We start from the raw sequence: 163949 nt of genomic DNA, 5'->3' as shown, positions 1-163949 counted from the left end.
AAGGACGGTTCTTGGCCATGGGGATTACGGTCCCGGCCATCCGATCCCCGGAGGTCGGCCAACCTCCGGGGATCAGCCAAATCTTCATCGATTTGACCCAAACACAACATGCAAGGGGGAGATGTCACCGAAGGTGACAGAGGGGGGTAAACGGCGCCTCGGCAATTCGGGACGTATGAGGATGCGGCAAGGCTGCTACCCCCCTCTGTCTCCTGCCGGAGACATCTCCCCCTCAAGGGGGGAGAAGGGAGGTTGACGAAAGGCTCTTGTTCCGTCCGGCCAGTCACGCCGCATCCTTTCGATTAGTGCTCGACCCGGAAGTGATAAGACTTGGGCCGGGTCAGGTTGTGGAAGCCCACTTCCGAAAGGGCGGCACCCTTGCCGGTGTCCTTGACGCCGGTCCACACGAGGCCCGGGTCGACATAGTCGCAACGGTTCATGAACACCGTGCCGGTCTCGACCTTGTCGCCGATCTCGGCGGCCGCTTCGGCGTCTTCCGTCCAGATCGAGGCGGTGAGGCCGTAAGGGCTGTCGTTCATGAACTGCAGGGCTTCCTCATCGTCCTTGACCTTCATGATGCCGACCACGGGGCCGAAGCTTTCCTCGCGCATCACCGACATCTGGTGGTTGACGTCGGTCAGCACCTGCGGCGCCAGATAGGGCGTGCCTTCCTTGTTCGCCGGGAAGGCAGACATGTCGATGTGGGCCTTTGCGCCCTTGCGCAGGGCCTCGTCCGTCTGTTCGCGCACCCAGGCGGCAAAGCGGGCCTGGGCCATCGGTCCGAGGGTGGTTTCCTCGTCCAGCGGATTGCCGAGCTTGTACTGGCTGGTCAGGTCGACGAAGCCGTCGACGAAGCGGTCGTAGAGGCTTTCCTGGACATAGATGCGTTCGATGCCGCAGCAGCACTGGCCGGCATTGTAGAAGGCGCCGTCGACCAGGTTGCCGATGGCATAGTCGAGATCCGCATCGGCGCGGACATAGGCCGGGTCCTTGCCGCCAAGCTCCAGGCCGAGGGTCGCGAAGGTGCCCGCGGCCGCCTTTTCGATCGCCCGTCCGCCGGCAACCGACCCGGTGAAATTGATGTGGTCGATCAGGCCGGAACCGAGCAGCTTCTCCGTGCCCGCATGGGTGAGCACGATGTTCTGCAGGATACCCTTGGGCAGGCCGGCCATCTCGAAGGCCTTGGCAAGCCGCTCGCCGACCAGAAGCGTCTGGGCGGCATGCTTCAGGATCACCACGTTACCGGCCATGAGTGCGGGCATGATGGTGTTGATCGCGGTCATGAACGGATAGTTCCAGGGCGCGATCACCATGACGATGCCAAGCGGCACATGCTTCAGGTAGCGGGTGAAGCCCGGCTTGTGGGTCGGGATATGATCGGCCAGCGCGTCCTCGGCGATATTGGCCATGTAGCGGGTGCGCTCGTCGACGCCGCCGTATTCGCCGCCGAAGCGGACCGGGCGGCCCATCTGCCAGGCAAGTTCGGGAACGATCTCGTCGTTCATCGCCTTCAGCGCATCCAGCGCCTTCAGGCAGTAGGCGGAGCGCTCGGCAATAGGCGTGTTGGCCCAGTCAATCTGTGCCGTGCGGGCAAGCGAGACGACTTTCTCCACCTGGGCCTCGTCCAGTGCGGGACGTTCCGCAAAGACCGAGCCGTCAACGGGAGAGACGAGCTTGATGACTTCAGACATGGTGCACCTCAAAAGACCGCATACAGTGCGGTTTGCGTCAGTTTCAGAATGTTGAGCCCGGGGTCAGGCGCGCTCGAAGCCCCGGGCAATTTCATAGTCGGTCACGACGCGGTCGAATTCCTCGATCTCCCATTCCGCCGCCCGGGCGTAGTGGTCGATCACCGCGTCGGAAAAGGCCTCGCGCAGCATTTTCGACTTGCGCATCGTTTCGCGCGCGTCGCGCAGGGTTCCCGGGATTTCCCGGGCGCGCTTTGCCTCGTAGACGTCGCCGGAGGCCGGCGGGTCGAGGTCCAGTTTTTCCTCGATCCCCCGGATGCCGGCGGCAAGCTGGGCGGCGATCGCCAGATAGGGATTGAGGTCGGATCCGCCGATACGGCACTCGACGCGGACCGCCTTCGTGCCGTCACCGCAAAGCCGGAACCCGGCGGTGCGGTTGTCGACGGACCAGACCGTCTTGGTCGGCGCGAAGGTGCCCTTCTGGAACCGCTTGTAGCTGTTGATGTAAGGCGCCAGGAAATAGGTGTAGTCGGGCGCATATTTGATCAGCCCGGCCATGTACTGGCGCATGAGCTTGGACATGCCGTGGTCGCCGGACGGGTCGTGGAACGCATTCTCGTTCGCCTCGTTCCAGATCGACTGGTGAATGTGGGTCGAGCTGCCGACCTTGTCGGCCCGCCATTTGGCCAGGAAGCTCGCGGAGCGTCCGTTGGCCCAGGCGATTTCCTTCACAGCATGCTTGGCGATGGTGTGATAGTCGGCGCAGTTCATCGCTTCCGAATAGCGGATGTTGAGTTCTTCCTGGCCCGTCTCGGCTTCGCCCTTGGTGTTTTCGACCGGAATGCCCGCCTTGTAGAGGTGGTTGCGCACCGGGCGCATGACCGCCTCTTCCTTGGTGGTCTGCAGGATGTGGTAATCCTCGTTGTAGCCGGAAATCGGCTCCAGGTCGCGGAAGCCGGACTTGCGCATGTCGTCGTAGCTTTTCTCGAACAGGAAGAACTCCAGTTCGGTCGCGCATTTGGCGGTAAAGCCGAGGTCCTTCAGGCGGGCGATCTGCTTCTTGAGCATGGTGCGCGGCGCATGGGCGACTTCCTCATGGGTGTGGTGATCGAGGAGATCGCACAGGACCATTGCGGTGCCTTCCAGCCACGGCACCAGCCTGAGCGTCGAAAGGTCGGGCTTCATCACGTAGTCGCCGTAGCCGCCGGCCCAGCTCGTCGCCGCATAGCCTTCGACCGTGTACATCTCCAGGTCGGTGGCCAGCAGGTAGTTGCAGCAATGGGTTTCCTCAAAGGCGCTGTCGATGAAGTGCTGCGCATGGAACCGCTTGCCCATCAGCCGGCCCTGCATGTCGACGATACACGTGAGGACGGTGTCGATTTCGTCCTTTGAAACCGCAGCCTTGAGCGCATCGAATGTCAGATTGCCAGCCATTTGGGATTTGGTCCGTTCTGAAGAGGGTAACTGTCTTTATGTCAGGGAACCGGTCCGGAGCAAGGCCCCGGACCGGCAGTGCGCAGCAATGCTTAGCCGCAGCGGTACGGCGTGCCTGCCTTGACCATGGTCGCGTTGTACTTCTTGAAGATATCGACGACCTTGGCCTTGAGCGGACTTTCGGCGGCGATTTCGTCCCAGAACTTGTGGGCTTCGTCTTCTACCTTGGCCCATTCGCTGTCGGGAATCGTCGTCGACTTCAGCTTGTCCTTGTTGACGCGCAGGTTGGCCTCGCCGTTCCAGTACCAGTGCTGGCGATGGTAGTGCGAGGAATTGAAGCAGACTTCCATCAGGGTCTTCAGGTGATCCGGCACTTCGTTCCACCGGTCCATGTTGGCGAAGAAGTGGCCGATCCAGGCACCCGAGATGTTGTTGGTCAGGAAGTACTCCGTCACGTTGGCCCAGCCCGAGGTGTAGTCCTCGGTGATGCCCGACCATGCGATGCCGTCAAGTTCGCCGGTCTGCAGCGCCACTTCCGCGTCTTCCCACGGCAGGGTGACCGGAATGACGCCGAAGCGCGACAGGAAGCGGCCGGCGGTCGGGAAGGTGAAGATCCGCAGGCCCTGCAGGTCGTCGAGCTTGGTGATCGGCTTGTGGGTGGCGAAGTTGCACGGGTCCCACGAACCGGCCGAGATGTGCTTGACGCCGACCTTGGCGTATTCTTCCTTCCAGATCTCGTCGAGACCCCAGTGGTTGAACAGCGCCGGAACGTCCAGCGAGTAGCGCAGGCCGAGCGGGAAATACCCGCCGAACACCGTTACTTCGGTCGGCGAGGCCATGGAGTCGTCATCGGACTGCACGGCGTCGATCGTGCCCTTCTGCATGGCGCGGAACAGTTCGCCGGTCGGCACCAGCTGGTCCGCGTAGAAGAGTTCGATTTCCATCTGGCCCTTGGCGATCTCGTTGAACTGGGCAACGCACTTGTTGACCACCTCTTCGGCGAGTGCCGGGCCGGCATAGGTCTGCATGCGCCACTTGATCGGTGCCGACTGCGCGTGCACCGCCGGTGCTGCGAGCGTTGCGGCGCCGGCCAGGGCGCCGGTCTTCAGAAAGTTACGTCTGGTCTGTGTCATGGTCCTACCTCCAGTTTTAGTCCTCTGGCATGGGTGTGAGCGGGGGCGGTTCGTGCCGCCCCTCAGGTTTTGTCATCGGGCGTAGACGTGGTGCGGCAGCCACAGCGCGATCTCCGGGAACGCGGTAACGATGGCCAGTGCCGCGATCATCACCAGGACGAACGGAATGATCGACCGGTAGATGTCGTGGATGTTGATTTCCGGCGGCGCCATGGCGCGCATCAGGAACAGGTTGTAGCCGAACGGCGGCGTCATGTAGGCGATCTGACAGGTGATTGTGTAGAGCACGCCGTACCAGATCAGGTCATAGCCGAGCGCCCGGACCAGCGGCACGTAGAGCGGCGCCACGATCACCAGCATGGCCGTGTCGTCCAGGAACGTTCCCATGATCAGATAGGAAAGCTGCATCAGGAGCAGGATCTGCCACGGCTTCAGGCCGAGCTGTTCCACGAAGAAACCTTCGATCGACTTGACTGCGCCGAGGCCGTCGAAGACGGCGCCGAAGGCAAGGGCCGCCACGATGATCCACATGAACATGCACGAGATCGCCAGCGTCTCGCGGGTCGAGGTCTCGAACACCTGGCGCGTGAAGCGGCCCTTGACCACGGCGGCAAAGACCGAGGCCAGCGCGCCGACGACCGAACTTTCCACCAGGCTGGTGTAGCCCATGACGAACGGCACCATCATGGTGACGAAGATCACCAGCGGCAGGATGCCGGCCCTGAGCAACTGCAGTTTTTCGCTCCAGGTGATCTTTTCCAGTTCCTCGCGCGCCAGTGTCGGGCCGAGGCTGGGGGTGATCTTGCAGCGGATCCAGATGTAGCCGATGAACATTGCCGCCATCAAAAGGCCCGGGAACACGCCGGCGAGCCACAGCTGACCGACGGGCTGACGCGCGATCATCGCATAAAGCACCAGAACCACCGATGGCGGCACGAGGATACCGAGCGACGAGCCGGCCTGGATGACCCCGGTCACCATCAGCTTGTCGTAGTTTCGTTTGAGAAGTTCCGGCAGCGCGATGGTCGCGCCGATCGCCATACCGGCAACCGACAGTCCGTTCATGGCCGAGATGACGACCATCAGCAGGATCGTGCCGATGGCAAGGCCGCCCGGTATTGGCCCCATCCACACATGGAACATCTTGTAGAGATCGTCCGCCAGCCGGCTTTCCGACAGGATGTAGCCCATGAAGATGAACATCGGCAGGGTCAGCAGCGGATACCATTTCATCAGCTTCATGGAGGCCGCGAAGGCGAGGTCTGACCCGCCGACGCCCCACAAAAGCACCGACGACAACACGGCCACGAAGCCGATCGCGCCGAAGACACGCTGTCCCGTCATCATCATCAGCATCATCGTGCTGAACATCAGGATGGCGATCATGTTGTAGGACATCAGAGTTCTTCCCCGCGCACCCGGGCCACGTCCTTGAAGAAGATCGAAGTCGCCTGCATCAGCATCAGCAGCGTTCCGATCACCATCACGATCTTGATCGGCGCGATATAGGGCCGCCACGCCGTTGGGCTTCGCTCGGCATATTCAAGCGAATAGACGGTGCTTTCCACGCCGCCGTAGAGCAGCACGCCGAGATAGAACATCAGCGCGAAGATGGAGAAGGCATCGACCCAGGCCCGCGTCTTGTCGGACCAGCGATGGTAGAGCAGGTCCATGCGCACGTTGGAGTCTAGCTGCAGCGAGTAGGGGCCGCCGAGCATATAGTAAGCGACCATGGTGAACTGGGCCATTTCCAGCGTCCAGATCGCGTTGTGCCTGAACACGTTGGTGACCGATGACCACAAGAGGATGCCCATCAGGACGAACAGGAGATACATCGAAAAGCGGCCGACGCGATAATTGACGGCGTCGACGAAGCGTACGTATTGCCGTACGAATTTTGGCATGGCTTATCCCCTCTGGCCGTGTACCGTTTTCGACTGCATTTGCGGATCAGGCATTTACACCTCCGGCCTTTCCGGGCAGAGCCAGCTTCAGGGCATCCGTCATAACGCCTGCAAGAAGGGTCGCCCAGGATATTTCCGCTTCCGGCGTTTTCACCCGGTCATTGCGGATCTCGATCATCAGCGGCACCAGGCCCCGGTCTTCCCCGTGCCGGGTGAGCGTGTAATAGACGCCGTCCGCCGGCGAATACGGATCGTTGTCGCCGACCTGCCAGTTCGACCGTTCCTTCAGAAGGGCGAGTGCCGGGTCGGCAAGGCGGCGGTCCTTGCCCGAAATCAGGCCGATTTCGCAATCCCGATGCACGCCCTTGTAGACGGGTGTGAACGTGTGAACCGATACCAGGACCGTCGGCCGACCCAGGCGCTGGCGTTCATCCAGAACCGCGTCAATCGCTGCGTGGAACGGTGTGTGCGCCTGCGCGATCCGGCGCGCGCGCTCGTCCGCTGCGAGGTTCCGGTTGCCGGGAATGACGGTGAGTTCGCTGATTTCGGGAATGAGGTCGACCGCTGACGGGTCCCGGTTGCAGTCGACCAGCAGGCGGGACAGCGTTGAATGGATCAGCGGTGCATCGAGGAGGCGGCTGAGTTCGAGAGAGACGCCGAGCGCGCCCGGATCCCACGCGATATGGGCCACCCGGTCCGCGTCGGTTAGGCCCAGTCCGCCATAGACGGGGGGCATCCGGTTGCTGGCATGATCGCACACCAGCACGAACGGTCCGGTGCCACCGGGATTTTCCACGGCGACCGGCGCATCTCCACCATCGGCCGGCAGAACGCTTGCCATCAATCAAGTCCCCTCGTCAGGTTTTATGCGACTGTTAACGTTTGTATTTTTTGTTACAGGATTGCGTCAACAATCAAACCTTGTATTATTTGATACACACTTTGCGGCGAAGTCAAATGGAAATCTTAGGCACGCGGAGTGGGAGGGAAGCCATGATACCACCCCTGCTGGAAGAGATCCGCGAGCGGCTCGACGAGTTCACCGCGACCGAACGCAAGGCTGCCCATGCGCTCCTGGCCAATTACCCGATGCAGGGACTTGGGACCGTGGCCCAGTTCGCGAAAGCTGCAGGGGTCAGTTCGCCCACGATTTTGCGGTTCGTTGCCCGATTGGGGTTTCCCGGTTTCGCCGACTTTCAGGCGCGTTTGCGCGCAGAACTGGAAAACCAGCTGAACTCACCGCTCGCCCGCAGTTCCGTGATGGAAACGGATGCGTCCGTCGACGGCGATCCGCTGATGGACAAGCTGGTGGAAAATGTGCGTGAAACCTTCGCCCATCTGCCACGAGGCGAACTGCAGAGCCTGATCCGGATCCTGGCCGACGAGAAACGCACCGTCTATCTGCTCGGCGGACGGTTCACCGATGCCCTGGCCCGCTACATGGCCGCCCACCTCAGGATCGTTCGGCCGAACGTGGTGCATGTGGCCGGTCAGCAGGGCAACTGGCTCGATCAGCTGATCGGCATGGGGCCGAAAGATGTCCTGGTCGTCTTCGATATCCGCCGCTATCAGGCGGAAATCGTCCGCTTTGCGGAAGCCGCCGCCCGCCAGGGCGTGACCGTGGGCCTGATCACGGACAGCTGGATGTCGCCGATCGGCCGGATCGCGGCCCATGTCCTTCCCGCCCGCGTGGCGGTTCCGTCCCCCTGGGATTCCAGCACCGCCCTGATGGCGATTGCGGAGCTCCTGATTGCTGGCGTGACCCAGGAAAATGCCGAACGCAGCCAGACGCGCATGAAGGCGCTTGAGGATCTGCGCAACGCCTATGACCCGAAGCGCACAGGCGATGACCTGTTGTAAACCCGGACAAACAAAAACGCCGGCGCGAGCGCACCGGCGTTTCGTCAATCCATTGGGATCGAAATATCAGGCCGATCAGGCCATTTCGAGCTGGGCAGCCTGCTTGCCGCGGCCGCGCCGGTCGTCTTCGGTCACATAGGTGACCTTGGCGCCTTCTTCCGGCGCCGGAATGCCGGCCTGCTCGAAGGCGGTGATGTGAACGAACACATCCTTGCCGCCGTTTTCAGGCGTGATGAAGCCGAAGCCACGGTCGTAGTTGAAGAATTTGATGGTGCCGCTTTCGCGCATTTGGAAACCTTTCCGTTAAGTGGTGCGAGCCCCCTAGCCATGCCGCAAGGCTCACAAAAACGAGCAGTCAGCTAGAAACGGAAAAGCGTCGAAATTCAGAGCAGGATGGCAGGTTGCCGCCATGGCCTACCGAAAACAGTCTTTACCGGGTCTATTTCGTGTCCCGATCGGCAAATCAATTGCCGATGACAGAAATGTAAGGCGGACCGCACTTCTTTACAAGCACCCGCATCCCGATTCCGGGCCGTAAATCCGGCAGCCTGACTGATTTTGCCCCTGCGGAAGGGTATCCCGCTCGACGGGTCCACATGCATTATAAATATCCAGGAAAAGAAAAAATGAAATATAGGTGTCATGTGATGATGATCACAGAACGTAACGGACCTGAATCGTAAAGTTGTAATCGTTGAAGGAAGGTCCCGCCATTGAGGTGGAGCATAGGGAATATAGAAAAATTTATATTGGAGTACGGTTATGTTTAAGAAGATCGCAATGAAAACGACCATTGCTGCAGCCGTTGCTGCTTCGGTTCTTGTGTCCGCAGGCGCAACCACGGCTTTTGCCGGCGGCGGCTATCACGGCCACAAGGGTCACCACGGCCACCGTTGGCATCACGGTCACCGCTGGTATCCCGGTGTCTATGTCGGTCCGTTCTACGGCGGTCCGCGGTACGGAGCTCCGGTCTACTACCGTCCGGCACCCTGGACGCCCCAATGGTACCGGTACTGCTCCTCCAAATACCGGTCGTTCAACCCGAATACCGGCTATTTCGTGACCTTCTCCGGTCATCGCAAATTCTGCCGCTAACGAGCGGCAGCTTGCCGCAAAACAGCCTTTGCCCCTGGCGCCGGTCGTAAGGACTGCGCCGGGGGCAAGTCTTTTTGGCGGGTGCGGACGATAGCGGCGCGACACGTGGCGCTCCGGCGGGTTCCGGCGTCCCGGTGCAGGCGGCCATCGATTTTCACCAATTGCTAACCCTGTCCGCCATTTTCCGGTTTTTTTTCAAAACCGGTCCGCATGTGACGGCCATCACAGCAGGAACCCGGGCCCTGCCTTAGGGTTTATCCATCGACGGAGACCCCGTCCCGCAGATGAAAGCAGCGAACGCGCACACCGCGTTCAAGAAGAGATCTGACAGAGGAGTATCACCATGTTCACGAAAGTCGCAGCTACCACCCTGGCCGTCGCCGTTATCGCCACTTCCGCAATGACGGTTTCCGTCCAGACCGCGGATGCCAAGAACGGCCGCAATGGCGCCTTCGCCGCCGGTGCCGTCATCGGCCTGGCCACCGGCGCCATCGTAGGTTCGCAGTACCAGCGCCGCTACTATGCGCCGCCGCCGCCGGCTTATTACCCGGCTCCGGCTCCGGTCTACTACGCGCATCCCGAGCCGTGGACGCCTGCATGGTACCGGTACTGCTCGTCCAAGTACCGGTCGTTCAACCCGAACACCGGCTATTTCGTGACCTATTCCGGTTACCGGAAGTTCTGCCGCTAACCTGAAATCAACAAGCACGGGCGCAAACCGGCTTGAAGCCCCCGGCGACGGTCAAAAAGACCGCGCCGGGGGATTATTTTTGTTCCGTTGACAGGCGTTTGGCGGCCCGCATGATCGTTTCGAGCTGATTGAGAAACCGGGACCGGTCGGCCTTTGTAAACGCAGGTCCGCCTTCGCGGATCTCACCGGTTTCGCGCAGATGCGTGTTCAGGTTCCGCATGGCGAGTCGCATTCCGATCCCGTCTTCCCGAAACGGTTTGCCGTTCGGCGAAATCACCAGCGCGCCCCTCTTCACGCAGCGCGCGGCAAGCGGAACATCGGCCGTCACCACCACATCTCCTGTCCCCGCACGTTCGGCAATCCAGTTGTCCGCCTCATCCGGGCCTTCCGGCACGATCACCCGTTCGACCAGGTCGCTTTCCGGCAGCCGCATCCAGCTGTTGCTGACGATCCTGATCGGCGTTCCGTGGCGTTCGCCCACCCGGACGGCTTCCTCCTTCACCGGGCAGGCATCGGCATCGACATAAAGAACGGTCATGCGGTGGTGGCCTCTCTTGCCGTTTTCAGCAATTCCAGAATGCCCCTGGCGGCCCGGTCGGACATGGAAAAGCACGCCTGAAGCAGATAGCCGCCGGTCGGGGCTTCCCAATCCAGCATTTCGCCGGCGGCAAAGACGCCCGGCAGTTTCTTCAGCATCAGGTTTGCGTCGACTTCTTCAAGCGCAATCCCGCCGGCGGACGAAATCGCCCTGTCGATGTCATAAGGAGCGTTGACGGGGATGGGCACCGATTTGATCAGCCGGGCCAGGTCTTCCGGGGTGTCCGGCATCCGGCCGGCTTCCCGGATGAGGGCGATTTCGGCGGCAGACAGCCCGGCCGCCTTGCGCAGGAAATTCGACAGGGACTGTTTTCCCCGTCCCGCCGACAGCCGTAGGACAAGTTTATCAAGGGACATCTGCGGTTTCAGGTCTGCCACGAGAGCCGCCTTGCCGGATGTTTCAAGTGCACCCCTGATTTCGGCGGACAAGGCGTAGACCGCCCCGCCCTCAATGCCCTGTTCGGACAGCAAGGCTTCCCCGAGAACGGTCCTGTCGCCCAGAGAAAGGCGAATGCGTTTGAGCGGCGTGCCGGCGAACCGGTCGGTCAGATGAGGGCTCCAGGCAACCCGAAAGCCGCAATTGGCCGGTCTGAAGGGGTGGATTTCGATGCCGTGTGTTTCCAGCGCCGGAACCCAGGCCGCATTCGAGCCGAGGCGCGGCCAGCTCGCTCCGCCAAGGGCGAGCAAGGTCGCACGAGCGCGGATCTCGTGCACGGCGCCGGTTTCACTGATGAACTGACTTGTCCCGTCCTTCGCGATGCCGGTCCAGGTCCACCGGGTCTGCAGGGTGGCCCTGTTCCGCTCCAGCCGCTTGAGCAGGGCGCGCAGAAGCGGCGAGGCCTTCATCTTTTTCGGAAAGACCCGACCGCTCGAGCCGACAAACGTGTCCTCGCCCAGCTCGTGACACAAGCGCCGCAGGTCGTCGGGCGAAAAGGCATCGAGCATCGGCGCAAGGAAATCCTCCGCTTCCCGGTAGCTGTGCTTGAAATCGTTCAGGTTTTCGCTGTGGGTCAGATTGAGGCCACCACGTCCTGCCATCAGGAATTTCCTGGCCGGGGAGGGCATCCTCTCCACCACGCGCACTGAAAATCCCTCGGCCGATATCCTGTCGGCCGCATAAAGGCCGGCTGGTCCGGCGCCAACGATAAGAACATCCAACATGCTGGCCTTATAACCGAATTTATCAGCACGTACCTGGTGAAACAAATCGGAAGGTGCCTTCTTTGGTGATGATTTTATTTAAATTGTTATTGTAATAATTGCGAATAAGTAATTTTCTGTAAATTATTGAAAATACTATTTTTTAGTAATTATTTTCGTATAGGAGGATAGGAGAAAAGAAATTCGGCTTAAGGTGTCGAAAGACGTTTTCACGATGCTTACATTGGTCTTGAACCAGAAGGTGTGGAAAGCAGAAGCGACAGCCTGGGAGGCTTCGGATGGAACGCAAAAGACCTGATCAGATACTGGTCGTCGACACTGACACCAAGGTCCTGGAAGCTTTCGTCCGTCTGTTTCAGGACAAGGCTCAGGTCATCACCTTTGCCGAAACCGAAAGCGCCCTGAAATGGCTCAAGGAAAACGGCGGTGTTTCCGTCATCGTCACGGCCCTCAATGTTCCGGGTCGGGGCGGCTCGGCCTTCCTTCATGCCTCCGAAGCCTTTGCACCTCATGCTTCCCGGATCATCCTGACCACCGAGACGTCGGTCGACCGGCTGAAGGAAGCGGTCAATGAGCGGCATATATTCATGTTCCTCAACAAGCCGTGTTCCGCCACCGAATTGACGGCGGCGGTCGATGGTGCATTGGCCCACTATGCCCAGCTCACCTATGAGCGCCAGATGCTGGAAAAGACCCTATCCGGGTCGGTCAAGCTTTTGATCGAAATGCTTGCCCTGTTTCATACCGAGGCATTCCGGCGGACGCCGATCATGCGTGCTCAGGCGCTGAAGATCGCCAAGAAACTCTCGATCAAACGGACCTGGGAACTGGAAATGGCGGTGATGTTTTCGCCCCTCGGCGAAGCCTTGCTGCCGAGGGAAATCCTGGGACGCTACCGGGCGGCGAAGACATTGACCGATCAGGAGCGGCGCGTTCTGGCGACGGCGCCGGCGCAGACCAAGCATCTCCTGCAGAACATTCCGCAACTGGAGAGGGTCGCAGATGTCCTCTATTTGTCCGGACGAGGCTTCGACGGGTCCGGTTTCCCCGAGGACGGGCCCACGGCCAAGGACATCCCGCTCAATTCGCGCATCATCAAGCTCTTGACCGACCTCTGGTACGCAAGCCCGGAGACCGGCGTGGATGCGGCCGCCTTCGAGGCGCTGACAATCAACAAAAAGCAATATGATCCGCATCTTCTTGAAATCGCCAAGGCCTGCCTGCTCGACGAGGTGGAAGCGCCGCAGAAGCGCAAGATCACGGCCTGCTACATCCGGGCGCTGAAGCCCGGCGATATTCTGATCGACGACGCCCTGACCGAAGGCACGCATGAACTGGTGCTGTCGAGCGGCCACGAACTGACGGAGACGACGATCCGCAGGCTGGAGCAATTCGACAAGGTCTCAGGCGTGCGTCAGCCGATCCGCGTGCATCGTGCGGTCAAGCTGGAAGAAGAGCCGAAAGCGGTGAATGCCTGAGCCGGATCAGCGGCCGGAGCCTCGGGACTTCTCCAGAAGTTCGGCTTCATAATCCTTGGCAACCCGCAAAAACCGGGCGTGGGCGTAGTTGACCGACAGGATCAACCCCCACCAGCCGTGGAGGCAGTAGCGGCGCAGCACATAGGCCTTGAAGAAGGCGCCTGGAAATTCGAACAAAAGCCGCCAGCGGGAAAACCTGCGCCCCCGGCCGTGCATGTCGGCCAACTGCATGTTCGAATACCGGTTGTATTTTCGGACCTGGAAATCAAGCGACCGGACAGAACGGTGCCCGATGATGCCGTCCAGTGACTTGATCACTGTGCCGGGCTCCGGGCGAACCGTGTCATGAACTGTCGAAACCGCAAAACGTCCCTTGGTCCGGTCGTAGAGCCTGATCTGGTGGTAGCCGTAAGCCCAGGGCGCCGGTGCGTCCTCATGCGCAAAGACGTCGCGGATCATGATCCGCCAACCATCCGCGTCGCGGTAGGAGCCGTCAGCGAATTTGGCCTGGATTTCCTTCGCCAGACCAGGGGTGACTTCTTCGTCCGCATCCAGGTTCAACAGCCAATCGTTCCGGCACTGATCCTCACCGAACCGCTTCTGCGGACCGTAACCCGGCCAGTCGTTGTGGATCACACGGGCTCCCAGAGCCTCGGCGACCGCGACCGTGTCGTCCGTCGAACCGCTATCGATGACGATGATTTCATCCACCCAGCCGGAAACGCTTTTGATCGTAAGTCCGATCCGGTCGGCTTCGTCCTTTGCAATGATGAAGACCGATAGGGGAAGGGGAGATGTCATCGAAGAGGGGGACCCTGTTTCCTGTCAGGCGGCATTGAATGGATGGGGAACGGAAATGCGGTGCCGAACCCGGTTTTGTATAACCTGAGAGCGTCTCTTTAGAATCCCGGCGCGGAATTTGAAAGTGGGAATCACCGCGCCTTTCGGGTGGCGTGCAGCCTGATCGCAGTTGAAAGAAGCCAAATCTGGAAAAGAACTCCGGCGCGTGCACAGATGACGTAAAGAAAAAGACCGGCCCCTGGAAGAGGCCGGCCTGAACTGTGAAAAGTCGCAAAGGAAAGTCTTTTTGCAACGACGAAACTGTGCAGGTGTTGCATGACAGTGTTGTGAAGACTTTGTTGATGCATGGCAAAATACCGGAATTCATACCTGCGGCCGGGGTGTGGCCAACTCGGAATCGGCGGAATGTCTATAATTTAAGTGTCTGAAATATAATGATAAAAATAAATTATATGACCTTTTGGTCACTTGGCTCTTGTCAAGACCCTCTCAAGGTGGAAATCTCTGCGCCGTCTGATGCAATGCAGCATGGACGTTTTTCAAAACCGGTATCATGCTGCAGTGAGGTTTTGTGAGCCGCGTTGTCCTTGCGACAACGAAACGGGAGGAGATCGAGATGACCGCAGCCATTGTAGGTTGGGCGCATTTGCCGTTTGGAAAACATAGCGAAGAGACCGTCGAGAGCCTGATCGTCAAGGCGGCGACGGATGCGATTCATGATGCCGGCATTGCGCCGGAAGACGTGGATGAAATCCTGCTCGGCCATTTCAACGCCGGTTTCTCCGCCCAGGACTTCACCGCTTCGCTGGTGCTGCAGGCGGATCCGGCGCTGCGCTTCAAACCGGCAACCCGCGTCGAAAACGCCTGTGCGACCGGTTCCGCCGCTGTCCACCAGGGTGTGCGCGCCATCGCCAGCGGCAACGCCCGCTTCGTTCTCGTGGTCGGCGTGGAGCAGATGACCACGACGCCCGGTCCGGAAATCGGCAAGAACCTTCTGAAGGCATCCTATCTGAAAGAGGAAGGCGACATTCCGGCCGGCTTTGCCGGTGTCTTTGGCAAGATCGCCGACGCCTATTTCCAGAAATACGGCGATCAGTCGGACGCGCTCGCCAAGATCGCGGCGAAGAACCACAAGAACGGCGTCAACAATCCCTATGCCCAGATGCGCAAGGATCTCGGCTTTGAATTCTGCCGGGCCGAAAGCGACAAGAACCCCTTCGTCGCGGGTCCGCTGAAGCGCACCGACTGCTCGCTCGTGTCCGACGGGGCCGCGGCGCTCGTGCTGACCGATCCGGCAACGGCGCTTGGCATGAAAAAGGCGGTGGCCTTCCGTGGGATGTCGCATGTTCAGGACTTCCTGCCCATGTCCAAGCGCGACATCCTGAAGTTCGAAGGCTGCTCGAAGGCCTGGGGCCAGGCGCTCGGCGATGCGAACCTCACGCTCGACGACCTGTCCTTCGTCGAAACCCATGACTGCTTCACCATTGCCGAACTCATTGAATACGAGGCCATGGGCCTGACCGGGGAAGGTGAGGGTTCCCGCGCGATCATGGAAGGCTGGACCGAGATGGACGGCAAACTGCCGGTCAACCCTTCCGGCGGCCTCAAGGCAAAAGGCCACCCGATCGGCGCGACCGGCGTATCGATGCACGTCCTGACCGCCATGCAGCTTCTCGGCGAAGCCGGAGACATCCAGGTGAAGAACGCCCAACTCGGCGGCATCTTCAACATGGGCGGTGCTGCGGTCGCCAATTATGTCTCTGTCCTGCAGGCGATGAAGTAGCGCATTTCGGCGTCCCCGGACTCTGAGGTGAGGGTGCCTCCGGCTGGGGCGATGTGAGCATGAGTTGAAATGAACGCCGGGCATTTGCTCGGCGTTTTTCTTTGTGTCCACTTTTAATTATTCGGAAAAATACCTAGGGTTGATTTCGAAAATATATAAGTAAACCTGAATTATCGATAAATATGTGATTTTATTCGTGGAAAGGTTTTTCATAAAGCTGAACAAATTAACTATTTAAGCACTTTTTACGGGCTAATTCTCATTCAAGCGACGCAGAGGAAGCCGTCTGAGGCAAACTTGAAAAGCACGTGAATGTGCTCAGGATGAGGGCTGTAATGAATTTCCGAACCTTGAAGGCCAAAGTGATTTGCGCGATTGCCGTGTTCATTATTGTGATCGGCACAATGAATCTGGTGTCCCTGCAGTTCGTTCGCTCGCTCGAGAAGACGGGTGAAGACATCGCGGAAGATGCGTTGCGTTTCTCCGGACTTGGTCTGGATCTGACCATTCTGCTCAAGGACACGCAGTTTGACATCGTGCAGGTGCAGCAGTGGCTGACGGACATATCCGCAATGCGGGGCCTGGATGGTCTCAATGACGGTTTCGACACCGCAGCGGAATTTGCAGCCCGGTTCGATGCCGACAGCCGCAAGGCTTCGGAGATCTCCAAGCAACTGGGCTACACGGTCCTCGCGGGCCAGATCGAGGAAATACGCAACCGTTTCCCCGCCTATTACGACACCGGCAAGGCCATGGCCGAAGCCTATGTTGCCGAAGGCCCGGCCGGCGGCAACAGGATGATGGCAAAATTCGATGCAACTGCGGAGGCGTTGACGGAAGCTCTCGACGTAGCGGTACAGACCCGCTCCGCACATATTGAAGAAGAGCGGGCATTGATTACGAAGGAGGCCGGAATAAACCGGACCGCGGCCCGGCGAATGGACATGATGGCCTATGCCAATATCCTCCTCTCTCTTATCGCTACCATTGCCGCCGCCTTTGGCTTCATGCGCTTCGTGATCCAGCCGCTGACAAAGGTATCCAGGGCGGTCTTGCGGATTTCTGACGGCGACTATGACGTCACCCTCGCCGAAGCCGAACGACAGGATGAAATCGGTGGCATTGCCAATTCCATTCACGTCTTGCGTGACAGTGCCGTCGAACGGAACAGGCTGGCGGCGGCACAGGCGAAGCTCGACGCGGAGCGCATGGAGCGCGTGCAGGCCCGCGAAGAACTGGCCGCGAAGTTCCGCTCGGAGGTCTCCGAACTGATCGTCGACGTGAACCAGACCATGGCACAGTTGGAAGACACCGCACGCAGTCTGATCGCCGTGGCCCAGGATACGACATCGCACGCTCAGGGGGCTTCCGCCGCCTCGAGTTCGGCGATGGCAAATGTCGAGACCGTCGCATCGGCGGCTGAGGAACTCTCCGCCTCGATCGAGGAAATCAATCAGCGCGTAACCTCCACAACCGCCGTGGTCGCTGAAGCTGCGGAGACGACGCAGGAGACAAATGCAAAGGTCGGAACGCTTTCGGCCGCGGCCCAGGAAATCGGCGAAGTCGTTCAGTTGATTTCCACCATTGCGGAACAGACCAATCTGCTGGCGCTGAATGCGACGATCGAGGCGGCGCGTGCGGGCGAGGCCGGCAAGGGCTTTGCGGTGGTCGCCAATGAAGTGAAGGTTCTTGCAAGCCAGACTGCCAAGGCGACCGAAAGCATCACCCAGCAGATAACGGCGATCCAGGGAGCGACCACGGAAGCGGCGACATCCATCCAGGAAATTTCCGAAATCATGGGCAACGTCACCGAAGAAACGACGGCCATTGCCTCTGCCGTGACCGAGCAGAGCGCTGCGACCGGTGAGATTGCCCGCGGGGTTAATGAGGCGTCTTCCAGCACCCAGGAGGCAACCCGCAGCGTATCCGGCCTTGAGGGCAATGCACAGCGTTCGACCGATGCGGCCAACGAGGTGAGTGATGCTGTGAAGACTGTAGCGGTCAGAACCCAGAACCTGACGCTTCAGATCGAAGACTTCATCAAGGCCTTTGCCGCTTGACGATTGTCGTCAGGGCCTGAAAGCGATAACCGATAGAGCCGGCGGGTCAAATGATCTGCCGGCATTCTCTTTGCCATCAGTCCGCCGCTTCCGCGGCCGCCCGGTAGAAATCCGGGTCCGTCAGTTCGGGGGGCGATACGGTCGGGCCGTCCGCCGTTCCCGTGTAGGTATCGGACACGCCGTAGACGAAAATCCCGCCGGCGGTGCGCGGAACGATGGCCACCCGTTCCACCAGATCGGTATCGCCCGATGTGCAATGGGCATAGCTGGTGAAGAGCGCCTTGCCCGATTCGCTCGTCTGCTCCGTGCCCGACTGGAAGCTGCCTTCGCAGGTCTTGGCGGAATCGGCGATGATTTGCGCCATCAGGTCCTGTTCGCTGGCATATCCGCCTTTTTCGAAGATATGAACGACGACAGTGCGTCCGTCCTTCTTCGCGACCGCATGCAGTCCTTTCAGGCTGTCTTCCCGGTCCTGATCCGGGATCAGCTTCAGGCCTGAAAGACCGGCCTGGGTCATCAGATTGAACAGTGCCTGGGTCGCTTCGACCTGAAGAGCCGTCCCGGCCGGTGCGCTTTGCGTGCCGCCCGGTTGTGCCCCTCCCGGTTGCGATGGCGCAGAGGAGCCGGGGGCGGGGGCGCCTGAGTTCAGGCCTGAGCCGGGAGCGAGGCCGTAGCGGGCGGAGTTGATCTTGACGCAGCGGCCGAGCCGCGCCATCAGCTTCGAGGTGCCGGTGAGGCGGAACTCATAGGTGTTGTTGCCGTCGAACACCTGCAAAAGACGCCCGCGCCGGAAATGGTGCACCAGGTAACCGCTCACGGGCATCTGCATGCGCACCATGGTCGCGGTTCTGACCTCTCCGGTTCCCTGCTGCCACGCGCCGCGATCGATGCGGAATTGCAGCGGAATGTTCCTGCCGACGGTCATGTTCCAGCCGCTGGAGGAAAAACCGATGTACCAGTCGTAATTGCCGTCGACCTGAACGGACAAGGCGATGCCGCTGCGGTACTGGGCGGAGGCCACGCAGGAGCTGAACCGGTTGTTGGCGTCATCGACATAGGCGTCACCGAGCCAGCCGCCCAGCCGGAAGTGTTCGACACTCCGGGCTTCGGCCGGAAGCGAAAGCAGTCCGCTCCAGAGAGCCGCGATCAGCGCAGCGACAATCGAATTTCGTACCATTCCCCGGTGTCTCCCAAGGCGGATAAAGGCGAAACCGCCTTCCGTCTGCATATCTTACCGCTGTGCAGTATATGCTCGAAATCGTTTCGATCGGGTTTGGATTTTCGAAAACCTTTTCCCCGCTGCGCTCCGCCTTTGAAATGCGATGCCCCGCGTTTTCGCCCGCGAATGACTAGATTCAGTCCATGGATGCGATTGTCCGGGAGAGTAGCCCCATGAACGGGACCGACACCGAAAAGAAGAAACGGCGCCTCGATGTCTTTCCGGCCTTTTTCAAGGTCCGGGGGCAACGGGTGATCGTCGTCGGCCATGGCGCGGAAGCTGCCGCCAAGGTCCGTCTTCTCGGCGAAACCAATGCCCGGATCGAGGTCGTTTCACTTAAGGTGGAGCCGGTGCTGCAGCAGGCGATCGAGAGCGTTGGCGCAAAACATGTCGGCGAGGAGTTCCGGGCTGAAGTTCTGGAAGACGCAGCACTTGTCTTTACCGCGCGCGAGGATGAAGCGCTCGACAGGGCGGTGGTTGAAGTCGCGCGGGCGGCAGGCGTGCCGGTCAATGCGGTCGACCGGCCGGATCTCTGCGATTTTTATACCGGGGCCCTGGTCAACCGGGCGCCGGTCGCCGTTGCCATTACCTCCACCGGCGTCGGGCCGGTCCTGGCGCGCCATATCCGGGCGCGGATCGAGGCCATGCTGCCACGGGCGACCGGCGATCTCGCGCAGCTGGCGGAAAGCTTTCGCGATACGGTTTCGAGGGTCATCCGCGACGGTGCCGTACGCCGCCGGTTCTGGGCACGGTTTTTCTCAGGACCGGTCGCGGCCCACGTTCATGCCGGCCGGAAGGATCTGGCGCGGGCTGAAACCCAGCGCCTGCTGAACGGTCATGTGGATGAGACCGGCTTCGTCTGGCTGGTCGGGGCCGGTCCGGGAGCCGAAGACCTTCTGACCCTGCGCGCGCAGCGCCTTCTGCAGGAGGCCGACGTCATCGTTTACGACGCGCTGGTCCCGGCATCGGTCGTCGCCATGGGACGCAGGGATGCGGAGCGGATTTCGGTGGGCAAGCGCAAGGGCGCCCATTCGGTTCCGCAGTCTGAAACGAACGGGCTTCTGGTCGATCTTGCCCGGCAGGGCCGCAAAGTTGTCCGGCTCAAGTCGGGCGATCCGCTGATCTTCGGCCGGGCCGGCGAGGAAATGGCGGCACTTAACGAGGCCGGTATCGGCTTTGAAGTGGTCCCTGGCGTGACCGCCGCCTTTGCCGCAGCCGCCTCCGCGCAGCTGCCGCTGACCCTGCGCGGCGTGGCGTCCACGCTGGTCTTTGCGACCGGCCACAATGCCCGTTCCGAAACCCTGCCGGACTGGGCGGGTCTCGCGCTCAAGGGGGCGACGGTCGCCGTCTACATGGGCCGCAGCGTCGCGGCCGCTGTCTCGGAAAGGCTGATTTCCGCCGGCATGAAGCCGGCAACATCGGTCGTCCTTATCGAAAATGCCGCCCAGGCCGGCGAACGCCAGTTTTCCGGCGTCTTGTCTGACCTGAGCCATCTGTCCGGCCGCGACGATGTCGGCGGTCCGGTCCTGATCATCATCGGCGATGCCGTCGGACACGCGAGGCTCCTGAATGCGGAGCCTCTGGCCGCGTCCGCGGTTTTGCGCGAAGCCGCCGCCTGAGGAGTTGAATGCAATGAAAGTCGTTACCGCAAACCGCCTGCTCGATGGCGAAGTCGTCTGGCTCGGGGCGGATGAAAACTGGGTCGGTGACCTTGCCCGGGCCAAGCTTCTGGAGACGAAGGAAGACGTCGCAGCCGCCATGGCGACCGCTCAACAGTCCATCGCCGATCGCGAGGTGGTGGAAGCCTACGATGTGGATGTCGTCAGCGAGGAAGGCCGGATCACGCCCAAGCGCCTGCGCGAACGGATCCGCGCGGCAGGCCCGACCATCCTGCCGGACCTCGGCAAACAGACACGGGCCGCAACAGCCTGATTGACCAGAGGCAGCGCCGGCAAACCGGCAGCGCCTGAACGGAGAAAAGCATGTACCGTTACGATGAGTTCGACCACGGTTTCGTCACCCAGCGCACCGATCAGTTTCGCGATCAGGTCCGCCGCCGTCTGGCCGGCGAACTGACCGAAGAAGAGTTCAAGCCGCTGCGCCTGATGAACGGGCTTTATCTGCAGCTTCACGCCTACATGCTGCGGGTCGCCATACCCTATGGCACGCTGAACAGCCGCCAGATGCGCAAGCTCGCCCATATCGCGCGCACCTATGACAAGGGCTACGGCCACTTTACCACCCGGCAGAACATCCAGTTCAACTGGCCGAAGCTGTCGGACGTGCCGGCTATCCTGGAAGAACTGGCCGAAGTGGAAATGCACGCGATCCAGACGTCGGGCAACTGCATCCGCAACGTGACCGCGGACCATTTTGCCGGTGCCGCCGCCGACGAAATCGCCGACCCGCGGCCTTATGCGGAAATTCTGCGCCAGTGGTCGTCGCTGCACCCGGAGTTTTCCTTCCTGCCGCGCAAGTTCAAGATCGCCATCACCGGTGCAACGAACGACCGTGCCGCCGTCCAGGTCCATGACATCGGCCTGCAGCTGGCACAGAACGAGGCGGGCGAGATCGGCTTCACCGTCTTTGTCGGCGGCGGCCTTGGACGCACGCCGATGATCGGCCGCAAGGTGCGCGACTTCCTGCCGGAGGAAGACCTGCTGGCCTATTCGGAAGCGATCCTCAGGGTCTATAACCGCTACGGCCGCCGGGACAACAAGTACAAGGCGCGCATCAAGATCCTCGTCCATGAGACCGGCCTGGATGAACTCAAGGCCGACATCGAGGCGGAATTCGAAAAGATCCGCTTTGGCGTCCTGCGTCTGCCGGACGAGGAAGTGCGCCGGATCGAGGCTTATTTCGCGCCGCCGCCGCTGGAGGTCCTGCCGGCGACTTCGCAAGCGGTCGAAGCGCGCAAGGCAACGGACGCGGCCTTCGCCCAGTTCGTCGCGCATAACCTCAATCCGCACCGGGTGCCGGGCCATGCCAGCGTCACGGTGTCCATGAAGCCGATCGGCGGCATCCCGGGCGATGCCTCCGACCGGCAAATGGAGGTGATCGCCGATCTGGCCGAGCGCTACGGTCACGATGAAATCCGCATCAGCCACGAGCAGAACGTCATCCTGCCTCATGTGCGCCTGGACGATCTGCCCGCGCTCTTCGACCGGCTGGTCGAGCATGGGCTCGCGGAAGGTAATGCCGGCCTGATCACCGACATCATCGCCTGCCCGGGCATGGATTACTGCGCGCTGGCGACGGCCCGTTCCATTCCGGTGGCGCAGGAAATTTCCGAGCGCTTCGGCAGTGCGGAGCGCCAGGCGGAGATCGGCGATCTGAAGATCAAGATTTCCGGCTGCATCAACGCCTGCGGCCATCACCATGTCGGCCACATCGGCATTCTGGGCCTGGAGAAGAAGGGTGAGGAATTCTACCAGATCACCCTTGGCGGCTCGGCCAACGAAAACGCCTCGATCGGCGAGATCGTCGGGCGCGGCTTTTCCTCCGAGACCGTGGTCGATGCGATCGAGACGCTGGTGGATACCTATCTCTCGCTGCGCTCCGGCAGGGACGAGACATTCCTGGACACTTACAGGCGGCTCGGCGAAGAGCCGTTCAAGGAAGCGCTATATGGCACTGCTTAGCAGCCTGACATCCGCCGTGGATCCGGAACTGGCGCTTGACGCAGAAGTCCGGGCCCTGAACGCCCAGTACGAAGGCGCTGAGGCGCAGACGGTGCTGCGTGCGGCGATCCGCGAGCAGTATCCGGATGAGATCGCCCTGGTGTCGAGTTTCGGCGCCGACTCGGCGGTCCTTCTTCACATGGTCGCCGAAATCGATCCGGCAACACCGGTAATCTTCATCGACACCGGCAAGCTGTTTCCGGCCACGCTGCGTTATCGGGACGACCTCATCGACAGGCTGGGCCTGACCGACGTCCGTTCACAGAAGCCGGATCCTGAGGACCTTGCCGGGAAGGACGCGGGCGGCATGCTCTGGATGTCCGACACGGACGCCTGCTGCCACATCCGCAAGGTCCTGCCGCTGGATGTGGCGCTTGACGGGTTTTCCTCCTGGATTTCGGGCCGCAAGCGCTTTCAGAGTTCCAACCGGGCAAACCTTGCGCTGTTCGAGGCCGATGACGGCCGGGTGAAGGTCAATCCGCTCGCGGACTGGGAAGCCGGCCGGATCCTGGACTATGCCAGGGCGCATGGTCTGCCGCCGCATCCGCTGGTCGCCCAGGGCTATCCCTCCATCGGCTGCCTGCCGTGCACCGACAAGGTGAAGCCCGGCGAGGATCCGCGCGCGGGCCGCTGGCGCGGGCAGGAAAAGACCGAATGCGGGATCCATCTTCCCACCCATGGCCGCGAAATCGACGGCAGCGGTATCTAATGCTGGGGAAACAAGAGAAAATGACCACCATTTATTCCAACGGCGCGTTTTTCGAGGAAAGCTGGACCCTCATCGACGGCGAGGACGCCCTGCCGTCTGACGGAAATGTCACGGTTCCCTTGGGCCGGTTCCTGGCGGAGCCGGAGACATTCCTGAAAGGCGGCAGGCAGACGGCCATTCTGATTGCCGCGGGTGACAAGGCCGAAGAGCTTCAACCCTTTCTGGACAGGATCTCGCTCGTGGTCGTCGCCTTTCCGAAATTCACCGACGGCCGCGGATTTTCCGCAGCCCGCATCCTGCGGGAGGAGTTCGGTTACAAGGGCGATATCCGTGCGACCGGCGATTATATCCTCGACCAGGTGCCGCTGATGCGCCGCTGCGGCATCTCCAGTTTCCAGATTTCGAAGCCTGAGGTCGTCAAGGCGCTGAAGGGCGGCGAATGGCCGGAAGTGACCCGCTATCTTCAGCCGGTCGGCACGGTGGAAGAGATCCCGGCCGGGACCCGTCCGTGGGCGCGACGCTCCCTGCGCGAGGCTGCGCAGGCCGCCGAGTAACTGGCTTTTAATTTCCCGGATGTGACAAGTAGAATGCGCTGCAACATCCGGGAGACCCCCCATGAGCAATTCGCCGGCAAGACCCGCCTCAACAGAAGTCGATATCCTGTCCCGCCGGCGCGTCTATGACGGGTTCTGCAAGGTCGACGTGATCGAAGCGGCCTATACCCGCCTCGACGGCTCGCCGGGCAGACTGACCCGCGAGCTGCACCATCACGGCAATGCAGTGGCGGTCCTTCCGGTGGACAGGAACCGCAAGACGGTGCTTCTGGTGCGGCAGCTCCGGATTCCGCCGCTCGTGGAACACGAAAACGGCTTTCCGCTGGAGGTCTGTGCCGGTCTGATCGATCAGGGCGAAAACGCTGCCGAGGCGGCAGCGCGCGAAATGGAGGAGGAGCTCGGTTTCCGGCCGCGCAGCCTGCAGGCTGTATGCTCGATCCTTCCCAGCCCCGGAATGCTCGGCGAAAAGCTGGACCTGTTCCTGGCCGACTACGATCACGATGACAACAGCGATTTCGGGGGCGGTTTCGGCGGTGGCGTTGCCGAAGAAGGCGAGGATATCGAGATCCTGGAATTCACCTGCCGGGATCTGGCAGACCTCCTGCGCAAGGGCGAGTTGCAGGACGCCAAGACCGTCGTGCTCGTGCTGCGGCTGATGCTGGATGAGCCTGAGCTTTTTGTCTGATTGCACCTGCCCTGCTCATTGACTAACGTCTGCTCCAACCGGGAGGATTGAAATCGATGAGTGGAAGACTGGAAGGCAAGGTTGCCGTCGTTACGGGCGCAGGCTCGGGCTTCGGGGAGGGTATCGCCAAGCGGTATGCCGCGGAAGGCGCGAAGGTCGTCGTCGCCGACCTGAACGAAGGTTCGGCGGCGCGGGTGGCGCGGGAAATCGGCAGTGCGGCAATCGCGGTCACGGCGGATGTCACCAAGACGGCAGGCGTGACGGCCATGGTCACCGATGCGACCGATGTCTTCGGCCGGCTGGATATCCTCGTCAACAACGCCGGCTACACCCATCGCAATTGCGACCTGCTCGATGTCAGCGAAGACGACTTCAACAAGATCATGGCGGTGAACGCCAAGGCGATCTATCTGGCCACCCTTCAGGTCGTGCCGATCATGGAAAAACAGGGCGGCGGGGTGATCATCAACACCGCGTCGACCGCCGGGCTCAGGCCGAGGCCGGGGCTCACCTGGTACAACGCCTCCAAGGGTTTCGCCATCACCGCCACCAAGTCGATGGCGGTCGAACTGGCGCCGAAGAAGATCCGGGTCAATGCGCTGTGCCCGGTCGCGGGCGAGACCGCCATGCTGGACCGTTTCATGGGCGAGGACACGCCGGAGCGCCGTGCGGCCTTCAAGGCGACCATTCCCCTCGGCCGTCTATCGACGCCGGAAGACATCGCCAACGCAGCCCTCTATCTCGCCTCCGACGAGGCCGAATTCATCACCGGCGTCGCCCTGGAGATCGACGGCGGCCGGTGTATCTGACGGCACGATGAAAAAAGGGCGAAAATTCTTGGTTTCGCCTGAGATTGATGGCTCTTAGGGAAGATCGGATGTGCCGCTTGCACCCGTCTCCCCCCTTGAGGGGGAGATGTCACCAAAGGTGACAGAGGGGGGTAACAGCGGAAACTTCATGCTGCGGCGTCGCTTGCTATGCCGAGGGCCTGACACCCCCCTCTGTCCGCTAGCGCGGACATCTCCCCCTCAAGGGGGGAGACGGGAGTGGGCGGGACTGCTGTCATCAATTCACACGAAGGAACCGTGCGGTAAGGCGGCCTCTTCAGACCTTCCCCTGCCGCTTCAGTTCCACATAGGTGTCGTCCAGCGTCTTGCGGGCGATGGCGACCAGTTGATCTGCCTCGTCGTGGGAAAGGACCAGCGGCGGGGAAATGATCATGCTGTCGCGCACCGCACGCATGACCATGCCGTTGTTGAAGGAGATGTCGCGGCAGAGCGTGCCGACGGTTCCCTCATTGGCAAACTTCTTCGACCGGTTGCCCTTTTCCGGAACCAGTTCCAGCGCACCCATCAGGCCTTTCATGCGCGCTTCGCCGACCAGCGGATGGTCGCCGAGCGCCGTCCAGCGCTTCTGCAGGTAGGGACCGATGTCGTCGGCGACATAGTCGACCAGCTTTTCCCGCTGCATGATTTCCAGGTTGGCAAGCGCCGCTGCAGCACAGGCCGGATGACCGGAATAGGTGTAGCCGTGATAGAACTCGCCGCCCTTGTCGATCAGACCTTCGGCGACCCGGTCTGAAACCAGCACGCCGCCCATGGGCAGATAGCCCGAGGTCAGGCCCTTGGCGATCGGCATCAGGTCGGGTTCAAGGCCGTAATAGTCGGAACCGAACCAGGTGCCGAGCCGGCCGAAGCCGCAGATCACCTCGTCGACGACCAGCAGGATGTCCCGCTCCGCCAGGATCTTCTTGATTTCCGGCCAGTAGGTTTCCGGCGGGATGATGACGCCGCCGGCGCCCTGGATCGGTTCGGCGATGAAGGCGGCAATCTTGTCCTCGCCGATCTCGTCGATCTTCTCGGCCAGCTTGCGCGCCACCTGGATGCCGAAGTCTTCCGGGCTCATGTCGCCGCCTTCGCCGAACCAGTAGGGCTGGTCGATGTGGTGGACGCCGGGAACCGGCAGGTCTCCCTGGCCGTGCATGGCCTTCATGCCGCCGAGGCTGGTGCCCGCCAGCGTCGAGCCGTGATAGCCGTTCCAGCGACCGATGATGGCCTTTTTCTCCGGCTTGCCCATCTGGTCCCAGTAGAAGCGGGCCATGCGGAAGACCGTGTCGTTCGCCTCCGAGCCCGACGAGCAGTAGAACACCCGGTTTATGTGGGCCGGTGCGAGTTCGGCGAGCTTTTCCGAAAGCGCGACCGCAGGCGGGTGGGTCGTCTTGAAGAAGGTGTTGTAATAGGACAGCTCGCTCATCTGGCGATGGACGGCATCCGCGACCTCCTGGCGGCCGTGACCGATCTGCACGCACCAAAGACCGGCCATGCCGTCGAGGATGCGGTTGCCGTCTGAATCCGTCAGCCAGACGCCGTCCGCATGGGTAATGATCCGGCTGCCTTCCGCATTCAGCGCCTTGGTATCCGTGAACGGATGGATGTGGTGCGCAGCATCGGCTGCCCGCAAGGCGGCGGTCGGATAGATGTTGGATACAGCCGTCATTGATAACTCCGTTGGCGAAAGACTGGTGATGGTCTGAAAGGTTTCACATCAGACGTTGAGCAGGAGGTATTCCCGCTCCCAGGGACTGATGACAGACATGAAGGTTTCGAACTCTTCATGCTTGATGGCACGGTAGGTGGCGACGAACTTTTCGCCGAAGATCTCGATGATGTCGGGATTGTTCTCAAACAACGCCAGGGCTTCCGGCAGCCCGCGGGGCAGGGCCTTCAGCAGGTGGCTGCAGCTTGTGGTTTGCGGAGCGTCCGGTTTCAGTCCCTTGACGATGCCGAGGTAGCCGCAGGCAAGCGAAGCCGCGATGGCGAGATAGGGGTTGGCATCCGATCCCGGCACCCGGTTTTCAAGTCGCCTGGCCTGGGCGTCGGAGTAGGGCACGCGCAGTCCGACCGTCCGGTTGTCGTACCCCCAGTAGACATTCACCGGCGACGTCGAATTGCGGGAGAAGCGCCGGTAGGAATTGACAAAGGGCGCCATGATGCAGGTGACATAGGGCAGATACTGCTGATGCCCGGCAATGAAGGAGAGGAATTCCGGCGTCTCCTCGCTGTTCTCGCCGGCGAAGATGTTGTTGCCCGTTTCCTTGTCGATCACCGACTGATGGATATGCATGGCCGAGCCGGGCTGGCTCGACATCGGCTTGGACATGAAGGTCGCATACATGTCGTGGCGTAGCGCCGCCTCGCGGATCGTGCGTTTGAACAGGAACACCTGGTCCGCGAGCTCGAGAGGATTGCCGTGACGGAGGTTGATCTCCATCTGTGCGGCGCCCTCTTCGTGAATGAGCGTATCGATCTCAAGTCCCTGCTGTTCCGACAGGTCGTAAATGTCGTCGATCAGATCGTCGTATTCGTTGAGCGCGGAGATCGAATAGGACTGGCGGCCGACTTCCGGGCGCCCGGAGCGACCCGTCGGCGGTTCGAGCGGATAGTCCGGGTCGGCATTGGGCTTGACCAGGTAGAACTCGATTTCCGGAGCGACCACCGGCTCCCAGCCCTTGTCGGTGTAGAGCTTCAGAACACGCTTCAGCACGTTGCGCGGGGCGGTTTCCACCGGCGCGCCTTCGCGCGTGTAGGCGTCGTGAATGAGCTGCGCGGTCGGGTCCGTTTCCCACGGTACAGAGGTCAGGGTCGCGTAGTCCGGCCGGAAATAAAGGTCGCCGTCGATCGGATTGTGCTGAAAGCGCTCGTCGTCTTCCGGATAGCTGCCTGAAATCGTCTGGGCGAAGATCGACGCGGGCATGGTCATGACCGAACCGGAGAAGAACTTCTCCGACGGCATCATCTTGCCGCGGGCGACGCCGGCGAGATCCGGGACGACGCATTCGATGTCCTGGATGTTGCGTTGCCGCAGCCAGGTGCGAGCCGCCTCCATGTCGCCGACGCCGCGCAGGCTGTCATTGTTGGAGATTTCGGGATCGTTGGTCTCGTTGCTCACATCAGGCTCCAGGGTTTTAAGCGCAGGAATTGGAAGCGGACGGAACCGCTCCGGCGACCGCGTCAGCTTATACCTGCCGGTCCGCGAATTTGGCACCGGTCTGATCTTTCTGCGTTTTGATTATTTTGTGATCACAAAATCCACAAGTCAATGGACAAGATCACATGTGGTGAAAGAAAGGGACTTATTCGGACGTCAGACCGTCCCGCCCGAGGATGCCCATACCCTCCTTGATATCGCTGGCAATCGCCATGCGCAGGGCCGCGGCGTCCTGGTCCCGTATCGCCTTGGTCGCCTCCTTGTGCCAGTCGATCAGATTGGCCGTGCCCACCCGGCCGTAAACCATGCGCATGAACGGGGCGAACTGGAGCCAGAGGCTTTCGGCGAGCGGCAGCAGGATCTCCGACGGCGAGGCGGAATAGATCCGGAAATGGAACAGATGGTTGAGCCGCATATAGGCTTCCGCATCGCCGGTTCCGATCGATGCGTCGATCTCCAGATCGATTTCTTCCAGCGACTTTGCGTCGCGGCGCGTCAGGTAAGGCAAGGCCATTTCAGCCAGTTCGGGCTCAAGCAGCAGTCGCGCCTTGAGGATTTCGTCGAAGCGGGCCGCGGTCATCTCCGGAACCTGGACCCGGCCGTTGGGGCGCACGATCAGGGCGTTTTCGGCGGCCAGGCGTTGCAGCACCTCGCGCACCGGCATGGGGCTGACGCCCAGATCCTGGGCGAGCCCGCGCAAGGTCACGGCCTTGCCCGGAATGAACCGTCCCGTCAGCAGCGCCGTGCGGACCGCACGGTCGACCTGATCGCGGGTGGCGCCCCGTCCGGAACGGGGTGCGGAACTGCCTGTCGGAGTGCTGGTTCTGACCTCCTGGCCCAATGCGGTGTCCTCTTTTTCGTCACGCCGTGGCGCGAAATTGCACAGTCGCCTCAGGACTGCGGCCTTGACAGGCCTCCTCGAAAGTGATCACATTTTTAGACAAAGCGCAAATGGCCCGACTGAAAAGGATACGCGTGCCTGAATGGTAGAAATGCCCCACCAAGTGCTGGAGCACCCGGCGGAACCCGGCTGGAAAGCCGGCGTCAATGCGTTCCTTGCCGAGCACCCGGATCTGGACACGGTGGAAGTCGTCCTTCCCGACACGAACGGGGTTCTGCGCGGCAAATGGCTGCCCGGTCAGGCGGTCAGAAAAGTTTTCGACGACGGCGTCGCCTTTCCGTTTTCCCTTTACGGTCTCGATGTCTGGGGCCGGGAGGTGGAATCGACCGGCATGCATCTGGAGACCGGTGACAAGGACGGGGTCTGCTGGCCGATCCCCGAGACCCTGAAGCTTGTGCCCTGGGCGGAGCGCAAGACCGCGCAGGTTCTCTTGTCCATGTACGACCGGGACGGGGCGCCCTTCCTTGCCGACCCGCGCCATGTTCTGAAACGCATGGTCGACAAGCTGGCCGATTTCGGCGTCACTGCGACCTGCGCCTACGAGCTGGAATTCTATCTGTTTGAGGAAAGCGAGGGCGACTGGACCGAGCAGCCGAAGCCGCTGTTTTCCACCCACCGCGGCCCGGCCCGGCAGAACATGTACGCCCTGTCGGACCTGGAAGCGCTGCTGCCGGTAGTCGACGATCTGCGCCGGGCGGCCGATCTGCAGGGCATTCCCGCCGATGCGGCGGTGTCGGAGGCTGCTCCCGGACAGTTCGAGCTCAATCTGCATCACCGCAGGGATCCGCTTCTGGCCGCCGACGATGCCGTGCTGCTGCGCCGCCTCGTGGCCGGGGTCGCCCGTAAGCATGAATTGAAGGCCTCCTTCATGGCCAAGCCGTTCGTGGAATGGCCGGGCAACGGCATGCACGTTCATGTCTCGATGGAAAACAGGGACGGCAACCTGTTCGCCTGCCCGGACAAGGGGGCGGACCGGCTGGGCTATGCGATCAACGGCCTGCTCGAAACCATGCCGGAAGCCCTGTTGCTGTTCACATCGACCTTCAACGGGTTCCGCCGGATGCAGCCCGGCTCCTATGCGCCGACGTCGATCTGCTGGGGCTACGACAACCGCTCCGTCGCCCTGCGGGTTCCCGCCAGCAGCCCGGAAGCCGCGCGGGTGGAGCACCGGATCGCCGGCGCCGATGCCAATCCCTACCTGGTCCTGACCGGAATTCTGGCGGGCATGCTGGAAGGGCTCAAGGCCGAGGTCGCCCCGCCGCCGGCGGTGACCGGCAATGCCTATGAAAAGAAACACAAGCGCCTGACGCCGTGGATGGACGAGGCCATCGACGCCTTCGAGGCGTCCGAACGGATGAAGGAAGCGGTCGGACCGGAGATGCACAAGGTCCTGACGGAAATCAAAAGGGAAGAATTGAACGAGTTCGGCCGCGAAATTTCGCCGCTGGAACGCCAGACGTATCTTTAGTCAGACATGCCTCTGGACAAAAAACGGCATGTCTGCGGATAGTGGGGGTAGAGGAACGGATCCCATTGTTCGTCGAGATATGTGGTCCGGTGGGGTCACCGGAAAAACAACAGCCGGATCACTGGATGGCCTGACCGCCGGATGGTGCGTCAGACAAGCAACTTAGAAGGCCGGTACAACGGCTGAGAGTGTCAAATTCTGGAGTGGAGTTGAAATCATGATCAAGACCATCTTGTCGGGGGCCGCCCTGCTGAGCCTTGTTGCCGGTTCGGCCATGGCGCAGGACCGTGTCGTCAATGTCTACAACTGGTCGGACTATATCGACGAATCGATCCTTGAGGACTTTACCAAGGAGACCGGCATCAAGGTCGTCTACGACGTCTTCGACAGCAACGAGATCCTGGAAACCAAGCTGCTGGCCGGCGGCACGGGCTACGACGTCGTGGTTCCGACCGGGTCGTTCCTGTCGCGCCAGATCAAGGCCGGTGTGTTCGAGAAACTCGACAAGTCCAAGCTGCCGAACCTGAAGAACATGTGGAAGGAAATCGAGGAACGGGTCCAGAAATACGACCCGGGCAACGAATACTCCATCAACTACATGTGGGGCACGACCGGCATCGGCTACAACGTCGACAAGGTGAAGGCCGCGCTCGGCGACAATGCGCCGGTGGACAGCTGGGACATCGTCTTCAAGCCGGAAAACATCTCCAAGCTGAAAGACTGCGGCGTCTTCCTTCTGGATGCCCCGACCGAGCTGATCCCGGCCGCGCTGAAATATCTCGGCATGGACCCGGACAGCAAGGACCCGGCCGACATCGAAAAGGCGGGTGACCTTCTGAAGACGATCCGCCCCTACATTCAGAAGTTCCATTCGTCTGAATACATCAACGCGCTCGCCAACGGCGATATCTGCCTTGCCGTCGGCTGGTCCGGGGACGTTCTGCAGGCGCGCGACCGCGCGGCCGAAGCCAACAACGGCGTGACGGTGGAATACTCGATCCCGAAGGAAGGCGCGCTGATGTGGTTCGACCAGATGGCGATCCCGGCCGATGCGCCGCACAAGGCGGAAGCGCTTGAGTTCCTGAACTACATCATGCGCCCGGAAGTCATGGCCAAGGCATCGAACTATGTCTACTACGCCAACGGCAACAAGGCGTCGCAGCAGTTCCTGAACGAAGACGTGATCGGCGACCCGGCGATTTACCCGAACGAAGAGACGCTGAAGAACCTCTACACGGTTACGGCCTATCCGCCGAAGGTGAACCGGATCGTGACCCGCGTGTGGACAGCTGTCAAAAGCGGTCAGTAATACGTATCCTGACAGGGCCCGCTTTTGCGGGCCCTGTCTTTTTGGGGATGGATAATCCGGGGAAATTATCTTGGCCAAAAAACCGATCGGTCCTGTGCGGCGCGTGTTCGCGCCCTGGAAGGACCCCAACGCGGTGCCTTTCATCGAATTCCGGAATGTCACCAAGCGGTTCGGCGATTTTACCGCCGTCAACAATCTGAGTTTGAAAGTCTACGAGCGCGAGTTCTTTGCGCTGCTGGGCGGATCCGGCTGCGGCAAGACCACCTTGATGCGCATGCTCGGCGGCTTCGAGACGCCGACCGAAGGCCAGATCCTTCTGGAAGGCCAGGACCTGGCCGGCGTGCCGCCGTTCCGGCGGCCGACCAACATGATGTTCCAGTCCTATGCGCTGTTCCCGCACATGACCGTCGAGGGAAATATCGCCTTCGGCCTGAAGCAGGACAAGATGGCGAAGGCGGATATCGAGGAGCGGGTGCAGGAGATGCTGCGGCTGACCAAGCTGCAGCCCTTCGCCAAGCGCAAACCGCACCAGCTTTCCGGCGGCCAGCGTCAGCGCGTGGCGCTCGCCCGGTCTCTCGCCAAGAAGCCGAAGGTGCTCTTGCTCGACGAACCGCTCGGCGCGCTCGACAAGAAGCTGCGCGAGGAAACCCAGTTCGAGCTGACCGCCCTTCAGGAAAGCCTGAAGATGACCTTCATGATCGTCACCCACGATCAGGAGGAGGCCATGACTGTGGCGGATCGCATCGCGGTCATGGAAGCCGGCGAGATCATTCAGGTCGCCACGCCGGCCGAAATCTATGAAACGCCCAATTCCCGCTTCGTGGCCGACTTCATCGGGGATGTGAACCTGATCGAGGCGAAGGTCATGGAGACCTCGGAAGCGGGCACGAAACTGCAGGCCGTCGGCGAGGACTTCCAGATCGAAACCAGCCAGAAGGTCGGTGTGAACGTCGGCGCCAGCGTCTGGTATGCGATCCGCCCGGAAAAGATTCGGATTGTTCTCGGCGAGGAGCCGCTGCACAAGGTCAACGCGACCAGCGCCGTCGTCTGGGACATCGCCTATCTCGGCGATGTGTCCATCTTCCACAGCAAGGTGGGCGAGGATCACACGTTGCGGTCCACGGTCGCCAATGTCACGCGGCTCGTCGAACGTCCGATTTCCTGGGATGAGCAGGTTGTCCTGTCCTGGGATGGCGACGCCGGCGTGATCCTGACATCGTGACGGGCAGGGGATGACGCGACCATGAGCACCGAGACATCCGCAAAACCGAAGCGAACCATCGGCGGCTGGCTGCTGATTGCCGTACCCTACGCCTGGCTGCTGGTGTTTTTCCTGGCGCCTTTCTTCATCGTCTTCAAGATTTCGCTGTCGGAAGTGGCGATCGCGATCCCGCCCTACCTGCCGACCTTTGATATCTCGGCCGGATGGCAGGACTTCAAGGACGGCCTGTCCCAGCTTTCCTTCGAGAATTACGTCTGGCTGACCGAGGACGCACTATACTGGAAATCCTACCTCTCCAGCGTGACCATCGCGGGGACATCGACTGCACTGACGCTGCTTTTCGGCTATCCGATCGCCTACGGCATGGCGCGCTGCCCCAAGGCCTGGCGGCCGACCCTGTTGATGCTGGTGATCCTGCCGTTCTGGACCAGCTTCCTGATCCGCGTCTATGCCTGGATCGGTATCCTGAAGAATGAGGGCCTGCTCAATCAGGTGCTGCTCTGGCTCGGCGTCATCGACCAGCCTCTCGTCATCCTGAACACGAACATCGCGGTCTATATCGGCATCGTTTATTCCTACCTGCCATTCCTGGTTCTGCCCCTTTACGCAAACCTGGAAAAGCTGGACGAGAGCCTGCTGGAAGCCGCCGAAGACCTCGGCTGCCCGGCCTGGAAGGCCTTCTGGAAGATCACCCTGCCGCTGTCGCTGCCGGGCGTCATCGCGGGCTGTTTCCTGGTCTTCATTCCCGCGGTCGGCGAGTTCGTGATCCCGGATCTGCTCGGCGGGTCGAACACGCTGATGATCGGCAAGACCCTCTGGGTCGAGTTCTTTGCCAACCGGGACTGGCCGGTGTCGTCGGCCGTGGCCGTGATCCTGCTCCTGCTTCTCGTGATCCCGATCGTTCTGTTCCAGAACCAGCAGCAGAAAATGGGGGAGAAGGACGCATGAGAAACGGTCCCACCTGGTTCAACGTCACCTCCATCGCTCTCGGCTTTTCCTTCCTTTACCTGCCGATCGTGATCCTGGTGATCTTTTCCTTCAACGAGAGCAAGCTGGTGACGGTCTGGGGCGGCTTTTCCACCAAGTGGTATGCATCGCTACTGCATAACCAGCAGCTTCTCGACGCGGCCTGGGTGACGCTGCGCATCGCCGTCCTGTCTGCGACGCTGGCGACCGTTCTCGGCACCATGGCGGCCCTCGTTCTGGTCCGCTCGGGCCGCTTCCACGGCCGGTCCCTGTTTTCGGGAATGATCTTCGCGCCGCTGGTGATGCCGGACGTGATCCTCGGCCTGTCGCTGCTTCTGCTGTTCGTTGCCGTGGACCAGTCCCGCGGTTTCTGGACGGTCATGCTCGCCCATACGACCTTTGCCATGTGCTATGTGGCGGTCGTCGTGCAGTCACGCCTCGTCGGCTTCGACAAGAGCATCGAGGAGGCTGCGGAGGATCTCGGCTGTCCGCCGGCCAAGACCTTCTTCCAGATCACCCTGCCGATCATCTTCCCCGGTGTGATCGCCGGATGGATGCTGGCTTTCACCCTGTCGCTTGACGATCTAGTGGTGGCAAGCTTCACCACCGGTCCGGGCGCGACCACGCTGCCGATGAAGATCTATTCCCAGGTCCGCCTCGGCGTGACACCGGAAATCAACGCGGTGTGCACGATCCTGGTCTGCCTGGTGACCCTTGGCGTCATCGCGGCATCGATCGCCACCAAGCGCCAGCAGATCCAGCGCGAAAAGGACGAGCGGGCCGCCTTCGGTGCCGATTAGGCCTCGAGCTCGGATCTGGCCTAGGCCCGCGGCGGGCGGACGACATAGATCAGGAGCCAGACCGGCACCACGATGAAGGCGCCGAGCAAGATGTTGGGAATGGCCCAGTCGATGAACAGCTGCAGGTAGATCCACAGCTGCATCGGGCTGAGGCCGACCGTGTTCAGGATCGTTTCCGCGGAAATATTGAAAAAGGTCAGAATGGCGCCGACGATCAGTGAGGCCAGTGCGATCTTGAAAATGGTCGACAGGAACTGGATCACAACAAGCTCTCGGGGCCTTCGGGACTATGCATCAATCAATATGTTAAGACATTACATACCATAACGCAGCGCCCTGAAAATGCTGCACTGCCGCCAATCCGGCGCTTCGAGGGCCCAAAAAGGTGAATTGGTAAATCCCGGTAGAGCCTGGATTTTCGGCTCAAGGCCTTTCGCAACCGCGAAGGAGGCCTTGACGGCGGGCGCCGCCTGCGGTCAATTGCCGGAATCCTGCCATGGAGTCTTCTGGGAGATTGGTATGAACAAGATATATCCGGACGCAGCCGCTGCGCTGGAAGGACTGGCGTTTGATGGGATGACCATCATGGCCGGCGGTTTCGGTCTGTGCGGCATTCCGGAAAACCTGATCACCGCGCTGCGGGATTCAGGCGCCAAGGACATCACCGCCATTTCGAACAATGCCGGTGTCGACGATTTCGGTCTCGGGCTGCTGCTCCAGACCCGTCAGATCAAGAAAATGGTTTCCTCCTACGTCGGCGAGAACGCCACCTTCGAGAAACAGTATCTGAACGGCGAGCTGGAACTGGAATTCAACCCGCAGGGCACCCTTGCGGAACGCATCCGCGCCGGCGGCGCCGGGATCCCGGGCTTCTACACCAAGACCGGTGTCGGCACGCTGATCGCCGAAGGCAAGGAGCACAAGGACTTCAACGGCGAGACCTACATCATGGAAACCGGTCTGGTTGCCGACGTGGCACTCGTGAAAGCCTGGAAGGCGGACAGCGAAGGCAACCTCGTCTACCGCAAGACCGCCCGTAACTTCAATCCGATGATGGCAACCGCAGGCAAGGTGACCGTGGTCGAAGTCGAGCAGCTGGTGGAAACCGGCAGCCTCGATCCCGATCACATCCACACGCCGGGTATCTTCGTGGACCGCATCATTGTCGGCACCCACGAGAAGCGCATCGAAAAGCGCACCACGCGCGAAGCCTGAACGAGTTGAGGAGAAACGAGAATGGCCTGGACACGTGACGATATGGCCAAGCGGGCTGCGCAGGAGCTGCAGGATGGCTTTTATGTCAACCTCGGGATCGGCATCCCGACGCTTGTATCCAACTACATTCCCGAAGGCGTCCATGTGACGCTTCAGTCGGAAAACGGCATGCTCGGCATGGGCCCGTTCCCGACCGAGGACGAAATCGACGCCGACCTGATCAACGCCGGCAAGCAGACGATCACCGAACTGCCGCAGACGAGCTTCTTCTCGTCCGCCGACAGCTTCGCCATGGTCCGCGGCGGCCACATCAACCTGTCCATCCTGGGCGCCATGGAGGTCTCCGAGAAGGGCGATCTCGCCAACTGGATGATCCCGGGCAAGATGGTCAAGGGCATGGGCGGCGCCATGGACCTGGTGGCCGGTGTCAAGCGCGTGGTGGTGATCATGGATCACACCTCCAAGGCCGGCGATCCGAAGCTCCTGAAGGAATGCACCCTGCCGCTCACCGGCGTGCATTGCGTAGACCGGATCATCACCAACCTCGGCGTCTTCGACATCACCCCCCACGGCCTGTCGATCGTCGAACTGGCGCCGGACGTGACCGTGGAAGAGGTCAAGTCCAAGACGGAAGCGACAATCGTCTGAACTTTCGTGTTTTGATGAGAATAGGAAGGCCCGCCGGTTTCGGCGGGCTTTTTTTTGTTTGGTGAGATGCTCGTGCAGATCATCGACTTTGGTGTGCGGTTTCGCCCCGTATCCAAACGGCAAGCGGAGGTGAAGCACGGCTTTGCTCCCTGCACAACCGTCACCCCGGACTTGATCCGGGGCCTACTCGCAGCGCCGCTTGCGGTAGCTTTGATCAAGGGAATAACGGCTCTGGGAACGAGTAGGCCCCGGCTCTCCGCTTCGCTACGGCCGGGGTGACGCCCGGAAGGAAGCAACATCGCTCTCCGGTCCCGGCTCGCGCTTTGCTTGGCCGGGATGACGATGGATAGGGGGGCGTTACTGCGCCGCTTCCGTCTCGCTGGCCTTCCGCTTCGAAGCCGGGCTGATTGCCGGGAAGTCGTCGCTCGTGATGGTCTCGTTCTTCAGGAGAAGTTCGGCGCCCTTTTCCAGGTCCTCGTGATGGCCTTTCAGGATCTTGACCGCATTCTCGAAGGCGGCCTCGACCCGCTCGCGGATGGCGAGATCGACCTCGCGCATGGTCTCCTGGGAGATGTCCACCATGTCCGCCACCGGCTGGCCCATGAACTGCTGACGCTGCTGGGCGTAGATCCGGTGGCCCAGCGTTGCGTCCATGCCGTAGCGGGCGACCATTTCGCGGGCGATTTCGGTGGCCTTCTGCAGGTCGTCCGAGGCCCCGGTCGAGATCTGGTCGAATATCAGCTTTTCCGCGGCCCGTCCGCCCATCAGCACGGTCATCCGGTTTTCCAGGTCCGTGGTCGACAGCAGGAACCGGTCTTCGGTCGGCCGCTGAATCGTGTAGCCCAGGGCGCCGATGCCGCGCGGGATGATGGAGACCTTGTGCACCGGATCGACGCCTTCCAGGTTGGCGGCAACCAGCGCATGGCCCATTTCGTGGTAGGCGACGGTCTTGCGTTCCTTGTCCGACAGGACCCGGCTTCTCTTTTCCAGGCCGGCAATGACCCGTTCGATCGCTTCGGTGAAATCGGCGAGCGTGACTGAATTCGCGTTTCTGCGGGTCGCCATGAGCGCAGCCTCGTTGACGAGCGTGGCAAGATCCGCGCCTGAAAAGCCGGCCGTCAGCTGGGCGACCTGATCCAGGTCCGTTTCCGGATCGAGCCGGATCTTCGGCACATGAACCTTGAGGATTGCCAGGCGTCCCTTCTTGTCCGGCCGGTCGACCAGGACCTGCCGGTCGAAGCGACCGGCCCGTAACAGGGCAGGGTCGAGGATTTCGGGGCGGTTGGTGGCGGCCAGCAGGATCGTGCCGACCGACGGGTCGAAGCCGTCGAGTTCGCTCAGCAACTGGTTCAGCGTCTGCTCTTTCTCGTCGTTCGCCATCATCGGGTTGGACCCGCGGGCGCGGCCGAGGGCGTCCAGCTCGTCGATGAAGATGATCGCGGGCGCTGCCTTGCGGGCCTGTTCGAACAGGTCGCGGACGCGGGCCGCACCGACGCCGACGAACATTTCCACGAATTCGGAGCCGGAAATGGAAAAGAACGCCACATTGGCCTCACCGGCGACGGCGCGGGCGAGCAGCGTCTTACCGGTTCCGGGAGGGCCGACCAGCAGGATGCCTTTCGGCACCCGGGCACCCAGGCGGCCGTAGGCCTTCGGATCGCGCAGGAAATCGACTACTTCCTGCAGCTCGCGCTTGGCCTCGTCGACGCCGGCGACATCGTCGAAAGTGGTTTCGATGCCTCGTTCCACATAGACCTTGGCCTTCGACTTGCCGACGGTCATCATGCCGCCGAGCCCCTGCTTCTCGGCAATGCGGCGGATGAAGAACGCCCACAGGCCGAACAGGAGCAGCATCGGCACGATCCACGACAAGAGGTCGCGCAGGAACGTGGACTGGATCACGCCGGTGAACTTGACGTTGTATTTCGTCAGTTGCTCGGCAAGCGGCAGGTCCACCCGGGTGGTGGTGAAATAGTCCTTGTTGTTGATCGGCTCGCGGAATTTGCCCTCGATCGTGTTTTCTTTGATCGCGATCTCGTCGATCTTGCCGTCCTTCAGATACTGCTCGAACTGGCTGTAGGGGATCGGCTCGATGGTCTTGTAGGCTTCCCACCAGCTCTGGAACAGGAACAGCGCCATGATCGCGGCGAACGCGTACCAGAGATTGATCTGATGTTTCTTTTCCATCTTGTTCACCGGTTCGCTCCTGGGTCCGTTCCGATAGAGGAACGGACGCCGCCGCTTGTCAATAACGCCTTTGCCGTACTCACGATGCCAGGGCGCGGCCCGCTAAATTCGGATGGCATGGTTTGAGGCGGATTGCTCCTTGTCAAGGAGCGAAAGTGCAGGAAATGTGGTTCATTTTCAAACCTTTCGCGACGCAGAGGAGGAGCAATCCGGTCAAATCCGAAGGACATGGAAATGGCTTCACCTCGCAGTGTTAGAGCGCTTGACCGGGCAATAAGCCCGCTCCGCGCGCCCTTCCTCGCGATGTTTCGCCATTTCTCATGCCATTCCATCCGAATTTAGGGGGCCGTGCCCTGGGGCGCGTTCGCGCCGGGAAATCCTGGTTCTGAACGACGAGGCGCTTGTACGCGCCAGATAAATCACAGGCAGAAGGCCGACCAGGACGATGGCGAGCGACGGCAGGGCCGCGTCCTCGAAGGCTTCCCGCGAGGCGGCCTCGAACACTGTGGTCGCCAGGGTTTCGAAGTTGAACGGCCTGAGCAGGATCGTCGCCGGCAGTTCCTTCATGCAATCGACGAACGTCAAAAGCAGCGCCGACAGCAGCACCGGACGGATGATCGGCAGATGGATCTGCGTGAGCGTTTTGGTCGCGGTCCGTCCCAGCGTTCTGGCGGCCATGTCGAGATGGGGCGAGATCTTGCCGAACCCGCCCTCGACCTGGCCGTAGGAGACGGCGAGGAAACGGACCATATAGGCGTAGATCAGCCCGGTGCCGCTACCCAGCAGCAACAGCCCGGTGCCGATCCCGAACAGGGTTTTCATCTGCGCGTCGACGAAATTGTCGAGGGCCGCCAGCGGCACCAGAATGCCGACTGCCAGCACCGTGCCCGGAATGGCGTAGCCGATGGCGGCGAGCCGCACGCCGAAGCGCAGAACGGGCACATTCTTCAGCCGCAAGGAATAGGCAAGCGCCACACTGACGATGACCGTCATCACCGACGCGATGAGAGCCAGGCTGAGGCTGTTCCACATGGCGCTGAGGAACGTATCGCCGAAGAGGTCGTCCAGCCGCCGGCTGGCGCGGTCCGCCAGCAGCAGCCCCGGAACGATGAACCCGGCCAAAACGGGCAGAAAGCAGAGCAGGAACGCACCCGCCGCCCGCCAACCGGTCAGATCGAAGCGGGCGGGCTGGCGGTGCTTGCTGCTGCCCTGGTCGAAGCGCTGCTTGCGCCGGCCGAACCGTTCCACCCACAGGAGTGCGAAGACCATAACCAGCATGGCGAGCGCCAGCTGGGCCGCGCCGCCGAGGCTCGACCGGTTGAGCCAGGTGTCATAGACGGAAAAGGTCAGGGTCTTGACGCCGAAAAACGTCACCGCGCCGATATCGTTGAGGCATTCCATCAGGGCAAGCGAGACACCGACGGCCGCCGCCGGACGGGCGAGCGGCAAGGCGATGCGGAAAAACAGCCGGAAAGGCGAGGCGCCGAGCGTGCGCGACACGTCGAGTATCGAGGCGGACTGGATGAGGAAGCTCGCCCGCGTCGTCAGGTAGACATAAGGATAGAGCACCGATCCCATGACGAATATGGCGCCGCCAAGGGAGCGGATTTCGGGAAACCAGTAGTCCCGGGACGTCTTGAAGCCGAATAGGGCACGGATGGCCGACTGGACCGGTCCGGTATAGTCGAGCACCTCCACATAGGCGAAGGCGATGATGTAGGTCGGCACGGCAAGCGGGATTAAAAGAAACCAGTCCATCAGCCTGTGCCCGGGAAACCGGCACATGGTCGTGAGCCAGGCCGTGCCGATGCCGGTTGCCGCCGTCGTCAGCCCCACGCCCGCCATCAGGAGCACGGTCGTCCACAGCGAGCGCGGCAGAACGGTCTCCAGCAGGTGACCCCAGACGTCGCCGGTCGGCGTGAGCGCGATCCAGATGATGGAGGCCAATGGCAGGAGAACCAGGGCCGCCACCGCGATCGCACCGAATTGCCAGCCGCGTTCGGAGAGGGATGTTGTCAAGGGCCGTCAGTCTCCGGCTGCACCGATGGATTTCTTTTGCTTAAGCCTAGTTAGCGGGCCTGCTACGGAAATGCAAAAGGCGCCGTGCCCTGCACGGCGCCTTTTTCAAAACGGAGACCCGATGGTCAGGTTGCCGGGCCGTCGTCGAAGCGGACGCGGTCGACCATCTCGCTGGCGGCCTTGCGGTATTTGGCGACGTCGCTGAGCGGCATGCTGTCCGGCTTTAGCGTTCCCCAGGCCTTGACCCGGTCGGAGACGGCAACGCCCGGCGTGACCGGATATTCGAAGTTGGTTTCCGCATAGATTTCCTGCGCATCGTGTGAGGTCAGGAATTCGATCAGCTTCAGGGCGTTGTCCTTGTTCGGCGCGTGTTTCATCAGGACCACGCCCGACAGGTTCACGTGGCTGCCGCGGTCTTCCGAATTCGGGAAGAGGATCCGTACCGAGGCCGCCCATTCTTTCTGTTCCGGTTCCTTATCGTTGGTTTCCATCTTGCCCATGTAATAGGTGTTGCCGAGTGCGATGTCGCATTCGCCGGCATAAATGGATTTCACCTGGGCGCGGTCGTTCCCGGCCGGCTTGCGGGCCAGGTTGTCCCGAACGGCCTCCAGCCATTTTTCCGTATCCGCTTCGCCGTGATGGGCGATCATCGAAGCGATCAGGCCGATCGTGTAGTCATGCTGACCGGAGCGGGTGCAGATGCGGCCCTTCCATTTCGGATCGGCCAGTTCCTCATAGGTGATCGCCGTTTGATCGACTCGGTCCTTCGACGCGTAAATCACACGCGCGCGGCTGGTCAGGCCGACCCACATACCGTCGGGATCGCGGAACTCGGCGGGGATATTCGTCGACACCACGGTGGATTCAATCGGCGCGGCGATGCCGAGATCCCTGGCGCCGTCCAGGCGGCCGATATCGACGGTCATCATGACGTCGGCAGGAGAGTTTTCGCCTTCCGCGGCGATCCGTTGACCCAGGCCCTTTGAGGAAAAGACCACATTCGTCTTGATGCCGGTCTTCTCGGTGAAGGCGTCGAGGAGCGGCTGGATCAGGAACGGCTGGCGATAGGAATAGATATTGACCTCGCCGTCGGCGAGCGCCGGTGCGGCCGAAAAGAAAGTAGAGGCAAGGGCGACTGCACCCGAAATTGCACACAGGGTCTTGTTCATCTTCGTCTTCTCACAAGATCAACGGACATCCGGTCGGATGCCCAAGGTTGATCGGTTTACAGGTTTTGGAACATCCTGGGTTCGGATGAACGCGGGATGTTCCTTGCGCAGCCGCAGCCCCCCGGTCGGATGCGCGTTGATAATCTGGCCGTCGGGAATATGGGCTGAGGCGGGCGAGAAGTCAATAAGCCCATTAAAATCAATAGTTTAGAATGATTCAAAACTAACAGGAGTATCAGACTCCGGTTTTCGGGATTTATAAATAAAAACAGGAGTTTGACACTCCTGTTTAAATCTCCGAAGCGGCTCAGATCCAGTTGAATGCCCGTTTCAGATAGGCCTGCCCGCCGGTCTTCTGCCATTCGCCATGGGCCATGATCACCCGTTCCGGGTTCCATGCGAGCATCCGCTCGCGCGCGGCCCGGGCCTTGACCCGGTCGGTGAACGACAGCCGCCATTCCAGCGGCGCATAGCCCCTGGCCGTCGTGATGCCCCAGCGCCGGGCGATCCAGACCTGCCAGGGCTTCCAGTGCCGGAGCAGGAAGTCCTCGCTGAAATTCTCCGAAAGGTCGGCGAGGATGACGGTCCGTGACGGGCGGTGGAAAAACACCAGTTCATCCATGAAGAACGAGCCGGTGAAACGGACCATGTCGATCACGCCCTGCCAGCTCTCCGGCACCACTTTGGCAAGGGCTTTCTGGAATTGCAGATCCTGCCGTTTGTCGATGGTCGTCTTCGGGCCCCAGAGCAGCGCGTCCGGCCATTCCGCGGCCCAGTCCTGCAGATAAAGGTGGTGGATCTTGTTCGGGCTGACGAGATGACGCGGCGTGCCGAGTGCGGTTACGGCGTCGCGCAGGTCCTCCGTCAGCCTGATCGGCGACCAGATCCACAAGGTTCCGTCAGGCAGACGGACGATGACCGACCGGGTCGGATAGGGAAAACCGTAGAAGGAGACGATGTCGCCCTCCGCAATCCAGATGTCGGTGTCGACTTGGATCAGGGGGGACATTCAATCCTCCTATTCGGCGAGCACGCGCTGGGACGGGAAGGAGATTTCCACCAGGGTTCCCTGACCCGGTGTGGAATCGATGTGGAAGCTCGCCCGGTTCGCCTCCACCAGCGCCTTGGTTAGCGGCAGGCCCAGCCCGGTGCCGCCGCCGTGGCGCGCGGTGTGAACCTGTCGGAACGGTTCCAGCGCTGCCGCCAGATCCTTGGCCGACATGCCGGTTCCCGTGTCGCGGACGCGCAGGTAAACCTCGCCGGAATCCTCCAGCGCGGTGGACACGATGACCTGTCCGCCCGACTTGTTGAACTTGATGGCGTTGGAAAGCAGATTGAGCACGATCTGGCGCATGGACCGGGGGTCGGCGACCACGCTCGGCACCGAATCCGGCAGGCTGGCGCGGATGATCACCCGTTCCCGGTTCGCCTGCGGCTGCATCAGCGCGACGCATTCGTTGATGACGTCATTGGCCGATACGGCGGAGAACCGGAGATCCAGCTTGCCGGCCTCGATCTTGGACAGGTCCAGAAGGTCGTTGATCAGGCTCATGATATGCGAGCCCGAGGTGCGGATGTCCTTCAGGTATTCCTTGTAGCGATCGTTGCCGATCGCGCCGAAACGTTCTTCCATCATGACTTCGGAAAAGCCGATGATGGCGTTCAGCGGGGTGCGGATCTCGTGGCTGATCTTGGCGAGAAAATCCGATTTCTGCGAACTGGCGTTTTCCGCCTGGCGCTTGGCTTCGGTGAGTTCTTCCTCGGCCTTTTTCCAGTGGGTGATGTCGCGCAGCACCGCGCAGAACTTGGCATCGCCGTTGCCGGACGTGATCCGGCCGATGGTCATGAACAGCGGGATCAGCCCGCCGCTCGACACCCGTCCCAGAACCTCGCGGCCGTCGTTGAGAATGCTCGCCACGCCGTTGCGCGCCAGCCCGTCTAGGTAGTCCAGGGCCGCGCGGTGACTTTCCGGGGCCAGATAGTCGGTAAGCGGCGCGCCTTCGATGTCGGTTCGGCTTGCGCCGAACAGTGCTTCGGCCGAGCGGTTCGCCTTCGTGATCGTGCCGTGGGCGTCGATGACAAGGACGCCGTCCGTTGCCGTCTCCAGGATGGTGTCCATCTCGGCGATCAGGGCCTGCGCCTTTTGAAGTTCCTGCGTCGGCTCTTCCGGAACGGCCACGGGTGCCGGCGCTGCCGGCGACTTGGGGCGCTCGGTAATGGAAATCATCAGGCCGCGTCCGCCGTTCCAGGGAACGGAATGCATGCGCGCGTCGACGGCCCGGGATCCGCCGCCGGCAAGCCGGACCTTCAGCATGCCGTCGACAACGCCGTCCATGCCTTCCGCATCGGGCAGGTTGTCTTCCGTGTGGTCGGCGAAGACGGCTTCCAGTCCGCCGGCCTCGCCAAGCGCGGCCAGGTTCGGGTAGCCCAGAAGATCGAGGAGCGTGTCGTTGGCGTAGAGCACCTCGCGGTCGCTTGCGATGGCGATGCCGATCGGCAGGCGGTCGAGCAGGCGCGGATGAATCGGACCGGCCTGACGTTCCGCGGTCGGTCCCGCCGCCGTTTCCAGCGCTTCGGCTTCCTCGGCAGGGCCTTCCTCGTCGAAGTCGCCTTCGAGCCGCGCGCCCAGAGCCTCCGCGATCTTGCGGAAAGCCTCCCGTTCCGGTTTGGACAGGCGCGAGGTGTCAACCGGCACCAGGCGCGGCTTGCTGCGGCCGGTGAGGCGAACCACCTTGTCGTCGCCGTCCGGAACCGGAGCGGACGGAGCCGCGGGACCCGGCGTCTCCTTCGCCGGCCCGTCGCCGGTGACCAGGGTCAGCTGCGCGGACGTCCCCTTTTCCTTTGCGGGCTTTTCCTCTTCGAGGCCCAGATCGAGTTCGACCTCCTTGAAGGCCGCCGTTTCATCGAAGAACTCACGTTCCTCGTCGGCTTCGGTCCTGGCCTCGATGTCCCCGGTCAGGTCCACGCCGACGTTTTCAGAAGGTTCGGCAACCGGTTCGGCCGGCTCTTCGTCTGCAGTGGCGGTCGGTTCCGGCTCCAGAGACGGCGTTTCATCCTCGATGGCGAAGCGGCTGACGTCGGACATCTGCTTGCGCTTCTGGTCGTAGGACTTGGCAAGGGTCTTGACCGCGGTTTCGATTTCAGCCGGCTTTAGCGGCGCGGGGCCGGAAATGCCCTGCGGCTCGCTGTCGGTTGCGGGTTCGGAGGGCGTTTCGTCCCATTTGTAGTTCGGAACGACCTCCTCCGAAGCGGCCTCTACGGGTTCCGCCGGGCTCTCTTCCTCAGCCACTTGCGCCGGGGCGCCTTCAACCTCTTCAGCGGTTTCTTCGCCCTCGGCTTCAACCGCGTCCTCGTCTTGAGGCGCTTCTTCATTGTCCTGGACGGTTGCGGCTTCCGGTTCTTCCGCTTCCGGCGTTTCCGCCTGCGTCTCCTCCGCCTGTGTCTCCTCCGCCCGGGGCGTCAGCCCTTCGACAATGGCGGCAACACTGGAGCCGAGCGAGTTTTCTCCGGAAAAGGCGTCGGGCTTCGCAGCCTGTGGAACGACAGCCTCGATTTCTTCTGCCGGTTCCTCGGAGGGTTCTTCCGCCTCCGCGGCCGGTTCTTCTTCCGGGGTCTCCGGTTCCACAGCAGACGGAATTTCAGCTTCGGCTTCCGGGGTTTCGATCTCCGGAACTTCAACTTCAGGCGCTTCAACTTCGGGCGTTTCAGCTTCCGGCTCGATGCTCTCGGCTACGCTGGGAAGCGGTGCTTCCGCTTCGACTGCCGGGGCTTCCGGCAATGCGTCCGCAACCGGCAGGGAGGCCGGCAGCAACGGACCGTCCGGATCCTCGATGACGTCCGCACTCCGGCAGACACCGAAACCGCGATAGCCTTCGAAGGCCCGGTCCCGGTTGAAGGCGGGCAGGGCCGCCATGTCGACGGGAACCCTCAGTGCTGCGCCGGATACGGGCCAGTTGACGGTCTTGCAGCTCCAGGTATCGCGCCGGTCGAGCGCCCTGGCGATCTTGCCGTTCCGGTCGATGCCGAAGCTTTCCGCGATTTCCGCCCAGGTTCTGCCGACGATGTCGGCCGCCGCCGGTCCCATCGTTTCGGCGAATTCGTCGGAAATGAAGGTGACGCGCTGGTCGATATCCATCTGCCAGGCGAAACGCACCGGCCTGCGCCGGGCAACAAACTGAAAGCCGTCGTCGTTCGTCGCGACCGCCGCGGGTTCGGGCGCCGCAGGCGGTTCCGTTACCGGTTCGGCAGCAGGTTCTGCCGGGACGACTTCTGCAGCTTCCGCTACCGCCTCTCCGGCGTAGTCGCCGTCTTCTTCGCCGTCGTTGTCGTCTGTCTCGTCTTCCAGAACGTCCTGGGCCCGGACCCAGAGATCCCGGTTGCCAGTGGGCTCCTGGGCCTCATCCGCGCCGGTGTCAGTTGCGGCCTCTTCGGGCAAAGGCGCGGCCTGTTCGGATGCTTCGGCCTCCTCGACAGGCATATCTTCCAGGACTTCGTTTTCGACAAGCGCGAGCGTGCGTGACGGGTCGAGGCGGAAGACGGCGGCGTCGTGATAGCCGTCCTCCATCTGCACCGGCGCAAAGCGGACGGTTTCAGAGCCTTCGAGCGGAGCTGTTTCCGGCGCACCGGCCAGATCGCCGCAACGGGCGCCGACAGCGCCGTCCGGTTCGATCAGGAAGGCGCTCCGGTCGTTTCCTGCCAGGAGGTCCAGAAACGCCGGGAAGGGCGGTTCGGTCAGCGCCAGGCCCTTGTCGCCGCAGACGATCAGGGCGGCGTCATGCCCGTCCGGCAGCACCAGCCGCTGGCACTGGCAGGTCAGAAGCAGGACGCGCAGGCCCCGGTAGAACCGCAGCCGGTCGATGCTCATGCGCTCCGTGTCGCCGGAGGTGGCAATGCGGGCGATGTGCGGCCGCGCGGGCGAGCGCGCCAGACCGCTCAACCTCGAGAACCCGCCAATCCCCCGCACGGAAAAGAAAGACGCTCCGGCCGCGTTCGCCCACAGGATCCGCGAACCGTCAGCCGACCAGACCCAGGCCGCGCGCGCATCGCCGGCCAGCTCCGCCAGTGCCGGAAGCGTGCTGAGCTCTACGAAGGTCTGCAGCTGGTTGTCCAAGGCTCAACTCCACACGAGATCGAGAGACGTCGGCAGGCGGTCAGGGCCCCCGCACCCTAATAGTGGTAAACTCCCCGTTAATACCGCTAAAGGCCGGGAGCGTCCACGCCAAGTGCCGGTCTTAAGGCACCCGAGTGAAGGCGTAGTTAATTGACATTGTCGGATTTGCCGTTGCCGCCGCGCCGTGTTACCAAAAATTGCGATGCTCTCGCCGCGGCGGGAGACGTTTCGCACAGGGCACGAGTTTTGAGGACCAAATCCATGGCGGCAGGTAAGAGTGGTTTTGAAATTCCCGAGCAGATGCGTGATTTCGCCGAGAAGAGCGTCGACCAGGCGCGCAAGGCCTTTGACGATTTCATGAACGTCACCCAGCAGGCGGTCTCCAAGGTGGAAGACTCCGCCAGCGCGATGCAGACGGGGACAAGCGACGTGAACCGCAAGGCGCTCACTTTCGCCGAGGAACAGGTCGACGCGGCCTTCAAGTTCGCCCAGGAGATGGTCCGGGCAAAGGACATGGAGGAAATCATGTCGCTGCAGCAGGGTTATCTGCACAAGCAGATGGAAACGCTCGGCGAGCAGGCCCGCGATATCAGCGACACGGCGACCAAGGCGGCCCAGGACGCGGCCAAGTCCGCCAAGAGCTGACGCTTTACGCCAGAGCCGATGAATGAACAGATGCGCCGGTTCGACCGGCGCATTTGCGTTTTGAGGCCGGATAAAATTTTTTTTGAAAACAGGACGCGGAAAATTCAGTCGCTATTTCAATTCCTTGAGCGCATGCCAAACGCGAATTCCGGCGGAATACCGCTAAAAAATTAATTGTGCAGTGCAATATATGTTGCAATGCAGCAAAAGATCCCCTATCTTGAGCATGCGGATGACGACAAGGCTCGCCACGACACGTTCGGCGGGCAACACGAGATTGTAGATGATCGCATCCGAACATTTAGGAGATGAGATCATGAGTGACACGACGACGGCAAAAGCTGCACCGAAGACCCGTTCCACCAAGACGACCAAGTCTGGACCGGACTTCGCTTTCCCGAACTTCGAGGCTTTTGCCATGCCGAAAATGGAAATCCCGGCTGCTTTCCGTGAAGCGACCGAAAAGAGCATCGAGCAGGCCCGCGACACCTATGCCAAGGTGAAGACGGCCGCTGAAGACGCAACCGACCTGATGGAAGACACCTTCGAAACGTCCCGTCAGGGCGTTGTCGAATTCAACCACAAGGCAGTCGACGCGGCCAAGTCGAACGCCGACGCCACCTTTTCCTTCATGAAGGATCTGATGGCTGCCAAGTCGCTCGCCGAAGTCATCGAGCTGCAGTCGACCTTTACCCGTCAGCAGTTCGACGCTCTGAGCACCCAGACCAAGGACATGCAGGAGTTCGCGACCAAGCTGAGCACCGACGTGACCGCTCCGGTCAAGGAAGCCGTCGAAAAGACCTTCAAGGAAATGAAGGTCGCCTGAGGCGCCTCTTTCGCTTGAATTGACAAAACGCCCCGGTGCCCAGGTGCCGGGGCGTTTTTTCTGTCTGACCCCGCCCGGCGGGACCGGCAGCGCGGCTTGTTTCCTTCAAGCGGCGGGGCGGGCTCTTGATAAAATTCCCGCTTGTGGACAGACTGAAAGCCGGTTAGAAGACCCCCTTGAAACGGGCGCCCGAACCCAATAGGTTCCGCGCCACTTCGACATTTGCAGACGTAGCTCAGTTGGTTAGAGCGTCGGATTGTGGCTCCGAAGGTCGGTGGTTCGAATCCACCCGTCTGTACCATTTCTCCCATTGAAAATTATTCATTTATCCGGCCCGAGCACCGTCTTGAAGGTGAACGTCGTGGGCAAGGGGTCATTTTTCGCCGGCATGTTCGATGCGGTTCACGACTGCCAGTTGGCCGGCTGCAACCCGCGTCACCACAACCGGGAATAAATCCCGGCTTTTGTTCTGAAATGGCAACAGTTATGTGTGCTGGCGTTCGGGCGGGTCTCCCCTGTATGGTGCCGCAAATTCTGGAATTGTGAATCGGAAAACAAATGGCTGACTTCAGCATGTTCGAGCTGGCGCTTCTGGCGGCGGCACTTCTGGCAACGGGCCTGGTGGCCGGGATCGTTGCGGGGCTCCTGGGCGTGGGCGGCGGCATCGTCATCGTGCCGGTGCTCTATTACATGTTCACGGCCCTCAAGATCGACCAGTCCGTCCTGATGCACGTGGCGGTCGGCACATCGCTTGCGACCATCCTGGCGACGGGAACCTCGTCGGCGCGCGCCCACTGGAAGCGCGGCAGCGTCGATGTGGATCTTCTGAAGCGCTGGTGGTGGGCGATCGGCCTCGGCGTGATCGCCGGTGCGACGCTTGCCGGCAACATTTCCGGCGGTTCGCTGACCCTCATCTTCGGTGTGGTCGCGCTTGCCGTTTCGGCGAACATGCTGTTCCGCAAGGACGGATCCGCGCTTGCCGAAAAGCTTCCCGGATCCCCGGTCAAGGAACTGATCGGTTTCATCATCGGCGGCATTTCGGTCATGATGGGCATCGGCGGCGGAACCCTGGGGGTTCCAACCCTGACGCTGTTCAACTATCCGATCCGCAAGGCCGTCGGCACCGCCGCCGCCATCGGGCTGATCATCGCCGTTCCCGGCACCTTGCTGTCGATCTATTTCGGTCTGGGCGAACCCGACCGTCCGCCGTTCTCCCTCGGCTACGTCAACCTGATCGGCTTCTTCCTGATCATTCCGGCCTCGACCTTTGCTGCACCGCTGGGCGCGAAGATCGCCCATACGATCGATCCGTCGAAACTGAAGCTGGTCTTCGCCCTGTTCCTCGGCTTCACCGGCCTGCGCATGATTTACGGCGTGCTGTTTTAGGACCGGAACCCGGTCGTTTCAGCAGCACCGTGAATGATCGGATCACAAGATTTTATTGGTCCGCGGCCGGCCCGCGGGCCATGGTGAGATAACTTATCGCCCAACGCTTTGATCGGTCCTTCGACCGGCGCGCCTCTCGACAGATTTGGGAATGACGGAAAATCGGATTTCTTTGACCGCGAGCGGTTGCGTGCGTGGGGCCCTGTTGTGCCTGCCGATCCTGCCCGGGGTGATCGCCTTCGGCGCCGCCTTCGGCACGGTCGCCGCACAGAAGGGGCTGACCTTTGCCGAAACGCTGCTGATCAACTCCTTTGTTTACGCAGGTGCGTCCCAGTTCGTGGCCATGGAGGTCTACGGCGATCCGCTGACATGGGCCGGGTGCCTGGCGATGATCGGCGTGACAGCGGCCGTCAACATGCGCATGCTCCTGATCGGGGCAAGCCTAAGGCCCTGGCTCGGCCAGGTGCCGGGCATCCAGACCTATCCTTCGCTGTTCCTGCTGACCGACATCAACTGGCTGCTCACCCTTCGCCAATACAATGAGGGCGAGCGCGACTGGGGCATCTATCTCGGCAGTGGCATCTTCACCTGGACCGTCTGGAGCCTCTCCGTGATACCCGGCTACTTCCTCGGCAGCCTGGTGTCCGACCCGAAGGTTTGGGGGCTCGACGTCATCATGCCGGCCTTCTTCGTCGCCCTCTTGGTGCCTTTGTGGAAAGGGCGGCGCCAGACGCTGAGCTGGGCCGTGGCCGGCGGGGTGGCGATTGCGACCTGGTATCTGTTCGGCGGTTACTGGGGCATCCTGACCGGCGCGGTGTCGGGCGCAGTTGCGGGGGCGTTCCTCGATGACTGACGCGGTCTTTTCCGTCGACGGCATGTTCCTGCTCGCCATCGCCGGCATGACGGCCGTCACCTATGCCATGCGCGCCGGCGGCTACTGGATCATGGGCCGCATTCCGCTGACGCCCAGGATCCACCGCGCGCTGGAAGCGCTGCCGGGTGCGATCATCGTCTCCACCATCCTGCCGATCGCTCTGAAGGGCGGCGTGCCTGTAATGCTCTGCCTGGTCGTGTCGGCGGTCGTCATGGCATGGGTCCGCAAGGAATTCATCGCGGTGGTCTTCGCGGTCGGGGCCGCCGCCGCCATGCGCGGCTACGGGCTCTGAAAAACGCCGCACCGCTGCAGCGCCTGCCGCGCATTCCGCAGCGTGTCGTCGAAGGAGCTGGAGGCATCGACGCTCGCCCACGTCATGTCGCCGAGATCGTAGGTGAGCTGGCGCGCAACGATGTCCGCGTCTGCATCGGACGCATCGCCCTTGCGGGCCGAGACCCGGTCCTTGAGGATCGCTTCGGGCGCGTTGAGCCACACGCCGCAAAAGTGCGCTTCCACGCGGGCGGCGACCGCTTCCACATGGGCCCGTTCCGCCTCGTCTGCGAAGACCGCGTCGAAGATCGCCGAATGTCCGGCGGCCAGCACCGACTGGATCTGCCGGTCGATGGCCGCATAGACTTCGTCGCTCGCTTGCCTGGTATAGGCCTCCGCCGGTGCCTTTTCCGTTTCTTCAAGCCCCAGTCGGGCCTTGCGCATGACATCCGTTCGCAGCACCCGCGCGCCCGGCGCGCGGCCGATCTCCGGGGCGATGCCATAGGCAAGCGTCGTCTTTCCCGTGCCCGATAGACCGCCGATGGCGGTCAGCACCGGTTCGCGCGGATCGAGGAAGTCGAGCGCATGACGAAAATAGGCCCGGGCCTGGTCTTCCTGGCGCCGGCGTTCCGCCGGCTCCGACTGGTTGAGTGCAGCACTTGCGGCGATCTTCGCCCGGATTGCGGCGCGCATCATCAGGTAGAAGGGCAGGGCGGCGAGACCGTCGATATCGATCTCGCGCCGGGCCTTGTCGAAATAGCGGTTGAAGACCCGGTTGGCCGCGCGCCTCTGTCCGCGCTCCCAAAGGTCCATCAGCAGGAAGGCGAGGTCGTAAAGCACGTCGCCGGTTGCGATTGCATCGGAGAACTCGACAGCGTCGAACAGCACGGGCTTGCCGTCCTGAAGCACGATGTTGCGCAGATGCGCATCGCCGTGGCACAGGCGGATCAGGCCGTGCCGTCCCCGGGTGCGGATCAGGTCGCCGATCCGCTCAAGCCAGCGCCGCGCGCTTTCGCTCAGATGGGCCGCCTCCTGCGGCGGAAACAGCTCCGGATGCTCGGCAAAGGCGGCCGCGTTCTGCTCCACATAGCTACTGAGTTCGGCAATGAACCCGTCGGCCTCGCGCTCCGGCGCATTGTCATGGGCCGTCACCATCATGGCGGCCAAATCATCGGCGAGCGCATCGGAAAACGGTCCGGCTTCGGCAAGGTTGTCCAGTTCGTCTTTCCCTGAAAACCGGTTCATGACGACCACCCATTCGACCGGCTTGCCGGCCCCGTCCAGGGCCAGCGATCCGTCGGCTTCCTCGGTGACCGGGACCGCCTTCACGTAGAGGCTTTGGGCGTAGCAGGAATTGTAGACGATCTCGCGCTCGCAGGCCTCCTGGCGCAGGGCTAGCGTGGAATAGTCGAGGAAGGGGAAGCGGACCGCCCGCTTGACCTTGTAGGCTTTGGCCCCGACGAGGACGATCGTATTGGCATGGGTGTCGATCCGCTTTGTCTTCAGTCCGGAGGCATCGTCCGGCGTGAGGCTTTCCAGAAAGGCAAACACGCGGTCCTGGGTGATGTCCGGTTTCATGGTCCTGATTTCCCCTTTGGTTTGCCTGTTTTGAAATCTGCCGCAACTGGGCCGACAACCGTTTGATCTTTCTCAATGATGTATTTATCGCCTTGCGGTCTAGCTGCTATGACTGTGGCACGGCAGAATATTTTCAAGGAGGACTGTCATGAGTGAATTTCCGGCTTTGAGGAAGATCAGGCTGAATCTGGCCCGGACCAAGGAGTTTCCGCAAGGCTCGGCACACCATGGCTACGAGTTCACCGCTCCGCTCGATGAAAGCGGCCATATCGACGCGGCAATGTGGAAAAAAGAGCGTCAGCATTGCCGGGTCCGCCGTTTCTGGGGGGGCGAGGAAGAGGAAATCGGCCACCTGGTTCACAAGCCGGGCGGCTCCTGGGCGTTCCACTACGACATCGAGGGCGAGGATGATGACGAGGCGGGCTACCGCTTCGGCGCCCATGCCTTTAAGCCCGGCGAATACGTCTCCATCAAGGATGAGGACGGCGACCTCTATACGTTCCAGGTCGTGACGGTTCAGCCCGTCTGATCCTTTCAATGTCGTTTCAGGTGACGGGGCGCGACGCAATTCGCGCCCCGTCATTGTTTGGGGGGATCGGTTCGATTCGCTCGATTGCGGGACCGTGCCGCATCCGGTTGATGTGGGTCAAACGAAACGCTCCGGTTGCGCGTTAACATGAGGAAGGTCGGGGCGCGAAACGGTGCGGGTTCCGCCACGCTCAATGCAGCTTGAATCATGTACGGGAGAAAAGGTGGTTCAAAATGAGCAATCTGTTGCCCTCTCTTTGGGGAAATAACGACAATCCTTTTACGTCCTTGCAGAAGGAAATGGACAGGATGTTCCAGGACTTCGGCAGAAAGCTGCCGGCCGCCGGAGCGGCCGTGACCAGTTTCCCGGCAATTGACGTTCATGACACGGACAAGGGTCTGGAACTGACGGCCGAATTGCCCGGGATTGCGGAAAAGGACATCGACGTGTCCGTTTCCGATCGGACGCTGACCATCAAGGGTGAAAAGACGGCCGAAAAAACCGTCGACGAAAAGGACCGTTATGTCAGCGAACGCAGCTACGGTTCATTCCGCCGCGTCCTGACCCTGCCGTTCGAACCGGATGCGTCCAAGGTCGAGGCCCACATGGACAACGGCGTGCTGACCGTCGTCCTGCCGCGCCCTGCGGAAACGGCCGAAAAGACCAAGAAGATCGAAGTGAAGCGGAAAGGCTGAGGTCGGCCTTTCGGCTCACAGGGAATAGTTCTCAATAGCGCATATGGAGCGGCTGCGGACTTTCCGCGGCCGCTTTTTTTAGGTCAGCGCCGGTACAGACTTCCGGATTGGAATGACCTCATTGCCAAATTACCAGAGCGGCGGTCTGCCCCGGCAAAATGATGTGCGTTATAGAAGGCTAGGCAGTAGTTACAAATGAACGGTTGGCATCGCCCCAGGGACGGAAAAAGAGAATGAAACAGAGAACCGGTGGTGAGCTTCTGGTGGAAGCTCTGGAATGTCATGGCGCGGAACGTGTCTTCTGCGTGCCGGGCGAAAGCTACCTGGCTGTTCTCGACGCCCTTTACGACGCCGATATCGCCGTGACCGTGTGCCGTCAGGAAGGCGGCGCGGCCATGATGGCGGATACCTACGGCAAGCTCACCGGCAAGCCGGGCATCTGCATGGTAACCCGGGGACCCGGCGCGACCAATGCCGCGGCCGGCGTTCATGTGGCCGCCCAGGATTCCACGCCGATGATCCTGTTCATCGGCCAGATCGAGCGCGGCATGCGCGAACGCGAAGCCTTCCAGGAAGTCGATTACCGGCAGATGTTCGGCGGCATCGCGAAATGGGTCGCCGAGATCGATCAGGCCGACCGGGTGCCGGAATTCATTTCAAGGGCCTGGCACGTGGCGACCTCCGGCCGTCCCGGTCCGGTCGTGCTCGCCCTGCCCGAAGACATGCTGGTCGAGACGGCGGCCGTTGCCCAGCCCGAACCGTGGCGCCAGGTCGAAACCCATCCCGGCCTGACGCTGATGGCCGATCTGCAGAAGCGGCTCTGGGCTGCCGAACGCCCGATCGCGATCCTCGGCGGCAGCCGCTGGACGGCAGAGGCGGTTGCCGCCTTTGCCCGTGTCGCCGAGCGCTTCGACCTGCCTGTCGCCTGTTCCTTCCGCCGGCAGATGCTGTTCGACAACCTGCACCCGAACTATGCCGGCGACGTGGGCATCGGCATCAATCCGAAGCTCGCCGAGCGGATCAAGGCTTCCGACCTGATCCTGCTTGTCGGCGGCCGCCTGTCGGAAATGCCGAGCCAGTCCTATTCGCTCGTGAACATTCCGGAGCCGGACCAGGCGCTGGTGCATGTCCATCCCGACGCCGAAGAACTCGGTCGGGTCTACCGGCCGACGCTTGCCATTCACGCAAGCCCGGCCGCCTTCTGCAAGGCGGCCGAAGGGTTGCAGCCGCCGGCCGAGCTGAAAGGAGCGGGTGCTGCGGCCAAGGCGCATGAGGATTATCTGGCATGGTCGGGCGCCCGGCCGGAAACGCCGGGCGATCTGCAGATGTCGGGCGTCATGGACTGGATCGAGACCAATCTGCCGGACGATGCGATCTTCACCAACGGGGCTGGCAACTACGCCACCTGGCTGCACCGCTTCCACCGCTTCCGCCGCTATGGCACCCAGGCGGCGCCGACCTCCGGGTCCATGGGCTACGGCCTGCCGGCCGCGGTTGCCGCCAAGCTGACCTTCCCCGACCGTCCGGTGGTGTGCTTTGCCGGCGATGGCTGCCTGCAGATGACCATGCAGGAATTCGGCACAGCCTGCCAGGAAGAGGCCGCGATCATCGTGCTGGTCATCGACAACGGCATGTACGGCACGATCCGCATGCACCAGGAGCGCACTTATCCGCGCCGTCCGTCGGCGACCAAGCTGGTCAATCCGGACTTCGCAGCCCTTGCCCGCTCCTATGGCGCCCATGCCGAAACAGTCGAAAAGACGGCAGACTTCGGCCCGGCCTTCGAGCGGGCACTGGCCTCCGGCAAACCGGCGCTCCTGCATCTGAAGCTTGATCCGGAAGCGATCACCCCGGCCCGGTCGCTCAGCCAGATCCGCGCGGAAGCCGAAGCCAGATAGGCTTTATCCGTCCAGATCTGCGTCAAGGCCTGCCACCGGCAACGTGACATCCGCGATACCGGGATCGTCACGAGAGGTCCTGACCGAGAAACCGAGCTTCTCGCACATGGCGAGCATGGAGGTGTTTTCCTTGAGCACCTCGCCCTTGATCGTGCCAATCCCGTCCGCCTTCGCGTAGCGGATGATCAGTTGCATCAGGGCCCATCCGAGGCCGATGCCCTTGAGGTCGGAACGCACGATGACGGCATATTCGCCCGTCTGGTGATCCGGGTCCGTATGCAGCCGGACGGCGCCGAGCAGGTTGCCGGTTTCCGGATCGATCGCCGCAAACGCCATGGCGCGCGCATAGTCGAGCTGGGTGAGCTGGGCGAGAAAGCGGTGGCTGAAATCGCGGACCGGCGCGAAGAAACGCAGCCGCAGGTCTTCCGGAGAGACCGTCTCGAAAAACGCCTTGAGCAGGTCTTCGTCGTCGGGCCGGATCGGCCTGACGAAGACCTTGCGGCCATCCCGGAGGGAAAGCGTCTGCTCCCATTCGCTCGGATAAGGCGCAATGGACAGCCGCGACTGTCCGAGCCGGCCGCGATGTTCGGCCGGCGCGCCGAGGGTGACGCGGGCATCAAGGGCCAGGACCCCGCCCTGGCGCGCCACCAGCGGATTGATGTCGAGTTCCAGGATTTCCGGAATATCGACGCAGATCTGGGACAGCTTGACCAGCGTCAGGGCAATGGCGGCCCGGTCGAGGCTCGGCCGCGCCCGTGTGCCGCCCAGAAGCCGGCTGATCCTGATGCGCCCGATCAGGGCGTCGGCCAGCTTGAGATCGAGCGGCGGCAGTTCGAGCGAGACGTCGCCGCTGTCCTCGACCACCGTTCCGCCCTGTCCGAACACGATGACCGGACCGAACACCGGCGTATTGGCAAGGCCCAGGAATAGTTCCAGGCCGTTCCGGTCCTCCAGCATGGGGTGCACACTGACGCCGGTGATGTTTGCCGCCGGAAACATCGCCCGGGTCTGGTCAAGGAGTTGCTGCGCGGCCGCTGCGACGGCTTGCGGACTTTCCAGGCCCAGCCGGACCCCGTCGATCTGCGATTTGAACGGCAGGTCGGGAGAAATCAGCTTCACCACGCAGTGGCGGGCGCTCCTGAAGAAATGCTTCGCGATTTCTTCCGCTTCCTGCGCCGATCCGGCAAGCTCCGTGCCGATCAGGGGGATCTGGTAGGCCGCCATAACGGCAGCGACTTCGACCGGCGAAAGCCAGCTGCGGTTTTCGGCCAAAGCCTTGTCGACGATCCGGCGGGCGGCGGCCTTGTCCGGTGTGAAGTCCGCCGGCATGCTCGGCGGGACGGCCATGAGGAAATCCCGCGCCCGGGCATCGCGCGCCAGATGCATGATGCTGCGCACCGCTTCCGCCGGGCTGGAATAACAGGGAATTCCCGCTGCATCGAGCGGGCCGCGTGTGGTGCTGTCGCCGCCGATCAGGCCTGTCACCAGTGCCTTGCGGCGCCCCGTGTGCTTGCGGTTTTCGTCTGCCGTTTCGGCAATCGCCTTGCCGATGTCCTCAAGAGAGGTGAATGCGGTCCCGGCATGGAGCGTCAGCAGGCCGTCAACGCCCTTGTCCTGCAGGATCCGGCTTACGGCGAACTTGAGATCGGCTGCCGGCAGGTCCTCTTTCAGCACTATCTTTCCTCTGGCTCCGATCGTGCCTTCGGGATTGCGCGCAGGCCTGCAGAACGGGGCAATCGCGGCAACGGTCTCCGGCTCGAGCCGGGCAAGGCCGGCGCCGAGGTCCGCCAGGCGGTCCGAGGCAAGGGCCGCCAGACTGCGCCCGTTGGCGACGACCGCCAGGGATTCGCAGGTGGGCACCCGGATCCGCGACAGGGTTTCGACCGCCTCGAACATCTCGTCCAGGTCATTGACCCTGAGCAGGCCGGCGCGGCGGAAGACGGCCTCATAGACCAGATCCGGATCGGCCAGCCGCCCGGCATGGGTACGCCCGGTCCCAACGGTTTCCAAGCTTCGCCCGGAACGTATCACGATCACCGGTTTGCTGCGCGCGGCCGCCCTTGCGGCGGAGATGAATTTCTGCGGCGAGGACAGGTTCTCCAGGTGCAGGAGAATGGCCCGCGTCCGGTAATCCTGCGCGAAATAGTCGATCAGGTCGCTGATATCGACATCCATGCGCGCGCCGAGCGACACCACTCCGGAAAAGCCGGTCTGATGGCTGGCCGCCCAGGACAGCGTTCCGTTCAGGACCGCGCCGGAGCGTGCGAAGAAGGCGACATCGCCGGCAAGCGGCTTTGCAGCGCTCAAAAGCGTGTCCAGGGAAAGGGCCGGTACCGCGACGCCCAGGCTGCCGGGACCGATCATGCGCAGGTTTGTCGGCCGCGCCGCCTCCCGGCACCGCTGAAGCAGCTCTTCCGGCCAGCTTTCAAAGCCAGGCGACAACAGGAGCACAGCACGCGTTCCGCGGGCCGCGAGCCCGGCAATTAACTGCGGACTATCGTCCGAGGCGCCGAGGCAGATGGCGAGATCGGGCCCCTGCGCCAGATCGTCGACCGACGCGGCGACGCTGAATTCGGAAGGTACGTCGCCGGCCTTAAGGTCGATCAGATGGACGGAGTGTTTTCCGGCGAAGGCGGACAGCGCGTGAAGCAGATGCCCGGTCACCGCCGGATCGTGGCGGGACGGACCGATGACGGCAATGGACTTCGGGGCGAAAAAGCCCTCAAGGTTTCGTATGGTCACGCGGACTGCCTCGCCGCCGTTGAACGAAAACTCAAATAAGGCGGAGAGTTCAGGAAACCCTCCGCCTCTTAAAATTACGTGACGTGGCCGGGTTGGTCTCCGGAATGAACCGGCGACCCGCCCGGATCAGTGGGCCATCAGGACCGGAACGGTCATGGCTTCCAGGATTTCGCGGGTTGCCCCGCCGAACAGGAATTCACGCATCCGGCTGTGGCCGTAGCCGCCCATGACGACGAGGTCGTTGGCGTGGTCGGACACGTAGTTCAGCAGGGTATCGGCAATGCCCGTCTGCGGGTTGGTCACCACGTCGATGGTCACGTCGAGGCCGTGGCGGGCGAGATAGGTGGCGATTTCGGCACCCGGCTGGCCGCCGGTGCCTTCGGTCTTCTTCTCCACCACGAGAACGGTGATCTTGTCGGACTTGCCCAGCATCGGCAGGGCCGCATGAACGGCGCGGGTCGCGGTCGAACTGCCGTCCCAGGCGATCAGCACGTTGTTCGGCGTATAGTCGGAAACGCCGATGTAAGGCACGAGGAGGACCGGCACGCCGCTTTCGAACAGCACCGTTTCGATCAGCAGTTCGCGCATCGGCTCCGGCGTATCCGGATTGGTCTGGCCGATCACCACCAAGTCGGTCGTGCGGCAGTGCTGCAGCACGCCTTCCAGCGGGCCGCCGGTCAGGATTTCCGCGACCCGGCTTTCCGACTTGTCGCCGGAAAGGCGGGCCAGTTCGTCGAACTGCTTCTGGGCTTCCTTGGCGGCGCCCACAGCCTGTTCGTGGGCTGCTTCCAGGTAGTCCACCGGCATCGGCGCCGCGGCGAAGGCAGGCACCACGGGTTCGAAGGCGATCGCCAGACCCGTCACGTGGGCATCGTACTGCCGCCCGAGTTCCAGCGCGTATTTCGGCGCAGGTTGAGACCCGGAAAGGTCGATGATCGTCAGAATGTCCTTGAGTGCCATGGTATTGTCTCCGTCCAGAAAAGCGGGCGAGTGCCCGTATTTTATATCGGCAATTTATGCAGGATTTTGAACCCCCACTTTGAGCAGGATCAACTCAAAGCGGTGTTGGCGCAAAAACTTATACCGCCTTCATCACTTCGCGGGCGATGATCAGGCGCTGGATTTCCGATGTGCCTTCGTAGATGGTCGTGATCCGGGCGTCGCGGGCGAAGCGTTCCAGCGGATACTCCTTGATGTAACCGGCGCCACCGTGAAGCTGCAGCGCGGTGTAGGTGGCGCGCTGGGCGGCTTCAGATGCATAGAGCTTGGCCATGGAGGCCTCCTTGGAATAGGGCCTGCCGGCGTCCTTGAGCGCTGCCGCCTGCAGGATTAAGAGGCGGGCGGCTTCCAGCTCCGTCTCCCGGTCGGCGATCATCCACTGCAGGCCCTGCATGTCGGCGAGCGGCCGGCCGAACTGTTCGCGGTCCTTGACGAAGGCCTTGGCCGTGTCCATGGCCTTGCGGGCAATGCCAAGCGCCAGCGAGGCGATGCCGATGCGTCCGCCGGCGAGTTCGCCGACGGCAATGCGGAAGCCGTCGTTTTCCTTTCCCATCATGGCGGTTGCCGGAACCCGGCAGTCCTGGAACAGGACCTCGTTGGTCGCCGAGCCGGTCTGGCCCATCTTCTTTTCCGCCTTGCCGATCACGAGGCCCGGCGTTCCCGCCTCGACCAGGAAACAGGAAATGCCCTTGCCCTTCGGCGCGTCCGGATCGGTGACGGCCCAGACGACGAAAATGCCGGCATATTCGGCGGAGGTGATATAGAGCTTGGCGCCGTTGAGGACGTAGTGATTGCCGTCCTTGACCGCGCGGGTCTTCATCGCCGACGGGTCGGATCCCGCGGAGGATTCCGTCAGGCAGAAGCCGCCGGCGGCATAGGTGCCGTCCGTCAGCTTCGGCAGGTAGTCCGCCTTCTGTTCGTCGGAGCCGACTGCCTGGATGACTTCGCCGACCATGTTGGTCACAGAAACAGTCACTGCCGTAGAAGCACAGCCGCCGGCCAATGCCTGCACGGCCTGGGCAAAGCCGATGGCGCCGGCTTCCGTGCCGCCGTAGTCGGCGGAAACGTTCAGCCCCATGAAGCCGTTTTCGGCAAGCAGGCGCAGATTGTCGAGGAACTCGGCCCGGCCTTCGCCGGCATCGACCTTTTCGGCCAGCGGTTCCAGACGGTCGGCCGCCAGCCGGTGGGCGGCATCCGAGATCATCTGCTGTTCTTCTGTGAGTTCGAAGTGCATGGGGCGTTTCCGGTTATTAAATTTGCCAGACCCTACCCGCACGCCGAACCCGTTGTCCATGATCTCCTTTCCGGTTTGCGGCCTCGGGCCAAACAGGACATAAGAAAGCATGAGGACCCGTTTCATTCTTCTGGCCCTGCCGCCGCTTGTCTTGCTTCTGATCGCTGCCGTCATCGTGCAGTTGATCGCGGTGCGCGACGAGGAAAGTGTTGACCGCAAGGCGTCCGAACGACTGACCCTCTACCGCCAGACCATCCTCGGCGAATACGACAAGTACCGCTACCTGCCTTACGTGCTGGCGCGCGATCCGCGGGCGACCATCGTCTTGAACATGCAGCAGACGACGGAATCCGCGAACCGCTATCTGGAGGAGATGGCGGAAAACTCCGGCGCCAACCTGCTCTACATCATGAACACGGACGGCGTCACGCTGGGTGCCAGCAACTGGCGCGACGAGCTGTCCCTGGTCGGACGCAACTACGGTTTCCGGCCCTATTTCAAGGCGGCCATGGCCGGCGAGGAGGGACGGTTCTTCGCCATCGGGGCGACCATGGGCGAACCGGGGCTGTTCCTGTCGCGGCCGACGCCGGTGAAAGGCCCGCCGCGGGGCGTGGCCGTGGTCAAGGTCGACATGCGTCCGCTGGAACAGGCCTGGGCGGAAGGCGGCGAGATCGTCTTTGCCTCCGATGCCAACGGGGTGATCTTTCTCTCCAGCGTGTCCGACTGGCGCTACAAGGTGCTTCATCCCTTGAGCGACAGCCTCCTGTCTAAGATCCGGGAGACCCGCCAGTTCGCAGGTCTGCCGCTGGAGCTTTTGTCCGACGCCTCCGGCAACGCGGACAACGTGCTTGCGATCGACGGCCGGCGCTACCGGCACAACCAGGCCGATGTCGGTCTGCTCGGCTGGAAACTGCACTTCCTGGTTCCCGTTGAGGAGACGAAGGAGAACCTGTGGCCGGTCTGGGTGTCGGCCATCGGCCTCAGCCTGCTTTATGCGGTGGGTGTCCTGGTGTTCCGCGGGCGGGCGCTGCGCAGGGCGTCTGCTCTCTTACGCCAGGAATCGGAAGAGCTGCGCGAACTGAACCTGCGGCTGACGGACGAGGTCGAGGAACGCAAGCGGATCGAGCGCGAGCTTATCAAGGCCCAGGAAGGTCTGGCGCGGTCGAGCCGTCTTGCGGCTGTCGGCCAGATGTCGGCCGCCGTCGCCCATGAACTGAACCAGCCGCTTGCCGCCCTGCGCATGTTCGTTGCCGGAACCCGCAAGTTCCTGGAAAAGCTGAATATCGAGGCAGCACGGGAGAACCTGTCTGAAATCGACGGTCTGCAGCACCGGATGGCGGCGCTGACCCAGGAACTGAAGCGCTTTGCGCGGCCTGCGGAAAGCCGGATCGAGTCCATCGATCTGAAGGAAAACATTCGCGCCGCCGCCAAGATTGCCCTGCCGCGGTTCGAGGAAACCGGGGTCGACCTGACCGTCACCCTGCCGGAGGAGCCGTTGCGCCTGGAAACGGCGCCGCTGCCGGTGGAGCAGGTGCTGTTGAACCTGTTGCGCAACGGTGCGGATGCCGCGTCCCAGGTTGCCGACGGCAAGGTGCTGCTGGAGGCGAAGCGGCTGGAGGATGCCATCGTCATCGAGGTCTCGGACAACGGCGCCGGCGTTCCGGAGGAAATCCGGGAAAAGATCTTCGATCCGTTCTTCACGACCAAGCTGAGCAGCGGCGGCCTCGGTCTCGGGCTTTCCATTTCCGGCCGGATCGCGGAAGACATCGGCGGGTCCCTGTCGGTCGCGACCAACACATTCGGCGGCGCGACCTTTACCCTGTCGCTGCCGGCCGCGCGCGATCTGCGGCCCCGGCGCGAAGACTCGAGCAACAAGACGTCTGAGACCAAAGCGCAGGAGGTTCCCGCGGAATGACCGCGCCAGAAGCACAGGCCCCGGTTCTGATCGTCGATGATGATCCATCCATGCGCGCCGCCCTGCGGCAATGGATGGGGCTGGCGGATTTCACGCCGATCGAAGCGGCGGGTGCCCAGGAGGCGATCGGCAAGATTTCTTCCAGCTTTCCGGGGTGCGTCGTTTCCGACGTGATGCTGCAGGGAGAAGATGGGGTCAGTCTCATGCGCCGGATCGGGGAGATCGATGCGGAAATCCCGGTGATCCTGATCACCGGCCACGGCGATGTTCCCATGGCGGTCGAGGCGATGCGCAACGGCGCTTATGATTTCGTCGAAAAGCCGTTCGATCCGGAAAACATGGCCGAGATTGTCCGTCGCGCGGTGGAAAAACGCGCCCTCGTCCTGGAAAATCGGGCCCTGACGAGACGCCTGGAGGACGGCTCGAGCCTGGAAAGCCGGCTTCTCGGCAACAGCCCGGCGATGCGGGCCCTGCGCGACCGGATCCTGCATTTCGCTTCGACCGATGCCGCCGTCCTGATTACCGGGGAAACCGGGACGGGCAAGGAAGTCGTCGCCCAGGCGCTGCATGATTTCGGCAGCCGCAAGGACGGCCCTTTCGTTGCGATCAACGCCGCAGCCTTGCCGGAAACCATGGTCGAGGCGGAGCTGTTCGGTCACGAGGCCGGGGCCTTCACCGGTGCGGACCGGATGCGTCAGGGGCGGATCGAGGCGGCAGACGGCGGCGTCCTCTTTCTGGATGAAATCGTGTCGATGCCGATGAGCCTGCAGCCGAAGCTCCTGCGCGTGCTCCAGGAAAAGCAGGTCGACAGGATCGGTGGGCGCAAGCCGGTGCGGGTCGATATCCGCATCGTCAGCGCGGCCAATGTCGATCCGCGCGAGGCGGTCGCCGCAAGGACCCTGCGCGAGGATCTCCTGTTCCGCCTGAACACCATTGAAATCACCATACCGCCCTTGCGGGACCGGGGCAGCGATTGCCTTGTGCTGTTCGACACCTTCGTCAACCGGTTCACGGCGCAATACGGGCTGGATCGCCCCGAAACGAGCGCCCGCGACGAGGCCTTTCTACAGACCTACGGCTGGCCGGGCAATGTCCGCGAACTCCGGAATGCGGCCGAACGTTTTGTCCTGAACGCCGGCGTCGGCCGCCAGCCTCTGGAAATGCTGGTGACCGGCAACGGCGCTGCGCATGAGATCGGGGAAGGGGACACCCTGCGCGCGATCATGGACAATTACGAACGCAACATCATCGCCAGCGCCCTGCGCCGGCATGACGGCCGAATCGCCGCCGTCATGGAGGAACTCGGCGTTCCGCGCCGGACGCTGAACGAAAAGATGACCCGTCTCGGCCTGAGCCGCCCGAAGGCCGGGCTGACCGCGGCAGAGGACTAGGGTCAGGACCCATTAATCAGATTGGAATGGTATGAGCCGATTTGTTCGGATACGAGGCGCAAGTTCGCAGGAAACCGTCCGGTTTTCCAGAACTTGCAACGCTGTAGCCGGGCAAATCGGCCATATCCCGAAGGGACGCGTAAACGGCTTAGATCTGCTGCGTCGAACCGCTCAACCGGGCAGGGAGCCCGCTTTTCGCGTCTCTCCTTGCAGCTCTTTGCCGTTTACGGCGCAATTGCAACCTGATTAATGAGTCCTGACCCTAGGAGCGACATGCCACCGCAAACAGGTGATCCGGGCACGGTTCAGACGGCAACGCCGCGCGAGTGGCTGCGCGTGACCATCGTCCATGTGTCCATACCTGTGATCCTGTTGGCCTGCGGAGGGGATATCCGCTGGTGGCAGGCCTGGGTCTATTTCCTGCTCCTCGTTGCAGCCGGCGTCGGCGGGCGCGTCTGGGCGGAATGGCGCCATCCGGGGCTGATGGTGGAACGGGACCGGTCCCTGTCGATGAAGGCATCGGATGTCAAAGCCTGGGATAAGGTTCTCGGACCGCTCATGGCATTGACCCTTTCCTTTCCGCTGGTCATCGTCGCGGGGCTGGATCACCGCTTCGACTGGTCGCCCGTATTCCCCGCATGGCTTTCCGTCACCGGTCTCTTCCTGATCGCAATCGGATACGCCTTCGCAACCTGGGCCTTGGCGGAGAACCGCTTCTTCTCCAGCCTGATGCGCATCCAGACCGATCGGGGACATGAGGTATGCGACAGCGGCCCGTACCGGATCGTCAGGCACCCGGGGTATGCCGGAAACCTTCTGGCATTGCCGGGCATGGTGCTCGCCCTGGGTTCTGTGTGGACACTCGTTCCGGTGGCGGTCGCACTGGTTGTCGCCGTGATCAGAACCGCACTCGAAGACCGGACGCTTCAGGAAGAGTTGCCGGGGTACCAGGACTATACGAGCCGCGTAAGATATCGCTTGTTTCCCGGAATTTACTAAGGTCCAGTCTCTGGCGCCCTGATCCTAAATCTGAAGTTGCCGGCAAGATTCCGCCAATGGGAAAACGGCATCGGCAAGAAATCGCCGATTGACGGAGGCGGCACAGACGTGCTGCCATCCGGAATTGCGGGGTTTTGGGGAAAATCCCGTCATGTCATGTGTTTGGCACGGGACATGCAAAATAAAATCCTAGCTGGGTGCGGGCCGATGCTGCAGGAGGCGGCGTCGCCGGGACATCCAGGCTTATGGGCACTTTATATCTGGGAGGATACACATGCTCACTGTTCGCAAGTTTGCGACCGCTGCATCCGTAGCTGTCTTGGGACTGGTTTTTGCCACCGAAACTTTCGCCGCCGATGTCACCTGGAACGTTTCCGTCTGGGGCAAGCGCCGCGCCTTCACCGAGCACATCGAATATCTGGCCGAGAAGGTCGCCGAGAAGACCGGCGGCAAGTTCGAAATCAAGATCGCCTACGGCGAGGCCCTGTCGAAGTCGCGCGAAAACCTTGACGGTATTTCCTTCGGCGCTTTTGAAATGGCCCAGATCTGCGCCTCCTACCATGCCGACAAGAACCCGACCCTGACGGTTCTCGAACTGCCGTTCCTGGGCGTGGAAGACCTCGACGCGGAAGTGAAGGTCAGCGAAGCGGTTTACCAGCATCCGGCGGTCAAGAAGGACCTTGCCCGGTGGAATGCACAGGTTCTGATGCCCTCGCCGATGCCGCAGTACAACTTCATCGGCAATGGCGATGCTCCGAAGTCACCGAAGGACTTCGAAGGCATGCGCGTGCGTGCGCTGGGCGGGATCGGTAACCTGATGTCCGCAATCGGCGCCGTTCCGACCACCGTGACGGCATCTGAAACCTACCAGGCCATGGAATCCGGTACGGTGCGTGCCGCATCCTTTGCGCCCCATGCTCACCTGGCGTTCAAGACCGTGGAAGTCGGCACCTGGTGGACGGCCAACATGAACCCGGGAACGGTGCAGTGCCCGGTGGTCGTGAACACCGACGCCTACAACGCCCTGCCTGACGATTTCCGCAAGGCATTGGACGAGACCGTCCCGGCAGCTGTCGACCACTACCTGGCGACCTATGCCAAGGTCTATGACAAGTGGTGGCCGGAACTGGAAAAGCGCAATATCCAGCAGATCAAGTTCTCCGCTGAAGATCTTGCCGCCCTGCGCGCCAAGGCCGCCCCGATCTACGATCAGTGGATCAAGGACATGGATGCCAAGGGCATCCCGGGTCAGGAACTGCTGGATCTGGTGCACTCGACCCTCGGCAACTGACGCCGGCCGGTCGAGAATTCAAACGAACCAGTCGATCTTAAAACCTCCGGCGTTTTTACGCCGGAGGCCTTCCTTGGGCGTATAAAAATGATGACTCCAGACCGGTCCGATGCGACCGCCGAGGCGCCGCGTTACATCATGTTCGATGGCGTTCTCGCCAGGATAGAGAATGGGTTCAACCTGATCGCCGCGGCCAGTATCATGATCTTGATGCTGCTGGCTGTCGTGCAGATCTTCGGGCGCACCTTCCTCAATCAGCCCATTCCGGGTTTCATTGACATCACCGAGCAGGCGATGGCCGTGTTCACCTTCATGGGCATTGCCTACTGCCAGCGTGTGGGTGGCCACATCCGCATGGAAATCCTGCTTGGAAAGCTCAAGGGCCGCGCACTCTGGATCGCCGAATTTTTCGGGGTCTTCATCATTTTCCTGGTGGTTTGCGGGCTGATCTACGGCTCCTGGTTTCATTTCCAGCGGTCGTGGAGTATCGGCGATTCCACCATCGACATCGGGCTGCCCACCTGGCCCTCGAAACTGATCGTTCCGGTCGCACTCACCTTGCTTGCCCTCAGGCTGCTGTTGCAGCTCTACGGTTATTGGCGGCTGATTGCCGACCCGTCACGCACGCCCCTTTCCGTTCCGCTCATCATGGATGTTGAGGAAGCGGCCCAACATGAAATCGAGGAAGCCTTTGGCGAAGACGACGAGGAGGTTTCCCGATGACGCCGTTTGAAGTCGGACTGATCATGACCGGCGTGTTGCTGGTCCTCGTCCTGGTCGGCGTGCGCGTCGCCTTTGCCGCCGCCTTTGTCGGGCTCACCGGCCTGATCATCATCTTCTCCATGCGCATGGGCTTCGAAAGAGGCGTCATCACCGCGCTGAAGATGGCAGGCACCGTGCCCCATTCCAAGTCGGTCACCTATTCCCTCTCGGTCCTGCCGACCTTCATCCTGATCGGCTTTCTCGCCTTTTACGCGGGGCTGACCAAGCAGTTGTTCGATGCGGCCAAGAAGTGGCTCGGCTGGATGCCGGGCGGCATGGCCGTCGGCACCGTGTTTGCCACCGCCGGGTTTGCCGCCGTGTCCGGCGCCAGCGTGGCGACCGCCGCGGTATTCGCCCGCGTCGCCATTCCGGAAATGCTGGCCGTGGGCTATTCCAAGCGGCTGGCTGCGGCCGTGGTCGCCGCCGGCGGCACGCTCGCCTCGCTGATCCCGCCTTCCGCGATCCTGGTGATCTACGCGATCCTGGTGGAGCAGTCGGTCGGCAAGTTGCTGATCGCGGGTTTCATTCCCGGGCTCTACTCGGCGCTGATCTACATCCTGATCATCGTCGGCATGGCGGCCTGGCGCGGCGATGCGCCGGCGATCAAGGGCTTCACCTGGTCGGATCGCTTCGCCTCGCTGCCCGGAACGTTCCCGATCTTCGCTGTGGTGGCCGTGATCTTCGTCGGCCTGTTCGGCATCGACATCGGCGGTTACCAGTTCGCCGCAACGCCGACGGAAGCCGGTGCGCTCGGCGCCTTCGTCGTCCTGATCACCGCCTTCTTCAAAGGCATGCGCGGCCGGCAGCTTGGCCAGGCTCTGCACGAAACCGCCAAGCTGACGGTGATGATCTTCACCCTCATCTGGGGCGTGCTGGTCTATGTGCGCTTCCTCGGCTTTGCCGGCCTGCCCGATGCGTTCCGGGACTTCATCGTCAGCCTGCCGCATGATCCAATGCTGACGATGATCCTGATCCTGGCTGCCTATGCGGTGCTCGGCATGTTCATCGACGCCATCGGCATGCTCGTCCTGACCCTGCCTGTGGTCTATCCGGCGGTCATGGCGCTCAACGGCGGCGAGGCCGTCAGTGCGGCGGACAGCACGCTCGGCATGTCGGGTGAGGCCTGCTCGATCTGGTTCGGCATCCTGGTGGTGAAGATGGCGGAACTCTGCCTGATCACGCCGCCGATCGGCCTGAACTGCTTTGTGGTCGCGGGTGTGAGGCCGGACATTCCGGTCCAGGAAGTGTTCCGCGGCTGCATCCCGTTCTTCGTCGCCGACATCATCACCATCGGCGGCCTCTTGGCCTTCCCGTCGATCATCACCTGGCTGCCGTCTATGATGTAGCCGGGAAACAAGGGATGAAAATCAAGGCCGCGCCGGGAAACCGGTGCGGCCTTTTTTAATCCGGGTTCAGTTCTCTTTAAAACAGGCTGCCCTGCGACGTCGGCTTCTTGCTTTCCGTGCTCGCCGGCCTCTTCGCCTTCTTCGCAGGACCGGCAGACCCCGACGTGGCGACCGCGTCGATGGTTCCGTCGGCAAGCTCGATGCTGAGTGCGTCACCGGAAGAGACTGCAGCGGCGGAGCGCACCGGCTGGCCCTTGTCGTCGCGCACCAGCGCATAGCCGCGGGCAAGCACGTCCTTATAGGACAGCGATTTCAGGAGCTTTTCCAGCGCATCCAGCCGGTCGCGGGACTTCGTCAGCCGGGTGGCATAGGCCCGGTTCATGCGCTCCGACAGACCGGACAGGCGCTCGTTGCCGATGGTGATCTGATGCTTGAGCCGGATCGGCGTCAGCCGGTCGGAGACGGCCGCATAGCCCTGACGTTTCTGGCGGACCGCGACCAGCAGCGCGCGTCCCTGGCGCTCGCCGAACCCGTCTAGCTGGTCGCGCGCCTTGGTGGTGACGCGGGCAAGCAGGAAGGGCGACAGGCGGCCGGCCGCATTCTGATAGGTGCTGCGATGGCTGCGGGTGTTGACGATCAGCGACCGTTCCAGGCTGCCGGCGGCGGTGTCGAAACGCTGGCGTGGCAGGGCGAGCAGATCGCGCGGCGCCGGCAGGGCGGCGCCTGCCGCGCGCAGTTCCGTGCGCCGGTTGGAAATGAAGCGGTTCAGGCCGGAGATGAGACGCCGCGACAGGTCGTCGGTCATGCCCATCAGGTCGGCCTTGACCGGCACGGCGATTTCCGCAGCGCCCGTCGGTGTCGGCGCGCGCACGTCGGCGGCAAGATCGATCAGCGTCCAGTCGGTCTCGTGGCCGACAGCGGAAATCAGCGGAATACGGCTTTCCGCCGCCGCCCGGACCACGGCTTCCTCGTTGAAGCCCCACAGATCCTCCAGGCTGCCGCCGCCGCGGGCGACGATCAGGAGATCTGGCCTCGGGATCGGGCCGCCGGGGGCAAGCGCATTGAAGCCGCGGATGCCGTTGGCGACCTCCGCGCCGCAGGTCTCGCCCTGCACCCGGACCGGCCAGACCAGTACGTGCAGGGGAAAGCGGTCGGAAATCCGGTGCAGTATATCGCGGATGACGGCGCCGCTCGGCGAGGTCACGACGCCGATGACCCGCGGCAGGCTCGGCAGCCGCTGCTTGCGCTCTTCTCCAAAGAGACCTTCCGCGGCGAGTTTCCGCTTGCGTTCCTCCAGCAGCGCCATGAGTGCGCCGGCGCCGGCGGGCTCCAGGGCGTCGATGACCATTTGGTATTTCGACTGGCCCGGAAAGGTGGTGATCTTGCCGGTGGCGATCACCTCAAGGCCCTGTTCCGGCTGGATTTTGAGCTTCGAGGCGACCCCGCGCCAGATCACGCCGGACAGGACCGCGCGGTCGTCTTTCAGGTCGAGATAGATGTGGCCGGATCCGGGTCTCGAAATGCGCCCCAGTTCGCCGCGCACGCGCACATAGCCGAAGGCATCCTCCATCGTTTTCTTGATGGAAAAGGAGATTTCGGAGACCGAGAATTCGGCGACGTTGGAAGCGGAGTCTGACAAGGCTGATTCCCTCTGATCCTTGAAAACTGGCCGTCCCGGAGGATCGGGTCAAGAGGCGGAGGTGGCGAGCGGGGGCGGTTTGCGGGTGCGTATATGGGACAGGACCTCGCCGACCGTGGAAAAGACGATGCTTTCGCCGAAGGTCTTAACCAGTTGCAGCCGGCTGCGCGCCGCCGGATCGTCCAGCGTGTGGGCGAAAAGCAGCTCGATTCCGTCGCCGGCAAGCTCCGCCTGGATTTTCTTCAGGGTCTTCAGGGCCGTGAAGTCGATATCGTCCACGCAGGAGAAATCGATACAGAAATACCTGAGGCCTTCGGCGGCGGGCGTGACCAGGTCCTTGATTTCCGCCGCCATCAGCCCCGCGTTGGCGTAATACATGGCGTGGGTGAAGCGGTACACCATCAGGCCCGGTGCCGCCATCACGCGGGTCTTGAGCGGCTGAACCTGCCAGGTCTCGGCGGTTTCGGGCGTGAGCAGCACGTTGACCGGATGATAGCCGTGCCTCGTGTGCACGATGAGCGACAGGACGATCGCAAGCAGGATGCCGGGGCCGACGCCTGCCACGACGACCACGAGGATCGTCACCGCGGACACCCAGAACTCGGCCCTCCGGGTGCGGTGGATTTCCTGTAAGCCTTTCAGGTCGATCAGGTCGATGCCGATCAGAAAGACGAGCGCGGAAAGGGCGGCTTCTGGCAGATAGGCCAGAATATGGGTGAAAAAAAGCAGGACCAGGATGACGATCCCGACTGAAATCAGCATGGAAAGCTGGGTCCGGCCGCCGGCACTTTCGACGATCCGGCTTTTGGTCGGACTGCCGTTGACGACGAAGGTTCCCGTCAGTCCGGCGCCGAGATTGGCAAATCCCAGGGCGCGCAGGTCCATGCCGTCATTCAGCGTCTCGTTGTACTTGGTGGCATAGGCGCGGGCAGTGGCCGCACTCTGGGCGAGTATCACCACCAGCATGGCAAGGGCCACCGGGCCGAGTTGCCAGATGAGCGCGAACGACCAGTCGACATTCGGTAGCGCCAGTTGGGGAAGCCCGCCCGGGACGCTGCCGACGACATCGATCGCGCTTTTGAAGTCGAAAATCCAGCTGACCAGAGTGATCAGCCCAAGGGCGACGATCGCGCCCGGAAAGGACCGGGACAGCCCCCGGAACCCGAGGATCAGCAACAGCGCACTCAGGGAAATGGCCGCAGCCGGCAAACTGACGGACGGCAACAGCGGCAGGAGCAGCGAGAGCTTCGCCAGCCCGCTCGCCTGGGCAATCTTGATGCCGAGCATGCCGGGCAGGGAATTCATGGCGACCTGTATCCCGACGCCCGACAGGAAGCCGACCAGGACGGTCCGGGACAGGAAGTCGGCCATGAAACCGAGGCGGGCGACGCTCGCGACAACCAGCAGCAGCCCGACCAGAAGCGCGATCAGGCCTGCCAGCGCGACGTAATTGGCCGATCCGGCCGCGGCCAGCCCCGCCAGGCTGGTCGCCAGGATCGCGGCAGTCGCCGAATCCGCGCCAACCACCAGATGGCGCGACGATCCAAAGAGCGCGAACAGCGCCATCGGCAGCAGCATGGTGTAGAGCCCGGTGATCACCGGCGTTCCGGCGATCTTCGTGTATCCCATCACTTCCGGGATCGCGACGGCGGCAAGGGTCAGTCCGGCTATCGTTTCGGACAGGATCCGGTCTTTCCTGACGGGCAGGACACCGGCGAGAAGCCGCCGCTTCGGTTTCATTCCGGACAAGATGAGCTCCTTTTGCGGAGCGGATAAAGGGTTGACCGCAATGCCATCTTGGCGAAACGAGGGAAAAAGACAACTCCGGTGGCAAAGACAAGGGAGACCATATGTTTGCCACCCTGAGCGGATATCCCTTGATCGGACATTGTCGTCGGCGACCGGAACAGGGTCCTTTTAACCCGTTGAAAAATTATAAGGGTTCCATACCTTTTCAACGGACCCAAGGCGCACTATTTTGTGCCCAACCCATTTCCCGCCGCGTCCTCCCGGCGGCGGAAAGAGGCATCACGGTATTCATTGACGACGGGCGCCAGAGCCGATGGCTGCGGCGCCCGTCGTCATGGAATTTTTGCATGGACCCTGCGCCAGCGTGACGGGCTGAAACCTGTTAGACTTCATGGCTGGGCGGGGTCGGACGGATAAGGTTCATGATCAAGCGTTTCATCATCGCCATCATTTTGATCGTTCTGGTTTGCGGCGGGCTGGTCGGCTTCAACCTGTTCAAGGAACAGAAGATTGCCGAATACTTTGCCAACCGACCGAGACCGACCGTCACGGTGTCGACCGTGACCGCGGAAGCCCAGTCCTGGAAGCCCGGGATCGAGGCGATCGGGACGGTCGGCGCCCGCCAGGGCGTCGACGTGGCGTCACGGGCGGCCGGGATCGTGACCGGCATCCTGTTTGCCGCCAACGACCAGATCGAAAAAGGGCAACTGCTCGTCCAGCTCGATGACGAGGAAGAGCAGGCGACCCTGATCGCGGCCAAGGCTAACGAGGCGCGCGACAGCCAGGCGCTGAAGCGTGCGACCACGCTGGTCGACAAGGGCGTGAGCTCGACCTCCGCCCTGGACGATGCCAAGGCTGCCCTCGACGCCTCCCGTTCGGTGATGGAACGGGTCAAGGCGCAGATCAACCTGAAGAAGATTCGGGCGCCGTTTTCGGGAACCATCGGCATTCCGAAAATCGACGTCGGCGAGTATCTGCCGGCCGGCACCGTCATCGCCACGCTGCAGGATCTGAAAGTTATGAAGGTCGACTTCACGGTTGCCGAACAGCGCCTTTCCGAGGTGCACATTGGTCAGCCGCTTCACCTGGGCCTTGCCGAAGACGCCATGGGCTATGAAGGCAAGATCACCGGCATCGATCCGAAGATCGATCCCCAGTCGCGCCTGGTCTCGATCCAGGCGGAAGTCGGGAATTCCGACGGCGCCCTGCGCCCGGGCCAGTTCGCCTTCGTCCGTATCGACCTGCCGCAGGAAAACAACATCATCGCGCTGCCGCAAACGGCAGTCGTCCAGAGCCTTTACGGCACCTACGTCTATATGGTTGCCGAAGACGACAAGGCTCCGGCGGCGGCCGACGGCAAGAAGAAGCTGGTGGCGCGCCAGGTGTTCGTGAAGGTCGGCCGCCGCTTCGGCGGCAAGATCGAGATCACCGACGGCGTGAAACCGGGCGATGTGATCGTCTCCGCCGGCCAGAACAAGCTGACGGTCGGCAGTCCGGTGACCATCGACAATACGGTCAATCCGGCGGATACCGCTGAAAAGCCGGGAGCCTGATGTGAATTTCTCGGAGATTTTCATCCGCAGACCGGTTCTGTCCACGGTCGTCAGCCTGCTGATCCTGCTGCTTGGGGCGCAGGGCATCATGAACATGAATGTCCGCCAGTATCCCAAGATCGAGGAAACGGTGATCACGATCACGACCGTGTTCGTCGGCGCGGGCCCCGATCTCGTTCAGGGCTTCATCACCACTCCCATCGCCAAGGCGGTCGGGTCGGCCGAAGGCGTCGACTACGTCAGTTCGAACAGCGCGCTCGGCCTGTCGACGGTGTCCGTCCACATGCGGCTCAACACCGATCCGGACAAGGCCCTGACCGAAGTCATCTCCAAGGTGCAGGAAGTCAGGGGCCAGCTGCCGGACGAGGCCAAGGACCCGGTCATCAAGAAAGGCACCGGCCGGTCCTTTGCGATCATGTATCTGTCGGTTCTGTCCGACAGCATGTCGCCGCAGCAGATTACGGAATTCGTCTCCCGCGTGATCCAGCCGCAGCTGTCGGTCGTCGACGGGGTGGCCGACGCCCAGATCCTGGGCGAGCAGACCTTCGCCATGCGCATCTGGGTCGATCCGATCAAGCTGGCGTCGCGCGGCGTCACCGCGGCCGAAGTCCTGTCCGCGATCCAGGGGGCGAACTTCCTGTCCTCGCCGGGCAAGACGGAAGGCGAATATGTCGCCTACCAGATCGCCGCGAAGACGACGCTGCAGACGCCCGAGGCCTTCGGAGCATTGCCGGTCAGCGGCGAGGGCACGGAGGTGGTCCGTCTCAGGGACGTGGCGGATGTGACGCTCGGCAGCGAAAGCACGGACGTCCGCGTCTCTTTCAACGGCCAGCAGGGCGTGTTCCTCGGCATCATGCCGACGCCGGCCGCGAACCCGCTCGACACCGCCGCCGGTGTCCGGGCGGAACTGCCGCGGCTTCAGGCGAACATGCCCAAGGGCACGTCGATCCAGGTGGTCTACGATTCCACCAAGTTCATTTCCGCCTCGATCGAGGAAGTGTTCAAGACCATCGGCGAAGCCGTCGCGATCGTGGTTCTGGTGATTCTGCTGTTCCTCGGCTCCTTCCGGGCGGTGCTGGTGCCGATCGTGACCATTCCCTTGTCGCTGATCGGGGTCTGCTTCTTCCTCTGGGCGCTCGATTATTCGCTCAACACGCTGACGCTCCTGGCCATGGTGCTTGCGATCGGTCTCGTGGTGGATGACGCCATCGTGGTGGTGGAAAACATCCACCGGCATCTGGAGGACGGGCTCAAACCGATGCAGGCGGCGATCGTCGGCATGCGCGAGATCTTCGGTCCCGTGGTTGCCATGACCATCACGCTCGGCGCCGTTTATGCGCCGATCGGGTTCACGCAAGGGCTGACCGGAGCCTTGTTCCGGGAATTTGCCTTCACGCTGGCCGGGGCCGTGTTCATCTCCGGGTTCGTCGCGGTGACCCTGTCGCCGATGATGTCGGCCCGGCTTCTGGTGGCCCATGGCAGCCGGTTCCAGGTCTTCATCGACAAGGTGTTCACGAAGCTCACCCATTGGTACGGCCGGCGGCTGAACTTTTCGCTCGACTACAAGCCGGTGACGCTTCTGATCGTGGTGTCGCTTCTGGCGACGTCCGCGTTCCTGTTTCTGAAGACATCGAGCGAACTGGCGCCGGACGAGGATCAGGGCGCGTTGTTTGCCATGGTGACGGCGCCGCAATATGCCACGGCCGATTACACCCAGCTCTACACCAACCAGTTCTATTCCATGACGGACGATGTTCCGGGCGTCCAGGCCAGGTTCCAGATCGTGGGAACGGGTTCCCCCAATTCCGCCTTCGCCATCTGGGCGCTGAAGCCGTGGGGCGAGCGGGCGCAGTCCCAGAAAGACATCAAGGGGATGATCCAGGGGCGGATCTCCAAATCCGCCGGCGTCCAGGCGTTCGTCTTCTCGCCGCCTTCCCTTCCCGGGTCCGGCGGCGGCCTGCCGATCCAGCTCGTCCTGCAGACGACCGGGTCGGCGGAACAGGTCTACGAGGTCGCCGAAGAGGTCAAGAACAAGGCGATGGCCGCCGGCAAGTTCATCGTTGTCCAGGATTCCATGTCCTTCGAAAAGCCGCAGGCCACGGTCCTGATCGATCGCGAGCGTGCGGCCGCGCTCGGTGTGCCGGTCTCCACCATCGGTGGAACGCTGAATATCCTGGTGGGCAATGCCAGCGTTTCCAAGTTCGACCGGGATGGCCGCTCCTACGAGATCATTCCCCAGGTGGCCAAGGAATACCGGATGAACCCCGATCTGCTCGGCGGTTTCTACGTCCGCTCCGCGAGCGGGGACATGGTGCCGCTGTCGGCCGTGGTGAAGGTTTCGATCGGGGCAACGGCGGTTTCCATCGAGCAGTTCAACCAGCTGAATTCGGCGACGATTTCGGCCCTGCCGCTGCCGACGGTCACCACCGGCGACGGCCTTGCCGAACTGCAGCGGATCACGAGCGAGACGATCCCCTCCGGCTTCTTCGTCGACTACGCCGGACAGTCGCGTCTTGAGGTCCAGCAGGGCAACACGATCCTGATCGCCTTTGCCCTCGCGGTCATCGTGATCTACCTGGTCCTGGCGGCCCAGTTCGAAAGCTTCCGCGATCCGTTCATCATCATGATGACCGTGCCGCTGTCGATCTTCGGCGCCCTTGTGCCGCTGAACCTCGGGCTCGGCACGCTGAACATCTATACCCAGGTCGGCCTGATCACCCTCGTGGGGCTGATCACCAAGCACGGCATCCTGATGGTGGAATTCGCCAATGCGCAGCGCGAGCAGCGCGGCATGTCGAAGCGCGAGGCGATCGTTGAGGCGGCACGGGAGCGGTTGCGGCCGATCCTGATGACGACGGGCGCCATGGTGCTCGGCGTTCTGCCGCTGGTCATCGCCGAGGGCGCCGGCGCCGCAGCCCGCTACTCCATCGGCCTGGTGATCTTCACCGGCATGTCCGTCGGCACGATGTTCACCCTGTTCGTGGTGCCGATGTTCTACATGTATGTCGGCCACGCGGATAAGGCGCCCGCAGAAGCCGGGGACAAGGCTGAACCTGCGGAACCGCCTGCGGCCGGACAGCCCGCCTGATTTCGAACGCCGGCCCCAATAGGCAGGCGTTCGTTTTTCATAGCGGCCGGCACAGACTGGGGACGCGGCCTGACCGGCCATTGAAATCGGACCCAAAGCGGCCTTACCCTGTTCCCCCATGTCCAGATACGACTTCAAAATGCAGCGTCTGTTCGTTCGCCCGCTTCTTGCTCCGGGCGCGTCGATAGAAGCCGACCGCAGTCAGGCGAACTATCTTCTCAACGTCCTGCGCCTCAAGGACACCGACCGGATCCTTGTCTTCAACGGCAAGGACGGCGAGTGGCTTGCCGAGGTCGTCGCCACCGGCCGCAAGTCCTGCCTGTTGAAACTGGTGGAGCAGGTCCGCGAGCAGACATCCACCATCGATCTGCAATATCTCTTTGCGCCGCTGAAACACGCGCGCCTGGATTACATGGTGCAAAAGGCGGTGGAGATGGGGGCCGGCGGCCTCAGGCCGGTGATGACCCAGTATACCCAGGCAAGCCGGGTCAATCTGGAGCGCATGGAAGCCAACATCATCGAGGCGGCCGAGCAATGCGGCGTCATCGCGGTGCCGCAGGTACTGGAGCCGATGGCGCTCAAGGACCTCGTGGGCTCATGGGCCGAGACGCAGGCCGACCGGCGCCTGCTGTATTGCGATGAAGGCGAGGAAACCCATAACCCGCTTCAAGCTCTTGCCGATCTGGCGGACAGGGGGCCGGCGCCGCTCGCGGTCCTGATCGGTCCGGAGGGCGGGTTCTCGCCGGAAGAAAGGGAGCTTCTGCGCGCCCAGAGCTTCGTGACGCCGATTCCGCTTGGACCCAGAATCCTTCGGGCCGATACTGCGGCGGTGGCCGCGCTGGCGATTGTTCAGGCAACCCTGGGCGACTGGAACTGACACGCGTCGGAGCCCTTACGATGGACCAGGAAATCATCCCGCCGGGCAAGGAGCTGGTCCAACCGGATCCGAACGGTGATGAGCCGGCAGCCGGACGACCGCGCGTCCGGCGTTTCCGTCTTCCGGTGGGTGTCGCGCTCGGGCTTGTCTTTGCCGTGACCCTCGTCCTGATCTGCGGCCTGATCATTGCCTATATGTCGATCTCCAGCCAGCACATCGCCGGCGGTCTGCTCAGTGAACGGGCCGCGGCGACGCTTTCGGGCAACCGGGAGATCCTGGACAGTTTCTTCAAGGAGCAGAACCTTGCCTTCCAGGCGGTCGCTATCGGGACGGAGCAGGGGCGGGTGCAACTGGACGATGCCGGTTTGTCCCGCTACCGGGCGCTTTTCCCCGACGGGACAGAGCTGAGCCTCGGCCCGTCGCCGGTTCCGCAGGTGGGGCCGGCGAAACCGCTGGTCTGGACCGGGTTCGACTATGCGCCCCAATTGAAGACAGCGGTGCTGAGAGCCGAGGAGGATCTCGGCAACGGCCAGATCCTGGTCGCGCATTATCCGCGCTCGGTCTTCGAGACCCTCGCGGCGAAGATGCGCCGGAGGGCGAACCAGAAACCGTTCCTGCTGTCGGACAGGACGACCGCGCTGGCCATCACCGATGTCGATGCCGCGGCTTTTTCCGGAACCCCCGAGGCACCGTTGCCGCAATTGCGGCGACTGGCCTCGACGCCACTGCGCAATCTCTGGGCGGACGAGCCGGGCAGCCATGTGATGACCGGTTCTGCGCGCGGTCGTGTCTTTCCCGCCGACCGCGGCATGTACACGGCCGTTTATGACGAGATCAGCGCGGGACCGGCCAAGGGCTGGGTGATCGGAATTCTGTACCGCGCCGAAGACTTCGGCGCGGCGTTCGACAAGTCGCGCGTCATCCTTGTTGCCGCCGGCTTCGCGCTGCTGATCGGGGCGGCGATCTCCTTTGCGGTCGGCCGGCTGCTGGGGCGTCCGCTGACGCGCCTGTCGCAGGCGGCCGGTCATATTCACGATCTGGATTTCGATGCGGTGGCGCCGTTGCCGGCCTCCAGGCTGGCGGAGCTCGATGATGTGAATTCCGCCTTCAACGGGACGCTCGGCGCCTTGAGCGCGTTCGCGCGCTATGTGCCGCGCGAGCTGGTCAGGCGCCTGATCGCGGAAGGGATGACGGACCCGCATCAGAGCGAAATCCGGGACATGACCATCGTCTTTACCGATCTGGCCGGATTCACCAGCCTCGCATCCCATCTGAGTGCGGAGGAAACGGCCACCTATCTGAACCGGTATTTCGAGACGGTGTCGGATGCGATCACGAAGGAAAAAGGGACCATCGATAAATATATCGGCGATGGAGTCATGGCCTTCTGGGGCGCGCCGAGCGATCAGCCCGATCACGCCGAACACGCGATCGCATCGGTCAAGGCGCTTGCCGAAAAGGTTGCCGCTTCCGATACGCCCGGCATGCGCCTGAGAATCGGTGTACACAGCGGCAAGGTGGTGGTCGGGAATTTCGGCTCTTCCAGCCGCATGAATTACACGGTTATCGGCGATGCGGTGAATGTCGCCGCACGCCTTCAGGAATACGGAAAAACCGTTGATCCGGATGCGCAGGTGATCATTCTGGCGAGCGGGGAAACCGTATCGCGGCTGCAGGGAAAATATCGGGCGGACAGTATCGGGAACATCTCTCTGCGCGGCCGCGAACAGGCGACGGCGGTCTTCAGAATTTCGTGAGTCCAGGCCATACCCGAAATCCGCTCCATTGGTCTGCCTTGCGTTTCGGACCAATCAGTCCTAAATGCCTGCAGTCGTTCGATGTTCACGAGAACGAAATGACTCACCGCGTATGTGCATGGCCGATCGGTTGGCTCATGTATGCACCGACATGAAATTGAGGACAGTCTGAATGGCTCGCGACACCGTCGATTCGACGCCGATTGAAGGCACTGCTGCGCTTGCCGCCACGCTTGAGGAAGGCTGCAAGCCAGTTGACCGGTTCCGGATCGGAACGGAACACGAGAAATTCGGTTTCCACCTGTCCGATTTGTCTCCGATTCCCTACGGCGGGCCGCATGGCGTTGAGGCCGTCCTCACGGGTATGGAAAAGCTGCTCGGCTGGGAACGGATCGAGGATGCCGGAAAAATCATCGGGCTGGCCGATCCGGTCGGCGGCGGTGCCATTTCCATCGAACCGGGCGGACAGTTCGAGCTGTCGGGTGCCCCGCTCGACAATCTCCATGAAACCTGCCGGGAAACGAATGCGCACCTGGCGCAGGTCCGCGAGGTCGCGGACCCGCTCGGCATCGGTTTCCTGGGAACCGGCATGACGCCCACATGGCGACGCGAAGACGTTCCGGCCATGCCGAAGTCGCGTTACGAGATCATGACCCGCTACATGCCGAAGGTCGGCAGCCTCGGGCTGGACATGATGTACCGGACCTCGACCATCCAGGTGAACCTGGACTTCGCTTCCGAAGCCGACATGGCGCTGAAGATGCGCGTCGGTCTGGCCCTGCAGCCGATCGCAACCGCGATCTTCGCCAATTCGCCCTTCACCGACGGCAAGCCCAACGGCTTCAAATCCTTCCGCGCGCACATCTGGACCGATACGGATGCGGACCGGACCGGCGATATGCCGTTCGCCTTCGAAGACGGCTTCGGCTTCGAAGCTTATGTGGACTGGGCCATCGATGTGCCGATGTATTTCGTCAAGCGCGGCGACGCCTATCACGACGTCACCGGCACCACGTTCCGGGAGTTCATGAACGGAGCCCTTGAGGGCCGCATTCCGGATGCCCGCCCGAACCTCGGCGACTGGAACAATCACCTGTCCACCCTGTTCCCGGATGTGCGTTTGAAGAAATATATCGAGATGCGCGGCGCGGACGGCGGTCCGTGGCGCCGGATCTGCGCGCTGCCGGCGTTCTGGGTCGGCCTGCTTTACGACGACGGTGTTCTGGATCAGGCCTGGCAGCTTGTGAAGGACTGGACCCGAGAGGAACGGGCAGCCTTGCGGTCCGGCGTTCCGAAGGACGCCCTGCAGACTGCCTTCCGCTCCGGCACCGTCCTCGATGTCGCCAGGGAGGCCCTGGCGCTTTCCAGTGAAGGTTTGAAGCGGCGCGCCCGTTTCAGCGACGGTGATCTGGACGAGCGGGTTCATCTGGCGCCGATCGAGGAGGGGCTGGCAGCCGGCATGTGCCCCGCGGACGTCCTGCTGCAACGCTACAACGGCAGCTGGAACGGCGACCTGACCCACATCTTCAAGGAATATGCCTATTAGGGGTAAGTCCCCTAAACATTCGCCGAAATTGAACTTCTTGAAAAACCGCGAATTGACCTGAGCGGGCCGAACGCCGATCATGCTGATTGGCGAAACGTTTCAGGGCTTCGGCGATGGCAGATGACACCGGCTTCACTTACCCGTTTGATCTGGCTGCCATTGCAGAGGATATGCAGCAGCGATTCGGCTGGTCGAATCAGGACCTGAGCGATGCCATGTCCCGGCTCATGCCCGCCGCGATGGCCGGTTTCAGGCATTTCGGGCCGCAATCCTTGTCGCCCTTCCAGGCTCCTGCCGCGGAGCCCTTCAATTTCTTCGATCCGCTAAGGCTGTTCGGCAAGACCGGGCAGGCGGCAACGAACGAACAGCTTTCGCCCTTCTTCGGTCCTGAGTTCGTGCGCAAGGCGGTTGCCGAACAGATCGCCCAGGCGACCGGGCTGCAGCAGAAGGCTGTTCAGGAAATGATGCCGGTGGCAGCGACACTGGCCATGTCGCAGGTCGTCAGGCCGTATCTGCACAGTGACGCGCAGGAACTTCTGGACGCCTTCGTGCGCGGCTTCGTCCGGGGACGACCCAAGCCGGTCCCGAAGCCGATGGACTATGTCCAGGGCTATGCCGAGGCGGTCAATGCGTTCTGGTCCCATTTCCTCAAGCCGCTGGAGCGCAAGGATGCGGAAGACGATCGTGCGGAAGAGGAAGAAGAGATCGAAGCCGAACCCGCTGCGGATGACGAGGACGCCGTCACGGACGATAGCGAGACCGAGAACAGCGAGCCCGAGAGCAAGGCGGAAGGGTCCGAATTCGACACCATGATGGCAAGCTGGATGGCCGCAGGCCGGGACTTTCAGTCAAGCCAGTTCGAGGCTTTCGACAGCTTCTTCAATCGCGCGGCCCGGGACCTGGGAAACACGTCCGGCAAAGCGGATTAGGGTCCGTACCCGAAAAAAAGGCCCGCCGGGGGTGGCGGGCCAGTGAGGTGTCAGCACAGGTGCCGACGGGGCTGCAGTAAGCAGATCGGATCAGGCGGCCAGCTTGGGCTTGCGCTCCTGAAGTTTGATCACAGTCGCTTCCGACGCGTCGGACGGATGGCCGTCGGCAATCGGCAGGCGGTCCTGGACAATCGGCCGGAAGGTTACGCGTTTCTCGTCCGCCCAGCCGCTCAGAACGGGGGTCGGGTCGCTGAACAGCGGAAGCTGCAGGGCGCGACGAACATCACCCCGGGTCAGGCCGATGTCCTCGAGCTGGCTGTCCGACAATTCGTACAATTTGACGATCTGGCGCCGGTTCTTGAACACGCGCCATACACGGGCAATCGCATGGCCGATGGCTACGGTCGGGCTCAGTCTTGCAAAAGGTGTCATGGCAAAATGCGTCATGGCAAAATTCTCCTGTTAACCGGCAAACTATGTTTGCAGGTTCGCTCGGCGCCGGCAGTCCGGCGGTTCGTCGTCTTGGGACAATAGGAAGATGGCAAATCAGGTTGCATATATCCAACGAATGTTTGTTATTTAAACAATCACATATAGTTATGGTTTTGTAACTATTTGGAAAATAATGGAAATATTGATTTTTAGCTGATTTTTATGCGTAAATCTCGGCAAAATTCATGCAATTTTTCCAATGGGAGCGGGGTGGAAAGGCGAGCGGGCGACCGGCAATGACCTGCCTCTTGGTGTGCAAGCGTTCTTGATGTATGCTTAGCAAACGATCAAAATCGCTTATAAGAATACCTGTCGGCAGGTCTCTCATGAATCATGTGCTGGACATCGATCAGCTGCGAACGTTTCTGGCGATCGCGGAACTCGGAAGTTTCACCAAGGCCGGGGAGGCCGTGCACAAGACCGAGTCGGCCGTGTCCATGCAGATGCGCCGTCTGGAAGAACGCCTCGGCCTTCCGATCTTCGCCAAGGACGGCCGGCAGTCGCGCCTGACGGAAGACGGGCAGCGCCTGCTCGAATATGCCCGGCGCATGATCAGCCTCAACGACGAGACCCTCTCCGCATTCGGCAACCGCAAGGAAGTCGGCCAAGTAAAGCTCGGCGTGCCCGACGACTATGCCGATCGTCTGCTGCCCCAGGTTCTGGCGGCCTTCAACCGGCTCAATCCGTCGATCGAGATACAGGTGGAATGCTCCGGCAGCATCCGTCTGGGCTCCGCGATCCAGGAGGGCAAGCTGGACGTGGCCATCGTCACCTCTGACGATCAGTCGGAATCGCGGGGCGAGGTCATTCGCCGTGAACCGCTTTACTGGGTGTCGTCCAGCCAGCATTGCGCCCATACCATGGAAGTGGTCCGGCTGGCCGTGGGGCCGTCGACCTGCTACTGGAGGCGCCTGTCGATGGAGGCCCTGGACCGGATCAACCGTTCCTACAAGGTCGCCTATGTCAGCTCCAGTGCATCGGCCCTGGTCGGTGCTGTACAGGCGGGCCTGGCCGTGACGGTTTTCCCCGAAAGCGCGGTCCGCGACGGCATGCGCATTCTGGAAGAAAAGGACGGCTTCCCGGCGCTTCCGCCGTGTGAGATCAGCCTGTTGCGTTCGACTTCCGCACGCCAGCCGATGCACGACACCTTGTGCAATCACATCGTCGCGGCCATCGGCAACGTGGCGCACCAGATCGCCGCGGAATGATCGCGGCAGAATAGGCCGGTAACACGCACCTGTTATCGTTTCCTCAGCATCATGACATTGCCGGTCAGCACCAGGAGCAGGCCGGCAAAGGCGCTTCCCGTCCAGTGGTAGCCTTCGAACACGGTCGAAACCGCCAGGGCGATGACGGGAAAGATGACGGTGGCATAGCCGGCGCGCGCCGAGCCGATGCGTCCGAGCAGCCTCAGATAGGAGGCAAAGGCGATCACCGAGGCGATGACGGCGAGATAGGCGAGGCTTCCCAGATAGGGGAGGGTCCACTCGACCGTGAAGTCGTTGCCCCTGACGGCAGCAAAAATCCCGAGAAAGACGGCGCCGTAGAGCATGCCCCATGTGGTGGCCGGCGTGACCGCGATACCCGTTCGCTGGGTCGAGGCCGACAGCATGTTGCCCAGGCAGAAGGAAACCGTTCCAAGGGTGCACAGCAGCAGCCCAAGGGCTGCCTGATAATCGATTTCCGCACCCAGGATCTGCGGCCTGAACATCAGCGCAACGCCGGAAAAACCGATCAGACCGGCCGCAAGGGTGGCAAGGCTGGGCTTCTGGCCGAACAGGACGAAGGCGAGGAACAGGTTGAACACGGATGTCAGCGAAAACACCACCGCAAGCAGTCCGGACGGCAACAGCTGGGCGCCGTAGTAAAAGAAGGTGAAGTTCGTCGAAAAGATCAGCGCGCCCAGGCCTGCGAACCGGATATGTGCCCGCCAGCCGAAACGAAGGTCGTGCCGTCGGTAGAAGCTCCAGCCGAACATGACCGCCGATGCCAGAACGAAGCGCCAGAAAACCGAAACTTCCGGAGCGACAATGCCGACCTGTCCCTTCATGGCAATCCAGCTGAAGCCCCAGGCAAGGACCGTTGCGCCGTAAAGGCCGTAATCTGTGGCCGACAGAACCGGTTCCCGGCTGGTATCGATGGAAGTGGAAACGGACATGGAGATCCCGGTCAGATTGGTATGCCGCAATCTGCGCCCAAAATCGTTTCACTACAAATGATTGTTCGTGATCGATTGATCAGGAAGTTTGAACATTACCCGCGGGCCGTTTTGGCACTTGGATGCCAGTGCGGCCGGTAACCGTTGGCAAGCGTTTCGCAGACACATTCCGGTGTCAGGACCGTGACCTCTTCCAAAGGCGGCTTCACGGCTGAAGCCTTGTATCCGTCCACGGTCCAGGCGATCAGGCCGCGGTCATAGAGCGCATAAGGCGTGCCGTCGATGGCAACAAAGGCGCCGTCGGGCAGATCGGCAAGGCGGGCATGGAAGTGCCGTTGGGTGCGACCCTCAAGCCGGTCTCCGTGCAGGACCTTGTCCATGCGGTCGGTCGAAAACGCATTCGGCTCCAGCCGGTTCCGGGGAAAGGCCTCTACAAAGGCTTTGGCGTCTTCTCTGCGGCACTCGAAGCAGGGGCGATGGCCGGCAGCAAGCGCGGTGGCTTCGTCCAGAAAAAACAGCTCCGTGTAGCCATCGCCCATGATCTCCCGGCGTCGCCCCTTGAAGTCGGTGACGCAACAGATCCAGCGCCGCGAGGCCCAGCGGCGGTTCGTCAGCGTCTTTGTTTCCGGGTCGTGGATCCTGCCGCCGCGATTTCCCATGAACAGGCCGCGCGCCGGTGAGGCGATGATGTCGCCGGTGGGCGTCATCCGGTTTTGCAGCGGTGCTTTTGTCGACATCCAGGGCCCCTCCACGAAAGTCTCGTCATGTTCGCGGAAGCCTATCATGATAGGCGAAAAGAATCAGTGTCTTGGAGTTGCCGTTCATGTCCGTTCTGGTGATTGAAAACTATCCGGATGCCCCGATGGGCAATGTCGGCCGGGCCCTCGACAGGGCCGGGATCGGCTATGACATCGTCCAGGCCCATGCCGGTGAGCCGGTGCCTGAATCGAGCGCGGGGCGGTCCGGGCTCGTTGTCCTGGGGGGCTCCCAGAATGCGCTCGACGACGAGGGATATCCGTTCCTGCCGGATGTCTGCGGTCTCATCAGGGACTTTCATGGCAAGGACAAGCCCGTGCTGGGCATATGCCTGGGGGCCCAGCTGATCGCACGGGCATTCGGTGCAACAAACATCCTGGACCGGCCGATCGAATTCGGCTGGCACGAGGTCCGGGCGGTTAAGACGGCAAATGACGATCCGGTCGGCCGCATTCTGGCCGAAGGATCGCCGATCTTTCACTGGCACACGGACACGTTTTCCCTGCCTGACGGCGCCGTGCACCTGGCAAGCAGCGATACCACGCCGCATCAGGCCTTTCGCATCGGCCGGGCCACTTATGCGACCCAGTTTCATTTCGAAGTGGCCCTGCCGGAAGCCGAACTGTGGTCGGAGCTGTTTGCCGAGCGGATCCGGGACCACACGCCCGACTGGCCGGAACGCTTCGCTGACGAGGCAGGCCGCCACGCGGAAGCATCCGACCGGACCGGGCAGGCGATCGCCGAAGCCTGGGTCACTCTGCTCGATCGGTCTTAAGTTTTTGGACCAGGGCTTCAGAGCACCAGGTTGTGCCGGCCCACCTTGGTGATGTCGGTTTCGCCGCAAAGGCCCATGGTCACATCGAGTTCCTTGCGCATGATTTCCAGCGCCTTGGTCACCCCGGGCTTGCCCATCGCTCCGAGGCCGTAAATGTAGGAGCGGCCGATGAAGGTGCTCTTTGCCCCCATGGCGACGGCCTTGAAGATATCCTGGCCGGAGCGGATGCCGCCGTCCATGTAAACCTCGATCTTGTCGCCGACGGCATCGACGATGTCCCGCAGCACATCGTAGGACGCTAGCGCACCGTCGAGCTGGCGTCCGCCGTGGTTGGAGACGATGATCCCGTCCGCGCCGGTTCCCACCGCGATCTTCGCGTCCTCCACGTCGTTGATGCCCTTCAGGATCAGCTTGCGGTTCCAGTGCTTCTTGACCCATTCCACCGACGACCAGTCGAGCGTCGGGTCGAACTGGCTGTTGGTCCATTCGGCAAGCGAGGACATGTCCTCCACGCCCTTGACGTGACCGTGGATGTTGCCGAACTGGCGGCGCTTGGTCTGCAGCATGTTCCAGCACCAGCGCGGCTTGAATGCGAGTTCGAGCAGAACCGGCAGCGTCGGCTTCGGCGGGGTCGATAGGCCGTTCTTGATGTCCCGGTGCCGTTGTCCCAGAACCTGCAGGTCGAGGGTAAGCACCAGGGCAGAACAGCCGGCATCGAGCGCCCGTGTCATCAGCGATTCCGAAAAACCGCGGTCGCGCATCACATAGAGCTGGAACCAGAATGGCTGGGTCGTGTGTTCCGCCACATCCTCGATGGAGCAGACGCTCATGGTGGTCAGCGTGAACGGCACGCCGAATTCTTCCGCCGCCTGGGCGGCGAGGATTTCCCCGTCCGCGTGCTGCATGCCGGTGAGGCCGACCGGGGCAAGCGCCACGGGCATGGACACGTCCTCGCCGATCATCGTTGTCTTGACGCTGCGGTTGTCGATGTTGACCGCGACCCGCTGGCGCAGCTTCTGGCGCTGAAAGGCGGCTTCGTTGTCGTGATAGGTGCTTTGCGTCCACGAGCCGGTGTCCGCATATTCGTAGAACATTTTCGGGACACGGCGTCTGGCGAGGGCTTGCAGATCGGCGATGCAGGTAATGGCGGACATGGGCTTTCCTCGATTGGTCTGGAAATCTAACCTTTTAGGGTGGCGGCGGTGCGATTGCTGCCGGGCGTTAGGCGGCGCTGCTTCAGCCGGAGATCGGACACCTCCTGCCAGCCTTCGGCGCGCTCCGCTTCCTTCAGTGCGGCGCCAACGAAATCGATATGGTCGTATGAGGCCTGACGGGCGCCGTCCGGGTCACCGGCCAGGATCCGGTCGACGATCTGTTTGTGCTGCTCCAGGACGGCGCGCCGCGCGGTCGGATGATGATAGAGCCTCTGGCGGTTGTAGAAGACGCCGTTTTCCAGGAGCCGGTAGCAGGAGCGCAGGGCGTGCAGCAGGATGACGTTGTGCGCCGCTTCGCCGATGGCGTGGTGCAGCTCCACATCCAGGTCCACTTCCCGTCGCGCATCGCCGCTCTCGTAAGCCGCGTCCATCTGGGCGAGAATGTCGGTGAGGATCTTGTGGTCCGAAGCGGTGGCCCGGTCCGCGGCATGGGCGGCTGCGGTGCCTTCCATGTCGCGCCGGAATTCCAGGTAATCGGCGATCGCCGCCGGATGGCGCTCGATCAGCGCGATGATCGGTTCGGAAAAGATCGGCCCGATGACGTCGGCAACGAAGGTGCCGCCGCCCTGCCGGCTGGTCAGGAGGCCACGCTCCTCCAGGAGCTTCAGGGCTTCGCGCAGGACCGGACGGGAGACGTCGATCTCACCCGCCAGTTCCCGCTCCGGTGGCAAGCGGTCGCCCGGCCTGAGCACACCATTGAGGATCAGCTCCTCGATTTGCTGCACGACGGCGTCGGCGGTCCTTAAGGGGGGCGCCTTTCGGAACATGGCTTGGGTCCGCTGTTGATGTCTGTCTCGGACGCGCAAAACCGTGTCCGTCGAGGCATAAATGCCTCAACGAGAAAAATTGGTCAATTAAATTATCCAATTTCCTCTAAAGCAGATCCTTCGGCGTCCTGCCGGCAAAGAAGGCGTCGAGATTGTCCAGCGCGCGAAAACCCATGGCGTCGCGGGTCCTGACGGTCGCGCTGCCGATATGGGGAAGCATGAACACGTTCTCGAATTCGGCGAACGCCGGGTTGCCGCCGGGCTCCTTTACGAAACAGTCGAGGCCGGCCGCGGCGACCTGGCCGGACCTGAGTGCCGCGATCAGGGCCGCCTCATCCACCAGTGCGCCCCGGGCCGTGTTCACGATCACGCAGCCTTCGGGAAGAAGCCGCAGGGTCTCCGCGTTCAGGAGGTTTTTCGTCTCCGGCGTTGCCGGGCAGTGGAGCGACAGGAAATCCCCTTTGGGCAGCAGGCTTTCCAGCGAATTGTGATAGGTCGCGCCGAATTCCTTGTCCTCGGCTAAGCGCTGCCGGTTGTAGTAATGAATTTCCATGTCGAAGCCGCGGGCCTTTTTGGCGAAGGCCTGGCCGACCCGGCCCATGCCGACAATGGCAAGCCGTGCGCCGCTGACCTGTTTGCCGACCATGAAGGACGGGCTCCAGAAGTCCCATGCGCCGCTTCTGACGATCCGGTCGCCTTCGACTGCCCGCCGCGCGGCCCCCAGCATCAGAAGCATGGCGATTTCGGCAGTTGCGTCCGACAGCACATCCGGCGTGTTGGTGACCGCAATGCCGCGCGCCCTGAGGGCGGCGAGATCGCAATGGTCGACGCCGACCGAATGATTGGCGAGGATTTTCAGGCGCGGGTCGAGCCGGCCGACCACATCTTCAGAAAAGATCTCCGAGTGGCACGGCATCATCGCGTCGACGCGCGCGCTCATGGCGACGATTTCGTCAGCGGTGCTGACGTCGTCCGCCTCGTTGAGGATCACCTCGTAGTTTTCCCGCGCGCGTGCAACGGTCGCATCGGATACGCGCCGCGGCAGCCACAGGACCGGCTTGTCAGCCATTTTTGTCCTTCCCGTCCTTGTCCAGAACGCACTCCTGGACATAGTCGGTGACGGCAAGAGACAACACGAAGATCACGATGACCCAGAAGGGCAGGCCGCCCCAGAATCCGGCAAAGCCGGTGGAGATGCTGTTGGCCAGGCCGATCACGAAAACGGAGACCAGTACGGTTCCGATCAGTCCCAGAATGATCTTGTTGCTTCGTCCTAACATTTAGAACTCCTTGTCTCGCCTCTCAGGCGTCGTTCAATGCTTTCAGTAGCCAGTTGGCCGTGCGCATCAGCCGGTCGTCCTGCTCGACCGCACCGATCAGCTGGACGCCGATCGGTAGGCCGTTTTCGCCGACCAGCAGGGGCATGGAGACCGCCGGCAGGCCGCCAAGCGTCCATAGTGTGCAGAAAATCGGGTCCCCGGTGTTCGGCCCCATCTTCGGGGCTTCGCCGGCCGCGCTCGGGCTGAGGATCGCATCGTAATCCTTGAAGAAGGCGGTGAAGAAGCCGTCGGCCGCTTCAGCCATCGAACGCGCGTCTTCGTAGACGGCGCTCGTGATCGCCCGGCCACGTTCGATCACCGGCTTCAGGGTTGCGCTGATCTGGTCCCAATGACCGTCGAAAGTGTCCTTCAGAAGCTGGCAGATCTCGTATTCATGAATGATCCGCTGCACCTCGACCAGCCTGGCAAAGGCCGGCGGTGCCGGAACCCGCTCCACCCGTGCGCCGAGGAAGGAAATGAGCTCCTCGAACCCGTCCCGGCTGTCCGCGCTCAGGCGGTCGGCAAAGGGAAGCTCGATGAAGGCCAGGGACGGCTCCACCGGCGGCTCCGCCTGAAAGCCGTCCAGCATGGCGGGCCTTGGATAGGGATAGCACTTGTCGTCGGTCTGGTCGTAGCCTTTGATGGCGTCCGCCAGCAGTGCGCTGTCCTCAAGCGTGCGGGCAAAGACGCCGATCTGGTCGAGGGTGTTCGACGTCGCCAGCACGCCCCGGCGGGAAATGACCCCGCGCGTCGGCTTGAAGCCGTAGGTGCCGCAAAAGGACGCCGGGCGGATGACCGAGCCGTTGGTCTGCGTGCCGAGCGCCAGCGGTACCTGATGGGCGGCAACGGCTGCTGCCGACCCGCTCGAGGACCCGCCTGGAATATGGCCCGGATCGTGCGGATTGGTGGTGTCGGTCGGATGAACGAAGGCCAGTTCGGTCGTCTTCGTCTTGCCCAGGATCACCGCCCCGGCATCGCGCAGGCGCTCCACCACGGCCGCGTCCAGATCGGGACGGCGTCCGGTGAAAACCGGAGACCCGCGTTCCGTCGGATAATCCCTGGTATCGATGATGTCCTTGAGGCCGACCGGCACGCCGTGCAGCGCGCCGAGGGGGCGGCCCGATTGCCGGATCGCATCCAGTTCGCCCGCTTCCGCCAGCGCCTTGTCCCGGTCCAGATGGGCCCAGGCTTTCAGTTGTCCGTCGGTTTCCTCGATGCGTTGGAGACAGGCGGAAACCAGGTCTGTCGAGGTCAGAAGGCCGGCCCGGATTTTCCGGGCCGCCTCGCTGGCACTGAGTTTGAGGATGTCATTTTCAGGCAGTGTCAGGTTCATGGAATATACGGTCCGAAGAGGTAATCGGGCAGCCACAGGGCGATCGCGGGGAATTCGTGCAGCATGACCATGCTGAAGATCACGATCGCGAGATACGGCAGGATGCCCTTGAAGATGTCAATCAGTTCGATCTCTTTCTTCAAAACACCTTTCAGATAATACGCCGACATGGCCATGGGCGGTGTCAGGAACGAGGTTTGCAGGTTCAGCGCCACCAGCATCGCGAAGAAATACGGGTTGACGTGGAACGTATCGAGCATGGGCAGGAAGATCGGCACGAAGATGATCAGGATCTCCGACCACTCCAGCGGCCAGCCGAGGAAGAAGATGATCAGCTGAACCAGGATCAGGAACTGCCACGGTTCCAGCTGCATGTGCAGGAACCATTGCTCGATGATGTCGTGGCCGCCGAGATAGGAGAACACGGAGGCGAACGTCCATGAGCCGACGAACAGCCAGCACACCATGGCGGTTGCCTTGGCGGTCAGGAACACGCTTTCCGTCAGCCGGACCCAGACCGCCTTGTAGGCATAGCGCAGGCAGGAAAGCCAGAGACCGACGATCCCGCCCAGGACCGGAATGGTGATCATCTGCCAGAGCTTCGGTTCCTTGCCGAAGATGATGAAGAGGACGAAGGACACAACTGCGAGCCCGACCATGGTCGGATCCTTCAGCGTGACGGACCTTCGCAGGACTTCTTCTGTCGGCCCGAGATAGAGGGACGCCAGAAACAGGCCTCCGAGCGCGCCCATGGCCGCAGCTTCCGCCGGAGTTGCCAGTCCGCCCAGAATGGAACCGAGAACCAGCATGATCAGCACGGTCAGCGGTACGAAGGAAACCAGCAGGTCCGCATAGATCCTTGCCACGGGGGGCACGTCTTCCTGCCGGGGCTTGGGCGCAATTCTGGGATTGAGGAGAACCCGGCCGATCACATAAAGAATGTACAGGCCGGCGAGCATCAGTCCGGGAAAGACGGCGGCCGCATAGAGGCGCAGCGGCGAAAGTTCGGCGATGGCCGCATAGACGATCAGCATGATCGATGGCGGGATGAGAATGCCGAGCGTGCCGCCGGCGCAGATCACGCCGGAGGCGAACTGCTTGTTGTAATTGGCATTGGCCATGGCCGGGAATGCCAGCAGTCCCATCAGTGTCACGACGGCGCCGACGATGCCGGATGCGGTGGAAAACACCGCACAGGTGATCAGGGCGGCAATCGCCATGGAACCGGGCAGGTTGCGCGCGGCCATCTGCAGCGAGAAGAACAGGCGGTTGACGATGTTCGCCCGTTCGACGACGTACCCCATGAATAGGAACAATGGGATGGCGACCAGCGTGTCGTTTTCCATCACCGAATAGGTGTTCTGGTTCAGGAGGTAGAATATGTTGTTGTTGAACAGGTCTGCGAAGGTATCCGCACCTGTGTAATAGGCGTAGTAGCCGAAGCCGACGCCCATGGCGAGAAGGGTAAAGGCGATCGGAAAGCCGAGCAGCACCAGCACGATAAACAGGCACAGCATCAGGATCGCGACTTCGGGATTCGTCATCTCAGGACACTTTCATCAAAGAGGCATGCTGTCCGGTCATTTGCCGGCGGCGGGCTGGTCTTCGAAGGGATCCTCGGCAAGGATGTCCTCCGTTTCCTTCACGTCGGTGAGGCGCGGCAGCCATTGCCCGGTCTTCATGGCGCGCCAGCAGCGCGAGAGTTCGGCCAGTCCCTGCAGCATAAGCAGGAAGCCGGCCACCGGGATCAGGGTCTTGAAGAAGTAGATCTGGATGCGGGCCGGACTGTTCCAGCTCACTTCCTTGTAGCGCCAGCTGTCGGCCGCGATTTCCTTGCCGTACCAGAACAGGGCCAACATGCCCGGATAGAAGAACAGCAGGTAAAGCAGGAAGTCGATGCGCGCCTGCCAGCGGACCGGGAACAGGCGGTAGAGAACGTCACCGCGCACATGGGAATCCTGGGCCAGGGCGTAGGGTCCAGACATCAGGAACAAGGCGCCGTACATCTGCACCATCATGTCGAATGCCCACACGGTCGGCGCATTCAGCACGTAGCGCACGAACACTTCGTAGGAAACGGACAGGGTGAGGATGAGAATGCACCAGCCGAAGGCCCGGCCGACCCAAACGCTCAGCCCTTCGATCGTATAAATCAGTTTTGTCACGTCAGCCTCTGGCGGTTTGCAGGCAGGAAAGCGCGGGGGCCCGGAACGGGTCCCCGCTGCAATATCCGGCAAAAGGGTTCGGATCAGCCGAAGTAGTGCTTGTAGGCCAGCTTGTAGTCAGGCTGGTTGAGGTTCAGGTAGCCCATCACCTCTTTCGCATACTTCTTCTGGGACTCGATCACCTTGGCGAAGAACGGATCCTCTTCGGAAATGCGGGCAACGACCGTATCCCAGGCATCGAGCTGGGCGGCCATGACCGAATCCGGCGTGCGCCAAACGTTGACGCCCTGCTCCGTCTGCAGCTTGACGAGATCTTCCGCATAACGCTTGGTGTTGTGCCAGTAGAAGTTCGAGTTCTCGGCGTTCGATGCGTGCTTCAGGACGGCCTGAAGTTCGGACGGCAGGCTCTCGTACTTCTTCTTGTTGAAGGTGATTTCGAAGAATTCCTGGCTCTGGTGGAACGATGCCAGCATGTAGTCCTTCGAGACGTCCTGCATGCCGAAGTCGCGGTCGGAGGTCGGGTTGTTGAACTCGGCCGCGTCGATCAGGCCGGACTTCATCGCCGGCTGAATTTCACCGCCCGGAAGCTGCACGACCGAAAGGCCCATCTGCAGCATCACATCGGCGGCAAGGCCGACCGTGCGGTATTTCAGGCCGTTCATCTGGGCGACGTCTTTGATCTGCTCCTTGAACCAGCCGAGCGGCTGTGCCGGCATCGGGCTGTTGAAGAACGACACAACGTTCAGGCCGAGCGAACCCATCAGTTCGTCGAACAGTTCCTGGCCGCCGCCGTAATTGACCCAGCCGAGCACTTCCTGCGAGGACCAGCCGAAGCACGGGCCGGTGCCGAACAGGGAAGCGGTCTTGGACTTGGAATACCAGTAGGCGGGAACGTAGTGGGCCGCGTCGAGCACGCCCCGGTGCACGGCATCCTGCATCTGGCTGGTCTTGACGACCGAGTCCACTGCCAGAAGGTCGATCTTCAGGTCCTTGCCGGCCATGGCATGGACGGTGTCCACGTAGGACTTGGCGTTTTCAAGAAAGATGCCGCCGCCCCAGGCGGCCTGCATCTTCAGGACGGTCGGTTCGGCGCGCGCCACAGCAGGTGCGGCGAGCGTGCCTGCTGTTGCTGTTGCGGCAAGCGCGCTGCCTTTCAGGAACCGTCTCCTGTTAAGTGTATCAGTCATGGTTTTCCTCCCGTTTATGGCGGCTTTGTTTATCGGTTTGCCGGACCTAAACACAGTAAGGAAACCATTATCGCTGAAGAAGAACAAGAGGATCCGTATTTTCCAGCAGCCCGGATTCACGGCATTTCTAGTGTCCTTTTTGGGTGCCCAAGTAGTCGGGGAAGAGGTGCAAACAAGATTTTTGATGATTGGTGTTTCGCATTTGTATTGCGTTGCGAAGGGGCTGTTTCGCAGCTGCGTCGGATTGTGTGCCGTAATGCAGGATGACCCTGCGTGAGGTTCGGGCCGGATCACGACGCGCGGAGAGGGGGCGATGCGAGGAAACAATTTCGAAAAATACGAATAATTGAATGCATTTATAAAATGCGAGTGCGTGACGGCAATGGAGGGTTCGGCGGCAGGAAACCTGGCCCCGGTCCGGAGGGGGCGCATTGCATGATGAAAACGGTGCGCCGGTCGGAAAAGTTACGGACCGGAAACGATGCGAAATTTTTGCAGTGCGACAAAGGTTGAGAAGGCGGTCGTCGCCGGGTTATGATTTCTCACGAAATGAGAATTGTTTCGCGATTTGGCATTCAGTTTTAACGTTGCGTTGAAAATCCCTGTGGATTTATGCCGCGTCGGGATAACGCACGTCCATTTCAACCAAAACCCGTGACAAGGCTCCGGTCCATAAGCCATTCTCCGACTTGAATACCAAGGTGCGATGGAAGGACTGGGGAAAGGCCATGGGCGAGAACACGAAGGACACGGCGAGCCCATTACCGGCCTTCAAAACGCATCCCATGCGCGAGGCCGTTCTGGGGGAGGTGCATGCCCGTCCCTTTCGGCCGCTGTCGGCGCCAAGCGTCATCCTGCATTATGCTTTCACCACGACGCCCGAACAGGCGGCGGCCGATTACGACTGGTTTTCGGACTTTTGCGCCAGCCAGGGCGCGGCCGGGCCCGGAAAGTCGGCGCGTCACCACGTTCTGGAATTCGGTGGCGGGACCCTGAGCTGGGAATGGCACACCGAGTTCGTCACATACACATGGCACGGCCCGGCGGCGGCTGCCGATCCGTTCGGACCGCTGCCCGCCACGCATCCGTTCGGGGTTGCCTTCCGGGCACCGGGACCGATGCTGGTGTCGACCAGGCTTGATCTGTGCAAGGCGCCGGCATCGCAGGACTGGCGAAGTCACTATGATCCCGCGAGCCTGACCGTATTCAAGGTGGAAAACGGCGCCGGGCTTGCGGCGACCGATTTCCGCCCGGACGGGGACGGCCTGACCCGGATCGTCGTTTTCAACGAAACCATGACGCCGGTTCAGTGCGGCGCCCTGGTGCAGCGGCTTCTGGAAATCGAGACCTACCGTACGCTGGCGCTGCTCGGCCTGTTCGAGGCGAACAGCCGGCAGTCCGACATCGGCGCGATAGAGACGGAACTGGTCGATTTGACCAAGAGTATCCAGGACACGGCCGGTCTGGAGGAAAACCGGACCTTGCTCGAGCAATTGTCCAGACTGGCAGCAGCCCTGGAGGCGGCCGCCGCGGCAAGCACCTACCGTTTCGCCGCAAGCCGGGCTTATTACGAAATCGTCCTGGCGCGCCTGCGGTCCCTGGGCGAGGAGGCCGCTCCCGGCGATCTGAGCATGTCCGCGTTTCTCGGACGCCGGCTCGGCCCGGCCATGCGCACGTGTCAGGCGCTTGAAATGCGTCAGGACAAGCTGTCTGAAAAGCTGGCCCGCGCGACCACGCTGTTGCGCACGCGGGTCGATGTGGATCTGGAACAGCAGAACCGGAGCCTGCTGGAATCCATGAACCGGCGTGCCCGCGTTCAATTGCGCCTGCAGCAGACGGTCGAAGGCCTGTCGGTCGCCGCCATCAGCTATTACGTCATCGGCCTGCTGTCCTATCTCGCCAAGGGTGTGAAGAAGGCAGGCGTTCCGATGCCGGGCCCGGAACTCACAACAGGGCTTGCGGTGCCTGTGGTCGTTCTCGGGATCTGGCTCATCGTGCGAAGGATCCGCTCTCATCACGCCGAAGGCGCGGAAGACGAATCCGCAAAGTGATCCGCGAAACACAAATGAAAAAGGCCGGCTCCCAGGGAGCCGGCCTTTCTGTTTCCTGCGGGATGTCCGCTTATTTCATCGAGCCGTCCGCGTTGAACTGGGAAAGATAGGCGACGATGTCGTCGCGGTCCTTTTCCTTTTTCAGACCGGCAAAGGCCATCTTGGTCTTCGGGACCAGGTCCTTCGGCTTCGTCAGGTAGGTGTGGAGGAGCTCGTCGGTCCAGACCTTGTCGCCGTCGGCGAATTCCTTCATGGCCGGGGAATACTTGAAGTCTTCAACACTGGCGACCTTGCGGCCGACGATGCCGTTCAGCTCCGGGCCGACCTTGTTTTTGGCGTCGGGGCCGATGGCATGACAGGCCTTGCACTTCTTGAAGACCTTCTCACCCTTGTCCACATCGCCTTCAGCCGACGCGGTCACGGTCAGGGCGAGGAGAGCCGTACCGGCAATCATCACGAGACGCTTCATATCTTTCTCCCTCCAATGGCACGTATTCACGTAGCGGTTTTAGATTAAAAAACGAGCCCGATTGCAAGGGATCAGCCAGAAAACACGGTCGGTTTTTCTGGAATTGAGCGCCTATGTCGCAGGTCGTTGGCAGCACCGCCAAGCCAGAAAGGGCCATGCCCCGTTAAAAATTGCAACCGATACATAGTGTTGATTTTCAGGGTGTATGGGGATTTAGGATTTGGCCGCGGTTTGATGCAAATCGCTTCAGTTCAAGAAGCAAAGGCGCAGGAAGAGATCCGGTTTTCAAGGGTCTCTAACGCTGTCAGGAGGCAAAGACGCCCCGCCCTACGGGTTTGCCAGGGAAGGCCGGCCTGACCGCAAAATCGAGTTTGGATAGGGTAAACCTGTCCTGCACTCGCTCTTACGCTCATTCCAACCTTCCCTGGCAAACAGAAAGAGCAAAATTAATGGGTCCTGACCCTAGCTCGCCTTGGCTGTGTCGGGGCCTTCCAGCCAGGCGTCCAGCCCGGCGTCCCAGTAGGGGGAGGGGCCGTAAAGACCGGCGAGAAAGTCGATGAAGACGCGGACCTTCGCCGGCAGAAACCGCCTGCTCGGGTAGACGGCATGCAGGCCCACATCCTTCGAGGCCCGGTATTGCGGCAGGACGATCTTGAGTTTTCCCTCGCGCAGTTCCGGCCCGATGTCCCAGGTGGAGCGCAGGGCGACACCGACGCCGGCCAGAAGGCATTCGCGAACGACCTCGCTGGAATTGGTGCGGATCGGCGCAATCGTGCGCACCGTCTCGATGCCATGAGGGCCCATCAGCCGCCACGGATCCTGATTGACCGCGGCAAGGCAGACGTGGTTTTCAAGCAGATCCTCTATGGTGGCCGGCTCGCCGTGCTCGGCCAGATAGCTCGGGGCCGCACACAGAATTCTGTGAACAGGGGCGAGCTTGCGCGCCACCAGGCTGGAATCGGACAGTTCGGCAATGCGGATCGCCAGATCGTAGCCTTCTCCGACGATGTCAACGAAATCGTCGCCAAGGTCGAGATTGATCGACAGATCCGGATTGTCCTTCAGGAACTTGCCGAGATAGGGCGCGATATGCAGCCGGCCGAAAGAAGTGGGCGCAGCCACCTTCAGGGTGCCGCGCGCCTGGGCCGATCCCCGCGAGACAAAGGCTTCGGCCTCTTCCACGGAGGCGAGAATCGCGACAACGCGTTCGTAGAAGCCTTGCCCCGCTTCGGTCATGGCGATCTGGCGGGTCGTGCGCTGCAGGAGCCTGGTGCCGAGCTTGTCCTCAAGCCGGCGGATGCGTTTGGAAACCACAGCGGGGGAAAGCGACATTTCGCGGCCCGCCGCCGACATGCTTCCAGCACCGACGACCCTTGCGAAAATCTCCATGTCCGTGAGATTGCTCATTTTCAACTGCCCGGAAAGATTATTATTGCTTTGTCGACGTTTCGTCCGGCCCGGTTTTTTGACAGGATTGGCAAGTCGCCAGAACCCGACGCGATCAACCGGATTGATTATACGTCTTTTCGGCAATAATAGATCATATTTGTTCGGAAATGGAAAGGGAGAGGCCATGACTGCGATCGCAATGCCGGCGCCGGATGGCTCGGTCATCGCCCGCAGGGCGGAAATCGTCAAAGCGCTGCAGGCCATCGTGCCCGGAGAGGGCGTGATCCATGACGAAACCGAAATGCGTCCCTATGAAACCGACGGCCTGACCGCCTACCGGCAGCTGCCGCTGATCGTGGTCCTTCCGGAAACGGTGGACCAGGTGTCGCGCGTCCTGCGCTATTGCCACGACAACGATGTGAAGGTGGTCCCGCGCGGTGCCGGCACGTCGCTCTCCGGCGGCGCGCTGCCGCTTGCCGACGGCGTTCTGTTGTCCATGATGAAGTTCAACCGGGTGCTCGACATCGACTATCCGAACCGGGCGGTCGTCGTGCAGCCCGGCGTCACCAATCTCGGGATCACCCGGGCCGTCGAGCACGAAGGCTTCTATTATGCTCCGGACCCCTCGTCCCAGATCGCCTGTTCCATCGGCGGCAACATCGCCGAGAATTCCGGCGGCGTTCATTGCCTGAAATACGGCCTGACGACCAACAATGTGCTCGGCCTGGAAATGGTCCTGATCACCGGCGAGGTGATCCGCCTCGGCGGAAAGCATCTGGATAGCGAAGGCTATGACCTCCTTGGCGTGATGACCGGGTCCGAAGGCCTGCTGGGCGTGGTCACGGAAGTCACCGTGCGAATTTTGCAGAAGCCGGAAACCGCCCGGGCGCTGCTGATCGGTTTTCCCACCAGTGAGGACGGCGGCCGCTGCGTGGCCGACATCATTGGCGCCGGCATCATCCCCGGCGGCATGGAAATGATGGACAAGCCGGCCATTCACGCCGCCGAAGACTTCGTCCATGCCGGTTATCCGCGCGATGTCGAGGCGCTGCTGATCGTCGAACTCGACGGCCCGGAGGCGGAAGTCGACTACCTGATCGGCCGCGTCGAGGCGATCGCGAAGGACAACAAGGCGAGCCACCTCCGGATTTCCGAAAGCGAAGAGGAGCGCATGACCTTCTGGGCCGGGCGCAAGGCCGCGTTCCCGGCGGTCGGCCGGATTTCACCGGACTATCTGTGCATGGACGGCACGATCCCGCGCAAGGAACTGCCGACGGTGCTGGCGCGCATGCGCGAACTCTCCGACAAGCACGGGCTGCGGGTCGCAAATGTGTTCCACGCGGGCGACGGCAACCTGCACCCGCTCATCCTCTATGATGCCAACAAGCCGGGCGAACTGGATGCCGCCGAAGCCTTCGGCGCGGATATCCTGCGCCTTTGCGTCGAGGTCGGCGGCGTTCTCACCGGCGAGCACGGGGTCGGCATCGAAAAGCGCGATCTGATGACGGACATGTTTTCCGAGGACGATCTGAAGCAGCAGCAACGGGTCAAATGCGCGTTCGACGACAAACACCTTTTGAACCCGGGCAAGGTGTTTCCGGTGCTGCACCGCTGCGCCGAACTCGGCAAGATGCATGTCCACAAGGGGCAGCTTCCCTTCCCGGACATCCCGCGCTTCTAGGAGTATCGCAATCAGATGGACGCGACACTGAAACCGCGCGACACGCGCGAGACCTGCGAAGCGGTGAAATGGGCCGCTGCCGAGTACACGCCGCTGGAGATCATCGGTCAGGGCTCCAAGCGCGCGCTCGGCCGCCCGGTCCAGGCGGCGCATGTGCTCGATCTTTCGGATCTGAATGGTGTGGAGGTCTACGAGCCGGCCGAACTCGTGCTCACGGTGAAGGCCGGAACGCCGATCAAGGATGTCGAGGCGCTGGTTGCCGAAAGCGGGCAGGAACTGTCCTTCGAGCCGATGGATTACGGTCCGCTGCTGGGCGAGGCGCCGGGCAGGGGAACGGTCGGCGGCATTCTGGCCGCCAATCTCTCCGGTCCGCGCCGGATCAAGGCAGGCGCTGCCCGCGATCATATCCTGGGGATGGAAGCGGTTTCCGGCCGCGGCGAGATCTTCAATTCCGGCGGGCGGGTCGTAAAGAACGTGACCGGCTACGATCTGCCGCGCGCGCTTTGCAGTTCCTGGGGAACCCTGGCGGTCGCCACCACGGTCACGCTGAAGGTCAATCCGAAACCGGAAACCAGTGCGAGCTTCCTCCTTGCCGGCCTGTCCGACGAGGATGCGGTCAAGGCCATGTGCGCGGCCATGGGCTCGTCCGCGGAAGTCTCCGCAGCCGCCCATCTTCCCGCCGGTATCGAGGGAGGGGAAAGCCGGACGCTGCTTCGGCTGGAAGGTTTTGCGACCTCGGTCGACTACCGGTTCGACACCTTGAAGAAGCTGCTTGCGCCGTTCGGATCGCCCGAGCGTATTGCAAACGACGCCTCGGCGGCCACGTGGGCAAGGATCCGGGACGTGCAGCCCTTTGCTGGCGGCAGGACACCGGTCTGGCGCATTTCCGTTTCGCCGGCATCCGGGGCGCAACTGGTGTCGCAATTGCGCGACAAGCTGGATCTTGAGGCGTTCTACGACTGGTCCGGAGGCCTCATCTGGCTGAACTGCCTCGACGGCGAGGTTCACGATGTGCCCATCCGCGCGGCGGTGGCCGATTGCGGCGGCGGTCACGCGACGCTTGTGCGGGCCGATGCGCCGGTGCGCGCGTCCGTTCCCGTGTTCCAGCCGCAGCCGGATGCGCTTGCCGCCCTTGCCCGCCGGGTCAAGGAGCAGTTCGATCCGCACGGGATCCTCAATCCCGGACGGATGGCTTCGAATGTCTGAACTGCGATAACAGGACGGGAATAGAGATGCAGACGAATTTCACCGCCGAGCAGTTGGCTGACAGCGCTGTCGCGGAATCGGAAAAGATCCTGCGCAAATGCGTGCATTGCGGTTTCTGTACGGCGACCTGTCCGACCTTCGCCCTGCTTGGTGACGAGCTCGACAGCCCGCGCGGGCGGATCTACCTGATCAAGGACATGCTGGAAAACAGCCGGCCCGCGGATGCCCGGGTGGTCAAGCATATCGACCGCTGCCTGTCGTGCCTGTCCTGCATGACGACCTGTCCGTCCGGCGTGCATTACATGCATCTGGTCGATCATGCCCGGGCGCATATTGAAAAGACCTACAAACGGCCCCTGGCCGACCGGCTGCTCCGGGAGCTGCTCGCTTTCGTCCTGCCGTATCCCGGCCGGTTCAGGCTGGCACTGGTCGGTGCGTTTTTCGCGCGGCCCATGGCCGGACTTTTTAAGATGTTCGGCGGTCCCCTCGCCAAGATGGGCGCCATGCTGGAACTGGCGCCTGCCAAGGCGCCGGGACGCTCGCATATGGCGGGGCCTGCGCGGTTCGCAGCCGAAACGCCGGAGCGGAAGGGCCGCGTGGCGATCCTGTCCGGCTGCGCGCAGCCGGTTCTGAAGCCGTCGATCAACGAGGCCACGATCCGCCTGTTGCAGCGCGCCGGTTACGAAATTGTCCTGCCGGAAGGCGAGGGCTGCTGCGGCGCGCTGGTCCATCACATGGGCAAGGAAGAGGCCGCCCTTGAGAATGCCCGGCGCAACGTGGATGCCTGGACCCGCGAGATCGAAGGCGAGGGGCTCGACGGGATCCTGATCACGGCCTCCGGCTGCGGCACCACGGTCAAGGATTACGGTTTCATGCTGCGCGAGGATCCCGCCTATGCCGAAAAGGCGGAAAGGGTATCCGCGCTGACAAAGGACATCACCGAATTCCTTGCCGGCGTTGAACTGGGCGACCCGGCCTTCGCGCCGAATCTGACCGTGGCCTATCATTCCGCCTGCTCGATGCAACACGGCCAGAAGATCACCCGAGAGCCCAAGGACCTGCTCAAGGCCGCGGGCTTTGTCGTCAAGGATGTGCCGGAAGGCCACCTTTGCTGCGGCTCGGCCGGCACCTACAACATTCTTCAGCCCGAACTGGCAACACGCCTGCGCGACCGCAAGGTCGCCAATATCGAAAAGACGTCACCGGATCTGATCGCCACCGGCAACATCGGCTGCATGACCCAGATCGGCAAGGGAACGGAGCTTCCGATCGTTCACACCGCCGAGCTTCTGGACTGGGTCTATGGCGGCCCGGCGCCGGAAGGGCTGGAACAGGTCTACATGGCCTGAGCACGATCCTCCGTTCCGGCCGGAACTTTGAAATTTGCTGCCCGGCTTGCCATATTGATGATGTTGAAACATCAGGTGGAAGTCTTGTCGGCGGGAAGCAGCCATACAGCAATCGTCAGCCTCGGCATGTCTTGCCAGAGTTCGCGCCAGATCCGCACCAGCCTGGAGGTTTTGAGCGCAACGCTGGAGGAACCGGTCGAGAGGGAGCGGCATTTCTTCGATGGTCTCATCGCCCCGATCGACGGGATGGCTGCGCTGTTCGAGGATGACTTCCCGCTTTTCACCCGGGACCAGTTGGCGCCCGGACCCGCTCACCCGACCTGGCAACCTTACGGTGTCCGGTTTCTCCATCACTTCCGCGAGGGCGAAGAAGACGCCGATATTGCCCGTTATTTCGACGAGGAACTGTCGCGTTTCAGCTATTTGAGAGAGAAGTTCGCGGAACTTTCCGAGCGTCGGCGGGTCGTGTTCGTCATTTCCAACACGCAGAACAATCTGGCAGAGGTGGCGGAGGAAACCGAAATGGGGTCCATCGCCTTCGATGACGGTGAACTGAACCGCTTGCAGACAGCGGTCGACCGGTTTCTCGGCAGGCGTTGCGAATATCTCGTCGTCAGCTATCCGGACCGCCATGGCGGCATCACGCATCCGGACCTGACAATCCTGCAGCCGGACGACACGGAGTGGACGGGCGACAAGGCACAGTGGCGTGCCCTGTTTCAGGATTATTTCGACCGCCCGCACCGGCTGTCTTTCGCCGTCTGACGTCAGTTGCAAAGCTGAATTGAGTCATCCCGGACGAAGCGTCAGCGGAGATCCGGGACCGGAGAGCCCGGGTCCTTGTCAGGTCAATTCCGCTGACGTCGTTAGTCTTGTGCCTCCCCGGTCCCGGCTCGCGCTTCGCTTGGCCGGGATGACGATGGAAAGGTCGTGGGGTCGGGCAGCGTCTGGTCGAGACCGCTCTCAGATCACATGCACCTCGGTGCCCACGCCGACGCGTTCATAAAGGTCTTCGACATCCTGGTTGCGCATCCGGATGCAGCCCGATGATACGGCGTGGCCGATGGTCCACGGCTGGTTGGAGCCGTGAATGCGGTAGAGCGTCGAACCGAGATAGAGCGCGCGTGCGCCAAGCGGGTTTCTCGGACCGCCTTCCATGAAGGTCGGTAGGTCCGGCCTGCGCTGAAGCATTTCTTTCGGGGGGCGCCAGTCGGGCCATTCCGCCTTGCGCGTGATCTTGTGGGTGCCGGCCCACTCAAACCCGGGCTTGCCGACGCCGACGCCGTAACGGCGTGCGGTTCCGTCCCGCTGAACCAGGTAGAGATAGCGCTCCTCGGTGTTGATGATGATCGTGCCCGGCTTGTAGGGGCCGTCGTATTCGACGATTGCCGGCAGGAATTGCGGCTCGATCTGCCGCTGGGGCCTGCGCGCGGCCGTCTGAACCGACGCGGTCTGCCGGCGCGCTGCGGTCTGCGGACGGCTGCCGAACAGCCAGTTGCCTGTTCTGGGCTGCTGGACCTGGCGCCGCTGGCCCTGTGGCCGAAGTTGCAGGATCCAGGGTTCGGTCAGATTCGGGCTGAGCACCAGCGGCGGCGCTGCCGTGCGGCCGATGTTGCCGGCAAGCGCCGGCTCGCAAACGGGAGCAAGAGCAATCAGGACTGCCAATGGAATAAATCGGTACATGGATGAACTCGCTACAAATCATCAGACCTGTCCGGTGCGTCGCCGCACCGGTAAAGCCAACGCCTCGAATTTGAGGTCGCGGCTTAAGACACTGGCAATCATGTTAGAAACGGAAGGATAGTCTTTGGTGAATCGAAGCGTAACCATGAGCAGAAATTGCGAGGATGGTTAGCATTCGGTTTCGAATTACGATTTACAAATATTAAACGCGGGCGGTGCCTTGCGAACCGCAGAATTCGCACTCATGATTCAAAACGGATATCTGGAAAATCTTGGTTAATTCACCCGGCGGCGGGCGTCGCGGGCGACCAGGGGCAGGATGTTCTGAAGCTGGGTCGTCGACATGCCCGGCTTGATGCGCGGATCGTAGAGCATGTTCAAAAGGATCTGGTCGAAGGCCGTGAACCGGCTGTGATGCGACGTGTCGTTGAAGACCGAATGGATCAGCGTATCGTCATCGTTCATGGGGCCGAGCCCTTGCAGCACCTCTTCGACCAGACAGCGGTGGAAGAGGAACTCGCCCTCGTCCGAGACAATAACGGCAGCGGATCGCTTTATCCCACGGGACCCGGAGACGACCCGGACGAGACACCTGCCGGGCGGGTCGATTTTCGTGTCCTTGTAGACATCCTTCTGGACGACTTCCCGGTATTGGGCACGGTCGACGACATAGACCTGGAAATTGGCGCTGTCGGCGCTTCGGGCAAAATCCGTCTTCAGCCCATGGATCTTGCGATCCAGGCTGCGGATAAAGGCGTTGACCGTCGACTTGCGGTTCCTGTGCGCGAGGTTGTGGACGTAGAACCGCACCGGAACCGTATATTTCTTGACCAGGTAAGGCCGCCAGCTCCAGGCGCGGTATTCCAGCCCGAAAACGGTCTTGTGGAAGCCTTGCAGGAGTTCTTCGGTCGAAAACGTGTCCGACGCCGCCGACGCCGGTCCGGCCGACAAACTGACGGCAATCAGAAAAGGGAACAGGATCCGGCGCATGGATGTCATTGATGCCGATGTCAGTTGAAACCAGTGGCGCGTATCCGGCGTGGCTTGCCGGTGACGCGAAAGAAACTTAGCGAATGCATTGACGGGACGGAAACAAAAAATTCGACCGGCCGGTCGTCGCGAAGGATTGCTCTCGAAATATTCCGCTCAAAAACAATTCCTTAAAACATCCAAGTCTATACGTAGGGAAATTGACGCTCTGTGGTAGCGGAGCAAGGTGGTAGACGACGGGAGAGGGCATGGCCGCTATCAGGAGATCCTTTCGGGCTGAAAACTTGATACGCATGCAGGCGGGGGCGAACGAAGATCCTGCCTCCATGGATGCGCATCGTCACCGTGAACTGATGGAAGAGATCGGCTCCTTGAAGGGCATGATCGCCAATGGGATTCAGGGACAGCAGCCTGCTGTCGATCCTCAGGAGGTCAGTGCCAAGTTTATGGAGGAGTTCCGCAAGGAACTGTCCGAAGCCGCCAAGCTCAAGGTCGAACTCGACGCGATCTACGAAGCGATCGCCCAGACCAAGAAGGAAATTGCCACGCTGCACCAGACGACCGGTGCGGAAGGCGAGGAGATGACCCGCGTCACCAACGAGCTCGATGCGGTGGTCAGCGGCACCGAAGGCGCCACCGAGAACATCCTCACGGCCGCCGAGTTCATCGACGAGACCGCCAACACGCTGTCCGCCCGCCTGGAAGGCCAGGATGCGGAGCTGGCCGGCGACATCCAGGACAAGGTCATCCAGATCTTCGAAGCGTGTAACTTCCAGGACCTGACCGGCCAGCGCATCACCAAGGTCGTCGGCACGCTGCGTTTCGTCGAGGACCGGATCATCAAGATGATGGATATTTGGGGCGGGATCGAGAGCTTCAAGGAAATCGAAGCCGAGCAGAGGGCTGCGGCCGAAGGCGATGCTGCCCTTCTCAACGGTCCTTCGCTCCATTCCGATCAGGACGTGGCGACCCAGGACGACATCGACGCCCTGTTTTCCTGATATTAGTCGCTTTCTTTTCTCAGCGCTTTTGAAAAACCCGGCCGTAACGCCGGGTTTTTTGTTGCCTCTTGAAGGGAGGGGGAAAACCGTGCCATAAGAACAAAAGGTGAATATTCAAGATTCTGGAGCGTGGAAGCCGATGGAACCGGTCATGGATCCGAAGACAGGCCTCATCCGGGGCGAGGACGGCAGCGACCGGTGCTGGTGGCACGGCGGTCTGGACGACTACCGCCGTTACCACGACACGGAATGGGGCTGGCCGATTGCCGATGACCGCAGGCTGTTTGAGAAAATCTGCCTGGAAGGGTTCCAGGCCGGCCTGTCCTGGCTGACCATTCTTCGCAAACGCGAGGCTTTCCGAAAGGCCTTTGCCGATTTCGATTTCGAAAAGGTCGCCGGGTTCGGCGAAGCGGACATCGAGAGATGCCTGGGCGACAAGGGGATCGTCCGCCATCGCAAGAAGATCGAATCCACCATCAACAATGCCCGGCGCGCATTGGAGCTTCGGGATGAATGCGGATCGCTCGCCGCCTATTTCTGGAATTACGAGCCGCGCCCGGAAGACCGTCCGGCGTCGATGGATTTCGAAACCGTCAGGCGTCTGGCGACCTCTTCCCAGAGCATCGCCCTGTCAAAGGATCTGAAGAAACGCGGCTGGAGCTTTGTCGGCCCGACGACCATCTACGCCTTCATGCAGGCCATGGGACTGGTGAACGATCATCTGGAAGGCTGTTGTTGCCGGGAGCCGATTGAAACCGCGCGGGCGGAATTCGCCAGACCGCAGAAATAGACTGATCGCAAAAATAGACTGGCCGCAGAATGAGACGGGCCGTGGAATTAAAGGAAATGCAAAATCCCGCCGACCGAAGTGATCCGGTACGCCATTTGTAGCGTAACACCCACGAACGCACCGGCACGTGACCCCACCTTTCTGCGACGGTGCGTTCAAACTTGCCGATACTCCGTCCGTAAGAAAGACGGGTATTTTCCTGGGGCCGCCGTGAGCGGCCCCTTTTTTTAAGGCCCTTACCCTAGGACCGGACCTTTTTCAGGAGTGGTTCGAACAAACGGTTTTCCCGCTTGAATACATATTCAAGCGTTTTCACCGTGACCGTGTCCGCTCCGCCTGTTTCGATGAGGATCTTGGCGCAGTCCGGGACAGCCTTCTTCGGGCAGAGCAGCGTCAGCGCCGATTGGTCGCCCGCGGGGAAGGGTTCGCTGACGCCGAACTTTTCCGCAGCAGCCAGGGCCGCGGCGCGATCCTTCACGCTTGCCTTGACCAGACGCGTGTCGCGCGCCTGTTCTTCCGCCGCCACCCGGTCGAGAATGGTGCGCGCACCTGCAAGGGCCTCTTCGGACCAGTCCGCGTTGCGCGACGCAACCAGATGCGCCTGGCTCTTCAGGATGACGCCGTCATCGAGGATCTTCAGGTTGTTGGCCGTCAGTGTGGAGCCCGTGGTGGTGATGTCCACGATGAGTTCCGCGGTTCCGGCTGCGGGTGCGCCTTCCGTGGCGCCCGCGCTTTCCACGATCCGGTAGTCGGCAATCCCGTGGCGGGCGAAAAAGGCCCGGGTCAGGTTGACGTATTTCGTCGCCACACGCAGGCGGCGGCCATGCCGGTTGCGGAAATCGGAAGCCACGTCGCCGAGGTCGGCCATGGTTTCCACGTCGATCCAGGCGTTGGGCACGGCAACGACCACGTCCGCCGGACCGAAGCCGAGCGGCGTCACGATATGGACGTTTGCCTCCGGATCGGTGATGTTTTCATGCACCAGATCGAGACCGGTAATGCCGAAATGCACGCTGCCGGCCGACAGTTCGCGGGCGATTTCGGATGCCGACAGGAAGGCGATCTCCACGGTGTCCAGTCCGGCAATCGCGCCCCTGTAATTGCGCGCGCCGCCCGGCTGCAGCACCTTCAGGCCGGCGCGGCCGAAGAAGTCGTGGGTGTTTTCCTGCAAGCGCCCCTTGGATGGAATGGCGATGGTGAGTTTCGTCATTGGCTGCGCCCCGAAATCCTGGCAATCCGGTCGAGCCAGATGGAAAATCCGATCGCGGGAACTTCCGTACCCGCGCCAAGAAGCTTGACGAGGCGGTCGTAGCGGCCGCCGCCGACCAGCTGGCCGCCGGCCTCGCCGTTCTTGCTGTGAATTTCGAAGACGAAGCCGGTGTAATAGTCGAGCCGCCGGCCGAAGTCCGCCGCGAAGGTCAGGCCCGCCGGATCGATGTTCCGGGCCCTGATGGCGTCGAGCCGGTTCCTGTATCCCGCGATCGCCTCGCTCAGGTCGAGGCCGGTCTCGCCGGCAAAATTCTCGAGCGCCGACAGGCTGTCGGCGGCATTGCCGCGAATGGCGAGGAAGGACTTCAGAACCTCGGCCGCGCGCGCATGGTTGCCCGAGCCATTGGCGAGAGCGGCCTGCTCCAGGAACCGGTCCGCAATTTCGCTGGGTGTGCGGCCGCCGACCGCGGAAATACCGGCGATCGACAGAAGGTCTTCCACGACCGCATGGGCCGCTTCCGGGTCCGCGCCTTCAAGGGCGGCGAGAAATCCGAGCCGGACATCCCGGGTGTCGTCGCACGACCGATCCGTTCCGGCCATGCGGCCGATGGCGGCCGAAAGCTTGTCCGTCTCGCCGAAGAGATCGCGCAGGCGCCGCTGCCAGACGGCGGGAAGATCAAGCCCGCTCAGGACGGAGGCGAAAAGCGTTTCGTCGCCGATGAGAATGTCGCGATCCCGGATACCGAAGACGTCGAGGGCTGCGACCGCAAGGCCGAGCATGTCCGCATCCGCTTCGTCCCGGTCGTCCCGGCCGAGGCTTTCAGCGCCCAGCTGCGGGATTTCCCCGCTGCCCTGGGCCCGTTGCCGGAACACCGGTCCGGAATAACAGTAGTCGGCGCGCCGTCCGGCATCGCCGAGTTCCAGGTGCTGGCGGCAGACCGGAATGGTGAAATCCGGGCGCAGGCACAGATCCGACCCGTCCGGACCGTTGGTCAGGAACAGGCGGCGGCGGATGTCCTCGCCGGTCAGGTCCAGGAAGGTATTCGCGGGCTGCAGGATCGGCGGTTCAACGGTCAAATGCCCCGCGTCCTGGAACAGCTTGAGGACAGTGTCTATCCGGGCCTGGCTCATCATGTCACCGGCCCTCGATCGCCCGTCTGCGGTCTTCTGCCTGGTCGGCCAGAAGCTGCCGCACGGTGTCCACCAGCGCGTCTTCCTTCGCGGTGATCTGTGCAGGCCGGCTCTCGCGCCAGGTGACGTTGTCGGTGATTTCCTCCGACAGGCGCTTACCCTCGATCAGGTCCTTGATCTGGACTTCGCCGGCGTCCCGCTCATCCGAACCCTGGATGATCGCGATCGGGCAATCCCGCCGGTCGGCGTATTTGAGCTGGTTGCCGAACTTCTTCCAGTTGCCCTGGTACATCTCGGCGCGGATGCCGGCAGCGCGCAGGTCCTGAACCATCTTCTGGTAGCGGGCGAGGGCGGCGGTCTCGCCGTCCATCACCGTGACCAGAACAGGCGCGACCACGTCCGCGGTACCCAGCTTGCCCAGGTTCTTCAACGCGGTCATCAGGCGCGAGACGCCGATGGAAAAGCCGGTGGCCGGGACGTCACGGCCGGTGAACCGCTTGACCAGACCGTCATAGCGCCCGCCGCCGCCGACCGAGCCGAACTGGACCACTTCGCCCTTTTCGTTGGTCACGTCGAACAGCAGTTCCGCCTCGTAGACCGGGCCGGTATAATACTCCAGGCCGCGCACCACCGACGGATCGATGGAGATCCGGTCGGACATGTAGCCCGCACCCTTGACCAGGTCGGAGATCAGCTTCAGTTCGGTGAAGCCGGCTTCGAAATGCTCGTTGATGGCGAATTTCGAAAGCGCTGCCGTCTTGAAGGTCAAATCGTTGGTATAGTCGATCAGGTCGTCGATGGCCGAGGCATCGAGAATTTCCAGGATCGCCTCGATGGCGTCCGGGTGCAGGTTCGCACCGGCGGTGAAGTCGCCGCTCTCGTCCTTGCGGCCGTCGCCCAGAAGCAGGCGGACGCCTTCGGAGCCGAACTTGTCGTGCTTGTCCATGGCGCGCAGAACGGTAAGACGGCGCTCGCCGTCCTCCTCGCCGCCGAGACCGATGGCTTCGAGCACGCCGTCCAGAACCTTGCGGTTGTTGACCCGGATGACATAGTCGCCGCGGGCGATGCCGAGCGCTTCCATGGTGTCCGACATCATCATGCACATTTCCGCATCCGCCTGGACGCCCGGCGCACCGACTGTGTCGGCATCGAACTGCATGAACTGGCGGAACCGGCCGGGGCCGGGCTTTTCGTTGCGGAACACCCAGCCTGCCCGGTAGGTCCGGTAGGGAAGCTGGATGTCGTTGATGTTTTCCGACACGTGGCGGGCGAGCGGCGCGGTCAGGTCGTAGCGCAGGCTCATCCACTGCTCGTCGTCGTCCTGCACGGAGAACACGCCGGCGTTTGGCCGGTCCGTGTCGGGCAGGAACTTGCCGAGGCAGTCGGTATATTCGAAGGCGGGCGTTTCGACAGGATCGAAGCCGTATTTCTCATAGACTTCGCGGATCCGCCCGAGCAGCTCGTCCGTTGCCCGGATGTCGCCGGCAGACCTGTCGACGAAGCCGCGCGGCAGGCGGGCTTTCAGCTTGTTTGGTTTCTTGGCCATGAAATCTTAAACGTCCCGGCGAGCTCTTTTGGATCCCTTTCGGTTACCGGCCGGGGCCGGACCTTCAGAAACCGTAATTTTCTCGCGCTGTCCTAGACGAAACGCAGAGCAAGGGCAAGGAGTGAGGCAGGTCAGTCTTAACTCCGACTGCGCGTTAATTCCAGCCATCGGCCGTGGACAAAAAGTCCGGAACCCTGTCGAACGGAGAGGCGATCGTCGCCATCCACAGGCTTTCGGCGATCTTCTCCGCCTGACGGATCACGATGCGGGCAGCGGCCTCGTCTTTAAAGACGTCGAAGGCGGTTTCCCGGAAAAGCTCCAGCCAGATCCGGTAGTCGTCGGAGACGACTTCCTTCAGCTTGGTGTGGGTTGGAACGGGCTGTCCCTTGTATTCTCCGGTCTTGAGCAGGACCGACCGCCAGAAGGCTTTCATCTTCTCAAGATGCGGTTCCCAGCGGCCGTTGAGCCTGCCGTCGAAGACGGGGCCGAGCCGGTCGTCTTCCTGGATCCGTCCGTAGAACGTGTCGACCAGCGCGGAAATCTGCTTGCTGTCGATGGAAGGATGCGCCGGCTGCCTGCGGACCGCGGGGCGAATATCGATGCTCTGTTCCATGTCGCTTCCGGTCAGGTATGCTCGTTGGTTCGTCCTGATGTAGGCACTTAAACCCTCTCCAGCCAGTAAAATTAAGCCGGTTTTAGGGTCTGTGTGGCAAAGGGTCCCATGAAAATGCTTCATCGCGCTCGGTTTGCAACAAATAGTGTTTGGGATATGGTCCCGGCCACTTTATCCCTCCGGGATAGGACGGCCACCCGCAACGGCGGCCATGGACGGAAGTTTCATGCTAATGATCGATAAAGTCTCAGTGGAAGCGGAGGAGGCTGTTTGGCCTTCGGCGGAACTGAGTGTCATCCTGCCGACGTTCAACGAGGCGGAGAATATTCCGATCGTGATCGGACTGCTCGACGAGGCGCTGCACGGCATCGCCTGGGAGGCCATCGTCGTTGATGACAATTCGCCCGACGGGACGGCGGATGTGGCGCGCGACATCGCAAGCCGCGATCCGCGCGTCCGGGTGATCCGGCGGTTTGGCCGCCGCGGGCTTTCCGGGGCCTGTATTGAGGGCATGCTGGCAAGTTCCGCGCCTTACGTCGCGGTGATGGATGCCGATCTGCAGCATGACGAGACGCTGCTGCCGCGCATGCTGCAGGAACTGCGTCACACCGACACCGATCTGGTGGTTGCCAGCCGCAAGGTGGAGGGCGGCGACATCGGCTCCGGCCTGTCTTCCTTTCGCGCCTGGGGCTCGAATGTCGCCAACCGGCTGGCCCAGAAACTCCTGAACGTGTCCCTGTCGGACCCCATGAGCGGCTTCTTCATGATCCGCCGTGAAAAGGCCGAAGCGCTCGCACCCAAGCTGTCGGCCCAGGGGTTCAAGATCCTGCTCGACATGGTCTCCAGCGCGAAGGGTCGCCTGAAGATCCGGGAACTGCCCTTCACCTTCCGGGAGCGCCAGCACGGCGAGAGCAAGCTCGATACGCTGGTCACCCTCGACTATTTCGGCCTGCTGCTTGCAAAATACGCCGGCGACGTCATTTCCGTGCGCTTTCTGATGTTCGGCCTTGTCGGCGCAAGCGGCCTGTTCGTGCATCTGATCGCGCTCCGGCTCTTCCTGGTGGTCGGGTCCTTCGAGTTCAATCTGGCGCAGACGGCGGCCTCTTTCGTCGCCATGACCTCGAATTTCTTCCTCAACAACCAGCTCACCTATCGCGACCGGCGTTTGCGCGGCTTCAAGGCCATTCAGGGGCTGCTGACCTTCTACGCGGTCTGCAGCGTCGGGGTGCTGGCCAATGTGGGCGTCGCCAGCCTGATCTATACCGAACCGTCCTACTGGTGGTTTGCCGGCGCGTCCGGTGCGATCATGGGCGCGGTCTGGAACTACGCGGCAAGTTCGGCCCTCACCTGGCGCAAGGGCTGACGATCCAGCGATGAATACCATGTCTGACAGGCAGGACTTGCCGGTTTATCTGCGGCCGGCCTTTCTGTGCCTGTTCATGCTGGCCCTGACCGCATTGAAACTCTGGTCCGCGGCCAACGCCTGGTTCGTCGAGGACGAAGCCTACTACCGCCTCTGGGGACAGGCGCCGGCCCTCAGCTACTACGACCATCCGCCGATGATCGGATGGTGGGCCTGGGCGGGCCAGCAGCTTGTCGGCGATACCTTCTTGGGAACGCGGCTTGCGGTCGTTCTGACATCGGTTCTGGGGTCGCTTGCCCTCTGGCGAACCGCGTTGCTGCTGTTCGACAGACGCGTCGCAGGCTGGGCGGTTCTGTTTATCAATGCCAGTATCCTGGTCGGCGTCGGCAGCATCCTGGCGACGCCCGACGCCCCGTCGGTCCTCTTCTGGGGGCTGACGCTGTGGGCCATGGCGGAACTTTACCGGTCGCAAAACGCCAACTGGTGGCTGGCCGTGGGTCTTTTCGCCGGTCTCGGCCTTCTGTCCAAATATTCGGTCCTGTTCCTCGGCGTCGGCATCATTTTATGGCTGTTGTGGGCAAGGGGCGCCAGGCGCTGGTTTTTCGCCTGGCAGCTTTGGGCAGGCGGAGCCCTTGCCCTTGCTCTCTTCCTGCCGGTTCTCTACTGGAACCATCTCCATGACTGGGTCAGCTTCTACAAGCAGTTCGGCCGGGCGGGACGCGGCGACTGGACATCGAAATTCATCTTCGAATTCCTCGGTGCCCTCCTGGGTCTGATCAATACTCTGCTTGCCGTCCCGGCGATCTTAGGGTCCGGCCGCCTCGGCAGGAGAGCTCTTGGCCGGGACGGCGGGGCTGCCCTCATCATCCTGACCGTTCTGCCGTTCCTCGCCTATCTCGTTTTCCATTCGCTGCATGCCCGGGTTCAGGCCAACTGGCCGGCGCCGCTGTTTCCTGCCTTTGCCATCATGGCGGCGGTCTTCGTTGCCTATCCGAATGGCTGGGACGCCTGGTGGCGTCGCCTGTCGATGGCCGGCATCGCGCTGGGCGTTGCCGTTGCCGTCGTCATCCAGATCCATGCAGTCACGCCGCTCACCGGCACGCTGGCCCGCAAGGATCCGACGTTCCAGTTGCGCGGCTGGCCGGAGATCGGCAACGAGATCCGGAGCATCGCGGACCGGACCGGGGCGGCCTTTATCGCGACCACCGGCTACGGCCTCAATGCCCAGCTTGCCTATCTGTTCAAGGACAAGCTTCCGGTCATCCAGCTCAACGAGCGGATCCGCTATGTCATGCTGCCGCCCCCCGATCCGGCCCTGTTCGGCAAAAGGGGGCTTTATGTGACGGTGGAGCGACGCGACCGCATCGAGCGGCTCAAGGAAATCTATGGCGATGTGAAGAAGATCGCGTCCCTGACGCGGAGCGTGGACGGGACCTTCCTGGAGCACATTATCGTTTATGAGCTCCCGGGGCTTCCCGTCTTGCCGCTTCTTCCAGACGAAGACGATTGATCTTTGAAAAGAATAGTCTTTCCACGGTTGAAATCTGAATAATATTGCCGCAGGGATAGATACCGATCACGGTGACCGCCAATCCTGGGCATTTTGGAAAATGAAAAGAATAACTTTGGGCGCCCTCGACTACGCGGTGGCCTTCGGCGTCGACAGAACCTTGCGCTCTCTGCTTCTTGAGGGCCGCCTGAGCGCGGTCGGATGTCTGGTCGCCAGCGAACTCTGGGCGCGCGAGTTCAAGCCCATGCAGGAAGTCGCTCAGAAGGTGGGCAACAGGGCGCTGATCGGGGTCACGCTGGCCTTCAGCGGCGACCGGGTCCAGCCGGTCAGCGAGCGCATGCGCGAACTCTACCGCGAAAAAATGCCGAGCCGGGGCGCCGTCGAGCGCCGCGCCATGCTGAGGCTGCTGCCGGACGAGGCATTTGCCGCCGAGGCCGACGCCCAGCTGACGCGGTTTACTTTTTTCATGAACCGGGAGCCGGATTTCATCGCTGTCAGGGAGGGGCTTCTGGAACGTTCGGTGATTGCAAGGCATGTGTTTCAGGCCATCGAACGGGCCGGATTTGAACGCGCGCCCAAGATCGTCTCGCCTTTCGAGCCGGGGCTGCATGGCAGGCGCCTTGCCCGGATTGGCGCGAAAAAGGGAATGGAGGTGTTGCCGAAAGGGCCGTCTCTTCCCGAAACATCGGACCCCGAAGACCTGCACCGCAAGCTTCGCCACCACTTCGACGGTTTGCCGGACATGACCTTTGTCCACTGCATTCCCGGACAGGCGGATGACCGGCTGCGCCGTGACGAACCGCGCGAAAAGGTCGCCATCAGGGAATGTCAGCGCGAGGTGCTCGGCAGCGACCGCTTTTTCCATACCCTGGAAGAAGCCGACGTTTTTTTGAACTAGCCCGCATTCTTTGTCGCGCCGGGATGGGTCGCGACCGGGGCAGATAAGCCGGCTCCCGCTTCAACATTCTCGTTTAACGATTATCCGGTACATTTTGCCTGCTGTTTGTTTAGTTGGATTTTTTTCCGGATTTCAGTGGGCGGAATGGGACGAATTGAAACACAGGGGCGCGTGCGCCCGATGGAGGAAAGTGACCTTGATCAGGTCGCCGGCCTCTTTTTGCGCAATTTCAGGGCGGGAAGCTGTTTCGACGTAACGGATTTCAAGGCTTACGTCCGCGATGTGTTTTTCGATCCGTCCCGCTACGAGGAAGAAAGCGGCAGCATCGTCTATGAAAATGCCGAGGGCAGGATCCTCGCCTCGATTTTCGGCATGCCGCTGCAGATTACCGCCAATGGCCGGATCCATGACGGCCGGCTCATGAGCTTTTTCATGAAAGACGTAGAGGTCAGCAGCAAGGCCGTCTGGTCCATGTGCATGCAGCTGCGTCCGAACCGGCATGACTTCTGTTTTTCCGACACGGCAAACGTCGTCACCCGGAAGATCGTTCTGGCTGGCGGCGGCGAGGAACTTCCCGTACAGTCGCTGAAATGGCGGCGTGTGTTTCGCCCGGCCGCCCATCTGGGCCAGAAGGCTGCCCGCAGCCTGCCGGGGCGGCCGTCGTGGCTGGCCGGCGCGGTCGGAAGGCTTTGCGACCCGCTCCTGCGCAAAGCCGATCGCGCTCTGGTGCCGGATAAAGACTGTAAAGCCACGAGTCACGCGATCGACCCCTCCCGCTTCCATCGGCTCGCCCAAGAGCATCTTGCCCGGTTTTCCGTTCACCCGACCTGGAGCCTTGCGGAATTTGAATGGGTCCTGCAGCAGGCGCGGAAGAACAAGGCCCTGGGAAGCTGCGTGATCCGGGAGGTGACGGGCAAGAAAGGCAACGGTATCGGGGCCTATCTCTATTTCGTGACCCGGGAAGGATACGCGGAAGTCTTCAACATCCTGAGCGCCTGCGGACAGGAAAGCAATGTCATCGGCGAATTGCTGCATCACTGCGATCGGGAAGGATATGTCGCGGCCGGCGGCATGAACCAACCGTTCCTGATGCCGCCCCTGTCGGAACAGAAATACGTTTCCTTCCGCCATCGCGGCCATTTCTGGATCATCACGCGTCACCAGGACATCGTCGATGCGGTCAGGCGCAACGATATCTATATCGGCGGGCTTGCTTCGGAGGGCTGGAACCGTCTGATGACGGGCTTCGGCCGACAAGCCGGTTAGGTCATTTCCTATTCAGGTTCCTGCAACGAAAAAACGGTTCCGGCGGGGAGACGGAACCGTTTTTCGGGGAGGTCAGGAAGGGGGAGGGGGGAACCCGCTTCCATGTCTTTGTATATAGGGCTAATTTGGCTGGACGCACGTGATGTGGGTCACAAAAGTGCGTTTGGCGGAATATGATGTGCCCTTGGTGTCGGGGCAGGAGGCGGGGCAGTGGCTGAAATACAGGAATTTCTGCAAAACAGCTTTTCGCTGGAAGGCTTGTCGCCTGATCTGGCGGAAGGTCTCTCGGCGCTCGCCCGGCCGATGAAGATCGGCGCCGGCACGATCCTTTTTGAAAACGGCGATCCGGGCAATGGCTGTTATGCCGTGCTGGAAGGTTCGCTGAAGGTTTCCATTCTCTCGATCGACGGAGACGAGCAACTGCTGGCCGTTCTCGGCCCGGGCGATCTTGTCGGCGAACTGGCGCTTCTGGACGGCAGGCCCAGATCCGCAACGGTCAGCGCCCTGAAGGCCGCCAATCTCGCCTTCATCGAAAAAGGTGCTTTCGAGCGCTTCGCGGACGCCAATCCGGCGGTCTACCGGCACATGCTGTCGATTGTCGGCGGGCGTCTGCGCCAGGCGAACGACGTTCTGGCGGCCCGGTCTTTCCTGCCGTTGCCGGGACGCGTGGCCCAGGCGCTGCTGCAGCTTTCGGAGACCTTCGGCAAGCCGATCGACGGCGGCCGTATCCTGATCCACTACAAGCTGAGCCAGGCCGACATCGCCAACATGGCGGGCGCGGCGCGCGAAAACGTCAGCCGGGTGCTGAACGACTGGAAGCGCGCCGGCACGATCAGCCGGATCTCCGGCTATTATTGCCTGGAACAGCCGGAACTGCTGCAGCAGGCGGCCACACTGTAATTTTTGAAAACGAAGGTAAGTTGAAGTTGGCACAGACCGAAGAAACACCTCTTGGCGAGCTCACCCTGCGCACCATGGCCATGCCGGCAGACACCAATGCGGCCGGCGATATCTTCGGCGGCTGGGTGTTGTCCCAGATGGACCTGGCCGGCGGCATTGCGGCAGGCCAGCGGGCGTCCGGACGTGTCGTGACGATCGCGGTCGACCAGATGAAGTTCATCCGCCCGGTTCACGTCGGTGACGTCCTGTGCGTCTACAGCCGCATCGGCCGTGTCGGCACGTCGTCCATGGAGGTGCAACTGGAAGCCTGGGCCCTGCGCCACCGTTTCGGCAACCGGGAAAAGGTCACCCAGGCCACCTTCACCATGGTCGCCGTCGACGAGGACGGACGCCCGCGGCCCGTGCCGAAGGACTGTTCCTAGGGTCAGGACCCATTAATTTTGCTCATTCTGTTTGCCAGGGAAGGTTGGAATGAACGTAAGAGCGAGCGCAGGACAGGTTGTTCCTATCCAAGCTCGATGTTGCGGTCAGGCCGGCCCTCCCTGGCAAACCCGAAGGGCGGGGCGTCTTTGCCTCCTGACAGCGTCAGAGACCCTTGAAAACCGGATCTCTTCCTGCGGCTCTCTGCCTTGTCAGCAGACAAAGCCACTCCCGCAGAATGTGTAAAATTAATCGGTCCTGACCCTAAGCCTTTTTGGGGCGCCTTTTCAGGATATCGGCAAACAGGCTTTCATCGATGACAAACAGGCAGCCCTCCGCCCAGAGGCGCAGGAGACGCTGAAGGCGGGAAAGCCGTTCTTCAACGGTCAACGGCGGTTCATGGCGCGGCAGTCCGCCGATGAGGCGGAGCTGATCGATCCGCATCAGAACGCAGGCTTCTGCCGCCTCGATCCATCGCAGCGTTTCGGCGGCCGGGCATTTACACGAAGCCGGGTCATTGAAGCCGGCGATCAGGCTGGCGGCCCGTCCGGCAAAAGCGTCTTGAGACAAAAAATCCTCCATCGGTTTCCCGAGGAGGACTGGCGCGAAAATTCCTGGTCGAACCGCTTGGTTGCCGAACGTACTGCAAGACGTCTTCTTCGGCCACATCCCCGGCGGGAACCACCTTGCCCGGTCAGGCAGGTTGGTGAGGGCGCCAGCCCTTCTCTTGATGATGGCGGCCTTATGGCATGCCCGTCCCTGCCCGTCAATTCTGCTTGCATTTTGCGCGAAACGCGATCGGGCTATAAAGCGAAGTGCATTCGATTAAAGGGAAGGATCGTGGCAACTATGCGGCTGGATCCGAGGGGTTTCTTTCATCATTCACAGCCTTCGACGGCAGCCATCCTGGCGTTCTGCGCCTGTTTCATCGACGTGGTGTGCATCGTGGGCCTGTTTCATACCTTCACGGCGTTCATCACGGGAACGCTCGTCGTTTTGTCGACCGACCTGTTTCAGACCCCCGAATCCGCTCCGCTCAAGCTCATCGTGCTTGGTGACTTCTTCCTCTCGACACTGGGCTGGTATGCGCTTGTTATCCGGATGCGCCGGTCGGGGCGCGGGTCCCTGCGCATGCTGCTGTTGCTGGAGGCAGGACTGCTCACATCGTTCATGCTGATTGCGGCCTTGTCCGCCCCGCTTGCCGGTCCTCTGGCAATCGCGACGGTTGCAGCCGTGACCCTGTCCACCTTCGCCATGTCGCTGCAGAACGTCGTCATGAGCGAGATTTTGAACTTTCATGCCCCCACCACCATCATGACCGGGAATACGATCCGGCTCGTCTCCGGGCTGGTGGATGGCTGGAGGGCATCGGAAGAGGTGGCGGACAATGCGCGCCATCGGGTCAGGCGGCATGGCCGTGTGATCATCGCCTTCACGGCGGGCGGTCTGATCGGCGGCTACTGCATGTCGCAGATCGGCTTCTGGAGCTTGGGCGTCCCCGTGGGCCTGATTACCCTGGTCGGGCTGGCACAGCCGCAGGAACCCCTGAAAGCGGAAAAGGCCTGAGGGGAGACTCCAATTCCGGCCCCCAGTGTCGGGCGTATGGAAACGGAGCGCCGCCGCCTTAATAATGCGGCGGTTTCTCGACCTGATGCCCGGGCAGGGCATTCTCGATCAGTTCTTCCATCTGATCGGTCATGTCGTTGAGCTTGCGGGTCAGGCGGTCGATCTGCCGGCCCTGTTCGAAGACGACCGTGTTCAATTCGTCGATCGTTTGAGTGGCGTGAGCCAGGTCGATTTCGAGTTTTTCCAGTCGGGCTTCGGTATCCATGGCGGTCGATTCGATCGAGTGTCTGTTCAGGAACGTGATGCAGTCCTAGACGACCGCGGTGAAAAGTCTAGCCGAAACAGTCGTGGCTCCACACGAGCCTCGGTTTCGGAACCTTGCTCCCTCCCGGAGGCGGAGTGTCCTCGACCTGAAAATAGATCTTGAAGGTGGACAGCGCGGGCAGGTCCGGATGGTGTCTGGACCAGTCCCGGCACAGGAACCGTGCGTAGTTCAGCGCGAGGATCTGCGGACCGGTTTCATAGGAGCGGTCCTCCAGATTGGACAGGAATTTCCGCCATCGATAGTTGGCATAGACCCTCGAGACGACGGCGGGCTTCCGGAAGACCGCGGGGCCGAGCCTGCTGTTATAGACGTCCACCTGCGTGCCGTCGGTCAGCTTGCCCGGAATGACCGGCCAAGGGCTGTTCATCTCCGGATAGGGCGCGAACATGGTCCAGTTCTGATAGAGGCCGAGGGCCTGGCGCAGGCTGATGAAGGCATCGGGCAGGGAATAGGGACTGGCCGGAAGCGTCGAGATGTTCTGGACGGTGATGAAGCCGAGGAAAAACGCTGCCAGGACTTGTGTGGGCAGTCCGATCCGCACGGTTCTCTCCCGCCAGGGCAGAAGCTGCGCGGTGATCCGGGACAATCCGCCCCGGTGTCGGCCGACGAGGTCGTAGCACCAGTCGCCGGACCTCCTGAATGGATAGAGGTTCAGGACCGCAGCCAGGGGCCGGAACACACGGGATGCGGACAGGAGCGCGATCAGCCCGCCTGCCTTGAAGAACCGGTCGTCGCCGATGGTCACGACCCACGAATTGCGCGCTGCGAGTTCGGCGCCGATCTCCGGATCCTCCTGCGCCGGCCGTATGGCGGCCTTGGGCAGAAACAGAAATACCCGCAATATGTGACAGGTCTTTTCGCAGAAAGTGCAGCCCTGATCGTACCACAGGGTGATCCGCGCCGGGGGCTTGGCGATGAGCCGCCCGGCGATCGCGTCCCACATCCAGGACGGCATGAACGTGAGATTCATGACGATGGAGATGTAAGGGAAGAGCCCGATCTCCAGGAAGAAGAAGAAGGCGAAATGCATGGTCATGAAGGCGACCATGATCAGGGTGCGGAATGTGCGGTGGAAGATCGGCGAGAAGATCAGGAACGGCCCGATCAGCTCCAGGGTGTACACGTAGTAGGTCAGGCCGGTCATTGCGTCCTGGAACTGGCGGAACCACAGCGAAAAGGGCGTCACCAGGTAGTCGAGCTGAAGGGCGTAATAGACCGCGTTGCCGTCGGGCACCCAGACCGGATGGGTCTTCAGGAGGGCGCTGAAGAAATACATCGACATGCCCTGGATGAGCAGGGCGGCCGTCGCCATGGAAAAATAGGCGTTGTCGGGATAGTCCCGTGTCCGGCTTAAGGCGCGGTCCAGCGAGTAGCGGGCGCCGAGCGGCAGGAACATGCCCCAGAACATCAGGAGAAGCGCAAGATTGTCTTCGCCCGACAGGATGAAGGTGTTTCTGTTTTGAACCGACAGAAGCAAGGCCCAGGAAACCGCGGTCATCAGCCGTGTGCGCCAGCCGAGGATGAGTCCGATCGCCGCAAGCGCGGCGACTGCGAAAAGCAAGCCCTCGAAGAAGGCGGAGCCGTTGCCAAGATGCAGCGACCAGGAACTGGCTCTCAGCTGGGAAATCTGAACCGCGCGCGGCATGATGCCGGTATCGGTGTAATGGTCCGTCAGGTCGCGGGCGCGCAGAACGAGATCCATCAGCACATAAAGGCCCAGCAACACCCGGAACAGGGCCAGGGTTCGCAGATCGATTCCGAAGAGTGTCCGCACCGGTGTCCACCCGGTCCAACGTCTTTGCATGGTCAAAATGCCGGCGGGCCTTGTTGTCTGTCGTTGCGGCGCAGGGCCTGACTTGAGCTTGAGGGCTGATGGTTAACAATACCTTCCCTCCGACAGAGACGTGCAGACGCAAAAAGGGCGGCCCGAGGACCGCCCTTTCCGTAAGCTTTTGAGCGAGGCTTCTTGGAAGCACCCCGCGCAGCACAGCTGCGCAAGGCAGCATGATGGGCGGAGGGGCCCGAATGCAAAAAGGGCGGCCCGAGGACCGCCCTTTCCGCAAGCTTTTGAGCGAGGCTTCTTAGAAGCCCATACCGCCCATACCGCCCATGTCGCCACCCGGCATAGCCGGTGCTTCCTTCTTCGGAAGCTCGGCAACCATGGCTTCGGTGGTGATCAGCAGGCCTGCGACGGAAGCCGCATCCTGAAGCGCGGTGCGCACGACCTTGGTCGGGTCGATGATGCCGGCTTCGATCATGTTGACGAATTCTTCCGACTGCGCATTGAAGCCGAAGGAAATGTCGTTGTTTTCCAGGATCTTGCCGACAACGATGGAGCCTTCGACACCAGCGTTTTCAGCGATCTGACGGATCGGAGCTTCCAGAGCGCGGAGCACGATCTTGATACCGGCCTGGATGTCCGGGTTGTCGGAGGACAGCTTCTCGACAGCGGCCTTGGCGCGCAGCAGAGCGGTGCCGCCGCCCGGAACGATGCCTTCTTCAACCGCGGCGCGGGTTGCGTTCAGGGCGTCGTCGACGCGGTCCTTCTTTTCCTTCACTTCGATTTCGGTCGCACCGCCGACGCGGATGACTGCGACGCCGCCTGCCAGCTTGGCAAGACGTTCCTGCAGCTTTTCACGGTCGTAATCGGAGGTGGTTTCCTCGATCTGGGCCTTGATCTGGCTGACGCGGCCCTGGATGTCGTCCTTGGAACCCGCACCATCGACGATGGTGGTGTTTTCCTTGGTGATCGACACCTTCTCGGCGGTGCCGAGCATGTCGAGGGTGACGTTTTCCAGCTTGATGCCGAGATCTTCGGAGATCACGGTGCCGCCGGTCAGGATGGCGATGTCTTCCAGCATGGCCTTGCGGCGGTCGCCGAAGCCCGGTGCCTTGACGGCGGCAATCTTCAGACCGCCGCGCAGCTTGTTGACGACGAGGGTCGCAAGAGCTTCGCCTTCAACGTCTTCAGCGATGATCAGCAGCGGGCGGGAAGACTGGACCACAGCTTCCAGGATCGGCAGCATGGCCTGCAGGTTGGAAAGCTTCTTCTCGTGGAGAAGGATGTACGGCTTTTCCAGGTCGGCCAGCATCTTGTCGGCGTTGGTGACGAAGTACGGCGACAGGTAGCCGCGGTCGAACTGCATGCCTTCGACGACTTCCAGCTCGGTTTCCAGCGACTTGGCTTCTTCGACGGTGATGACACCTTCGTTGCCGACCTTCTGCATGGCTTCGGCAATGTCCTTGCCGACCTGCGTGTCGCCGTTTGCGGAAATGGTGCCGACCTGAGCCACTTCTTCAGAGGTGGTGATGGTCTTGGAAGCGCTTTCCAGGTACTTGACGGCTTCGTGGGCAGCGAGGTCAACGCCGCGCTTCAGGTCCATCGGGTTCATGCCGGCGGCAACGGCCTTGGCACCTTCCTTGACGATGGACTGGGCCAGAACGGTTGCGGTCGTGGTGCCGTCGCCAGCGATGTCGTTGGTCTTGGAAGCCACTTCGCGCACCATCTGGGCGCCCATGTTTTCGAACTTGTCTTCCAGTTCGATTTCCTTGGCAACCGAAACACCGTCCTTGGTGATGCGCGGAGCGCCGAAGGCCTTGTCGAGGACCACGTTGCGGCCTTTCGGGCCGAGGGTCACTTTGACAGCGTTGGCGAGGGTGTCGACGCCGCGGAGCATCTTCTCGCGGGCGTCAGAGGAGAACTTTACGTCCTTTGCAGCCATTTTTACGTCTCACTTTTTACTTGGAATAACGGATGAAATCAGGGGGCTCCGGTTAGGAGATCACGCCCATGATGTCGGATTCCTTCATGATCAAGAGGTCTTCACCGTCGATCTTGACTTCGGTGCCGGACCACTTGCCGAACAGAACACGGTCGCCGGCCTTCACATCGAGTGCGACCACCTTGCCGGAATCGTCGCGTGCGCCATTGCCAACGGCAACGACTTCGCCTTCCTGCGGCTTTTCCTTGGCGGTATCCGGAATGATGATGCCGCCGGCGGTCTTTTCTTCGGAATCGACGCGGCGGACAACGACACGGTCGTGCAGCGGACGAAATGTCATTTGGCTTTTTCCTCTCATGGGGCACGCCCCCACACTAAAAGGCAGCGTGCTGGCATGAACTTAAGGGTCTTATTGAGACGCCGGCCCGGAGGCAGGACGCCTGTTAGCACTCCCGACAGGCGAGTGCTAACAGCCGACGATTTAGGTCCGCCGCCGGGGCTTGTCAATGGGAGGCCGGGAGAAATTTCGCCTGCGAAATCGATGAAAACGACGGGTTAACCGGTATCAACCGGCCCACGGCCGACACCCGCGCGGCCATGAACCATCCCATTCGTTTCCCGTCACGGCTTACTGGCTGGCGGTAATGGAGAAGGGAAGGGTGATCGTTCCAGATTTTTCGCCGATCTTGTCGGTGAATGTCGTTTCCAGCATGTAATCGCCGGCCGGCAGGCCGCTGAACTGGAACGACAGGGACGCCGGCAGTTCTCTTTTGGCGGACCGGGTCGTTCCCGAGAAGTCGGCAAACCCGTCCTGCGCGGCAAGCACCTGTCCTGTCGTGTTCAAAAGGCGGAAACTTGCCTGCAGCGAATAGCTGTAACCGGCATCCAACGAGGAAAAACCGTAGCCGACCGGCTCCGCATAAACCGTAAGCGGCTCATCGGCCGCAAAGGCCGACGTGCCGCGCGGCGTATACTGTCCGTATCCGCTCGCGGGCGCCTTGGCGAAAGTCGCCGCCGTAAAGGCAAGGCCGGAAGTATTCCAGGCGCTGGAGAGCGCTGCCAGACTATCGGCAAGCGCGCCTTCCGGCTTCGGAAAGTCCGGTGAACCCGTTTGAGCGAAGGATGCACAGGAAAGCGTCGTCGCGGCCAGGAAAAGCGCGCCCCTTACCGCTTGCCGTGCAAAGAAACCTTTTTGCATTTACTTACCCCTGAGCCAGCCCAACAGCATTGTTTTTTCAACTTCTTTTCAGCCGATATAGACTGCCTTTGGTCAAGACACAAGGAATTGCGTGCACTGCGGTAAACGCGAAACCGGCTAAAGGCTTCGTCCGGACCAGGATTGACGCTTGCGGTAGATTGTCGACGGGCTGATTTCCAGAGCCGCCGCCGCCATCGCGATATTGCCGTCGAAGGCGTCCAGCGCATCCTCGATGATCCGCCGTTCCTGCGCCCAAAGCGGCTCGATGGCGCCGAAAGCCCGGCTTGGGGCGGCGGCGCGCGCCCGTTCCCGTGACAGGTCGACGATCGAATGCCCCCGTCCGGACGGATCGCGGATCAGCATGGGAAGCATGTCCAGGGTAACCGCCGCTCCATCGTTCATGACGACGATCTGGCGGATCGTGTTCTCAAGCTGGCGGACGTTGCCCGGCCACGGATAGGTGAGCAGCTTTGCCTCTGCATCCGCGTCGAAGCCCATGAATCCGCGCCGTTCTTCATTGGCGAACCGCTCCAGGAAGGTTCCCGCAAGCGGCAGGATGTCGTCGCGGCGGTCGCGCAGGGGCGGCAGCTGGATCGGCAGGACATGAAGCCTGTAATAGAGATCCTCACGGAACCGGCCGGCGGCAATCTCGCTCAGGGGATCGCGGTTGGTCGCGCAGATGATGCGCGCATCAACCTGCCGGGTTGCCGTGTCGCCGAGGCGCTGGAACGTACCGGTCTGCAGGAAGCGGAGCAGCTTGCTCTGCAGCAGCAGGTCCATCTCGCCGATCTCGTCCAGAAACAGGGTGCCGCCGTCCGCCTGTTCGGCCGCGCCGGGGCGGCTTTCGGTCGCACCGGTAAAGGCACCGCGCATATAGCCGAAAATTTCGCTTTCGATCAGGTCCCGCGGAATGGCTGCGCAATTGATGGTGACAAACGGCTTGTTGTTTCGCTCCGAAAGGGTGTGGATCGCGCTGGCGCACAGCTCCTTGCCGGTTCCCGACTCTCCGGTAATGAACACAGGGGCCTGGGAAGGCGCCATGCGTTTCACCTGATCGAAGACGACAAGCATCGGCGCCGAATTGCCGATCAGCTTTTCAAGGCCGCGCGGGCGTGCGGCAGGGGCAATAATCGGCGTGTTCATGTCCGACTGCGTTGCGGCGGTGTGGTCGTCATCGGATGTGGCGGTCTCGCCCACGGGGCGCGGATCCCGCTGATCCAGCTGGAAATTGATTTTTGAAGCCAGGGCGTCCAGCGAGAACGGTTTGGTCAGGAAGTCGTGGGCGCCGGCACGCATGGCATTGACGGCACGGGACACGGAGCCCTTGGCGGAGACGGCGATCAGGACGGTTCTCGGGCACCGCACCGCAAAGGATTCCAGAACCTCTTCGCCGCCGATCGTCTCCAGGTCCAGGATCAGGATGTCGGTCGTCTTGTCGGCAAGGTCTCCGAGACAGGAGCCCGGATCGGTATAAAGCGCTGGTTGCGCGCAGGACGCGGCCAATTTCGCGCAAACGGCCGCAGTGCGAGTGGCTTCAGATGTCGAAGCATCAAGAACGCGTACCATAACGGGTCCGGTGAGACCCTCATTACTCCCCATCGCTGGGCATCCCCCATCATTTCAAGCAGGGTTCGACATGGATCGAACTGATCACCTGAATGATGTTTCTACGAACAGGGTAAACAAAGCGTTGTCATGGATGGAGAACGATGCCGGATATTGCCCGGCCGGTACGGATCGGCGCAGTCAATGCAGGCAGAAAAGGTAAGGTTATCCGGTCCTGACCCTAGAGAAACGCTCCGAACGCATAGCCGGCAACAAACGCCAGAACCATGATGCCGATTGCAACGGGAAGCCGGATTTTATGCAGATCGGTTCCCGCAGCTATGGTGACGTTCGCCGCCGTTGCCGGCCGATTTTCGGCACACTCGGCAAGAGCTGCGGTTTCGGAGGCCGGTGTTTCGGACGGAACCTTGGCAATCGCGCTGTCCGTGTCGGAATGGATCTGCCCTGCGATCCGGGAAAGCCGCGCCGGGTTTGCATCTTCGCATGGGCGCCCTGTTTGTTCCGGGAGCGTGTCGGGAGAGGGGCTTGTTGATCCGATGCCGTTCCGCCTCACCTCGAAGACCGGCACGTAGCTTCCCTTGGGGATTTCAATCACGATCGGGTCTTTTTTCCCGCTGCCCGTATAATATTTGGTGAGCCGGCGCCTCAGCCGGGCGGCTTCCACCCTGACGATCGGATCGGTTACCGGATTGAAGGAAACGTCCCGCCCGAGGGCTTCGACAGCAATCGTGTAGCCCTTGATTTCGTCAAGCCGATCCTCAATCGCCTTGGACACCACGTAATTCAGGAATGAGCGGAGCTGGACGACGGAGCTGAATTCGGGGCTGTTGAGCACTTTGTGCAAGGCCAGCCGGACGTCATCACGGGAGACCTGGACCGGACCGGCAAGACCGGATTGTTCCCCGCCTGGCAGACGCCCGCCGGTTTCGCTTTCGCTCTCCCGCGGAAGCCGGGAATGTCGCCCGGCTGTCATCATGGCCTCCCCCTGCATTCTCTGACCAGTCGTGCATTCTATTGATGACTTACTAAATCAGGGTCGAAGATGTCGTAACGGAAGGTTAGCCAAGACATTGAAGATTGGGAAGCAAAAAAACAAGACCGCTAATGAGTCCCTCCGTTCCGCTCCCTCTGCCGGATGGCGGATAAATTTGCAGAATGTGAGGGAAACGGCATCGCATAACCGGGGACAACCGCGAAAATCCGCCCGGCGGGCTCTGGAAGAGATTCGGAAGCGGCCAATTCTTAAGGCATGATTAACGCTGAATTTGTGATTCGAGTTGAGAGCGTTTTGCGAACATGGGCCGCACGGCGACCATATTCATAGCGATATGCATGAGCGTGATTGCGCTTTCGGCGGCAGCCGTTCTGGTGTTCCAGTTCGGCAGGCCGTTCGGAGAAGCGGTGTCGCTTTCGCTCGCCTTGATGTGCACGATGATCATGTTCCATCTGCTCGTTGCCCGGGCGACGGACCGAAGCGCGGTCAGCGACACGGTAGACCGTCTGGAAGACCGGATGGTGGAACTCGACGAGGACGTCGGCAATCTGGAAGGGCGCCTGACCGGTGTCGAGCGCAACATCCCCCGGCGGACGCGTGAGGAAATCGATCCGCTGTTTGCCGAAGTGGAGGTTCTGGGCTCCCTGGTCAAGCAGATGGCCGAAGCCATGACCGACCTCGAAACGCGGTTCGAGGACCAGCAGCGCCTGGCGCCACCTCCTGCCGCGCCGGGGCTGCCCAACTACCAGACGTCTGCACCATCTTATGGCTCGCCCGGCATGTCCCGGCCGGCGTCGGGGGCAGGCGAGCATTATCAGTCTGCGATGTCACGCAGCGAACTGGGGATGAGGGCTACCGATTACGGCACGGGCGATGAATACGGCCGGCCCTACGGCACTTCCGGTCCTGACACAGCCTCGGGTTTTAGCCGGGAGGAACCGGCGTCGCGCCCTGCGTATCTTTCCCACGAGCAGGACTCCTACGAAGCGCCTGAACCTTCCGGAATTTTCAACGGCGCGGCCGAGCTCGGCGTGGCAGACGCCGGAAGGGCGGAGCCGCGGCCCGATCCGGCAATGCGTGAGCTGATTACCGCGGCCCTGAACGCAAACCGTGTCGAACTGCATTTGCAGCCGATCGTGACGCTGCCGCAGCGCCAGGTGAAATACTACGAGGCTTTCACCAGACTGCGCGACGCCCAGGGAGACCTGATCGCCGCAGCCACCTTCCTGCCCGAAGCCGTCCGGGCCGGGTTGATCGCGCGTATCGACAATCTGCTGCTGTTCCGGTCGATCCAGGTGATCCGCCGCCTCACGTCCCGAAACCGCAATGCCGCGCTCTTCTGTAATATCTCGTCCTCATCGCTGGTGGATGAGACCTTCTTTCCGGGCTTCCTGGATTTCGCGAGCGCCAACAAGAACATCGCCGACGTCCTTATTTTCGAATTTTCACAGGACGATGTTGCCAGAATGGGCGTGGTGGAAATGGAGAGCCTGAGCGCGCTTGCCGAAATCGGCTTCCACTTCTCCATCGACCGCATCACCGACATGAAGATGGACTTCAAGTCGCTTGCACAGCGTGGCTTCAAGTTTGCCAAGCTCCATGCCGATTACCTGATCGGTCGCCGGTCCGCGGACCACGGACACATCCATCCGTCCGATTTCGGCGATCTGCTGCATCGCTACGGCATGGAGCTGATCACGGACCACGTGGAGACCGAAAGCCAGGTGCTCGAACTCCTCGACTACGAGGTCAAGCTGGCCCAGGGCAACCTGTTCTCGCCGCCGCGTCCCGTGCGGGCGGAAGTCCTGCAGGGCACCCCGGCTCCGGCACCGCGCAAGCGGGCCGCCGGTTGAGCGGTTATCGCCCGATGCTCTGAGCCCCGGGTTCGGTCTTCAACTGACAATTGGAGTGGAGCCACGAGGCCGGTTGATCCGGTTCCAGGGGGACACGCCGGAAGCGTCATTTCCTCCTGAAACCGGATATTCAATCTGACCGTGAAAGGCTTTAGTCGGTCGCCGGTCCGACCGACACGACGGTGGGTTCCTTGCCCGCCAGCAGGCGTTGCGCCACCCGGTTCACATCGTCAAGGGTGACGGCTTCGATCTCGCTGTTGCGGCGGTCGAAGTAGTCGATCCCCAATCCGGCATTCTGCAGGGCGACGAGCTGGCTGGCGATCTTGCCCGAGGAATCGAAGCGCAGCGCATAGGAGCCGGTCAGATAGCGTTTTGCGCTGTCGAGTTCCGCCTGCGTCGGTCCCTTGGTGGCCATCCGGTCGACCTGCTGCAGAACGATTTTCAGGGATTCATCCGCCCGGTCGGCGCGGGTCGCCGTCGATCCGAGGAGCAGCCCCATGTGATCGTAAGGCGCAAGGGAGGTGTTGACGCCATAGGCCAGTCCGCGCTTTTCGCGGACTTCCTGATAGAGCCACGACGTGAAACTGCCGCCGCCCAGAATGTGGTTCATCACATAGGCCGCCTGGTAGTCCGGATCGTCCCGCTTCAATCCCGGCAGCCCGAACATCAGGGTCGTCTGCGGAACCTGCAGGGTCTTGGAAACGTGCAGTCCGGTCTTCGGCGTCACCTCCGGGATAGGCGACAGGTCGCCGTTTTCCGGCAGGTCGGCGAACACGCGGTCGAGCAGCGGCGCGAGCGTTTTCGCATCGATGGCCCCGACCACGCCGATTGTCAGGCCGGAGCGGGCAACAAGGCGTTTGTGTTGCTGGACCAGGTCCGCCGGTGTCAGTTTTTCAAGGCTTTCAGGGGTGCCGCCGGTCGGACGGGCGTAGGGGTGGTCGCCGAGCGCGGTCTCGATATAGGTGAGGGAAGCGATTGCATCGGGATCCTCCGCTTGCCGCTTCGCACTTGAAATCAATTGCGCTTTCATCCGGTCGACCGCTTCCGCATCGAAGCGGGGCTTCGTGAGGGCGATGTGCAACAGGTCGAAAGCTTCGTCCCGCGTCGGCGTCAGCGTACGCAGGTTGCCGTAGAGATGGTCCTTTGCGGCGTCGAAACTGATACTGACGGCAAGGTTTTCCAGGCGGGCCTGAAAGGCCTGTGACGGGAGATCTCCTGCGCCTTCATCGAGTGTTGCCGACAGGAGCCGGGTCAGGCCTTCCTGGCCTGCGGGGTCCTGGGCCGCTCCGCCCTTGAAGGAGAAATTGACGGCAATCAGCGGGATTGTGTGGTCTTCGACCAGCCATGCCTCGATGCCCCCAGGGCTGACCACCCTTTGAATTTCGACGGCCTGTGCCGGCAGAACGATGAGCAATGCCGAAAACAGGGCCAGGGAACCGGCGGCCAGGAAACGCAGTCGCTTTTCAAGAAAAACACGCATGGTTCAGGACTTTCCTTTCGCTTCTGCAGAGCCGGTATTCCCTGTCCGCGTTTCCTTGATCGGTTTGGCGTGCTTCAGCAGTCCTGTCACCGGGGCGTCCGAGAGATAGGTGCGCGCTGCGTCCTGCACGTCCTGTGCGGTGACGTCCTGAACCTGCTGCGGCCAGGTCTGCACGTTTTCCAGGGTTTGCCCCGTCGTCAGCGCGCTGCCGAATATCCGGGCAAGGCTCATCTGGCTGTCCTGGGCGTAAATGGCATCGGCGACCATGCTGTGCTTGGCCCGCTTCAATTCGTCTTCGGTGACGCCGTTTTCGATGAGCTTGTGCAGTTCCTCCTTGAAAAGAGCCTCGAGCTCGCCCAGGGAGTGCCCCGGGGCCGGCGTGCCGTAGATCCCGAACTTGCCCTGGTCCAGGGCGTCGCCCTGGTAGTAGCTTCCCGCATTGATGGCGATCTTGCTGCCGAGAACGGCGGACTTGTAGAGGCGGCTGGTCGGCCCTCCGCCGAGAATGTAGGACAGAACGTCGAAGGACACGGGGACGCGGCCTTCGCCGGTCGTCTGGCTCGGCACGATCCAGTTCTGGGACAGGCTTTCCTGACGGACGCGCGGATCGGAAACCGAAACCCGCCGTTCCCCCGTGAGATGCGGTTCGGCGGGACGGATCCGGGCGCCCGGTTCGGCCCGGCGCGGAACCTTGCCGTAGGTCTTTTCCGCGAGTGTGCGGACTTCATCGGCGGTCACGTCTCCGGCGACCACCAGCACCGCGTTGTTGGGCGTATAGAACCGGTCATAGAAGGCGATGACGGCCTTCCTGTTGAGAGCCTGGATTTCCTGCTCCCAGCCGATCACCGGCGAGCCGTAGGGGTGATTGACGAAGGTCGTCGCGTTCAGCGTTTCGCGCAGTTTCGACGCGGGTTCGCTGTCGACCCGCATCCGCCGCTCTTCCAGTACGACATCCCGTTCCGCGCCGATCATGTCATCGGTCAGCAGAAGGTTTTCCATGCGGTCCGCCTCCATTTCCATCACCAGGGGCAGATGCTCCTTTGCGACCCGCTGGAAATAGGCGGTGTAGTCGGTGGTGGTGAAGGCGTTTTCCTGACCGCCGATATCGGCGACCATTTTGGAAAAGGCGCCGTCAGGATGCTTGGCGGTGCCCTTGAACATGAGGTGTTCGAGGAAGTGCGCGACACCGGACTGGCCTTCCGGCTCGTCTGCGGATCCGGCCTTGTACCAGATCATGTGTGTGACCACCGGTGCCCTGTGGTCGGGGATGACCACGACTTCAAGGCCGTTATCGAGCGTGAAGTGACTGAGATTCGGTGCGATTTTCAGTGTTTCCGCCGGCTGGGCCGATGCGGCCGGCTCTGCCGCGTAGGCTGAAACGCCGGGCGAAAGGCTCAAAAGGCCGGCCAGGCACATCGCAAGTGCCGGTGATGTCAGGCGGTTTTGTCTTTTGGGAACTGCTTGTGTCTCGAAACAGGGCACATCCGTCTCCGGTTTTTATCGGTTCCGCAGGCCCTTCGCTTTGGAGGACCTGCACAGGCTCCACCTTCCCATATAGAGTGGTGGCCTGCGCCGGTCCCGTTAATTATTGGTCATATTGATCCAGCGGCTTGATTATAGCGAAATCTAGCGCTGATAGTCCTTGCACTTCAGGCTTCGGTTGCTGCCCGAGCAGGCGATTTCGCTGCTGACACGTTCGGTCGTGTTGTCGACTTCCGTGACTTCAGGCATCGGGGCACCGGCCGCAGGCGTGCTGTATTCGCTCGGCGGCTCGATCAGGTAACGGCGCTGGGACAGGGTGTCCTGTGTGCTTCCGGCCGCCTGTTTCTTCAACTCGCCGGCCGTCGTGTTCTGCTGCCGCATTTCCTCCGGGGTCATGCGGTCGCCGTCGTCCAGTTCAGCCTGGCGTTTTTCGGCAACAGGATCGCGCGACTTCGTGCTGTAGATGTTGATCCCGCGTGCCTGTTCCGGCGTCAGGCGCGAATTCTCGTTGCCGTCGCGTCCGCCGACACTCTTCTTTGCATAGAGCGCCTTGACCGCATCGAAGTCATCGTTCTTCTGGGCCGCCGGCCAGTTGTCGGACTGGGAGCCGGCGACCTTGGTCTCCGGCTTCGGAAGTGCGGTCGGTTCGGCAGGCATGGCCAGCGGTGCACGCGGCTTGTAATCAATCGGCTTTGCCTTCGGGTCGACGGCTCCAAGGCCGGACATCAGGGCGCTGACCATTGCGGTGTCGGGCGCCTGGGAAGTTCCGTCGGCGGCCTGGCATGCGGCCAGCGCGAAAAGGGCCAGAAGGGCGACCGGGCGTGAAAGCGTTTTCAAATACGTCCGCAGCACCGCAGACTCCTTGTTTTCGTCAAGGCGATTTGGCCGCGTACCTTCGGGCGCGCAGCCGGACTCAGCCTGATTTCCAGATCCGTCCGCCCAATAAAGACTCATTTTGCGGCTGAATTAGGACCGGTTTTCAAACCGTCATACAGCAGACCGCAAACTCCGGCAACGATCCATACGTCGGCGAAGTTAAAGACATACCACGAGAATTCGCCGACATGGAAATGGATGAAGTCGACGACGGCGCCGTAGACGAGCCGGTCGATGCCGTTGCCGATCGCACCGCTGATGACCAGAGCCAGGGCAAGGGCGAGGAAACGGTGCCCGGCGCGAACCGACCAGATCCACAGGCCTATGGCCGCAAGCAGGGTGGCAACCGCAAGACCCCAGCGCCCGATCGCGCTGTCCTGCTGGAACAGGCCATAGGAGATGCCCCGGTTCCACACGAGGGTCAGGTCCAGGACCGGAAGCAGCGGGACGGGGCCCCGTCCCGCAAGGTCGAAGCCGTGGAGAAGCCACAGCTTCGAGGCCTGGTCCAGCACCAGTCCGGCAAGGGCGACGACGAGAACGAAACCGCTCTGCCGCCCCCAGAACCAGCGGGCCGTCCATGAGGAGGAGCCCTGTGCGGCTTCGCCATCGGTCATGGGCGGCTCCACTGTCCTTCGCCGGGTTCGCGATCAGGCCGGCTGATGCGCCGCGTCCCACTCACGCAGGGCTGCCGCATCGCGAAGGGTCACGTCCGGGTAATCCGGATCGGAGCCGACTTCCGGCAGGATCTTCCACGAGCGGGCGCATTTCCGGCCCTCGGCGAGACCCGGCACGACGGCAACGCCCGGCGTGTCGTCCAGCGCGAAGGCGCCTTCGGGTGCCGGATCGGCACTCAGGGTCAGCTGGCTGGTGATGGCGATATCGGCCATGTCCTTGCCCTCAAGGGCTGCCATCAGCTCCGGATCGGTCACGTGGACGACCGGATGGGCTTCCAGGGACGACCCGATCCGCTTTTCGCGTCGCTCCACCTCGAGCGCACCGGTGATCACCCGGCGGACGGTACGGATCTTGGCCCATTTCGCAGCCAGCGCGTCGTCGCGCCAGTCGGCCGGCACGGCCGGGAACTGCTCCAGATGGACGGACGTGGCCTCGCCGTAACGGGACGTCCAGGTCTCTTCCATGGTGAAGGGCAGCATCGGCGCCATCCAGGTCACCAGGCAGTTGAACAGCTTGTCGATCACCTGGAGGGAGGCCTTGCGGCGCACCGAGGAGGCCGCGTCGCAGTAAAGCGCGTCCTTGCGGATGTCGAAATAAAACGCCGACAGTTCCACCGTCATGAACGTGAACAGGTGATGGAAGATGCGCTTGTAGTCGAAGTCCCAATAGGCCTTGCGCACCAGGGCGTCGAGTTCCGTCAGCCGGTGCAGCATCAGTCGCTCCAGCTCCGGCATGTCCGCAAGGGAAACCTCTTCGCCGGTCGCATGGCCGAGCGACCCCAGCATCCAGCGCAGGGTATTGCGCAGCTTGCGGTAGCTGTCGACGCTGGTCTTGATGATCTCCGGACCGATCCGCTGGTCTTCCGCATAGTCCGAGGAGGCCACCCACAGGCGCAGGATGTCGGCGCCGTACTGCTTGATGATGTCCTGCGGGAACACCTGGTTGCCGAGCGACTTGGACATCTTGCGTCCGTCCTCGGCCATGGTGAAGCCATGCGTCAAGACCGCGTCATAGGGCGCGTGGCCCCTTGTGCCGCAGCCTTCCAGCAGCGAGGAGTGGAACCAGCCGCGGTGCTGGTCGGACCCTTCCAGGTAGAGCACGTAGTCGTCGCCGCCGAGACCCTTGCGGTTCGGCATCAGGTCCTCGCGCTTTTCCAGGCAGAAGGCATGGGTGGAGCCGGAATCGAACCAGACGTCCAGAATGTCCGTGACCATGTTCCAGTCGTCGGCCTTGTGGTCGTTGCCCAGGAACCGTTCCTTGGCGCCGTCGGCAAACCAGGCATCGGCGCCCTCGGAGACGAAGGCGTCGTAGATGCGGGCGTTGACCGCCTCGTCTTTCAGGATCTCCGCGGTGTCCTTGTGGATGAACACGGTGATCGGCACGCCCCAGGCGCGCTGGCGCGACAGCACCCAGTCGGGCCGGTTCTCGATCATCGACCGCAACCGGTTCTGTCCGGAGGCGGGCACGAAGCGGGTGTTGTCGATCGCGTTCAGCGCACGGATGCGCAGCGTGTCGTCCTTGCCGTCGATGTCGCGGTCCATATAGACGAACCACTGCGGCGTGTTGCGGAAGATGATCGGCTTCTTCGACCTCCAGGAATGCGGATACTGGTGCTTCAGCCGGCCGAGGCCGATCAGGGTGCCGCTTTCCTTCAGCGCCTCGATCACCGCCTTGTTGGCCTTGCCCTTTTCCCCCTTGTGGGTGATCACCTGGTTACCTTCGAACCCCGGCGCATCCTTGGTGTAGAAGCCGTCGTCGGCGACGGTGAACGGGATCGCCGTGTCGATGCCGCGCGCTTCGAGTTCGCGGGCATGGGCCATCCAGATCTCGAAGTCGTCCGCGCCGTGGCCCGGTGCGGTGTGAACGAAGCCGGTACCGGCATCGTCGGTGACATGATCGCCGTCCAGAACCGGAACGTCGAACTGGTAGCCGCCCAGGTCCAGATCGCGGAACGGATGGGCAAGTGTCAGCGCGGCCAGTTCCTCCGGCGTCACGGCGCGCACATGCTCGTAGCGCTCCACCCGGGACTGTTCGAAGACGGCGCCGGCCAGAGCATCGGCCAGGATCAGCTTGTCGCCCTTCTGGACCCAGTTCTCCTCCGGCAGGTCGTCCTGGGTGACCTCGTAGAGGCCGTAATGGATTTTCGAGGAGAAGCAGACCGCGCGGTTGCCCGGGATCGTCCAGGGGGTCGTCGTCCAGATGACAACGGAGGCATCGAGCAACTCGTCCGCTTCCGTCTCGTTGGTGCCGCCTGCTTCGACCACCGGGAACTTCACCCAGATCGTGTCCGACTGGTAGTCGTGATATTCGATTTCCGCCTCGGCCAGCGCGGTCTTTTCCACCACGGACCACATCACCGGCTTGGACCCGCGGTACAGCTGGCCGGACATGGCGAACTTCATCAGTTCCCGGGCGATCACCGCCTCGCTCTCGAAGCGCATGGTGAGGTAGGGGTTCTCCCAGTCGCCCTCGATGCCGAGCCGCTTGAATTCCTCGCGCTGCACGCCGATCCAGTGCTCGGCGAATTCGCGGCATTCCTGTCGGAATTCGTTGACCGGAACCTCGTCCTTGTTCTTGCCCTTGGCGCGATACTGTTCCTCGATCTTCCATTCGATCGGCAGGCCGTGACAGTCCCAGCCCGGAACGTAGTTGGAGTCCCAGCCCGTCATCTGCATGGAGCGGGTGACGATGTCCTTTAGGGTCTTGTTCAGCGCGTGGCCGATGTGGATGTTGCCGTTGGCGTAGGGAGGACCGTCGTGGAGGATGAACTTGTTCCGGCCGGTGCTGGCCTCCCGGAGCTTCCTGTAAAGGTTCATCTCCTGCCAGCGCTGCAGGATTTCCGGCTCCTTCTTGGGCAGGCCGGCGCGCATGGGGAACTCGGTCTTGGGCAGGTTCAGCGTTTCTGAATAGTCGCGTTCAGGTGTCTCGGTCATCACGTATGGGATCCGGTCGGAGAGGCGCACGGCGGGTTCTTGAACTGGTCCCGTACGCGCTGCAACGGTCATTGTCGGCTGCACGGCAATCGGAAGATGCCGGCAATGGGAGATCTATCCCGGTCCTTGGGCGCCGCAGGAATGCGTCAGCCGAAGGCCGGGCCGGTAATTCGACGGTGCTGCAGCGGGGTGCAGTCTCTTGTGATCAAGTAATGCGAGCTAGGCATGCGCAGGACATAGCAGCACTTTGGCGATGAATAAAGTCATTCCGCGCATTGCCTTGCGCGATCGCGCGACGAGCCCGTATCAAATCGTTTCTTAACGCTCCTGCCGTAAGGAGGGCGAGGGATTTGGGAACGGATGGGACGATGATCGAGGCATTGAGGCAGGGGCGCTGGGCGACCCGTGACCGGCTGGTTCCGGCTGCGTTCATGGCGCTGGCGGGCTATCTCGTCGTCCTCGGCTATCTCTATATCTATCCGGGTCTCCTGACCGCCCCGGGCGGGACCGCCGTCGTCAACGACTTTCTCAGCTTCTGGGTCGCCGCGCGTGAAGCGGTGGGCGGATCACCCGCAACACCCTACAGAACCGAGGATTTCGCAGCCCTCCAGGCGGTCTATATCGGCGCGGGCCACTATTTCGCATTCTTCTATCCGCCGACATTCCTCCTGATGCTCCTGCCGCTTGGGCTTTTGGGCGGGCTCGCCGCCTACTGGGCCTTTCAGCTTGCCGCCGCCCTTGCTGCCGGATGGGCGTGCAGCCGGATCATGCGCCACTGGCACGGGTTCCTGTTGGCGGCCGCCTTGCCGACGAGCTTCAACACGTACTTCTATGGGCAGAATTCTCTACTGGCCGCGGCGTTTCTCGGCGCCGGGCTGGTCATGCTGGCTGAAGGGAAGGCAATCCTGGCCGGTGTCTTCATCGGCTTTATGACCTTCAAACCGCAACTGGGCGTGCTCATTCCCTTTGCGCTGATCGCAGGCGGATACTGGCGTACGATTTGGGCCGCGGCCTTGACGACGGTTCTCCTGGCCACTCTCAGCTGGCTTGTTTTCGGCACCGGCACCTGGGAGGCCTTTTTCGACCAGACCGCCTTCGCCCGGACGACCCTGAACCACGGCCTGGTCGATCTGCACAAGATGATCTCGGTCTACGCGGCCGCCAGGGAATTCGGCGCGCCGATCGAACTCGCCTACGGCCTGCAGATCCTGACGGCACTCGGAGCCCTGGTCACGGTCTGGCTGTCCTGGCGGGGCGGGGCGTCCTTTCCGGCAAAGGCCATCATTCTCGTCGCCGCCGGGTTGCTGGCGACGCCGTTTGCCCTTTCCTACGACCTCGCCCTTCTGGCGGTGGCGCTGGCCTTCCTGCTTCGCTGCGGGCAGAGCGAAAGCCTGCCGCCGTGGAACGCGACGCTTGCCCTTGGTGTCGTGCTGATGGCTGCGGTCACGCGTCTGGCCGGTGAGGTCGGTTTCCCGTTTCTCGGGCCGGTCCTGCTGGTGATCACGATCTGGATCGGCTGGCGCTGCGATGCAGGACAAAACGTCGGTAAGGCTAAAGCTTAGCGGCCGGTTCGGTTGCCCTGCGCTTGTTCAGCGCCCGCTCGCGCTGGGTGATGTAGAGCCCGCTGCCGACGATGAGCGCAATGCCGATCCACGTCGGCCCGTCCGGAAAATCGCCGAACACCAGGTAGCCGAACAGCGTTGCGCTGACGATCTCCAGATATTGCAGCGGGGCAAGCAGGGCCGCTTCGCCCCTTTGGAAAGCGGAGACCACCAGCCCGTGGCCGACGAAGGAAATCGCGCCGATGGCAAACAGAAAGCCGGTCTGGTTCAGGTCCGGAACCGCGAAGGCGTAATCCGGATCGCCCAGGAGGGTCCCGACCGCCAGGGCAACGCCTAAAACGATGCTTCCCGAAAGTCCCGCGCCGAACTGGATCGCCAGGAGGCCGTCCGTCCCCTTGTAAAGCCGGTTGACCAACAGGTAGCTGGCAAAGAAAGTCGCCGTCAGCACTGGCAACAGGCTCGCCGGGCCGATTTCCAGAAAACTCGGCCGCAGGATGATCAGCGCACCGGCAAGTCCGGTGAGAATGGCCGCGATCCGGCGCAGTCCGACCTTTTCCTTCAGGATCAGGGCGGCGAGGATCGTCAGGATCATCGGCTCCACGAAAAAGATCGAGATCGCGGTGGCAACCGGCATGTATTTGACGGCGGTGAAGAAACTCAGGACGGCCGCCGACAGCAGGATGCCGCGCAGGTAATTGACCCCGGGCCGCTTGCTGCGAAGGCCTTTCAGGTTCCAGGTCATAAGGGCGACGGCCAGGGAAATGAGGAGCTGGAACACGAACCGGCCGAAGGTGACCTCCAGCGGCGGAAGCGACAGGGAAAGGTACTTGGCGATGACGTCCATGATCGGAACGATCATCATGGCGCCGGACATCAGCGAAAGGGCGACGAGGTTGTTGTCCTGACCGGAACCGGACGCACTCGCCGGGGCGGTCATCTGTCGAACTCGAACAGGGTCAGGTCGACCGGCGAGATCGGCCGCAGCGAGGCGAGAGCTGCGCGTGCCTCCTCGCTGTCCCGGTCCATCTGGGCGATCAGCGCATCGATCGTTTCGAATTTCTCCTCGCTTCGCAGGAAGGAAACGAGATGGACCCGGAGCGTCTCGCCGTAGAGATCGCCCTTGAAGTCGAACAGGTACACTTCAAGCAGCGGTGCGCCGTTGTCGAAGGTCGGGCGGCGTCCGTAATTCGCCACGCCGTCAAAGACGCCTTTCGACGTCCTGACCCGGACCGCGTAGATCCCGTGCTTGAGCGGACAATGCGGATCGAGCTGCAGGTTTGCCGTCGGGTAGCCCAGGTCCCGGCCCCGCTTGTCGCCGTGGCGGACTTCGGCGTCGACGAACCAGCGGTAGCCGAGGAGACCGTTGGCAAGGGTCAGTTCGCCGTTTGCCAGGCATTCCCGGATCCGCGAGGAGGAAATGGTTTCTTCCGCTTCGTCCTGTTCCGCCTGAACGATGGTCACGCCGAAGCCGTGCGTCTGACCCGATGCCCGGAGAAAATCGGGCGTTCCGGCGCGGGCCTTTCCGAAGTGAAAGTCGTAGCCGGTCACCGCGTGGCTGATCCTCAGCCGGTCGATCAGGATGTCGCCGACAAAATCGGAGGCCTCGATACCGGCGAACTCGCGCGTGAACGGCAATATCAGGACGCCGTCCAGGCCGCAGGCGCGCAGGATATCCGCCTTCTGATCACGCGGCGTCAGGCGGAAGACGGGATTGTCCGGATTGAAGACCGTGCGAGGGTGCGGCTCGAAGGTCATGGCAAAAACCGGCACCCCGTCCTTGCGTCCTTCGGCAAGAGCGGCCTGCAGAACGGCCCGGTGCCCGCGGTGAACCCCGTCGAAATTGCCGATGGCAACCACGCCGCCCTTCAGCCGGTCGGGAAAAGCGTCGAGATCGGAAACGACCGAAAATTCAGCCGGGTTTGCAACGGACATTCACGGTACCTTCGTGGCCGGGCGGAACCGGCCTCATCCGGTTGCCCTCATATCAGGATATCTGAGCATCGCCCGATGCCGCGATTTCGGGCGCGCACAAGGGCAATGCGCGCTGGAAACTGCCGTCTCCGCCGCGAAAGGTCAAGCGCTGCCTGTCGCCGTTTAAGAAGATGCCGCTTTGAGTGTTGGAGCAGTCTAAAGTTCGGAGCGGTCTTCGTCCCGGGAGGGAACCTTGACCAGGGCCTCGCCTTCCAGAACGACCACGTCGTCGACGCTGCAGATGCACGACAACCGGGCCCGGTTGCCCCGTTCCATCAGCTCTTCCACCTTCACAGTGACCAGGACATCGTCGCCGATCTTGACCGGCGCCTTGAAGTTCAGCGTCTGGGAAAGATAAATCGCGCCCGGGCCCGGCAGCCGTGTGCCGAGGACGGCGGAGATCAGGCTTGCCGTATAAAGGCCGTGGGCGATGCGGGTCTTGAAAGGCGTGCGCGCCGCGAAATGCTCGGACAGATGGATCGGGTTCCGGTCTCCCGAAACCTCCGCAAAGCCGACCACGTCAGAAGAACTCACATGCTTGAGCAGGGTTTCGGTCATGCCGACTTTAAGATCTTCGAAACAGAGTTTTTGCAGTTCAAGCATTGCGGACCTTTTGAGCTTTTGTCTTGAGGATTTCAAGCAGAGAGACCCTAGGCGAGCGGTGTTGCGGCGGCAATTGGGCTTTGGGCGAAGAAAAAACTTGTCTTATTAACGGTCTTTTCAGGGGCTTGGCGTAATTTCGCTTGAGTATGGGGAGGCGAGGACACGTGAAGTGTCTCTCTCCTTTGAAGTCAGAACGCGTTTCCACGGCCCAAGGCCAAGGGCCGCGCAGATTGACAGTATGGAGTAGATGATGGCCCTTGATCTTCAGATGCCGGTCCTCGTGGTCGATGACTACAAGACGATGATTCGGATCATTCGAAACCTGCTCAAGCAGCTGGGTTTTGAAGACATTGACGATGCAGCAGATGGCACCGAAGCGCTCGAAAAAATGAAGCAGCGCCGCTACGGTCTGGTGATTTCCGACTGGAACATGGAACCGATGACCGGCTACGAACTGCTGAAGCAGGTTCGTGCCGACGGCAGCCTCAGCAAGACACCGTTCATCATGGTGACGGCGGAATCCAAGACCGAAAACGTCATCGCGGCCAAGAAGGCCGGCGTGAACAACTACATCGTGAAGCCGTTCAATGCGCAGACATTGAAGGGCAAGATCGAAGCTGTCTTTTCCGACTAAAGCGGACGACAACGGCAGCCTCCGGCGCTTGGCCTGACCTGCCACCGGAATTGGAAGAGTTCGTTGACAAACTGGTGCGGGGGCATTGGCGCAACGGACTCCTGTTCTCTGTCCAAATCGTGATACCGGCCAAAACGTTATACCGGGTTTGCGACAGGGCACAGACTGGAAGCAAAGGCTGAGAAAATGGCCGCAATGTCCAAGGATAACGTGGCGCGAGTCATCGATTTCCTGCAAGAAAACAAAAACCGCGGCGGCGATGTATCCCTGTCCGATGTCATGCATCTGGCTGAGGTCATGTCCGGTTCGATGCACGAGGTCCTGACCAAGATCCAGCCTGCTGTCACCGAGGAATTGACCGCGATTGCGCGTGAAATCACCCGGATGAAGCAGGAAATCACGGATCTGCGTGCCGACGACATGAAAACCAGCCGTATTCCGGAAGCCGGACGCGAGCTGGATGCCATTGTCGAGGCCACCGAGGACGCGACCAACACGATCATGGAAGCGGCTGAAGAGATCATGAGTGCGGACGCAAGCGATCCGCAGGCTTACCAGGATTTCGTCAGCGGCAAGATGATCACGATTTTCGAAGCCTGCACGTTCCAGGACATCACCGGACAGCGGATTTCGAAAGTGGTATCCACGCTCAACTTCATCGACGAGCGCGTGTCGGCTTTCGTGGACAAGCTCCGGCTGCCGGAAGGTGCCGGTATTCCCGCCGAGGAAACCGAGGAGGAGCGCCGCAAGCGCGAACTCATCCTGCACGGGCCGCAGCATGCGGGCGAGGGCGTTTCCCAGTCGGATGTCGATGCCATGCTCGCCGAAGCCCAGAGCGAGATCGACAAGCTGTTCGACTGACCGGTTCCTGAAAACGGATTTTCTATAGAAAAAGCCGCCCTGACATCGGGGCGGCTTTTTTCGTTGATGGAACCGGAAAACTACCAGACCAGGCGCGGCACTGCGGCGCGGGCGGTCAGGCCCTCTTCCGCCAGCCGGCGGCGGATGAGATGTTCGTCCGGAGCATCGGTGGCGCCGAAATCCGATGCGTGAATGCCGCCGGAAATGAACAGGACGTCGATGTCCTGGGAGACCGCGCCGCGAATATCGGTCGGAAGGCCGTCGCCGATGGCAAGGACTTTCCGCTTGTCGGTGTCCTTGCCGCTGGCCTTGGCAACCCTGGCAAGGGCGGCCGCGTAGATCGGCGCGTGCGGCTTGCCGACGATCATCACGGTGCCGCCGAGATCTTCGTAGAGGCGGGCCAGCGCGCCAGCGCACCAGATCAGGTGCTCGCCGCGTTCCACGACGATGTCCGGATTGGCGCAGATCATCGGCAGGCCGCGGCCTGCGAGCGCCAGAAGCCGGTCGCGATAGTCGTCGGGTGTTTCGGTCTCGTCATCAAACAGCCCGGTACAGCAGATGATCTCCGCTTCACCTTCCGTGCCGAGCGCAACGCCGGTCCCTTCATAGACCGTCAGGTCACGGCCAGGGCCGATATGCAGCACTTTTGAGCCGGCATTCTGCGCCAGCAGTTCTCGGGTGACGTCGCCCGAAGTGACGATGTCGTCATAGGCCTCGTCCGGAACGCCAAGCTGGGCCAGCTGTTCGCGGACGGGCGGCGTGGGCCGTGGGGCATTGGTGATCAGGACGACGACACCGCCCGTTTCCTCGCGGAAGGCCCTCAGCGCCTTGTGCGCATGCTCGAAGGCGGCGACGCCGTTGTGCAGCACGCCCCAGACGTCGCACAGAACGGCGGAATAGTCGGCGGAAAGGGCTTCAAGGCCGGAAACAAGAAGCGGTGCAGAAGCGTTCATGATGGGTCACTCGGGGATGGTAGGATCTGGTAGACTGATTGGAATCGACAGCGATGCGCGGGCGGACCATATAGGAATGGTGCGTCGCGGGAAACCGCAGAAAGGGATTTGAATGCAGGTCAGACAGCTCGGCGAGGCGGTGATCAACCGGATCGCGGCCGGCGAGGTCATCGAGCGGCCGGCCAGCGTGATCAAGGAGCTTGTCGAAAATGCCGTCGATGCCGATGCGACATCCATCGATGTCGTGACGGCGGCCGGCGGCAAGACCCTTATGCGCGTGTCGGACAACGGTATCGGGATGCAGCGGGAAGACCTGCTGCTTGCGATCCGGCGCCATTGCACGTCCAAGATCTCCAATGACGATCTCTTCGATATCCGGAGCCTGGGATTTCGCGGCGAGGCCCTGCCGTCGATCGGCTCTGTGGCCCGCCTGGCGATCCAGACCCGGCACGCGGAAGACGACCATGCCTGGAGAATTGCCGTCGAAGGCGGCACCGAGACCCCGCCGGTTCCGGCCGCCAGAACCAAGGGCACACAGGTCGAGGTGCGGGATCTTTTCTTTGCCACACCTGCCCGGCTCAAGTTCCTGAAATCCGACCGGGCCGAAGCGGCCGCGATTACCGAGGTGGTCAAGCGCATCGCACTCGCCTATCCGGAGGTCGGTTTTTCCCTTTCAGGCGCCGATCGGCAGAGCCAGAGCTGGCCGGTCGCCCGCGGCGACGATCCGCGCCTGGCACGGATCGCCCAGGTCCTGGGGCAGGAATTCGTCGACAATGCCATGGAAATCGACGCGATGCGCGAAGGCGTGACGCTGACCGGGTTCGCCGGATTGCCGACCTTCCATCGGGGCAACGCTCAGCAGCAGTTCTTTTACGTCAATGGCCGTCCGGTGAAGGACAAGCTGCTTCTGTCGGGCCTGCGCGGCGCCTATGCGGATGTGCTTGCCCGCGATCGTCACCCGGTGGTGGTTCTGTTCATCGATCTCGATCCGGCGCTCGTCGACGTGAACGTACATCCGGCCAAGGCGGATGTCCGGTTTCGCGATCCCCAGCTGGTGCGCGGGCTTCTGGTCGGTGCAATCAAGCAGGCGCTGGTCCAGTCCGGGCACCGGTCGTCGACGTCGAACGCCGCCGTCGCCATGGAGGCGATCCGGTCCGGCGCGGTCGGCGCGGGTGCGCGGCCACACACCGGCTGGTCCGGCAGCTTCCAGCGCTCCGCCGGCTGGGACGCCTCCGCCTTTCGCCCTCATGCGACAGCCCCCGCTCCTCACGCCGGCGGCTTTGCCGAGCCTGCCCAGGCGTATTCAGCCGCGCTGGAAGAACAGGGCCTTGCCGAACTGGTTCGTCCCTCCGCGGATGCCAGGGCGCACGAGGAACTGGCGGAAGAAAACCGGACCCGGCTGCCGCTCGGCGCCGCCCGGGCGCAAGTGCACGAAACCTACATCATCGCCCAGACGGAAGACGGCGTGGTGATCGTCGATCAGCACGCCGCCCACGAACGTCTCGTCTATGAACGTCTGAAAGAGGCGCTTGCCAGCAAGCAGGTGGCCCGCCAGCTTCTGCTGATCCCGGAGATCATCGAGATGCCGGAAGAAGATGTCGGGCGTCTGGCCGAACGCGCCGCGGACCTGGAGGAGGTCGGCCTTGTTCTGGAGCCGTTCGGCCCGGGCGCCATCGCCGTGCGGGAAACGCCGGCCATGCTCGGCGACATGGATATCCGCGGCCTGGTCACGGATCTGGCCGACGAACTGGCCGAGTGGGATACGGCGACGGGCTTGAAAGAAAAACTCGACCATGTGGCGGCGACCATGGCCTGCCACGGATCGGTCCGGGCAGGCCGGCGCATGCGGCCGCAGGAAATGGACGCCCTGCTGCGCGACATGGAGGCGACTCCCCTGTCGGGCCAGTGCAATCACGGCCGTCCGACCTGGGTGGAGCTGAAGCTCTCCGATATCGAGCGGCTGTTCGGGCGGAAATAGCCCCTAGGCGGACTTTTTCGTGTGATCGGCCGAGGTGTCGTCTTCGTTGAGGGTGTCGAGGACTTCCTGCGGCACGGTCGTGCGCAGCCGGTTCAGAGGTTCGGGGTGGCCGATCAGGAAACCCTGGATCTCGTCGCAACCGTTCGATGCAAGCAGACGGAGCTTTTCCAGGTCTTCCACGCCTTCCGCCACGATGGTCATGTTTAGGACCTTGCCGAGACGAACGACGGTTTCGATGATGGCGAACGAACTGTAGTTCGATCCGGCTTCGCGAACGAACGACCGGTCGATCTTGATTGTGTCGAAGGGGAAGCGGCTCAGGTAGCCGAGCGACGAATAGCCCACGCCGAAATCGTCCAGCGCGACATTGACGCCGATGGTCTTCAACTGGGTCAGGATCGACAGCGCGCGCGCGTCGTCCTCGATGAGAAGGTTCTCGGTAATCTCCAGTTCCAGCCGGTGCGGCGGAACATTGGAGGCCTCGATTGCCGCGCGCACATCCTCGACGAAATCCGCATCACGGAACTGGACCGGGCTGACATTGATGCTGATGCGGGCATCGGGGATCCGGTCTGCGGCCGTCTTGAGCGCATCCCTCAGCACCCACTTTCCGATCGGAATGATCTGCCCGGAGCCTTCTGCAACGGCGATGAATTCCATCGGGCTGACCAACCCTTTTTCAGGATGGTTCCAGCGGATCAGGGCCTCGTAGGAATCGATGACGCCTGCGCGCAGGTTGAGCCGCGGCTGGAAGTAAAGCTCGAACTGTTCCTGGCTGATGGCCTCATGCATATCGCCTTCCAGTTCGCGGCGCTGGCGGACCTTGTCGCCCATGCCTTCCTGGAAGATGCAATAGGTGTGCCGGCCCAGGCTCTTGGCATTGTAAAGGGCGATATCGGCGTTCGAGATCAGTTGCTCGGCAATGGTCCCGTGCCGGCCGATCATGGCGACGCCGATGCTGGCGCTGGGCCGGATGATCAGGCCGTTGCCGCAATTGATCGGTTCGGACAGGCTGCGGACCAGCCTGTGCGCCATGTCCTCCGCCTGGTTGGCGAACTGGATCTTGTGCTGGATGATGGCGAATTCATCGCCGCCGAGGCGGGAAACGGTGTCGCAGGCGCGCGTTTGTTTGCGCAATCTTTCCGCGGTGATCCGGATCACCGTGTCGCCGATCGGATGTCCGTGCAGATCGTTGATGTCCTTGAACCGGTCCAGGTCGAGCAGCAAGAGGGCGGCCGTGTCGTTGCCGGTCAGAACCTGGTCGATCGCGTGATTGAGCTCCGCATTGAAAACCGCCCGGTTCGGAAGATCGGTCAGGGGGTCGTGCTGGGCCAGGTGCAGGATCTGGGCTTCCGCCTTCTTTCGGTCGCGCAGGTCGACCAGGGCCGAAACGCGGGTCGGAATACCGCGGTAGGAAATCACCCTGGTGCGGATTTCCACCGGAATCAGTTCACCGCTGCTGTGGGTGACCTGGAGTTCCCGGGGCTCCTTTTCGGCCTTGACCAGATGCTGTTCCAGATCTCCGGCGAGATCGGACTGCACGAATTCGTAAAGCCCGCGCATTTTCAGGCTTTCGACCGGGTGGCCGAGCAGATCTTCCAGGGCCGCGTTGCCGTCGAGGATCCGTCCGTCCACAGAAATGACAATCGCATCGAAGGTCGCGTTGGCAAGTGCCGACAGACGCTCCGCCTCTTCCCGGGTGCGTTTGGCGTCGGCCGCCTTCAGGTGAGCGGTTTCCTCGCTCTGGATCGTGTCCATCAGCGCATTGAACATGCGCGTCAGCCGTTCGGCATCATCGCCGGGCGTCACATCGAGGCGCATGGTGAGGTCGGCTTTGCCGGCGATCAGCCGGTCGAGGGCGTCCTCCACATGGCCTATCCCGAGCCGCGTGCCGTGCTCGGCCTCGTTCATACCGATTTCCTCAGCCTCCCGGTCGACGCGCAGGGGAACGAAGAGGCCGAGCAGTTTCAGCGACGCATAGCCGAGGCCGAAACACCAGACGAAATTGATTGCAACCCCTTCAAGCTGGACCAGGAACTGGGCGCCCCGGTCGTCGAGCGGGAGATTTTCCATGGGCGCGAGCAGGGCAAGACCCAGCGTTCCGCATACGCCGGCAATGCCGTGAACGGCGATCGCATTGACTGCGTCATCGATCCTGAGCCGTTCGATGAGGGTTGCCCCGAAGACACCGGCAGCGCCGCCGACAAGGCCGATGACGGCCGACGTGCCGGGGGTCAGGACATGGCAGCCGGCCGTAATCGCGACCAGCCCGCCGAGCATGCCGGAGATCGAGTTTTCCGGCAGGACGATCTTGTCGCGGTACCAGCCGAGCCCGTAGCCGATGGACGCGCCTGCCGCGGCGGCCACAACGGTGTTGACGATGATCAGCGGTACATCGCTGTTGGCGGCCAGTGTCGAGCCGCCGTTGAAGCCGATCCAGCCGACAAAAAGCAGGAAGGCGCCGGTCGTTGCCGTGGCGGCGCTGTGTCCCTGGATCCTGAGCGCCCGTCCGCTGGCGTCGAACCGGCCGACGCGCGGCCCGATCACGAGGCAGGCGGCCAGGGCAATCCAGCCGCCGGTTCCGTGAACGACGGTCGAGCCGGCGAAATCGACGAAGCCGCCTTCGGCGAGGAAGGCGCTGGTGTTGTGAACGACCGCGCTTCCCCAGGCCCAGTGGGCAAAGAAGGGATAGACCAGTCCGGCCGTGATCAGCGAGCAGCAGACATAGGCCGCCAGATGCATGCGCTCTGCGACGGCGCGGGAAATGATCGTTGCCGCGGTGCCGCAGAACATGACCTGAAAGGCGAAGACCGCAAACCACCAGGTATCCAGCCCCTGCAGCATGAAAAGCTTGCTGTCGATGCCGACCCAGTAGCCGTCCGACCGGCCGAACGCGAACATGAAGCCGACCGCGGCGAAGATCAGGACCGAAAACGTGAAGTCGAGCAGGTTTTTCTGCGCCACGTTGATGGAGTTCTTCGACCGGACCAGTCCGGTTTCCAAGAGCATGAAGCCGACCTGCATCAAGAGGACGAGCGCCGCGGCAATCATCACCCAGACGAGATCCAGCATGTGCTGAAGACCGGCGGCCGCGTCCTTTGAGACGGGTTCGGCATAGGCCTGTCCGCCCGGAACGAGCGAGAAGACGAGTAAAACGAAGAATAACCCGAACAGGTTACGGGTGAGCGTTTTCATGAACAGGCCCTGCGGTATTTGCGGGACCAGACTGGAGGCCAATTTCTTAAGTAGTGGTTTTCAAAGTGGAATTTGGTGAAATGAAAACGGCACTAATTTTAGGTCTATGATTAAAATTTGTGCGATTAGAGGCGTTGGAAATATTTTGTTTACCGGGATTAACGCCCGGGCCTCGAGTATTTACATCTGACGCAACGGAATAATTATCTCAGGATCTTGAAGAAGTTGCGCAGCGTTTCGGTTGCACGCCGTTCGCCGATGCCTGCATAGACTTCCGGAGCGTGGTGGCAGGTTTTTTGAGCAAAGAACCGGGTGCCGTGATCGACCGCGCCACCTTTTTCGTCGCCCGCGCCATAGTAGAGCCGGCGGATCCTGGCAAAGGAAATGGCTGCCGCGCACATCGGGCATGGCTCCAGCGTCACATACAGATCGCAGTCGGGGAGCCTCTGGGACTGTAGCGACCGGCAGGCCGTCCGGATGACCAGGACCTCGGCATGTGCCGTCGGATCGCTGAGTTCCAGGGTCCGGTTCCCGTCCCGGGCAAGGATTTCGCCATCCCTGACCAGGACGGCGCCGACGGGCACTTCGCCGCGTTCACCGGCGCGTTCGGCTTCTTCATGGGCTATATCCATGAAGGATTTCATGGAGCTTGCAGTGCTGTCGTTCGTCATTTGGGCGGCTGCGCGATGATGGATACTGCCCCTGTTCTATCGACGTGCGGGTTAAAAGTCAGCAGAGCGCCTGCCGGGCAGGCTTTGCCAAAATATTGCGGAAGATGAAAATGGGCGAACTTGCCGATTCCCGAAACGGCCAAGCTCTGCTATGACGCGCACATGACAACAGATCAGAATTCCCGCAAGCGCCGCCCCCCGCACCAGGGAGCCGGCGGAAAAAAGCGTGCCGCCGGTGCCCGCGATCATGCCGGACCGCGCAAGAACGACCGTCCGTCCGGACCGGGCGGGCCCAAGAACCGTTCGTTCGCTGCCAAAAAAGGCGCCCCGGCCCGCACGCAAAAGCGTGGCGACCGTCCGGAACCGGCTCCGTCTTTCCGGGACGAGGGCCAGGAGCGCGGTGAGCGCATCGCCAAGGTGATGGCGCGCGTCGGCCTGTGCTCCAGGCGCGAGGCGGAAAAGTGGATCGGGGCCGGCCGCGTGGAACTCAACGGCAAGGTGCTCGACACGCCCGCCGTTACGGTCACGGCGGGCGACAAGGTGTTGGTCGACGGCGAACCGCTGCCCCTTCGCGAGCGCACGCGGCTCTGGCTCTATCACAAGCCGCGCGGACTGGTGACGACCAACCGCGATCCGGAAGGCCGGCCGACCGTGTTCGACAGGCTGCCCGACGATCTGCCGCGTGTGCTGGCCGTGGGCCGGCTGGATATCAACACCGAAGGCCTGCTGCTGCTCACCAACGACGGCGGCCTGGCCCGCGTCCTGGAATTGCCTGCGACCGGATGGCTGCGCCGGTACCGGGTTCGTGCCTTCGGCAAGGTGACCCAGGCGGATCTCGACGGTCTGGCGGAGGGCATCGCCATCGACGGCGTTCTCTACGGGGCCATCGAGGCGACCCTGGACAAGGAACAGGGCGACAACGTCTGGCTGACGGTTGGCCTGCGTGAGGGCAAGAACCGGGAAGTCAAGCGGGTGCTGGAGCATCTCGGCCTTGCCGTGAACCGGCTGATCCGTCTCTCCTTCGGCCCGTTCCAGCTTCAGGATCTCGACGAAGGCGCTGTCCGCGAGATCCGCGGCCGGGTCCTGCGCGATCAGCTCGGTGACAAGCTGGCCGAGGAAGCCGGTGCCGATTTCGAAGCCCCGATCCTGCATGAGCCCAAGCCGGTTGCGGAGAAAAAGCCTGCCGGTGGCAGGGCGCGGTCTCAGGAAAAAGGCCGGCAGGACGGACCCAAAGGCAGCTGGATGACGGCCCGCGACGGGGCTGCGGCGACAACCCGGGGCAAGAAGGTACGCGGTACGTCCGGTCCCGGCGGGGGCGGCGACAAGCCCAAGCGGCGCAAGAATGCCGGTGAGCGCCAGGAAAAGATTTCGCCGCGCAGCCGGTTCCGGATGACATCGGAACCCAAGCCCCGGCGCGACTTCGAACGGGACGAGCCGCCGGCAGCGCCCAAACGCAAGATCTGGAGCGACGAGGGGCTGGTCGAGGACAAGCAGCAGGAAAGCCGGACATCACGTCCCAAACGCCCGCCCCGTGACGGAGGCCCGAGAGGAGGGCGCTCTTGAGGATTGTCGCCGGCCGCTTCAAGGGCGCTCAACTGGCCACGCCGCGCTCACAGGCGACGCGGCCGACGAGCGACCGCCTGCGCGAGACGGTTTTCAACATTCTCGCCCATGGCATCGGTCTGGACCTGGACGGCGTCCGGGTCCTGGATCTGTTTGCCGGAACCGGTGCGTTAGGTTTCGAAGCCGTCAGCCGGGGTGCGCGCCACTGCACCTTTATCGAGGATGCCGCCGAAGCACGCGGCGTCATCCGCAAGAACATGGAAGCGCTCGGTCTTAACGGCGCCGCGAAGATCCTGCGCCGGGACGCGACACGGCTCGGTGACTCGGGGACGATCGAACCCTTCGGTCTGGTTTTCGCCGATCCGCCCTACGGCAAGGGGCTCGGAGAGCGGGCGCTGGCGTCGGCGGCAGCCGGCGGCTGGATCAGGTCCGGCGCGATCTGCGTCCTGGAAGAACGGGCGAACGCGCTTTTCGAACTGCCCGATGGGTTTGAGGAACTGGACCGTAGAACCGCCGGAGACAGCCAGGTCATCTTCCTGCGTTTCTCCTAGGACCCGACTTTAGGGCCCGGCCTTACGATCCACCGGGCATCATCACATAGACGGTCTTCTGCGTTGGCAGCTTGTCCCGTCTTGCGATGAGCAACGGGTCCGTCGCCATCTGCACGTCATAGCCGTCCGCTGTCGCCCGCGCCATGAAGGTCTCCAGCGCTCCGGCGAAATGGAAATGCATCGGAATGACCAGTGCCGGCCGGATCGCGGCCAGGACATCCATCAGGCTGTCGATCCGCAAGGTCGAGGTGTTGTCGATGGCGGCGAAGACGATGTCGATCTGTCCCAGACGCGTCAGATCCTCCTGGGTCAGCCGCTGATGCAGATGGCCCAGATGCGCGATGCACAGGTCGGCGACTTCAAAAATGAAGATTGAATTTCCAAGCCGGCGGACCTCTCCGTCCCAGCCGCGGATATTGGTCTGGATATTGCGGATCCGGACATCGCCCACGGTGAGATCGTGGTCGATCGGCCCGCCTTGCCGGTTCCATCCGTAAAGCAGGTGCTCGATGGCGGGATCCGGGGCCAGGGAATAGTGAGTGGAATGGGCGCCGTTCATGGTTGCGACCGTCGGCACGCGGCGCGGCCTGACACTGTCGTTGTAATCCGTCGCAATCCGGATGCCTTTCGGCGTTTCGAGTTCGAAGGTGGAATGGCCGATATAGCGGATCTGGACCTCGTTCGGCGCGAGAGCGACCCGGACGGGACGCGGTCCGAAAGCAGGCGCATTGTCCGCAATCAGCTGGCAGACCGCGGATGCGGGGGTTGAAATCACAATGGAAAACAGGGTCGCAAGGAACGCGTAGATGTGCCGGCGCGGCAACGTATTTGAAAGAGGTCTCAAGACGGTTCCTCCGGCAGGTTGGCCGGTGCATCCAAAGCCCGAATGCCGATATACCGTAAGGTTAGGGCAGCCGCCGGCCGTTGCAAGCCTATTCTCGCGCCACCATGACAGTCGTGAGCGCCGCGTTCCTGCAACGGAAAGAATTGGCAACCGTTCCGGGAGGGAAACTTTTATAAGATCGGAACGGTTGCCAGGTGGGGGCGGGTGGGAGGAAGAACCAGCCCCGGAAAATCAGATCCGGATAGTCAAACCTTGTGCAGACTGATCTGCCGCTTCGGTATCCGGGAAGACATGTAGGTGTCGCTTGCAAGCGTCGCAGCCATGTTCGTCGCCTGGAAGTGAATGAGTTCGCCTGCGTGACCGGCTTCTTCGACCAGACTGCGCCGGCTGCACTGGCTTGCGATCGTCAGGCCCAGCCTGCGCAGGTGCGAGCGCCGATAGCAGTAGACCGCGAGCCGGCCGCGCTGGTCGTCCGGCAAGGCGTTCGTCTGTTGAGTGACATCGGTCGGCGTCAGGCGCAGAAGCGTGTTCAAAAATTCCTCAGCGACCGGACATCCCTCTATGTCTATTGACCCAGAAACCCGAGGCATCGATCAAAGTCCCCTTTAGCATGAGACTAGGGTCGCGTTTTGGAATTAATTTTTTATTAATTCGGACGTCCGGTAAAATAATTAGGTAGTACTGTCAGTTATTTATAGTTGCGATATCTCTGTGTTTTCATTGGTAAAACTATGGAGGATGAGCTCTTGGAGCTGAGCGCTCAAATGACCTCGCAGAGGCGCCGTCCGTTCCAAAATGTCCTTTGTTTTCAGGAAGTCCAGCACACGGACGTTGTCGTGTTCCGGCTGGACGAGGATATCCGGACGCTGTTGTTGCAGTTTTCCCGCGGTAATACTCTGCATCAGGATTTGCGATGTGCCGAAAATGGATTCCATGGAGGTCGGAACATCGCGGCCCGGCTGTCTGACCGGAGCGCCGACCACATCGACCGCGACGACGATGTCGCATTCCGCAGGCAGCCGGTCGAAGGGAAGAGGATTGATCACGCCGCCGTCGATCAGGATCCGGCCTTGGCGCTCGACTGGCTTGAAAACCGCCGGAATTGCGATGGAGGCCGCGATCGCCGGCAGGAGCGGGCCGGAGCCGATAACCACTTCCGAGCAGCCGTAAAAGTCCGTTGCCATGACATTGAGCGGTATGGCGAGGTCTTCAAACGTGCCGGGAAGATAGTCTCCGAGGAAGACATCGAGCACCTTCAGCGGATCGAAGGTGACCAGGTTGCCATTGAAGACTTCCACGAAGCGCTTCGGCCGCAGCTTCCACAGATGAGACAGAACCGTGTTGCGGTCCGCAAATGTCTGCAGCGCAATCCGGCGGATGTCCGCGCCGGCCAGTCCGCTTGCGTAGGCCGCGCCCATGATTGCGCCGATGGAGGATCCGGTGATCGCATAAGGCCGGATGCCCAGGTCGTCGAAGGCCTCCAGCACCGGTATGTGCGATATGCCCCGGGCACCACCGCCCCCCAGGGCAAGGCCTATGCGCGGTTGCGTCATGGATCGGTCTCTCCTTTGCTTTGCGGATTGAAGGTGGGGATTGTAACCGCAAACGGCAACGTCCTGCCGGTGCGGGGAAACATGCGGCCCGGGATGCGAAGGAAAGAGGGAAAGACGGTGCCGACGGGGCAGGCGCCGAAGATCAGATCATGGAAACGAGCTCTTCAGGGGCATCCTGAAGCCAGTCCGTGATTGCCTCATAGGGCATCGGCCGGGCGATATAGTAACCCTGGACCGAGAAGTCGCCCATCATCTGGAGCCGGTCGATTTGCGCTTCCGTTTCGACGCCTTCGCAGATCAGGCCGATATTGAGCGCCCGGGCCAGGTGGATCAGCTGATTGACCACGATTTCCTTGCGGTTGTCATCGAGGATCTGGGCCGTGAAGGAGCGATCGATCTTGAGGCCGTTGATCGGCAGGTCCGCCACATGGGACAGCGAGGCATAACCGGTGCCGAAATCGTCCAGCTCGATATGTACGCCGAGCCGGTGCAATTCGTCGAGAACCAGGACGTTGTCGGTGCGGCTGTTGTCGAGGAAGACCGATTCCAGCACTTCCGCGGTGATCTTTTCCGGCCCGACACCGTGCCGCTCCATGGCCTTGTTGAAGTCGTGAAGCAGGGTGCCCGACGTGAGATGCGAGGGCGATAGGTTGACGGCGATGCGCCCGAAGTCCACGCCGAGGTCCTGCCACGACCGGGCCGCGGCCAGGGCCTTGTTGATCACGATTTCGCCGAGCGTGGAGGCGAGGTTGGATTTCTCCACGACAGGCAGGAAGGCGCCGGGCCCGAGCGTGCCGCGGGTCGGGTGCTGCCAGCGCACCAGAGCCTCGATGCCGGTCACCCGCTGGGTGCGGATATTGACCTGGGGCTGGAACACGAGGAAGAACTCGTCGCGCCGGATCGCCTGGCGCAGTTCCTTGTCCATCCGGGCTTCTTCGTCGCTGTCGATCTTCATGTCGCTGGTGAAGTAGCTCCAGCGGTCCTTGCCGTTGTCCTTCGACCGGTAAAGGGCCAGGTCGGCGTGAACCAGAAGGGTGCCGAAGTCCTCTCCGTCTTCCGGGCAGCGGGCCACGCCCATGCTGACGGACGGCCAGATCTGGTTGCCTTCGAATTCCATGGGCGCGCGCATGACCACGTTCAGCCGTTCGCACAGTTCTTCCGGATCGGAGTCCGGACCTTCGGCGATCACGACGAATTCGTCGCCGCCCCAGCGATAGGCGGTGCCCAGTCCGACGCAGCACAGTTTGAGCCGTTCGCCGACCTCGTCGAGGCAGCTGTCGCCGGCCGTGTGTCCCAGCGTGTCGTTGATGCGCTTGAAGTTATCCAGGTCCATATGGATGATGAATGCCGGCCGGTCGGGATTTTCCGGATCGAACCGGCGCTCTGCTTCGCGCTGGCAGCCAGCCCGGTTCGGCAACTGGGTCAGGGCATCGAAATAGGCCATCCGTTCGGCCTTTTCCCGGGCCGCCTGGGTTTCCTGCTCGCGCGCCATCCGTTCGGAAATGTCATTGGCGATGGCAACGATGAGATCCTTGTTGCGCTCGCGGTGGACCTGCAGGCGGACCTCGACCGGATATTCCGAACCGTCTTTCCGCTTCAGCACGCCTTCGATGTTCAGGAGCGCTTTCTCGCCACTTATAAGAGGCCGGATGAGATTGCGGTAATACTCTTCCGAATAGTCCGGATTGATGTTCCACGCATGCATGATCTGCAGCTCTTCCATCGAGTAACCGAGATTCTCGCGGGCGCATTTGTTTGCATGTTCGAACAGGAACGAGTTTGCATCGAAGACGTAGACTTCATTCAGGGAAGCTTCGAGAATACCTGCCAGGCGCTGGTTCTGCTCCTGGGCGGTGTGCCAGTCCGTGATGTCATGGGTCGTCCCGATGACGCGGGACGCCACGCCGTGTTCATCGGCGATGACATAGCCGCGCACGCGCAGGTATCGGATCGAGCCGTCACGCCGGACGATCTGGTGCTCGAAGTCGAAATCGGCGCATTCCTTGATCGCCTTGTCGAGACAAGCCTCGACATAGGGGCGTTCCGGTGGCGGGATGATCCGGTAAAGATATTGTCTGGCGACGACCGGGTCCGTATCGCCCGGCAGACCGACGATCCGGAACATTTCCTGTGTCCAGTGCAGCTCACCGCCGATCAGGTCGCGCTCCCAGCTTCCGATGGCTGCGATCTTTTGTGCTTCGATGAGCCTGTGCCGGCTTTGTTCCAGTTCCTTGGTATTGGCTTCGACTTCGCTTTCCAGTTTTTGCCGCGTTTCGCGGATCGAGTTCTGAAGCGCAAAAATCAGGCGTTTGAAGACGAACCAGGACAAGGTCGCAAGGATGATGCCGATCAGGAGCGACACGCCGGTGCTCTCGGCGAAGGACCGGAAACTGTCGGTAATGTCGTGCAGCAGGACCAGCGTGCTCGGCTTGCTGCCGTCGGCCATGGTCAGCGGAAAACTCGACAGGACTTTCAGGCGGCCATGATCCAGGAACAGCCTCGACAGCAGCGAATTTGCGGCGAAATTCTTCTCCAGAGATGTCTCGATGCCATCGGGAAGGCGTCCGGGGGTCGCTTTCAGATAGGCAAAGCTTCCGGCGCTGACCCAATCGCCCGACCGCGAGGTAAGTCTTGGATTTTTCGCGACATACTGCCCGGAGTAGACCTCCAGCACTTCCGTGTTCAACGATGAACCGATCAATGCCATCGGCCGGCGCAGGTCCATGGACAGTTTGATGAAACCGATCAGCTTGCCGTCCACCTTCCACGGACGAACGGCAGCGATGGCGGTCTGCCCGATGTCGTCCGGCTCAAACCCCCGGGTGACGCGGTCGACCGTTTTCGCAAGGCGGACGAGATAGGTGGTCTCCGCCTTTTCGAACAGGCCCGGCTCGAAGACCTGGAACTCATGAGACAGATCCGCGTCGTAGATGGTGAACTGGGAGACGTCGTGAAACGTTTTCATTTCCACGAGCAGCCTGGAGGCGGCGGACCGGATCTTGTCCGTGCTGCCGCTTTCCACGGCCTCGATCATGGCGCTGTTGGTGGTAATGCCCAGAAGCGTTTGTTCGAGCCCGGACGTGCTGATTGCCTTTTGATGCTGAAGCAGTTTTTCCGCCGTTGCGGTCGCCTGATCCAGCGGTGCTTCCAGATTGTGATATTCATTTACGAAGTTCTGCGTCGACAGGGCTGCGACGGTCAGAAAGAGAAAAAGCAGAAAAACCGCCTTGAGGGGCTTGGCGATCTGACGGCCATCCGCGGTCCAGTCGCGCAATATCCGGTCGAGGCGCGCGGAAAACCGCGCTCCGTACGAACGATTGCCATTGGTGTTCGACGATTGAACTTCGACGCCCACAACTAACTCCCCGGCAGCATTCCGCTGCTTTTCCTGTGATGTTGATGCGTCAGCACTGGCTGCCCAATCGAGGATTTCTTGTCTCTGGTTTCCTCGAAATGGCTTAAGACGCACCATCAACGCCAAGCAATTTACACGGCACAAGTTAACCCGGATTGAATCCGCCAAGATTAACCAGCTAGTAACTTATGGGGCGGGCAGTAAAAATTCCGATCTACGCTAATAGGCCCTCTGAAAATGCAATTGATCAGGGCATCCGAAAAGTCCGGAGAACAAGGCGTAAAGGTTGAATATCCGGGGAAAACTTGGAGTTTTCAGCGTGTGAGGTAAAGCCTGCTGCTGTCGGGCTGATTCTGTTGTAATGTCTATGTTTCAGGTTGTTTCCGATGTTCCGAATATGGAAGGCCGGCGCGCAAAAGTAATGGCTGCAAGCGTATTGGCCTCAAGATCGGCTGTTATTAGAATAATTTTCTCCTGTGCTCATGCGTCCTTTTCTAGGAAAGGCAAAAGCTTTTGCAGGAGTTCTTCCGGATTTTCTTCCGCCATGAAATGACCGCCGCCGATCGCGGTGCCCTGTGCGTCGCTTGCCCATCGCCGCCAGACATCGAGGGGCGTTTCGCCCGATTGGGCGATCCCGGCGCCGCCCCACAGGGCAAGCAGTGGAACATCGATCTTGCGTCCTGCCTCCACATCCGCCTTGTCGTGGTCCAGATCGATGGTTGCGCCGGCGCGATAGTCTTCACAGGTGGCCGCGATCCGGTCCGCTTGGCTGAAGAACGCGTGATAATGGGCAAGCGCATCCGGATGAAAGGCGGAAAGGTCCTTTGCAGCGGTCCAGCTTGCCAGCGTGTGATCCAGATAGTAGTCGGCCGATGCGGCGATCATGTTTTCCGGAAAGGGAGCCGGCTGCGCCAGGAAGGCCCAGTGATAGATCTTGAGCGCGAAGGCCCGGTCCATCCGTCGCCAGTAATCGAAGGTCGGCAGAATATCGAGGACGGCGACCCTGGTAAGGCGGTCCGGGTGATCGAGCGCCATGCGGTAGCTGACCCGGGCGCCGCGGTCGTGTCCGACAAGGGCAAAGCGATCATGTCCCAGGGCCGACATCAGATCGATCATTGCATTTCCCGCGGCCCGTTTGGAGTAGGCCGCATGATCGTCGCTGAGGGCCGGGATGGATGACCGGCCGTAACCGGGCAGATCGGGGATCACCAGCGTGAAGCGTTTGGCAAGCTCCGGCGCCACCTTGTGCCACATGGCATGGGACTGCGGATATCCGTGGACCAGAAGCAGGGGAAGTCCCCGGCCGCCCACGCGGCAGAACAGGCTGCCGGACCGGGTTTCGACGTGCCGGGTTTCGAAGCCTGGAAACAGGTCCGGCAATGCGGCTTCCGACATGTGATCTCTCCCTGGACTGTTATTTTCGACGGGAGATTTGCACGGGCGAAATGGGCGTGCAAGTCGCGATCTTCCTGCCCCTGAGGCAGCTTTCGGCTATCCTAGGACGACTTCTCCCGCTCGATCGCGCGCCATCCGATATCGGAGCGGCAGAAACCTTCCGGCCAGTCGATTCTGGCGATGGCCGCATAGGCCTTGTCCCGGGCGTCGCGAACGGTTTTTCCCACCGCGGTGACGTTCAGAACACGGCCGCCGTTCGCGAGGATCCTGTCCCCGTCGGCCCTTGTTCCCGCGTGGAAGATCTCGATATCCGGATCCTGTGCCGCTGCCTCGAGATTCCGGATCTCCGTGCCCTTCCGGTAGGCGCCGGGATACCCCTTTGCCGCCATGACCACAGTCATGGCGACGTCGTCCTTCCAGCGGGCGGAGACCTTGTCCAGGGTTCCGTCCGCCGCGGCGAGCATCAGGGTCAGGATATCGTCTTTCAGCCTGACCATCAGGACCTGGCATTCCGGATCGCCGAAGCGGGTGTTGTATTCGATCAGCTTCGGCCCGTCGTCGGTAATCATCAGCCCGGCATAAAGCACACCCTTGAACGGGGTGCCGCGCCGGGCCATCGTTGCGACGGTCGGTTCGATGATGTCCGACAGGGTGCGGGCGACAAGGTCCTCGGTCATGACCGGGGCGGGTGAATAGGCGCCCATGCCACCGGTATTGGGGCCCTGATCGCCGTCAAAGGCGCGCTTGTGATCCTGTGCGGTGGCAAGCGGCAGAGCGGTGGTGCCATCGACAAGCACGAAGAAACTCGCCTCTTCGCCGGTCAGAAATTCCTCGATGACCACCTCGGCGCCGGCGTCGCCGAAACTGCCGTCAAAGCAGGCCTCGACGGCTTCAAGCGCTTCGTCCAGCGTCATTGCCACGACAACGCCCTTTCCCGCAGCCAGCCCGTCGGCCTTGACGACGATCGGAGCGCCTTTTTCCCGGATGTAGGCCAGAGCCGGATCCTTGGCGTCAAACCTGGCGTAAGCCGCTGTCGGAATGCCGGCTTCGTCGCAGACACCCTTGGTAAAGGCCTTGGAGCCTTCCAGTTGGGCGGCCGCTCTGGTCGGGCCGAAGGCCTTGATGCCGGCTGCGGACAAATCATCGACAAGGCCTGCAACGAGTGGCGCTTCCGGGCCCACGACGACGAAATCGATCGCCTTGTCCTTACAGAAACCGATCACGGCCCCGTGGTCTTCGACGTCCACGGACACGAGGTCTGCGACCTGCGCGATCCCGGCGTTGCCCGGCGATGCATAAAGCTTTGTCAGAAGCGGCGAATTGGAAATCGCCCAGGCCAGGGCGTGTTCGCGGCCACCGGATCCGATCAGGAGGATGTTCATGGCGGGCTGTCTCTCAAGGCATTGCGGATGCGCCGCCGGAACTCCGGTTCCCGCAGCGTGGTCAGATCCGCGGTCACCTAGCATGCCGGGTCAGGATCGGCAATGCGAACGCGGCGGTCTGCCAACAGCCGCATGGGTTGCCGGGACCGATTCCCTAAGGGAAGGTTGCATAATTTTTGCAACAAATTGAACATAAAGCAGTCAGCGCCCTCTTTAGGTGCAGACGAGGGCTTGTGAAAAAATACATTATTGCTACAGAAAGGTATGCTCCTCGCGAATACCGCTCTTCTTGTGGCGGAGGCCACCGTTTACTTCACCGTCATGATGGCACTGTTGCACGCCCGCCGTGTAATAGGCATCGGTGTTTTCATGTGCGCGCTCGGGGTCATGCACTTTCTGGAAACCTATCTGGCGAGTGTCTATTACGTTGAAACACCTGTCGGAATCATCTCACCGGGCTCAACGGTGCTTTTTTCCGGCAAGTTGTTGATGATCCTGTTGCTTTACATTCGCGAGGATGCGCTTGTCGCGCGCCAGCCGATCTACGGCCTGCTTATCGGCAATTTCCTGATCGTCGCTCTGGTGATGCTCCTGCGGAACCACGACACGGTCGGCGTTGTCGGCGGCCGTGTGCCCGACATCGGCTTCGTCGACGAGATGGGGTGGCTCATGGTCTGGGGGACGAGCCTCCTGTTCATCGATTCCATTGCGATCATTGTTCTCTACGAGCGTCTCGGCAAATGGCTCGGTAGGCATTTGTACCTGCGGTTCCTGATCTGCGGCGCTGTCGTTTTGACCTTCGACCAGGCCGGCTTCTACCTGGCGCTTCGTTATGTCTCCCATGTCCCGATCGAGGTGTTTTTCGGCGGCTGGGCCGCGAAGATGGCAGCAACGCTCGTCTACACCCTGTTCTTTACGATCTACTTGAAGTTTTTCGACGACGAGACGTCCTGGCTGACCAACCGGTCCTTCAAGGACGCCTTCCAGATCCTGACCTACCGGGAACGCTACGAAGACTTGCTGCAAGTCGTAAACAGGGATCATCTGACAGGGGCCTTTCACCGCAGGCACTACGACACCTATGCGCCGGACGTTTTGAAATCCGGACTGGAACAGAGCAATCCGGTCAGCTTCCTCGTCATCGACATCGATTACTTCAAGGCAGTCAATGACCGGCTCGGACATCAGACCGGTGACGAGGTCCTGAAGACGATTGCCCGCCTGCTGCAGGAGAACCTGCGCTCCGAAGACCATCTCTACAGATACGGCGGCGAGGAATTCGTCCTGATCTGCGATCGTATGGACGGCGAGGCCGCGTTTGCCCTGGCAGAACGGATCCGCAGGATCATCGAGCGCTTTTCGACCATCTATCTGCCGGAAAAGGCGACCGTCAGCATCGGGGTTGCGAGCGCGCCGGAAGACGGGCGGACCATCAGGGCGCTGTTCGAGAAGGCGGACAGCCGCCTCTATCAGGCAAAGAGTTCCGGCAGGAACAAGGTCATCGGTCCGGCCGCCTGACAGGCAGTTTGGTTGGCCAAGTGACCGACATGGCATTTTCCTGAAGACAGGGACTTCGCAACGCGGCCTTTGTCGGGTTAAACGATAGCCCATGTTTTTTTCGACGAAAGATACCGGTCCCGTCGCGGACGCTGTCAAGCGCCATTGGGTCGATACGCATCTGCCGGCCTGGGCGCGGCCTTATGCGCGCCTGGCGCGCTGGGAACGGCCGATCGGCTGGTGGCTGCTGCTGTGGCCGTGCTGGTGGTCCGCGGGGCTAGCCGCGATCGCACAGGAGGCACCCTGGCCGAACCCGTGGCATCTCGCACTCTTTCTGATCGGCGCGGTCGCCATGCGCGGTGCAGGCTGCACCTACAACGATCTCGTTGACGAGGATATTGACGCACAGGTGGAACGGACCCGCTCGCGGCCGATCCCGGCCGGCCAGGTCAGCCGCCTGCAGGCGAAGGTCTTTCTGGTGCTGCAGGCGCTGGTCGGGCTTGTGGTGCTCGTCCAGTTCAACACCTTTGCCATCGGGCTCGGCGTGGCCTCGCTCCTGCCGGTTGCCATCTACCCGTTCATGAAACGCATCACCAACTGGCCGCAGTTTTTCCTAGGGTTGGCCTTTTCCTGGGGCGCGCTCATGGGATGGGCGGCGGCTTTCGGGTCCCTGAGCTGGGCTCCGGTGGTTCTTTACATCGGCGGGATCAGCTGGACCATCGGCTACGACACCATCTACGCCCATCAGGACAAGGAGGACGACGCGCTGGTCGGCGTCAAGTCGACCGCGCGTCTGTTCGGCGCCTGGACGAAACCGGCCATCTTCCTGCTTTATGCCGCGGCGACGGTCCTGTTCGTTGTGGCTGCCAGCCTGGCCGATGCAGGTCCCGCCGCCTTTGCCGGCATCGTCATCGGTGCAGCGCACCTGGCCTGGCAGGCGATCATCCTGGATATCGACGATCCGGACCAGTGCCTGAAGCTGTTCCGATCCAACGCCACATACGGCTGGATCCTGTTCGCAGGCTTCGTCGTGGACGGTCTGATCCACTGGCTCTGAAGCTAGAGCGAAAGCAGCATGAAGGACCGGGCAGCAAGGACCCGGTCCGGATGTCACGCCACTTTTGATCGGCGGGAAATGTCCTGCCGTCCGCCGGGAGAGGCAGGCCTTTCGCTTGGCGCGCTGTCCGAATCCGCGGTTTCTTTTTCTGCAGTGATCATGGACATCGCCAGCCGGTTGCGGCCGCGGCGCTTGGCATTGGCGAGCGCAAGATCGGCGGCCCGCAGGGCATCCTGAATTTCGGTTTGGCGAATATCCCCGCCGCTCAGGCCCGCGCTGAGCGTGGCCGGAAGGCGGCCATCCGTCGCGCTTTCGCTGGATTTCGCGAACTGGCGGCGGATCTCTTCCGCCAGCAGGGCCGCCTTGCCGATCGGAATCCCGCCGTAAAAGACGGCAAAGCAGTCGCCGTTGAGGTGGCTGGCAAAGATTCTGTCTTCCCTGGCGCTGTCTTCGCAGATACGGGCCAACAGCTGAAGGATGGCGTCGCCGAGCACCTGGCCGTATTTGTCATTTGCGGCCTTGAATTCATCGATGTCGAAAATGGCAATCGCAAACGGCGCATGCGTGCTGTCCTGGCTCTCGATCCATGTCCGGATCATTTCTCCGAAGGCGCGCCGGTTGGACAGACCGGTCAGCGGATCCATCCGCGCCTGGGTCCGGAAGAAAAGCTGTTCCTTCTCGATGATCATCGCAAAAATAAGGATGATGGCCGCAACCGTGCAGAGCAGGGCGACCAGCAGGTAGATCTTGGCGAAATCGTGCTGAAAGATGAAAGGCAGCGACGGGTCGCTCGCAGCATATGCGTTTATGGCGTAATACGCGCTTCCGGCCGCCAGGACGAACGTGGTCATCCCGTTCAGGCGCGCGGTATAGAGATTGTCGCGGTTGCGGGTGAAGCACAGCAGCGAGATCCAGACGAGGCTGCTGCCCAGTGCAAACTGTACGGCGATAATCCGGGCAGTGGTGTTTTCCAGGAACGGGGGATAGGCACACAATGCCAGCCAGAGGAGTCCCGGCAGCGCCGCCAGCGTAAAATAGGGTTTGCGTCCGAAAAAGACGCTGATTGCCATCCGCGCGAGTCCGATCCCGAACAGCAGGAGCGCGTTGCCCATCACGATGCTTGCCCAGTCCGGAATAAATGTGCGCAGGCCGACCATCACATTTCCCAGGCCGAGAAACAGATGTGTCAGCGACCAGATACCGATGCTGGAGATCTGGGCTTCGAACCGGTTCGAAAACAGGCGCCAGACAAGGAAGAACAGGATCCCCCCTGCGAGATGCACAACCGTAATGGCGATCAGCAATGTGGATGCGTCGACGGGCATGAAAACTGTTTCCCCAGGCTGCGTGCGCACGCGGCCCATAAAACAAAATCAGCGGTTGTATTTATCGGGTAAACGTCAATTTTACCTTACGATATTGATAATTATTACGAGACCTTTCTTGGGCGTCAGGTCCGGGCGATGATCTCGCGTTCGCCGCGGTGGATCATCCGGGCCGTCGCATCCGCACCTGTCTTGCGGCGGACCAGAAAGCGGGGCCGGCGCCCGGTCAGGAGGGCCAGTTTGCGGCGCGGCGAGGGGCCGGCGGCCGGACGGGCCGAATAGGCTTCGATCGGTTTGACCTTGCCGCCCAGGTCGCAGACCAGCATCGGCAGGCCGAGCGACTTCGACCAGGCGGGCCAGATGGCTGCGAGCTCTTCCGGATTTCCCGTTTCGGCCAGAAGGACCGACAGGCCGTCGTTCGGATGCTTCAGGATCAGTTTCGCGCAGACGGTCCCGTTCTGGTCTGCCGGAGCAAGCTGAACCATGACGCCGTCGAACGCCTTCACGGGAACCACGGTGCCGGCCGGAGCCTCGGAGGCGACCGGGTTGATCATGGCACGCTCCCGGTCGAGATTGACCTCGACCGCCCGGACATCCGGATGGCTGCCCGAAAACGTGCCTGCCTTGCTTTGGAAGGTAAGGGGCAA

General features: G+C 61.8%; 137 protein-coding genes, 1 tRNA gene and 1 riboswitch (1 of these 139 cut by a window edge). Of the genes, 66 read left to right on the top strand and 72 right to left on the bottom strand.

Annotated features, from left to right (window positions below; all coding sequences use genetic code 11):
- Nucleotides 1-302: 302 nt before the first annotated feature.
- The 6 genes from HK439_RS08100 to HK439_RS08075 form a co-directional block, all read right to left on the bottom strand.
- Nucleotides 303-1691, bottom strand: a complete 1389-nt coding sequence (locus HK439_RS08100) for an aldehyde dehydrogenase family protein (RefSeq protein WP_190290889.1) — start codon at nucleotides 1689-1691, stop codon at nucleotides 303-305.
- A 63-nt stretch (nucleotides 1692-1754) separates the two neighbouring features.
- A complete protein-coding gene (locus HK439_RS08095; RefSeq protein WP_190290888.1) occupies nucleotides 1755-3122 on the bottom strand; it encodes a glutamine synthetase family protein in 1368 nt (455 codons plus the stop codon).
- 92 nt (nucleotides 3123-3214) lie between these two features.
- On the bottom strand, nucleotides 3215-4255 hold the full coding sequence (locus tag HK439_RS08090; protein WP_190290887.1) for a TRAP transporter substrate-binding protein: 1041 nt from the start codon (nucleotides 4253-4255) through the stop codon (nucleotides 3215-3217).
- Between the two features lie 72 nt (nucleotides 4256-4327).
- Nucleotides 4328-5653: a TRAP transporter large permease gene (locus HK439_RS08085; protein ID WP_190290886.1), complete on the bottom strand. Its 1326-nt coding sequence runs from the start codon at nucleotides 5651-5653 to the stop codon at nucleotides 4328-4330.
- Nucleotides 5653-6159 (bottom strand): TRAP transporter small permease subunit, encoded by a 507-nt coding sequence (locus HK439_RS08080; protein WP_190290885.1) that lies wholly within the window; start codon nucleotides 6157-6159, stop codon nucleotides 5653-5655. The genes HK439_RS08085 and HK439_RS08080 overlap by 1 nt, the downstream gene beginning before the upstream one ends.
- Nucleotides 6160-6205: 46 nt before the next feature.
- Nucleotides 6206-7000: an N-formylglutamate amidohydrolase gene (locus HK439_RS08075; protein ID WP_190290884.1), complete on the bottom strand. Its 795-nt coding sequence runs from the start codon at nucleotides 6998-7000 to the stop codon at nucleotides 6206-6208.
- A gap of 152 nt (nucleotides 7001-7152) precedes the next feature.
- Here HK439_RS08075 and HK439_RS08070 point away from each other — a divergent pair, with 152 nt between their 5' ends.
- Nucleotides 7153-8019, top strand: coding sequence for a MurR/RpiR family transcriptional regulator (locus HK439_RS08070; protein WP_190290883.1), 867 nt, complete (start codon nucleotides 7153-7155; stop codon nucleotides 8017-8019).
- Nucleotides 8020-8094: 75 nt separating this feature from the next.
- On the opposite strand, the gene HK439_RS08065 is transcribed toward HK439_RS08070, so the two are convergent.
- Nucleotides 8095-8307 (bottom strand): cold-shock protein, encoded by a 213-nt coding sequence (locus HK439_RS08065; RefSeq protein WP_190290882.1) that lies wholly within the window; start codon nucleotides 8305-8307, stop codon nucleotides 8095-8097.
- 492 nt (nucleotides 8308-8799) lie between these two features.
- On the opposite strand from HK439_RS08065, the gene HK439_RS08060 reads away from it, so the two are divergent.
- Complete coding sequence (locus HK439_RS08060; RefSeq protein ID WP_235987683.1) at nucleotides 8800-9114, top strand: BA14K family protein; 315 nt, start codon at nucleotides 8800-8802, stop codon at nucleotides 9112-9114.
- A gap of 337 nt (nucleotides 9115-9451) precedes the next feature.
- Complete coding sequence (locus HK439_RS08055) at nucleotides 9452-9805, top strand: BA14K family protein (protein ID WP_419247579.1); 354 nt, start codon at nucleotides 9452-9454, stop codon at nucleotides 9803-9805.
- Between the two features lie 73 nt (nucleotides 9806-9878).
- On the opposite strand, the gene HK439_RS08050 is transcribed toward HK439_RS08055, so the two are convergent.
- Complete coding sequence (locus tag HK439_RS08050) at nucleotides 9879-10343, bottom strand: YaiI/YqxD family protein (RefSeq protein WP_190290879.1); 465 nt, start codon at nucleotides 10341-10343, stop codon at nucleotides 9879-9881.
- Entirely contained in the window at nucleotides 10340-11563 is a 1224-nt protein-coding gene (locus HK439_RS08045) for an NAD(P)/FAD-dependent oxidoreductase (RefSeq protein WP_190290878.1), read from the bottom strand. The genes HK439_RS08050 and HK439_RS08045 overlap by 4 nt, the downstream gene beginning before the upstream one ends.
- Before the next feature lie 278 nt (nucleotides 11564-11841).
- Here HK439_RS08045 and HK439_RS08040 point away from each other — a divergent pair, with 278 nt between their 5' ends.
- Nucleotides 11842-13041 carry an HD domain-containing phosphohydrolase gene (locus tag HK439_RS08040; protein WP_190290877.1) on the top strand — a complete coding sequence of 400 codons (1200 nt, stop codon included), beginning with the start codon at nucleotides 11842-11844 and terminating at the stop codon, nucleotides 13039-13041.
- Between the two features lie 6 nt (nucleotides 13042-13047).
- On the opposite strand, the gene HK439_RS08035 is transcribed toward HK439_RS08040, so the two are convergent.
- A complete protein-coding gene (locus HK439_RS08035; RefSeq protein WP_190290876.1) occupies nucleotides 13048-13842 on the bottom strand; it encodes a glycosyltransferase family 2 protein in 795 nt (264 codons plus the stop codon).
- Nucleotides 13843-14458: 616 nt separating this feature from the next.
- Here HK439_RS08035 and HK439_RS08030 point away from each other — a divergent pair.
- The gene (locus HK439_RS08030) at nucleotides 14459-15625 is read left to right on the top strand and encodes an acetyl-CoA acetyltransferase (RefSeq protein WP_190290875.1); all 1167 of its coding nucleotides are present in this window, start codon (nucleotides 14459-14461) and stop codon (nucleotides 15623-15625) included.
- A gap of 404 nt (nucleotides 15626-16029) precedes the next feature.
- On the top strand, nucleotides 16030-17685 hold the full coding sequence (locus HK439_RS08025) for a methyl-accepting chemotaxis protein (RefSeq protein WP_190290874.1): 1656 nt from the start codon (nucleotides 16030-16032) through the stop codon (nucleotides 17683-17685).
- A 76-nt stretch (nucleotides 17686-17761) separates the two neighbouring features.
- On the opposite strand, the gene HK439_RS08020 is transcribed toward HK439_RS08025, so the two are convergent.
- Nucleotides 17762-18862 carry a hypothetical protein gene (locus HK439_RS08020; RefSeq protein WP_190290873.1) on the bottom strand — a complete coding sequence of 367 codons (1101 nt, stop codon included), beginning with the start codon at nucleotides 18860-18862 and terminating at the stop codon, nucleotides 17762-17764.
- Nucleotides 18863-19077: 215 nt separating this feature from the next.
- Between HK439_RS08020 and cysG the strand changes: the two genes are divergently transcribed.
- The 7 genes from cysG (at nucleotide 19078) to HK439_RS07985 (ending at nucleotide 25341) form a co-directional block, all read left to right on the top strand.
- Nucleotides 19078-20523, top strand: coding sequence for a siroheme synthase CysG (cysG, locus tag HK439_RS08015; RefSeq protein ID WP_190290872.1), 1446 nt, complete (start codon nucleotides 19078-19080; stop codon nucleotides 20521-20523).
- Between the two features lie 13 nt (nucleotides 20524-20536).
- Nucleotides 20537-20836: a DUF2849 domain-containing protein gene (locus HK439_RS08010; RefSeq protein ID WP_190290871.1), complete on the top strand. Its 300-nt coding sequence runs from the start codon at nucleotides 20537-20539 to the stop codon at nucleotides 20834-20836.
- A gap of 50 nt (nucleotides 20837-20886) precedes the next feature.
- Nucleotides 20887-22545: a nitrite/sulfite reductase gene (locus HK439_RS08005; protein WP_190290870.1), complete on the top strand. Its 1659-nt coding sequence runs from the start codon at nucleotides 20887-20889 to the stop codon at nucleotides 22543-22545.
- Nucleotides 22532-23293: a phosphoadenylyl-sulfate reductase gene (locus HK439_RS08000; RefSeq protein ID WP_190290869.1), complete on the top strand. Its 762-nt coding sequence runs from the start codon at nucleotides 22532-22534 to the stop codon at nucleotides 23291-23293. The genes HK439_RS08005 and HK439_RS08000 overlap by 14 nt, the downstream gene beginning before the upstream one ends.
- Before the next feature lie 20 nt (nucleotides 23294-23313).
- Entirely contained in the window at nucleotides 23314-23847 is a 534-nt protein-coding gene (locus tag HK439_RS07995) for a DUF934 domain-containing protein (RefSeq protein WP_190290868.1), read from the top strand.
- Between the two features lie 61 nt (nucleotides 23848-23908).
- Nucleotides 23909-24532 carry an NUDIX domain-containing protein gene (locus HK439_RS07990; RefSeq protein ID WP_190290867.1) on the top strand — a complete coding sequence of 208 codons (624 nt, stop codon included), beginning with the start codon at nucleotides 23909-23911 and terminating at the stop codon, nucleotides 24530-24532.
- A gap of 56 nt (nucleotides 24533-24588) precedes the next feature.
- Nucleotides 24589-25341 carry an SDR family oxidoreductase gene (locus HK439_RS07985; RefSeq protein WP_190290866.1) on the top strand — a complete coding sequence of 251 codons (753 nt, stop codon included), beginning with the start codon at nucleotides 24589-24591 and terminating at the stop codon, nucleotides 25339-25341.
- Nucleotides 25342-25636: 295 nt separating this feature from the next.
- Here the strand turns inward: HK439_RS07985 and HK439_RS07980 are convergent, their stop codons facing one another.
- The 3 genes from HK439_RS07980 to HK439_RS07970 all read right to left on the bottom strand — a co-directional run bounded on the left by HK439_RS07980 (nucleotide 25637) and on the right by HK439_RS07970 (nucleotide 29360).
- Nucleotides 25637-27028 carry an aspartate aminotransferase family protein gene (locus HK439_RS07980; protein ID WP_190290865.1) on the bottom strand — a complete coding sequence of 464 codons (1392 nt, stop codon included), beginning with the start codon at nucleotides 27026-27028 and terminating at the stop codon, nucleotides 25637-25639.
- Between the two features lie 48 nt (nucleotides 27029-27076).
- A complete protein-coding gene (locus HK439_RS07975; protein ID WP_419247577.1) occupies nucleotides 27077-28480 on the bottom strand; it encodes a glutamine synthetase family protein in 1404 nt (467 codons plus the stop codon).
- A 184-nt stretch (nucleotides 28481-28664) separates the two neighbouring features.
- Nucleotides 28665-29360 (bottom strand): GntR family transcriptional regulator, encoded by a 696-nt coding sequence (locus HK439_RS07970; RefSeq protein WP_190290864.1) that lies wholly within the window; start codon nucleotides 29358-29360, stop codon nucleotides 28665-28667.
- Between the two features lie 151 nt (nucleotides 29361-29511).
- Here HK439_RS07970 and HK439_RS07965 point away from each other — a divergent pair, with 151 nt between their 5' ends.
- The 5 genes from HK439_RS07965 to HK439_RS07945 all read left to right on the top strand — a co-directional run bounded on the left by HK439_RS07965 (nucleotide 29512) and on the right by HK439_RS07945 (nucleotide 35185).
- Nucleotides 29512-30888 (top strand): glutamine synthetase family protein, encoded by a 1377-nt coding sequence (locus HK439_RS07965; protein WP_209011640.1) that lies wholly within the window; start codon nucleotides 29512-29514, stop codon nucleotides 30886-30888.
- A 217-nt stretch (nucleotides 30889-31105) separates the two neighbouring features.
- Entirely contained in the window at nucleotides 31106-32197 is a 1092-nt protein-coding gene (locus HK439_RS07960; protein WP_190290862.1) for a polyamine ABC transporter substrate-binding protein, read from the top strand.
- Between the two features lie 70 nt (nucleotides 32198-32267).
- Nucleotides 32268-33419, top strand: coding sequence for an ABC transporter ATP-binding protein (locus HK439_RS07955; RefSeq protein ID WP_190290861.1), 1152 nt, complete (start codon nucleotides 32268-32270; stop codon nucleotides 33417-33419).
- A gap of 21 nt (nucleotides 33420-33440) precedes the next feature.
- Nucleotides 33441-34367 carry an ABC transporter permease subunit gene (locus HK439_RS07950; RefSeq protein ID WP_190290860.1) on the top strand — a complete coding sequence of 309 codons (927 nt, stop codon included), beginning with the start codon at nucleotides 33441-33443 and terminating at the stop codon, nucleotides 34365-34367.
- A complete protein-coding gene (locus tag HK439_RS07945; RefSeq protein ID WP_190290859.1) occupies nucleotides 34364-35185 on the top strand; it encodes an ABC transporter permease in 822 nt (273 codons plus the stop codon). Before HK439_RS07950 ends, HK439_RS07945 begins: the two co-directional genes overlap by 4 nt.
- 20 nt (nucleotides 35186-35205) lie before the next feature.
- Here the strand turns inward: HK439_RS07945 and HK439_RS07940 are convergent, their stop codons facing one another.
- On the bottom strand, nucleotides 35206-35448 hold the full coding sequence (locus tag HK439_RS07940; protein ID WP_190290858.1) for a DUF6460 domain-containing protein: 243 nt from the start codon (nucleotides 35446-35448) through the stop codon (nucleotides 35206-35208).
- Nucleotides 35449-35704: 256 nt separating this feature from the next.
- On the opposite strand from HK439_RS07940, the gene HK439_RS07935 reads away from it, so the two are divergent.
- Together HK439_RS07935 and HK439_RS07930 are read left to right on the top strand one after the other, a co-directional pair.
- The gene (locus tag HK439_RS07935) at nucleotides 35705-36400 is read left to right on the top strand and encodes a CoA transferase subunit A (RefSeq protein WP_190290857.1); all 696 of its coding nucleotides are present in this window, start codon (nucleotides 35705-35707) and stop codon (nucleotides 36398-36400) included.
- A gap of 21 nt (nucleotides 36401-36421) precedes the next feature.
- Nucleotides 36422-37048, top strand: a complete 627-nt coding sequence (locus tag HK439_RS07930; protein WP_190290856.1) for a CoA transferase subunit B — start codon at nucleotides 36422-36424, stop codon at nucleotides 37046-37048.
- Nucleotides 37049-37405: 357 nt separating this feature from the next.
- Here HK439_RS07930 and ftsH read toward each other — a convergent pair whose 3' ends face one another.
- The 5 genes from ftsH to HK439_RS26835 all read right to left on the bottom strand — a co-directional run bounded on the left by ftsH (nucleotide 37406) and on the right by HK439_RS26835 (nucleotide 47533).
- Complete coding sequence (gene ftsH / locus HK439_RS07925; protein ID WP_190290855.1) at nucleotides 37406-39235, bottom strand: ATP-dependent zinc metalloprotease FtsH; 1830 nt, start codon at nucleotides 39233-39235, stop codon at nucleotides 37406-37408.
- Between the two features lie 318 nt (nucleotides 39236-39553).
- Nucleotides 39554-41254: an ABC transporter permease gene (locus tag HK439_RS07920; RefSeq protein ID WP_209011639.1), complete on the bottom strand. Its 1701-nt coding sequence runs from the start codon at nucleotides 41252-41254 to the stop codon at nucleotides 39554-39556.
- 125 nt (nucleotides 41255-41379) lie between these two features.
- Nucleotides 41380-42423, bottom strand: coding sequence for a Fe(3+) ABC transporter substrate-binding protein (locus HK439_RS07915; protein ID WP_190290854.1), 1044 nt, complete (start codon nucleotides 42421-42423; stop codon nucleotides 41380-41382).
- A 307-nt stretch (nucleotides 42424-42730) separates the two neighbouring features.
- Nucleotides 42731-43432, bottom strand: coding sequence for a DUF4336 domain-containing protein (locus tag HK439_RS07910; protein WP_190290853.1), 702 nt, complete (start codon nucleotides 43430-43432; stop codon nucleotides 42731-42733).
- A gap of 9 nt (nucleotides 43433-43441) precedes the next feature.
- Nucleotides 43442-47533, bottom strand: coding sequence for an ATP-binding protein (locus HK439_RS26835; RefSeq protein WP_190290852.1), 4092 nt, complete (start codon nucleotides 47531-47533; stop codon nucleotides 43442-43444).
- A 261-nt stretch (nucleotides 47534-47794) separates the two neighbouring features.
- Here HK439_RS26835 and HK439_RS07900 point away from each other — a divergent pair, with 261 nt between their 5' ends.
- The 6 genes from HK439_RS07900 (at nucleotide 47795) to HK439_RS07875 (ending at nucleotide 51556) form a co-directional block, all read left to right on the top strand.
- Complete coding sequence (locus HK439_RS07900; RefSeq protein ID WP_190290851.1) at nucleotides 47795-48178, top strand: phasin; 384 nt, start codon at nucleotides 47795-47797, stop codon at nucleotides 48176-48178.
- A 316-nt stretch (nucleotides 48179-48494) separates the two neighbouring features.
- Nucleotides 48495-49004, top strand: a complete 510-nt coding sequence (locus HK439_RS07895) for a phasin (RefSeq protein WP_190290850.1) — start codon at nucleotides 48495-48497, stop codon at nucleotides 49002-49004.
- A 224-nt stretch (nucleotides 49005-49228) separates the two neighbouring features.
- A tRNA-His gene (locus HK439_RS07890) sits at nucleotides 49229-49305 on the top strand.
- 257 nt (nucleotides 49306-49562) lie between these two features.
- Nucleotides 49563-50390 (top strand): sulfite exporter TauE/SafE family protein, encoded by an 828-nt coding sequence (locus HK439_RS07885; protein WP_190290849.1) that lies wholly within the window; start codon nucleotides 49563-49565, stop codon nucleotides 50388-50390.
- Between the two features lie 190 nt (nucleotides 50391-50580).
- Nucleotides 50581-51243: an AzlC family ABC transporter permease gene (locus HK439_RS07880; RefSeq protein ID WP_209011638.1), complete on the top strand. Its 663-nt coding sequence runs from the start codon at nucleotides 50581-50583 to the stop codon at nucleotides 51241-51243.
- Nucleotides 51236-51556 (top strand): AzlD family protein, encoded by a 321-nt coding sequence (locus tag HK439_RS07875; protein ID WP_190290847.1) that lies wholly within the window; start codon nucleotides 51236-51238, stop codon nucleotides 51554-51556. The genes HK439_RS07880 and HK439_RS07875 overlap by 8 nt, the downstream gene beginning before the upstream one ends.
- On the opposite strand, the gene HK439_RS07870 is transcribed toward HK439_RS07875, so the two are convergent.
- Nucleotides 51544-53112, bottom strand: a complete 1569-nt coding sequence (locus HK439_RS07870; protein WP_190290846.1) for an AAA family ATPase — start codon at nucleotides 53110-53112, stop codon at nucleotides 51544-51546. The genes HK439_RS07875 and HK439_RS07870 overlap by 13 nt on opposite strands.
- 148 nt (nucleotides 53113-53260) lie before the next feature.
- Between HK439_RS07870 and HK439_RS07865 the strand changes: the two genes are divergently transcribed.
- From HK439_RS07865 to HK439_RS07855, 3 genes are all read left to right on the top strand, one after another.
- Nucleotides 53261-53641 (top strand): hypothetical protein, encoded by a 381-nt coding sequence (locus tag HK439_RS07865; RefSeq protein WP_190290845.1) that lies wholly within the window; start codon nucleotides 53261-53263, stop codon nucleotides 53639-53641.
- A 299-nt stretch (nucleotides 53642-53940) separates the two neighbouring features.
- Nucleotides 53941-54336 carry an Hsp20/alpha crystallin family protein gene (locus HK439_RS07860; protein ID WP_190290844.1) on the top strand — a complete coding sequence of 132 codons (396 nt, stop codon included), beginning with the start codon at nucleotides 53941-53943 and terminating at the stop codon, nucleotides 54334-54336.
- A 233-nt stretch (nucleotides 54337-54569) separates the two neighbouring features.
- A complete protein-coding gene (locus tag HK439_RS07855; RefSeq protein ID WP_190290843.1) occupies nucleotides 54570-56234 on the top strand; it encodes a thiamine pyrophosphate-binding protein in 1665 nt (554 codons plus the stop codon).
- Between the two features lie 3 nt (nucleotides 56235-56237).
- Here the strand turns inward: HK439_RS07855 and HK439_RS27235 are convergent, their stop codons facing one another.
- From HK439_RS27235 to HK439_RS07840, 3 genes are all read right to left on the bottom strand, one after another.
- Nucleotides 56238-58976 carry a bifunctional acetate--CoA ligase family protein/GNAT family N-acetyltransferase gene (locus tag HK439_RS27235; RefSeq protein ID WP_190290842.1) on the bottom strand — a complete coding sequence of 913 codons (2739 nt, stop codon included), beginning with the start codon at nucleotides 58974-58976 and terminating at the stop codon, nucleotides 56238-56240.
- A 126-nt stretch (nucleotides 58977-59102) separates the two neighbouring features.
- The gene (locus HK439_RS07845; protein ID WP_190290841.1) at nucleotides 59103-59936 is read right to left on the bottom strand and encodes a universal stress protein; all 834 of its coding nucleotides are present in this window, start codon (nucleotides 59934-59936) and stop codon (nucleotides 59103-59105) included.
- 118 nt (nucleotides 59937-60054) lie between these two features.
- Complete coding sequence (locus HK439_RS07840) at nucleotides 60055-61209, bottom strand: acyl-CoA dehydrogenase family protein (RefSeq protein WP_190290840.1); 1155 nt, start codon at nucleotides 61207-61209, stop codon at nucleotides 60055-60057.
- A gap of 109 nt (nucleotides 61210-61318) precedes the next feature.
- On the opposite strand from HK439_RS07840, the gene HK439_RS07835 reads away from it, so the two are divergent.
- The 6 genes from HK439_RS07835 to HK439_RS07810 all read left to right on the top strand — a co-directional run bounded on the left by HK439_RS07835 (nucleotide 61319) and on the right by HK439_RS07810 (nucleotide 68913).
- Nucleotides 61319-63124, top strand: a complete 1806-nt coding sequence (locus tag HK439_RS07835; protein ID WP_190290839.1) for a sensor histidine kinase — start codon at nucleotides 61319-61321, stop codon at nucleotides 63122-63124.
- Nucleotides 63121-64515: a sigma-54-dependent transcriptional regulator gene (locus tag HK439_RS07830; protein ID WP_190290838.1), complete on the top strand. Its 1395-nt coding sequence runs from the start codon at nucleotides 63121-63123 to the stop codon at nucleotides 64513-64515. The genes HK439_RS07835 and HK439_RS07830 overlap by 4 nt, the downstream gene beginning before the upstream one ends.
- Before the next feature lie 273 nt (nucleotides 64516-64788).
- Complete coding sequence (locus tag HK439_RS07825; RefSeq protein ID WP_190290837.1) at nucleotides 64789-65514, top strand: methyltransferase family protein; 726 nt, start codon at nucleotides 64789-64791, stop codon at nucleotides 65512-65514.
- 274 nt (nucleotides 65515-65788) lie between these two features.
- Nucleotides 65789-66805: a C4-dicarboxylate TRAP transporter substrate-binding protein gene (locus HK439_RS07820; RefSeq protein WP_190290836.1), complete on the top strand. Its 1017-nt coding sequence runs from the start codon at nucleotides 65789-65791 to the stop codon at nucleotides 66803-66805.
- 87 nt (nucleotides 66806-66892) lie between these two features.
- Nucleotides 66893-67528 (top strand): TRAP transporter small permease subunit, encoded by a 636-nt coding sequence (locus tag HK439_RS07815; protein WP_190290835.1) that lies wholly within the window; start codon nucleotides 66893-66895, stop codon nucleotides 67526-67528.
- Nucleotides 67525-68913 carry a TRAP transporter large permease gene (locus tag HK439_RS07810; RefSeq protein ID WP_190290834.1) on the top strand — a complete coding sequence of 463 codons (1389 nt, stop codon included), beginning with the start codon at nucleotides 67525-67527 and terminating at the stop codon, nucleotides 68911-68913. Before HK439_RS07815 ends, HK439_RS07810 begins: the two co-directional genes overlap by 4 nt.
- A 76-nt stretch (nucleotides 68914-68989) precedes the next feature.
- Here HK439_RS07810 and xseA read toward each other — a convergent pair whose 3' ends face one another.
- Nucleotides 68990-70552: an exodeoxyribonuclease VII large subunit gene (gene xseA / locus HK439_RS07805; RefSeq protein ID WP_190290833.1), complete on the bottom strand. Its 1563-nt coding sequence runs from the start codon at nucleotides 70550-70552 to the stop codon at nucleotides 68990-68992.
- Between the two features lie 48 nt (nucleotides 70553-70600).
- Nucleotides 70601-72292 carry a SulP family inorganic anion transporter gene (locus tag HK439_RS07800; protein WP_235987696.1) on the bottom strand — a complete coding sequence of 564 codons (1692 nt, stop codon included), beginning with the start codon at nucleotides 72290-72292 and terminating at the stop codon, nucleotides 70601-70603.
- Between the two features lie 431 nt (nucleotides 72293-72723).
- Here HK439_RS07800 and HK439_RS07795 point away from each other — a divergent pair, with 431 nt between their 5' ends.
- The 6 genes from HK439_RS07795 to HK439_RS07770 all read left to right on the top strand — a co-directional run bounded on the left by HK439_RS07795 (nucleotide 72724) and on the right by HK439_RS07770 (nucleotide 82051).
- Nucleotides 72724-73854, top strand: a complete 1131-nt coding sequence (locus HK439_RS07795; RefSeq protein ID WP_190290831.1) for an efflux RND transporter periplasmic adaptor subunit — start codon at nucleotides 72724-72726, stop codon at nucleotides 73852-73854.
- Nucleotide 73855: 1 nt separating this feature from the next.
- A complete protein-coding gene (locus tag HK439_RS07790) occupies nucleotides 73856-76942 on the top strand; it encodes an efflux RND transporter permease subunit (RefSeq protein WP_190290830.1) in 3087 nt (1028 codons plus the stop codon).
- A gap of 118 nt (nucleotides 76943-77060) precedes the next feature.
- Nucleotides 77061-77819 (top strand): 16S rRNA (uracil(1498)-N(3))-methyltransferase, encoded by a 759-nt coding sequence (locus tag HK439_RS07785; RefSeq protein WP_190290829.1) that lies wholly within the window; start codon nucleotides 77061-77063, stop codon nucleotides 77817-77819.
- A gap of 20 nt (nucleotides 77820-77839) precedes the next feature.
- Nucleotides 77840-79576: an adenylate/guanylate cyclase domain-containing protein gene (locus HK439_RS07780; protein ID WP_190290828.1), complete on the top strand. Its 1737-nt coding sequence runs from the start codon at nucleotides 77840-77842 to the stop codon at nucleotides 79574-79576.
- Between the two features lie 172 nt (nucleotides 79577-79748).
- Nucleotides 79749-81122, top strand: coding sequence for a glutamate--cysteine ligase (locus HK439_RS07775; protein ID WP_190290827.1), 1374 nt, complete (start codon nucleotides 79749-79751; stop codon nucleotides 81120-81122).
- A gap of 113 nt (nucleotides 81123-81235) precedes the next feature.
- The gene (locus HK439_RS07770) at nucleotides 81236-82051 is read left to right on the top strand and encodes a DUF937 domain-containing protein (protein WP_190290826.1); all 816 of its coding nucleotides are present in this window, start codon (nucleotides 81236-81238) and stop codon (nucleotides 82049-82051) included.
- A 90-nt stretch (nucleotides 82052-82141) separates the two neighbouring features.
- Here the strand turns inward: HK439_RS07770 and HK439_RS07765 are convergent, their stop codons facing one another.
- Nucleotides 82142-82498, bottom strand: coding sequence for a DUF1127 domain-containing protein (locus HK439_RS07765; RefSeq protein ID WP_190290825.1), 357 nt, complete (start codon nucleotides 82496-82498; stop codon nucleotides 82142-82144).
- Nucleotides 82499-82869: 371 nt separating this feature from the next.
- Between HK439_RS07765 and HK439_RS07760 the strand changes: the two genes are divergently transcribed.
- Nucleotides 82870-83751, top strand: coding sequence for a LysR substrate-binding domain-containing protein (locus HK439_RS07760; RefSeq protein ID WP_190290824.1), 882 nt, complete (start codon nucleotides 82870-82872; stop codon nucleotides 83749-83751).
- A 32-nt stretch (nucleotides 83752-83783) separates the two neighbouring features.
- Here HK439_RS07760 and HK439_RS07755 read toward each other — a convergent pair whose 3' ends face one another.
- Both HK439_RS07755 and HK439_RS07750 read right to left on the bottom strand, forming a co-directional pair.
- Nucleotides 83784-84701 (bottom strand): DMT family transporter, encoded by a 918-nt coding sequence (locus HK439_RS07755; RefSeq protein WP_190290823.1) that lies wholly within the window; start codon nucleotides 84699-84701, stop codon nucleotides 83784-83786.
- A 95-nt stretch (nucleotides 84702-84796) separates the two neighbouring features.
- Complete coding sequence (locus HK439_RS07750; RefSeq protein ID WP_190290822.1) at nucleotides 84797-85438, bottom strand: hypothetical protein; 642 nt, start codon at nucleotides 85436-85438, stop codon at nucleotides 84797-84799.
- A gap of 86 nt (nucleotides 85439-85524) precedes the next feature.
- Between HK439_RS07750 and HK439_RS07745 the strand changes: the two genes are divergently transcribed.
- Nucleotides 85525-86232, top strand: coding sequence for a type 1 glutamine amidotransferase (locus HK439_RS07745; protein WP_190290821.1), 708 nt, complete (start codon nucleotides 85525-85527; stop codon nucleotides 86230-86232).
- Between the two features lie 17 nt (nucleotides 86233-86249).
- Here the strand turns inward: HK439_RS07745 and HK439_RS07740 are convergent, their stop codons facing one another.
- The 8 genes from HK439_RS07740 to HK439_RS07705 form a co-directional block, all read right to left on the bottom strand.
- The gene (locus HK439_RS07740; RefSeq protein WP_190290820.1) at nucleotides 86250-87386 is read right to left on the bottom strand and encodes an alpha-hydroxy acid oxidase; all 1137 of its coding nucleotides are present in this window, start codon (nucleotides 87384-87386) and stop codon (nucleotides 86250-86252) included.
- Between the two features lie 26 nt (nucleotides 87387-87412).
- The gene (locus HK439_RS07735; RefSeq protein WP_190290819.1) at nucleotides 87413-88213 is read right to left on the bottom strand and encodes an FCD domain-containing protein; all 801 of its coding nucleotides are present in this window, start codon (nucleotides 88211-88213) and stop codon (nucleotides 87413-87415) included.
- A 106-nt stretch (nucleotides 88214-88319) separates the two neighbouring features.
- Complete coding sequence (locus tag HK439_RS07730) at nucleotides 88320-89282, bottom strand: 2-hydroxyacid dehydrogenase (RefSeq protein ID WP_190290818.1); 963 nt, start codon at nucleotides 89280-89282, stop codon at nucleotides 88320-88322.
- Nucleotides 89275-89493 (bottom strand): hypothetical protein, encoded by a 219-nt coding sequence (locus HK439_RS07725; RefSeq protein WP_190290817.1) that lies wholly within the window; start codon nucleotides 89491-89493, stop codon nucleotides 89275-89277. The genes HK439_RS07730 and HK439_RS07725 overlap by 8 nt, the downstream gene beginning before the upstream one ends.
- 22 nt (nucleotides 89494-89515) lie before the next feature.
- A complete protein-coding gene (locus HK439_RS07720) occupies nucleotides 89516-90865 on the bottom strand; it encodes an amidase (RefSeq protein ID WP_190290816.1) in 1350 nt (449 codons plus the stop codon).
- Nucleotides 90862-92409 carry a TRAP transporter large permease gene (locus tag HK439_RS07715; protein ID WP_190290815.1) on the bottom strand — a complete coding sequence of 516 codons (1548 nt, stop codon included), beginning with the start codon at nucleotides 92407-92409 and terminating at the stop codon, nucleotides 90862-90864. Before HK439_RS07715 ends, HK439_RS07720 begins: the two co-directional genes overlap by 4 nt.
- Before the next feature lie 36 nt (nucleotides 92410-92445).
- Nucleotides 92446-93030, bottom strand: a complete 585-nt coding sequence (locus HK439_RS07710; protein WP_190290814.1) for a TRAP transporter small permease subunit — start codon at nucleotides 93028-93030, stop codon at nucleotides 92446-92448.
- Between the two features lie 83 nt (nucleotides 93031-93113).
- Entirely contained in the window at nucleotides 93114-94217 is a 1104-nt protein-coding gene (locus HK439_RS07705; protein WP_190290813.1) for a TRAP transporter substrate-binding protein, read from the bottom strand.
- A gap of 728 nt (nucleotides 94218-94945) precedes the next feature.
- On the opposite strand from HK439_RS07705, the gene HK439_RS07700 reads away from it, so the two are divergent.
- Complete coding sequence (locus HK439_RS07700; protein WP_190290812.1) at nucleotides 94946-96268, top strand: DUF3422 family protein; 1323 nt, start codon at nucleotides 94946-94948, stop codon at nucleotides 96266-96268.
- 70 nt (nucleotides 96269-96338) lie between these two features.
- On the opposite strand, the gene HK439_RS07695 is transcribed toward HK439_RS07700, so the two are convergent.
- Both HK439_RS07695 and HK439_RS07690 read right to left on the bottom strand, forming a co-directional pair.
- Nucleotides 96339-96737 carry a c-type cytochrome gene (locus tag HK439_RS07695; RefSeq protein WP_190290811.1) on the bottom strand — a complete coding sequence of 133 codons (399 nt, stop codon included), beginning with the start codon at nucleotides 96735-96737 and terminating at the stop codon, nucleotides 96339-96341.
- 462 nt (nucleotides 96738-97199) lie between these two features.
- The gene (locus HK439_RS07690; protein WP_190290810.1) at nucleotides 97200-98144 is read right to left on the bottom strand and encodes a LysR family transcriptional regulator; all 945 of its coding nucleotides are present in this window, start codon (nucleotides 98142-98144) and stop codon (nucleotides 97200-97202) included.
- Between the two features lie 166 nt (nucleotides 98145-98310).
- On the opposite strand from HK439_RS07690, the gene HK439_RS07685 reads away from it, so the two are divergent.
- Genes HK439_RS07685 through HK439_RS07670 form a run of 4 tightly spaced genes read left to right on the top strand, consistent with a single transcriptional unit; the run spans nucleotide 98311 to nucleotide 103127 of the window.
- Nucleotides 98311-99807 (top strand): FAD-linked oxidase C-terminal domain-containing protein, encoded by a 1497-nt coding sequence (locus HK439_RS07685; RefSeq protein WP_190290809.1) that lies wholly within the window; start codon nucleotides 98311-98313, stop codon nucleotides 99805-99807.
- Nucleotides 99808-99822: 15 nt separating this feature from the next.
- Entirely contained in the window at nucleotides 99823-101013 is a 1191-nt protein-coding gene (gene glcE / locus HK439_RS07680) for a glycolate oxidase subunit GlcE (protein ID WP_190290808.1), read from the top strand.
- Nucleotides 101014-101039: 26 nt separating this feature from the next.
- Nucleotides 101040-102362 carry a glycolate oxidase subunit GlcF gene (glcF, locus tag HK439_RS07675; RefSeq protein WP_190290807.1) on the top strand — a complete coding sequence of 441 codons (1323 nt, stop codon included), beginning with the start codon at nucleotides 101040-101042 and terminating at the stop codon, nucleotides 102360-102362.
- 57 nt (nucleotides 102363-102419) lie between these two features.
- Nucleotides 102420-103127, top strand: coding sequence for a hypothetical protein (locus HK439_RS07670; RefSeq protein ID WP_190290806.1), 708 nt, complete (start codon nucleotides 102420-102422; stop codon nucleotides 103125-103127).
- Between the two features lie 198 nt (nucleotides 103128-103325).
- On the opposite strand, the gene HK439_RS07665 is transcribed toward HK439_RS07670, so the two are convergent.
- Complete coding sequence (locus HK439_RS07665; RefSeq protein WP_190290805.1) at nucleotides 103326-104045, bottom strand: L,D-transpeptidase; 720 nt, start codon at nucleotides 104043-104045, stop codon at nucleotides 103326-103328.
- A gap of 276 nt (nucleotides 104046-104321) precedes the next feature.
- The gene (locus tag HK439_RS07660; RefSeq protein WP_209011637.1) at nucleotides 104322-105044 is read right to left on the bottom strand and encodes a DUF2927 domain-containing protein; all 723 of its coding nucleotides are present in this window, start codon (nucleotides 105042-105044) and stop codon (nucleotides 104322-104324) included.
- A 239-nt stretch (nucleotides 105045-105283) separates the two neighbouring features.
- Here HK439_RS07660 and HK439_RS07655 point away from each other — a divergent pair, with 239 nt between their 5' ends.
- Nucleotides 105284-106036, top strand: a complete 753-nt coding sequence (locus HK439_RS07655; RefSeq protein WP_190290804.1) for a protein phosphatase CheZ — start codon at nucleotides 105284-105286, stop codon at nucleotides 106034-106036.
- A gap of 151 nt (nucleotides 106037-106187) precedes the next feature.
- Complete coding sequence (locus tag HK439_RS07650) at nucleotides 106188-106826, top strand: DNA-3-methyladenine glycosylase I (protein WP_190290803.1); 639 nt, start codon at nucleotides 106188-106190, stop codon at nucleotides 106824-106826.
- 241 nt (nucleotides 106827-107067) lie between these two features.
- On the opposite strand, the gene hisG is transcribed toward HK439_RS07650, so the two are convergent.
- The 4 genes from hisG to HK439_RS07630 all read right to left on the bottom strand — a co-directional run bounded on the left by hisG (nucleotide 107068) and on the right by HK439_RS07630 (nucleotide 111325).
- Nucleotides 107068-108036 carry an ATP phosphoribosyltransferase gene (gene hisG / locus HK439_RS07645; protein WP_190290802.1) on the bottom strand — a complete coding sequence of 323 codons (969 nt, stop codon included), beginning with the start codon at nucleotides 108034-108036 and terminating at the stop codon, nucleotides 107068-107070.
- A complete protein-coding gene (locus tag HK439_RS07640; RefSeq protein WP_190290801.1) occupies nucleotides 108033-109169 on the bottom strand; it encodes an ATP phosphoribosyltransferase regulatory subunit in 1137 nt (378 codons plus the stop codon). The genes hisG and HK439_RS07640 overlap by 4 nt, the downstream gene beginning before the upstream one ends.
- A gap of 1 nt (nucleotide 109170) precedes the next feature.
- Nucleotides 109171-110712: a histidine--tRNA ligase gene (gene hisS / locus HK439_RS07635; RefSeq protein WP_190290800.1), complete on the bottom strand. Its 1542-nt coding sequence runs from the start codon at nucleotides 110710-110712 to the stop codon at nucleotides 109171-109173.
- 154 nt (nucleotides 110713-110866) lie between these two features.
- Nucleotides 110867-111325, bottom strand: coding sequence for a group III truncated hemoglobin (locus HK439_RS07630; protein WP_190290799.1), 459 nt, complete (start codon nucleotides 111323-111325; stop codon nucleotides 110867-110869).
- 232 nt (nucleotides 111326-111557) lie between these two features.
- Between HK439_RS07630 and HK439_RS07625 the strand changes: the two genes are divergently transcribed.
- The 6 genes from HK439_RS07625 to HK439_RS07600 all read left to right on the top strand — a co-directional run bounded on the left by HK439_RS07625 (nucleotide 111558) and on the right by HK439_RS07600 (nucleotide 117684).
- Nucleotides 111558-112688, top strand: a complete 1131-nt coding sequence (locus tag HK439_RS07625; RefSeq protein ID WP_190290798.1) for a glycosyltransferase family 2 protein — start codon at nucleotides 111558-111560, stop codon at nucleotides 112686-112688.
- 19 nt (nucleotides 112689-112707) lie between these two features.
- Nucleotides 112708-114198, top strand: a complete 1491-nt coding sequence (locus tag HK439_RS07620; protein WP_209011636.1) for a glycosyltransferase family 39 protein — start codon at nucleotides 112708-112710, stop codon at nucleotides 114196-114198.
- A gap of 100 nt (nucleotides 114199-114298) precedes the next feature.
- Nucleotides 114299-115096 carry a ChbG/HpnK family deacetylase gene (locus HK439_RS07615; RefSeq protein WP_190290796.1) on the top strand — a complete coding sequence of 266 codons (798 nt, stop codon included), beginning with the start codon at nucleotides 114299-114301 and terminating at the stop codon, nucleotides 115094-115096.
- Nucleotides 115097-115240: 144 nt separating this feature from the next.
- On the top strand, nucleotides 115241-116362 hold the full coding sequence (locus HK439_RS07610; RefSeq protein WP_190290795.1) for a GNAT family N-acetyltransferase: 1122 nt from the start codon (nucleotides 115241-115243) through the stop codon (nucleotides 116360-116362).
- Between the two features lie 210 nt (nucleotides 116363-116572).
- The gene (locus tag HK439_RS07605) at nucleotides 116573-117262 is read left to right on the top strand and encodes a Crp/Fnr family transcriptional regulator (RefSeq protein ID WP_190290794.1); all 690 of its coding nucleotides are present in this window, start codon (nucleotides 116573-116575) and stop codon (nucleotides 117260-117262) included.
- Between the two features lie 74 nt (nucleotides 117263-117336).
- Entirely contained in the window at nucleotides 117337-117684 is a 348-nt protein-coding gene (locus HK439_RS07600) for an acyl-CoA thioesterase (protein WP_190290896.1), read from the top strand.
- 262 nt (nucleotides 117685-117946) lie between these two features.
- Here HK439_RS07600 and HK439_RS07595 read toward each other — a convergent pair whose 3' ends face one another.
- Nucleotides 117947-118252: a hypothetical protein gene (locus HK439_RS07595; RefSeq protein ID WP_190290793.1), complete on the bottom strand. Its 306-nt coding sequence runs from the start codon at nucleotides 118250-118252 to the stop codon at nucleotides 117947-117949.
- A 47-nt stretch (nucleotides 118253-118299) separates the two neighbouring features.
- Nucleotides 118300-118421: riboswitch (SAM-I-IV-variant riboswitch) on the bottom strand.
- A 110-nt stretch (nucleotides 118422-118531) separates the two neighbouring features.
- Here HK439_RS07595 and HK439_RS07590 point away from each other — a divergent pair.
- Entirely contained in the window at nucleotides 118532-119248 is a 717-nt protein-coding gene (locus HK439_RS07590) for a YoaK family protein (RefSeq protein ID WP_235987690.1), read from the top strand.
- A gap of 58 nt (nucleotides 119249-119306) precedes the next feature.
- On the opposite strand, the gene HK439_RS07585 is transcribed toward HK439_RS07590, so the two are convergent.
- The 7 genes from HK439_RS07585 to HK439_RS07555 all read right to left on the bottom strand — a co-directional run bounded on the left by HK439_RS07585 (nucleotide 119307) and on the right by HK439_RS07555 (nucleotide 127032).
- On the bottom strand, nucleotides 119307-119513 hold the full coding sequence (locus tag HK439_RS07585) for a SlyX family protein (protein WP_190290791.1): 207 nt from the start codon (nucleotides 119511-119513) through the stop codon (nucleotides 119307-119309).
- 67 nt (nucleotides 119514-119580) lie between these two features.
- Nucleotides 119581-121347, bottom strand: a complete 1767-nt coding sequence (locus HK439_RS07580) for an HTTM domain-containing protein (protein ID WP_190290790.1) — start codon at nucleotides 121345-121347, stop codon at nucleotides 119581-119583.
- Nucleotides 121348-121654: 307 nt separating this feature from the next.
- Nucleotides 121655-123295 (bottom strand): chaperonin GroEL, encoded by a 1641-nt coding sequence (gene groL, locus HK439_RS07575; protein WP_190290789.1) that lies wholly within the window; start codon nucleotides 123293-123295, stop codon nucleotides 121655-121657.
- Nucleotides 123296-123347: 52 nt separating this feature from the next.
- Nucleotides 123348-123635 carry a co-chaperone GroES gene (groES, locus tag HK439_RS07570; RefSeq protein ID WP_190290788.1) on the bottom strand — a complete coding sequence of 96 codons (288 nt, stop codon included), beginning with the start codon at nucleotides 123633-123635 and terminating at the stop codon, nucleotides 123348-123350.
- Nucleotides 123636-123923: 288 nt separating this feature from the next.
- Nucleotides 123924-124493, bottom strand: a complete 570-nt coding sequence (locus tag HK439_RS07565; RefSeq protein ID WP_190290787.1) for a hypothetical protein — start codon at nucleotides 124491-124493, stop codon at nucleotides 123924-123926.
- Between the two features lie 117 nt (nucleotides 124494-124610).
- Nucleotides 124611-126092: a sigma-54-dependent transcriptional regulator gene (locus HK439_RS07560; protein WP_190290786.1), complete on the bottom strand. Its 1482-nt coding sequence runs from the start codon at nucleotides 126090-126092 to the stop codon at nucleotides 124611-124613.
- 187 nt (nucleotides 126093-126279) lie between these two features.
- Nucleotides 126280-127032, bottom strand: a complete 753-nt coding sequence (locus HK439_RS07555) for a hypothetical protein (protein WP_190290785.1) — start codon at nucleotides 127030-127032, stop codon at nucleotides 126280-126282.
- Nucleotides 127033-127391: 359 nt separating this feature from the next.
- Between HK439_RS07555 and HK439_RS07550 the strand changes: the two genes are divergently transcribed.
- Nucleotides 127392-128906: an EAL domain-containing protein gene (locus tag HK439_RS07550; protein WP_209011634.1), complete on the top strand. Its 1515-nt coding sequence runs from the start codon at nucleotides 127392-127394 to the stop codon at nucleotides 128904-128906.
- A 151-nt stretch (nucleotides 128907-129057) separates the two neighbouring features.
- Here HK439_RS07550 and HK439_RS07545 read toward each other — a convergent pair whose 3' ends face one another.
- From HK439_RS07545 to ileS, 5 genes are all read right to left on the bottom strand, one after another.
- Nucleotides 129058-130386 carry a M16 family metallopeptidase gene (locus HK439_RS07545; RefSeq protein WP_190290783.1) on the bottom strand — a complete coding sequence of 443 codons (1329 nt, stop codon included), beginning with the start codon at nucleotides 130384-130386 and terminating at the stop codon, nucleotides 129058-129060.
- A gap of 3 nt (nucleotides 130387-130389) precedes the next feature.
- Nucleotides 130390-131802 carry a M16 family metallopeptidase gene (locus HK439_RS07540; RefSeq protein WP_190290782.1) on the bottom strand — a complete coding sequence of 471 codons (1413 nt, stop codon included), beginning with the start codon at nucleotides 131800-131802 and terminating at the stop codon, nucleotides 130390-130392.
- 210 nt (nucleotides 131803-132012) lie between these two features.
- Nucleotides 132013-132720, bottom strand: a complete 708-nt coding sequence (locus HK439_RS07535) for a hypothetical protein (protein WP_190290781.1) — start codon at nucleotides 132718-132720, stop codon at nucleotides 132013-132015.
- A 98-nt stretch (nucleotides 132721-132818) separates the two neighbouring features.
- A complete protein-coding gene (gene lspA, locus HK439_RS07530) occupies nucleotides 132819-133358 on the bottom strand; it encodes a signal peptidase II (RefSeq protein ID WP_190290780.1) in 540 nt (179 codons plus the stop codon).
- 33 nt (nucleotides 133359-133391) lie between these two features.
- Entirely contained in the window at nucleotides 133392-136352 is a 2961-nt protein-coding gene (ileS, locus tag HK439_RS07525) for an isoleucine--tRNA ligase (RefSeq protein ID WP_190290779.1), read from the bottom strand.
- Between the two features lie 368 nt (nucleotides 136353-136720).
- Between ileS and HK439_RS07520 the strand changes: the two genes are divergently transcribed.
- Entirely contained in the window at nucleotides 136721-137914 is a 1194-nt protein-coding gene (locus HK439_RS07520) for a glycosyltransferase family 87 protein (protein WP_190290778.1), read from the top strand.
- On the opposite strand, the gene HK439_RS07515 is transcribed toward HK439_RS07520, so the two are convergent.
- The 3 genes from HK439_RS07515 to HK439_RS07505 all read right to left on the bottom strand — a co-directional run bounded on the left by HK439_RS07515 (nucleotide 137904) and on the right by HK439_RS07505 (nucleotide 140488).
- Entirely contained in the window at nucleotides 137904-138851 is a 948-nt protein-coding gene (locus tag HK439_RS07515) for a DMT family transporter (RefSeq protein ID WP_190290777.1), read from the bottom strand. The genes HK439_RS07520 and HK439_RS07515 overlap by 11 nt on opposite strands.
- On the bottom strand, nucleotides 138848-139846 hold the full coding sequence (locus tag HK439_RS07510) for a bifunctional riboflavin kinase/FAD synthetase (protein WP_190290776.1): 999 nt from the start codon (nucleotides 139844-139846) through the stop codon (nucleotides 138848-138850). Before HK439_RS07510 ends, HK439_RS07515 begins: the two co-directional genes overlap by 4 nt.
- Before the next feature lie 195 nt (nucleotides 139847-140041).
- Complete coding sequence (locus tag HK439_RS07505) at nucleotides 140042-140488, bottom strand: MaoC family dehydratase (RefSeq protein ID WP_190290775.1); 447 nt, start codon at nucleotides 140486-140488, stop codon at nucleotides 140042-140044.
- 250 nt (nucleotides 140489-140738) lie between these two features.
- Here HK439_RS07505 and HK439_RS07500 point away from each other — a divergent pair, with 250 nt between their 5' ends.
- Together HK439_RS07500 and HK439_RS07495 are read left to right on the top strand one after the other, a co-directional pair.
- Nucleotides 140739-141122 carry a response regulator gene (locus HK439_RS07500; protein WP_006935666.1) on the top strand — a complete coding sequence of 128 codons (384 nt, stop codon included), beginning with the start codon at nucleotides 140739-140741 and terminating at the stop codon, nucleotides 141120-141122.
- Between the two features lie 195 nt (nucleotides 141123-141317).
- Entirely contained in the window at nucleotides 141318-141983 is a 666-nt protein-coding gene (locus HK439_RS07495) for a chemotaxis protein (RefSeq protein WP_190290774.1), read from the top strand.
- 80 nt (nucleotides 141984-142063) lie between these two features.
- Here HK439_RS07495 and HK439_RS07490 read toward each other — a convergent pair whose 3' ends face one another.
- Complete coding sequence (locus HK439_RS07490) at nucleotides 142064-142936, bottom strand: TIGR01459 family HAD-type hydrolase (protein ID WP_190290773.1); 873 nt, start codon at nucleotides 142934-142936, stop codon at nucleotides 142064-142066.
- Between the two features lie 112 nt (nucleotides 142937-143048).
- Between HK439_RS07490 and mutL the strand changes: the two genes are divergently transcribed.
- Nucleotides 143049-144914: a DNA mismatch repair endonuclease MutL gene (mutL, locus tag HK439_RS07485; RefSeq protein ID WP_190290772.1), complete on the top strand. Its 1866-nt coding sequence runs from the start codon at nucleotides 143049-143051 to the stop codon at nucleotides 144912-144914.
- A gap of 3 nt (nucleotides 144915-144917) precedes the next feature.
- Here mutL and amt read toward each other — a convergent pair whose 3' ends face one another.
- Nucleotides 144918-148109, bottom strand: coding sequence for an ammonium transporter (amt, locus tag HK439_RS07480; RefSeq protein ID WP_209011633.1), 3192 nt, complete (start codon nucleotides 148107-148109; stop codon nucleotides 144918-144920).
- Between the two features lie 203 nt (nucleotides 148110-148312).
- Nucleotides 148313-148780: a nucleoside deaminase gene (locus HK439_RS07475; RefSeq protein WP_235987678.1), complete on the bottom strand. Its 468-nt coding sequence runs from the start codon at nucleotides 148778-148780 to the stop codon at nucleotides 148313-148315.
- Nucleotides 148781-148942: 162 nt separating this feature from the next.
- Here HK439_RS07475 and HK439_RS07470 point away from each other — a divergent pair, with 162 nt between their 5' ends.
- Together HK439_RS07470 and rsmD are read left to right on the top strand one after the other, a co-directional pair.
- Nucleotides 148943-150343, top strand: a complete 1401-nt coding sequence (locus tag HK439_RS07470) for a pseudouridine synthase (protein WP_190290771.1) — start codon at nucleotides 148943-148945, stop codon at nucleotides 150341-150343.
- Entirely contained in the window at nucleotides 150340-150894 is a 555-nt protein-coding gene (gene rsmD, locus HK439_RS07465; RefSeq protein ID WP_190290770.1) for a 16S rRNA (guanine(966)-N(2))-methyltransferase RsmD, read from the top strand. The genes HK439_RS07470 and rsmD overlap by 4 nt, the downstream gene beginning before the upstream one ends.
- A 22-nt stretch (nucleotides 150895-150916) precedes the next feature.
- Here rsmD and HK439_RS07460 read toward each other — a convergent pair whose 3' ends face one another.
- The 6 genes from HK439_RS07460 to purD all read right to left on the bottom strand — a co-directional run bounded on the left by HK439_RS07460 (nucleotide 150917) and on the right by purD (nucleotide 159423).
- Complete coding sequence (locus HK439_RS07460) at nucleotides 150917-151738, bottom strand: MBL fold metallo-hydrolase (RefSeq protein WP_209011632.1); 822 nt, start codon at nucleotides 151736-151738, stop codon at nucleotides 150917-150919.
- A 245-nt stretch (nucleotides 151739-151983) separates the two neighbouring features.
- Nucleotides 151984-152271, bottom strand: coding sequence for a hypothetical protein (locus tag HK439_RS07455; protein WP_209011631.1), 288 nt, complete (start codon nucleotides 152269-152271; stop codon nucleotides 151984-151986).
- 159 nt (nucleotides 152272-152430) lie between these two features.
- Nucleotides 152431-153291: a patatin-like phospholipase family protein gene (locus tag HK439_RS07450; RefSeq protein ID WP_190290769.1), complete on the bottom strand. Its 861-nt coding sequence runs from the start codon at nucleotides 153289-153291 to the stop codon at nucleotides 152431-152433.
- Nucleotides 153292-153433: 142 nt separating this feature from the next.
- On the bottom strand, nucleotides 153434-156646 hold the full coding sequence (locus HK439_RS26830) for a putative bifunctional diguanylate cyclase/phosphodiesterase (protein WP_209011630.1): 3213 nt from the start codon (nucleotides 156644-156646) through the stop codon (nucleotides 153434-153436).
- Nucleotides 156647-157126: 480 nt separating this feature from the next.
- Complete coding sequence (locus HK439_RS07440; RefSeq protein ID WP_190290767.1) at nucleotides 157127-158041, bottom strand: alpha/beta fold hydrolase; 915 nt, start codon at nucleotides 158039-158041, stop codon at nucleotides 157127-157129.
- A 101-nt stretch (nucleotides 158042-158142) separates the two neighbouring features.
- Complete coding sequence (purD, locus tag HK439_RS07435) at nucleotides 158143-159423, bottom strand: phosphoribosylamine--glycine ligase (RefSeq protein ID WP_190290766.1); 1281 nt, start codon at nucleotides 159421-159423, stop codon at nucleotides 158143-158145.
- A 264-nt stretch (nucleotides 159424-159687) separates the two neighbouring features.
- Between purD and HK439_RS07430 the strand changes: the two genes are divergently transcribed.
- Nucleotides 159688-160941 (top strand): sensor domain-containing diguanylate cyclase, encoded by a 1254-nt coding sequence (locus HK439_RS07430; protein ID WP_190290765.1) that lies wholly within the window; start codon nucleotides 159688-159690, stop codon nucleotides 160939-160941.
- Nucleotides 160942-161032: 91 nt separating this feature from the next.
- Nucleotides 161033-161977, top strand: coding sequence for a 4-hydroxybenzoate octaprenyltransferase (gene ubiA / locus HK439_RS07425; RefSeq protein WP_190290764.1), 945 nt, complete (start codon nucleotides 161033-161035; stop codon nucleotides 161975-161977).
- Between the two features lie 53 nt (nucleotides 161978-162030).
- Here ubiA and HK439_RS07420 read toward each other — a convergent pair whose 3' ends face one another.
- A complete protein-coding gene (locus tag HK439_RS07420) occupies nucleotides 162031-163302 on the bottom strand; it encodes a GGDEF domain-containing protein (RefSeq protein ID WP_190290763.1) in 1272 nt (423 codons plus the stop codon).
- A gap of 125 nt (nucleotides 163303-163427) precedes the next feature.
- Nucleotides 163428-163949: the 3' portion of a DUF6101 family protein gene (locus tag HK439_RS07415; protein WP_190290762.1), read on the bottom strand. It continues 75 nt past the right edge of the window; only the last 522 of its 597 coding nucleotides appear in the window; its start codon lies off the right edge, out of view — the gene reads right to left on this strand; its stop codon occupies nucleotides 163428-163430.

The organism is Roseibium aggregatum (assembly GCF_014692675.1).
In the GTDB taxonomy this organism is placed as follows: Bacteria; Pseudomonadota; Alphaproteobacteria; order Rhizobiales; family Stappiaceae; genus Roseibium; species Roseibium aggregatum_C.
Note: the sequence above shows the minus strand (reverse complement) of the source record. Positions and strands in the feature narration are given on the sequence as shown.

What these genes read in the sequence shown, in the direction of transcription:
- HK439_RS08100 (WP_190290889.1), bottom strand. Translation starts at nt 1,691, where the DNA reads ATGTCTGAAGTCATCAAGCTCGTCTCTCCCGTTGACGGCTCGGTCTTT.
- HK439_RS08095 (WP_190290888.1), bottom strand. Translation starts at nt 3,122, where the DNA reads ATGGCTGGCAATCTGACATTCGATGCGCTCAAGGCTGCGGTTTCAAAG.
- HK439_RS08090 (WP_190290887.1), bottom strand. Translation starts at nt 4,255, where the DNA reads ATGACACAGACCAGACGTAACTTTCTGAAGACCGGCGCCCTGGCCGGC.
- HK439_RS08085 (WP_190290886.1), bottom strand. Translation starts at nt 5,653, where the DNA reads ATGTCCTACAACATGATCGCCATCCTGATGTTCAGCACGATGATGCTG.
- HK439_RS08080 (WP_190290885.1), bottom strand. Translation starts at nt 6,159, where the DNA reads ATGCCAAAATTCGTACGGCAATACGTACGCTTCGTCGACGCCGTCAAT.
- HK439_RS08075 (WP_190290884.1), bottom strand. Translation starts at nt 7,000, where the DNA reads ATGGCAAGCGTTCTGCCGGCCGATGGTGGAGATGCGCCGGTCGCCGTG.
- HK439_RS08070 (WP_190290883.1), top strand. Translation starts at nt 7,153, where the DNA reads ATGATACCACCCCTGCTGGAAGAGATCCGCGAGCGGCTCGACGAGTTC.
- HK439_RS08065 (WP_190290882.1), bottom strand. Translation starts at nt 8,307, where the DNA reads ATGCGCGAAAGCGGCACCATCAAATTCTTCAACTACGACCGTGGCTTC.
- HK439_RS08060 (WP_235987683.1), top strand. Translation starts at nt 8,800, where the DNA reads ATGAAAACGACCATTGCTGCAGCCGTTGCTGCTTCGGTTCTTGTGTCC.
- HK439_RS08050 (WP_190290879.1), bottom strand. Translation starts at nt 10,343, where the DNA reads ATGACCGTTCTTTATGTCGATGCCGATGCCTGCCCGGTGAAGGAGGAA.
- HK439_RS08045 (WP_190290878.1), bottom strand. Translation starts at nt 11,563, where the DNA reads ATGTTGGATGTTCTTATCGTTGGCGCCGGACCAGCCGGCCTTTATGCG.
- HK439_RS08040 (WP_190290877.1), top strand. Translation starts at nt 11,842, where the DNA reads ATGGAACGCAAAAGACCTGATCAGATACTGGTCGTCGACACTGACACC.
- HK439_RS08035 (WP_190290876.1), bottom strand. Translation starts at nt 13,842, where the DNA reads ATGACATCTCCCCTTCCCCTATCGGTCTTCATCATTGCAAAGGACGAA.
- HK439_RS08030 (WP_190290875.1), top strand. Translation starts at nt 14,459, where the DNA reads ATGACCGCAGCCATTGTAGGTTGGGCGCATTTGCCGTTTGGAAAACAT.
- HK439_RS08025 (WP_190290874.1), top strand. Translation starts at nt 16,030, where the DNA reads ATGAATCTGGTGTCCCTGCAGTTCGTTCGCTCGCTCGAGAAGACGGGT.
- HK439_RS08020 (WP_190290873.1), bottom strand. Translation starts at nt 18,862, where the DNA reads ATGGTACGAAATTCGATTGTCGCTGCGCTGATCGCGGCTCTCTGGAGC.
- cysG (WP_190290872.1), top strand. Translation starts at nt 19,078, where the DNA reads ATGAACGGGACCGACACCGAAAAGAAGAAACGGCGCCTCGATGTCTTT.
- HK439_RS08010 (WP_190290871.1), top strand. Translation starts at nt 20,537, where the DNA reads ATGAAAGTCGTTACCGCAAACCGCCTGCTCGATGGCGAAGTCGTCTGG.
- HK439_RS08005 (WP_190290870.1), top strand. Translation starts at nt 20,887, where the DNA reads ATGTACCGTTACGATGAGTTCGACCACGGTTTCGTCACCCAGCGCACC.
- HK439_RS08000 (WP_190290869.1), top strand. Translation starts at nt 22,532, where the DNA reads ATGGCACTGCTTAGCAGCCTGACATCCGCCGTGGATCCGGAACTGGCG.
- HK439_RS07995 (WP_190290868.1), top strand. Translation starts at nt 23,314, where the DNA reads ATGACCACCATTTATTCCAACGGCGCGTTTTTCGAGGAAAGCTGGACC.
- HK439_RS07990 (WP_190290867.1), top strand. Translation starts at nt 23,909, where the DNA reads ATGAGCAATTCGCCGGCAAGACCCGCCTCAACAGAAGTCGATATCCTG.
- HK439_RS07985 (WP_190290866.1), top strand. Translation starts at nt 24,589, where the DNA reads ATGAGTGGAAGACTGGAAGGCAAGGTTGCCGTCGTTACGGGCGCAGGC.
- HK439_RS07980 (WP_190290865.1), bottom strand. Translation starts at nt 27,028, where the DNA reads ATGACGGCTGTATCCAACATCTATCCGACCGCCGCCTTGCGGGCAGCC.
- HK439_RS07965 (WP_209011640.1), top strand. Translation starts at nt 29,512, where the DNA reads ATGCCCCACCAAGTGCTGGAGCACCCGGCGGAACCCGGCTGGAAAGCC.
- HK439_RS07960 (WP_190290862.1), top strand. Translation starts at nt 31,106, where the DNA reads ATGATCAAGACCATCTTGTCGGGGGCCGCCCTGCTGAGCCTTGTTGCC.
- HK439_RS07950 (WP_190290860.1), top strand. Translation starts at nt 33,441, where the DNA reads ATGAGCACCGAGACATCCGCAAAACCGAAGCGAACCATCGGCGGCTGG.
- HK439_RS07945 (WP_190290859.1), top strand. Translation starts at nt 34,364, where the DNA reads ATGAGAAACGGTCCCACCTGGTTCAACGTCACCTCCATCGCTCTCGGC.
- HK439_RS07935 (WP_190290857.1), top strand. Translation starts at nt 35,705, where the DNA reads ATGAACAAGATATATCCGGACGCAGCCGCTGCGCTGGAAGGACTGGCG.
- HK439_RS07930 (WP_190290856.1), top strand. Translation starts at nt 36,422, where the DNA reads ATGGCCTGGACACGTGACGATATGGCCAAGCGGGCTGCGCAGGAGCTG.
- ftsH (WP_190290855.1), bottom strand. Translation starts at nt 39,235, where the DNA reads ATGGAAAAGAAACATCAGATCAATCTCTGGTACGCGTTCGCCGCGATC.
- HK439_RS07915 (WP_190290854.1), bottom strand. Translation starts at nt 42,423, where the DNA reads ATGAACAAGACCCTGTGTGCAATTTCGGGTGCAGTCGCCCTTGCCTCT.
- HK439_RS07910 (WP_190290853.1), bottom strand. Translation starts at nt 43,432, where the DNA reads ATGTCCCCCCTGATCCAAGTCGACACCGACATCTGGATTGCGGAGGGC.
- HK439_RS07900 (WP_190290851.1), top strand. Translation starts at nt 47,795, where the DNA reads ATGGCGGCAGGTAAGAGTGGTTTTGAAATTCCCGAGCAGATGCGTGAT.
- HK439_RS07895 (WP_190290850.1), top strand. Translation starts at nt 48,495, where the DNA reads ATGAGTGACACGACGACGGCAAAAGCTGCACCGAAGACCCGTTCCACC.
- HK439_RS07885 (WP_190290849.1), top strand. Translation starts at nt 49,563, where the DNA reads ATGGCTGACTTCAGCATGTTCGAGCTGGCGCTTCTGGCGGCGGCACTT.
- HK439_RS07875 (WP_190290847.1), top strand. Translation starts at nt 51,236, where the DNA reads ATGACTGACGCGGTCTTTTCCGTCGACGGCATGTTCCTGCTCGCCATC.
- HK439_RS07870 (WP_190290846.1), bottom strand. Translation starts at nt 53,112, where the DNA reads ATGAAACCGGACATCACCCAGGACCGCGTGTTTGCCTTTCTGGAAAGC.
- HK439_RS07865 (WP_190290845.1), top strand. Translation starts at nt 53,261, where the DNA reads ATGAGTGAATTTCCGGCTTTGAGGAAGATCAGGCTGAATCTGGCCCGG.
- HK439_RS07860 (WP_190290844.1), top strand. Translation starts at nt 53,941, where the DNA reads ATGGACAGGATGTTCCAGGACTTCGGCAGAAAGCTGCCGGCCGCCGGA.
- HK439_RS07855 (WP_190290843.1), top strand. Translation starts at nt 54,570, where the DNA reads ATGAAACAGAGAACCGGTGGTGAGCTTCTGGTGGAAGCTCTGGAATGT.
- HK439_RS07845 (WP_190290841.1), bottom strand. Translation starts at nt 59,936, where the DNA reads ATGGCACTCAAGGACATTCTGACGATCATCGACCTTTCCGGGTCTCAA.
- HK439_RS07840 (WP_190290840.1), bottom strand. Translation starts at nt 61,209, where the DNA reads ATGCACTTCGAACTCACAGAAGAACAGCAGATGATCTCGGATGCCGCC.
- HK439_RS07835 (WP_190290839.1), top strand. Translation starts at nt 61,319, where the DNA reads ATGAGGACCCGTTTCATTCTTCTGGCCCTGCCGCCGCTTGTCTTGCTT.
- HK439_RS07830 (WP_190290838.1), top strand. Translation starts at nt 63,121, where the DNA reads ATGACCGCGCCAGAAGCACAGGCCCCGGTTCTGATCGTCGATGATGAT.
- HK439_RS07825 (WP_190290837.1), top strand. Translation starts at nt 64,789, where the DNA reads ATGCCACCGCAAACAGGTGATCCGGGCACGGTTCAGACGGCAACGCCG.
- HK439_RS07820 (WP_190290836.1), top strand. Translation starts at nt 65,789, where the DNA reads ATGCTCACTGTTCGCAAGTTTGCGACCGCTGCATCCGTAGCTGTCTTG.
- HK439_RS07815 (WP_190290835.1), top strand. Translation starts at nt 66,893, where the DNA reads ATGATGACTCCAGACCGGTCCGATGCGACCGCCGAGGCGCCGCGTTAC.
- HK439_RS07810 (WP_190290834.1), top strand. Translation starts at nt 67,525, where the DNA reads ATGACGCCGTTTGAAGTCGGACTGATCATGACCGGCGTGTTGCTGGTC.
- HK439_RS07800 (WP_235987696.1), bottom strand. Translation starts at nt 72,292, where the DNA reads ATGAAACCGAAGCGGCGGCTTCTCGCCGGTGTCCTGCCCGTCAGGAAA.
- HK439_RS07795 (WP_190290831.1), top strand. Translation starts at nt 72,724, where the DNA reads ATGATCAAGCGTTTCATCATCGCCATCATTTTGATCGTTCTGGTTTGC.
- HK439_RS07785 (WP_190290829.1), top strand. Translation starts at nt 77,061, where the DNA reads ATGTCCAGATACGACTTCAAAATGCAGCGTCTGTTCGTTCGCCCGCTT.
- HK439_RS07780 (WP_190290828.1), top strand. Translation starts at nt 77,840, where the DNA reads ATGGACCAGGAAATCATCCCGCCGGGCAAGGAGCTGGTCCAACCGGAT.
- HK439_RS07775 (WP_190290827.1), top strand. Translation starts at nt 79,749, where the DNA reads ATGGCTCGCGACACCGTCGATTCGACGCCGATTGAAGGCACTGCTGCG.
- HK439_RS07770 (WP_190290826.1), top strand. Translation starts at nt 81,236, where the DNA reads ATGGCAGATGACACCGGCTTCACTTACCCGTTTGATCTGGCTGCCATT.
- HK439_RS07765 (WP_190290825.1), bottom strand. Translation starts at nt 82,498, where the DNA reads ATGACGCATTTTGCCATGACACCTTTTGCAAGACTGAGCCCGACCGTA.
- HK439_RS07760 (WP_190290824.1), top strand. Translation starts at nt 82,870, where the DNA reads ATGAATCATGTGCTGGACATCGATCAGCTGCGAACGTTTCTGGCGATC.
- HK439_RS07755 (WP_190290823.1), bottom strand. Translation starts at nt 84,701, where the DNA reads ATGTCCGTTTCCACTTCCATCGATACCAGCCGGGAACCGGTTCTGTCG.
- HK439_RS07750 (WP_190290822.1), bottom strand. Translation starts at nt 85,438, where the DNA reads ATGTCGACAAAAGCACCGCTGCAAAACCGGATGACGCCCACCGGCGAC.
- HK439_RS07745 (WP_190290821.1), top strand. Translation starts at nt 85,525, where the DNA reads ATGTCCGTTCTGGTGATTGAAAACTATCCGGATGCCCCGATGGGCAAT.
- HK439_RS07740 (WP_190290820.1), bottom strand. Translation starts at nt 87,386, where the DNA reads ATGTCCGCCATTACCTGCATCGCCGATCTGCAAGCCCTCGCCAGACGC.
- HK439_RS07735 (WP_190290819.1), bottom strand. Translation starts at nt 88,213, where the DNA reads ATGTTCCGAAAGGCGCCCCCCTTAAGGACCGCCGACGCCGTCGTGCAG.
- HK439_RS07730 (WP_190290818.1), bottom strand. Translation starts at nt 89,282, where the DNA reads ATGGCTGACAAGCCGGTCCTGTGGCTGCCGCGGCGCGTATCCGATGCG.
- HK439_RS07725 (WP_190290817.1), bottom strand. Translation starts at nt 89,493, where the DNA reads ATGTTAGGACGAAGCAACAAGATCATTCTGGGACTGATCGGAACCGTA.
- HK439_RS07720 (WP_190290816.1), bottom strand. Translation starts at nt 90,865, where the DNA reads ATGAACCTGACACTGCCTGAAAATGACATCCTCAAACTCAGTGCCAGC.
- HK439_RS07715 (WP_190290815.1), bottom strand. Translation starts at nt 92,409, where the DNA reads ATGACGAATCCCGAAGTCGCGATCCTGATGCTGTGCCTGTTTATCGTG.
- HK439_RS07705 (WP_190290813.1), bottom strand. Translation starts at nt 94,217, where the DNA reads ATGACTGATACACTTAACAGGAGACGGTTCCTGAAAGGCAGCGCGCTT.
- HK439_RS07700 (WP_190290812.1), top strand. Translation starts at nt 94,946, where the DNA reads ATGGGCGAGAACACGAAGGACACGGCGAGCCCATTACCGGCCTTCAAA.
- HK439_RS07695 (WP_190290811.1), bottom strand. Translation starts at nt 96,737, where the DNA reads ATGAAGCGTCTCGTGATGATTGCCGGTACGGCTCTCCTCGCCCTGACC.
- HK439_RS07690 (WP_190290810.1), bottom strand. Translation starts at nt 98,144, where the DNA reads ATGAGCAATCTCACGGACATGGAGATTTTCGCAAGGGTCGTCGGTGCT.
- HK439_RS07685 (WP_190290809.1), top strand. Translation starts at nt 98,311, where the DNA reads ATGACTGCGATCGCAATGCCGGCGCCGGATGGCTCGGTCATCGCCCGC.
- glcE (WP_190290808.1), top strand. Translation starts at nt 99,823, where the DNA reads ATGGACGCGACACTGAAACCGCGCGACACGCGCGAGACCTGCGAAGCG.
- glcF (WP_190290807.1), top strand. Translation starts at nt 101,040, where the DNA reads ATGCAGACGAATTTCACCGCCGAGCAGTTGGCTGACAGCGCTGTCGCG.
- HK439_RS07670 (WP_190290806.1), top strand. Translation starts at nt 102,420, where the DNA reads ATGATGTTGAAACATCAGGTGGAAGTCTTGTCGGCGGGAAGCAGCCAT.
- HK439_RS07665 (WP_190290805.1), bottom strand. Translation starts at nt 104,045, where the DNA reads ATGTACCGATTTATTCCATTGGCAGTCCTGATTGCTCTTGCTCCCGTT.
- HK439_RS07660 (WP_209011637.1), bottom strand. Translation starts at nt 105,044, where the DNA reads ATGACATCCATGCGCCGGATCCTGTTCCCTTTTCTGATTGCCGTCAGT.
- HK439_RS07655 (WP_190290804.1), top strand. Translation starts at nt 105,284, where the DNA reads ATGGCCGCTATCAGGAGATCCTTTCGGGCTGAAAACTTGATACGCATG.
- HK439_RS07650 (WP_190290803.1), top strand. Translation starts at nt 106,188, where the DNA reads ATGGATCCGAAGACAGGCCTCATCCGGGGCGAGGACGGCAGCGACCGG.
- hisG (WP_190290802.1), bottom strand. Translation starts at nt 108,036, where the DNA reads ATGACGAAACTCACCATCGCCATTCCATCCAAGGGGCGCTTGCAGGAA.
- HK439_RS07640 (WP_190290801.1), bottom strand. Translation starts at nt 109,169, where the DNA reads ATGATGAGCCAGGCCCGGATAGACACTGTCCTCAAGCTGTTCCAGGAC.
- hisS (WP_190290800.1), bottom strand. Translation starts at nt 110,712, where the DNA reads ATGGCCAAGAAACCAAACAAGCTGAAAGCCCGCCTGCCGCGCGGCTTC.
- HK439_RS07630 (WP_190290799.1), bottom strand. Translation starts at nt 111,325, where the DNA reads ATGGAACAGAGCATCGATATTCGCCCCGCGGTCCGCAGGCAGCCGGCG.
- HK439_RS07625 (WP_190290798.1), top strand. Translation starts at nt 111,558, where the DNA reads ATGATCGATAAAGTCTCAGTGGAAGCGGAGGAGGCTGTTTGGCCTTCG.
- HK439_RS07620 (WP_209011636.1), top strand. Translation starts at nt 112,708, where the DNA reads ATGTCTGACAGGCAGGACTTGCCGGTTTATCTGCGGCCGGCCTTTCTG.
- HK439_RS07615 (WP_190290796.1), top strand. Translation starts at nt 114,299, where the DNA reads ATGAAAAGAATAACTTTGGGCGCCCTCGACTACGCGGTGGCCTTCGGC.
- HK439_RS07610 (WP_190290795.1), top strand. Translation starts at nt 115,241, where the DNA reads ATGGGACGAATTGAAACACAGGGGCGCGTGCGCCCGATGGAGGAAAGT.
- HK439_RS07600 (WP_190290896.1), top strand. Translation starts at nt 117,337, where the DNA reads ATGGCCATGCCGGCAGACACCAATGCGGCCGGCGATATCTTCGGCGGC.
- HK439_RS07590 (WP_235987690.1), top strand. Translation starts at nt 118,532, where the DNA reads ATGCGGCTGGATCCGAGGGGTTTCTTTCATCATTCACAGCCTTCGACG.
- HK439_RS07585 (WP_190290791.1), bottom strand. Translation starts at nt 119,513, where the DNA reads ATGGATACCGAAGCCCGACTGGAAAAACTCGAAATCGACCTGGCTCAC.
- groL (WP_190290789.1), bottom strand. Translation starts at nt 123,295, where the DNA reads ATGGCTGCAAAGGACGTAAAGTTCTCCTCTGACGCCCGCGAGAAGATG.
- groES (WP_190290788.1), bottom strand. Translation starts at nt 123,635, where the DNA reads ATGACATTTCGTCCGCTGCACGACCGTGTCGTTGTCCGCCGCGTCGAT.
- HK439_RS07565 (WP_190290787.1), bottom strand. Translation starts at nt 124,493, where the DNA reads ATGCAAAAAGGTTTCTTTGCACGGCAAGCGGTAAGGGGCGCGCTTTTC.
- HK439_RS07560 (WP_190290786.1), bottom strand. Translation starts at nt 126,092, where the DNA reads ATGGGGAGTAATGAGGGTCTCACCGGACCCGTTATGGTACGCGTTCTT.
- HK439_RS07555 (WP_190290785.1), bottom strand. Translation starts at nt 127,032, where the DNA reads ATGACAGCCGGGCGACATTCCCGGCTTCCGCGGGAGAGCGAAAGCGAA.
- HK439_RS07550 (WP_209011634.1), top strand. Translation starts at nt 127,392, where the DNA reads ATGAGCGTGATTGCGCTTTCGGCGGCAGCCGTTCTGGTGTTCCAGTTC.
- HK439_RS07545 (WP_190290783.1), bottom strand. Translation starts at nt 130,386, where the DNA reads ATGCGTGTTTTTCTTGAAAAGCGACTGCGTTTCCTGGCCGCCGGTTCC.
- HK439_RS07540 (WP_190290782.1), bottom strand. Translation starts at nt 131,802, where the DNA reads ATGTGCCTGGCCGGCCTTTTGAGCCTTTCGCCCGGCGTTTCAGCCTAC.
- lspA (WP_190290780.1), bottom strand. Translation starts at nt 133,358, where the DNA reads ATGACCGATGGCGAAGCCGCACAGGGCTCCTCCTCATGGACGGCCCGC.
- ileS (WP_190290779.1), bottom strand. Translation starts at nt 136,352, where the DNA reads ATGACCGAGACACCTGAACGCGACTATTCAGAAACGCTGAACCTGCCC.
- HK439_RS07520 (WP_190290778.1), top strand. Translation starts at nt 136,721, where the DNA reads ATGATCGAGGCATTGAGGCAGGGGCGCTGGGCGACCCGTGACCGGCTG.
- HK439_RS07515 (WP_190290777.1), bottom strand. Translation starts at nt 138,851, where the DNA reads ATGACCGCCCCGGCGAGTGCGTCCGGTTCCGGTCAGGACAACAACCTC.
- HK439_RS07510 (WP_190290776.1), bottom strand. Translation starts at nt 139,846, where the DNA reads ATGTCCGTTGCAAACCCGGCTGAATTTTCGGTCGTTTCCGATCTCGAC.
- HK439_RS07505 (WP_190290775.1), bottom strand. Translation starts at nt 140,488, where the DNA reads ATGCTTGAACTGCAAAAACTCTGTTTCGAAGATCTTAAAGTCGGCATG.
- HK439_RS07500 (WP_006935666.1), top strand. Translation starts at nt 140,739, where the DNA reads ATGGCCCTTGATCTTCAGATGCCGGTCCTCGTGGTCGATGACTACAAG.
- HK439_RS07495 (WP_190290774.1), top strand. Translation starts at nt 141,318, where the DNA reads ATGTCCAAGGATAACGTGGCGCGAGTCATCGATTTCCTGCAAGAAAAC.
- HK439_RS07490 (WP_190290773.1), bottom strand. Translation starts at nt 142,936, where the DNA reads ATGAACGCTTCTGCACCGCTTCTTGTTTCCGGCCTTGAAGCCCTTTCC.
- mutL (WP_190290772.1), top strand. Translation starts at nt 143,049, where the DNA reads ATGCAGGTCAGACAGCTCGGCGAGGCGGTGATCAACCGGATCGCGGCC.
- amt (WP_209011633.1), bottom strand. Translation starts at nt 148,109, where the DNA reads ATGAAAACGCTCACCCGTAACCTGTTCGGGTTATTCTTCGTTTTACTC.
- HK439_RS07475 (WP_235987678.1), bottom strand. Translation starts at nt 148,780, where the DNA reads ATGACGAACGACAGCACTGCAAGCTCCATGAAATCCTTCATGGATATA.
- HK439_RS07470 (WP_190290771.1), top strand. Translation starts at nt 148,943, where the DNA reads ATGACAACAGATCAGAATTCCCGCAAGCGCCGCCCCCCGCACCAGGGA.
- HK439_RS07450 (WP_190290769.1), bottom strand. Translation starts at nt 153,291, where the DNA reads ATGACGCAACCGCGCATAGGCCTTGCCCTGGGGGGCGGTGGTGCCCGG.
- HK439_RS07440 (WP_190290767.1), bottom strand. Translation starts at nt 158,041, where the DNA reads ATGTCGGAAGCCGCATTGCCGGACCTGTTTCCAGGCTTCGAAACCCGG.
- purD (WP_190290766.1), bottom strand. Translation starts at nt 159,423, where the DNA reads ATGAACATCCTCCTGATCGGATCCGGTGGCCGCGAACACGCCCTGGCC.
- HK439_RS07430 (WP_190290765.1), top strand. Translation starts at nt 159,688, where the DNA reads ATGCTCCTCGCGAATACCGCTCTTCTTGTGGCGGAGGCCACCGTTTAC.
- ubiA (WP_190290764.1), top strand. Translation starts at nt 161,033, where the DNA reads ATGTTTTTTTCGACGAAAGATACCGGTCCCGTCGCGGACGCTGTCAAG.
- HK439_RS07420 (WP_190290763.1), bottom strand. Translation starts at nt 163,302, where the DNA reads ATGCCCGTCGACGCATCCACATTGCTGATCGCCATTACGGTTGTGCAT.